The sequence below is a fragment of the Elusimicrobiota bacterium genome, assembly GCA_016721625.1.
In the GTDB taxonomy this organism is placed as follows: Bacteria; Elusimicrobiota; Elusimicrobia; order FEN-1173; family FEN-1173; genus JADKHR01.
On sequence record JADKHR010000001.1, the window covers coordinates 1,614,803 to 1,845,488 of the forward strand.

At 59.6% G+C, this 230,686-nt stretch carries 203 protein-coding genes, 5 tRNA genes and 3 pseudogenes (2 of these 211 cut by a window edge); 153 read left to right on the forward strand and 58 right to left on the reverse strand.

The window, feature by feature from the left end:
* The 7 genes from IPP35_06860 to IPP35_06890 all read right to left on the reverse strand — a co-directional run.
* On the reverse strand, nt 1–163 hold the 5' portion of the coding sequence (locus IPP35_06860; protein MBL0058818.1) for a hypothetical protein. It extends 1,853 nt beyond the left edge of the window; only the first 163 of its 2,016 coding nucleotides appear in the window; its start codon is at nt 161–163; its stop codon lies off the left edge, out of view.
* Nucleotides 154–1,062 carry a FecR domain-containing protein gene (locus IPP35_06865; GenBank protein ID MBL0058819.1) on the reverse strand — a complete coding sequence of 303 codons (909 nt, stop codon included), beginning with the start codon at nt 1,060–1,062 and terminating at the stop codon, nt 154–156. Before IPP35_06865 ends, IPP35_06860 begins: the two co-directional genes overlap by 10 nt.
* 96 nt (nt 1,063–1,158) lie before the next feature.
* Nucleotides 1,159–1,983 carry a TatD family hydrolase gene (locus tag IPP35_06870; GenBank protein MBL0058820.1) on the reverse strand — a complete coding sequence of 275 codons (825 nt, stop codon included), beginning with the start codon at nt 1,981–1,983 and terminating at the stop codon, nt 1,159–1,161.
* Entirely contained in the window at nt 1,980–3,512 is a 1,533-nt protein-coding gene (metG, locus tag IPP35_06875; GenBank protein ID MBL0058821.1) for a methionine--tRNA ligase, read from the reverse strand. The genes IPP35_06870 and metG overlap by 4 nt, the downstream gene beginning before the upstream one ends.
* Nucleotides 3,509–4,486: a DNA polymerase III subunit delta' gene (gene holB / locus IPP35_06880; protein MBL0058822.1), complete on the reverse strand. Its 978-nt coding sequence runs from the start codon at nt 4,484–4,486 to the stop codon at nt 3,509–3,511. Before holB ends, metG begins: the two co-directional genes overlap by 4 nt.
* Nucleotides 4,483–5,136: a dTMP kinase gene (gene tmk, locus IPP35_06885; GenBank protein ID MBL0058823.1), complete on the reverse strand. Its 654-nt coding sequence runs from the start codon at nt 5,134–5,136 to the stop codon at nt 4,483–4,485. Before tmk ends, holB begins: the two co-directional genes overlap by 4 nt.
* A 445-nt stretch (nt 5,137–5,581) precedes the next feature.
* A complete protein-coding gene (locus IPP35_06890; GenBank protein MBL0058824.1) occupies nt 5,582–6,724 on the reverse strand; it encodes an ATP-binding protein in 1,143 nt (380 codons plus the stop codon).
* Nucleotides 6,725–6,917: 193 nt separating this feature from the next.
* Here IPP35_06890 and IPP35_06895 point away from each other — a divergent pair, with 193 nt between their 5' ends.
* Nucleotides 6,918–7,376, forward strand: a complete 459-nt coding sequence (locus IPP35_06895) for a transposase (protein ID MBL0058825.1) — start codon at nt 6,918–6,920, stop codon at nt 7,374–7,376.
* Nucleotides 7,377–7,786: 410 nt separating this feature from the next.
* On the opposite strand, the gene IPP35_06900 is transcribed toward IPP35_06895, so the two are convergent.
* The 19 genes from IPP35_06900 to IPP35_06990 form a co-directional block, all read right to left on the reverse strand.
* Nucleotides 7,787–8,920 carry an ATP-binding protein gene (locus IPP35_06900; GenBank protein MBL0058826.1) on the reverse strand — a complete coding sequence of 378 codons (1,134 nt, stop codon included), beginning with the start codon at nt 8,918–8,920 and terminating at the stop codon, nt 7,787–7,789.
* A gap of 363 nt (nt 8,921–9,283) precedes the next feature.
* A complete protein-coding gene (locus IPP35_06905; protein MBL0058827.1) occupies nt 9,284–10,156 on the reverse strand; it encodes a hypothetical protein in 873 nt (290 codons plus the stop codon).
* Entirely contained in the window at nt 10,111–10,743 is a 633-nt protein-coding gene (locus IPP35_06910) for a hypothetical protein (GenBank protein ID MBL0058828.1), read from the reverse strand. Before IPP35_06910 ends, IPP35_06905 begins: the two co-directional genes overlap by 46 nt.
* Nucleotides 10,744–10,799: 56 nt before the next feature.
* Nucleotides 10,800–11,297, reverse strand: coding sequence for a prepilin-type N-terminal cleavage/methylation domain-containing protein (locus IPP35_06915; GenBank protein MBL0058829.1), 498 nt, complete (start codon nt 11,295–11,297; stop codon nt 10,800–10,802).
* A gap of 10 nt (nt 11,298–11,307) precedes the next feature.
* Nucleotides 11,308–13,875, reverse strand: a complete 2,568-nt coding sequence (locus IPP35_06920) for a carboxypeptidase regulatory-like domain-containing protein (protein ID MBL0058830.1) — start codon at nt 13,873–13,875, stop codon at nt 11,308–11,310.
* A gap of 609 nt (nt 13,876–14,484) precedes the next feature.
* Complete coding sequence (gene wecB / locus IPP35_06925; protein MBL0058831.1) at nt 14,485–15,690, reverse strand: UDP-N-acetylglucosamine 2-epimerase (non-hydrolyzing); 1,206 nt, start codon at nt 15,688–15,690, stop codon at nt 14,485–14,487.
* Between the two features lie 383 nt (nt 15,691–16,073).
* Nucleotides 16,074–17,123, reverse strand: a complete 1,050-nt coding sequence (locus tag IPP35_06930) for an undecaprenyl/decaprenyl-phosphate alpha-N-acetylglucosaminyl 1-phosphate transferase (protein MBL0058832.1) — start codon at nt 17,121–17,123, stop codon at nt 16,074–16,076.
* A 7-nt stretch (nt 17,124–17,130) separates the two neighbouring features.
* Complete coding sequence (locus IPP35_06935; protein ID MBL0058833.1) at nt 17,131–18,384, reverse strand: serine hydroxymethyltransferase; 1,254 nt, start codon at nt 18,382–18,384, stop codon at nt 17,131–17,133.
* A gap of 8 nt (nt 18,385–18,392) precedes the next feature.
* The gene (locus IPP35_06940; GenBank protein ID MBL0058834.1) at nt 18,393–19,010 is read right to left on the reverse strand and encodes a threonylcarbamoyl-AMP synthase; all 618 of its coding nucleotides are present in this window, start codon (nt 19,008–19,010) and stop codon (nt 18,393–18,395) included.
* A gap of 35 nt (nt 19,011–19,045) precedes the next feature.
* Nucleotides 19,046–20,266 (reverse strand): bifunctional glutamate N-acetyltransferase/amino-acid acetyltransferase ArgJ, encoded by a 1,221-nt coding sequence (gene argJ / locus IPP35_06945; protein ID MBL0058835.1) that lies wholly within the window; start codon nt 20,264–20,266, stop codon nt 19,046–19,048.
* 2 nt (nt 20,267–20,268) lie between these two features.
* On the reverse strand, nt 20,269–20,466 hold the full coding sequence (locus IPP35_06950) for a zinc-ribbon domain containing protein (GenBank protein ID MBL0058836.1): 198 nt from the start codon (nt 20,464–20,466) through the stop codon (nt 20,269–20,271).
* A gap of 11 nt (nt 20,467–20,477) precedes the next feature.
* Nucleotides 20,478–21,500 carry an N-acetyl-gamma-glutamyl-phosphate reductase gene (locus IPP35_06955; protein MBL0058837.1) on the reverse strand — a complete coding sequence of 341 codons (1,023 nt, stop codon included), beginning with the start codon at nt 21,498–21,500 and terminating at the stop codon, nt 20,478–20,480.
* Complete coding sequence (gene rsmI / locus IPP35_06960) at nt 21,497–22,177, reverse strand: 16S rRNA (cytidine(1402)-2'-O)-methyltransferase (protein ID MBL0058838.1); 681 nt, start codon at nt 22,175–22,177, stop codon at nt 21,497–21,499. The genes IPP35_06955 and rsmI overlap by 4 nt, the downstream gene beginning before the upstream one ends.
* Before the next feature lie 529 nt (nt 22,178–22,706).
* On the reverse strand, nt 22,707–23,843 hold the full coding sequence (locus tag IPP35_06965; GenBank protein ID MBL0058839.1) for a phosphoribosylamine--glycine ligase: 1,137 nt from the start codon (nt 23,841–23,843) through the stop codon (nt 22,707–22,709).
* A gap of 187 nt (nt 23,844–24,030) precedes the next feature.
* Nucleotides 24,031–24,654 (reverse strand): AMP-binding protein, encoded by a 624-nt coding sequence (locus tag IPP35_06970; protein ID MBL0058840.1) that lies wholly within the window; start codon nt 24,652–24,654, stop codon nt 24,031–24,033.
* Nucleotides 24,651–27,413: an MFS transporter gene (locus IPP35_06975; GenBank protein MBL0058841.1), complete on the reverse strand. Its 2,763-nt coding sequence runs from the start codon at nt 27,411–27,413 to the stop codon at nt 24,651–24,653. The genes IPP35_06970 and IPP35_06975 overlap by 4 nt, the downstream gene beginning before the upstream one ends.
* A complete protein-coding gene (locus IPP35_06980) occupies nt 27,410–28,084 on the reverse strand; it encodes a hypothetical protein (protein MBL0058842.1) in 675 nt (224 codons plus the stop codon). The genes IPP35_06975 and IPP35_06980 overlap by 4 nt, the downstream gene beginning before the upstream one ends.
* The gene (locus IPP35_06985; protein MBL0058843.1) at nt 28,081–28,908 is read right to left on the reverse strand and encodes a DUF4105 domain-containing protein; all 828 of its coding nucleotides are present in this window, start codon (nt 28,906–28,908) and stop codon (nt 28,081–28,083) included. Before IPP35_06985 ends, IPP35_06980 begins: the two co-directional genes overlap by 4 nt.
* Nucleotides 28,905–29,873 carry an amidohydrolase family protein gene (locus tag IPP35_06990; protein MBL0058844.1) on the reverse strand — a complete coding sequence of 323 codons (969 nt, stop codon included), beginning with the start codon at nt 29,871–29,873 and terminating at the stop codon, nt 28,905–28,907. Before IPP35_06990 ends, IPP35_06985 begins: the two co-directional genes overlap by 4 nt.
* A gap of 85 nt (nt 29,874–29,958) precedes the next feature.
* Between IPP35_06990 and IPP35_06995 the strand changes: the two genes are divergently transcribed.
* Complete coding sequence (locus IPP35_06995; protein MBL0058845.1) at nt 29,959–30,486, forward strand: zf-TFIIB domain-containing protein; 528 nt, start codon at nt 29,959–29,961, stop codon at nt 30,484–30,486.
* 214 nt (nt 30,487–30,700) lie between these two features.
* Here IPP35_06995 and IPP35_07000 read toward each other — a convergent pair whose 3' ends face one another.
* Both IPP35_07000 and IPP35_07005 read right to left on the reverse strand, forming a co-directional pair.
* The gene (locus tag IPP35_07000; protein ID MBL0058846.1) at nt 30,701–31,792 is read right to left on the reverse strand and encodes a VWA domain-containing protein; all 1,092 of its coding nucleotides are present in this window, start codon (nt 31,790–31,792) and stop codon (nt 30,701–30,703) included.
* A gap of 11 nt (nt 31,793–31,803) precedes the next feature.
* A complete protein-coding gene (locus IPP35_07005) occupies nt 31,804–34,080 on the reverse strand; it encodes a VWA domain-containing protein (GenBank protein ID MBL0058847.1) in 2,277 nt (758 codons plus the stop codon).
* A gap of 116 nt (nt 34,081–34,196) precedes the next feature.
* Between IPP35_07005 and IPP35_07010 the strand changes: the two genes are divergently transcribed.
* The 3 genes and pseudogenes from IPP35_07010 (at nt 34,197) to IPP35_07020 (ending at nt 36,357) form a co-directional block, all read left to right on the forward strand.
* The gene (locus IPP35_07010; GenBank protein MBL0058848.1) at nt 34,197–34,625 is read left to right on the forward strand and encodes a prepilin-type N-terminal cleavage/methylation domain-containing protein; all 429 of its coding nucleotides are present in this window, start codon (nt 34,197–34,199) and stop codon (nt 34,623–34,625) included.
* A gap of 92 nt (nt 34,626–34,717) precedes the next feature.
* A pseudogene (locus tag IPP35_07015) lies at nt 34,718–35,832 on the forward strand (Fic family protein).
* A gap of 72 nt (nt 35,833–35,904) precedes the next feature.
* Nucleotides 35,905–36,357 (forward strand): prepilin-type N-terminal cleavage/methylation domain-containing protein, encoded by a 453-nt coding sequence (locus tag IPP35_07020; protein ID MBL0058849.1) that lies wholly within the window; start codon nt 35,905–35,907, stop codon nt 36,355–36,357.
* A 147-nt stretch (nt 36,358–36,504) separates the two neighbouring features.
* Here IPP35_07020 and IPP35_07025 read toward each other — a convergent pair whose 3' ends face one another.
* From IPP35_07025 to IPP35_07090, 14 genes are all read right to left on the reverse strand, one after another.
* Nucleotides 36,505–42,744 (reverse strand): alpha-2-macroglobulin, encoded by a 6,240-nt coding sequence (locus tag IPP35_07025; protein MBL0058850.1) that lies wholly within the window; start codon nt 42,742–42,744, stop codon nt 36,505–36,507.
* Nucleotides 42,745–42,825: 81 nt separating this feature from the next.
* Nucleotides 42,826–43,248 carry a zf-TFIIB domain-containing protein gene (locus IPP35_07030; GenBank protein ID MBL0058851.1) on the reverse strand — a complete coding sequence of 141 codons (423 nt, stop codon included), beginning with the start codon at nt 43,246–43,248 and terminating at the stop codon, nt 42,826–42,828.
* Between the two features lie 60 nt (nt 43,249–43,308).
* Nucleotides 43,309–44,196, reverse strand: coding sequence for a methylenetetrahydrofolate reductase [NAD(P)H] (metF, locus tag IPP35_07035; protein ID MBL0058852.1), 888 nt, complete (start codon nt 44,194–44,196; stop codon nt 43,309–43,311).
* Between the two features lie 45 nt (nt 44,197–44,241).
* Nucleotides 44,242–44,802, reverse strand: a complete 561-nt coding sequence (locus tag IPP35_07040; GenBank protein ID MBL0058853.1) for a methyl-accepting chemotaxis protein — start codon at nt 44,800–44,802, stop codon at nt 44,242–44,244.
* On the reverse strand, nt 44,795–45,430 hold the full coding sequence (locus IPP35_07045; protein ID MBL0058854.1) for a carbonic anhydrase: 636 nt from the start codon (nt 45,428–45,430) through the stop codon (nt 44,795–44,797). Before IPP35_07045 ends, IPP35_07040 begins: the two co-directional genes overlap by 8 nt.
* Before the next feature lie 40 nt (nt 45,431–45,470).
* Nucleotides 45,471–46,211, reverse strand: a complete 741-nt coding sequence (locus IPP35_07050) for a hypothetical protein (protein ID MBL0058855.1) — start codon at nt 46,209–46,211, stop codon at nt 45,471–45,473.
* Between the two features lie 380 nt (nt 46,212–46,591).
* On the reverse strand, nt 46,592–46,792 hold the full coding sequence (locus tag IPP35_07055) for a hypothetical protein (protein MBL0058856.1): 201 nt from the start codon (nt 46,790–46,792) through the stop codon (nt 46,592–46,594).
* An 86-nt stretch (nt 46,793–46,878) separates the two neighbouring features.
* Nucleotides 46,879–47,253 carry a hypothetical protein gene (locus tag IPP35_07060; protein ID MBL0058857.1) on the reverse strand — a complete coding sequence of 125 codons (375 nt, stop codon included), beginning with the start codon at nt 47,251–47,253 and terminating at the stop codon, nt 46,879–46,881.
* 1,258 nt (nt 47,254–48,511) lie between these two features.
* Nucleotides 48,512–49,474, reverse strand: a complete 963-nt coding sequence (locus IPP35_07065) for an IS256 family transposase (protein ID MBL0058858.1) — start codon at nt 49,472–49,474, stop codon at nt 48,512–48,514.
* Between the two features lie 110 nt (nt 49,475–49,584).
* On the reverse strand, nt 49,585–49,761 hold the full coding sequence (locus tag IPP35_07070) for a hypothetical protein (GenBank protein ID MBL0058859.1): 177 nt from the start codon (nt 49,759–49,761) through the stop codon (nt 49,585–49,587).
* 260 nt (nt 49,762–50,021) lie between these two features.
* Nucleotides 50,022–50,492, reverse strand: coding sequence for a hypothetical protein (locus IPP35_07075; GenBank protein ID MBL0058860.1), 471 nt, complete (start codon nt 50,490–50,492; stop codon nt 50,022–50,024).
* Between the two features lie 72 nt (nt 50,493–50,564).
* Complete coding sequence (locus IPP35_07080; protein MBL0058861.1) at nt 50,565–51,038, reverse strand: hypothetical protein; 474 nt, start codon at nt 51,036–51,038, stop codon at nt 50,565–50,567.
* 119 nt (nt 51,039–51,157) lie between these two features.
* Nucleotides 51,158–51,661, reverse strand: coding sequence for a hypothetical protein (locus IPP35_07085; protein MBL0058862.1), 504 nt, complete (start codon nt 51,659–51,661; stop codon nt 51,158–51,160).
* A gap of 833 nt (nt 51,662–52,494) precedes the next feature.
* Complete coding sequence (locus tag IPP35_07090) at nt 52,495–53,100, reverse strand: hypothetical protein (GenBank protein ID MBL0058863.1); 606 nt, start codon at nt 53,098–53,100, stop codon at nt 52,495–52,497.
* Nucleotides 53,101–53,601: 501 nt separating this feature from the next.
* Here IPP35_07090 and IPP35_07095 point away from each other — a divergent pair.
* The 37 genes from IPP35_07095 to IPP35_07275 all read left to right on the forward strand — a co-directional run bounded on the left by IPP35_07095 (nt 53,602) and on the right by IPP35_07275 (nt 92,002).
* Nucleotides 53,602–54,666, forward strand: coding sequence for an integron integrase (locus tag IPP35_07095; GenBank protein MBL0058864.1), 1,065 nt, complete (start codon nt 53,602–53,604; stop codon nt 54,664–54,666).
* A 152-nt stretch (nt 54,667–54,818) separates the two neighbouring features.
* Nucleotides 54,819–56,648 carry a tRNA uridine-5-carboxymethylaminomethyl(34) synthesis enzyme MnmG gene (gene mnmG / locus IPP35_07100; GenBank protein MBL0058865.1) on the forward strand — a complete coding sequence of 610 codons (1,830 nt, stop codon included), beginning with the start codon at nt 54,819–54,821 and terminating at the stop codon, nt 56,646–56,648.
* A gap of 31 nt (nt 56,649–56,679) precedes the next feature.
* Nucleotides 56,680–57,402, forward strand: a complete 723-nt coding sequence (gene rsmG / locus IPP35_07105) for a 16S rRNA (guanine(527)-N(7))-methyltransferase RsmG (protein MBL0058866.1) — start codon at nt 56,680–56,682, stop codon at nt 57,400–57,402.
* 150 nt (nt 57,403–57,552) lie between these two features.
* The gene (locus tag IPP35_07110) at nt 57,553–59,166 is read left to right on the forward strand and encodes a tetratricopeptide repeat protein (protein ID MBL0058867.1); all 1,614 of its coding nucleotides are present in this window, start codon (nt 57,553–57,555) and stop codon (nt 59,164–59,166) included.
* Nucleotides 59,163–59,852: a rhomboid family intramembrane serine protease gene (locus IPP35_07115; protein MBL0058868.1), complete on the forward strand. Its 690-nt coding sequence runs from the start codon at nt 59,163–59,165 to the stop codon at nt 59,850–59,852. Before IPP35_07110 ends, IPP35_07115 begins: the two co-directional genes overlap by 4 nt.
* Before the next feature lie 227 nt (nt 59,853–60,079).
* The gene (locus IPP35_07120; GenBank protein MBL0058869.1) at nt 60,080–61,609 is read left to right on the forward strand and encodes an AAA family ATPase; all 1,530 of its coding nucleotides are present in this window, start codon (nt 60,080–60,082) and stop codon (nt 61,607–61,609) included.
* A gap of 45 nt (nt 61,610–61,654) precedes the next feature.
* Entirely contained in the window at nt 61,655–62,407 is a 753-nt protein-coding gene (locus tag IPP35_07125) for a hypothetical protein (GenBank protein MBL0058870.1), read from the forward strand.
* A gap of 1 nt (nt 62,408) precedes the next feature.
* Nucleotides 62,409–64,037 (forward strand): N-acetylmuramoyl-L-alanine amidase, encoded by a 1,629-nt coding sequence (locus IPP35_07130; GenBank protein MBL0058871.1) that lies wholly within the window; start codon nt 62,409–62,411, stop codon nt 64,035–64,037.
* Nucleotides 64,038–64,853: a glutamate racemase gene (locus IPP35_07135; GenBank protein MBL0058872.1), complete on the forward strand. Its 816-nt coding sequence runs from the start codon at nt 64,038–64,040 to the stop codon at nt 64,851–64,853.
* Nucleotides 64,853–65,527 (forward strand): 7-cyano-7-deazaguanine synthase QueC, encoded by a 675-nt coding sequence (gene queC, locus IPP35_07140; GenBank protein MBL0058873.1) that lies wholly within the window; start codon nt 64,853–64,855, stop codon nt 65,525–65,527. Before IPP35_07135 ends, queC begins: the two co-directional genes overlap by 1 nt.
* 52 nt (nt 65,528–65,579) lie before the next feature.
* Nucleotides 65,580–66,380, forward strand: coding sequence for a 7-carboxy-7-deazaguanine synthase QueE (locus IPP35_07145; protein MBL0058874.1), 801 nt, complete (start codon nt 65,580–65,582; stop codon nt 66,378–66,380).
* Nucleotides 66,377–67,633 (forward strand): class I SAM-dependent rRNA methyltransferase, encoded by a 1,257-nt coding sequence (locus tag IPP35_07150; protein ID MBL0058875.1) that lies wholly within the window; start codon nt 66,377–66,379, stop codon nt 67,631–67,633. Before IPP35_07145 ends, IPP35_07150 begins: the two co-directional genes overlap by 4 nt.
* Before the next feature lie 55 nt (nt 67,634–67,688).
* Nucleotides 67,689–69,071 carry a UDP-N-acetylmuramate--L-alanine ligase gene (locus tag IPP35_07155; protein ID MBL0058876.1) on the forward strand — a complete coding sequence of 461 codons (1,383 nt, stop codon included), beginning with the start codon at nt 67,689–67,691 and terminating at the stop codon, nt 69,069–69,071.
* On the forward strand, nt 69,065–69,961 hold the full coding sequence (gene murB, locus IPP35_07160) for a UDP-N-acetylmuramate dehydrogenase (protein MBL0058877.1): 897 nt from the start codon (nt 69,065–69,067) through the stop codon (nt 69,959–69,961). Before IPP35_07155 ends, murB begins: the two co-directional genes overlap by 7 nt.
* A 3-nt stretch (nt 69,962–69,964) precedes the next feature.
* Nucleotides 69,965–70,936 carry a D-alanine--D-alanine ligase gene (locus tag IPP35_07165; protein MBL0058878.1) on the forward strand — a complete coding sequence of 324 codons (972 nt, stop codon included), beginning with the start codon at nt 69,965–69,967 and terminating at the stop codon, nt 70,934–70,936.
* 3 nt (nt 70,937–70,939) lie between these two features.
* Nucleotides 70,940–71,749, forward strand: coding sequence for a cell division protein FtsQ/DivIB (locus IPP35_07170; GenBank protein MBL0058879.1), 810 nt, complete (start codon nt 70,940–70,942; stop codon nt 71,747–71,749).
* On the forward strand, nt 71,742–72,983 hold the full coding sequence (gene ftsA / locus IPP35_07175; protein MBL0058880.1) for a cell division protein FtsA: 1,242 nt from the start codon (nt 71,742–71,744) through the stop codon (nt 72,981–72,983). Before IPP35_07170 ends, ftsA begins: the two co-directional genes overlap by 8 nt.
* Nucleotides 72,983–74,122 carry a cell division protein FtsZ gene (gene ftsZ / locus IPP35_07180; protein ID MBL0058881.1) on the forward strand — a complete coding sequence of 380 codons (1,140 nt, stop codon included), beginning with the start codon at nt 72,983–72,985 and terminating at the stop codon, nt 74,120–74,122. The genes ftsA and ftsZ overlap by 1 nt, the downstream gene beginning before the upstream one ends.
* Before the next feature lie 9 nt (nt 74,123–74,131).
* On the forward strand, nt 74,132–75,244 hold the full coding sequence (locus tag IPP35_07185) for a type IV pilus twitching motility protein PilT (GenBank protein MBL0058882.1): 1,113 nt from the start codon (nt 74,132–74,134) through the stop codon (nt 75,242–75,244).
* Complete coding sequence (pgeF, locus tag IPP35_07190) at nt 75,241–75,981, forward strand: peptidoglycan editing factor PgeF (GenBank protein ID MBL0058883.1); 741 nt, start codon at nt 75,241–75,243, stop codon at nt 75,979–75,981. The genes IPP35_07185 and pgeF overlap by 4 nt, the downstream gene beginning before the upstream one ends.
* Nucleotides 75,982–75,988: 7 nt before the next feature.
* The gene (pheA, locus tag IPP35_07195) at nt 75,989–77,068 is read left to right on the forward strand and encodes a prephenate dehydratase (GenBank protein ID MBL0058884.1); all 1,080 of its coding nucleotides are present in this window, start codon (nt 75,989–75,991) and stop codon (nt 77,066–77,068) included.
* A 3-nt stretch (nt 77,069–77,071) separates the two neighbouring features.
* Nucleotides 77,072–78,193, forward strand: a complete 1,122-nt coding sequence (locus tag IPP35_07200; protein MBL0058885.1) for a histidinol-phosphate transaminase — start codon at nt 77,072–77,074, stop codon at nt 78,191–78,193.
* A complete protein-coding gene (gene aroF / locus IPP35_07205) occupies nt 78,190–79,209 on the forward strand; it encodes a 3-deoxy-7-phosphoheptulonate synthase (protein ID MBL0058886.1) in 1,020 nt (339 codons plus the stop codon). Before IPP35_07200 ends, aroF begins: the two co-directional genes overlap by 4 nt.
* A gap of 16 nt (nt 79,210–79,225) precedes the next feature.
* Nucleotides 79,226–80,086, forward strand: coding sequence for a prephenate dehydrogenase/arogenate dehydrogenase family protein (locus tag IPP35_07210; GenBank protein ID MBL0058887.1), 861 nt, complete (start codon nt 79,226–79,228; stop codon nt 80,084–80,086).
* The gene (gene aroA, locus IPP35_07215) at nt 80,083–81,393 is read left to right on the forward strand and encodes a 3-phosphoshikimate 1-carboxyvinyltransferase (GenBank protein ID MBL0058888.1); all 1,311 of its coding nucleotides are present in this window, start codon (nt 80,083–80,085) and stop codon (nt 81,391–81,393) included. Before IPP35_07210 ends, aroA begins: the two co-directional genes overlap by 4 nt.
* A gap of 4 nt (nt 81,394–81,397) precedes the next feature.
* Nucleotides 81,398–82,093 (forward strand): (d)CMP kinase, encoded by a 696-nt coding sequence (locus IPP35_07220; GenBank protein ID MBL0058889.1) that lies wholly within the window; start codon nt 81,398–81,400, stop codon nt 82,091–82,093.
* Nucleotides 82,083–82,736: a 1-acyl-sn-glycerol-3-phosphate acyltransferase gene (locus IPP35_07225; GenBank protein MBL0058890.1), complete on the forward strand. Its 654-nt coding sequence runs from the start codon at nt 82,083–82,085 to the stop codon at nt 82,734–82,736. Before IPP35_07220 ends, IPP35_07225 begins: the two co-directional genes overlap by 11 nt.
* A complete protein-coding gene (locus IPP35_07230; GenBank protein MBL0058891.1) occupies nt 82,720–82,911 on the forward strand; it encodes a hypothetical protein in 192 nt (63 codons plus the stop codon). The genes IPP35_07225 and IPP35_07230 overlap by 17 nt, the downstream gene beginning before the upstream one ends.
* Nucleotides 82,912–83,023: 112 nt before the next feature.
* Nucleotides 83,024–83,097 (forward strand) — tRNA-Glu (locus IPP35_07235).
* Nucleotides 83,098–83,162: 65 nt separating this feature from the next.
* Nucleotides 83,163–84,317, forward strand: a complete 1,155-nt coding sequence (ugpC, locus tag IPP35_07240; GenBank protein ID MBL0058892.1) for a sn-glycerol-3-phosphate ABC transporter ATP-binding protein UgpC — start codon at nt 83,163–83,165, stop codon at nt 84,315–84,317.
* Nucleotides 84,318–84,333: 16 nt separating this feature from the next.
* The gene (locus IPP35_07245) at nt 84,334–84,921 is read left to right on the forward strand and encodes a M15 family metallopeptidase (protein MBL0058893.1); all 588 of its coding nucleotides are present in this window, start codon (nt 84,334–84,336) and stop codon (nt 84,919–84,921) included.
* A 36-nt stretch (nt 84,922–84,957) separates the two neighbouring features.
* A complete protein-coding gene (gene ettA / locus IPP35_07250; protein ID MBL0058894.1) occupies nt 84,958–86,631 on the forward strand; it encodes an energy-dependent translational throttle protein EttA in 1,674 nt (557 codons plus the stop codon).
* On the forward strand, nt 86,628–87,314 hold the full coding sequence (locus IPP35_07255; GenBank protein MBL0058895.1) for an ABC transporter ATP-binding protein: 687 nt from the start codon (nt 86,628–86,630) through the stop codon (nt 87,312–87,314). Before ettA ends, IPP35_07255 begins: the two co-directional genes overlap by 4 nt.
* Before the next feature lie 212 nt (nt 87,315–87,526).
* A complete protein-coding gene (locus IPP35_07260; GenBank protein ID MBL0058896.1) occupies nt 87,527–90,040 on the forward strand; it encodes an ABC transporter permease in 2,514 nt (837 codons plus the stop codon).
* Nucleotides 90,033–90,704: an arylesterase gene (locus tag IPP35_07265; protein MBL0058897.1), complete on the forward strand. Its 672-nt coding sequence runs from the start codon at nt 90,033–90,035 to the stop codon at nt 90,702–90,704. Before IPP35_07260 ends, IPP35_07265 begins: the two co-directional genes overlap by 8 nt.
* A 3-nt stretch (nt 90,705–90,707) precedes the next feature.
* Entirely contained in the window at nt 90,708–91,643 is a 936-nt protein-coding gene (locus IPP35_07270; GenBank protein MBL0058898.1) for a hypothetical protein, read from the forward strand.
* A 14-nt stretch (nt 91,644–91,657) separates the two neighbouring features.
* Nucleotides 91,658–92,002, forward strand: a complete 345-nt coding sequence (locus tag IPP35_07275) for a dihydroneopterin aldolase (GenBank protein MBL0058899.1) — start codon at nt 91,658–91,660, stop codon at nt 92,000–92,002.
* 15 nt (nt 92,003–92,017) lie between these two features.
* Here IPP35_07275 and IPP35_07280 read toward each other — a convergent pair whose 3' ends face one another.
* Complete coding sequence (locus IPP35_07280) at nt 92,018–92,419, reverse strand: 6-carboxytetrahydropterin synthase (GenBank protein ID MBL0058900.1); 402 nt, start codon at nt 92,417–92,419, stop codon at nt 92,018–92,020.
* Between the two features lie 70 nt (nt 92,420–92,489).
* On the opposite strand from IPP35_07280, the gene IPP35_07285 reads away from it, so the two are divergent.
* The 55 genes from IPP35_07285 (at nt 92,490) to IPP35_07555 (ending at nt 152,566) form a co-directional block, all read left to right on the forward strand.
* Nucleotides 92,490–92,771 (forward strand): hypothetical protein, encoded by a 282-nt coding sequence (locus IPP35_07285; protein MBL0058901.1) that lies wholly within the window; start codon nt 92,490–92,492, stop codon nt 92,769–92,771.
* Between the two features lie 58 nt (nt 92,772–92,829).
* Nucleotides 92,830–93,528 (forward strand): hypothetical protein, encoded by a 699-nt coding sequence (locus IPP35_07290; GenBank protein ID MBL0058902.1) that lies wholly within the window; start codon nt 92,830–92,832, stop codon nt 93,526–93,528.
* A complete protein-coding gene (gene ispH / locus IPP35_07295) occupies nt 93,525–94,481 on the forward strand; it encodes a 4-hydroxy-3-methylbut-2-enyl diphosphate reductase (GenBank protein MBL0058903.1) in 957 nt (318 codons plus the stop codon). Before IPP35_07290 ends, ispH begins: the two co-directional genes overlap by 4 nt.
* Entirely contained in the window at nt 94,481–95,203 is a 723-nt protein-coding gene (locus IPP35_07300) for a type 1 glutamine amidotransferase (GenBank protein ID MBL0058904.1), read from the forward strand. The genes ispH and IPP35_07300 overlap by 1 nt, the downstream gene beginning before the upstream one ends.
* Before the next feature lie 92 nt (nt 95,204–95,295).
* On the forward strand, nt 95,296–96,228 hold the full coding sequence (locus IPP35_07305) for a hypothetical protein (GenBank protein ID MBL0058905.1): 933 nt from the start codon (nt 95,296–95,298) through the stop codon (nt 96,226–96,228).
* The gene (locus IPP35_07310; GenBank protein MBL0058906.1) at nt 96,225–97,166 is read left to right on the forward strand and encodes an SDR family oxidoreductase; all 942 of its coding nucleotides are present in this window, start codon (nt 96,225–96,227) and stop codon (nt 97,164–97,166) included. Before IPP35_07305 ends, IPP35_07310 begins: the two co-directional genes overlap by 4 nt.
* Nucleotides 97,150–99,165 carry a CHASE2 domain-containing protein gene (locus IPP35_07315; protein ID MBL0058907.1) on the forward strand — a complete coding sequence of 672 codons (2,016 nt, stop codon included), beginning with the start codon at nt 97,150–97,152 and terminating at the stop codon, nt 99,163–99,165. The genes IPP35_07310 and IPP35_07315 overlap by 17 nt, the downstream gene beginning before the upstream one ends.
* Nucleotides 99,166–99,994: 829 nt before the next feature.
* Nucleotides 99,995–100,798 (forward strand): hypoxanthine phosphoribosyltransferase, encoded by an 804-nt coding sequence (gene hpt / locus IPP35_07320; protein ID MBL0058908.1) that lies wholly within the window; start codon nt 99,995–99,997, stop codon nt 100,796–100,798.
* On the forward strand, nt 100,795–102,684 hold the full coding sequence (gene ftsH / locus IPP35_07325; protein MBL0058909.1) for an ATP-dependent zinc metalloprotease FtsH: 1,890 nt from the start codon (nt 100,795–100,797) through the stop codon (nt 102,682–102,684). The genes hpt and ftsH overlap by 4 nt, the downstream gene beginning before the upstream one ends.
* Before the next feature lie 76 nt (nt 102,685–102,760).
* On the forward strand, nt 102,761–103,555 hold the full coding sequence (folP, locus tag IPP35_07330; GenBank protein MBL0058910.1) for a dihydropteroate synthase: 795 nt from the start codon (nt 102,761–102,763) through the stop codon (nt 103,553–103,555).
* 18 nt (nt 103,556–103,573) lie between these two features.
* Complete coding sequence (gene nadB, locus IPP35_07335) at nt 103,574–105,214, forward strand: L-aspartate oxidase (protein MBL0058911.1); 1,641 nt, start codon at nt 103,574–103,576, stop codon at nt 105,212–105,214.
* A gap of 2 nt (nt 105,215–105,216) precedes the next feature.
* On the forward strand, nt 105,217–106,170 hold the full coding sequence (locus IPP35_07340; GenBank protein MBL0058912.1) for a M28 family peptidase: 954 nt from the start codon (nt 105,217–105,219) through the stop codon (nt 106,168–106,170).
* Nucleotides 106,167–109,013: an excinuclease ABC subunit UvrA gene (gene uvrA, locus IPP35_07345; GenBank protein MBL0058913.1), complete on the forward strand. Its 2,847-nt coding sequence runs from the start codon at nt 106,167–106,169 to the stop codon at nt 109,011–109,013. The genes IPP35_07340 and uvrA overlap by 4 nt, the downstream gene beginning before the upstream one ends.
* A 366-nt stretch (nt 109,014–109,379) precedes the next feature.
* Nucleotides 109,380–109,586: a hypothetical protein gene (locus tag IPP35_07350; GenBank protein ID MBL0058914.1), complete on the forward strand. Its 207-nt coding sequence runs from the start codon at nt 109,380–109,382 to the stop codon at nt 109,584–109,586.
* Nucleotides 109,493–110,767, forward strand: a complete 1,275-nt coding sequence (dnaA, locus tag IPP35_07355; protein ID MBL0058915.1) for a chromosomal replication initiator protein DnaA — start codon at nt 109,493–109,495, stop codon at nt 110,765–110,767. The genes IPP35_07350 and dnaA overlap by 94 nt, the downstream gene beginning before the upstream one ends.
* 350 nt (nt 110,768–111,117) lie before the next feature.
* Nucleotides 111,118–112,227 carry a DNA polymerase III subunit beta gene (gene dnaN, locus IPP35_07360; protein MBL0058916.1) on the forward strand — a complete coding sequence of 370 codons (1,110 nt, stop codon included), beginning with the start codon at nt 111,118–111,120 and terminating at the stop codon, nt 112,225–112,227.
* Nucleotides 112,228–112,319: 92 nt separating this feature from the next.
* Nucleotides 112,320–112,904 (forward strand): superoxide dismutase, encoded by a 585-nt coding sequence (locus tag IPP35_07365; protein MBL0058917.1) that lies wholly within the window; start codon nt 112,320–112,322, stop codon nt 112,902–112,904.
* Nucleotides 112,905–112,933: 29 nt separating this feature from the next.
* Entirely contained in the window at nt 112,934–114,085 is a 1,152-nt protein-coding gene (gene recF, locus IPP35_07370; GenBank protein ID MBL0058918.1) for a DNA replication and repair protein RecF, read from the forward strand.
* Complete coding sequence (locus IPP35_07375; GenBank protein ID MBL0058919.1) at nt 114,082–114,483, forward strand: DUF721 domain-containing protein; 402 nt, start codon at nt 114,082–114,084, stop codon at nt 114,481–114,483. The genes recF and IPP35_07375 overlap by 4 nt, the downstream gene beginning before the upstream one ends.
* On the forward strand, nt 114,419–117,022 hold the full coding sequence (gyrB, locus tag IPP35_07380; protein ID MBL0058920.1) for a DNA topoisomerase (ATP-hydrolyzing) subunit B: 2,604 nt from the start codon (nt 114,419–114,421) through the stop codon (nt 117,020–117,022). The genes IPP35_07375 and gyrB overlap by 65 nt, the downstream gene beginning before the upstream one ends.
* On the forward strand, nt 117,022–117,519 hold the full coding sequence (locus tag IPP35_07385) for a hypothetical protein (protein MBL0058921.1): 498 nt from the start codon (nt 117,022–117,024) through the stop codon (nt 117,517–117,519). Before gyrB ends, IPP35_07385 begins: the two co-directional genes overlap by 1 nt.
* Nucleotides 117,503–117,700, forward strand: coding sequence for a hypothetical protein (locus IPP35_07390; protein ID MBL0058922.1), 198 nt, complete (start codon nt 117,503–117,505; stop codon nt 117,698–117,700). The genes IPP35_07385 and IPP35_07390 overlap by 17 nt, the downstream gene beginning before the upstream one ends.
* Nucleotides 117,701–117,709: 9 nt before the next feature.
* Nucleotides 117,710–120,199, forward strand: a complete 2,490-nt coding sequence (gyrA, locus tag IPP35_07395; protein MBL0058923.1) for a DNA gyrase subunit A — start codon at nt 117,710–117,712, stop codon at nt 120,197–120,199.
* A 54-nt stretch (nt 120,200–120,253) separates the two neighbouring features.
* The gene (locus IPP35_07400; GenBank protein MBL0058924.1) at nt 120,254–122,326 is read left to right on the forward strand and encodes a YfhO family protein; all 2,073 of its coding nucleotides are present in this window, start codon (nt 120,254–120,256) and stop codon (nt 122,324–122,326) included.
* On the forward strand, nt 122,323–123,282 hold the full coding sequence (locus IPP35_07405) for a metallophosphoesterase (protein MBL0058925.1): 960 nt from the start codon (nt 122,323–122,325) through the stop codon (nt 123,280–123,282). Before IPP35_07400 ends, IPP35_07405 begins: the two co-directional genes overlap by 4 nt.
* 40 nt (nt 123,283–123,322) lie before the next feature.
* On the forward strand, nt 123,323–124,621 hold the full coding sequence (gene serS, locus IPP35_07410) for a serine--tRNA ligase (GenBank protein ID MBL0058926.1): 1,299 nt from the start codon (nt 123,323–123,325) through the stop codon (nt 124,619–124,621).
* Between the two features lie 17 nt (nt 124,622–124,638).
* Nucleotides 124,639–125,184: a hypothetical protein gene (locus IPP35_07415; GenBank protein MBL0058927.1), complete on the forward strand. Its 546-nt coding sequence runs from the start codon at nt 124,639–124,641 to the stop codon at nt 125,182–125,184.
* Nucleotides 125,181–126,260 (forward strand): DUF3131 domain-containing protein, encoded by a 1,080-nt coding sequence (locus tag IPP35_07420; protein MBL0058928.1) that lies wholly within the window; start codon nt 125,181–125,183, stop codon nt 126,258–126,260. Before IPP35_07415 ends, IPP35_07420 begins: the two co-directional genes overlap by 4 nt.
* Nucleotides 126,261–126,277: 17 nt before the next feature.
* Entirely contained in the window at nt 126,278–126,487 is a 210-nt protein-coding gene (locus tag IPP35_07425) for a hypothetical protein (GenBank protein ID MBL0058929.1), read from the forward strand.
* Nucleotides 126,488–126,657: 170 nt separating this feature from the next.
* Entirely contained in the window at nt 126,658–127,269 is a 612-nt protein-coding gene (locus IPP35_07430) for a hypothetical protein (protein ID MBL0058930.1), read from the forward strand.
* Nucleotides 127,270–127,370: 101 nt separating this feature from the next.
* Nucleotides 127,371–128,591: a DEAD/DEAH box helicase gene (locus tag IPP35_07435; protein MBL0058931.1), complete on the forward strand. Its 1,221-nt coding sequence runs from the start codon at nt 127,371–127,373 to the stop codon at nt 128,589–128,591.
* A gap of 115 nt (nt 128,592–128,706) precedes the next feature.
* Nucleotides 128,707–130,542: a Flp pilus assembly complex ATPase component TadA gene (gene tadA / locus IPP35_07440; GenBank protein ID MBL0058932.1), complete on the forward strand. Its 1,836-nt coding sequence runs from the start codon at nt 128,707–128,709 to the stop codon at nt 130,540–130,542.
* Between the two features lie 33 nt (nt 130,543–130,575).
* Nucleotides 130,576–131,202 (forward strand): guanylate kinase, encoded by a 627-nt coding sequence (gmk, locus tag IPP35_07445; protein ID MBL0058933.1) that lies wholly within the window; start codon nt 130,576–130,578, stop codon nt 131,200–131,202.
* 51 nt (nt 131,203–131,253) lie between these two features.
* On the forward strand, nt 131,254–131,946 hold the full coding sequence (locus tag IPP35_07450; protein ID MBL0058934.1) for a Crp/Fnr family transcriptional regulator: 693 nt from the start codon (nt 131,254–131,256) through the stop codon (nt 131,944–131,946).
* A gap of 399 nt (nt 131,947–132,345) precedes the next feature.
* On the forward strand, nt 132,346–133,209 hold the full coding sequence (locus IPP35_07455) for a GGDEF domain-containing protein (GenBank protein ID MBL0058935.1): 864 nt from the start codon (nt 132,346–132,348) through the stop codon (nt 133,207–133,209).
* The gene (locus IPP35_07460; GenBank protein MBL0058936.1) at nt 133,152–135,002 is read left to right on the forward strand and encodes a phosphoenolpyruvate carboxykinase (GTP); all 1,851 of its coding nucleotides are present in this window, start codon (nt 133,152–133,154) and stop codon (nt 135,000–135,002) included. The genes IPP35_07455 and IPP35_07460 overlap by 58 nt, the downstream gene beginning before the upstream one ends.
* Nucleotides 135,003–135,178: 176 nt before the next feature.
* Nucleotides 135,179–135,628 carry a hemerythrin domain-containing protein gene (locus IPP35_07465; protein MBL0058937.1) on the forward strand — a complete coding sequence of 150 codons (450 nt, stop codon included), beginning with the start codon at nt 135,179–135,181 and terminating at the stop codon, nt 135,626–135,628.
* On the forward strand, nt 135,628–136,221 hold the full coding sequence (locus tag IPP35_07470) for a class I SAM-dependent methyltransferase (protein ID MBL0058938.1): 594 nt from the start codon (nt 135,628–135,630) through the stop codon (nt 136,219–136,221). The genes IPP35_07465 and IPP35_07470 overlap by 1 nt, the downstream gene beginning before the upstream one ends.
* Nucleotides 136,222–136,238: 17 nt before the next feature.
* Nucleotides 136,239–136,571: a GIY-YIG nuclease family protein gene (locus IPP35_07475; GenBank protein MBL0058939.1), complete on the forward strand. Its 333-nt coding sequence runs from the start codon at nt 136,239–136,241 to the stop codon at nt 136,569–136,571.
* Nucleotides 136,572–137,065: 494 nt separating this feature from the next.
* Nucleotides 137,066–137,155, forward strand: a tRNA-Ser gene (locus IPP35_07480).
* A gap of 357 nt (nt 137,156–137,512) precedes the next feature.
* Nucleotides 137,513–137,830: a co-chaperone GroES gene (gene groES / locus IPP35_07485; GenBank protein ID MBL0058940.1), complete on the forward strand. Its 318-nt coding sequence runs from the start codon at nt 137,513–137,515 to the stop codon at nt 137,828–137,830.
* A gap of 22 nt (nt 137,831–137,852) precedes the next feature.
* Complete coding sequence (gene groL, locus IPP35_07490; GenBank protein ID MBL0058941.1) at nt 137,853–139,502, forward strand: chaperonin GroEL; 1,650 nt, start codon at nt 137,853–137,855, stop codon at nt 139,500–139,502.
* Between the two features lie 137 nt (nt 139,503–139,639).
* Nucleotides 139,640–140,269 carry a TetR/AcrR family transcriptional regulator gene (locus tag IPP35_07495; GenBank protein MBL0058942.1) on the forward strand — a complete coding sequence of 210 codons (630 nt, stop codon included), beginning with the start codon at nt 139,640–139,642 and terminating at the stop codon, nt 140,267–140,269.
* Entirely contained in the window at nt 140,266–141,618 is a 1,353-nt protein-coding gene (locus tag IPP35_07500) for a TolC family protein (protein MBL0058943.1), read from the forward strand. Before IPP35_07495 ends, IPP35_07500 begins: the two co-directional genes overlap by 4 nt.
* The gene (locus tag IPP35_07505; GenBank protein ID MBL0058944.1) at nt 141,615–142,334 is read left to right on the forward strand and encodes an efflux RND transporter periplasmic adaptor subunit; all 720 of its coding nucleotides are present in this window, start codon (nt 141,615–141,617) and stop codon (nt 142,332–142,334) included. The genes IPP35_07500 and IPP35_07505 overlap by 4 nt, the downstream gene beginning before the upstream one ends.
* The gene (locus IPP35_07510; protein ID MBL0058945.1) at nt 142,331–143,020 is read left to right on the forward strand and encodes an ABC transporter ATP-binding protein; all 690 of its coding nucleotides are present in this window, start codon (nt 142,331–142,333) and stop codon (nt 143,018–143,020) included. Before IPP35_07505 ends, IPP35_07510 begins: the two co-directional genes overlap by 4 nt.
* A 39-nt stretch (nt 143,021–143,059) precedes the next feature.
* Nucleotides 143,060–143,974, forward strand: coding sequence for an ABC transporter ATP-binding protein (locus tag IPP35_07515; GenBank protein ID MBL0058946.1), 915 nt, complete (start codon nt 143,060–143,062; stop codon nt 143,972–143,974).
* A 29-nt stretch (nt 143,975–144,003) separates the two neighbouring features.
* Complete coding sequence (locus tag IPP35_07520) at nt 144,004–145,110, forward strand: ABC transporter permease (protein MBL0058947.1); 1,107 nt, start codon at nt 144,004–144,006, stop codon at nt 145,108–145,110.
* Nucleotides 145,111–145,169: 59 nt separating this feature from the next.
* Complete coding sequence (locus IPP35_07525) at nt 145,170–146,207, forward strand: ABC transporter permease (protein ID MBL0058948.1); 1,038 nt, start codon at nt 145,170–145,172, stop codon at nt 146,205–146,207.
* Nucleotides 146,208–146,486: 279 nt separating this feature from the next.
* Nucleotides 146,487–147,248 (forward strand): DUF4912 domain-containing protein, encoded by a 762-nt coding sequence (locus tag IPP35_07530; protein ID MBL0058949.1) that lies wholly within the window; start codon nt 146,487–146,489, stop codon nt 147,246–147,248.
* Nucleotides 147,249–147,307: 59 nt separating this feature from the next.
* Nucleotides 147,308–148,933 (forward strand): DUF1957 domain-containing protein, encoded by a 1,626-nt coding sequence (locus IPP35_07535; GenBank protein MBL0058950.1) that lies wholly within the window; start codon nt 147,308–147,310, stop codon nt 148,931–148,933.
* 104 nt (nt 148,934–149,037) lie between these two features.
* Entirely contained in the window at nt 149,038–149,457 is a 420-nt protein-coding gene (mscL, locus tag IPP35_07540; protein MBL0058951.1) for a large-conductance mechanosensitive channel protein MscL, read from the forward strand.
* 38 nt (nt 149,458–149,495) lie between these two features.
* A complete protein-coding gene (locus IPP35_07545; GenBank protein ID MBL0058952.1) occupies nt 149,496–150,623 on the forward strand; it encodes an OmpA family protein in 1,128 nt (375 codons plus the stop codon).
* 15 nt (nt 150,624–150,638) lie between these two features.
* Nucleotides 150,639–151,775, forward strand: coding sequence for an OmpA family protein (locus IPP35_07550; protein MBL0058953.1), 1,137 nt, complete (start codon nt 150,639–150,641; stop codon nt 151,773–151,775).
* A 71-nt stretch (nt 151,776–151,846) separates the two neighbouring features.
* Nucleotides 151,847–152,566, forward strand: a complete 720-nt coding sequence (locus IPP35_07555; GenBank protein MBL0058954.1) for a DUF481 domain-containing protein — start codon at nt 151,847–151,849, stop codon at nt 152,564–152,566.
* A gap of 193 nt (nt 152,567–152,759) precedes the next feature.
* Here the strand turns inward: IPP35_07555 and IPP35_07560 are convergent, their stop codons facing one another.
* The gene (locus tag IPP35_07560; GenBank protein MBL0058955.1) at nt 152,760–152,942 is read right to left on the reverse strand and encodes a hypothetical protein; all 183 of its coding nucleotides are present in this window, start codon (nt 152,940–152,942) and stop codon (nt 152,760–152,762) included.
* A gap of 166 nt (nt 152,943–153,108) precedes the next feature.
* Between IPP35_07560 and IPP35_07565 the strand changes: the two genes are divergently transcribed.
* The 24 genes from IPP35_07565 (at nt 153,109) to IPP35_07680 (ending at nt 180,856) form a co-directional block, all read left to right on the forward strand.
* Entirely contained in the window at nt 153,109–153,642 is a 534-nt protein-coding gene (locus IPP35_07565) for a helix-turn-helix transcriptional regulator (GenBank protein ID MBL0058956.1), read from the forward strand.
* On the forward strand, nt 153,639–154,358 hold the full coding sequence (locus IPP35_07570; protein MBL0058957.1) for a hypothetical protein: 720 nt from the start codon (nt 153,639–153,641) through the stop codon (nt 154,356–154,358). Before IPP35_07565 ends, IPP35_07570 begins: the two co-directional genes overlap by 4 nt.
* Nucleotides 154,359–154,373: 15 nt before the next feature.
* Nucleotides 154,374–156,527: a DUF2339 domain-containing protein gene (locus IPP35_07575; protein MBL0058958.1), complete on the forward strand. Its 2,154-nt coding sequence runs from the start codon at nt 154,374–154,376 to the stop codon at nt 156,525–156,527.
* Nucleotides 156,524–157,480 (forward strand): DUF2339 domain-containing protein, encoded by a 957-nt coding sequence (locus tag IPP35_07580; protein MBL0058959.1) that lies wholly within the window; start codon nt 156,524–156,526, stop codon nt 157,478–157,480. Before IPP35_07575 ends, IPP35_07580 begins: the two co-directional genes overlap by 4 nt.
* On the forward strand, nt 157,477–158,208 hold the full coding sequence (locus tag IPP35_07585; GenBank protein MBL0058960.1) for a hypothetical protein: 732 nt from the start codon (nt 157,477–157,479) through the stop codon (nt 158,206–158,208). Before IPP35_07580 ends, IPP35_07585 begins: the two co-directional genes overlap by 4 nt.
* Complete coding sequence (locus IPP35_07590) at nt 158,172–159,488, forward strand: hypothetical protein (protein MBL0058961.1); 1,317 nt, start codon at nt 158,172–158,174, stop codon at nt 159,486–159,488. Before IPP35_07585 ends, IPP35_07590 begins: the two co-directional genes overlap by 37 nt.
* A 68-nt stretch (nt 159,489–159,556) precedes the next feature.
* Nucleotides 159,557–160,798: a hypothetical protein gene (locus tag IPP35_07595; GenBank protein ID MBL0058962.1), complete on the forward strand. Its 1,242-nt coding sequence runs from the start codon at nt 159,557–159,559 to the stop codon at nt 160,796–160,798.
* Nucleotides 160,795–162,087 carry a hypothetical protein gene (locus IPP35_07600; GenBank protein MBL0058963.1) on the forward strand — a complete coding sequence of 431 codons (1,293 nt, stop codon included), beginning with the start codon at nt 160,795–160,797 and terminating at the stop codon, nt 162,085–162,087. Before IPP35_07595 ends, IPP35_07600 begins: the two co-directional genes overlap by 4 nt.
* A gap of 16 nt (nt 162,088–162,103) precedes the next feature.
* Nucleotides 162,104–163,108 (forward strand): hypothetical protein, encoded by a 1,005-nt coding sequence (locus IPP35_07605; GenBank protein ID MBL0058964.1) that lies wholly within the window; start codon nt 162,104–162,106, stop codon nt 163,106–163,108.
* 96 nt (nt 163,109–163,204) lie between these two features.
* Complete coding sequence (locus tag IPP35_07610; GenBank protein ID MBL0058965.1) at nt 163,205–164,344, forward strand: App1 family protein; 1,140 nt, start codon at nt 163,205–163,207, stop codon at nt 164,342–164,344.
* Between the two features lie 72 nt (nt 164,345–164,416).
* Nucleotides 164,417–164,917, forward strand: coding sequence for a hypothetical protein (locus IPP35_07615; GenBank protein ID MBL0058966.1), 501 nt, complete (start codon nt 164,417–164,419; stop codon nt 164,915–164,917).
* Between the two features lie 80 nt (nt 164,918–164,997).
* Nucleotides 164,998–165,750 carry an SDR family oxidoreductase gene (locus tag IPP35_07620; GenBank protein MBL0058967.1) on the forward strand — a complete coding sequence of 251 codons (753 nt, stop codon included), beginning with the start codon at nt 164,998–165,000 and terminating at the stop codon, nt 165,748–165,750.
* Nucleotides 165,750–166,328 carry a hypothetical protein gene (locus IPP35_07625; protein ID MBL0058968.1) on the forward strand — a complete coding sequence of 193 codons (579 nt, stop codon included), beginning with the start codon at nt 165,750–165,752 and terminating at the stop codon, nt 166,326–166,328. The genes IPP35_07620 and IPP35_07625 overlap by 1 nt, the downstream gene beginning before the upstream one ends.
* A 74-nt stretch (nt 166,329–166,402) precedes the next feature.
* Complete coding sequence (locus tag IPP35_07630; protein ID MBL0058969.1) at nt 166,403–166,987, forward strand: YceI family protein; 585 nt, start codon at nt 166,403–166,405, stop codon at nt 166,985–166,987.
* Between the two features lie 122 nt (nt 166,988–167,109).
* Entirely contained in the window at nt 167,110–168,375 is a 1,266-nt protein-coding gene (locus IPP35_07635; protein ID MBL0058970.1) for a TolC family protein, read from the forward strand.
* The gene (locus IPP35_07640; GenBank protein ID MBL0058971.1) at nt 168,372–169,334 is read left to right on the forward strand and encodes an efflux RND transporter periplasmic adaptor subunit; all 963 of its coding nucleotides are present in this window, start codon (nt 168,372–168,374) and stop codon (nt 169,332–169,334) included. Before IPP35_07635 ends, IPP35_07640 begins: the two co-directional genes overlap by 4 nt.
* Nucleotides 169,331–171,274 carry an ABC transporter permease gene (locus IPP35_07645; protein MBL0058972.1) on the forward strand — a complete coding sequence of 648 codons (1,944 nt, stop codon included), beginning with the start codon at nt 169,331–169,333 and terminating at the stop codon, nt 171,272–171,274. The genes IPP35_07640 and IPP35_07645 overlap by 4 nt, the downstream gene beginning before the upstream one ends.
* Nucleotides 171,267–172,022 carry an LOG family protein gene (locus tag IPP35_07650; protein ID MBL0058973.1) on the forward strand — a complete coding sequence of 252 codons (756 nt, stop codon included), beginning with the start codon at nt 171,267–171,269 and terminating at the stop codon, nt 172,020–172,022. The genes IPP35_07645 and IPP35_07650 overlap by 8 nt, the downstream gene beginning before the upstream one ends.
* A 394-nt stretch (nt 172,023–172,416) precedes the next feature.
* Nucleotides 172,417–174,015: a hypothetical protein gene (locus IPP35_07655; protein ID MBL0058974.1), complete on the forward strand. Its 1,599-nt coding sequence runs from the start codon at nt 172,417–172,419 to the stop codon at nt 174,013–174,015.
* 28 nt (nt 174,016–174,043) lie between these two features.
* Nucleotides 174,044–175,282: a hypothetical protein gene (locus IPP35_07660; GenBank protein MBL0058975.1), complete on the forward strand. Its 1,239-nt coding sequence runs from the start codon at nt 174,044–174,046 to the stop codon at nt 175,280–175,282.
* Nucleotides 175,283–175,298: 16 nt separating this feature from the next.
* Nucleotides 175,299–178,541, forward strand: coding sequence for a hypothetical protein (locus IPP35_07665; GenBank protein ID MBL0058976.1), 3,243 nt, complete (start codon nt 175,299–175,301; stop codon nt 178,539–178,541).
* Between the two features lie 94 nt (nt 178,542–178,635).
* Nucleotides 178,636–179,304, forward strand: a complete 669-nt coding sequence (locus tag IPP35_07670; protein ID MBL0058977.1) for an outer membrane beta-barrel protein — start codon at nt 178,636–178,638, stop codon at nt 179,302–179,304.
* Nucleotides 179,305–179,421: 117 nt separating this feature from the next.
* Nucleotides 179,422–180,642, forward strand: coding sequence for a Fic family protein (locus IPP35_07675; GenBank protein MBL0058978.1), 1,221 nt, complete (start codon nt 179,422–179,424; stop codon nt 180,640–180,642).
* Nucleotides 180,643–180,767: 125 nt separating this feature from the next.
* Nucleotides 180,768–180,856 (forward strand) — tRNA-Ser (locus IPP35_07680).
* Between the two features lie 186 nt (nt 180,857–181,042).
* On the opposite strand, the gene IPP35_07685 is transcribed toward IPP35_07680, so the two are convergent.
* Entirely contained in the window at nt 181,043–181,624 is a 582-nt protein-coding gene (locus tag IPP35_07685; protein MBL0058979.1) for a hypothetical protein, read from the reverse strand.
* A gap of 320 nt (nt 181,625–181,944) precedes the next feature.
* Between IPP35_07685 and IPP35_07690 the strand changes: the two genes are divergently transcribed.
* The 9 genes and pseudogenes from IPP35_07690 (at nt 181,945) to IPP35_07730 (ending at nt 189,387) form a co-directional block, all read left to right on the forward strand.
* A complete protein-coding gene (locus tag IPP35_07690; GenBank protein ID MBL0058980.1) occupies nt 181,945–183,015 on the forward strand; it encodes a hypothetical protein in 1,071 nt (356 codons plus the stop codon).
* 136 nt (nt 183,016–183,151) lie between these two features.
* Nucleotides 183,152–183,673: a nucleoside-diphosphate kinase gene (locus IPP35_07695; GenBank protein MBL0058981.1), complete on the forward strand. Its 522-nt coding sequence runs from the start codon at nt 183,152–183,154 to the stop codon at nt 183,671–183,673.
* A gap of 446 nt (nt 183,674–184,119) precedes the next feature.
* Nucleotides 184,120–184,192 (forward strand) — tRNA-Ala (locus IPP35_07700).
* A 189-nt stretch (nt 184,193–184,381) separates the two neighbouring features.
* Entirely contained in the window at nt 184,382–184,969 is a 588-nt protein-coding gene (gene rsmD / locus IPP35_07705) for a 16S rRNA (guanine(966)-N(2))-methyltransferase RsmD (protein MBL0058982.1), read from the forward strand.
* Between the two features lie 3 nt (nt 184,970–184,972).
* Nucleotides 184,973–185,734, forward strand: a complete 762-nt coding sequence (gene argB / locus IPP35_07710) for an acetylglutamate kinase (protein ID MBL0058983.1) — start codon at nt 184,973–184,975, stop codon at nt 185,732–185,734.
* Nucleotides 185,731–186,981 carry an aspartate aminotransferase family protein gene (locus tag IPP35_07715; protein ID MBL0058984.1) on the forward strand — a complete coding sequence of 417 codons (1,251 nt, stop codon included), beginning with the start codon at nt 185,731–185,733 and terminating at the stop codon, nt 186,979–186,981. The genes argB and IPP35_07715 overlap by 4 nt, the downstream gene beginning before the upstream one ends.
* Nucleotides 186,978–187,927: pseudogene (gene cysK, locus IPP35_07720) on the forward strand (cysteine synthase A). The gene IPP35_07715 and the pseudogene cysK overlap by 4 nt, the downstream one beginning before the upstream one ends.
* A 233-nt stretch (nt 187,928–188,160) precedes the next feature.
* A complete protein-coding gene (gene cysE, locus IPP35_07725) occupies nt 188,161–188,853 on the forward strand; it encodes a serine O-acetyltransferase (protein MBL0058985.1) in 693 nt (230 codons plus the stop codon).
* Nucleotides 188,854–188,934: 81 nt separating this feature from the next.
* Nucleotides 188,935–189,387 carry a prepilin-type N-terminal cleavage/methylation domain-containing protein gene (locus IPP35_07730; protein MBL0058986.1) on the forward strand — a complete coding sequence of 151 codons (453 nt, stop codon included), beginning with the start codon at nt 188,935–188,937 and terminating at the stop codon, nt 189,385–189,387.
* 29 nt (nt 189,388–189,416) lie between these two features.
* On the opposite strand, the gene IPP35_07735 is transcribed toward IPP35_07730, so the two are convergent.
* Nucleotides 189,417–190,505 carry a nucleotidyltransferase domain-containing protein gene (locus IPP35_07735; protein MBL0058987.1) on the reverse strand — a complete coding sequence of 363 codons (1,089 nt, stop codon included), beginning with the start codon at nt 190,503–190,505 and terminating at the stop codon, nt 189,417–189,419.
* Nucleotides 190,506–190,668: 163 nt separating this feature from the next.
* Between IPP35_07735 and IPP35_07740 the strand changes: the two genes are divergently transcribed.
* The gene (locus tag IPP35_07740; protein MBL0058988.1) at nt 190,669–191,118 is read left to right on the forward strand and encodes a prepilin-type N-terminal cleavage/methylation domain-containing protein; all 450 of its coding nucleotides are present in this window, start codon (nt 190,669–190,671) and stop codon (nt 191,116–191,118) included.
* Nucleotides 191,119–191,126: 8 nt separating this feature from the next.
* On the opposite strand, the gene IPP35_07745 is transcribed toward IPP35_07740, so the two are convergent.
* Nucleotides 191,127–192,284, reverse strand: coding sequence for an ATP-binding protein (locus tag IPP35_07745; GenBank protein MBL0058989.1), 1,158 nt, complete (start codon nt 192,282–192,284; stop codon nt 191,127–191,129).
* 124 nt (nt 192,285–192,408) lie between these two features.
* Between IPP35_07745 and IPP35_07750 the strand changes: the two genes are divergently transcribed.
* Complete coding sequence (locus tag IPP35_07750; GenBank protein ID MBL0058990.1) at nt 192,409–192,846, forward strand: prepilin-type N-terminal cleavage/methylation domain-containing protein; 438 nt, start codon at nt 192,409–192,411, stop codon at nt 192,844–192,846.
* A gap of 21 nt (nt 192,847–192,867) precedes the next feature.
* On the opposite strand, the gene IPP35_07755 is transcribed toward IPP35_07750, so the two are convergent.
* Nucleotides 192,868–194,487, reverse strand: a complete 1,620-nt coding sequence (locus IPP35_07755; GenBank protein ID MBL0058991.1) for a cbb3-type cytochrome c oxidase subunit I — start codon at nt 194,485–194,487, stop codon at nt 192,868–192,870.
* Entirely contained in the window at nt 194,484–195,050 is a 567-nt protein-coding gene (locus tag IPP35_07760; GenBank protein ID MBL0058992.1) for a cytochrome C oxidase subunit II, read from the reverse strand. Before IPP35_07760 ends, IPP35_07755 begins: the two co-directional genes overlap by 4 nt.
* Nucleotides 195,051–195,861: 811 nt before the next feature.
* Between IPP35_07760 and IPP35_07765 the strand changes: the two genes are divergently transcribed.
* The 9 genes and pseudogenes from IPP35_07765 to IPP35_07805 all read left to right on the forward strand — a co-directional run bounded on the left by IPP35_07765 (nt 195,862) and on the right by IPP35_07805 (nt 203,450).
* Nucleotides 195,862–196,761, forward strand: a complete 900-nt coding sequence (locus IPP35_07765; GenBank protein MBL0058993.1) for a hypothetical protein — start codon at nt 195,862–195,864, stop codon at nt 196,759–196,761.
* Nucleotides 196,762–196,782: 21 nt separating this feature from the next.
* Complete coding sequence (locus IPP35_07770) at nt 196,783–198,405, forward strand: hypothetical protein (protein ID MBL0058994.1); 1,623 nt, start codon at nt 196,783–196,785, stop codon at nt 198,403–198,405.
* A 252-nt stretch (nt 198,406–198,657) separates the two neighbouring features.
* Nucleotides 198,658–199,251, forward strand: coding sequence for a DUF1211 domain-containing protein (locus IPP35_07775; GenBank protein ID MBL0058995.1), 594 nt, complete (start codon nt 198,658–198,660; stop codon nt 199,249–199,251).
* Entirely contained in the window at nt 199,251–200,039 is a 789-nt protein-coding gene (locus IPP35_07780) for a methyltransferase domain-containing protein (GenBank protein ID MBL0058996.1), read from the forward strand. Before IPP35_07775 ends, IPP35_07780 begins: the two co-directional genes overlap by 1 nt.
* A complete protein-coding gene (locus IPP35_07785) occupies nt 200,036–201,136 on the forward strand; it encodes a MipA/OmpV family protein (protein MBL0058997.1) in 1,101 nt (366 codons plus the stop codon). The genes IPP35_07780 and IPP35_07785 overlap by 4 nt, the downstream gene beginning before the upstream one ends.
* 73 nt (nt 201,137–201,209) lie before the next feature.
* Nucleotides 201,210–202,297 (forward strand): annotated as a pseudogene (locus IPP35_07790) (alkene reductase).
* 16 nt (nt 202,298–202,313) lie between these two features.
* Nucleotides 202,314–202,685, forward strand: coding sequence for a VOC family protein (locus IPP35_07795; protein ID MBL0058998.1), 372 nt, complete (start codon nt 202,314–202,316; stop codon nt 202,683–202,685).
* Between the two features lie 212 nt (nt 202,686–202,897).
* The gene (locus IPP35_07800; protein MBL0058999.1) at nt 202,898–203,182 is read left to right on the forward strand and encodes a toxin; all 285 of its coding nucleotides are present in this window, start codon (nt 202,898–202,900) and stop codon (nt 203,180–203,182) included.
* Complete coding sequence (locus IPP35_07805; GenBank protein ID MBL0059000.1) at nt 203,175–203,450, forward strand: antitoxin; 276 nt, start codon at nt 203,175–203,177, stop codon at nt 203,448–203,450. The genes IPP35_07800 and IPP35_07805 overlap by 8 nt, the downstream gene beginning before the upstream one ends.
* 116 nt (nt 203,451–203,566) lie before the next feature.
* On the opposite strand, the gene IPP35_07810 is transcribed toward IPP35_07805, so the two are convergent.
* A complete protein-coding gene (locus tag IPP35_07810; protein ID MBL0059001.1) occupies nt 203,567–205,831 on the reverse strand; it encodes a nitric-oxide reductase large subunit in 2,265 nt (754 codons plus the stop codon).
* 96 nt (nt 205,832–205,927) lie between these two features.
* Nucleotides 205,928–206,614, reverse strand: a complete 687-nt coding sequence (locus IPP35_07815; protein ID MBL0059002.1) for a Crp/Fnr family transcriptional regulator — start codon at nt 206,612–206,614, stop codon at nt 205,928–205,930.
* Nucleotides 206,615–206,895: 281 nt separating this feature from the next.
* Here IPP35_07815 and IPP35_07820 point away from each other — a divergent pair.
* A tRNA-Ala gene (locus IPP35_07820) sits at nt 206,896–206,968 on the forward strand.
* Here IPP35_07820 and IPP35_07825 read toward each other — a convergent pair.
* Nucleotides 206,960–208,429 carry a recombinase family protein gene (locus IPP35_07825; protein MBL0059003.1) on the reverse strand — a complete coding sequence of 490 codons (1,470 nt, stop codon included), beginning with the start codon at nt 208,427–208,429 and terminating at the stop codon, nt 206,960–206,962. The genes IPP35_07820 and IPP35_07825 overlap by 9 nt on opposite strands.
* A gap of 318 nt (nt 208,430–208,747) precedes the next feature.
* On the opposite strand from IPP35_07825, the gene IPP35_07830 reads away from it, so the two are divergent.
* From IPP35_07830 to IPP35_07880, 11 genes are all read left to right on the forward strand, one after another.
* Entirely contained in the window at nt 208,748–208,924 is a 177-nt protein-coding gene (locus IPP35_07830; protein MBL0059004.1) for a hypothetical protein, read from the forward strand.
* 1,994 nt (nt 208,925–210,918) lie between these two features.
* Nucleotides 210,919–211,755, forward strand: a complete 837-nt coding sequence (locus tag IPP35_07835) for a thermonuclease family protein (protein MBL0059005.1) — start codon at nt 210,919–210,921, stop codon at nt 211,753–211,755.
* 110 nt (nt 211,756–211,865) lie between these two features.
* Nucleotides 211,866–212,636, forward strand: a complete 771-nt coding sequence (locus tag IPP35_07840) for a hypothetical protein (GenBank protein ID MBL0059006.1) — start codon at nt 211,866–211,868, stop codon at nt 212,634–212,636.
* A 275-nt stretch (nt 212,637–212,911) separates the two neighbouring features.
* Complete coding sequence (locus IPP35_07845; GenBank protein MBL0059007.1) at nt 212,912–216,487, forward strand: DUF3883 domain-containing protein; 3,576 nt, start codon at nt 212,912–212,914, stop codon at nt 216,485–216,487.
* Nucleotides 216,480–217,226, forward strand: coding sequence for a hypothetical protein (locus IPP35_07850; GenBank protein ID MBL0059008.1), 747 nt, complete (start codon nt 216,480–216,482; stop codon nt 217,224–217,226). The genes IPP35_07845 and IPP35_07850 overlap by 8 nt, the downstream gene beginning before the upstream one ends.
* A 5-nt stretch (nt 217,227–217,231) precedes the next feature.
* Nucleotides 217,232–218,122, forward strand: coding sequence for a nucleotidyltransferase (locus tag IPP35_07855; GenBank protein ID MBL0059009.1), 891 nt, complete (start codon nt 217,232–217,234; stop codon nt 218,120–218,122).
* A gap of 3 nt (nt 218,123–218,125) precedes the next feature.
* Complete coding sequence (locus IPP35_07860; protein ID MBL0059010.1) at nt 218,126–218,779, forward strand: hypothetical protein; 654 nt, start codon at nt 218,126–218,128, stop codon at nt 218,777–218,779.
* Nucleotides 218,772–221,978 carry a DUF1156 domain-containing protein gene (locus IPP35_07865; GenBank protein MBL0059011.1) on the forward strand — a complete coding sequence of 1,069 codons (3,207 nt, stop codon included), beginning with the start codon at nt 218,772–218,774 and terminating at the stop codon, nt 221,976–221,978. The genes IPP35_07860 and IPP35_07865 overlap by 8 nt, the downstream gene beginning before the upstream one ends.
* Nucleotides 221,975–223,162 (forward strand): DUF1016 family protein, encoded by a 1,188-nt coding sequence (locus IPP35_07870; GenBank protein MBL0059012.1) that lies wholly within the window; start codon nt 221,975–221,977, stop codon nt 223,160–223,162. The genes IPP35_07865 and IPP35_07870 overlap by 4 nt, the downstream gene beginning before the upstream one ends.
* On the forward strand, nt 223,155–223,412 hold the full coding sequence (locus IPP35_07875; GenBank protein ID MBL0059013.1) for a hypothetical protein: 258 nt from the start codon (nt 223,155–223,157) through the stop codon (nt 223,410–223,412). The genes IPP35_07870 and IPP35_07875 overlap by 8 nt, the downstream gene beginning before the upstream one ends.
* Nucleotides 223,364–226,474 carry an ATP-binding protein gene (locus IPP35_07880; GenBank protein MBL0059014.1) on the forward strand — a complete coding sequence of 1,037 codons (3,111 nt, stop codon included), beginning with the start codon at nt 223,364–223,366 and terminating at the stop codon, nt 226,472–226,474. The genes IPP35_07875 and IPP35_07880 overlap by 49 nt, the downstream gene beginning before the upstream one ends.
* Nucleotides 226,475–226,581: 107 nt before the next feature.
* On the opposite strand, the gene IPP35_07885 is transcribed toward IPP35_07880, so the two are convergent.
* The 6 genes from IPP35_07885 to IPP35_07910 all read right to left on the reverse strand — a co-directional run.
* A complete protein-coding gene (locus tag IPP35_07885) occupies nt 226,582–226,794 on the reverse strand; it encodes an IS3 family transposase (protein ID MBL0059015.1) in 213 nt (70 codons plus the stop codon).
* A gap of 23 nt (nt 226,795–226,817) precedes the next feature.
* Nucleotides 226,818–227,396 (reverse strand): IS3 family transposase, encoded by a 579-nt coding sequence (locus IPP35_07890; GenBank protein MBL0059016.1) that lies wholly within the window; start codon nt 227,394–227,396, stop codon nt 226,818–226,820.
* Nucleotides 227,397–227,419: 23 nt separating this feature from the next.
* Nucleotides 227,420–227,734, reverse strand: a complete 315-nt coding sequence (locus IPP35_07895; protein ID MBL0059017.1) for a transposase — start codon at nt 227,732–227,734, stop codon at nt 227,420–227,422.
* A gap of 224 nt (nt 227,735–227,958) precedes the next feature.
* Nucleotides 227,959–229,326 (reverse strand): SEL1-like repeat protein, encoded by a 1,368-nt coding sequence (locus IPP35_07900; protein ID MBL0059018.1) that lies wholly within the window; start codon nt 229,324–229,326, stop codon nt 227,959–227,961.
* A 97-nt stretch (nt 229,327–229,423) separates the two neighbouring features.
* The gene (locus IPP35_07905; GenBank protein ID MBL0059019.1) at nt 229,424–229,642 is read right to left on the reverse strand and encodes a hypothetical protein; all 219 of its coding nucleotides are present in this window, start codon (nt 229,640–229,642) and stop codon (nt 229,424–229,426) included.
* 152 nt (nt 229,643–229,794) lie between these two features.
* Nucleotides 229,795–230,686, reverse strand: partial view of a TraB/GumN family protein gene (locus tag IPP35_07910; protein ID MBL0059020.1) — the 3' portion only. It continues 137 nt past the right edge of the window; 892 of the gene's 1,029 nt are visible here — the last part of the coding sequence; the start codon falls outside the window, past its right edge; it ends in the stop codon at nt 229,795–229,797.

Here is a 230,686-nt window from a genome sequence, read left to right on the forward strand (position 1 = left end):
CGGTTAAGGTGTATTGAGTTCCATCGAAATCGACTTTGACTAAATGTCCGCCCGTGGCCACGTCTTTGATGGAATCCCGCGTGTTGGACATTCCCATTTCGTAATTTTCAAGGGAGTAGCCGGGACGGTCGTTCAGTTTTCCGCGGACGTCATTTAAAGCCACGGAAGGTCCGTGGGGAGCGTTTGGTTGAATTGCCCCAAATAGTAGAAATAGTCGAACCGGTCGGCCCGTTCGTTCAGCGTCACCAGCTTAAAGGCGCGGTCCGGGTTGACGGTAATCTCGGCGGGGTTGCGGATGATGTATTCCTCCAGCCGCACCCGGTTTCCGTTGACGTCCATGAGGGTTTTTCCCTCCTGGTATTCTGCCGCGCGGATTTCTTCGGCGGCGGCGGCCATGACCATCTCTTTGGACATCCCGAGCCCCACCTCGTGCCGGAGGGCGTCCCGGGCCAGGTCTTCGGACGACGGCGCGGCGGAGCCCCGGGACTCACGGCTCGGCGCTTCGCCCAGGGGCACATCGGTCAGGAAATCCATGCGCTGGCCCGCGCGAACGTCCAAGGCCCGCCCGTCTTGGGAAAGGGCCACGACGCCCCGGTCCACGTCCAAGAACCCAGCCTTGGCCTCCTCATCGAAGCCCATTTCGAAAACCGTCCCTCGAACGGCGGCCGTGGCCAGAGGGGTGCGGATTTCAAATTTGCTTTCGGGTTGGAGTTTCTTGACGAAGGATTTTATGCGGCCCACGGCGAGATTGAAGATTCGGGACGGGGCGGACTCGGCCACCTGGACCCGGCTTTTGGACCCCAAAACCACCCGGGATCCATCATCGATCTTCAACTCCAACCGGGCGTTCTTCCCGGTCCGCACCGTGTCGCCCGGCTTGACCGACGCGCCCTTCTGCAAGGCGCGCCAGCGGTTGGCTTGGGATTTAGAACGGTGGATTTCCGCGTTGCCACGAACGGATTTGACCACGATGGGCTCGGCAAAAACAGTTGAAAGGAGGAGGAACGGACCCGCCAACCCCGCGAAGAGGGCGTTCAGACGATGATTGTTTCGTCGGCGCATGGGTGGATAACCGCGAAATCGGCGGTTGTATTTGAAGTCTAGGGCCGGAACCAGATTCTGTCAAGATTATTTTTCGCGGGCCGATCCCGCCCCGGTTTAGGCCGTGGGGCGGGGTGGGAGGCGGAACAGGCGCCGAGCGTTGGCCGAGGTGGTCGACGCTATTTTTTCAACGGAGAGGTGTTTCAATTCCGCCAGGGCCCTGGCCACGGCGGGCAGGTGGGCGGGCTCGTTGCGTTTTCCCCGATGGCTTTGGGGCGGGAGATAGGGGCTGTCGGTTTCCAGCACCAGGGATTCCAGCGGAAGGTGGGTGATGAGGGCCCGAAGGGAGGAGGCGGCGGGGTAGGTGATGGGGGCGTCCACGCCGATCAAAAATCCCCGGTCGATCAGGGCCCAGGCCGTTTCCGCGTTTCCTTGAAAACAATGGGCCACGCCCAAAGGAACGGTGGCGGGCCCCACGGGGAACAATTTCCCGAGGATTGAGAGCAGATCCCGCTGGGCATCGGTTTTTTCGACCCCGGACTCCCGGCAATGGAGAACGATGGGTTTGTCGGCGCGCCGGGCCGCGCCCGCTAAATCATGAAGCACCCGGCGCTGGACCTCGGGAGGAGAATCGTCCCGGTGATAGTCCAAACCGATTTCGCCCACGGCCACGCATTTGGGATGCCGGACCGCCTCTTCCAACCGCCGGACCAGCCCGTCGTCCGCCTTCACGGCGTAGTAGGGATGAAACCCCGCCGTCCAATAGACGTCCGTTCGAGCCTCCGCCAGCGCCCGGGCCTTGGGCCACTGGGGTTCGTCTTCGCCGATTTCCACGAACCAGTCCACGCCGGATTCCTTGGCCCGCGCAAGAGACAGGTCCCGGTCCTCGTCAAACTTCTCGTCGGTGAGGTGGGTATGGGTTTCGAAATAGGAGGGATTCACCGGGGCGGCGTTTCCTTCCGCGGGAAGAGAGGCGCCCCTTTTTGGACTTTCTGACCCGGCGCGAAGGCGAGGGTCCCCGAGGCGAGAAGGGCGGGCGCGGCTTGGGCCAGCGGGTCGGGTTCCCCCAACTGCCGCCACATTTCCTGGGTGATCTCGGGCATGACCGGATGGAGCGCCAGCGCCGCCAGTTTGAGGGCCCGCGCCATTTCGACCAACACCCCCCGCGCCCGGTCGCGGTCTTCTTTCACCAGTTTCCAGGGCGCGCGGTCCTCGGCGAATTTGTTGGCCCGATTAACGAGGGTCAGAACCTTCTCCAACGCTTCGTGGAACGCCAGGCGGTTCAGGGAATCGTCGAATTCGGCCAGCCAAGCGCCGGCGTTTTCCGGCACCAGTTCCCGGGTGGCGGCGGCGCCGTCCAACAGGCCCTCGAAGTTTTTTTCAACCAGAGTGAGCACGCGGTTCAGCAAATTGCCCAGCGCGTTGGCCAGTTCGGAATTGTACCGGCCCAGCAGGGCCTGGAGCGAGAAATCCCCGTCTCCGCCGAAGGGGACTTCGCGCAACAAGAAGTAGCGGAAGGCGTCCACCCCGTAGACCTCGGCCACGGCGTGGGGGTCCACCACGTTGCCCCGGGATTTGGACATTTTCTCCCCTTCCACGGTCCACCAACCGTGAGCGAAAACCCGCTGGGGGAGCGGCAGGCCCAGCGCCATGAGCATGGCGGGCCAGATGACGGCATGGAACCGAAAGATTTCTTTGCCGACGAAATGAACCTCCGCCGGCCAGGCCTCGGCGAAGAGAGGGGCGGACCCCGAGGGGGAGTATCCCAAGGCCGAGATATAATTTAAAAGCGCGTCGAACCACACATAGACGGTGTGGGGCGGGTGGGACAGGACCGGAATTCCCCAGGGGACCTTGGTGCGGGAAACGGATAGATCCCGCAAACCGGACTTAACGAAGTTCGTGATTTCCCCGGCCCGGGATTTGGGCGCCAAGAAATCCGGATTTTTTTCGTAGTGCGCCAGGAGGCGGTCTTGGTAAGCGGACAGTCGGAAGAAATAGCTTTCTTCCTTCAATTTTTCCACGGTCCGGCCGCAGGTGGGGCACTGGCCGTTCAGCAGATCTCCCTCGGACCAAAACGTTTCGTCCGGCACGCAGTACCAATCCTCATAGGCGCCCAGATAAATGTCCCCTTGGGCCTTCAACTTTTCGAAAACGGCCTGGACGGCTTTTTTATGCCGATCCTCGGTGGTGCGGATGAAATCGTTCTGGGTAATGCCGAGGCGGGTCCAAAGGGCTTTGAACTTTTCGACCACGGGGCCCAGATATTCCATCGGGGTTTTTCCGGCCGCCCGGGCGGCCTGGTCGATTTTGGCCCCGTGCTCGTCGGTCCCGGTCAGGAAATGCACCTGGTCGCCCTTCAGCCGGCGCCAACGCGCCAAAACGTCGGCGGCGATGGTGGTGTAGGCGTGGCCGATGTGGGGGACGTCGTTGGCGTAATAGATGGGGGTCGTGATGTAAAAGGGTTTCATGAAACCTCCGAACGTCGCCGGGCTCGCCGTCGCAAATGGAGCAAAAGGTGTTCCAGCGTGAGACTGACACCCGCGTTTTGGCGGAGGCGGGTGAGCGCTTTTAAAACCCAGCCCAGGTCGTCCGGGTCGCGGTCTCCGGCCCGGGCCTCCCCTTGGAATCGGGCCAGAAGAGTTTCCAAAAACCGTTCCGCCACCGTGCGGCCCAGGCGGGGGTTCTGAAACCCTTCGCACCACGCCAGAAGCTCGCTTAAAAGGCATCCCTGCCAATCAAAATCCAATCCCGTTCCCTCCTCCAGCAAGGTTCGCGCCCGCTCCACGGAACCGTCCGCACTCCGGGCCGCGAGCTCGAGTTCGGCCACGGGGCGATCCCCATGGTCTCGAGCCAAGAGGTCCTGCACCACTTCCGGCGCCAGGGGCCGGAACCTCACCCGCTGACAGCGGGACCGGATCGTGGGGAGCAAAGACCCCGCCTCCGACGAAATTAAAATGAGGTGGGTTCCCGGGGGCGGTTCCTCCACGATCTTTAGCAGGGCATGGGCCGCGTCGTCCCCCAACGCGTCCGCAGGCGTGAGAACGGCGATCTTTACCCGGCCTTCGAGGGGTTTCAAGCGGAGCGCCCGTTCCATCTCCCGCACCGTGGAAATCTTGAGGGACTTTTGCTTTTCCACGGTCTCTTTTAAGAGCGCCGCCTGGCGAACGAAATCCACCCAAAGGAGGTCCGGATGGCCGCCCGTTTCCACCCGCTCACAACCCCCGCAGACCCCGCAAGAAAGAACCGGAGACGGCGGATTTTTGCATAACAGGATTTTTGCCCAGGCCCGGGCCGCCGTGCGTTTTCCAACACCGGCCGGGCCGGTGAACAAATAGGCGTGGGGCACGCGCCCGGCGGTGAGGGAGGCCGCGAGAAGATCCACGGCGGCGGACTGGCCGAGCACGTCCCGCAGAGGACGATTTGTTTGATTCAAAAGCGTCACGGTCGCCTCCGGGGGAGACGGCGATCCACGTGGGCCCAAATCCGCCCGCTCACCTCCGCCACGGATCCCCCCCAGGGGATCACCCGGAACCGGCGGGGTTCCCGCCGGGCCAAAGCCAAATAGCCGCGCCGCACGCGCTGGTGGAAGAGCGCGGGTTCCCGTTCCATGCGGTCCCCCCCGCTGGTTTTGGCTGTCCGTCGGGAGAGCCGTTTCGCCAATCCGCGAGCCGCCGAAAGGCCGCGCCGAACGGGAACGTCCAAGAGAAAGGTGAGGGAAGGCGTGAGCCCCCCCGTGGCGATCTTGTTCAAAATTTGGATTTCCCGGCGGGGGAGACCCCGGCCATAGCCTTGGTAGGCTTCGGTGGCGTCAGTGTACCGTTCGCAGATCACCACCCGGCCCGCCAACAGAGCCGGGACCACCACCTCCGCCAAATGTTGCGCCCGGGCGGCTTCGTAAAGCAATAGTTCCGTCATGGGGGCGATGCGGCTTTGGGGGTGGAGCAGGACCCGCCGCACGGACTCCGCGATGGACGTCCCGCCGGGTTCCCGCGTATGAACAACGGGAATCCCAAGCCCCTGCAGTCGGGCGGCCAACAGGTGGGCCTGGGTGCTTTTCCCCGACCCCTCCCCCCCCTCAAAAGTGATGAACAGTCCTCTTCGCACGACGGAGATTGAACCATTTCCGTCGAAGGAGGTCAAAACCCGATTTCACCCTGGGCCCGCGTAAAAATTGGTAACCTGAAATTCCCAGTTGGCCCGCAGAACCGAGACGAAGGAGATCCACTTTTTAGGACGAAAAAAGTGAGGTCGATGGCCGCTCCCACGCGGCACTTCTGGCTAGAGCCGTCGCAGGGACATCGGACGAACTTTTTGAGGGTCCCAGGCGCCAGTGGCCCCTGTTTGGGACGGGCCGAAGAGGCCCCGGCCCCGAAGGGGGAAAAAGTGAGAGATCCTTCGTCGAATTCCGGGTCCAACTGGGAATTCCAGGTTAAGTCCATTTTCAGCGAAAATGGGTCCTGGCGGGGCCTTCGTCCAATGACCAGCAGAGACTGAGAAACCTCACACAAAAATGCGTCCCTCTGATTTCGTGATCTTCTTACGGGTGGAAGGAACCGGGGAGAGCGGAGGGGTTGCATACGCGGACCGTCATTTCTTTATACGAACGGTCGTAGAAGGGGCCCCCCCTGGGTGTGACGAGGTAATTTTTTCCTTGGGGATAAGCGGTCCGAAACGCGCGGAGGGCGGCGGGGTCGAATTGGTCTGGGTTCCACTTGCATTCAATGGCATCCACGGTGTCGCGATCTTGCACGAGGACGAAATCCACCTCCCGGTCCGATCCGTCCCGCCAATAGAAAATGGGATGCTCCGGCCGAATGGCTCGAAGGAATTCCAAAACCATATGCTCCCAAAGGGCGCCGAAATCGCTTGGACGAGGAGGATCCCACCCCCGACAAAAGCTGACGAACCCCGTATCAAACCCATACACTTTCGGTCGGCGGACCAATTCCGAATTTCCCCCACCGTGGAAAGGGCGAACGATGGTGATGGCTTGTGTGACGGTCAAAGCCCGCAGGTGGCTTTCCACCGTGGGCCGTGAAATCCCCAAATCGCGGGAGGCCTGGCTGATCTCAAAAAGGCCCGAGCTTTGCTTGAGCACATATTCAAGGAACCATTGGAACTTTTCGATATCTCGAAAGCGAAAGAGCCTTTGAATGTCCCGGGCGAAGAAGGAATCCATCCATTCCCGGTACCAACCCGCTTCTTTCTTCGGGGCAAGAAGGGCGGGGGGCAAACCCCCTTGGGTCAGCCTTTTTTCTAGGCTCACGTCGAAGGATTCGAGCTCTGTCCAGAGCACGGGCACCAGGTGAACGGTTTGTTTTCTGCCCGACAAGGTATCTTTGAACAAATCGCTGGCCGCCAAGGTGGACGACCCGGTGGCGAGGATTTTGAACTGGGGGTAATGGTCAGCCCCAATTTTCAAGAGCCGGCTTGGGTCCCGCAACCGATGGATCTCGTCCAAAACAATAAGGGGTTTTGAACGGGATTTGAAAAAAAGGTCCGGGTCTTTTGACATTTCTTCGAGCGCGGGCCGCTCGCAGTCAAAATATTCCGTTCTCCCCTCATCGAGACTTTCCGCCAAAATCGTTTTACCCACACGTCGGACCCCTGCGAGCCAAACAATCGGGGCTGTACGCCACGCGGCTTCAAGCCGACGTATCCAGAAAGCTCTCTTTATCATGATAGTGAACTTATCAAAAATTCTATTAATTTGTCAACTACAGATACACTATTTCCAACGAAGGAGGTCAAAACCCGCTTTTTGCCATTCGTCGCTCGTGTCTCTTTAGCGTTCCGAAACTCTAGACGGAACAAAAAAGTGTATTCCTTCTCCCCTTGGGAGAAGGTGCCCCGAAGGGGCGGATGAGGGAAAGATGTTTTCCGTCGAAGCCGAATCCCTCACCCTACCCTCGCATCAGCGGCTCTGCCGCCCCCGGTGCCGTGAGCTCTGCGAACGGCCTCCCAAGAGGAGAGGGAAATTCTTTTTCAGAGGGCTAAAGAGACACGAAAATTGTAACCGTTCAGATCCGTTTTGGAAGCGGTGGTATTTTTGGGCCACACACAGCCGATTAGCGCCCCTTCGGAAAGCGGCGAAGACGATCAAGGATCATATTGCCAACATCATGACCTACTTTCATCATCGTGTCACCAATGCGATGAGTGAAAGCATCAACAGCAAGATTCAGAAAATCAAACAGATGGCCTGTGGCTTTAGAAACATAGAGAACTTCAAAACATCGATCTATTTCCATTGCGGGGGGCTGATTTATACCCATGCTAAACCCGGAAGCCCCCTCTTTGGGTCTTCCGGGTTTGGAGTGGGTCGTTTTTGACTCTTTGCCCCCCCTTGAGGCGTTTTGAGCACGATTTTTCGTCGCTAGCGGGGCCGGACCTGTCTGATCCGGCCCGAAGATGTTTGAGGGCCGTCCCTTCCGACAAATTTATCAATGTTGGGACGGCACCGACCATGGGAATGAACAGAAAGACGGTGCCGACGAAAAATCGCGCGGAAACCGACCGGGGCGCATTTCTTTTCCGTCCCCTTTCTTTGGGCGTGCAAAGAAAAGGGATCCGCATCAGCGGCTCTGCCGCCCCAGGTTCATGAAGCTCTGCGACGGGCCGGGGTCGGAAGGTGGAGCCCCCTTGCCTGAAGGCAAATGGCGCCCCAGTGATTTCCCCTTAGACCCACCGGAAACCAAGAAGCCTCAAACTAAATAACTAAATACGTCCCCCTGATTTCCACTCACGCAAAAAGGGTTCCATCAAATAATTGGCTTGAAAATTGCTCGAACGGGCAAATTCGGATCCGGGAATCGGAGAAGGCCCGGGTTCCACGGTAGACCCCATAGGCCGCCTGAATTTTCCCTTGATCCAAGAGGTCGCGAAGCCCCTTTCCATATTCCGACCGCCATTCCGTGGCGGATTTGATTTCAATTCCAATGGCCTTTCTTCCCCGACTCCAGATAAGATCGACCTCAACCCCGGCGGGAGTTCGGTAATAGAAGATCTCTCCCCCGACGTCCAGATAGTGCGCGGCGGCGCGAAGCTCATTGTAAACAAACGTTTCAAACAATAATCCCCGCTCAAACGATTCCATGGGATCTCGCACCGTTCCCAAAATAGTTCGAACAACCCCACTGTCAAAAAAATAAAATTTCGGATTTTGTTTTTCACGCACTTTCAGACGGGGCTGCCACCCCGGGACCCACGAGCCAATCAACGTATCAACGAGAACCGAAAAATACCGTTCAACGCTGGGCCGCGAAACCCCGGCGTCCCGGGACAGGCCGGCCACGTTGACGACCTGGCCATTCATGAGGGCGGCCACTTTAAGAAACCTGGAAAAGGACTCTAAATTGCGAGAGAGTGCCTCCTGCTGAATTTCCTCTTTTAGATAGGTACCCACATAGGCTTCGAGGGTTTGAATCGCCAACGGAGGCCGTGTGTAAACAAGAGGCAACGTGCCATAGCGAAGACAACGTTCCAAATCAAAATCGGCGCCCAGTTCTTTGGAGACCAGGGGGAAAAACAATTTCTGGATGGCCCGGCCGGCCAGTAAATTGGCTTGGCTTGATTTTAACTTCCGCGCACTTGAACCGGTGAGGCAAAATTTGATTTTGTCATGCCGGTCGTGCATAACCGATTGCACTTCATTCAGCAGAGAGGGGACCTTCTGAACCTCGTCCAGAACCACCCAAGAACCCTCCTCTTTCCCTTCCACTTCCCGGCGAAGGCGCTGAGGCTCTCCGATGTAACGAAGAAGGACGTCGTTTTTTAAAAAATCAAAGCGTTGCGCTCGGTTATAATGCGCGTCAATCCAGGTGGACTTCCCCGTCCCCCGGGGCCCAAAAAGGAAGAAGGAGGTGGATGGAGGCATCAACAATCGTGTATACATAGTGAGCATAATACAATGGAATTTGACCGCTGTCAATGCATTTCAACTCAGCCGTTCGACTGAGTTAATTGTAAATGGAGGTCAAAACAAGATTTTAACACGGGGCCATCATGGGCCCGCGTGAAAAACCGGTAAATCCAATTTTAAAGGAAATGGGCCTGGCGGGGCGAGCGTCTAATGACCATCAATGGCTGAGAAAACTAAATAACTAAATGCACCCCCCTCGTCCGCTGACGGACAATCGCCCGATAAATCGGGCAGCTACAAAAATCGCTTCGGAGCACTAAACTGTCACGGCGAATGTCATGCATCTATTCCCCGGACCCTTGAGTGATTTCGCGGGGGTTACCAGGCGATGTTGGAGGCGGGGATTTCGTCCCAGGTGACGCGGGCGAGGACCACGTTTAGGAGCGGGATGTTGGGGTTATTCCCCTCATAAAAGACGTTCACCCGCTCGCCGCTGGTGTCGTTGTTGACGGTGTTGCCCACCACCCACACGGTCCCGGCTATGTCGGTCAGAGAATTCAGGGTCAGGGCGCCGCCGACGTAGACAAACCCGCGGAAACCAACGTCCGTGTTGGCGGCGATGGGGCCGCCTGTCCAGGTTTCGCCGCCGTGGTTGAAGGTCAATCGGTTGGTTTGGAAACCGTTGTCGGCGGGATACTGGTTCGCGACCGCGGTATCGTTGCTGGCGGTCGTGAGCTTGGCGTATTCCCGCCAGGCGTTGGCGGGGACGGGGCCCACGTAGCTGTAGCAGTCGCCGTTATCCACGGTCATGTTGCCGCGCACGATCACGGTGCCGTACAACCCGAGCCGGTGACAACCGCCCGGGGCGGAAGCGGTCATATCGCCTGAAAAAATGACGTCGTTATCCCAGTACCACAACCGGTTCAATTTGGAACTCGCGTGGTCGTTGGCGTCGAAAAAGTGGCACGTGGTGCCGGCGGGACTGTGGTTGGCCGCGGTGGTGTGCGGCGTGGAGCCCGTTTGGCAGGTGCCGTGGGTGGCGGCAAACCCGGTGCACCGGATGGCGGGCCCCGCGGCGATGTTGGTGCGGAAGTTCAAGGTGGACGTAGCGGTGGCGGAGGCGCGCATGGTGGTGAAATCCAGGATCGGCATGTCCGGGACATTGTAATCGGACCACCATTCGATGTTGTTGGTGTTGGGGGGGGTCAGACCGTTGGTGTCGCGCGGGTTGGCGGCAATGCCGGTGACCACTTGCTTCGAGTATTTCCGGGGATAGTATTTGGTGGCGGCCCAGCCGGAAATATTGATGTTGCCCTTGGCGTAAATGGGGCCCCAGGCGCACTCGAAATCCTTCTGATACCCGATGGAGCCCCGGACATCATGGGGCCGGGGAGGGAAACGTTTTCGAATACGCCCCGCACGGCGCGAACCTGTTTGGTCAGGTTGTCCCGGGCTTCGGCCAGAATGGTGACTTGGTTCGCCGATGGGCCGGAACTGAACCGCAGGCGGTAGGTGCCGCCCTCGATGTCCGTGTAAACGGTGTCGAAATTGTAACCCGCGAGGACCGTGCCCACCGAGGCGGCCGCATAGGTGGAGGTGGCGCTCTTCAGTTTCCAGGTGCCGCGGTCCACGGCGGCGTCGGCCAGGGCGAACATGACGGAGGATTTTTGTTGTTTAACGGTCCAACGGGATTCCTGCCCCGCCCACTGAACCAACAAGGGCACGAAGATCATGAGAACGGCCAGAACGAGAACCGCGCCCACCAACAACTGGCCCCGGACGCCGCGAACTCCGCGCGCGCCCGTCCATATTTCAGCCGGCCGTTTTGACTCTTTCATTGATGGTCCCATGGTTTCCTCCTACTGAAATCTTGCCGCCGATCCGTGCGATCGCCTCAGTTCATCACCCGGACCCGCTCCGAGGCCACGTGCAAGGCTTTGGTTTTTCCCTGATAAATCGCTTTTTCGAAAGTCAACGATACGGAAATGATGGTCATGTCGCTGGATTTGGGAAGGTAAAAGTTCACGAAACGCGCATCGTCCGAAAGGGTCCGGGTCTTCCCTCCGCGGGTTTCTTGCAAGAGGGTCCCATTCAGGGCATAAGTGAGACTGAGCCCGTTGATGGTGGTGAAACTGAGCCGCGAGTAGTAAGGCTGGTTCACGTTCAAACGATCGATCACGATGGTGCTGGATTGGGCTTGCCTCAGATTTTTCGTCACGGTGTCCATCACCTCCCGCGCGGCCCGTTGAAGTTCGACCCGGGTCCGGTTCAGCCAAAAGAACCGGCCGGTGTGGATCAAAAGCGGGACGGCCACCATCATGATCCCGGCCATTAAGGCCACGACCATCATCAACTCGGCCAGGGTGAAACCGCTCGTCGGTCGGCGTTTCACCACGAGAAGTTCACCCCGATTTTGTGAAACCCGGCAGAACGCTCACGCTGGTTGAACTTCGGACCGTGTTGGTCCAAACCCCGGCGGAGTAGGTGGGATAATAGGCATAGACCTTGTACGTGGTGCTGGTGCTTCCCCGGACTTCCAAGAGATAAGAGCCGTTTTCATAGGAGGAACCCAGAAAATAGCCGGCGCCCAAGAGAGTGGCCGCGTTGATGGTCGGCGGAGTGACGATGGTGGCGGTGGAGGCCACCACCACCACGCCGGTTCGCAAGGGAGCGCCTCCCAACGAGACGGAGCCGGAGATGAAACCGCTGGCCCCGGAAACGGTGAACGTTCCGACGAAAACGGGCGCCCCCACCGGGACCACGGTGGAAAAAGAGGCGGGACTGGCGGTTTCTCCGGAACTCAGCTGGGTTTCCACGGTATAGGTGTTCGTCGCGATGTTCGCCATGCGAAACTTCCCGTCCGGGGCGGACACCACCGTCCCTTCGACCAGCCCCGAGGAGTTGGTCGCCGTAATCGCGATGCCCGGCAAAGGATTGACCCCGTCCCGGGTGACAAAACCAAAAAGGCCCCCCCCCTGGGGAAGGACGAAGTCGACCCCGGAGGTCACCTGGCCGACCGTTACGGTCACGGCGGGAGAGGAAACGCTCACGTAGCTACTATTGAGGTTGCCGGGATTGGCCGTCAGATTATAGGTCCCGGGCGAGGTTTTGAGGAAAAAGCGGTAGGGCCAAACCGTCGAAGCGAGCGCGCTGGTCATCCCGTTGGTCACCGTAATGGCGGGGCTAATCCCCGTGCCATTGGTTTTTGTGACGGTCCCCAAAACCCAGCCGTCGGTGGTGGAGGAGGTCAGGAACAGGTGCGGCGTGTTCGCCGCCGGCCAGGGGGGAGCGGTGGCGGCGTTCGGCATGGGGAGCACGCCGGCGCCGACAGGGACCACCACGTTATCGATCTGCTGGAACGCGTTGTTGAACGCGGCGTAGAGAGACCACGTTCCGGTCGCCACGTTCGTCAAATAGTAGCGGCCCGCCCAGGCGTTGCTGACACCGTTGTTGAAAAAATCCCAATCGATATCGGCGGGCGTGGACAAACCGTCGTTGCAGGAAACCGACCCGCCGATGGGGACTTCGCCGGAAACGATGGGCTCCAAGGGGCTCAACCGGTTGTGGGGCGCGAACCGCACCCCGCCTGCCTGAGCCGTATCCCAAAAATCGTAAAAGTTCCACCCCATGTCGTAGGCGCGCCCGACCGTGGTGCTGACCCCGGCGGTGCTGGAAAAACGAGTGTATTGCTCGTTGTCCGAAAGTCCCACCATTTGGTCGATGGGATTGTTCTCGTAATCGGGGGGCCAAAACCCGGCGCCGCCGCCTTTCCAACCCACCTTGTCGAGGAGTTTTCCGGTGGACACCTGATAGAGCTTTATGACCCCGGCGCCCTGTTGGGCGCCGTCGGTATTGATCGGAATGGCGTTGTAGTTTTCCGCCCCCGGGGTGGTGTCGAAGTAAGGAAAGTTCAGGTCGTTAGCTCCTCCCACCGTGGCGTCCCAAACGGCATCAGGCATGACCGAGACGCCGTTAATGGTGACCGGACCCGTGTTGGCGAACAGGTAATAGCCCCCGGACGGAAGGGTGACGGTGCTTCCGGTAAAATCAATGACGATATCGCGCTGGGGCCCCAACCACGCCAAGGGCTGAAAGGTTAAACGAATATCGCCCGCCACCGTCCAGGTATAGGTGGTGGGATTGAATATCTCCACGTATTCGGCCGTCATCCCGGAGGGGAGCGCCGTGGCCGTGCTTCCCATGATTTGGCTGATGACCAAATTATCGTTCAGCCAGACCCAGCCTTGGAGGTCGCGGTTGGCCATGGGGTTGAGCGCGACGTTCACGGTCACCGCCGCATTGGCCGGCACCACCGCCGGAACCAGCACGTCAAAAAAACCGGGGGCGGTCACCATCAAGTTGTAGTTCCCGGGGTAAAGATTGACGATGTAATCTCCCGTGGCGTTGGTGGTGTCCGTGAACCCCGTGTTCTCAGCCAGCGTGATGTTGGCGTTCGGAATGGCCACGGCGCCCACCGAGTTGGTCACTTTTCCCCTTAGGATACTGTTGGTCATGACCGCGTCAGGGTTGGACATGACGCTTCGCATTTGGAGTTTTTTTGTCTCGCCCCGCCTCTGCCAAAGGGTGGTCACCGTGACCAGCTTCATGCCGGTGTCGGCGGAGGTGGGCGCCAAGGTGGTCACGTTTCCCGAAACTTCCTGGGCGATCTCCACGAACGTATAGCGGGTAAACCGCATTCCGCCCTCCTCAATCGTCTCCGGAAGGAAAAACGAGTTATCGTAGGGTTCCGCCGGGGTAAACCTCGCGTCGTAGGCCGGAGCGGTGGTGATGAGAACGCGGTAATAGTTTTTCTGCTTGAGAATCTGCAGTTGCTCTTGGCAGAGGTTGGTGGCGAGACTGCGCTCTTTGGCCGTTTGGATCGACCTCCCGATGACCTGGAAAGTTCCCATGAGCGCCACGGCCCCGATGCTCAGGAGCGTCATGGCAATGATCAATTCGACAAGGGACACGCCCCGGGGTCGCCGGGGAGTAGGATCGCCGATCATCATAGGGGGATCTTCCTTTTGGCCGGCGCTACCTGAACCGACAAAAGAGCCGCACCGACCACCAAAGGCAGTATAGGGCCGGAACCCCGTCCTGTCAATGCCCGGCTCCTCCCGGTTCGTCTTTTGATATGTGAAACCGCCATGGAATAGAAGAGGCCGGACGCTTTCACCGGATCGGGTTATGTTCCTTGGCGTGAATTTGGATCGGGACCCTGAGGGTTCGCGGGCGGCGCCGGGAGGGGTGGCGGCGGGGCGGTGGGTTGGCGGGGCGTTTCTGCAACCCGGGGCGGGGCCGCCTGTGGGAAAACCATCTCCGGCGAATCGGCGGGGCGGGCGACCGGATTCTCCGAACGGATTTGGCGGGTCTCCACTGGGACAATGGTCTGAGAAGTGGTAGATTCTTCTTTTCCACACCCGACCGCTATGAGAGCGGAAATCCCAAAAAAAAGTCGGACAAAGGTTTTCAGTGACATCATTTTCCTCCCTGAGCTAAGTTCGAACGGGGGTTTCTTTATTCCCAGTGGTGCGGATCAAGCCCCCCTGCTACGAAGTATAACCGAAAACGTTCCTCTTTCAAGCCCCCAATGAAAAATCGCGCGGACGCCGACACCGAGGAAAAAAATAATGGCGAAGGGCCGCGACCGTGCGGGCGGCCGCGCGGCCGTCGCCATAGGGGTTGACCGTACGGGCCATGCGGCGGTAAAAGGCGGCGTCGTCCAACAGCTTTTCGATCCAGCGTTTGAGGTGGACGCCGTCGGTGCCCACCAAACGCGCCGCCCCCGCGCGGACGGCCTCGGGCCGCTCGGTCACCGCGCGGAGAACCAAGACCGGCTTCCCCAGGCTCGGGGCCTCTTCCTGGATGCCGCCTGAATCGGTCACGACAAAAAGACATTTTTTGAGAAGGTGGATAAGCGGACCGTATTCCAGCGGGTCCGTGAGACACACGTTGGCCAGGCCTCCCAGGATCCGACGGGCGGGCAATCGAACGTTGGGGTTCGGATGCACGGGATAAATAAAACCCAAGGTGGGCCGAGCCATGGCCACGGCCCGAAGGGCTTCGAACACTTCTTCCAGGGGCTGACCGAAGTTCTCCCGGCGATGGGCCGTAACGAGGATAAAGGGCCCCTTCGCGATGCGGGCCGCCGATGCTGGAAAATGAGGCGGATTGGTTTTCAATCGCTTCAGACCCAGTTGAAGGGCGTCGATGCCGGTGTTGCCCGTTACAAATATTTTGGAGGGCGGGACGCCCTCCCGGCGCAGGTTCCGCTGGGCTCCCGCCGTCGGGGCGAAGTGCAGGACCGCCACCCCATCCGTCAGTTTGCGGTTGATTTCTTCCGGAAAGGGGTGCGCGTCGTCGTGGGAACGCAGTCCCGCCTCCACGTGGCCCACGGGGATCCGTTGATAGAAAGCGGCGAGGGTGGCCATGAGGGTTGTGGACGTATCCCCGTGAACCAAAACCAAATCAGGATGTTCCTCTTTTAAAACGGGTTCCAGGCGGCTCAACGCGCGGACCGAAACGTCGGTCAGGGTTTGCCCGACCCGCATGACGCCGAGATCGTGATGGGGTTTGAGGCCGAAAAGGCTCATCGCTTGGTCCAATAGGCCCCGGTGCTGGGCCGTCACGGCGATCCTGGGTTCGAACTCCCGGGGAAATTTCGCCAATTCCATGGCCACCGGGGCCATTTTGATGGCTTCGGGACGTGTTCCGAAAATGAGGAGAATCTTTTTCCGTCCATGGGGCGGTGATTTTTTAGACACAAACGATCCGTTGGATGACATCGCTAAAAAACTCCTTTGACCAGATCTTGAGCGCGCCGGGCGCTATGACGAACGGTTCCACTTCTCGTCAAGGTTGCAAGTGATGTTTCTCGATATCGGTCATTTCATTGGCGATCTTCATCGCATGTCTTATTCAGCATAGTATGTCCATTATTTGTGGACATACTATGCCAAAAACGACGTTTATTTTTTGTTTCAGTTTAGCGTTCCGAAGAGATTTTTGTAGCTGCCCGATTTATCGGGCGATTGAACATCGGAAGAACTCATTTTAGGAAAAGTGGCCCCATAAATGGGGCAACTACAAAATGCATGTTCGGTCGCATACGCCAGGCGACTAAAGAAACATGCCGACGGAAAAATGGCAGGGCGGGCCTCCCTCCTCCCTAGACCCTCCCGCGGAAAAACGTTAACAAAAGGGCGGCCATGGACAACAGGAGGGTGGCGACGTAGACCAACAGCACGACTTCCCTCTGGGTCCACCCCTGGGCCAGGAGGCGGTGGTGGAAATGGCCCCGGTCGGCGGTCATGAGGCCGCCGCCACGACGGGCGCGCCGCACCAAAGCGAAAGCCACGTCCACCACCGGGAGGGCCACCACCAGGACTGGGATCAGGAAGGCGATGACGGCGCTGGTCTTGAGGGTCCCGATAATACTCACGGCCCCCAGCATGAAACCCAGGAAGAGAGCGCCGCCGTCCCCCATGAAGACCTTGGCCGGATGGAAATTGTAGATCAAAAACCCCAGACAGGCTCCGGCGATGGCCGAGGCCAAAACCGACGCGAGCTTTAACTGTTTGGCGTAAAGAACAACTTTGGTGTCGGCTTGAAGGAGGGCCACGAAAAGGAACGTCCCGGCGGCGATGGCGCAAATCCCTCCAGCCAAACCGTCCAACCCGTCCGTCAAGTTGATGGCGTTCATGAACCCCAATAACCAAAAAAGGGTCACGATCTGGGAAACCAGGAGCGGGAACGTGACGAACCCGAACCCTGGAATGGCCAAGCCCGCCATGCGGACGCCGTACATCATGGCCACGTAGGCGGCGATGATTTGGGCCAACAACTTGACCACGGGCGGCAGGGAACGCCGGTCGTCCCACATGCCCAAGACCACGCACACCAGGGACCCCATGAGAACGCCGGTCAACTGGGCCTTGAGACTCAACACCCCCACGGCCTGGCCTTTTTCTAAAATCCGAAAACGGTAGTCGAGCAGTTTCGCAAACCAGGGGGAGAGAAAAACCGCGGCCCCCAGACCCAAAAAAACCCCGCCGGCGATGGCCCCGCCCCCCCAGCGGGCGGTGGGTTGGGTGTGGACCTTGCGGGGGTCCGGCAGATCCATCACCCCGAACCGGCGGGAAAGGCCCATGAAAGCGGGGACCAGCCCCGCCGTTCCGGCGAGCGCGATAAAAAAAGCGACGAGTTGAGCGCGGATCAAACCGGTCTCAAGCCCTCGCGAGTCGGTGGGCGTAGAGGGGAAATTTTTTGGAAAGGGCCAACACCCCTTTCCGTATTTTAGCCAAGCGTTTCGGGTCGGCTCTGAATTCGATGGCCTCATTGATCCACCCGGCCACCGTTTCCATTTCTTTCTCCTTCATGCCCCGGGTGGTGAGCGCGGGGGTTCCCAGGCGGACGCCGGAGGTGACGAAGGGCTTTTCCGGATCGAAGGGGATGGTGTTTTTGTTGACCGTGATCCCCGCGTGACCCAAAACGAGCTCCGCCTCTTTCCCGTTCACCGATTTTGAGCGGAGGTCGATGGTCAGGAGGTGGCAGTCGGTTCCCCCCGAGACGATGCGGAACCCGTGCCTCGCTAACGCCGCGGCCAACGCCCGGGCGTTGGCGAGGACCTGGGCCTGGTATTTTTTGAACCCGGGTTTGAGCGCTTCGCCGAAGGCCACGGCCTTGGCCGCGATGACGTGCATCAAGGGCCCGCCCTGGATGCCGGGGAAAACGGCCCGGTCGATGTCCTTGGCGTATTTTTCTTTACAGAGGATGACGCCGCCGCGCGGGCCGCGCAGGGTTTTGTGGGTGGTGGTGGTCACGAAGTCCGCGAGGGCGACGGGGCTTGGGTAGAGGCCCGCCGCCACCAATCCCGCGTAGTGAGCGATGTCCGCGAAGAGCATGGCCCCGACGGAATCGGCGATGGCCCGGAGCCGGGCCCAGTCGATCACCCGGGAATAGTTGGACGCTCCCGAAAGGATCATCTTGGGCTTGTGCTCGGCCGCCAATTGGGCCAGCCGGTCGTAGTCGATCTGTTCCGTTTCCGGATGGACGCCGTAGGACACGACCTTGAAATATTTCCCCGAAAAATTGAGCGGGTGCCCGTGGGTCAGGTGCCCCCCGTGGGACAGTTCCAACCCCATGAGGGTATCGCCCGGGGTCAGCATCGCGAGGTAAACCGCCATGTTCGCCTGGGAGCCCGAATGGGGTTGGACGTTGGCGTGTTCCGCGCCGAAAAGGGTTTTTAGCCGCTCGATGGCGAGCGTCTCGGCTTTGTCCACTTCCTCGCAACCGCCGTAATACCGTTTGCCGGGATATCCCTCGGCGTATTTGTTCGTGAGGACGGACCCCTGGGCTTCGAGCACGGCCTCCGAGACATAGTTCTCGGAAGCGATCATCTCCAACCCTTCCTCCTGCCTCTTCGTCTCCGCCAGAATCGTCTGGTAAAGTTTTGGATCGGATTTTTTAAGAAAGCTCATGGGTCCTCCTAGAGATATTTCATCAGTTCTTTCTTCTTGATCGCGCCCTCGCGGACGAGGGTCCAGTGGGTGCTGGAGACGTCGAGAACCGTCGATGGAATGCCGACGGGACATCGGCCGGCGTTCACCAACAGATCCACGCGGCCGCCAAAGAGGATTTCAGCCTCTTTCCCCGAAACCGCTTCCGGATCGCCGGAACGGTTGGCGCTTGTGACGGCCAGGGGCTGGCCCATTTCCCTTAAAATCGCCAGGGCCACAGGGTGGGCCGGGATCCGGAGAGCGAGGGTGTCTTTCCCTCCGGTGGCCCATCGGCCCAGAGAAGATGTATTGAAAACCACGGTCAAGGGACCGGGCCAATAGGCGTGGAGGAGACGCCTCAATCGCGTCTCCGGCGGTTCCACCAGCGCCAGCGCTTGTTTTAAGCCAGCCACCAAAAACGGCAAAGGCTTTTTGTAAGAACGCCCCTTCAGCCGATAAATCTCGCGGATGGCCTGGGGGCGGAAAATGCTGGCCCCGATCCCATAGACCGTGTCGGTGGGAAACACCGCCACGCCGCCGGCGCGAAGAACGGAAACCGTTTGCGCCAAGGAGGAGGAGCCGATTCGGCGACCTTTGACGCTAATCAACTGTGTGTCAGCCCTCCGCCTCACTTCCCCCCCCCCTACGTCGTGTAATCCGCGTTGATGGCGATGTAGTCCTTGGAGTAGTCGCAGGTGGCGTAGCGGCTCCAGGCTTTTCCCTGGTGGAGATCGACGACGATCGTCACGCGGTCCTTTTTCAAAATCCCGTGGACGGCTTTTTCGGAATAGTCGGCCTTTCCGCCCTTCCGGCAAACGGGGACGTCGCCGATGGAGACATCCACCCGGTTGGGATCCAAGGGTACCCCGGCGCGGCCCAGGGCAGCCAGGATGCGGCCCCAGTTGGGGTCGGCCCCGTGGAGCGCGGTTTTAAAAAGGGCGCTGGTGGCCACGGTAGCGGCCAACCGGTGGGCGTCCTTTTCCGTTCGCGCGCCCTGGACGAAGATCCAGGCCACCCGCGTGGCCCCCTCGCCATCCGCGGCGATTTGGGTGGAGAGGGAGAGACACACGTCCTCCAGAGCCGACCGAAAGGCTTTCAAAGCTTTGGCGTCGGAGGGGCGCAGGGTTCCCGCCGCGCCGTTGGCCAACAGGAAAAGACTGTCGTTGGTGGAAGTGTCGCCGTCGACGCTCACGCAGTTGAACGTCCGCCGGGCGGCGTCCGACAGGGCCTTTTGGAGGAACGGCGCGGGGAGGCCCGCGTCGGTTAAAACCACGGACAACATCGTGGCCATGTCGGGATGGATCATCCCGGCCCCTTTGGCGCATCCCCACACCGTGAACGTGGCGCCGCCCGCGACGAACGTGGATCGGGCGGCTTTGGGGCGGGTGTCGGTGGTCATGATGGCGCGGACCGCGTCCTCCGCGGAGGAAGACGCCCCCTTTCGAACGAGGGCGGCGATTTCCCGCAGGCCCCGGCCAAGCGCCGGTCGCGGCAGGTGCCGGCCGATGACCCCCGTGGACGCCACCAAGACATCCGAGGATTTCAGGTCCAACCGATGGGCCAATTCCTTCGCCGTCCAGGCTGTGTCCGCGGCCCCTTGTTTTCCGGTGCAGGCGTTGGCGCAACCCGAATTGATGATCACCGCTCGGGCGTTCGGGGACGCGGCCAGTTTCTTTCGGCCATAAAGGACCGGGGCGGCGGCGAAGAGATTTTTGGTGAACACCCCCGCCGCCCGGGCGGGGCGGTCGGACAGGAAGAGCGCCAGGTCTTTCTTCCCGGGGACGGAAGAAATTCCGCACCGAAGCCCGCGCAGTTGAAAACCCGCCGGCAGGTCGGAGTTCTTGAGGGGGACGGTGGCGCCCATGGCTACCGCTGGCGGGGGCCTCGATTTCGGCGGGTCTGTTTCCGGCAGGCGGGGCACCGTTTCGGCTCGGACAGGCCCCGTTCAGCGAAAAACTTCTGTTCCCCTTCCTCAAAGAAAAAAGGGCTCTTGCACTCGGCGCAGGTGAGCTTCTTGTCTTTCGACAGTCCGGCGACCCGCTTTATCCATGCGATCAATCCCATAGGGTTCCCTCTTATTTTATTCCCAGGGCCTCCGGGAGGCCGAAGAGAAGATTCATGTTTTGCACCGCCTGGCCCGACGCGCCCTTCACCAAATTGTCGAGCGCGGCCAACACCACCACCCGGCGGTTCCGTTCATCGATGGTCACATTGATGTCGACGTAGTTCGTTCCCGCCGTGTCCTTGGTCTGGGGCCAGCGGCCTTCGGGGAGAAGGCGGAGGAAACGTTCCCCACCGTAATCTTCCTCGAAAGCGCGCCGAACCGCGGCGGCGTTCATTTTCTTTTTCAGCGTCCCGTAGGCGGTCACCAAAATGCCCCGGGTCATGGGCACCAGGTGCGGCACGAAGGTCAACGACGCCTTGGCCCCGGACTGATCTTCCAGCACCTGCTCGATTTCCGGCACATGGCGATGTTTCGCCACGGCGTAGGCTTGGAAATTCTCCGTGGCCTCGCAGTAGAGATACATCGGATCCAACTTCTTTCCCGCCCCCGAAACCCCGGATTTGGCGTCCACGACCACGGACCCCGGAACCAGCCATTTTCGCCGCGCCAAGGGGGTCAAGGCCAGGATTGTCGCCGTGGCATAACAGCCGGGGTTGGCAATGAGCGGGGCTCCGGGGATTTCCTTTCGGTAGAGTTCGGGAAGGCCGTAGACCGCTTTTTTGAGGAGAGCCGGGGAAGCGTGTTTCACCTGGTACCACGCCTCGTAGGTTTTGACATCTTTCAGGCGGAAATCGGCGGACAGGTCCACGGCGCGTCGGCCCTGGGCCACGAAGCTCGCGATATTTTTGCTCCCGACCCCGTGGGGGAGGGCGAAAAACGCCACGTCGCAACCGGCCGCCAACGTCTTGGCGTCGAACGCTTCCAGGGTGAGGTCCAGGCGCCCGCGCAGGAAGGGATGGACGTCCGAAACCTTTTGGCCGGGTTTCGACTCCGAGGTCACATGAGCCACCCGGACTTCCGGATGGGCCAGCAAAATCTTCAACAGTTCTCCGCCCGTGTAGCCCGTGGAACCGACGACCGATACGCGAATCATAATTTTTCTCCAAACTGAGGGGCGACGACCACCGTGATCTCGCCCAAAATTTCCTTCCGCGCCTGCAGTGCCGCGTGGACCTCGGAGAGGCGGCCGCGGATGAATTCCTCGTGGATCTTCGTCAGTTCCCTCGCCACGACCGCCGGGACGTCGCCGAAAACGTCCCGGGCGGCCTCCAGCGCCGCCAGAACCCGGTGCGGGGACTCATAAAAGACCACCGTGCGTTCCCGCCCCGCCGCTTCCAGTTCCCGGCGGAACCGGCCGGGCCGACGGGGTAAAAAACCTAAAAACGTGAACCGGTCCCAGGGGAGCCCGGAAGCCGCCAGGGCCGCCAGGAGAGCCGAGGGCCCCGGGATGGGGACCACGGTCAGCCCCCGCTCCACCGCCAGGGCCACCAACCGCCCGCCGGGGTCCGAAAGTCCCGGCGTCCCAGCGTCCGTCACCAACGCCAGATCTTCCCCCTGGGCCAGCCGCTCCAAGAGGCGGGGCGCCTGCCGTTCGTGAACATGCTCGTCGTAGCGGACCAGGGGCCGCTCGATCCCCGCGTGCCGAAGCAATTGTCCTGTCCGCCGGGTATCCTCCGCCAGAACGGCCGAGGCGGAAGCCAAGGTCTCCCGAGCCCGCTCCGTAAGGTCTTTTAAATGCCCGATGGGCGTGGCCACGACGAAAAGAGCCATGGAGTTAACCCGTTTTCCGCAACACGAAACACCCCACGGCCGCCCCCCGCCCCGATTTCAGTATTTCAAGATTCTACCAAAACCAGTCCTCCATAAACGCAAAAAGACATTCCGGAGACAGGGGGGGGAAGACGCAGGGAAGGGTCCAATAGGAATTGGGCACCCATCGGGATAAACGCCAAGGCACCCCCAAAACCACCCCTCCCCGCCCCTCCCCTTCGCAAGGGGAGGGAAACAAAGGCAACCGTTTGTTCTTTTTTCCCCTCCTTCCGTAGGAGGGGATCAAGGGGAGGTCAAAGCCTTGCTCTCCGTTCAAAGTCCCGGTTTAACTCCAATGCCGGTCAGTTAAGGGAAGGGCCGAATTGTAGCTGCCCCATTCATGGGGCGCGTTTTAGAGCGGATATTCGACGTCTACCCGTAACAATCGCCCGATAAATCGGGCAGCTACGCTTAACTGACCAGCATTGGGTCTAACTCAAACGTATAGGGAAGGATCAGCGCTTGCGGGAGGGAAAAACCACGTGCCGAGTTACAGATAGCCCCAGGTGCGGAGGAGATCTCCGTCCCGGCGCCAGCGGTTGCCGATGTCGGTTCGGTAGAACATGTTGGGGATGATGATGTTTTTAACCCGGCTGTAGGCTTCGCGAGAAGCGTCGTCCATGGTGGGGCCGGAACCCGTGCAGACCAAGGCATAACCGGTTTGTCCGGCGAGAACCCATTCCCCGTCCACCACCTTGATGTCCCCGGGGTAGACGCCTTCCGTCATGGGCTTCTTAAAAAACACCACCGCGCCCGCGGAATAGCGTTCAAAAGCCGTTGTGTCTTCGAAAGGGAAAGGCGGCACCGCGATCACAACCCCGACCTGGAATCCTTTCTTGGTCCGCAAGGCGGGGGTCTGGCCCAGGGCGATGCCATGGAAAAAGTCGCCCCACCGCGACAGGGCGCCCTCCATCTGGATGCTGAGCGTCGGATAGCCGAACCGGGGGGTGCATTCCAACGGATAGATGGCGCGGGGGGTGGCGATGCAGTTGATATCGAAATAGCCGACGAATCCCACCGCGGCCAACCGTCCCGCCATCCTGGCGACGGTTTCCCGGTATAGGATGCTGTCCCCATCGTAAAACATGGAGGTGCCCATCTCCCCGGTGGACGGGCCGATGTCGTCGTTGAACATTTTTTTGTGTTCGAAGTTGATGCAGACGGGGAGGATGAACTCTTTTCCGTTAAAGAACCCGCCGATGGCCACTTCGACCCCGGTGGCGTATTTCTGAATTTGGAACGACTTGATCTGGCGGGCCCAGCCTTTTTTATACCGCTCCAACATGGCCACCACGTCGTGCCCGTCTTCCTCCTGGCCCACGTAGGAAAGCACCTTGTCGTTTTGGGCGGACCCCGATGGTTTCACGACATAACGGTCGGGATGGGATTTGACGAAGGCGATGGCCTCTTCAAAACTGGAAAATGTCCAGTGGGGGAGGATCGTCAAACCGGCGGATTTCATCTCCTGCTGACCGAAGTCCCGGTCGTCTTCCAGCCGGTCGGTGTAAGAGGTCCCGCCCACCACGGCCTTGCCTTCTTTTCGGAGCACCTCGACTTCTTTCCCGTAATCCGAATCGTCGAAGATGATCAGATCGGCCCAATCCTTGACCGTCTTCCAGTCGTCCACCTTTCCACAAACCCGTCGGACACATCCTTGTCGGCTTTGCTTTCAATGAAATATTTGACCTGGTTTCCCTCGGAGGTCAGTTGGCGGCAAAGGTCGCCGATGCACCCCACCCGGGAGACGCAGAGAATTTTTCGGGGCGGGACGGGTAGGATGGGCTTATCTTTTTCCATAGAAGCCCACTACCGTATCACTTGGAGGAGGTCGAGGTCAAATTCTCGACGATTTGTTTGGCCTTGACCAAATCCACCTTGCCGGTGGCCAGGGCCGGCCAGGCGTCCAGGAGGACCACCGACCGTTTGTCCGGCACCCAGAGTTTAGGCATGTCGGATTTTTCTAGTTTCTCCAAGAGCTCTTCGATTTTTTGCTGAAGGTTGTGGACCAGGACCACCAACCGTTCCCCCCGTTTCTCGTCGGGTACGGAGAGCACGAGGAACCGAGCCTCGGGCTCCCCGGAAAGCTCGGCCAGTTTTTGCTCCACCACCATGTGGGGCACCATCTCGCCGCCGATTTTAGAAAAGCGGGACAGCCGATCGGTGATCTCCACAAAACCGTCCTCGTCCACACGGGCAATGTCCCCGGTGTTGTACCAACCGTCCTTCAACACCTCGGCGGTCTTCTCCGGCTGGTTCCAATACCCGGCCATGACGTTGGGACCTTTGACCAAGAGGAGCCCCGCCTCGCCGTCCGGCAAACGCTCGCCCGTGGCGGGGTCGGTTATTTTCACCGAAACACCCGGGAGGGGGCGGCCCACCTTACCGGGTTTGTACCCCGTCTGGTTTTCCGTGGCGTGAAGAACGTTTAAGACGCTCACGCACACCGCGGGCGACAGTTCCGTGGTGCCGTACCTTCCAAGATCGGAACGCCCAGGGTTTCCGTGAACTCCCGGGCGAAGGGGAGGTGAAGTTTTTCAGCGCCCGTCAGCACGAAGCGGAGCGAGGCCACGTCCTCCCGCGTAAATTTCTTCATCCACATTTGGAGGAACGTGGGCGTCGCCAGGAGCACCGTGGCCCCGGTCTCTTTGATCAGTTTTTTGATGGCCACGCCCTCCAGGGGACTGCGATGGTAGGCGGCCCGGCAACCCGTCAACAGGGGAAGCCAGAGCGTGGCCGTGTACCCAAAGGAATGGAAAAAGGGCAGGACACCTAAAATCGTGTCCTTGGCCGTCAATTGATAGGTTTCTTGGAGACCTTGAATATTGGCGTGGATATTGGCGTGGGTCAGCATGACGCCCTTGGGAACGCCCGTGCTGCCGCTGGTGAACAGGAGCGTGGCCAAGTCCGTCATCTTCGCGTCCGACCGAGGCACCACGCCCCGTTCGACGAGGCGGGCCGGTAGGAATTTGAAAGCGATGTAGGAAAAAGCCCCCAGAAGTTTTCCTGGGCGGGGGACGTCCTCCAGAAAAACCATGCGCGGGTCCTCGCCCCATTTCAGGGTTTCCAACATTTTCCGAGCGGTGATGATTTTCGTCACCCCCGCCGCCCGGCAGATCTGATCGATCACGGCCCGGCCCAACGAATAGTTGAGGTTCACCGGCACGCGCCCGTCAAAGAGGAGGGCCAGGTTCGCGATCGCTCCGGCGGCGCCGGGCGGGAGCAGGACGCCCACATGCTTATCCTCCGGCAGGACCTTCCTCAACCGTCGGGACATTAAAATGGACGCCGTGGCCAACCGGCCGTAACTAAGCCGGGCGCCCGTGGTGTCCACCACCGCTTCCACCCGCCACTGCCGCCGCGCTTGGCGGAAGAAAAACTGGTGGAGCGGCTTGAGATTCGCGAGCCGGTGCTCAAAAGCGCGACTGCCCAACTCCAACACCGCCTGGCGGACTTCGTCGGATTTCACGGTCGAAGGGAGCGGTTTCCCGAACGAAACCGTGACGGGGTAAGGAATTTGACGGGGCATTTTCCAGATGAATTTTTCCCGCTCGAAACTGAAAATGCTTCCCCACACCCGGTCCAGATGGACGGGAATGATCGGAACGTCCAACCCCTTCACGATTCGCTCAAATCCTTTGCGGAAGCCGAGGGTTTGACCCAGACGCGTGACGGCGCCTTCGGCGAAGATGCACGTCACGTGCCCCTCCTCCAGCCGCCGACGCGCGGCCAAGAGAGATCCCAAGATCCGTTTCGGGCTGTCCGTGGGGGAGATCGGAATAACGTCCATGAACTTGACGAAGGGGTGGATGAAGGGAAGCTCGAACATCTGCCGGAACATCATGAACCGGATCCACCGCGACGTCGCGCCCCCCACCAGAAAAGGGTCGGCATAGGACACGTGGTTCGGCACGAGCAAAGCCGGGCCCGTGGCGGGGATGTTCTCCTGGCCCACCACCCGAATCCGATAGATCACGTTCGTCAAAAGGAAAAGGCCCAGCCGGACCATGGCCTGGGGCAGGTACCACACGATTCCCACCGTGGCCGCGAACGATAGAACGCCCAACACCAAGAAGACCTGGGCAGGATCCGCCTTAAACACCCCGCTCATGAGCCAAAGGAACCCGCTCGACAGCAAGATCGCGATGAATGAAAGGAGGTTCCCCGTGGCCAGGATTCGGCCCCGGTCCGTCTTTGGGCTTCGGATCTGGATCAACGTGCTGAGCGGGATGATGAAAATTCCCGCGCTCACTCCGAGAAACGCCACGTCGGCCATGGCGCGAAAGAGCGATGTGTGGGCGAAATAGAGATCCAACGTAAACAGGCTGACCCCCACCGCGCCCAGAGGGACCAGGCCCAACTCGACCTTTTGTCGGGAAAGCCTGCCCGCCAGAAGGCTCCCCAGCGCGATGCCGATCACGAGCGAGATGAGGAGAACCCCCGACACCTTGTCCGACAACCCCATGATCTGTTTGACGTACACCAGCATGTTCAAATGAAGTACGCCGCCGATGAACCAAAACCAGCCCGACGCCAAGAGGCTGAGCCGAAGGGCCCGGTCTCCCCGGATCAGGCGCCAGTTGTCCCGCAAGTCGGGGAAGGGGTTCCACTTCAGGATCTGCCCGGGGTTCGCCGGGGGAACCCGCTCGATGGCGAAGGCGGCCGCGAGACTGACCACGGCCACCGTCGCCGTCAGCAGGGCGACAACCCCGATGTGGTGGGTGAGAAAGGTTCCCGCGATCGTGCCCGTCAAGATCGCGACGAAACTTGCCACGTTCAATAGCGCGTTGGCGGTGGGAAGAGCGGCCTCGTCTTTCAGTTCCGGCAAGAGCCCGTACTTCGCCGGGCTAAAAAACGCGCTCTGGGCGCCCAAAAGAAAAAGGCCGCACAGCAGAACGGGCACGCTTTTCATGAGGAGCCCCGCCACCAAGAGCGCCACCACGGCCAGGTCCACTCCCTTGGCCGCGACGACCACCCGGGCTTTGCTCCAGCGGTCCGCCAACCGGCCCGCCCCGAGAGAAAACATCAGAAAGGGCGCCGCGAACACCGCCCCCGAAACCGCCACCAGGCTCCGAGCGGCCTCGGTCGACATCCAATGGGTGATGAGAAGAGCGATGACGATTTGAAAAACGTTGTCGTTAAAAGCGCCCAAGAACTGGGTCGTCATGAGCGCCCAAAAAGAGCGGTCGTTTTTTTTCATACGTGTCCCCCTTGAAAAGGCGAAGCCCGGCGACCGGGAAGTTTTCGGTCCAAAACGGCGGCGGCCCCATGGATCCAGCTCGCCACCCACAGGGCGGCCAGCGCGCCCGTGAAAACGTCGATGAAATAATGGGCCCGGAGCACGAGAACCACCGCGACCTCCGCCAAGGCCGCTCCCGCCGAGAGCCATGTCAGGACGGGTTTTTTGAGACGGCGAATTTCCGTGAACCCGTAAACCGCCAGGGCGGTATGGCCCGAAAAAAATAAATCGTTGGACACGCCGTAGGTAACGAACAGCGAGGGAAACCCCGGGTTCCGCCAAAGCATCCCCTCCGGCGCAGGCAAAGCCACCACAAACTGACACATTTGCCGAAGGAAAAAAAGCGCCACGAGCCCCAACACGGGCCGGAATGAGGCGCCAAAGAGCCCCCCCAACAACAGGAACAGCCCCACGGCGTCAATGTAAAGAGAACTTCCCATCAAAACAGCATCCGCCAGTCCCGGCCGGTTCCAGAGGGCCGCGTTCCACGTCTGGGTCCAGAGATGAATGCTATCGGTGAGTGTGCTCGCCGTGGACCCCCTGGCTCCAATCAACGACTGGGTCCAAAACCAAAGACCCAAGGCGCACGCCACGACAAGGCCGCGAGCCAAAAACCCCTTGGCCCGGGTCAAGGGCGAGCCCCCAACCCCTGGCGGATCTTCTGGGAGAACAGGGGGTCCAGCGGATCCACCGTCTCGGGATGGATTCGAAATTGCTCCCGAACCTCGGCCAGAGGGCCGGGAAGGTTTAAGAGGCCCCGGGACACCGCTTCCTGGTCCAAGAAACCCGGGAGAATAAATCGCCAGCTTCGGCGGAAGGGGGCGCCTCCCAACGTGTTCACGTGGCGGCGAATGTTTTGGGCGCAATTGTTCCAAAGCGTGTTGTAAAACTCCGGGCGCGCCTCCAGGCTCTCGGCGCGGATCAACATCATCTGAAAGAGCCGTTGAATGGAAACGGGGGTGGCCCGCACGGGGTAAAGATAAACGGCGGCCCCACGCCCCTCGGTGCGGAGCGTGATGGCGTCCCGTTCGGTGGAAACGATGTAACCCAAGCGATAACGCCGTTGGAGCCCCCGCCAAACAGAATAGGGCTCTCCCGTTCGCCGCCGCGCCTCGGCTGAAACGGTTAAAAACGTGCCGTCCGCGAACCCAAAACTGAGCATCAGGTGCGCGGGCCCCCGGTTCTTGGCGGAGAGAGGAGAGACCAGTAGCCACAGGGATTCAAGGGTACGCGGATCGACGGTGATATCGATAAATTGCTCGTGCAGCCCTCTCCGAGTCCAAACGAAATCCCGGAGGTTTTCGAGCGAAACCGATCCGTCCTTTAAGCGGACGCCGACGGGCGTGGCGAACTCCGGGGCCCAAGGAGCCTTCGGTCCTGACTGGAGGAGGACCAGCCCAAGGGCCATGGCGGCCACGAAAAAAATCGAGAGGACCCTGGTTCGTCGACCCCTCATTTCCAGGGCCACCCCGCTTTCGGCGGCAGACCCAAGGCGACCAGCACCTCCCATTGACGGTCAAAGGGGTTGGTCGTCCAAAAGGATTTCAAGAACGCCGTTGGTTTTCCCGCCAACAGGGGCGGGAAGGCAAAAACGGGCAGGGGGTAATCCGTGCCGAATAACATTCGCTCCACCAGCTCCGGATGCCGTCGGAGGCGGAGAAGCATGCCCACACGGTTGGGAAGCGTCAGGGCCGAGGCGTCCCAATAGAAGCGGGGATACCGTTTGACCAAATCCAGGAGGGTGTCCCAATATTTCTCGTGGAGGAAAAGACCGTAACTGGCCCCATGGGCGGCGATGACGGTCACCCCTTCGTCCAAGGCTGTGCGCAGTCGGGCGGGGTCGCCCACGGATTGGTCTTTGCCCCACAGACTGAACTCGTACCCCACATGGGAGAGAAAGGGAAGGCGCCGCGCCGCCAGCGCGCGGTAGTAGGGAAGGAAGGATTTCGAAGAGGGATCGAACCGCTGGGTGTTGGGCAGGACTTTGACGAGGAACGCTCCCTTCTCCGCGCACCGATGAATTTCTTCCACCGCATCGCCCCGGCGCGGGTTAATGGACACCCCGGCCAACAACCGGTCCCCATGGGCGGCCACGGTGGACAAAACATAATCGTTGGAAACCAGGAAATCCGTTTCCTTGTCGTCAAAACGGCCCGCGTCGTCATACACCCCGTCCATCCCCAGCGCCACGGCTTTCCCGACCCGGCGCGACGCCGAGAGACGTTTCATCAACCGTTCCACATACAACCGATTGGCCCGGGCCGGGTCCGAGAGCGGGAGCCCGTGGCGCCAAGCAATAAACCGGATCAGGGCCCCTTTTTGCATCGCCGGGGAAATGTAACACCCGTTGTTTCCGTCGGGGACCCCCGCCAAATGCACGTGGAAATCGATCAGATCGCTCTTTGTGTCTGATGGCTCCATGCGGGCCTACTCCTTTTAGTCCTTGAAAAAAGTCCCCTTCTGATTTACGCTATCCCTATCGGACCCCGTGTCCCAGGAGGCTTCCATGATCTGCCCCAATTGCGGTGACAAACTGATCGAGAAAAAAATCAAAGACGTGGCGGTGGACGTCTGCCAAAAGGGGTGCGGCGGCCTTTGGCTGGACAACTTTGAATTGTCCAAACTGGACGAAGCCTCCGAATCCGCCGGCGCGGAACTGACCAAGAGCCTGCCCGCCAAAGGAAAGGGCAGTCATCCCGACGCTAAAAGACCCTGCCCTCGTTGCGCCGGCATTTTCATGCGCCGCCATTTCTACAGCATCAAACGCCGGGTGGAGATCGACGAGTGTCCCCAATGCGCCGGCCTGTGGCTGGACGCCGGCGAGCTCGCCGCCATCCGGGATGAGTATAAGACCGAAAAGGGCCGCCTGCAAGCCTCCGAGAACTTTTTCGGCAAAACATTCGAGGCCGACCTGGCCGCGGCCGCCGCCGAGTCGGAGCACGCCGTCGAAACCAAAGAGAAGTTCGCCCGAGCCTTGAAATACATCCTCCCCAGCTACTGGATCCCCGGCAAACAAAAAGGCGGCGCGTTTTAAGTTGTTCTAGAGGGGAGAAGAAGTGGGCGGGAAAGAGAAGGAAGAAACTATTTTTGTACGGTAGGAAAGGGCGGCGACGAAATCGCAGACCTCCCCTTAATCCCCTCCTTTGGAAGGAGGGGAAACAACGCTTCGACACGAAGGGAATTGTTCCCTCCCCTTGCCAAGGGGAGGGTGAGGGAGGGGTGGGGGTGTCCTTGGAATTAGAAGGGACTTAGTAGGCGATCCCTTTTTTTGCGGCTTGGGTTTTGAGGGCTTTTAATAGTTCCTGGTCGAAACCGGTTTTTGGGCCTTTGGCGTTATCGGCGAGGAATCGGGCGCGCTGGGCGGTTAAACCGGCCAGGGATTTCTCCACCGTTTTCCGTTCCGCTTCCAACGCGGCCACTTTGGCCTTCCGCTCCGCCGGCGTGAGATTCGTCAACTCGCGGGGCAGGTCTTTTTCTGAAATCGCTTCCAAAGAAACGTCTCCCGCTTTGATCGACTTTAAGAGATCGCCGTCCGCGTATCCTTCCCGCATTTTAAAGGTGGCGCGGTCGGCCGCGGCCGAGAAAGCGCTCAGGGCGACCACGCCGCTCGCCAAGGCGCGGGAAGCGTTCACCTTTTCCGCTCCGGCGCCGTACCCCAGGACTGTTTCGCCCAGACGGCCGCTCAACGTGGCGATCTCCTCATCATAGGGCGTGGCCGCCACGGCCACCCCGCCGTCTTGGGCGATGGCCAGGTAGGTGCCTTCCGCGCGGCGAGCGATGTCCCGCCATTCTTCCGACGTGGCCGCGTCCGCGCCGCACTGAATGGTGTTGATCACGATTCCGTCCCGCACGGCTTTTTCCAGTATCTTCTCGATGGGCGGGGTGTCTCCATACTCCCTATGGGCCGGAGCATCGCCCACAAGATAGATGACTTTGAACGCCCGGGGGTCTTGGCTCCACGTCAAAGCGTCCACCGCGTCCTGGACCGCCTTCCACACATGCTCGGGCGAATCGCCTCCGCCGTCGGCCTTGAACCCAATGAGATCCGAATACGTGTCGTCCAGGTTATCGGAGAAGTTCGTGGTCCGGGTCACGTAGGCGTCGCCGCGGTCCCGATACCCCACCAGGGCCATGCGGATTTCCGGGGACGGTTTGCCTTTGGCGATCTCATTGGCGATGGACCAGATTTTGGCCTTGGCGGCCTCGATCAACCCCGACATGCTTCCCGTCGTGTCCAAGACGAAAGCCACCTGGACCACCGGGCGCGGGCCCGCCGCCCACACCGGCACGCCCGCCCCCCACACCGCCGCCGCCAGAAAGAATCGAATGAGTGTTTTCATGGCTTTCTCCTTTAGGGATGAACCTTATAGACGACGCCGTTCCATTTAACGATAACGTTTTTCCCCAGCGCGAAGAATTTCGCCAGGCGCGGCTGGGAACGGAGCCGTTTGAAGTAGTCCTCCCCCAGGGAAACAACCTCCGTCACCGCGCCGCGCGGGTCGGCCTCATATTCCCCGTCCGTCCAGGTGTCGGCCCGTTTGTAGAAGATTTTTCCCTCCACCTCACGGGTGTCCGCCACCGAGACGCCCTTGGCTTTCATCCGGTCTTTGGTTTCCTGGAACGAAGAACCGATCCCCATGGTGATGGACGCCCCTGAGGCGCTGGGGGCCATGACTTTCTCCGCTCGGCTCAGCGCCATGCTTTCCATTTGAGCGCTCCGATCCCTCATGGGATCCCCGCCCCGCCCGCCTTCTCGAGCGTCATAAGCCATGCGCCTCATTTCCGGAACCGCTGTTCGAACCGCGTTCGCCATGGTCTCTCCGTCTTCCGTGATCAGATAGGAGGTGTAGGGGGTCACAATCCCGTAGCGTTTGGCAATCCGGACGATTCCCTCAATAACCTCCGGGTCGGCCCGTCCGCCCAGGCGGATGGCGTCCAGTTCGACCGACACTTTGCGGTGGGCCCAGAGCCGGTCGATAAAACTGTTTTCCGAGGATCGGTCCGGTAGGGACACGTTGAACGTAAATTTCTCTTTCTTTTCTCCACGCCGTCCGGTGACGGTGAGGGCTGTTTTTTCTCCCTTGGCGTAACGGCCTAGGATCACCAGATCTTCCCCGTAGAACAGATCGTTGACCCGGCGGGGGTAAACCTCGTTCACCTCGGCGCCGTCCCAATCCAAGGCGACGTCCGTGAGCGCGGGTTTGGCGACTTTGGTGTAGAGGGTGGAAACCTTGTTCTCGATGGTCTCGCCGGGAAGAACATAGTCCCGGGCGCCGTGGTTCTCCTGGGCCATGCGGTCCAAGAGAAGCGTGTTAACGTCGTCCCCGACGCCGAAGACAAACAGGCGCGTTTGTCTTTCGGCGGACCGCTCCTTCACTTTTTCCAAAAGGCGGTCGAAGTGGGTTTCGCCGATGGTGGGAAGGCCGTCGGTGATAAAGAATACCATCGGAACCCGATCCGACCGGTTTTTCAATAGCCGGAGCGCCTCGCCTACCCCTTCGTCGATGTTGGTGCCTCCCGCCGCTTCGATGCGGTCCACAAACCGCAAGGCTCTTTCTTTCCCCTCGCCCGCCGCCACCAATCTTTCATCGAATACGTCCGCCGAGGTGGCGAAGGTGACAATCCCGAACCGGTCGTCCGAGCCCAGACTTTTTAAACAGAACCGCAGGGCCTCTTTGGCCTGGTCCATTTTTCCGTTTTGGTTCATGCTCCCGGACCGGTCCAGAACGAACACGATGTCCTTGGCCACCGCGGCCGCCCCTTCCGCCGGCCGAGGGGAAAGAGAGAGAAGGAAAAACCCATCCTCCCCCGCTTCGCGGTGGGCCAGAAGGCCGGCGGACAACGGGTCTTCCTGGGTCCCATAAAATAGTTGGAACGGTTGGCCAGAGGCGTCGCCGCGATACGTCAAACGGGCGCGTTTTTCCCCTTTCCGGGTGATTTCCACCCCGCTTACGGGCGAATAGAGGTGGCGGATCGAGGTGGTCGATTCAATGTCCAATGTCACCTTGGCGGGAGCCATCTTGGCGTTACCGGTGGCCTGGGTGAAGGGCAAGGTGAGTTCGTGCAGGTCCCCCGCCTTGTTCAGTAGCTGGCTATACGTGACCGTCACGTCAATTTGCCCCCGGGGTTCGATGGGGAACACCCGGGCTCGAAGCATGCGCTGGCCCACCAGTTCCAACAGCCCCGGATCCCGCATCTGGCGCACGATGTTTTCGTAAATGGTCTGGGCCTGGTTGGCTTCCAACAGCTCGCCCTTCATTTCTTTCCCGCCGGAATTCATCACGAAACCCGTCATCACCACATCCGCGGGCAGGGGAACCATCAAAACCCCTTCCATCCGCATATTGGACGGATTGTGAAAGGTGAAATCGGCCGTGATTTGCGCCGTGTTATTAATGATTTTTCCGGACAGCCGCATATCCTTGAGCGTGAGCGGGGTGACTCCCGCAGAAACCGCCGGGGCGGGCTGGAACCAAGCCATCGGCCGACGCTCCACCGGCTGACCCGGCAAAAAGCGCCGACCCGCTTCTTTTTCATTTTCCGGCCAAGCAAAAAGGTTCACCGCCCAAACCCGGTTCCCCATCGCTATCGAAAAAGCCCCCAACAAAACCAATACGAATCGTTTCATAGACCCCCCTTATGTTCCAACGCCGGTTCGACACCAACCCTGGAAGAATGTTCCCCTTGACATCGCGGGGGGGGTAAGCTTAAGAGGGGAGACGCCAGGAGACCATGGGGGGAGCCATGACCCGCTTCAGACAGATCAAAGGGTTTACGTTGATCGAGCTGATGCTCGTGGTGGCGATTATTGGGCTCTTGTCGGCCATCGCTATTCCCAAGTTCGCGGGTCTCATCATCAAATCAAAAGAAGCCGCGGCGAAGGCGAAGTTGGCTTCTCTTCGTAGTGCCCTCAGTATCTATTATTGCGATAACGAGGGAATTCTTCCAAATGACCACGATGATATTGAACCGACTCTTGTTCCCAAATACATTGACGAAATCCCATCGATCAACATCCCCCCTTCGATCCATCCTTATAAAAACGGATGTAGAAACTCCGTCGCTGATATTTCTCCCAAAGATGCCTGGGTTTATTTGTGGGGCAGCACTCACGAGATATTCGTCAACTGTTCGCACCTCGACTCCACCGGCCGGGTGTGGAGCACGTGGTGATTTAAGAGCGAGGAATCAAAGGCCATGCGGAGAATATGGTTGAAATATTTGATTTTTCATATATAATATCCGCATAAGTCGCGGAGATTAAAATGTATATCCATGAGCGGGAAGATTGGCCACGATTCAGTTGGGACCAGGGAAAAATAGGACAGCGGCTCGCGTCCGTCCGGCATAAGCAGGGCCGCCTTATCGGGCGGATGGAATCTCTTGGGTTCAAGTTCCAACAGGAAGCTCTTCTTGAAACGTTGACTTCGGACGTCATGAAATCGAGTGAGATTGAGGGAGAGCGCTTGGAATTGGCCCACGTTCGTTCCTCGATCGCACGCCAATTGGGCATGGACATAGGGGGGCTAAAATCCACGGACCGACACGTGGAAGGCGTGGTGAAAATGATGCTGGATGCCACGCGCCACTTCGACCACCCTTTAACCACCGACCGGCTCTTTCGCTGGCATTCGGCTCTGTTCCCAACCGGTCAGAGCGGCTTGCGCCATATCCAGACGGGGATGTGGCGCGATGATCGAAAGGGGTCCATGCAGGTTGTTTCTGGACCCATCGGGAGGGAGCGCGTTCATTTTGAGGCCCCACCCGCCACGAGACTCCGGGAAGAAATGCTTTCTTTCCTGAAATGGTACAACGAGGGTCCCGAACTGGACCTGGTCATCAAAGCGGGCCTATCCCACCTCTGGTTTGTGACCCTGCACCCGTTCGATGACGGAAACGGCCGCGTGGCCCGTGCCATCGGGGACATGACCCTCGCCCGATCGGAAAAAGTTCCCAGCGGTTCTACAGCCTCTCCGCTCAAATTCTTCAAGAGAGAAAATCTTATTACGACGTCTTGGAAGTGACGCAAAAAGGCACCCTTGATATCACCCCGTGGATGGACTGGTTCCTGGCCTGCTTGGATCGCGCCATCGACGGGGCACAAAACACGCTGGCGGGAGTTCTCTCCAAAGCTCAGTTCTGGAAGTCCATCGAAGGGATATCGTTGAACGAACGTCAGCGGGCTATGCTGTTGCGACTCCTTGAAGGTTTCCAGGGAAAGCTCAGCACATCAAAGTGGGCGAAACTAACGAAAACATCCCAGGACACCGCATTCCGGGACATTGGGGACCTCATTGAAAAAGGGATCCTCATCAAAACCCCGGAGGGGGGACGGAGCACCCACTATTCCCTGGTCAATAAACCAACGCCGCGACAGTGAAAATTTACCCCTTGACATCGCGGGGGGGGGTAAGCTTAAGAGGGGAGACGCCAGGAGACCATGGGGGGAGCCATGACCCGCTTCAGACAGACCAAAGGGTTTACCTTGATCGAGCTCATGCTCGTGGTGGCCATTATCGGCTTACTGGCCGCCATAGCTATCCCGAAATTTGCGGGATTGATCATAAAGAGCAAAGAAGCGAGCGTGAAAGGGAAACTGGGGAGCCTTCGGAGTGCCATTTCAATTTACTATTCCGATAACGAAGGGACGTTTCCGTCGCCGGCGGGAGTGGTTTTAGATCCCCTCACCGTTGGATCAAAATATCTTGACCGGATCCCTACCATTTCGATTCCGACCTTTTCCGGTCACGCCGTGGACAATGGGGTGTGCGCCGGAATACTGACGGATTGGGGGGTGTGCGGAGCCCCGGGCACCTACGCTTGGACATATTTTTCTATTACAGGAATAGCGATCGTCAACTGCCAGCACCCCGACTCCTCCGGCCGGGTGTGGACCACTTGGTAGTTTAGATCATTGGTCCAAATGACCCAGCGGCAACGCGGGACGTTTCCTATATCGTCTACATTAAGGGCGGATAGGCGGGACTGGCTCAATCCCATCCAAATGGACTTTCAATTCCCGATAAGGGGGACGTCCTAAATAATTATACTATCAGTCGGCGATCCTCAGTTTCAATTCGTCGGAATTGGCCTTGAGTTCGGGGGCGTACATGGCGGAGGCGCGGGCGGGGAGGGCGCTGAAGGAGCCGGGGATTTCGGCCCGCAGTTGATAACTTAGGCTGTGACGGCCCCGGCCCAGGGTGCGGAGAAAGAACGCCACCCGTTCGTCCCGCAGTTCCATATACGCTCCTAAACCGTTGTCCCCATACCCGCTTTGGATCTCCACGGGTTCAAAACCGGCGGGTTTCATGTCTTCAAAGACGATGTATTCGTAATCGTTCTTGGACTCCACCGTTAATTCCACCAGAACGATATCGCCGCTTTTCACCTCCGCCAAATTTGCCAGGGGGACCCGGCGGGTTTTTTCGATCCGTCGATCCAGGACCTGGCCGCGGGAACCGGAATCTTTGATGGTTTTGTCCACCTCCACCAGTTTGTAGTAGGCCCGATTGATTATAATCTCCAACCCCGCCTTGGTGATGGGATCTTCCAACGTGAAGTTGGTGAGATAGGCGTTCCAGTAGAGCGGGCCGCGGCCTTTCTTTTTAAGGACGACGTTGTGCGCTCCGTCCGTCAAAGCGGCGCCTTCCATCACCAGTTTATTGTCGAAGGTGAATAGGTTTTCGGGTTGAATGCGGACGGTTTTGATCGTCTTCCCATCCACGACGACTTCAACGGTCATGTCGGGTTGGTCTTCGCCCGTGGCCTGAAGGTAATCGGCGAAGGCTTCCACCACCAGCGCGGTGTCCCGTGTGGAATTCCAATAGCTGGCGTGACGGCGGTTGTTCAACAGATACTTTACCAGTTGGGGGGCGGTTTCCCCCTTGGGATCCACGGCGGACAAGAGGCGTAAGAAGGCCGCGTGGGCCTCCATTTCGCTTCCGTACCAATGCCACCAATAGTTTTCATTTCCCAGGCGGAGATAGGCGGTTTGGTTTTCCTTGTCTTCCACCAAGAACTGGCGGATGTTTTGGACGATCATGTCCCGTTCCGCCGTTCGGCCCGTGGCGTGGAAGGCCAGGCCCGCCAGGGCCTTGGCATACACGCTGAGTCCTTTCCGATCGCGGTAGAGGAACTCGGCCATTTTCGCGTCGTCCCGTTTCTCATCGACCAAGACCCCCTGCACATAGGCATCCAGATCGTCGGCGGCGGATTTGCCATCCCTCGCCTTGGGCCCGAGGACAATTTTTTTAACTTCCCCGTCGCGGTAACGGTTGAGCCATGCCACGCCCCGGTCCAAAACACCTGAGGGGATCTTTAACCCATTCGCCCGGGCCATTTGGAGACCATGGACGACATGGGCCGTGGTGTGGGGGCTGGAATATTCCCGGTCTCCGCTGAACCAGCCCCAACCGCCGTCCGCGCACTGCATGGCGGTCAGCCGGTCGATCCCGGCCTTGGACATGTCCGCCACTTTTTTCTCGTCAAACACGGGGTTCCGGTCCACCCAAGCCTCGCCGTTCCAGCGTTTCTCCTGGGCCAACCGTTTCCAATCTTTTTGGCGTTTGACATCGTCACCGATCTCCTGGGTGTTTAAGTTGGTGAGCTTTTCTTGAATCTCCCCTAACCGCACGCCCATGCGCTGGAGCACCCGCTGGGTGATGACCGTGGGAAGGAACCGGCTCAGGGTTTGTTCCGTGCATCCATAAGGATATTCCGCCAAGTAGGGCAGGGCGTCCACCATGGCCAGGGCCAGGGTGGGCGAATAGCGGATTTCCAAGCGGGATTCCTCCGGACGCCGTTCGGGCGAAACCCGAAACGCGAAGCTCCCCTCTTTTCCTTCCGGACGCACGCTCCCACAGAAGGACTCGGTTTTAGGAGCGCCGTGGACGTAGGCGGGGAACCGCATTTCCGCTGAATCCGATTCTTCATCCGTAAGGGCCGTCATGCGGACCACGGCTTCGCCCGCCTGCCGCACGCGCACCCGCCAATCCACCCGTTCTTCCCCCTGGGTCGGGATCGTGACGGTCTTCTCCTTTACGCCGGAGATCAATTCCAGGACATCCCCGTTCACGGCCAAGGAGACGCGGACCGCCTTCGTTGTTTTGAGATAGTTGTGAACGTTGGCGCTCAAGACCACTTCGTCTTTTTGGACGAAGAATCGGGGCGCCTGGAGGCGGACCAGCACTTTTTTCGCGGCCACCACCTCCACCGTTCCCTCCCCCACCCGAGATCCGTCCCCCATGGCCCAAACGCGGGATTTCCAGGTGGTCAGGTTGTCCGGCAACGTAAAGGACGTCTCCGCTTCTCCCTTCGCGTTGGTCTCCAGCCGGGCTACCCAATGGGCCGCGTCGGCGAACTGGGTGCGAACCACGGGCTGAACCGCTTGGGCCAGGGACTGATCTTTGTCCTGACTCCCGCCGACGCCCCCGGCACGCCTTTCCGCTGGGGCCGCTGAGTCGCACGCCATACTCCGCACGTCTTCCCTCATGAACGCCCCTTCCGATTTTGACAAACCTAAACTTAACGCGTTTTTTCTAGGTCCGCCCTTAAAAGATTCCGCCTCCTCATCCGCCACTCCAGAGCCGAAAATGCCCAAATACCCCATGGGGAATTCGCCCCAAGGAGCCAAGGGATACTCGGAGCGGGTCAAACTGGAAATCGTCGTTGGTTGATGGCTCCTACGCCAGTTCCAAAAGTTTTTCCGAATGTCGGGAACGTTGGTCCCGCCGGAAATATATTCCAGGCTTTTGTCGTAAACGGTCAAGGCCAGGGACCCCTGGACGGGTTTTCCCTGGGGATCGGTCACGCGTATTTTAAATGAGGCCTTTTCCCCGGGCTTGTAGGTCGGGGCCGAGGGTCGGACCTCCACGTTCATGACCCGGTTTTCCGGAGGAACCACAATTTCCCGGGTTTCCGTATAGACCCGCCCGCCGCGGATGGTGACCGCTTCGACGAAAATGTTCGGCATGTCGCCTTTTAGGATTTCCAATTCCTTAAGCACGCTCTTTCCGGTCAACGCCACGCCCTCCGGTTTTGCGTAAATCCCGTTCCGTGGACGTGCGAAGAACAACACGTGACTTCCGGATTGGGCTGTGTTGATGAGGAGCCGCGCGCGGTCTCCGGGGGCGTAGTCGCGCCGATCCGCCACGAGTTCGATGTCGTTGAAACGAAATTCTCCGCCTTCCGCTCCATTCCCGCGAACCACAAGAACGCTCCCTCCCTCCACGGCCACCCCCCGGGCGTTGGTCACCCAGGCGCTCAAACGGTATTGTCCCTTGGCGGCGGCCTTCACCTGAACCGAGACATGCCCTTCCGCGTCGGTTTTTAGGTTCCAGGTTTGGACCGGCGTTTCCCGGGGCTTTCCCTCTTTCCCAAGATAGGTCACTTTGAACAACGACAGCCTGGCACGGGCGTCGACGACGGGCTTTTGGTCCGCCGTGAGCGCGGTGAAATTCCCCTGAATGGCATCGCCCGCTTGGTAATGGCCGCGATCGGTCCAGGCGTAAACGGTGAAGGGTTTGCGGGTGACCCGGACGGAGCCCTGCCCCACGATGGTGCGGCGAGACCGGTCGGTGACCTCCACCGTGATGTCGTAGCGATGGTCTTGGTCGGGGTGAAGCGCCTGGGCCAGGGAGGTGTCGAGGGGAAGTTTAAGGGTGCCGTCTTTTCCCAAAGGCATTTCTCCTTCGGCCACCAATTCCGGCGGCTGATATCCCCCCCACCACCCGCCCCAGAAGGGTGCGGGACGGCGACATCCCCATTGGGACCATTTCGGCCACCAGGGGTATTCGTTGGAATACCAACCGTACCCGTTGCCGTATAACCAATCCCAGGGGCCCGCGGGAAACCAACGGACGTCCTGTTCAGAACGGAGAATTTTGAATTTCACTTTGGCTTCGGTCACGGGCGCGCCGAAATAATATTTCGCCGTCACCGGCACGGAAATTCGGTCCCCCAACCGGACGCCTTCCTCGGGGGATTCCACCGTCACCTCGAACTCGGGCTTTTTATATTCCTCCACCCGGAAAGACAACCCGCCGTAAGCCTGGCCGGCCACATGGATTTGGTAGACCCCTAATTTGGCGTCCGCGGGGAGCGTCCAATCCCCGTCGAACCCGCCCCGTTCGTCCGCCGTGAATCGCTTTTGGAAAACCGTCTCCCCCTGGGGATTTGTGATGGTGAGGTCAAAGACGGTTCCCGCGAAAGGGGACCGACCTTCCTGGTCGAAAGCCGCCCGGTTGGCCCAGGCCTTAAAACGTGTGGGTTGACCCGGACGGTATACCGGACGGTCGCTGAGCAAAAAAACGTGATCCTGGCGAAGACGCTCCGCATTCAAAGTGGGGGACCAAATGGAACGGAAACCCAAATAGGCCGTTTTTCCCCCCTGGGTCCGAGCCTCGACCATCCATTGAAAATCTCGGGAAACCTGATCGGCCTTCACCACGCGCTGGCCGCCGTCGTCCGTCCGGTCGGTGAATTCCTGGGTGGCGATCCGATATCGGCCGCGTCCCCGAGGAACCGACTCGTATTCGGCCTTGTACCCGAAAAAGTTTAAAGCGGCACCGGCGATGGGTTGGCCCGATCGAGCGTCCGCCGCGAAATAAAATTGGCCTCCATCCACGGGTTTTTCCAACAAAGCCACCTCCGGCCGCCAGAGGACGATTCGACTCTGATTTCCTCCCTCCATTTTGGACGTTACCAGAAACGCCCCGCCCTGCTTAAAGGGAATCGGTACCGTCACCCGCCGATCAAAGTGCCCGGGACGCGGATCTAAGGCGACGTCCCAGGAGGCGACCTTTTTGCCGAGATATTTATCCCCGGACTGGGTCACGAAGCGGAACCCGATATTTTCCACGTTTGATTTTTCCCAGTTTAAATCCGAACCGTCTGTCTTTTGGGAGCGTAGGAACTCTTTAACATCGGAGAGAAGACGATCCACGTTGACGGACTGGGCCTCAAAATGGACCCGGGCCCCGTTGCGATATCGGAAATCAAAAGCGCCGTCAGGCCCCGCCGCTTGGGTGGCGGCGGCCTCGAAATCTCCCCAATTCCCCAGGATCTGCCGATAACGTTCCCAAGCGGGAACCGGTACCTGATTTCTCAAACCCTGGCGGAAAGAATCCACCCGGCCCCTCACCCCGTTGGGCGAACGAGGCTCGGGAACGGTGGAATAGGTTAAAGGTTTGTCCTTCAATGTTTCCCATTGGCCCTGGGCCTCCATGGCCTTTTTCCAGTAATCCGCCGCCTGGCCGTATTGGCGGCGGTTTTCAAACAGCTCGGCCAAACGGTCGTAGGCTTTCAGTTCCTTATAGATGGAAATGAAATTCATGTCCTCCGGAAGCCGAAACCGTTTTATTCCGCCGGCCAGCTTGGCGATGGTCTCATCTTCCGCCAAGGTGTGAATCTGCCACACCCCCGCTTTGTCCTTTGAGTTTCCGTCGGCCTCGCCCAGGCGGCCGAAGAACCAGCCATATTCGGCCAAGGTTTCGACACCGAACTGGCCGGAGAGGAAATCGGCCCAGGAACGGCGGAGGGACGGAAGGAGGGAGGGATCCGCGCGCCCCGCCTGGGCCAGGGCCCAGCGCCAGCGCTCCCCGTCAGATTCCGCCGACGCCCAGGATGGAGGCAGGCGATGAAAGAGGGGGGTCCCGTGCTCGTCCACGGGGGCCCAGCGCCCGCCCCCGTTATCCTCTTCCCCGTAGTCCGGGAGTTCCGACAAATCCGTTCGATACTGCAACCGCCAGATCTGCCCCCCGCCGCGGAAAAGCGTTCCGGCCAAGGTCTGGTAATACGCGCCCACCTCCGCTCCTCCCGGTTCCCGGCCGACCGAGGGGAGGGCTTGAACCAACAGCTGGAGCGCCCGCGCGCGATCCCGCCCGGCGCTGGTCACATAGTTCCCTCCACCGCGGGAGTTTCCGCGTTGAAATTCCCCCGCCACCATAAATCCGTACGATGGCCCCTCCCGCGATTGAACCGCCGCGGCCATCAACAAACGCCAGTTGGCCTTGTGAAGGGAGACGACCTTTTCACGAAAGGCGTCCAATTCATCCAACCGCCCCAACTGCCTTAAACAATCCACCGCGTTCGAAAAATCTTTCCCAACCAAGCGAGGATCGTCCGCCAGATTCAATGCCAAGCGGGAGAATCCCGCGTACGCCTGCAAATAGTTACCCTGCTCCATGAGTTTTAGGGCCGCGTCGCGATCCCCAGGCCCCGCCGGTTCCGAGTTTACCAGGGGAGAGAGGAGGAGGAACGGAACGAATAAAGCCAACGCAGGAAATCGACGCAAGGGAGGTCTCCTTCGAATCATAGGGTGGTGCGCCAGGATGGGACACCACGGACAGGAAAAAGTTCGGGACGGATTTTTAAATTAATCCGGGAGATCCGTTGCCCTCACGCCCATCAGGCTGTAACCTTTCGCCGTCAGCTGTTGGGCGGCGCGGAGAATTTTGGAGCGGGGATTGTCAAAACCGGCGGCGATCTCTTCCACCTTCGCCAGTTCGCCCTTGTCCAGCCAGACCCCGTGGCAGGACAGACAACGGTCTAAAAGAACTTGATTCGGTGGAGCGAAAAGAATTTCCTCCAGTTTCCCTTGGCACCGAGGGCAGAGGAACGGCGTGAGTTTTCCGACCGTGCGGGCCGCTTGGGGGTTGGGGAAATCGGCGGTCATCTCCGTCATAAAGGCCATCTCGTCTTTGTCGAACCAGAGGCCTTTGCACCCGGAACAAAAATCCAGGTCCACTCCCTCGATGGTCATCTCGGCCATTTTTGCGCGACACTTGGGACAGTTCATAACGCCTCCTGAGTTCCTTTTGGGAAGTATAGGGTGAGTTCACCCATCCATCAAGGGGGCTCAGGGTTTGGAAGGCGGGCGGTTTTCGGATTGCAGACGGCGGAGGATTTCGGAGGTGGAACGGGAGCGGTTCAAGGTGTAGAAGTGGATGCCGGGGACGCCCCCCGCCATCAGTTCACGGCACTGCGCCGCGGCGTAATCGATGCCGAGGCGAATGACGGCCTCCGCATCTTCTTGGATGGCCTCCAGCCGAGCGGCCAGCGCCGTGGGGATTTTGGCCCCGCAGAGGGTCGTGAACCTTTGCAATTGCCCGAAATTGGTGATGGGCATAAGGCCGGCCACGATGGGTTGCCGGATGCCCCGGGCGGCGGCCCGGTCCCGGAAACGGAAAAAATCGTCGTTGTTGAAAAACAGTTGGGTGACGATGAAATCCGCGCCGCTGTCCACCTTGCGTTTCAGGTGGTCGAGGTCTTTTTCTTTGTCCGGACACTCCAGGTGCCCCTCCGGATACCCCGCCACCCCCAGACAAAAGTCCCAGCGTTTTCGGATATGGGCCACGAGCTCGTTGGCATGTTGAAACCCCTGGGGGTGAGGGACAAAGGCGTCCGCCCCTTTGGGCGGGTCGCCGCGAAGCGCGAGAATGTTCTCAACGCCCCGACGGTGAATATCTTCCAAAACGCCGTCGATCTCTTCCCGGGCCGCCCCGACGCAGGTCAGGTGCGCCATGGTTTCGATCCCGATTTCATTTTTGACGGCAGAAACAATGTCCAAGGTCTTTCGGCGGGTGCTTCCCCCGGCGCCCCAGGTGACGGAGATGTAGGCGGGTTTCAACGCCTTTAGTTCCCGGGCCGTCGCCAACACGCGGTCCACGTCTTCGTCGTTCTTCGGGGGAAAGAATTCGAAGGAAAAATGCGTCCGGCCACCGGCCAGCAGGGAAGAAATCTTCATGGTTCGTCAGTGTACCATTTCGCGCCGCAACGGCCTATTTTCGGCCTACACCTTGAACTCGCCGGTGAGGGACAGAAGGACCTCGCGCACTTTTTTAACTTCCGCCGCGGCGGCCGGAGGGAGCCCCGGGATATCGGCCAGGGCCCCCAGGGAGAGATCGAGTTCCGCGGCCCGTTGGCGGTCGGCGATCACCCGCTTTTGCAGGGATTCCACCATGAAATTAAAGGCGTCCCGCATATCTTTGAGCTTATCTTTTGGGCGAAGCTGAATCCGCGTGGTCAAGTCTCCCTCGGCCAGGCGAGACAGGGATTTCTCCAAATTGACGAGCGGGCCCGCCACCCGGTGGGACAACCAGATCGTGACGAACCCCAAGACGAAGGCGAAAACGAGGAGCTGGATCATGGGCAATTTCTGGGCTTTAAGGAAGATTTCGAGCATCCTCGGATCCCAACCCGCCTCTTGGCCGAAACTGAAATAGTAATCGGTGAGGACCATCACGAACGAGAATCCCACGGCGCCCAAAACCCCCAGGACCAGCCGCCCCTGAATTTCCCGATTGACAAAAAAGCGACGCCGAGCGCTGAACAACGATTTTGATTCATTCATTTTGTTTTCCTTTGTTCTTTTCAATTCGTTCGTCCCCATCGGGAAACCCCTGCAGGTCGCGGAGCAAGCCGTCATGCAGGTCGTAGATCCAGCCGTGAACGGCCAGCGGCTGGCCCCGCTCTCGGGCGCGCACGACGATCGGAAGGTTGTTGAGAACCCGAACCTGCTCCAGAACGTTGAACTCACAAAGCTTTTTCCAGCGCGTTTCGTCGTTTGAAAGCGCCGCCAGTTCGGAGGCGCGAGCCTTTCGGATGGCGCGGATCTGGCCGATCCAGCCTTCCAGTGGATTCGTGGTGGGAGGGCCGAAAGCGGCCTGAACTCCGCCGCAACGATAGTGCCCGCACACAATGATATGCGCGATCCCCAAAACATCCACGGCATACTGCAAGACGGCCAAACAATTGGGATCGTCCGGTGGGACGATATTGGCGACGTTTCGGTGAACGAACAGTTCGCCGGGCGCAAGTCCGACGATTTCGTTGGCCGGAACACGGCTATCGGCGCACCCGATCCAAAGGTATTCCGGACGCTGGATTCCGCAAAGACGCTCAAAAAACGCGGGGTCCCGCCGCCTTTGCTCCGAAGACCAGGCGCGGTTATTGGCAAACAGCTGTGGAAGGAAACGCATCCCTACACCCCCTTCCAAAGGAAAAGGGGGACGGTGTCCCCTATTTCCCCATGAGTTTATTGATTTCGTTGAGCAGGGCTTGAATCTTTACGCGTTGGTTAGATTCCAAGGATTGGGTCTTTAGCAGTTCATCGAAGTACTCCCTTGGATAATCAGCCATCCTTGCATCGCCGATGGCAACGAATCGCATGACAAAATCAATCTTTTTCTCGAGAGGCTCCTGCGAGACCAATAAATCCTTCATCTCGCTCATGTAGAATCCATCCGAACGTTGCTTGGCTTTTTTGAAAAGCCACTCAAACTCAGAAGCCACCCATCCGGTCCATGGACTATCGTGATGGCCTTGCAAATCCGCGACCCGGGCCAGCAGTGTGGTGATCCTCGAGGAGGGAATGGGACCCAAATTCGCCTTTAGGACCATTTCGCTTCGTGGTTCGCCATCCGTGAGCAAAGCCGCGCCCAACTCTTTCGCCAGAGGGTCGCCCGCTGGAAGCCTGTTGATGCCGACCCTCAAGCTGTCCTCATAGATCAACCGAGCCCATTTGTGGAAAAGATCCCTCGTGTCGGCCGGCACGCCCGTTGAATTCATGCGACTTTGGAAATCCCACACGCTTTTCTGAGCTTTCACAAGTTCCTCGTGGAAACGGAAACGATCCGTCGACGAAAAAGCACTGGAAGGGCTGGTTGCGGCCACGGCCCTAGTGGCATAGACCGCCGCCGCCCACACGCCCGCGACCGACAATGCGATCATCACTCCCGATGTTATGCGCCTGTTTTTCAAAACACCCCCCTTATACACAAATATTTTTTTCTTAGCCGTTCCTGATGAAATGGATCCCCAACGTTAGAATTCAGCGGCGGGCCACCGTGTGGCCCGTCCGCTGGAATGAATGGTTGGGCAAGTTTTTCTTCATTTAATGCGTTGGTCATAATCCGAATGAGACCCAATCCAAAACCAGAGGTACCCTTCAGGGATAGTCACGGCCAATGCCCGATAAGAAATACCAATGCGAACAGAGCGGAATCTTTTTATGACTTTAAAATACAGGGAAGGATGATGGCCATTTTCTTTGAGGAGCTTAAAATTCTTGTCGGCCAAAAGACGGATGCTTTTGGGAAGTTTTCGGTAGCACTTCCAAAAATCAGGGGAAGCGAGATGGTTCAAAGCTCTTTGACTTTGCCGAGTTTATAAGAGGCCAGTGCTTTTTCCGCTAATCGGTTGAGTTTTCCGGATTTCACGTCACGAGCCATTTGGGTGTCCCACGATCTAGAATCAAATCGTTGAAACCATACCCGAAAAGCGGCTAATCGTGGACGAGGAAGTTTTTTAATTTGACGTTCAATTTCTTGGATGGTCATCACGTCCTCCTTGTTGGAATCATTTTATCATTTAGCCCTTAGCGGCGCCCGTTCTATGCGTACGCCGCACCGCCGGGTTGGGCCGCCATTCACTTGCCCCGAAATTTGGGTGGTTCCTTGCCCTGGCATTTGATCGTTACAGCATCGAGAAAAAATGAATCTTCCGAATCGCAATAGATAGAAACCTGAGTTTTCCAACGAGACGGTTTCAGCATATCTTCAAATTGCCAGCATGTTGCCAGGACTGAATTCTTATCGTCGAGTATCCAAGCTTCACATTTCCAGCTATTGTAGAAACCTTCAAGCACAAAGGGGGTCGTGGCAGTTATTGAGTCTTTGACCGCAACCTCACTTTTATAGTCGAGTCCCCCGCGTTGCTGATGAATAACAAGGGTTTGATCTTTACCAAAGCATATACCGCTACCCGCAAAAAGAAAAAAAAAGGCCCTGATATAATTCTTCATGAAATACTCCGGCCCAACGTTAAAGGTCAGCGGGGCCGCGAGAGCGGCCTCCGCTGGACCGCATTGTTGGACAAGGAATGACACAAGGACACACCTGCCCAACGTTACTATGCGGCTGAAATGAATGAGCCGCGCCCCCAAACTGATTTTGACTTTGCCGTGAGACGATGACGGCGTTGCTTAAAATTGTCACTCTTCTATTTCACTGTAACTGCGTGCCATCTCTGTATGATTCTTGAGAGGTCCAACGGACTAGCTAAGCCGCGATGGCACGCGGTTTGCGCGTGGCATCGTCGGCTTAAGCGCCGGGTTGGGCATTACCTTCGGACCTTCGCGATAACGAACATCGCAACAGTGGTGCCTACCAACCCCCAGAGCTGCCCATAGAAAACTTTGCCGAAAAACGGAGATACGTAGACCGAGCCCCCGCCTCTGCTAACAATGGGAAAAAAGTGCAACGCATCAGGGGTGTGGCTAGCAAGAAAGATGAGGCAAAGGGCTGCGACAGACAGGGCAACAAACTGAAGCACCCAAAAAAGAGTCAGGACGACATCAAGCGGCCGATTTTGCCAGCTCAATCGCAGCACTGAGACCAAATTCGGTTTTGGCATAACCAGGAAATTCATTTACGCTCCATGCCCAACGAAAAAGCTCAGCGGCGCCCGCTGTTGGCGTCCGCTGGAGCGCCGGGTTGGGCACTCCCGCGTGACAGTTTAGAACGTAACTTTCCATATCTGTATCCAACCCAGAGGAACAAGGATAGGCAGTAAACAGCAATCAATGTGATTACAAACCTAGGAAGAGACCAGTGCAACACAGCTGTGTTGAAATGCCATCCAGCAAGGACAAGAATCGACAACGTGACTGAAAGGATTATTCTTTTAATATCCAAAGCGTTACGCCGTTTTGGCGGTGTGTAGGTTTTATACTGATCGCAAATATTTAATAGGTCAGCCAAGCCAATTTCTTTGTCAATTGGCATATCGAAAGGCATCATGAGCGTAGTGCCAGAACCCACACGCATCAAGGGTTTTTGAAACTCATCCCCGTGCAACGTAACCTGGAGTGAGTATCGGTCTGGTGCCTCAAGAGCTATTACAGACCACCTGGGTCGAGGGTCCAATGAGCTTTTTAAAACAACATGGTTACTGTCAGAACCATGTTCAACGTAAAAAGTTGCAGGCCCAAAGCGGTTCTCTAGAGATATTGTCAAATGTTGTGGGTGGGATTTGAGGAGCGTATCCCATCCGGTCGTAAATTAGGCGGCCATTTCCAGTTCAACCCCGTCTTTGAATTGGATCCCTTTCCACACCGCCGTCAACTTTTTGTATCCCCGTAATTTCCGCCACCGCTTCTGCGCCGATTCCGCCAACTTATAAACCATCGTCAACGTCGCGATCCGTGAACCGCATCCCTTCGTTCTTTTTGTCCGTAGACGCACCGTTGCAAATGTCGACTCAATCACGTTCGTGCTTCGAATCGACAACCAATGTTCCGCCGGGAAATCGTAGAACGTGAGCAAACTCTCCCGGTTCCTGTTGATCGTTTCCACCGCCTTCGGATATTTCAGTTCGAACTCTTTGACGAAAGCGTCAAAGGCGGCGTGTCCTTCCTCTTTCGTCGGCGCCAGGTAAATGTCGTGGATCATTTGCTTCCCTTTCCCTTGAAGACTCTTCGGAAGCTTGTCCAGCGCGTTGACTGTTTTATGAACCCAACAAAGCTGGGTCTTCGTGCCGGGGAATTCCTCCGACAGCGCCGCCCAGAACCCCAACGCGCCGTCACCAATCGCCAACTTTGGCCCCTTCGCCAATCCACGCCGTTTTAATGTCCGTAAAACGGACTGCCAGCTTTCCTTCGACTCCCGAAACCCGTCCTCCACCGCCACCAGTTCTTTGGTTCCGTCTTCCTTCGCCCCAATAATCACCAGAATACACTGCCGATCATCGTCCAGCCGGACGTTGAAATAGATTCCGTCCACCCACCAGTAAACATATTCGCTCTTCGATATGTCCCGTCCGATCCATTCTTGGTAATCCTGTTCCCAGATCCGCTTCATCCGCACCACGCTTTCCGCTGAAAATCCCAGCACCTTTTCCCCGACCAGCTTCTCCAGGACTTCCGTGAAATCCCCGTGGAGATCCCTTTCAAATACAGGAACGGCACCAGCTCCTCCAGGTTCTTGGTCTTCCTCAAATACGGCGGGATCAGGATCGACTGAAATCGTGGCTCCCCGTCCCTTTCAGAACCCGGTCGTCCACACGAGGAGGCTCAATGTCCAAGGGGCCGGCTCCGTCACCAAGACCCGCCGGTTTTGTTTTCCGTTGCGGACAATCAACCGATGCCCGTGTTCGTCCACCCGGGCCGCATGGCGTTGACAAAAATATCCACCTCTTCGTTCAGCGCCACTTCCATAGCCGTTGCGCCCCGCGGCGCACGATCTCTTCCAGCGTACCCACCACCCCCTTGCCCTTCTGGTTTTTCTGCCCGAATTGTTTTAACATCTTTCATAAGCGTATCCTCCTGGGTTCGGTGGCGTCAACCACCGGGTTTTTGTTTCCTTTCACCAGACAGGATACGCTTTTCTTTTTTATCCCCTCAACCCCTCACCCACAACTTTTGAGTATATCTCGGTTCTCTAAGGCGGCGAGCAACTTTAGAATCGATTGATTGTAGTCTTTGGTTTCATTCATATTAAAGTGCCCAACGTCATAAGGTCAGCGGGGCGCCCGTGGCGCCTCCGCTGGACCGTCTGGTTGGGCTAAGCTCCTTCATTGGAATGAGATAACACCATTTTTAATCAAGAAGTAAACTACAGTCAGCCCGATGGCCGCCAAAACAATGATTGTGAGCAAAACATTAACGGCAGTCGATGAGCCGAATCCAAGTCTCTTGATTTGTTTCCACTGAAATCGGCTCTGGAATCTCACAAAGTCTTTGCAATATTCGTCAACTATTTGAATAACATCGGTCTCGCTAAGTGTGTCGGGGTAAGCCTCAAATGAGCCAACGCCGGACCGGTATTGTATTACCCACTCATCTACCAGTGATAGGTTCATAATATTCAAAGGTAGCTTGTCTGCAGAATCTAAGGGACTGTTTTCATCAAAAACAAAGAGATCAATATCGAGTTTCTCTCGGTTATCAGCGACAACGCGACTACCAATTAATTCTTTCAGCGGAGTGATCCATTGATCTCTCAGGGAATATTCAAATACTTGGCCATTAATTTTTATCTTCAATCACTTCTCCTAAGGCCCAACGTAAGAATTCAGCGGCGGGCCGCCGTGTGGCCCGTCCGCTGGAATGAATTGTTAGATATGAAATTGCTTAAGTTCAAATCTCTCATATGTTTTTTCAATATGATGGTCGCCGTCATATTCGTTGCAATTTCTACAAGCGAACGACAAATACCACGGCATGAACCAAAACTGTTTGCACTTGGTGCACTTAGCCAATGAGACATCTGTGTCATTCTCGGCGTCTTTAATGACTCCCATTTCATTACCGATTACCACGAGAGTCTGGGGATTCCACCAATCAGGGTTGTTCACGGCCCCAGCAAGAGCTTTCGTTTTCTCAGCGCCAGGAACCAGAGGCCCCTTTACCTCAAGAACAGTGTGAATTTTCGGCAGCCAAAAATCAGGTAAATATTTAATGGAATCGATTTGAAATCCGTTTACCTCATAAGCCCACTCAATCCCGTAGGAATCAAAGGTTAGAGCGTAGCTGGCCTCGAGTTTACTCCTGAATCTAATGTTTTTATAGTTGGTCGGAATCGCTTCCATTCAAATATCTAACGTTGGAATTAAGCCGCGCGGGTGGTGTGTGCCCGCGTCGGCTTGAATGAATTGTTGGGCAAATATGACTTCATTCTTCAGCCTTTTTGTACTCTCGTCTTGCTCAATTATTCTTGTCGGGTTCCTGTTTTTATTTCTGTTTCTTGTGGGGTTCCATCTGTTGGCTTGGGAGGAACAAGTTTCACTTCCTTTGTTTCATCCATTTCAACGGTCCCGCTTACGGTGTAATTTTCTATAGTTTTTCCGCAAAAAATGCGATCAACTTCGATTGAAAAGGCGGTGTCTGCATCCCCCTTGATAAACAAATGCATTGCCGGTTGGGGTTTAACCACAGATATGTGCCGAATTTCTCTCATAGGGCTGGCCGAATCTTCGGCAGAAGCTTCAAGGTCGTTTGACCCACCTATGCATTCCATCGCTACATCGCTTCCAGGAATTTCTTCAACAATGGTTTCGTCATTAAGAAAACCAGTTCGGTGGCCGGCTCCATCCTCCAGCCACACTGAAAATAAATACGCTTCGTTAATCGATCGGTCATGTGAAATACTAAAAACCTCTTGGCATGCCGCAAATAAATTGTTCGGCATAATCGCATATGTTAATACAGACAAACAGAGCATCCTCTTGGCCATGTTTTCATTCCCCCGGGCTCAACGTATGAAGTTCACCGGCGCGTGCCGTGTACGCGTCCGGTGGAACGAATTGTTATGTGACCACCTCTGTCGATACCGAAAACAAAGTTTGATCATAAAATGCTAACGCCCAAATCGATTCGCGCAGATCACTGTTTGCTAGACCGCGCCAGTATCTAAAAATGTCCCCTCCTATTTCCTCTCGTTTTAGAGTCCGTAAAGTTTCATCTTTATCTTGATTCCGATAGAACATTTCTACGCTTAGCTTAACTTTTGAATCCAGGATAATGGATGGGTAATGATGTCTAAATAGTCCACGTACTATTCGTAGGACCACGCGATCAATTCTACTTTTATCAAATTCAACTGCATTTTGCGCTTCGGGGAACAGCGGGTTCATAGATTCCCCAGGTATTGGAACTATGGCTTTCGCTAAAGATTTTCGCAATGCTGGACTTCGCTGAAATGTAGACTAAACGACTTTCTTTTTCCAGATTAATTGCCCAGTTGGGTTCCAATACCCTTGGGTAGTCATCGCAACGCGGAAATATTCATCGTCTAATTTGAACGAATTGTTACATGCCATACAGCAACGAACGGTAATTAGATTTTTCGGTCGAGGAGAGGGAAATAGACATTTGGGTGGAACATGGTCATTCGTCAGGTTTCCAACTGACCCGCAAAGATAACACCCTAATCTATTTTGCACTCTCACTCCGTCACATAACGTCAGAATTCAGCGGCGGGCCGCCGTGTGGCCCGTCCGCTGAAATAATGGGTTGGGCATTTTTTTTTCTCTCTGTGGGTACAAATCAAACTCCCCATCCTTTCCAACCTCGCTTGGTCGCCGTTCTCCCGACGAAAGAACTTGTCCCTGCAACCTCATGTGTAAATGAACCATTTGATGAAATAAGTTTATACACGAATGTGACAGTTACCGTCTTATTGGCGGAATGTTGAATTGGAAATTCTTGTTCGTAATAGGCTGTTTTAAGCACTCCGCCAGAATTCTTCTCAAATTCTATTTTCAATGGTTCTTTGATTTCGAACAAGGTGGTTTGAGAATTGCCAATCACGGTTAGGCTTTTCAGATAAAGCATGTCGTATTTCAACCAGTTTGACCTGTCTTTAGGGGTAACGTGTATTGTTAATCTAAATGGGCTACCCCACCTATCAAGAAACCCCGTATTTGTTGGAGACAACTCCACATAACACTGCATGCCTTCGACTTCTGACGACATTATCGGAGAGCTGTTTCCGGCGCCGCCCGGCCACCTGTCGTTGTCGGGAACTTCACTTGCAGTTCTAGCGTCAATGTAAAAATCAATTTTGGTTGTTGGCAGATTATCGCAAGCCGCAAAGGCCAATGAAAACAATGCAACCGTTAATTGCACTCCGAAGGGGGACTCTAATTTCATTTGGTTTATGCCCAACGAAACAAAATCAGCGGTGCGGCCGCTCCGTGGCCGCATCCGCTGGATTGCCGGGTTGGGCGACTAGGGAACGAATAGCAACACCCCCATCGTAATGCAAGCAAGCAACATCATGCTGTAAATAGTCATCCCGATCCAGAACTTCCTCGGCTGGGGCAAACGCCCGAAAACGAACCCCAGCTTGTTGTGAGATATTTCTCCTATTGTCACCCCGCGGTACAACTGCACCAGACAAAAAATCCCAAGGTAGATCAGAATTGCGGCGCCGAATATTTTGCCTAGCATGTGCCCACCGCCCAACATATATTAGATAGATACACCTCTGCCTTCAATTACACCGCCTAGACAGATCACTGTTAAAAAATGCAGAATTACTGTTGCTCTTGAACGCGCGGTCGGGATAGTTCGCCCGACCTTCAAACCGATTGTTTGGTCCTGATTTTTTTCCGCCGTCAGCCGGACGGATCAGGATCCAGTGAGGTCTGAATGATACACCCGAATCCGGTTTCTTTCAACCCCCCTTCCACGGTGGCGGCGGCCCTGCCAAACGGGGAACCGCCTAAACCGAAACTTTTGGATCAGCTGAAAGAGGCGATTCGGCTGAAGCATTATTCCATTCGGACCGAGCAAAGCTATGTGGATTGGGCCAAGCGTTATATTTTTTTCCATGGGAAAAAACACCCGAAGGATATGGGGGGCGCGGAAGTGGGGGCGTTTTTAACGCATCTCGCGGTTCAGAGAAAAGTTTCGGCCAGCACTCAAAACCAGGCTTTGAACGCCATCGTTTTTCTTTACAAACATGTTTTGAACAGGGAGTTGGGGTCCATTGGTGAGACGGTGCGGGCCAAAGTCCCGGACCGGCGGCCGGTGGTGATGAGCCGGCCAGAGGTGGAGCGGGTTATTTCCCATGTGGAGGGCCCGTCGCGTCTACTGGCGGAGCTCCTTTATGGGACGGGGATGCGGCTCATGGAGTGCCTTCGGCTTCGGGTGAAGGACATTGACTTTGATTTGAACCAAGTGGTGGTGCGCGACGGGAAAGGCGGGAAGGACCGCGTGACCATGCTTCCTAAAATTCTTCGGCCCGTTTTGGAAAGGCATTTGGCGGGGGTCAAAGCGCTTCACGAGCGGGACCTGGCCGAGGGGAACGGGCGCGTTTATCTTCCCAACGCCTTGGGGGAGAAATACCCGAACGCGGATCGGGAATGGGGGTGGCAATACGTGTTTCCGGCGCGAGGATTGTCGAAAGACCCGCGCACCGGAGTGGAGCGACGGCACCATTTGCACGAGACGACTTTGCAAAGCGCGGTAAAACGCGCGGTGCGCATGGCGGGGTTGACGAAGCCCGCCAGCGTGCACACCTTTCGTCACAGTTTCGCCACGCATCTTCTGGAGGCCGGCTACGATATCCGCACGGTCCAAGAACTCTTGGGGCACAAAGACGTTAGCACGACTATGATCTACACCCACGTTCTGAACCAAGGCGCCCGCGGCGTTCGAAGCCCGTTGGATAATATGCCTGTCTCGAGAACGACGGTCGAGGGGCTTAATTGACGTACTATGGATAATACGAATTTCGTTCGATATCGTACTGTGAAAAGTACGCCGGGGGTTCGCCACGAGACGGACGATTTTAGAAGGGACCGATGTCGGATTCAGGTGCGCCCCTTCTGGTATTGGGCTTTGGATAAGGGATTGGTTTCTCAATGACGATTCAACACGATCTTATCGTCGTGGGGGCGGGGCATGCGGCCATTGAGGCGGCGCTGGCGGGCGCGAGGCTGGGCGTTTCGACGCTCTTAATCACCCTCGACAAAACCAAGATCGGGCAGATGTCTTGCAACCCGGCGGTGGGGGGCGTGGGCAAGGGACAGGTGGTTCGGGAGATCGACGCTCTGGGTGGCGAGATGGCCCGGGCGACGGACCGGGCAGGCCTTCAGTTTAAGATGCTGAACCGCGGCAAGGGGCCGGCGGTTTGGAGCCCCCGGGCCCAGTGCGATCGGGCGCTGTACCGCGGCGCCATGACGGGGACGGTTTTAGGCCAGCCGAACCTGACCGTTTTGGAAGACGAAGTGGTGGCCGTTTTAACGGAGGCGGGGCGGGTAACAGGGGTGCGGGCGGAACGGGCGGGTGACATCCGCTCCCGCGCGGTGGTGATTGGGGCGGGAACCTTTATGAAAGGCCTTTTGCACAGGGGGTTTACGACCACCCCGGGCGGGAGGATTGACGAACGACCGTCCGCCCATCTGTCGGACTGTTTGCGGGCGCTGGGGTTTGAGGTGGGACGGCTCAAAACCGGGACGCCGCCGAGGTTGGATGGGCGGACCATTGATTACACGAAATGTTTGCTGGCGCCGGGGGATGAACCGCCGATCCCCATGAGCCATTTCACGCCGTCGCTTCCCCAACGGCAACTGCCTTGCTGGCTCACGCGGACCACGGAAAAATCCCACGAGGCCATTCGGAAAAACCTCGATCGGTCTCCCCTCTACACGGGGCGGATCAAAGGGTTGGGGCCGCGCTACTGTCCGTCCATCGAGGACAAAGTGGTCAAGTTCCCCCACCACGACAACCACCAGGTCTTTATCGAGCCGGAGGGGTATGACACGGACGAGGTGTATGTGAACGGCCTTTCCACCAGCCTGCCGGAGGATGTGCAAGAATGGATCGTTCGAGCGGTGCCGGGGCTGGAGAACGCCCGGTTCGTCCGTTACGGTTACGCGGTGGAGTATGACTTTTGTCCCCCCACCCAGCTCAAATCGTCCTTGGAGACAAAGGCCATCGCCGGGCTCTTCTTCGCCGGGCAGATCAACGGGACCACCGGATATGAAGAAGCGGCGGGGCAGGGGCTTATGGCGGGGATCAACGGGGTTCGGTTTTTGCGCGGCGAGGAACCCTTCGTGCTGGGTCGGGACGAGGCCTACATTGGCGTTATGATCGACGATTTGGTAACTAAAGGGACGGATGAGCCCTACCGGCTGATGACGTCCCGGGCCGAGTACCGTTTGCATTTGCGCTGGGACAACGCGGACCTCCGGCTGATGGACCACGGCCGACGGGTGGGGCTGGTTTCGACGGGGATGTACGATCATTTCGTAAAGTATCGCGGACGGCTCTGGGAGGCCGCCCGGGAAGCTTTGCCGAAAGATGCGGAGTCCCGTTTTTTCGAAGACCTGCCCGAAGCGGAATCGTCCACCGGACAGGACCCCGTTCATGGGGCCACCCCCGACGATACCCCCTGGGGCGACGGGCTGGTTCGGCGCCAAGTGGAAATCGAACGCCTGTACTGGGGCTATTTAAAACGCGAGCGGGCCGACATCGCGAAATTTCGCCGGATGGAATCACGGCGCATTCCGGAGGATTTCAACTATGACGGCGTCCATGGGATCCTGACGGAAGCCCGCCAAAAGTTGAACCGAGTTCGCCCCGAGTCCTTGGGCCAAGCCGCCCGAATTCCGGGCGTGACCCCGGCGGACGCCAGCATACTGTTGGTTCATTTGGAGCGACGGCGGCGCGAGCGCGCGGAGACGAAATGACGTTGCTCACGGACGGGAAGAGTTTCGGGTAATGGCGACGATCATCCCTCCCGACTGGAACATGTTTTCTTTGGCCCTGGCGGGGCTAGACCTCCCGGACGATTTTTTTGTCCTGGCGGAGGGATTCCTGAAGGACCTCGCCGCCATCAACCGAGACCTCAACCTCATTTCATTTTCAACGGAGCGGGAACTTCGAACCCATGCCGTGGACGCTCTGCAAGTCCTGCGGGTTCCGGGCCTAGGCGAAAGCCCCAAGGTCATCGACGTCGGCACCGGCGGAGGTTTCCCTGGAGTTCCGTTGGCTTTGGCGAGACCCCGGTGGACCCTTCATCTTTTGGATTCGGTTCGGAAAAAACAGGCGGCGGTGGCTTCCCTATTGACCGCCCGCCGGACCACCAACGCCGAGGCGCTCTGGGGTCGGGCGGAAGATCTGGCCCGCCAGGTTCAACATCGAGAAACCTACGACGTGGCCCTCTGCCGGGCCGTGGGTCGCCTATCCACCGTGATGGAACTGACCCTCCCGCTCTTGAGGGTGGGAGGGTTGGCCATCCTGCACCGGGGGGCCGAGGCCCGGGAAGAATTGGCGGCGGCCGCCAAGGCTTTGAAGGAGCTGGGCGGCCGGGAAAACGCTGTTATTTCCTACCGCCTTCCTGACCTTGAAAAAGAGAGGCTCATTATTTGTATTGAAAAGACAATTCAAACATCAACGGCCTATCCCAGGCGCTCTGGAATGGCGGCAAAGAGGCCGCTTTAATAAATTGCCCGGCAAAGTGAATTATATGGCTCATTTTTGTGGGATATTGAGCCTGGTATGTAGTGAATCATTTTTCCAGGCAGAATCAGATGCAAAACCTTCGACAATTTTTTATGCTAAAAAAACGTATTCAATTATAGATGCAAACACATGAGACATAAGATTCTTGGGTTTATCTTCGTCCTTTTCGCCCTCTTCGGCGCCTGGTGGTGGTCGCGTTCAACGCCTTGGGCGAGGGCCCAACGCGCCCTGAATCGAGCCCAGCCGGGGGAGGCCGTGGAGATTGCAGTGGAAGCACTCGAATCGAAATCTTGGTCCCCGGAAAGGGAAGAAGCCCTTCGGGAACTATTGGCCAAGAGCTATTTGGAAAAGGGCGCCCTGGAACCGGCAGAGAAAGAGATGCGGACTTTGCGCGAAAAGTTCCCCAACAACTTTTTTGCGGCCCTGGGGCTGGGGATTATAAATCTCGTGAACGATCGAGTGTCCTTTGCCATGGACTATTTGGAGGAAGCCAACCGTCTTAACCAGAAAGAACTTCTTCCCTATGAACTTTTAGCGCGCCTCTTGGGTGACCGGCAGGAATACATGAAAGCGGAAACCGTTATATCCGCCGGCCTTAAAATATTTCCAGACAACGCTCGGCTGTGGGAACTGAACGCCGACCTCTTGGCGGACCAGGGGCGCTACCAAGCCGCCCTAGCCCAGTACCGTCCGCTCGTGGAGGCGGCGCCCAAAGACCAATCTTTACGTCAAAAAATGGCCTATGCCTTTCTCTTCTCCGGGGAGTTGGAACCTGCCTCCGAAATCCTTTCCACCCTTCGCCCCCCCACTGGGACCGACGAAGGGATTGAACTCCTCTTGGCCAGAATCCGGGCCGCCCAGGGCCTGCGAAACGATGCCGATGCCATCGTCGAGAGGATTTTCCGAGAAGACAATGGACGGGTGGACGCCGGCATGGCCTGGGCCGTTTCCCTGGCTGCGAAGGGGCGAACAGAAGAGGCGGAGAAGGTCCTGGCCACCATCGGAAACCGGATCTTGCCGCTGGGCGCAGGCGATTTGGATTCCTGGTCCGGGGAAACGCTTAATTCCATGGAACGGCTCCAGACCCTGCGGAAGGTGGCGCGGAATCAACACGTTTTGCTGGCTGAAACCAGAGCTTCCTTGGCGCAATTCGCCGGCAAATACAGCGAAGCCACCCGCCACCTGGAAGACGCCATGAACCTGGACCATGGCCGTTTCGAGACTCTCGCCCAAATGGCCGAATTGGCCCGTTTGAAAAAAGAGCCGGAAGTGCGCCTGCAATGGGCTAACCGCGCCATGTCTATCTACAAAGATCATCCCGCCGCACTATTGCTCAGGGCCCAGATCTTTCTGGACCTGCGCCGAACCCCGGACGCCATCCTGGACGCCCGGGCCGTGGCGGACGCTTATCCACAGCTGGCTTTGGCTCAGGCCCTTCTGGCTCGGGCCTGGTTGATTCAAAAAAATCCAACGACGGCGCTGGCCGTGGCGGATAAGGCCGTGCGACTGAACGCCGGAAACCGCGAGGCCCAACTCGTGTGGGCCCTGGCCCAATCCGCTCTGGGGCGGGATCGAGAGGCGGAAACCGCCTTTCGCCGGGCCATCGAGATAGACCCCCGTTACGCGGAAGCCCGGCACGAGTGGGGCCTTCGGTTAAAAGCCCAGGGGCGGCTTCGGGAGGCCCAGGTTCAATTTCAGGAGGCCGCGAGGCTGGAACCCGTGAATTACAAAATAAACCGATGATCCCTTTAAAAGACAACGTCAGAAGCCGTTCTTTCCCCTTTTTCAACATTCTGCTGATTCTTGGAAATATCGCCGTTTTCTCCGTGGAGCTTCGCCAACCTTCCCCCCAGGCTGTGGAACGGTTCTTCTCCCAGTGGTCCCTCTTGGCCGCACCGCTGGTACGACATCCTTGGGAAAACTGGTATCGAGTGATCACCAGCATGTTTCTTCATGGGGGATGGCTTCATTTGATTGGAAACATGCTTTACCTGTGGGTTTTTGGCGGGAACGTCGAAGACCGCGTGGGGCACCTGCGCTACCTGGTCTTCTATCTGGCGGTGGGTTCCGCGGCGGCTTTTTTTCAAGTGGGTCTGAACCCGGCCAGCACGGTCCCCATGATCGGGGCCTCCGGCGCCATCGCTGGAATCATGGGGGCCTATTTCGTTCTTTATCCGAGAGCCAAGGTCCTGACCGTGGTCCCTATTTTTGTTTTCCTTCGCATCGTTGAAATACCCGCCTTCTTCTTCTTGGGTTTTTGGTTCCTCCTCCAGGCCTTCCAAGGTTACGGATCGCTCCTGCGAACGGCCGCTGGCGCCGGGGATGTGGGCGGAGTGGCCTGGTGGGCCCACGCGGGTGGTTTTGTGGCGGGGTTTGTGTTCATTTTTTTCTTCCGGCAATCGGCCCGGAAAAAAGCCATCTTCTCTTAGATTGTTTCACGGGAAACATTTTGCAGGCCGGTTCCCGGCCATGGGCCCGGAAACGGAATGTTTCACGTGAAACAGGGCGTGAGCCCGGCCTTCCCGGAGAATTTGGAAGGAACGCTTCTTTGGCGGGTTGACAGAACGCCGATTTCGGTATAACCTTGCCTTCTGGCAACAAGAAAGTTGGCTAAACAGAGATCATCATCTATTTCAGCGAGAGGGCTTAAACCAACATGGACGTTGAAATCCCAAAGGTCTCTCTTTCTCCCCAAGAAAACGAAATGGATATCTTGATTCGGGCCCGCTACCCCCTCATATACATGGTGAGCTGGGAGGAGGCCCGGGCCGAGGCGCTTTTGGCCCGGATGGCCCAGCGGCAAGGCAAGAACCTGTTCTTCTGGTCCGCCACACGGGGCTTGGCGGAGCACCCTTTCCCAGGAACAGGCAATGCCGCCGATCCGATTCAAGCCTTGGAACAGGTGGCTGTGTCCAAACAAAAAGCCCTCTTCGTCTTTAAAGATTTTCACCCCCATTTGCAGGACCCCAAGGTTATTCGCCGACTTCGGGATCTGGTGACAGATCTCAAATCGAGTTACAAAACATTGGTTTTCCTTTCCCCCCTCCTCACGATCCCCTTGGAACTTGAAAAAGATATCACCGTCATCGATTATGACCTCCCCGACTTTGGTGAGATGGCCTCCCTGGTGGATGAGTCCCTGGCCCAAGCCAAGGGGAAGGTCCCTTTTGAGTTCAACGCCGACGACCGAGAAAAAATCGTCCAGGCCGCGCTGGGCATGACTCTTTCCGAAGCCGAGAACGCCTTGGCCCGCTCCATCGTGGACGGGCCCACCCTCACGGTGGAAGAAATCAAAGATACCCTGCTCAAAGAAACCAAACAAATTATCCGCAAGTCCCGCCTTTTGGAATATTTTGAGGCCCAGCAGGCCTTCGCTGACATTGGCGGTCTGGACCTGCTTAAACATTGGCTGGAAAAACGCGGCAATGGGTTCTCGGAAAAGGCCCGCAAGTTTGGCCTTCCCGAGCCAAAAGGCATTTTGTTGATGGGGGTCCAAGGATGCGGCAAATCATTGACATGCAAAGCGATTAGCGGTCTTTGGAAACTGCCATTGCTCCGTTTGGATATGGGCTCCATCTTTGGTCAATACGTCGGCCAATCCGAGGAAAACATGCGGAAAGCCATCAAAACGGCGGAATCCGTAGCGCCCTGCGTTCTCTGGCTGGACGAAATCGAAAAAGGATTTTCCGGGAGCCAGTCCTCCGGCGCGGTGGACGCCGGCACCACCAACCGGATTTTCTCCACTTTTTTGACCTGGCTTCAGGAGAAGCAAAAACCGGTCTTCGTCGCCGCCACGGCCAACAACATCCAACAGCTTCCCCCGGAACTCCTTCGGAAGGGCCGCCTGGATGAAATATTTTTTATCGATCTGCCGACGGAAACGGAGCGGGCCGATATTTTTTCCATTCATTTAAAGCGGAAGGGCCGCGCCCCCGCCGCTTTCAACCCCCCCCTCCTGGCCCGCCTGTCCAACGGGTTTTCCGGCGCGGAAATCGAGCAGTGTTTGGTGGAAGCCCTCCACAACGCCTTCGCCGAAAACCGCGAGGTTTCCCAGAACGACCTGGAAACCGCTCTCCGCGACACGGTCCCCCTTTCGACCACCATGGCCGAGGACATCAGCGCCATCCGCGCCTGGGCCCAGGAACGGGCCCGGCCCGCCTCCTCGAGTCCCACTCCGAATTCATAACACCATGTCCCCCCCCGTTTCGACCACCTGGAGCACAACGATTCCTTGCCTCCGCATATTGAAAAAGCCATCGCCAAATTGCATCGTTTCAATCATCTCGAAATCGGCGATATCTCCCCCCTCCCCCCTATTCATTCCCCGCCCAAAGGGGATCCCTGCGGACACTGCGGCCAAGCCAACGAGCCCGGCCGCACCTTTTGTTGGGCTTGCTACAAACCGCTGAAAGGAGCGCCGCCGTCCTTAAAAGAAGAGGTGTTCACCGTGGTCGTCAACGGCGCCACCTACCGGTCCGACCAACCCGATCTGGCCGCGCCCATCCAACGGCTGATGGACCGCGTGCGACGGGATGGCTATAGCCCAAAAGTCGCGGCCCAATGGGCCGCCGCTGAAGGCAAAGAAATCACCAACGCCTCCGAGTTCGAGACGCGGGCCGCGGAAAAACCAGGGGTTTCCATTGTCCGCGTCGACGACCAGGTCTATCGCTCCGACGATCCTGCCCTCCCGCCCGAAATGCGGACGCTTCTGGATTATCTCCGCACCCACGCCGTCACTCCAGAACTGATGGAACGGCTTCGCCGCGCCGGGGCCCAGGTGAAATACCGCCCGGCCAACACGCTTTCCCCCTCCGACGGCGACCTGGATTTTTGGTCCACCGTTCGCCGAAAAACAAACGCGCCCGCGGTTCCCTCGCCCGCGTCGGGAGGCTTGACGATCGATTCCGCGTCTTTATGGAAATGGATCCCCCGCGTCATCGGGGCCGTGATTTTCCTATACTTGTTGAAGAATGGATGCCGATAACGTGAAGCGACTGATGCGCCGCTGGGCCGGGGGGCTGTTGATTTCCTTCGCGGCCCTGCCGCTTTTCGCCCAGGGCCGGCGTCCGCCCTGGCCCGCCGCCTCCGTCAACACGGTGGTGGACGGCAACGTGCGAACCGGCGTCCAGGTGTTCACTATCGAGGAAAACCCCTGCCTCTCTCTCCGCACCATTAAACAGGTGTTCGGGGGCCGCGTTCAATGGAAGCGGGTGTCCCGCCGCATCGTTTACCTTTCCGAGGGCCGCACCGCGGAGTTCACCTTGGACGTCTCCACCGCCGTGGTGGGGGGAAAAGCCTTGCCCCTGGCCACGCCCCCCCGCGCCTGGGGAAGCGACGTGTTCCTCCCGGTCTCTCTCCTCGTCACACCGGAGTTCCAAAGTCTGGTCGCCTCCCAAGTCCAATGGAACGCGGCGCGGAGAAACCTGACGGTGGATCCCTCGCCCGCGGTATCATCGCCCCGCTTTTATTCCTACCCCAACAAAAGCCGCCTCACCATCGACATCGGACCCCACGTGGATTACCGCGTTCTCGCCCACCGAGACAACATCCTCACCCTGCGGTTTTACGGCGGCCGCGCCCGGGAGTGGGAAAAAGTGTCGGTGGACGACGGGGCCATCGCCTCCGTCGAGGTGGACCCTCGCGCCCGCACAACCGACGTTATTGTTACCCTCGGCGCAGGAACCGCCGACCCTGCTATTTATTTGGAAGAATCCCCGCGCTCCGTCGTGGTGGAGGTTCTCCGGGCCGGCGCCCCGGGCAAACCCGGCTCCGCGTCCACCCCGAAAACGGCCCAGCGGCCCCCCCGCCCCGGGACACCGGCCCTCCCGCCGCCGGAACTGTCCCCGCCGGACCGGGCCCGCCCGCGGGCGGACATCGACGCCCCCTATCTCGCGCTCTCGCCCATCCGCACCATCGTCATCGACCCCGGGCACGGGGGGAAAGACGTGGGCGCCGTGGGCCCGAACGGAACGCTGGAGAAAGACGTCAATCTCCAAATCGGCCTGGCCCTGGCCAAACTGCTGAACAAAGAAGGCCGGTTCAAGGTCATCCTCACCCGAGCCAACGACAGTTTCGTCACCCTCCAGGACCGGTCCTCCATGGCCAACAAAGCGAAAGCGGACCTCTTCATCTCGCTCCACTGCAACGCGGGACTCAAACGCGAATCCGGCGGATTTGAAGTTTATTTCCTTTCTGAAAAAGCCACGAACGACGAGGCCGCCGCCGTGGCCCGACGGGAAAACGCCGTCGTCGAATTGGAAGGGGTGGCCGGCAAGGCCCGGGAAGAGCTGGAAGGCCTCCTCTGGTCCTTGGCGCGAAACGAGCACATGAACGATTCCTCCGCCATCGCCGTCCACATCGACCGCCAAATCACGAAACGACTTTCCATCGGAAACCGGGGCGTTAAACAAGCGGGTTTCTACGTCCTCCGCGGAACCTCCATGCCCGCCATTTTGGTGGAGTCCGCCTTCATCACGCACCCCAAAGAGGAGGGACTTTTACGTTCCTCCCGCTTCCACGTCAAGCTGGTGGACGCCCTCTACGCGGGTCTTCTGGACTACGAAAAACAACGGATCAACGCTCGCCTTGGAAAAACGTCGGCGGGGGGGAACTGATTGAAAAACCCGGCCCGTCCCATCGGCGTTTTTGACTCCGGGGTGGGGGGACTGACCGTTCTGCGCGCCTTGACCGCCCTCCTGCCCCGCGAAAGTTTCATTTACGTGGGAGATACGGCGCGGGTTCCTTACGGCAGCAAGTCGCCCGAGGCGGTACGACGTTTTTCCCTGGAAATCGCCCGGTTCTTCCGTCGGAAAGGGGTCAAGATGATGGTGACCGCCTGCAACACCGCCAGCGCCTTGGCCCTGCCGGAACTGCGCGCGTTCATGCCCGTCCCGGTCTTGGGCGTCATCGAGCCCGGCGCCCGGGCCGCCCTCGCCGCCACCCGGTCCGGCCGGGTCGGCGTTATCGGAACCGAGGCCACCGTCCACAGCCGCGCCTACGAGAACGCCATCAAGCGTTTGGACGGAACCATCCACGTTTTCAGCCGCGCCTGCCCGCTGTTCGTTCCGCTGGTGGAGGAAGGCTGGGTCCGCCACGACATCACGCGTCGGGTCGTGAACCTTTATTTAAAACCTTTGCTCAAAAACAGGATCGACACGCTGGTCCTGGGGTGCACGCACTACCCGCTCCTCAAACCCACGCTCCGTCGGGCGGTGGGGGGGGTGGAACTGATCGATTCCGCCGACGAAACGGCAAAAGCCGTCCGCACCCGCCTGGAGCAAGACGGTCTGCTTCTGCACGGGGGTGCCCGGGGCCGTTTGTCTTACTTTTCCTCCGACGATCCCCTCAAGTTCGCCCGGCTCGGGTCCCGTTTTGTGGGGTGGGACTTGCCGGAGGTGCGGCGGATCCGGCTTGAAGGCATCGACGGCTGATGGCCGGAAAAGCCGTCGTCCTCCTTTCCGGGGGTCTCGACTCCGCCACGGCGCTGGCCTGGGCCCAGCGGAAAAAGGCGTGGTCCTGCCATGGGCTCCTCTTTGATTACGGCCAACGCCACCGGCGGGAATTACGCGCGGCCCGGGCGGTGGCCCGACGGGCGGGGTGTCCCATCCGCGTGGTCCGATTTCGCCTGCCCTGGGGCGGATCCAGTTTGTTGAATCCCTCGATCCCGATCCCTTCCCACGCCCTTTCCCGCATCGGCCAGGGGCCGATCCCCAACACCTACGTCCCCGCCAGGAACACGATATTTATCGCCTTCGCCCTCTCCTGGGCCGACACGCTGGGGGCGGAACACATCGTGATCGGCGCCAACGCCCTGGATTACTCGGGGTACCCCGACTGCCGGCGGCCCTTTCTCCGTGCCATGCAAACCGTCGGCCGGTTGGGAACCCGGCTCGGGGCGGAGAAAAAAAAACCGCTGCGCCTCTGGGCCCCGCTCCTCCGCCTGAGCAAAGCCGCCATCATCCGGCAAGGGATCGCTCTCCGGGTGCCGTACAACCTCACGTGGTCCTGCTATCGAGGCGGGGCCCGCCCCTGCGGCGCCTGCGATTCCTGCCGGCTCCGGGCCGAAGGATTCCGGATCGTCGGCGCTCCCGACCCGGCGCTTTAACTCTTCTCGACGGAATTTGCTATCCTGACAGCGGCGAGGTTCGCCCCTTCTTATGATTTCCGACCCCAACGATTTCAAAGACGTCCCCGCTCCCCCGGACGGCCCCCCCGCGCCCCCGCCCACCGGCCGCGTCGTCGAGATGTTCTCCACCCTTCAGGGAGAGGGCCTTCACGTGGGCCAACGCCAGCTTTTCATCCGCCTGGCCGGCTGTTCCTGGCGGTGCCGTTATTGCGACACGCCCGACAGCCTCACGCACGAAGGGCACGAGACGCTCACCGTCCACCAAGTCCTCCACCGCGTGCGGGAACTTCAGGCCACGCGGGACCATGCCGTGGTGACCCTCACGGGGGGGGAACCCCTCTTGCAATCCGATTTTTTGGCCGCTCTCCTTCCGTCGCTTAAAGAGCTGGGGCTCCGCACGTATCTGGAAACCAGCGCGACCCATCCGAACCTCTTTCGACCCCTGGCGCCCTGGTGCGATGTCATCGCCGCCGATATCAAGCTCCCCTCCGCCATCGGGCGACCCTTTTGGGCCGAGCATGAAGAATTCCTCCGCATCGCCGGAGATCGCGCCTTCGTCAAAATTGTTCTCACCGCCCAGACCACGGAAGACGAAATGGAAACCGCCGTCAACTTGCTCTCCCGCCTGACCCCCGTCCCGCCGCTGGTGCTTCAACCCGTCACCCCCATCGCCGACCTCGACGTGCGGTTCCAGGACCCGGGGTCCGCGGCGCCCATGCAAATCCTCCCTCCGCCGCCGGCACGGCTGGTGGGGTTTTGGGACTGGGCCCGCCAACGGATCCCCGTGGTTAAACTGATTCCCCAAATGCATCCCGCCTGGGGCCTTCCATGACCTTCCGTCGATCGGGCCGCGGCGGAACCCGTCCCGCCGCCGAAAAAGAGTCTCCCGCGCGGCCTCTTCCGCCCCCTCCCGGCGCCGACGCCCGCCCGTTCGTCCGGCTTAAACCCAACGAAGACCGCCGCGTCCGACGGGGACACCTGTGGATTTTTTCCAACGAGATCGACCAAGCGGCCGAGGGCCTGGAGCCCGGCGCCGAAGTGGAGTTCCTGACCTCCCGGGACGAGCGCCTGGGCGTCGGTTTTTACAACCCCCGCTCCCTGATCGCCGGACGCCTTTTGGGCCGCCGCGAAACCGTCTTCGACACCGCTTTTATCACCACCCGTCTCCAACACGCCCTGGACCTCCGCCGCCGTTTTTTTACCGACGACGCCTTCCGCTGGGTTCATGGAGAATCCGACGATCTGCCCGGCCTCGTCATGGACCGCTACGGCGATGTCTGTGTGATCGAATCTTTCGCCGCCGGCATGGACCGGCTTCTCCCCGCCATCCTGGAGGCGGTGAAATCCTTCGGCCCCTGGCGGGCTCTGGTTTTGCGGAACGACGCCTCCGCCCGGCGGTTGGAGCATTTGCCGGAGGAAGTGAAGCTCTTGGAGGGAACGCTGGAAACTCCCCACTGGTTTCTCACCGACGGAGTGACCATGGCCGCGGACCCGCTTCAAGGCCAGAAAACCGGCTTCTTTTTCGACCAACGGGCCAACCGCGCGGCCGTGGCCGCCCTGGCGCCGGGCCGGACCGTTTTGGACGTTTTCTGCCACACCGGCGGGTTCGGCCTTTGGTGCGCCAAAACCGGCGCGGCGCGGGTGCTGGGCATCGACCGTTCCGTCCCCGCCCTCGAACTCGCCCAGCGCACCGCCGAAAAGAACGGTTGGGCCCCGCGATGCGCCTGGGAAAAAGCCGACGCCTTCGAATACCTGACCCAATCCAAGGAAACCTACGACATCGTCGTCATCGACCCGCCCCGCTTCGCCGCCTCCAAGAAAAATCTGCCCGAAGCGATGAAGGCCTACATTCGCCTAAATCTCCTGGGACTTCGCCGCGTTTCCGGCGGCGGTTTCCTGGCCACGGCCAGTTGTTCCCAGCACGTGAGCCGGGAAGACTTCCGCCAAATCCTGGCCCGCGCCTCCCACGAATCCGGGCGCAAGGTGAAAGTGGTTTACCAAGGTGGCGCGGGCCCGGACCACCCCGTCCGCCCGTCCATGCCCGAAACCGACTACCTGAAGTTCGCCATTTTGCACGTCGTCTAAAACCTCCCCGTCCTCCACCCCGGAAGGATCCGTCCGCATGTGATAAACTTTCACCATGTTTAAGAAGATTCGAAACATCCATTTCATCGGCATCGGCGGAGCCGGCATGAGCGGCATCGCGGAAGTTCTGCTGACCTTGGGCTACGCCGTCACGGGATCCGACGCCAAGGAATCCGACGTCACCCGTCGCCTGACCGGGCTCGGAGCCAAGGTTTTCATCGGCCATCGCGCCGAACAAGCCGCGGGAGCCCACGTGGTCGTGACCTCCACCGCCGTGCAGGCGGACAACCCGGAAGTGACGGAGGCCCAGAAACAAAAGATTCCCGTTATCCCCCGAATCGAAATGCTGGCCGAACTGGCGCGACTGAAATACACCATTGCCGTGGGCGGCACCCACGGGAAGACCACCACGACCTCCCTCATCTCCCTCGTCCTTCAGGCCGGCGGATTGGACCCCACCGTCGTTGTCGGCGGGCGGATGCACAATTTGGGCACGGGAGCCCGGGTGGGGCGGGGAGAATATCTCGTGGCCGAGGCGGACGAATCCGACGGGTCCTTTCTAAAACTCTCTCCCACCCTCGCCATTGTGACCAACATCGACGACGATCATCTGGACCATTGGGGGACCCTCTCCAACCTGGCTTCCGGCTTTGAACAATTCGCCAATAAGGTCCCTTTCTACGGGCGGGTCATCCTGGGCGTCGACGACATCGGATCGCGAAAACTCCTGGACAAAATTCGCCGGCCGTTGATCACCTACGGCCTCACCCCCGACGCCGACATCCAGGCCAAGGACATCCGGCCGGCTCCCGAGGCCACCGTTTTCTCCGTTTTCCGTCACAACCAGAAATTGGGCGACATCCGATGGAGCGCCTCCGGCCGGCACAACGTCATCAATTCCCTGGCCGCCGTGGCGGCGGGGATGGAACTGGACGTCCCCTTTCAGAAGATCGCCGAAGCCTTGGCCTCGTTCCAGGGCGTGGGGCGCCGCTTGGAATTCAAAGGCGAGCGCGCGGGCGTCGCCGTCATGGACGACTACGGGCACCACCCGACCGAGATCAAAGCCACCCTCCAGGCTCTGCGGGAGAGATTCCCCGCCCGTCGAACGGTCGTCGTTTTTCAACCCCATCGTTATTCCCGCACACGCATTTTGGCGGAGGAGTTCGCCGTGTGTTTCGCCGGGGCCGACGTCCTGGGCCTCTTGGACATCTACGCCGCCAGCGAAACGCCGATCCCGGGCGTCACGAGCGACTGGCTGGCGGAACGGATCCGCGCCCAGGGGACCTCCGTCACCCGCTTGCCCGCGTCGGAAGGCCCCGCCGCGTTGAAGGCCCTGGTCCGGCCCGGCGACGTGGTGTTGACTCTCGGCGCCGGTGACGTCTGGAAATGGGGGGAAACCCTCCTTCAATCCCTGCCTCCCCACACGTCTGCGTGCTGACGGCCCTGTCCGAGGAGTTCCGCGCACTGTTCCCAGGAGCCAAGACGGACGAACCCTTGGCCCGCCACACCACCTGGGGCATCGGAGGGCCCGCCGACTTTTACGTCGAGATCAGGACCCGCCAGGAGCTCACAACCCTTTTTCAATGGACCCGCTCCCACGGCCTTCCCCTCACCCCCATCGGCCAGGGATCGAACCTCTTGGTGGGAGACGGCGGGGTCCGAGGGGTGACCCTCCGCCTGCGGGGAGATTTCGAGGCCCTCCGTTTTGAAAGCGACCGGGCCACCGTGGGCGCGGCCGTTCTCCTGCCCCAACTGTCCCGCGCCGCGGCGGAACGCGGCTTGACCGGCGCCGAACCTTTTTGCGGCATCCCGGGAACCGTGGGCGGGGCCTTGATGACCAACGCGGGGACGCCGGAAGGCGACCTGGGCGAACTCGTCCGCGAAGTCGAAACGCTGGACGCCGATGGCGTCCCCCGCCGGCTGACCCGGGACCAGATTCAGTTTTCTTACCGCCGTTCCAGCCTGACCGGAACGTTGGTTCTTTCCGTCGATCTCCAATTGAGGCCGGGGGACAAAAATGATATCCTGGCCGCGATCGACCGACAGTTGAAACGCCGCGCCGAACGCCAGCCGCTGGGGACCAAAAACTGCGGCTCCGTTTTCAAAAATCCGCCCGGCGATTACGCCGCGCGGCTAATCGAAACGGCCGGTCTGAAGGGCCTCCGCGTGGGCGGGGCACAGGTGTCTCCCAAACATGCCAATTTCATCGAAAACGTGGACCGCGCCAGCGCGGCGGACGTCCGCGCCCTTATCGAAACCATACAGAAAACCGTGCGGGAGCGCGCGGGCGTCGCGCTGGACCTTGAGGTCTGGACCCTGGGAGAATAATCCTTGACCCCCGACGTCCGAACCGATCTCGCGTCCCTGCGCCGACGGCGGATCGCCGTCCTCTACGGCGGATGGTCCGCCGAGCGCGCCATTTCGATCAAGAGCGCCGCCGCGGTGCGGGCCGCTCTCCGCCGAATGGCGATCCCCCACGCCGCCGTGGATCTGACCCCCCGCGTGGTCGATTCCCTCCGCCGCCGCCGGATCAACCTCGCGTTTCTCACCACCCACGGGACCGTGGGCGAAGACGGCCGCCTCCAGGGCCTCTTGGACGTTTTGGGCATTCCCTACACCGGGAGCGGGGTTCTGGCCAGCGCGTCGGCCATGCACAAACCCACCGCGAAACGGCTCTTCGAAAGCGCGGGACTGGCGACGCCCCGCTGGGCCGTCCTCCGAAAATCCGATTTCGCGGTAAGCCCATCTCCCGCTCTCCTGGCCTCCCTGGTTCCGCCGCTCCGATGGCCGCTCGTCATCAAACCCGCGAGTCAAGGCTCCGCCGTCGGCGTCACCCTGGCCCGAACGCCCGCGGCGTTCCGGGCCGGCCTCGCCGCGTCCTGGCGCCTGGAACCCGAGGCGCTCGTGGAGGAATACGTCCCAGGAACGGAAATCACCGTGGGTCTCCTGGGCGATCGGCTCTTGCCCGTGGTGGAAATCCTGCCCGCCCACGCCTTCTACGACTTTCACTCCAAATACGCCGTCGGCGGATCCCGCCACGTGATTCCCGCCCGCGTGTCGCCGGCCGCGCAAAAAAAAGCCCAGGAACTGGCCGCCGGGGCGTTTCATGTTCTCGGGTGCCGGCACGTCGGACGGGTGGACCTGATCGTCGACCGGCGCGGCCACCCGACGGTGCTGGAGGTCAACACGCTTCCGGGGATGACGGACACGTCGCTTCTGCCCGACGCCGCCCGCGCGGCGGGAATGGATTTTGACGCGTTGGTCCTGACCCTCCTCTCCCTGGCGCTCCACGATGGGCGATGACCGATGCCGCCGCGCCGCCGAAAAAAACTTAAAGTGACGGTTCGCCGGACCCACATCGCCTACCGCTGGCGATCCCTCTCCGAAGCCGCCGGCCTTTGGGTGAAAGGTCTGCTGTTCCTGGGCTCCGCCGTCGTCTTGGCGTGGAGCGTCCAGCGCCTGTGGGAGAAATCCTCCCTTCTCGCGATCTCCGCCGTGACGGTGGAAGGCGCCGTTCTCCCCGGCTGGGCCGACGCCCCGCCTTTGAAACCCGGCCAATCCTTATTCTCCTTCTCCGCCCGGACCCTTGAACGAAGGCTTTTGGAACGTTACCCCCAACTGGCCGACGTCCGCGTCCGCCGGGGCTGGGACCACGGGGTCCGCTTTCATCTCATACCGCGCACGCCCGTGCTCCGCGTTCGCGTCGGGGACGGCTGGCAGGGGATCGACGGAACGGGCGCCCTTTTCCCGCTTCAGGGCGACGGCGCCGGCCTCCCGATCCTGGCCCCCGCCGCCCCGAACGACCCCTCGACCGCCGCCCTGGCCTTTCTGGCCGCCCTCCGATCCGCGAAAGAACCCTGGACGGAAGGCCTCTACAAACTTAAAATGTCATCCGACGGGGAGGTGGTTCTCTTTCTGCAGGGGGATCTTCCCGTCCATTGGGGAGAGGCGCTCCCGGACCCGGCCCTCGCGGCCGCCAAGGCCCGCCGGCTCCAACGCGTCCTGTCCGCTCCGGAAGCCGCGGAGGGATTGGAATACGCGCGGTTTGTCGACGACCACCGGGTGGTCATTCAACCGCGAACAACGACGGATAAATCAGAGGGGACCCATGGCTAAGCCGGACATCATCACGGGGTTGGACATCGGAAGCGCTCAGGTTGTGGCGGTCGTGGCCAAACACGACCCCGACGCGGAACGGCCCGAAGTCATCGGAGCGGCCCGCCAGCCCTGCGCAGGGCTCAAAGGCGGCGTGGTCATCAACATCGATGAAACCGCCCGCGCCATCACCCGCGCCGTCGAGGCCGCCGAGGAAATGGCGGGGATGGTGGGCCACTCGAAAAACGTTTTGATCGGCGTGCGGGGAAGCCACATCCAAACCTTCAACCACCACGGCGCCATGAACATCGCCCGGACGGATAAAGAAATCACCGCCGCCGACCGCGACCAGGTGGTGGAGAGCACCAAGGCCGTCCCTATTTCTCCGGACCGGGAAATCGTCCATGTGATCCCCCAGGATTTTATTTTGGACCGCCAAAGTGGGGTGCCCAACCCCATCGGCATGGAAGCGATGCTGTTGGAGGTCGACGTCCACATCGTCACCGCCAGCCAAAGCCATTTAAACAACGTGTGGAAAGCCATCGCCCGGGCCGGTTTCGACGTTCAGGAACCCATCTACGGCCTGCTGGCCGTGGGCGACACCGTGGTGACCCAGGAAGAGAAGGGGCTCGGCTGTCTATTGGTGGATTTGGGCGGCCAGACCACCGGCCTCGCCGTCTACGCCGACGGAAGCGTGCGTTTCACCAAAGAACTGGCCGTGGGGTCCGACGCCATCAGCCATGATCTATCGCACGCGCTCCGCACCTCGCTTTTGCAGGCCCAGAAAGTGAAAGAACGCTACGGCGCCGCCAGCCGCCCCTTGGCCGAGGGGGACTTGGAGGAAGAGATCGAATACACGAGCGTCGACGGCCGCACGCCCCGGCACATGAAACGGACGACGCTCTTCGATTACATCTCGCCGCGCGTGGAAGAGATTTTCACCTTGATTTCCGAGGAGCTTCAGCGCTCCAATTACGCCGACCATGTGGCCGGCGGCGGCGTGATCTTGACGGGCGGCGGCGCTCAGTTGCAAGGCATCGCCCAGGCCGCCGAACAGATTTTGGACCTCCCCGTCCGCATGGGCTTGCCCCAGAACATCAACGGCGCCCCGGACCTCATCGGCCACCCCGGCTACGCCACGGCCCTCGGGCTCATCACCTACCGGCACCTGGGGGACTGGGCCCGGAGCCGCCGAGCGTCGCGTCCCATGGGCCTGGGCCAGCGCTTGAAATCTTTGGTCGAGGACTTTTTCTAATGGTTCAAATAAAATTCAGCGAAGATTTCAACGAACAGCCCGCCGCCATCAAGGTGGTGGGTCTCGGCGGCGCGGGCGGGAACGCGGTCAACCGCATGATCGAGGCGGGCCTCTCCCACGTGGACTTCGTCGCCGCCAACACGGATTCTCAGGCTCTCCGCCGCAACAAAGCCCCGGTCCGCCTTCAATTGGGCGAACGGATCACCAAGGGGCTGGGCGTGGGGGGAAACCCCGTCCTGGGCCGCCAGGCCACCGAGGAAAGCCGCGACCGCTTGGCCGAAATTTTGACGGGCGCGGACATGGTGTTCATCACGGCGGGGATGGGCGGCGGCACGGGCACGGGCTCGGCCCCCGTCGTAGCCCAAATCGCCAAGAGTCTCAGCCCGGCCCCTCTCGTGGTGGGCGTGGTCACCCGGCCCTTCGACTTCGAGGGGCTGGTGCGAAAGAATCAAGCCGACCAAGGCATCGAGGAACTGCGGTCCCACGTGGACACCCTGCTCGCGATCCCGAATGATCGTTTGTTCGAAATCATCAACGAGAACACAACCTCGATCGAGGCCTTTCACGTGGCCGACAACGTGCTCCGCCAGGCGGTCCAGGCCATCACCGACGTCATCACCCGCCACGGATTGATCAACGTGGACTTCGCCGACGTCCGGAGCATCATGTCCGGCGCGGGCGAGGCCCTGATGGGGATGGGGGAAGCCCACGGCGCCGGGCGCGCGCTGGACGCCGCCAAAATGGCCATCCAGTCCCCGCTTCTGGAGAACGTGACGATCGACGGAGCCAAAGGGCTCCTGGTCAACATCAGCGGGAACAAATCCATCACCTTGTTCGAAGTGAAAACGGCCATGGATTTCATCAAGAACGCGGCCCGCTCCGACGCCCACGTTTTCTACGGCCAGGTGTTCGACGACGCCCTGGAAGACCGTTTCATGGTCACCGTGATCGCCACGGGATTTCCACCGGCGCGTCGCGCCGCCACGCGGATCGGCGCCCCCCGGCGATCGGGCCGGGAGGGGGACCCCGGCGCGCTTCCGCGTTCCCCCGCGCACCGCGCGCCCATCGACCTGCCCATCGCCGACGACGATCTTCGCCGTCCAGCCTATTTGCGCCGCAAGGCGCGGAAACTCGGTTAGGAGAACTCCATGGAAGCTCGACAGATTTTACAGACCCTATTAAAAGAGGTGTCCGACCGCGGGGCCTCCGACATCCACGTCGGCCCCGGGTTCATCCCCATGCTCCGGCTTCACGGAGACCTGGAGCCCACCCACTTCGGACAACCCTTGACGCCCGAAGAATCCCGCGGTTTGGCCAACCTCATCATGGGGGAAAAACTTCGGGCCCGGTTCGAAAAAAAGAACGAAGTCGACCTGGCTTTCTCCGTCACCAACGGCTCGCGTTTTCGGGTCAACATCTACACCCAGCGCGGAATGGTCAACCTCGCGATCCGCGTCATTCCCTCCACGGTCCCCACGTTCCAAAGCCTGAACCTTCCGCCCGTCGTGCAAAAGTTGGCGGAGAACCAGCGGGGCTTGATTTTGGTCAGCGGCACCACGGGGTCCGGCAAATCAACGACGCTGGCCGCCATCGTCGACCACATCAACGCGACCCGCAAGGCCCACGTCCTCACCATCGAGGATCCCATCGAATTCGTCCACAAGAACAAACAATCCATCGTCAACCAGCGCGAACTGGGAACGGACACCGACAGCTACGCCGAGGCCCTGCGTTCCGCCATGCGCGAGGACCCCAACGTGATTTTGGTCGGGGAAATGCGGGATTTGGAAACGGTTTCCTCCGCGATCACCGCGGCCCAGACGGGGCACTTGGTCCTCTCCACCATCCACACCACCAACACGATCCAGATCATCAGCCGGATCCTGGACCTCTATCCCCCGCACCAACAAGCCCAAGTGCGCCTTCAGCTGGCCGAAACCCTAAAGGGGGCCATCAGCCAACGCCTCGTCCCCTTGGCCGACGGGGGCGGGCGGATCGCCGCCCTGGAAGTGATGGTGGTCACCCCGATGATCGTTAAATCCATCGAAGAAAACAATTTTTCGGATGTCTACAACGCCGTCCGCACCGGGGAATTCTACGGGATGCAAACGTTCAACCAAGCCCTCGTCCATCTCTACAACCAAGGCAAGGTCAAACTGGAGGACGCCATGGCCACGGCCTCCAACCCGGAAGAGTTCATGCTGGCCGTACGAGGCATTGAGGCGGGCGCCTCCTCCAGCCACGCTTACAGACCCGATTGAAAACCTCCTGGCGTTGCCGGCAAGGGGTGGCCCGGCTTCCCGACTGGGAACAGCGGTTCGGCGTCCTGGCCGCCGTCACCTCCCGAGTCGGCGGGGACATGAAAGACCCGCGGCGTTTCGCGCGGGGACTGCGATCCATGGGCCTCTCGCCGGATTGCTGGGCGGGCGGACAACAGGTGCACGGCCGTCGGATCGCGAGCGTGGCCCAACCAACGCCCGTGGAAAAACAGAACACGGACGGGTTAGTCACCCGGTCGCCGGCGTTGACCCTGCGGGTGTTCACGGCCGATTGCGTGCCGGTCTTTTTGGTGGATCCCCGCCGGCGGGCGATCGGGCTGGTCCACGCGGGACGGCGCGGCGTGCGGAAAGGCATCGTCGCGGCCGCCGTCGCGGCCTTGGGCCGTCGCTACCAGAGCCGCCCCGGCGACCTGCACGTGTCGCTGGGGCCGCACATTCGGAAATGCTGTTACGAAGTCGGGCCCGAGGTGGCCCGCGAATTTCATCGCGAGCCCGGCGCGGTGTCGCGGCGCGCGGGAACCTCGAAAGGGAAAACGACGCTGAACCTCGCCGCCGTTATTTTGGAACAGGCGCGGCGGGCGGGCGTTCGGCCCTCCCGGATGACGGCGGCGCCTTGGTGCACCGCGTGCGACCGACGTTTTTATTCTTTTCGACGCGAACGGACGGAACGCCGGCAAGCGGCGCTCTTGTGTGTCCGAAGCGAATTCATCACCGAATGACGGAGCCATGAAAACAGACAAACGATTGGAACGGTTGCGGGCGGAGGTCGACTCCGTGGACGACACCCTCCTGGCCGCGCTCAACCGGCGGGCGGAGATCGTGCGGAAAATTGGACGGGTCAAGGCCGAGCGGGGCGCCGACGTGGTGGCCGCCGGGCGCGAGAGCCAAATCCTCGAACGGCTGTCTGCCACGAACCCGGGCCCGCTTCCCGTCGAAGCGGTCGAAGACATCTTCGGAACCGTCATCGCCAACTTCCGCCTGCTTCAGAAACAAATCACGGTATCTTACTTCGGGCCCGAAGCCACCTACACCCACCAGGCCGCGGTCAAACACTTCGGCCGCTCGGCGTCCTACGTTCCCGAGAAATCCATTTCCGACGTCTTTGACGACGTCGAGAGCGGGCGCGCCGACTACGGCGTCGTCCCGATTGAGAACTCCACCGAAGGCGTCGTCAACCACACCTTGGACATGTTCATGGAGTCCGACCTGGTGATCTGCGCGGAACGCCAGGACCCCATCGCCCATTGCCTCATGGCCGCCCCGGGCTCGCCCAAAATCAAAAGCATCGCCTCCCATCCCCAGGCCCTCGCCCAATGCCGAAAGTGGCTGGAGAGCCACATGGCGGGCGTGCCCGTGACCTCCGCGGCCTCCACCTCCGACGCCGCCGCCCAGGCGGCCCTGCACCCCGGCGTGGCCGCCATCGCGAGCCCCCTGGCGGCGGAGCTCTACCGCCTCAAAGTTCTCGCCCCGGCGATTCAGGACGTCAAAGACAACCGGACCCGATTCTTGGTCATCGGTAAAACATTGTCCGCTCCGTCGGGATCCGGACGGGACAAGACCTCTCTCCTCCTCTCCCTGCGGGACCGCGTGGGCGCCCTGCACGACATCTTGGGTCTCTTTAAGAAGGCCCATTTAAACTTAACCAAGATCGAATCCCGCCCGACCAAACGCCGGGCCTGGCAGTACGTCTTTTTCATCGATTTCCTCGGCCACGCCTCGGACCCCCAGGTCCAAACCATTCTCCGGGAACTCCAGCGCACCTGCCTCCTCGTCAAAACGCTGGGCAGTTTCCCTAAGGCGGACTAACCCATGCCGACCTCCAATATAGACGTTCTCCTCCGGCCCCGAAAAGAAGTGGAAGGTTTTGAGCCCTACATCCCGGGCCGCGACATGGAAAACGTCAAACGCCTCTACAAGCTCAAACGGGTGATCAAGCTGGCGTCCAACGAAAATCCCCTGGGCCCTTCGCCCCGGGCGCTCGCGGCCCTCCGGGCGGGGGCGTCCAACCTTCACCGCTATCCGGACAGTTTCAGTACCGCCCTTCGCCACGCCCTGGCCGACCATCTCGGGGTCAAAGTCGGCCAGCTCAGCGTCGGCGCCGGATCCGACGAGCTCATTGAAATTCTGGCCAAAGCCTACCTGGGCCCCGCCGACGAGATCGTGGTGAGCGAACACGCCTTCCTCCGCTACAAAATGGCGGGGGATCTCATGGGAGCCACGGTCGTCACCGTCCCCATGAACGTCATGACCCACGATCTGGAAGCCATGGCCGCGGCCGTGACCCCCCGCACCAAGTTCGTCTTCATCGCGAACCCGAACAACCCCACGGGGACCTACAACACCAAAACGGAACTGGAGGAATTTCTGATCACTCTTCCCGCCCGCGTGGTGGCCGTGGTGGACGAGGCCTACTTCGAGTTCGCCAGCGCCCATCGGGATTACCCCAGCGCCCTGGACTTCTTCAAAGCCGGTCGGAACCTGGTGGTCCTCCGCACCTTCTCCAAAGCCTACGGGCTGGCCGGGATACGACTCGGCTACGCGGTGGGCCCGGAACCCCTCATCGAGACGCTGGAACGCGTGCGCCCTCCCTTCAATGTGTCTCTGCCCGCCCAGGCGGCCGGGGTCGCCGCCTTGACCGATCGGACCCACCTGAAACGCACCCTGGCTTTGGTGGCCAAAGAAAAATCCATCCTCGAGCGGGAACTGAAGAAAATGCACATTCCCGTGGTCCGCTCCGCCACGAACTTCCTCTTGATCCAGGTCTCTCCCCACCGGGGAGACGAAACCTTTGAGGCCCTGCTCCGCAAAGGGGTCATCGTCCGCGCCATGGACGAATATGGATTTCCCGAACACATCCGCGTCACCATCGGCCGACCGGAGGAAAATCGTCTTTTCCTTTCGGCCTTCCGCGAAACGAGGTCGCTCCTATGATCGTTACCCTGAAAAGCGGCACCCATAAAAAAGAAGTCCAGGAAGTCGTCGCCCGCATCAAAAAGCTCGGCTTTACCCCCCAACTCTCCCAGGGGGCCGAGCGCGTCGTGATCGGCGTGATCGGCGAGGGGAACAAAGCCATCGCCTTTAAAGAACTTTTCGAGTCCATGCGCCAAGTGGAAAACGTCACCCCGATCTCCAAACCCTATAAGGTCGTCAGCCGCGTTTTCAAGAGAACCGACACCGTCATCGACGTCAACGGAGTCAAAATCGGCGGCCCCCGGGTGGTGATCATGGCGGGCCCCTGTTCCGTCGACACCCGGGACAATCTGATGGCCACGGCCAAGGAAATTAAAAAAGCGGGGGTCCAAATCTTGCGCGGCGGCGCGTTTAAGCCCCGCACGTCGCCCTACGCTTTTCAAGGCCTGGGCGAAGAGGCCCTCAAGTTCCTGGCGGAGGCGCGCCGGGCCACGGGGATGCCGGTGATCACGGAAGTGATGGATCCCCGCCAGGTGGACTTGGTCGAACGGTATGCGGACATTCTGCAGATCGGAGCCCGCAACGCTCAGAACTACGACCTCCTGCGCGAGGTGGGACGCACCCGAAAACCCGCCATGCTCAAACGCGGCATGGCCACCACCATCGAAGAATGGCTCATGGCCGCCGAGTACATCATGGCCAAGGGCAACGAAAACGTCATGCTCTGCGAACGCGGCATCCGAACCTTTGAGACGGCCACCCGGTTCACGCTGGATTTAAACGCGGTCCCGGTCTTGAAACACCTCTCCCACCTCCCCGTCCTCGTGGATCCTTCCCACGGCGTGGGCGTGCGGGACTACATCGTTCCCATGGCCCGAGCGGCCATCGCGGCCGGAGCGGACGGGATCATCATCGAGTGCCACCCCAATCCCGCCACCGCCCTTTCGGACGGCCACCAAGCCCTGCTTCCGATTCAGCTCCACCCCATCGTGAAAGAATTGCGGCGCGTGGCGGAAGCGGTGGGGCGAACCCTTTAACTCTTCCGGACGTCCCTTGAAAAACGTCGCCATCGTGGGAGTGGGGCTCATGGGGGGCTCCCTCGGTCTCGCGCTCAAAAAGCGCGGCGGTTGGCGAGTGATGGGCCTGGCCCGGAGAGAAGCCACCCTGCGGGAAGCCCGCCGCCGGGGAGCCATCGACGAAGGATCCACCGCGCCGGATCGGATCCTGCCCCAGGCCGACGTCGTGGTCCTCTGCTCTCCCGTGGACAAAATTGTCCCCCTCGCCCGGGCGTACCGCCGCCATTTAAAACCGGACGCGCTCTTGATGGACGTCGGGAGCGTTAAAGACCCCATCGTTCGGTCCCTCGAAGCCCTTTTCTCGGCTCCGAACGGCCCCGTCTTCGTCGGCGCCCACCCCATGGCCGGGTCCGAAAAAACCGGCGTCACCAACGCCCGCGCGGACCTCTATCGCGGCGCCATTTGCGCCATCACCCCCACCCGCCGAACTCCGACCCATCGCGTGGGCCAGGCGGCCCGTTTCTGGAAATCCGTGGGAGCCAAAGTTCTCTTGATCGACCCCGCCACCCACGACCGCGCCGTGGCCCTGGTCAGCCACCTTCCCCATCTCATCGCCGACGCCCTCATGCGGTCCACGCGCGACGGGGCCGGGGCCGCCGTCTCCCAGAGCCTTCTCCACACGCTGGCCGCCGGAAGTTTCCGGGACGCCACCCGCGTGGCCGGAGCCGATCCGGCGCTCTGGCGCGGCATTTTTACCCTTAACGATGGGCCGGTCCGGCAAGCCCTTCGACTTTTTCAGAAGGAATTGGTTCTCCTCGCCCGGCGGCGCTGGGCCCTGCCCGATCTCCGTCAGGCCCAAAAATGGAACACCGTCTTTCGTTCCGGAAACATTCCATGACCCTTTCCACCTCCGGCCGCATCGTGGTCCCCGGCGGGGCGCTCCGCGGAGAACTCCGTCCCCCGCCGGATAAATCCATCACGCACCGGGCCATCCTTCTCTCCTCGCTGGCCCAGGGGACTTCCCGCATCGTTCACCCCCTCACCGCGGACGATTGCGAACGGACCGCCGAAGCCTTTCGAAACCTCGGGATCAGCATCGAAGCCGATTCGCGGGGCGAGTGGATCGTCGTCGGGCACGGCCTCTACGGTCTTCAGGAACCCCGAGCGGATCACCTTTATTGCGGCAATTCCGGCACCACCCTGCGCCTGATCGCGGGGGTCCTGTCCGGCCAACCGTTCGCCACCAAGCTGATGGGGGACAAAAGCCTTTCCAACCGTCCCATGGCCCGCGTGGTGGAACCGCTTCAGAAAATGGGGGCCGAGATCACCGCGCGCGACGGGCGCTTCGCTCCCCTGCGCATCCATGGCCGCCGGCCGCTCCGCGCCATCGAATGGAAAAGCCCGGTGCCGAGCGCCCAAGTCAAGTCGTGCGTCCTCTTGGCGGGGCTCTACGCGGACGGGACCACCACCCTGGAGGAGCCGCTCCGCTCCCGCGACCACACCGAACGCATGATGGCCGCCGCGGGCGTGCGCCTGACCGTGGAGGACCACCGCGTGTCCATTCTCGGAGGGCAGTCCTTGACGCCGCGGGATTGGCTGGTTCCCTCGGACATCTCCAGCGCCGCCTTTTTCATGGTGGCCGCGTTGATCGCACCGGGGTCCGAACTCATGCTCCGCAACGTCAACACGAACCCCACCCGGGACGGGATTTTGGAAATCCTTGAAAAAATGGGCGCTTCCATCCATCGCGAACGGGACCTGGTCGTTTGCGGCGAACCCATCACCGATCTGCTGGTCCGCCCCTCTTCTTTGAAAGCCGTCTCCTTTGGGGCGGAGATCATGCCGCGTTTGGTCGACGAGGTCCCGATCTTGGCCCTGGCCGCGACCCAGGCCCAGGGAACGACGGAAATTCGCGGCGCCGCCGAACTGCGGGTGAAAGAATCAGACCGCCTGGCGCACATCGCCAAAGGCCTTTCGCTCATGGGCGCCCAGATCGAGGAACTCACGGACGGCCTTCGCATCACGGGGCCGACCCCGCTCCGGGGCGCGGTCCTGGACTCCGCCGGCGACCACCGGTTGGCCATGACCTTTGCCATCGCCGGCCTGATCGCCCGGGGGGAAACCCAGATCGCCGACGCCGATTGCGTGGATATTTCTTTCCCCACCTTCTGGCGGGACCTCGAGAGCCTCCGGGTCCAGGCCTGACCCCATGACGGCCCGTCCCGCCCCCTCCCGACTCACGATCGCCATCGACGGCCCCGCCGGAGCCGGCAAGTCCACCGCGGCGCGGGACCTGGCGGCGGCTTTGGGCCTCCGCTATGTGGACACCGGGGCCATGTACCGGGGCGTGGCCTGGGCCGCCGTCCGCGCGGGGATCCCGCCCGACGATCGCCGACAGGTTCGGAAACTTCTTCCCCTCACCCGCCTCTCCTTCAGCGATGAGAAATACCCTCGCCTGTTCGTGAACGGCCAGGACGCCTCCACCGCCATCCGCACCCCCGACGTCAGCCAGGCCGCCAGCCGGCTCGCGACCGTCCCTGAAGTGAGGACCTTCCTTGTCCGTGCGCAACGCCGCTTGGCCCGGGGCGGCGGCGTGGTCATGGAGGGGCGGGACATCGGCACGGTGGTCCTTCCCCGGGCGGACCTCAAGTTTTTTCTCGACGCCTCGGTGGAGGAACGGGCCCGTCGGCGCTGGCTGGAACTGCGCGCCGCGGGAAAACGCGAAAGCCGCGCCGCCATTGAAACCGCCATCCGGGAGCGGGACCAGAGGGATCGGACCCGGGCCGTCTCGCCCCTTCGGGCCGCCCCGGACGCCGTGGTGCTGGACACCACCCACGACCCCCGGCCGCGCGTTAAACGCCTTTTGCTTGGATGGGTCCGGCGCAAGGGTCCGCGTGTCCGCTGAAACCGCCGACGACCGTTTCGTTCTGGACCGCGGCGGTTGGCGCGGCCTTTTGGCGCGAGGGCTCTTTTGGATCGGGCACACACTCTTTCGGGTTTCCTTCTCGATCCTTTGGCGGCTCCGGGTGGTCGGGCGCGAACAGGTGCCCCGTCAAGGCGCGCTCCTCTTCGCGGCCAACCACGCGTCTTTCGCCGACCCGCCCCTGGTGGGGTCCAGCGTTCCCCGCCCCATTTATTTCATGGCCAAGGAGGAGCTGTTTCAGGTTCCCCTCTTCGGCTGGCTCATCCACCAAGTCAACGCCTTTCCGATCCGACGAAAGGAAGGCGACGTGGGCGCCTTTCGAACGGCCCAACGAATCCTGGCCGCCGGCGGGGCCATGATCATTTTCCCCGAGGGTAAACGCCAACGGCTCGGGGTCTTTGGCCGGCCCAAATCCGGGGTGGGACTCCTGGCGATAAAAACCGGCGTGCCGGTCGTCCCCGTCTATGTTCACGACACCCACCGGCTCCTCCGCTTTCCCCGCCTGACGGTGGTTTTTGGGGCGCCCCTGACGGCGGTCCCGGGGGAAACGCCCGAAATCCTATCCCGCCGAATCATGGACGCCATTCGCCTATTAAAGGAGGCCCACCTTGGACCCCAACGTTAGAACCGTTCTGCAGATCCTGATTTTCGCCGTTCTCTATCTGATCCTTTTCATCATCCTCCTGCCCTCGTTGATACGCCTTCTGGACCAAACCACGGGAAAGATCGCCTATGGCGTCTTGGTGGCGGGAGGCGTTGGCGTGGCCCTTCGGTTGAGACAGCTTTCCCAACGGATTTAATCTAGATCGGCTTCCCCGGTCGGAACGCCTCACTTTGTTCCCACCGGCATCGATAGTTCTTTACATCGGCTCCCCGTGGGCAGTATAATCTCCTCCTCAGTGGCATCGACAGGGCCCGTTCGTCTAGCGGCCCAGGACGCCGCCCTCTCAAGGCGGAGATCACGGGTTCGAATCCCGTACGGGCCATGTCGATGCCACTTTGGACTGGGCCTCAGAAACGGATGGATCCCGCAGGGCAAGGCGGTGGAACGATGGCGCGTGTGCTCCTGAACGGCATCACCAAAACCATCGGCGATCATTTGATCGTCAAGAACATCAATCTCGACATTCCCGACAAGGAATTTTTCATCCTCGTGGGGCCGTCCGGTTGCGGCAAGTCCACCACCCTGCGCATGATCGCGGGACTGGAGGACGTGACCTCCGGCGAGATTTCCATCGACGGCCGGGTGGTCAATCACGTCCGAGCCAAAGATCGCGACATCGCCATGGTCTTCCAGAACTACGCCCTCTACCCCCACATGACCGTCTACGAGAACATGGCCTTCGGCCTGAAGCTTCGGGGCTACTCTCGAGGAGAAATCCATCAACGCGTCAAGGAGGCGGCGGACATCCTGAACCTCGGCTCCTATTTGGATCGAAAACCAAAGGCCCTTTCCGGCGGTCAACGTCAGCGGGTCGCCGTGGGCCGGGCCATCGTCCGGAAACCCCGGGTTTTTCTTTTCGACGAACCCCTCTCCAACCTGGACGCCAAACTCCGGGTCCAGATGCGGCTGGAGCTTTCTAAGCTTCACGAACGCCTGCAAACCACCATCATCTACGTCACCCACGACCAGGTGGAAGCCATGACCATGGGCGACCGGATTTGCGTCATGAAAGACGGAGAGGTTCAACAAGTGGCGCCGCCCTTGGAGCTGTACGAGCGCCCGGCCAACCGGTTCGTGGCTGGCTTCATCGGCAACCCGCCCATGAACTTTTTCCCGGTGATGGTCGAAGCCCAGAAGAACTGCATCCGCCTCCGCCACGCCTCTTTCACCCTCACCGTCCCCAAATCCCTGCTGGACGCCGTCCGCCCCCACGTGGGGAAAGAAGTGTATTTCGGTATCCGGCCGGAGGACCTCTACGACCGTCTCTTTTACAACTATCCCGTCTTGGAGAAGTCCAGCGTCAAAGCCGTTGTGGACGTCGTCGAACCCATGGGGTCGGAGGTCTATCTCTACCTCAAGGCCGGCACGGTGGACCTCGTGGTCCGCGTGCCTTCCTACGTCAAAGCGGAAGCGGGCAAGCAAATGGAACTGGTTTTCAACTTGGAACGGATGCACCTGTTCGACATCCAAACGGGCCTGGCGCTCTTGAAACCTCTCGCCCGGAACGCTCCCCAGCCTCTACAACCTGTCGCTCCCGCTTGAGGACACCCCCATCCGCTTGAAATGCATGGCCCTCGCCGGGGCCCTGGCCTTTCCGGCCGGGTGGGCCCGCGCAGAATCGGCGCCGCGATACGGGCACAAAGGGTATGCGGAAGCGTCCCCTGCCACGCTGGCCGACGCGGGGCTCTACCGCGATACCGGACGGCAAGTCAAACTGTGCGCGCCCGCGGCCCGGGCTTTCGTACGGATGACCGAGGCCGCGCGCGAAGCCGGGGTGGGGATCGTCCCCATCTCGGGGTTCCGCTCCGTGGCCTACCAGAAAACCCTCTTCGACCGCGCGGTGAAACGGTACGGGTCCGAACGAGGGGCCGCCCGCTGGGTCGCGCCGCCGGGCCATTCCGAACACGCCACGGGTTTGGCGCTGGATGTGGGGGACGCCTCCCGCCGCGATACCGACGTCGAGCAAAGTTTCAAGTCCACCCCGGCCGCCCGCTGGCTGGCCACCCACGCCGCTCGGTTCGGTTTTGAACTTTCCTTCCCGCCCGACAACCCCCAGGGCGTCCAACACGAACCCTGGCATTGGCGTTTCGTCGGCACCGACGAAGCCCAACTCCTTTTTCATCCAGGGCCCCCGAAGAAGCTATAATCTCCTTTTCATCTCCATTCCAAGCGAGGCGTTCCCATGGCCGGCGAATACATTTACACCATTGAAGACCTTTCCAAATCCTACGGACCCAAAAAACTCTTCGAAAGCATCCACCTCTCTTTCTACCACAAAGCCAAAATCGGCATCGTGGGAGAAAACGGCTCCGGCAAGTCCACCCTGCTTCGGATCATGGCCGGAGAAGAAAAAGATTTCATGGGGAAAGCGGAGCTGAAGAAGGGCGCCACCCTGGGATACCTTCCCCAAGAACCCCGCCTCGACAACGCCAAGACGGTCCGGGAAGAGGTCGAGGAAGCCTTCGCCGACATCAAGAAACTCCTCGCCGACTACGACAAGGTGTCGGACAGCATGTCCGGCGACCTTTCGCCCGACGATATGGAGAAGGCGCTGGAAAAGATGGGCCGTCTACAAGAACAGATCGAAGCCGTGGACGGCTGGAACCTGAAACGCCAAGTCGATATCGCCATGGACGCCCTCGTCCTTCCTCCGGACGATACGCTCTGCCGCGTGCTCTCCGGCGGCGAGGCCCGCCGCGTAGCGCTCTGCAAACTTTTGCTGAAAAAGCCCGACATGCTCCTCCTGGACGAACCCACCAACCACCTGGACGCGGAAACCGTGGAGTGGCTCGAGCAGGCCCTGAAAGAGTATCCGGGCAACGTCATTATCGTCACCCACGACCGCTACTTTTTGGACCACATCACCCAATGGATTCTGGAATTGGACCACGGCAAAGGCATCCCCTTTGAAGGGAATTACGCCAAATGGGTCGAAGCCAAAGCCAAACGCGCCGCCGACGAGGACAAGCGCTCCTCCGCCATGAAGAAACATATGGAAAAAGAACTGGCCTGGCTCCGCCAAAGCCCGTCGGGCCGCCGCGCCAAAAACAAAGCCCGCGTCACCGCCTACGAGAGCTTGGCCGCCCAAAAGCACGAGATCCAGGTGGACAGCTTGGACATCGAGGTCGTTCCCGGACCCGCCCTGGGCAACAAGGTCATCCGCGCCGAGGGCCTGTCCAAGTCCTACGGCGACAACCTCCTGATCAAAGACTCGACTTTCGACATCCCCCGGGGCGCCATCGTGGGACTCGTGGGGCCCAACGGGGTTGGAAAAACGACGCTCCTCCGCATGATCACCGGCCAAGAAAAACCGGATTCGGGAAAGCTCGACATCGGGGAAACGGTGGTCTTCTCCTACGTGGACCAAAAACGCGAGACCTTGACCCCGACCCACAACGTCTACCAGGAAATCTCGGGCGGCGTGGACATCTTGAACATCGGCGGCAAAGAAGTGCCCGCGCGGGTCTATCTCACCCGTTTCAATTTCCGCGGCCCGGACCAGCAAAAAAAGGTCGGCTCCCTTTCCGGCGGCGAACGCAACCGCCTCCACCTGGCCAAACAGATGCTGACCGGCGGCAACGTCCTCCTTCTCGACGAACCCACCAACGACTTGGACGTGGACACCATCCGCGCCCTGGAAGATGCCCTGTTGGACTATTCCGGTTGCGTTTTGGTCATCAGCCACGACCGGTTTTTCCTCGACCGGGTCTGCACCCACCTCCTGGTGTTCGAGGGCGACGGCAAACTGCGTTGGTTCGACGGCAACTTCGAAGAGTACCACGCCAAACACCTGGAAGAAACCGGCGGCCGAGAGGAGAACCGACGATCCAAATTCAAGAAACTCACGCTCCGCTGACGGCCGGGGGGGGGCTTCTTTCCGCCCGACGGGTTTCAAAAATATTCCCCACAGACACCGGTCCGCTCACCGTTTTAAACGACATTTCCTTGGAGATCCCCCGGGGCGAGTTCCTGGCCCTCCAGGGCGCCTCGGGGTCCGGGAAATCCACGTTGTTGTCCCTGCTCGCCGGGCTGGACCGCCCCACGTCCGGAGAGATCACCCTGGACGGGGAACGGTTGGATCCATTGCCGGAAAAAGAGTTGGCCCGCGTGCGGCGGGACAAAGTCGGTTTCGTCTTCCAATCCTTTCATCTGGTGCCGAGCCTCACGGTTCTTGAAAATGTTCAACTCCCCTTGGCGTTCCGCCGGGGAGGGTTCACCCAGCTCGCCAAGGCGCGAGAATTGTTGGAGCGGGTGGACCTCTGGGACCGGGCCCACTTTCTTCCGGGCCAACTGTCCGGAGGGGAAAAACAGCGCGCCGCCATCGCCCGCGCCCTGATCAATGACCCCGCCCTGGTTTTCGCCGACGAACCCACGGGAAACCTGGACTCCGCCAACGGCCGCCGGGTTCTGGATCTGTTGGAGGACCACACGGTTAAAATCGGCCGAACGCTCCTCCTCGTCACCCACGACCCGGACATCGCCGCCCGCGCTCACCGCCGCCTCCACATCCGAGACGGCCGCCTGGATCCCCTGCCATGACCCCCCTAAAAACAGACCTCCCCTTCATCCCCTCCTTACGAAGGAGGGGAACCCATCAAAACCCTCAGAAAGGCCTCCTGGGGGTGGCCGTGTTCCCTCGCCTTCCCAAGGGGAGGGCCAGGGAGGGGTTTTATCGCCGTCCCAAAGACCCAAACCATGAATCCGTCCACAACGTCCCATCGTCAAATTGAACCGCCCCGTAGCCTCTCCGTATGAAAGGTCTCGGTCCACTTAAAATCGCTCTGCGGGAAGTTCGTTATCGGCCGATCTATGCGGCGCTTTTTGTCCTTTCCATGGCCGTGGGGACCGCCAGCTTAATGGCGTTGGCGGGAGTATCCGGCGTGGTGAGAAAAACGCTGACCTCCCAGGCCAAGGAACTGTGGTCGGCGGACATCACCGTGAAGGGGAGCGAAGGGGTCCTGGACGACCTGGAGAAATGGGCGAAGGGCCGCTGGCCGGGGCTCCGCGGGGCCCGATCCATCGACACGCTTTCCATGGCCCAACACCGGGCCTCCCGAAAAACGGCCCAGGTCACGCTCTCCGCCATCAGTTCGGAATATCCCCTCTATGGAACAATCACCACGGGTTCCGGGCGACCGTTCCATGCCGCGCTCCGCCCGGGATCCATCGTGGTGGGCGATCGTTTGCTGAAGGGCTGGAACCTCGCGGTGGGAGATTCTCTTAGAATCGGCGCCTTGGACCTCACGATCGCCGACACCGTGGTGGAACGGACGGACGTGCCCACCTCCTTTTTTGAACTCTCGCCCACCGTTTTCCTGACCCTGGACGACCTCCGGGATTCCCAACTCATGTCGCCCGGAAGCCGCGCCTCGAACACCCTCTCTCTCAACTTGCCCCCCGAAACAGACCTGGCCAAAGCCCTCGCCGAGGTCAAAGCGCGCGCCGCCTCTGAAACGACCGAGGTCGCCAGTTGGGCCACCGACAACCCGGGCATTTTAAAATTCATTCAAACCATCCTCCTCTATTTGCAATTTCTCGCGCTTCTCACCTTGACCCTGGGCGGGATCGGCACGGCCACCGCTCTCTCGGCGGCTTTGAACGCGGGGCAAAAGAGTTTAGGCATGATCTTCGCCCTCGGCGCGCCGCGGGGTTTTGTCTACCGAATCTGGGGATGGTGGGTGGCCCTCCTGTCGGCGTTGGGGCTCGGCGCGGCGCTCCTCCTCGGACGGGTCTTAAGCGGGCGCTTGCTTTCGCTCTTCGGCGATCTCTTGCCCCGCGGGCTCCTGCCGGCGTTTCCAGCGGCGGCGCTTCTCCAAGCGGCCGGGGTGGGCCTGGGCGCCGGTTTTCTGTTCACGCTCCTGCCGCTCCTCAAACTGGGGGACATCGCCCCGAACGTCATATTGTCCGACGACGTCCCGGCCTTCCCCGCCCGACGGCTCCGAACCGCGGGGGTTCTCGCTTTCGGCGTGGGGGGCTTTTTCCTGTTGGCCTGGGCCCAGACCGGGCACGCCCATCCGGCGTTCCAATACGTGGGAATCCTCGCTCTCTTGATCTTCGTCGGAGGCGGGTTCGTCGCTCTCGCCATGGGGGGCCTGCGCCGGGGTCTTTCCCGTTTCACCTGGACCCTCCCCCGCCTGGCGGCGCGGGGCCTGGCCCGGCCCGGGAACCTGAACGACGCGGTGGTTCTTTCCGTCACGCTTTCCCTCACCGTGATCCTGACCCTCTTCCTTTTGGAACGAAACCTCTTTTCCCAGATGATCGAAAGTTTCCCCCCCGACGCCCCCAACGCTTTTTTCATCAATATCCAGCCGACCCAAGCCCCTCTTTTCCGACAACTCCTCGACAAACCTGCCGCGCGGCTTTTTCCCTTGGTCCGGGGCCGGGTGGTCGCCGTCAACGACACCCCGGTGCAGGAGATCAACCGGAGGGGAGACCGCGGCGGCCGCGGCGGCGACCGTTTGACCCGGGAATTCGGCTTTACCTACGGGGAAGATCTCCTCCCCACCGACACGGTGGTGGAGGGGCCCGGCCTTTGGGACCCCCGCATCGATGGGCCCCAGGTGTCGGTTTTTGAAAATTACAAAAAGCGTTTCGGTCTCCGTCGCGGCGACCGCCTCACCGTGAGCCTTTTGGGCCGAAGATTCACGGCGACCGTGTCCTCCTTTCGGGCCATCAACCAATCCGTTCGCCAACCGTTTTTCTACTTTTATTTCCGCCCCGGGCTACTGGAAGAGGTCCCCCACACCCTCATGACCGGCCTGGCCCTCCCCCGGGACCGCCTGCCCAACCTGCAGAACGAATTGGCCGAGGCTCTTCCGAACGTCACCGTGGTGGATCTCTCCGACGTGGCCGCGCTGACCGGCCGGTTGTTTCATCGGCTGGGCCGGATCGTGAGGGTCCTCGGATTTTTCGGACTTTCTTCGGGAATCCTTCTCCTGCTGTCCAGCCTGCTCGCTTCCCTGGCCTCCCGCACGAAGGAATCCGCCCTCTTCCGCGTGTTGGGCGCCTCCCGGCGCCAGATCGTGGGCGTGGCCCTTCTCGAATACACGCTCATCGCGGGGACCGGCGCCCTGGCGGCCTTGGCCCTCGGCACGGCGGCGAGCGCTCTCCTGCTCCGCCGCGTTTTTGAGCTCCGCCTCGAACTTTTTCCGGCCCCCACCGGCCTGATCCTGGGAGCGGCGGCGGGGGGGATGGTCCTGCTTTCTTGGGCCATGACCCGGAGCGCATTCCTCGCTCCGCCCATGGAGGCGTTGCGCCATGAGTAAGAAGGGACTTCTTCTTTGGATAGGAGCGGCGGTCTTCCTGGCCGCCTGCGGAAAATCCGAACCGGCTCTCGCGCCCAGAACCGCGCCGCTGGCCGAGACCCCCCTGCGAATCCTCGCCTTCGGCGACAGCCTGACCGCCGGCAAGGATCTGGAGGACCCGGACCGCGAGGCCTACCCGGCCGTCTTGGAGCGGCTCCTGAAGGAGGCGGGACATTCCGTGACCGTGACCAACGCCGGACATTCGGGCGACACCACCTTTGATGCCCTGGCGCGATTGGACTTCAGTCTGGCGGAGAAACCGCGGATCGTCATCGTGGGCCTGGGATCCAACGACACCTTCCAAGGGAAACGGCTGGCCGACATGGAAAAGAATCTGGACGAGACCGTCCGCCGGTGCCGGGAAGCGGGCGCCGTGGTGGTCCTCTGCGGCATGAAGACCTTTCCCAACTTTGGGCTCTTTTACGCCTCCGACTACGCTAAAATGTTCAAACGGGTGGCCCACCGACAGCGCGCGATCCTGGTTCCGTTCATGTTGGAAGGCGTGGCCGGGGACCCCGCCATGAACCTCCCGGACATGATCCATCCCAACCCCCGCGGGCAGGAGCGGGTCGCGCAAAACCTACTGCCCTATGTGGAAAAAGCGCTCAAAAAAACGAAGGAGTGATAGGTGAAAAATAAACTCGTCCACACGGCCATCCTCCTGGCCGTTCTGTTCGGCGCCTCCGCCGCCCGGGCGGCGCGGCCGGATCGCGCGGTTTTTTTATCGACGAAAGAGGAAATTCGTTGCTTGGCGGTGGAGCGGATCCGTTCGGCGGGGGCCGATTACGAGCGCGTGATCGTTCGCGCGGAAACCCGATTGCGGGACCTGCACGAAAATTACCAGGTGGCCGGGGGCACCCCCCCCACTCGATTGGACGGGGACCTGGGCGAACTCCGCGGCGCTTGCCAGAAAGAACAGCGGCTCGTGACGGCGGGCCGCGCGCCCCCAGCGGACCCCGCGGCCCGATCCATGGTTGAAAGGAAATGGGGCCTTTTCCGTGAAGAGTTCAACGCTTTGTTGCGCCGGATCGAAGACCAAAAACGCGAGGGCTGGGCCGAGAGCCGGATCTATTGGGAGAGCCTCCACACGTTTGACGAATTGTCCGAAACCATCGCCACGAACCTCCTGTTCAACACCCCGCCCAAAGAGCGGGGACTGGAAGAGGCCTTGAGCCGGGACAAGGGCGTTCTCTTGAAAGCCTGCGAAAGCGCGCCCAAAAAATCGCGCGGCGCCACCCCGCGGATCGTGGTTCCCCACGAACACGCCGGCGCTTCCCACCCGGATGTCCAAGCGTTCTATCGCGCCTTGGACCTCGTTCCCCAGGCCCGTCCCCTTCGTTCCGGTTCTTTCACCGTTCCGCCGGGTTCGCGTACCGTGACCCTGCGGGAGAACGCCGGCCGCCTTGTGTTTCGACCCATGAGGGGAAAAGGGATCGCTTATCTCGGCCAAAGCGAGACCGAACTCTCCTATGAATACGTGGCCGTCCCGCCCGACACCGCTTATTATTTTGAGAATACGGGAACGGAACCGTTGGAGTTGGATTTCGTGTCGGTCAAACCGTGAGGAGGGAGGCGAAAATGGATCAACTGATTTTGTCGGGCCTGGAACTGTGGCTGAGGGTCGGCTGTACGGAGGGGGAACGGGCCTTCCCCCAGCGGATCGAACTCGACGTCACTCTGGAACTCCCGCTGGCCGACGCGGGAAAGGGGGACCACCTCGCCGCGACGATCGATTACGCCGAGGTCTGCGCCCTCCTCAAGAAAACCTTGGAAGCCAAAACCTTCAAACTCGCCGAAGCCGTGGCCGAACAGGCCTCGGAACTTCTCCTCTGGAAACACAAACTATCCCGGGTCACCGTCCTCGTCAAGAAACGAGCCCTCCCCGGCCTCGCCTGGGCCGGCGTCCAAATCCAACGGCCTTAACCCGGGTCGACTCTTTTAGGGTTGGTAGGTGGCGAAACTTTTATCGGTTTCCCAGAGGGTCACGCGGGTCACCGGAAGGCCCTTGCTTCGGGCCACGCGGAAAATTTCCCTGGCGATGTTTTCAGCGGTGGGATTGCCGGAGAGGAGATAAAAAGGCTCCCCCAGCCCTTTCAGAATCTTGACCAGCGGGTCGTCTTTCCGAAGGATCATTTGGTGATCCAGGTTCTGATCGATCCAGCTTTGCAAATGGGTCTTGATTTCGCCGAAATCCATCACCATGCCCCGGCGGTCGAGCTTTTGGGCGGACAATTCCACCTCCGCCCGGCCGTTGTGCCCATGGGGATGGCGGCACTTTCCCTCGTAGTTCATCAGCCGGTGCCCGTAACAAAAGTGGATTTGGCTGACGATGCGAAACATGGAAAGTATGCTAAAATAATCCTTCCTTCAGGTCAACCAACCTCGTCGAAGAATTTGAAAAGGAGCGTTCATGAGCCGAGCTGAAAAAATCGTCGCTTTCATCTTGGGGGCCCTGCTGTTCACCGGCCTCTTCGTTTTCATTAACAGCGCTTTGAAGACTCCGCCCGCTGAGCCGCCTTACGGAGACGACGCCTATCCCGATGCCGGAGACGAAGATTCCTACGATTACACTGTTAATACCGACACCATGACCGCGGAAGACCTGATTCCCGCGGACGAAAACGCCGCCGGGTCGCCCGTCCAGCCTCCGGCCAAGCCCGTTTCCCGAACCCCACCCGGGAAAAAACAGTAGTTTAAAATCAGACCAGTCCCTCGTCCCCCGGATCGGGCTCGAGGGCGGAGAGGTTTCCATGCCCCCATCCCGCCGTCCCTACAATCACCTATGGGAAGCTTTGCGCCAAACCCACGTGGTCCGGTTCCCCCGGCACCGCCTGGCCACGTTCGGCCGCAGCGAGATCCACTACCAGTTGGTGACGGCGGTTTCCGCCCAACCGGTGCGCGCCAACGTCCGCTCCGGAAAAGTGATCGCCGAACGTCCCCAAATCCTGACGCCGGATCTTTTTTCCCAGCGCTTTCAAGGATTCGGCGACGATTCCTCTTCTTTCGAACGCTTTCTGAAGGAAAATTTTTCCGACAGTTTTCGCGGCCTTGAATACAGCTTCCGAAACGAACTGACGGGCACCGAACCGCACCACACCGACGCCCGCGAGCTAGCCAAAACGATCCGCCGCGACTTGGACGCCCGGGACGTGGCCCGCGCCGCGGTGATCATCGGTCCCGAAAGCGGATGGTCCTTCGCCCTCATGAAATTCATTTTGGAAGAGACCTCCCAAAGCTTTTCCGTCAACCTCCGGGAACTGGAAGAACGCGGGATGTTTCATCCCGAGGCCGGGGAAGAACGCCGCCGACGCGAGGTGGAGGTTTTCTTCCGTCGAGCGGAGGCCGATCCCTCGCTCATCAAACCCTTGGCCGACCTTTTAAACCGCGCCCAGCTTTTTGATGAGTTCCAAGACCGTTTCTTCGCCCTCGTCAACCGGTCGCGCCCGTGAAGGTCCTTTTGGCCAGGCCCCGGGGGTTTTGCGCGGGGGTGGTTCGAGCCATCGACATCGTGGACATCGCGCTGAAACGTTTTTCCCCGCCGGTCTACGTTCGGAAAGAAATCGTCCACAACCGGGCCGTGGTGGAGGATTTCAAGGCCCGGGGCGTGGTGTTCATCGACCATCTGGACGAGGCGCCGGAAGGGAGTTTGGTGATTTTCTCCGCCCACGGCGTTTCCCCTGAAGTGCGGGCCCGGGCGGAGGCCCGTCGCCTCCGGGTGATCGACGCCACTTGCCCGCTCGTGACCAAGGTTCATTTGGAAGTTCATCGGTTTCTTCGCGAAGGGTATCAACTGGTCTTGATCGGCCACCGTTCCCACGACGAGGTCGACGGAACTTTGGGGGAAGCCCCCGGACAAATTCAATTGGTGGAATGCGTGGACGATGTGGCCCATCTGAACATTCCGCCCCGCGGGCGCGTCATGATCCTCACCCAGACCACGCTCAGTTTGAACGAAACCCGGGACGTGATCGCCGCCATCAAACAGCGTTTTCCCGACGCGCAGACTCCGCCCAAAGACGACATCTGTTACGCCACCCAAAACCGCCAAGACGCCGTGCAGGATTTGGTCGGGCGGGGCATTGAACTGCTTTTGGTGGTGGGCTCAAAAAACAGCTCCAACAGCCAGCGATTGGTGGACGTGGCCCGGCAGTCCGGTTGCCCCGCCCACCTGATCGACCGCTCCGGCGAAATCGATCCGGCCTGGCTTGTCGGCGCTCGCATCGTTGGCGTCACCGCCGGCGCTTCCGCCCCGGAACACTTGGTCCAAGGCGTGCTGGCGTTTCTCCAAGCGCGGGGCGGCGTGGCGGAGGAAGTGCTGGTTCGGGAGGAAGATGTTCACTTCTCCCTTCCGAAAGAACTCGCCCTGCCCGTCCCGAACCGCGAGGGAGCGGTGGGCCTTTAGTGACAACCCCCGCTCCGTCCGTCCTTGTCCTTCGCCATGCGCTTCACGAAGGGCCCGGGACCATCGCCGCTTTCCTAAAAGACGCGGGCGTGGAACACCGTTGCCTTGATGTGTTCAAAAACCGCCCCGCTTTTCCGACCATCGACTCCATCGCCGGACTCGTGGTGATGGGCGGGCCCATGGGCGTCTACGAAAAATCCCGTTTCCCCTTCCTGGTCCGGGAAATCGCCTTTCTGCGAAAGGCCATCGCCGCTGGAAAACCCGTCCTGGGCGTATGTCTGGGCGCGCAACTCATCGCCCATGCCCTGGGAGCGCGGGTCTATCCCCACACGGTTAAAGAAATCGGATGGGGAAAAATTCGCCTGACCGCCGCGGGGAAAAAAGACCCGTGGATGAAACCGGTTTCCCGCTCCCCCTGGGTTTTTCAATGGCACGGGGACACCTTCGATCTGCCCCGCGGCGCCCGCCGGCTGGCCTCCTCCGCCCTCTGCGAAAACCAGGCCTTCCGTTACGGAACCCGCGTCTACGGGCTTCAATACCACATCGAGCTGGACGGGCCCATGATTCGGAACTGGTTGGCTCAGCCTGGCGCCGCGGCGGAGCTGGCCGCCGTCGGTCCCCGGACCCGCCGGGACATTTTGGATGGCCTGCCGACCCGTCTGCCCGGGCTTCATCGTCTCGCCCGGCCATTCATGGCCGGATTCGCCCGCGCCATCCGCTGACTTTTTCTTTCAGTGAACCCTTTGTCCAGGCCTCCTGAATACGCTAAACTGTCCCTTCCACCGTCCCTCATTTTGTTCGTCAGGAATTTGAAATGGATAAAACGCTAAAACGCCCTTTCCCGCGCGCCGAGCTGGCGCAAGCCGTGATGCTGATCGGATTGGGGGTCTTGCTGGTCTCCTTCGTCTTCGCCCGCATGAACCGGGACCCCTTCACCACCTGGTTCTACTCTTTCGCCTGGTGGAGTTACATCCTGATCGTGGACGGGTGGGTCTACCGCCACCGCGGGGAATCCCTTCTTTTGGGCTACCCCAGGCGCTTCGTTTTCCTATCGCTGTGGTCGGTGGTGTTTTGGTGTGGCTTCGAACTTCTTAACTTTCGCCTGCAGAATTGGCACTACGTGGGCCTGCCGCCGGGAACCGGCCTCCGATGGACGGGCTATTTTCTGGCCTTCGCCACCGTCGTGCCCGGCATTTTGGAGACCGCGGACCTGCTCGACACGGCGGGGTTCCTGAAATCCGTTTCCGTGACCCCCCTCATGCGTTCGGCCCGGTGGATTTCGGCGGCCATCGGCTTGGCGCTGTTGGCCCTGCCGCTCCTCTGGCCCACCCTCTTTTTCCCGCTCGTGTGGGGCGCCCCCATCTTCTTGTTGGAACCGGTCAATGAACTTGTGGGCGCCCCTTCGCTCCTCTCCGATTGGCGATCCGGCTCCCTTCGCCGGTTCGCCCTGCTCGCCATGGCGGGGTTTCTCTGCGGACTGCTTTGGGAATTTTGGAACCATTTCGCTGGGGCCCATTGGGTTTACACCGTCCCGGGCTTGGACCGATGGAAGATTTTTGAGATGCCGGTGATCGGATACCTCGGGTTTCTCCCTTTCGCCGTATCGGTTTACACCGTTTCCGCCACGGCCAACATCCTCTGGGAAAGGTCCAACGGCGCGGTCCGGACCCTCCTGGTCCTGGCCGGCCTGGGGTTCAGCCTCTTCGTCTTCGCCGGCCTGGACCGCTGGACGGTGCTCGTCGGATGAAATCCGGGACGTACGTCGTCACCGGGGGCGCGGGGTTCCTGGGGTCGCATCTTTGCGACGCGCTTTTGGACCGGGGCCATCGGGTGATTTGCGTGGATAATTTTCTCACCGGCGCCCCGGCCAATATCGCCCACCGCACGGGCCACGATCGATTCCGTTTTATCAAGCACGACGTCACCCAGGACCTTTATCTGCCCGGACCCATCGATGGCGTGCTTCACTTCGCCAGCCCCGCCTCGCCGCGCGATTACCTTGAATTTCCGATCCAAACGCTCAAGGTCGGCGCCCTGGGAACCCATAAAATGCTGGGCCTGGCCAAAGCCAAGAACGCGCGTTTCCTTTTGGCGTCCACCTCCGAAGTCTACGGGGACCCCCAGGTCCACCCGCAAACTGAAAGCTATTGGGGTCACGTCAATCCCGTGGGGCCCCGGGGCGTTTACGACGAAGCCAAACGTTTCGCCGAAGCCATCGCCATGGCCTACCACCGAAGCCACGGCGTCCGGGTCCGCATCGCCCGTATTTTTAACACCTACGGTCCTCGCATGCGGAAAAACGATGGCCGCGCCGTGCCGGAGTTCATCGCCGCCGCCCTGGCCAAAAAACCCCTTCCGGTCTTCGGCGACGGAGGCCAGACCCGTTCCCTCTGTTACGTGGAAGACGAAGCCGAAGGCCTCCTCCGTTTGCTTTTTTCCAGCCACGTGGGCCCCATGAACATCGGAAATCCCCGCGAGATCTCCGTTTTGGAGATCGCCCGGCTGGTCAAGAAACTCACCCGCAGTCCCAGCCGCATCGTGCACCGCCCGCTCCCTGTGGACGACCCCAAGGTGCGTCAACCCGACATCGCCTACGCTCGGCGGGCCTTGAAATGGGCGCCCACCGTCGCCCTGGAAGAAGGACTTCGCCGCACCATCGCCTGGTTCCGTGCCCCCTCTCGCTAGCCGCCAACGCCGCGAACTCCTCAGCCTCCTCCTCTTTAACTCGTTGGTGGCGGTGGTCCTTTTCCTGGCCCACAACAGCCAAATCATTGTTTACTGGGAAAACGCCTTCGTGGACCTTCGCTACACCATCCGAGGGATGACGCCCCCGGACCCCCGCATCGTCATCGTTGAAATTGACGAAAGTTCCATTAAGGAGATGGGCCTCTTCCCCTGGCCCAGGGAACGCCACGCCCAGTTCATCGATCTTCTCACACGGGCTCGCGCCAAGGCCATCGCCTTCGACGTGCTCTTCACGGAGCGGGACCTGGACCACCCCGAGGACGACGCGCTCTTGGGTGACGCCGCCGACAAGAGCGGCCGCGTGATCTTCTCCATGCTCTTCAATCGGGGCCCGGACGGAACCCCGGCTGAACCGCTGGCCCCCGTGGAACCCTTGCAAAAAGATAACGTGAATTTTGGTTTTGTTAATATTTTTCCGGAGTTCGGCGGCGCTTCCCGCCACTACCCGCTTTGGGTCAAACACAACGGCGCCGTCATCCCCTCTCTGGCCTTTGCCGCCTGGTCCGTTGCCGAGGGACGACTGCCCGAGGAATTGGTCGACCGGGCGCGCCCGGCCGTCGATAGCAGCACCCCTTGGAACGAAGCCTATCTCAACTACACCTATTGGCGGGACGGCCCCGAGAGATCCCCCTTCCCGGCCTATCCCTATGTCGACGTCCTGCGCGGCCGCGTGGATCCCGCGGTCTTTTCCGGAAAGATTGTGCTCATCGGCGCCACCGCGGCGGGCCTTTTCGACGCCAAATCCGCTCCCGGCGCCCCCGTGATTTCCGGCATCGAAATCCACGCCAACGCGCTCAACAACCTGCTAAAAAATAACTTCTTCAATACCTCCTGGACCTCCGGGGGCTGGCTCTTGTTAATCATGGTCTTCTTCGGCGTGGGGTCCGGGCTGTTGATGTCGCGGTCCTCCTCTTTCATCGGAGGCGCCGCGGTCGTCGCCGTCATCCTGGGATACTTCTCTGTGTGTCAATTCTTCTTTAACCGCCATATCCTTTTGGCTTTTACGTCGCCCATCCTTTCCTTCATCATCACTTTCTTGATCACCCTGGGGTATAACCTCTTCATCGCCGACCGGGAGAAACTGAAGATGCAAACCACCTGGTCCCGCTACATGTCGCCGAAATTGGTGGACCTTCTCATCCAGGACCAGGCGGTGTTGACCGCCGGAAACCGGGAAGTCACGGTTTTCTTTTCCGACCTGGTCAAATTCACTTCCCTTTCCGAACAGTTTCCACCCAAGGAACTGGTGGAACTCTTGAACGTTTACTTTTCGGTCATGACCGACATCCTGTTCAAGTATGACCTCACCTTCGATAAATACATCGGTGACTGCATCATGGCCTACGGCAACGCCCCCTTCGAACAACCCGGCCACGCCCTGGCGGCCTGCCGGGCCGCGCTGGAACAGGTGGCCGCGTTGCCGTCCCTCCACAAGAAATTTGCCGACCGCCGCTGGCCCCCCATCGACTTCCGGATCGGCATCCACACCGGCACCGTCCTCTACGGCGACCTGGGCTCCTACACGCGATCCAACTACACCGTCATGGGAGACACCGTCAACCTGGCCTCGCGGCTGGAAGGCGTCAATAAAATGTTCGGAACCCGCATCCTCATTTCGGAATCCACGTTTCAAGCCGCGCAAGCCGAGATCGAGGCGCGGGAACTTGATTTCATCCGCGTCGAGGGCAAAAAACAGCCGATCCGGGTCTACGAGCTCGCCGCGCGAAAAACGCCCTCTCGCCGGAAAAACGGCAGGCCTTCGCCGTTTTCGCCGACGCCCTGCGTCTCTACCGCGAGCGCCGGTTTAAAGACGCCCAAGCCGAATTCCTGCGGGTGGCCACCCTCGTGCCCAACGATCAACCCGCCGCGGTCTACTTTAAGCGGTGCGAGCAATTCCTCCGGACGGAACCCCCGCGCGATTGGGACGGCGTTTTCGTGATGACCTCCAAGTAGTGTGGCCCCGCGCACTCCCGCCACCGACCTCCTGCCGGTTTTCCTTCGCCGCCTCGCCGCCGTGGGAGACCAACCGAAAACACGAATTCTCATCGCCTGCTCGGGCGGCCCCGATTCCATGACCCTCCTGGACCTGGCGGAGCGTTGGCGAGATCTCTCGGATGGGTTCGTCGCGGTGGGGCACGTGGACCATGCCCTGAGGGGCCGGGCGTCCCGCGCGGATGCCGCGTTTGTTCAGAAAGAATGCGACCGCCGCCATCTTCCATTCGGCGTTCAACGCGTGCCTGTCCGGCGCTGGGCCCGACATCGCCGGCGGGGGTTGGAGGACGCCGCCCGGGAACTTCGCTACAGGGCTCTGGCCGCCTTGGCCCGCCGGTTTCGATGCCCCCTGGTGGCCACCGCCCACACCTTGGACGACCAGACCGAAACGGTGGTTCTCAACCTTCTCCGAGGCACGGGCCCCTCCGGCCTGGCCGGGATGGCCGATCGGGCCCCTTGGCCGGTTTCCGTTCCCGGTCAGACCCCGTCGCTGGTCCGGCCCCTGATCACGTTTTCTAAAAAAGAAATTCTTCGGTATCTTCGATCCCGCCGCCTTTCTTTCCGGGTGGACGCGACCAACGCCCTCCCGCTCTTTCTTCGCAACCGACTGCGGCCTGTGCTTCGATCCTGGGAGGCGCTTCGGCCCGGATTCTTTCAGCGCGTGGCCCAAACGGCCCGGATTCTCCGGGACGAGGACGATTTTTGGCGGGCCCGTTTGGCCTCCCGACGGAAGGCCCCCCGCCTCCGCCTTGAACGGGCCCCTTTTTTACGGTATCATGTGGCGGAGCAACGGCGCCGGCTCCGCCACCTGTTCGGCCTCACCCGTTTTGAAACCTTGGAAAGGGTCCGGTTGTTCGCCGCCGACCGCAGCGTCGGCCCCCTGGATATCCCGGGCGGCCGGGTGGCCAAGACCGGATCTTTTCTTCTCTTCCACCGGGAGAACCCATGAGACCCCCTGTGTCCGGTCGTCGGAGCCCAACGGGCGCCGTCCTCCAGGCTTCGCTCCGGGACGCCGGTTGAGCACGCTTCATCCCGACATCGAGAAGGTGCTGTTTTCGGAAACGGAAATTCGCCGGCGCGTCATCGCCCTTGGGCGCGCCATCACCCGGGATTTTCGAGGAAAAGACCTGCTCTTGGTGGCGGTGCTCCGCGGCAGTTTCATCTTTTTGGCGGACCTGGTCCGCGCCATCCAGCTTCCGTGCGCCTTGGACTTCATGGCGGTTTCCAGCTACGCCGGATCGGAATCCACGGGCATCGCCCGGGTCACCTTGGACCTGAAGAAGTCCCCGGTGGGAAAACACGTCCTCTTAGTGGAAGACGTGGTGGACACGGGGCTCACCTTGGCCCGCCTCCGCGGGGCCCTGAAAGGCCGCGGGGTCCGATCCATGAAAGCCTGCGCCTTTTTGGATAAACCCTCGGGGCGCCGCCGCGTGGCCCGGATCGATTATCGCGGTTTCACCGTACCCGACGGTTTTGTGGTGGGATACGGGCTGGATTACAACGAACGGTATCGCAACTTGCCCTACCTCGGGCTCTTGAAGCGCCGGGTCTTCGAACATCCCGGAAAGGCGGACTTATGAAAGGCAACAGTCGCAACGCGGTTCTTTGGATCCTGATTTTCCTGGGGGTGCTCTTTTTCATTCAAAGCCTTCGCACCGCCCGCGGCGGAGAAAATGAAGTCGCCTATTCCGATTTCAAACGCGCGCTCCGCGAGAACCGGATCCTCACGGTCCGGGTGGGCGAAGGCCTCCTGCGCGGCCGATGGAAAGACGCGGAAGGCAAGGAGCTGGCGTTCCGAACGATCCCCCTGAACGATCCGAAACTCGTGGAGGACCTTGAAAAGTCCGGGGTCAAACAGTTCTCCGGAGAAGCGGAACGGGGCTGGCTGAACTCCGTCCTGGGGAACCTTCTTTGGATCGGCGTGTTCTTTTTCCTCTGGTGGTTCGTCATCCTCCGCCAAATGCAGGGAGGGGGAAAACAGGCCATGGCCTTCGGCCGTTCCAAAGCCAAACTTCAGACCGGGAAAAAACAACGCATTACCTTCGCCGAAGTGGCCGGGTGCGACGAAGCCAAGGAAGAACTTCAGGAAATCATCGAGTTCCTGAAAGACCCGGCGAAATTCCAAAAACTCGGGGGCAAAATTCCCAAGGGCGTCCTTTTGTTCGGGGCTCCCGGAACGGGAAAAACGCTTCTGGCGAAAGCCGTTGCCGGCGAGGCGGGCGTTCCGTTCTTTTCCAGCTCCGGCTCGGAATTCGTGGAAATGTTCGTGGGCGTCGGCGCCAGCCGCGTGCGGGACCTTTTCGATCAAGGCCGGAAGAACGCGCCGTGCCTCTTGTTCGTCGATGAAATCGACGCCGTGGGCCGACAGCGGTTCGCCGGCATCGGGGGCGGTCATGACGAACGGGAACAAACCCTCAACCAGCTTTTGGTGGAAATGGACGGGTTCGACACCAAGGAGGGCGTCATCCTCATCGCCGCGACCAACCGGCCTGACGTGCTGGACCCCGCCCTGCTTCGTCCGGGTCGGTTCGACCGGCAAGTTTCCGTCCCCATGCCCGACTTGAAAGGGCGGGAGCAAATTTTGGTGGTCCATTCCAAGACCGTCAAGCTGTCCTCCGGCGTGGATCTCTCCGTGATCGCCCGGCGGACGCCCGGCTTCACCGGCGCCGACCTGGCCAACTTGATCAACGAGGGCGCCCTCTTGGCCGCCCGCCGGAGCAAGAAGTCCGTGGACATGAAAGAACTCGAAGAGGCCATCGACCGCGTCATCGCCGGGCCGGAACGGAAGAGCCGCATGATCAGCGAAAAAGAAAAGCTGGTCATCGCCTACCACGAGTCGGGCCACACCCTGGTGGCCAAGAAACTTCCCACCTCGGACCCCGTGCACAAGGTCTCGATCATCCCGCGCGGTCCCGCCCTGGGGTACACGCTCCAACTTCCCACCGAAGACCGCTATCTCACGACCAAATCGGAAATTCTCAACCGTCTCTGCGTCCTGCTGGGCGGCCGCATGGCCGAACAGATGATTTTCGACGATATCACCACCGGAGCCCAGGACGACCTCTCTAAAGCCACCCAGATCGCCCACAAGATCGTCTGCGAGTACGGGATGTCCGAACGACTGGGTCCCATCACCTACCGAAAAAAATCCGAGGAATTGTTTCTCGGCCGCGAGCTGGGGGAAGGACAAAATTATTCGGACCAAACCGCCCAGATCATCGATGAGGAGGTCAAACGCTTGATCGCCGAGGCCCAGGAACGGGTCAAAACGATCCTCACCGAACATCGCCCCACGCTCGAGGCCTTGGCGAAGCGGCTCGTGGAAAAAGAAGTTTTGAACGGCGAAGAGATCAACGCGCTGGTGGAAGGCCGCCCGCCGGCCGACCCCGCCGTTCCGCCGCCGAGCCCCCGCACGGAACCGGGGGGCGCCGCCCCCGGCCTCACCCCCGCTCCAAGTCCCGCCTGAGGCGATGGGGCCACCGAAACCCGCGCGACTGAAAACGAACTCCGGCGCGTTGGATCTGACCGCCGGTCCCCTCTTGATGGGGATTTTGAATGTGACCCCGGATTCCTTTTCCGACGGCGGTCGCTATGACGCCCTGGACGCCGCCATCGCCCGAGCCGAGACGCTGGCGGCCGAAGGCGCCGCCCTGATCGACGTCGGCGGTGAGTCCACCCGCCCGGGGGCCGACCCGGTCCCCTTGGATGTGGAGCTCCAGCGCGTCATCCCCGTCATCCGAACCCTGGCGTCCCGCCTCCCTCGCCTCCCCGTTTCCGTGGACACCACAAAGGCCGAGGTCGCCCGGATGGCCTTGGAGGAGGGCGCTTCCCTCGTCAACGACGTCTCCGCCCTGGGGGACCCCTGGATGCCGGCGGTCCTGCGAGACCACGACGTTCCCATCGTCCTCATGCACCGGCGCGGGGATCCCCGCACCATGCAGATCCGCCCGACTTACGGAGACGTGGTGGCCGAGATCCTCGCCTTTTTTGAAGAACGCTTGGCCTTCGCCGCCGCCCAGGGGCTCCGTCGCGAGAGATTTCTTCTGGATCCCGGGATCGGGTTCGGAAAAACCACGGACCACAACCTCGAGATCCTGCGCCGGCTTCCGGAATTCCATCGATTGGGGCTTCCGGTGGTGGTGGGGCTTTCCCGCAAATCCTTCCTCGGGCGAATCCTGGGCGGAGAGAACACCCCGGCCTCGCCCTCCGAACGGGCGGAGGGATCCCTGGCCGCCCACCTCTGGGCCGCGGACCGCGGGGCCCACATCCTCCGGGTGCATGAGGTCGGCCCCACGGCCCAGGCCCTCCGTGTCTGGCGGGCCCTTGCCCGAACATAATTGATAGAATAAACTCCCGTGACTAAAACCCTTTCCTCCGATTTCCTCATCATTGGGTCCGGAATCGCGGGGCTGTCTTTGGCGCTCAAGGCTTCCCGCCTCGGCACGGTTCGGCTGGTCACCAAACGACAGCTTTCGGAATCCGCCACCGATTACGCCCAGGGAGGACTGGCCGCCGTCTTCTCCCGCGACGATTCCTTCGAAGCGCATGTCCGGGACACCTTGGCCGCCGGGGCGGGCCTCTGCGACGAGACCGTGGTGCGGAAGGTCGTGACCGAGGCGCCCGCCCGCATCCAAGATCTGATCGACTGGGGCGTCCGATTTTCCTCCACCCCCGCTTTGGTTTCCGAAGAACCCCGTTTCGAACTCGGCCTGGAGGGGGGACATTCCCAACGGCGCATTCTGCACGTGGGCGATTCCACGGGTCACGCCGTTGAACAGGTCCTGGTGGACCGGGTCCGGCAAGACCCCCGCATCACGGTTCACGAACATCACTCCGCCGTGGACCTTCTCACGCGCCGCCGACTGGGCCTCTCCCTGAAACCCAACGACGCCTGCGGCGGCGCCTACGTCTTGGACGTGGAATCCGGCCAGGTGAGAACCTTTCTCGCCCGGGCCACGGCCCTTGCCACCGGCGGCGCCGGAAAGATTTATTTATATACCTCCAACCCCGACATCGCCACCGGCGACGGCATGGCCATGGCCTACCGCGCGGGGGCGCGTTTGGCCAACATGGAATTCGTTCAGTTCCACCCCACCTGCCTGTTCCACCCCAAAGCCAAGAATTTCCTTATCACCGAAGCCCTCCGCGGCGAGGGGGCCATCCTTAAAAACAGGGCCGGACAGCGCTTCGCCAAACAATACGATCCCCGGGGCGAACTGGCCCCCCGGGACATCGTCGCCCGGGCCATTGACGCCGAATTGAAACGCACCGGGGACGAGTGCGTCTTCTTAGACGTGACCCATCGGGGCGCGGACTTCCTCCGCCGCCGGTTCCCTAAAATCCACGAGAAATGTCTCACCTTCGGCATCGACATCACGGCCCAACCCATTCCGGTCGTACCCGCGGCCCATTACTTCTGCGGAGGCGTCTCCACCGATCGGAAGGGCCGAACCACGGTTTCCCGGCTTTCGGCCGTGGGAGAGGTCTCCTGCACGGGCCTTCACGGGGCCAACCGATTGGCCTCCAATTCCCTTCCGGAAGCCCTTGTATTTTCCCACGCCGTGGCCGAGTCCTGGGCCGGATGGGCCGGCGCGGCGTTTCCGCTCCTGGCCCGGGAGGTCTCTCCCTGGAACCCCGGGCGCGCGCGAAATCCCGACGAACAGGTGGTGATCCGCCAGGTCTGGGAAGAAATCCGCCGGTTCATGTGGAACTATGTGGGCATCGTGCGGTCCACCAAACGTCTGGAACGGGCGCGGAGCCGGATCGCGCTTCTCATGAAAGAAATTCAGGATTATTATTGGAACTTCCTGATCACGCCGGACCTTTTGGAACTGCGCAACATCGCTCTCGTGGCCGAGCTCGTCATCCGATCCGCCCTCGCCCGCCGGGAATCCCGGGGACTGCACTTCACCCTCGATTTCCCCCGACGGGAGGACCGCCGATGGAAGAAGAGCCTTCCGCTCCAGGGCCGCTTCGGGCGGAGGGCGAACCCGTGACGATGACGTGGGTCCTGGTCGGGGCGGTGGTTCTCCTGGCGGCGCTGTGGGTTCTCTTGACCCAACCGTTGCTTCCGGAAATTTCGCGCCGTCCTCCGGTTCTCCCGGTGGACCCCGCCCTGTTGCGGAGTCACGTGGAACATATGTCCCGTTGTTCACCCCGCCACGCGGGGGCCCCGGGATTGGAGGAGGCGGCCCGTTATGTGCGGGACCAGTTGGCCTCCACTGGACGGCCGGTGGAGGAGCAAACCTTTGAACTGAACGGACGGACCTACCGAAACCTCCTCCTTTCCTACGGACCGCGCACGGGAGAACGCGTGGTGGTGGGAGCCCATTACGATGGACGGGACGATACCCCGGGCGCCGACGACAACGCCAGCGGCGTGGCGGTTCTCTTGGAACTGGCGCATTCCCTGAAAACGGTCCCCTTTAAAACTCGCGTGGATCTCGTCGCCTACACTCTGGAAGAAATCAATCCCGGCCTTTGGGCGCTCCAGGGGAGCACCACGCACGCCCAGGCCCTTCGAAAAGAAGGCGCGGCGGTCAAACTAATGATTTCTTTGGAAATGCTCGGCTACTACGATGAGCGGCTGGGAACCCAGAATTACCCCCTGCCGTTCATGAATCGATTCTACCCCGACCGGGCCCATTTTCTGTCCATCGTGGGATCGATCCGCGAGACGCCCTGGGTCTATCGCTTGAAACCCGTCATGAGGCGAGCGTCTCCTCTCCCCATTTACAGCATGACCGCCCCCCGCTGGGTCGCCGGGATCGAGCATTCCGATCATCAGAGTTTTTGGAACGCGGGTTATCCCGCTGTCATGATCACCGACACCGCCTACCTCCGAAATCCCCATTACCATCGCCCCACCGACACCCCGGACACCCTGGACTACGCCCGCATGGCCCACGCCGCGGCCGCCGTGCACGCCGCCGTGCTTTCCCTCGCCACTTGACCGACGGCATCCGCATCCGCGGGGCGAGGGAACACAATCTAAAAAACCTCTCCCTCGACTTGCCCCGCAACCAAATGATCGTGATCACCGGGCTTTCGGGCTCCGGGAAGAGCTCCCTCGCCTTCAACACGATCTACGCCGAAGGACAGCGGCGATACGTCGAGAGCCTCTCGGCCTACGCCCGCCAGTTTTTGGAGCTGATGGAGAAACCGGACGTGGATTTGATCGAAGGGCTTTCTCCGGCCATCGCCATCGAACAGAGGACCCCATCCCATAACCCGCGTTCCACCGTGGGGACCGTAACCGAGATCTACGATTACCTCCGCCTGCTCTTCGCCCGGGTGGGCCTTCCCCATTGCCCCACCTGCGGCCGGCCCATCCAGTCCCAGTCCGCCAGTCAAATCATCGCGGAAATCCTTAAGGGGTATTCCGGAAAAAACATTCAAATCCTCGCCCCCCTGGTTCAAGGCCGGACCGGCACCTACGAAGCCCTCTTCGAAAAGCTCAAAAAAACCGGGTTCGTCCGGGCCCGGGTCGACGGCGAAATGCGGGACCTCGAAAAAAAGATCAAACTCGACCGCTACAAAAAACATACCGTGGAGGCCGTCATCGACCGTCTGGCGGTCTCGGAGGCCGGGCGACAGCGTTTGGCCGATTCCGTGGAGACGGCACTCCGGGAATCCAGGGGACTTCTCCGCGTCCTGGACGCGGCCCAGCCGGGCGAGGGCGTGCTTTTTTCCGAACATTTCGCCTGCGCCGAATGTGGCACCAGCCTACCGGAAATCGAACCGCGGCTTTTTTCCTTCAACAGCCCCTACGGGGCCTGCGGCACCTGCGATGGGTTGGGGGTCAAACTGGACGTGGCCGAAGAGCTGGTGATTCCAGACGAAAACCTGTCCATCAACGACGGCGCGCTCGCCGCCTGGGCGGACCCCGTCACCACCCGGACCAACCGATGGAAAAAATCCTGGTCCGGCTACTACATGGAAATCTTGACCGAAGTGTGCCGTCGAAACCGTATTCCCATGGACCGTCCGTGGAAAAGCCTTTCCCGGGAACAGCGGCGGAGCCTCCTCCACGGAGGGATCGACCACCAATCCCCCTGGGGCAAAAAGGTCAAAGAATTCGAGGGCGTGATCGGCAACCTGGAACGCCGCTACAAAGAATCCGACTCCGCCTTCGTCAAGGAGGAGGTTCAGGCCCGGTTTATGCGGAGCCAGCTCTGCCCGGACTGCAAAGGCGCGCGGCTGAAACCCGAAGCCTTGGCCGTCACCGTGGGGGAAAAATCCATTTCCCAGGTCACCCATTTCTCCATCCAGGAAGCCCACGGGTTCTTCAAATCCCTGCCGCTCACGGAAAAGGCCCGGTTCGTAGCCCGCCAGGTGCTGAAAGAAATCCAATCCCGCCTTAATTTTTTAGTGGACGTCGGTCTGGAATACGTGACCCTGGACCGGGAATCCGCCACCCTGGCCGGCGGCGAAGCTCAACGGATCCATTTGGCCACGCAAATCGGTTCGGGGTTGGTGGGCGTCCTGTACGTGTTGGACGAACCCACCATCGGGCTCCACCCCCGGGACAACGCGCGTTTATTGACGACGTTGAAACGCCTCCGGGACATTGGGAACACGCTCGTGGTCGTCGAACATGACGAGGAAACGATCCGCTCGGCCGATTGGGTCCTGGATCTGGGTCCCGGCGCGGGGGTCCACGGCGGCGAGATCGTGGCCCAGGGTTCCGTGGGCGACCTGTTGAAAGCCCCCCGTTCCCTCACGGGAGCCTATCTCCGGGGCGAACGGGGGGTTCCGGTTCCCGTCGCCCGCCGGACGCCAGGGAAAGAATTTTTAGAGATCCGGGGCGCCACCCAGTTCAATCTGAAAGACATCAACGTCAAAATCCCCCTGGGGCTCTTCGTGGCGGTCACCGGCGTTTCGGGATCGGGGAAGTCCACTCTCGTGGGTGAAATTCTCCACAAGGCCCTGGCCCGGAAAATCAACCACGCCCAAGACGAGCCCGGCCGACACAAGGCCCTGCTCGGCGTCGAGCATGTGGACAAAGTCGTGGAGGTGGATCAGACCCCCATCGGCCGCACCCCCCGTTCCAACGCCGCCACCTACACCGGGGCTTTCGGCCCCATCCGGGACCTGTTCGCCCAACTCCCGGAATCCAGGCGGCGGGGATACAAGCCCGGCCGTTTCTCCTTCAACGTCAAAGGCGGGCGCTGTGAAAACTGCGAGGGAGACGGAACCCTTAAGATTTCCATGCAGTTCCTGCCCGACGTCTACGTCAAATGCGATGTCTGCGAGGGGAAACGGTTCAACGCTGAAACATTGGAAGTGACCTATAAAGGCAAATCCATCGCCGAGGTGTTGGCTCTCCCGGCTACGGAAGCGGCGGTCTTCTTTGAGAACGTTCCATCGGTGGCTCGCATTCTCGCGACGCTGGTGGATGTGGGCATGGGCTACGCCGCCATCGGACAGCCGGCCACGACGCTGTCGGGAGGGGAGGCGCAGCGGGTCAAGTTGGCCACGGAATTGTGCCGCCGTCCCACCGGCCACACGCTCTATATTTTGGACGAACCCACCACCGGCCTCCACTTCGCCGACGTGGAAAAACTCCTGGGCGTCCTCCAGCGCTTGGTGGACGGAGGAAACACGGTGCTCGTGATCGAACACAATCTGGACGTCATCAAAACCGCCGATTGGATTTTGGACCTGGGCCCCGAAGGCGGAGACGGCGGCGGCCGTCTGGTGGCCGAGGGCCCGCCCGAAACCGTGGCCGCCACGCCCGCTTCCCACACCGGGGCCCATCTCGCCCCCCTCCTCCGCGTCAAACCGAAAACCTGACGCCGTGACGTTCCCAAAAAAGGAGTCCAAGACCTCCCGACGGTAAAACGACGAGCTTGACAAGCGGTCTGGGAGCATAATCTCGGCGGAAAAAACTTCATCCTGCACGGAAAAATAGACAAAATCGGCCATGTAAATTTTTTCCAGAACGCTTGACAGGCTGGACGGGCTTCGTTTAAGATGTCCACAAGCTTCTTCACCGTTCCTTTCTCCCAACCAAATTTTCAACGGCGCGCTTCTGGCCCCTGGATTTTTTCGACACGGAACGGCAAAAGATGGCAAAGATTGGCTCTAAAAAAGATATTAAGATAATTCACAATTATTATTCGTAATTGTTGATAAGTCTGTGGATAACTAAGGAATCCCATGATCGTTAGTGAAACAGCTCAAACCCTCTGGTCCGGCGTTATTGAACGGCTTAAACCGAACCTTAAGGAAGAAACCTTCAATTTGTGGCTGAAACCCCTCCAACCATTAAAATGGGAGGACCAGCTTCTAACGTTGCAGGTGCCAAACCGGTTCTTCTCCGAATGGGTCAAAAAAACTGCCAGAAAGACATTGAAGAGGCCTTGAAGGGCCTCCTTGGCCGAGAAGCGGCCCTCTGCTTTGAAGCCGCCCAAGAGATCGAACCGATCTTAAAAGAAGAAGAGGCTCGGGTGGACCCGATCCCGGCGCCCAAAACCGAAAGCCATTTCACGGACGAACAGTTCAACCCCAAATACACTTTTGAAAGTTTTGTCGTGGGTCCCTCCAACCGTTTCGCCCAGGCGGCGGGAATGGCGGTGGCCAAAGATCCCGGCAAAGCTTACAATCCGGTCTTCCTCTACGGAGGCGTGGGGCTCGGAAAAACCCATATTTTGCACGCCATTGGCCACGCCATCCGCCAAAATCGGCCGGGCGCGCGCGTTCTTTATGTCACGTCCGAACGATTTATCAACGAGTTCATTGATGGCCTGCGGTTCGATAAGATGAAGGATTTCCGCAGCAAGTATCGGAACCTCGACTGCCTGCTGATTGACGACATCCAGTCCCTGACCGGAAAAGAAAATTCCATGGAGGAGTTTTACTATACCTTCAACTCCCTCTACGATTCCCGCAAGCAAATCATCATTTCTTCGGATCGCACGCCGGGCGAAACCAAGGTCAGCGCGCGCCTCGTGTCCCGCTTTGAGTGGGGGGTGGTGGCCGACATCCAACCGCCGGACCTGGAAACCCGCATCGCCATTTTAAGGAAAAAAGCCGCTTCTGAAAATATCTTCGTTCCGGACGACGTCATTCTCTACATCGCCAGCCAAATTCGTTCCAATATCCGCGAACTGGAAGGGAGCCTGATCCGAATCGTCGCCTTTAGCTCTCTCACCGGCACCCCCCTCACCATCGATTCCGCCCGGGAGACACTGAAAGACATCGTCTCCGCCGCCGATTCCTCCCGTCCCGTCCGAATCGAAGACATCCAGGAAGTTGTGGCCGCCCATTTCAATCTGGACCTGCGAGATATGAAATCAAAACGCCGGACAGACGCCATCGCCTTTCCCCGCCAGATCGCCATGTACATCGCTCGAACCCTGACTGAATGTTCCACCACGGAAATCGGCGACGCCTTCGGCGGAAAAGACCACACCACCGTGATGCACGCCTGCACGAAGATCAAAGGCAAAATGACCTCGGACCCTTACTTCACCGCCCTCGTTAACAAAATCTCCCAACAAATCAAAAACCACATCGCTTTAGGCGATGTTCGTCCATCCCGTTAACGGGCACCGGCCATTTTCCCAACCCCCTTGAACTTAACCTCTTCTGCGCCGACCGCCATCCCCTTTAACAACTCTCTGAACAACCTCTGGATAACTTTGTTTTCCTGTGGGCTCCAGAACTTCTTCCGGACAGTGGGGATAACGTCTCTTGCTTTTCCACAGCTTTCCCCGGCCTTTGCGATGGCCAGGCTCTTTTGACAACCATGCACTTCCACGAGTTCCCCAAAATTACTAACATCTTCCCACGCACGTCTTCTACGACGACTTTCTTTGTACCTATATAAGAAGAGAGGATGCCCTTGAATAACCTGACCAGCACCCTATCCGCACCTCGCAAACAAGAGGCCCTCATGGAAATTCATTGCCAAAAAGAAGAACTCCTTAAAGGAGTGCAACTGGTTCAAAACGCCATCTCTCCCCGGAGCACTCTCCCCGTCTTGGCCAATATTCTCGTGGAAGCCACGGCGGAAGGTCTCCGCCTTTCCTCCACCGACCTGGAAGTCGGAATCCGTTGCCATGTCAAAGCCGACGTCAAATCCGGAGGCGTGACCACAGTCCCGGCCCGCACCTTAGGCGAATTCCTCCGCACCTTGGACGACGGCCGGGATTTGACCCTGAAAATGTCGGATAACCAAAAAATGGAAATCCGATCGGGACGGGATCGCTGTGTTTTGGCGTGCCTTCCTAAAGACGATTACCCGGTTCTCCCGGAGTTCAGTTTAGAAAAGGCCATCTCCTTAAACCAAGTCGTCCTGCGCGAAATGATTCGAAAAACCGCTTTCTCTGTTTCGACGGACGAGACCCGTTACGTTCTCAACGGCGTCAACTTCATGATCGAAAAAGGCAAAATCACCCTCGTCGCCACCGACGGTCGGCGTTTGGCTTTCATCCAACGGGATTTGTCGGACGCCAAAGCCGCTGTGGGCGCTATCATTCCCACCAAAGCCATCAACGAACTCGCTCGGATCCTCTCCAACGAAGAAAAGGGCGCCGACGTCCAGATGGGGTTGACGGAGAACCAGGTCACTTTCCAATACCGCGACATCATCATCATCTCCCGCCTCATCGAGGGAAATTTCCCCAACTTCGACCAGGTGATTCCTAAAAATCATGACATTCAATTGCGAATGAAAACCCGCCAAATCCTCCAAGCCACCCAACGGGCCGCTGTGGGCACCATGGAACGAGGCGGGTCCGTGCGCTTTAGTTTGGCTCCCGGACGCCTGCAGATCTCCGCCTCCGCCCAAGGGCGCATCGAGGTCGAATCGGAAATTGAGGTCAGCTACAAAGGCGACCCCTTCGCCATCGCCTTTAACCCCGCCTACATGGTGGACGTTTTTAAAGCCTTGGAAACAGACGAGGTTTTGTTGGAACTCTCCACGCCGTTAAATCCCGGCGTGATCCGCCCCGTGGGCGACGAGAATTACAAGTACGTGGTCATGCCCATGCAGGTGAGCTAGAACGCCCTCAAAAGAAAGAATCGTTTTTCTGTTTCCCGTATCCGCCTTTTCTCGCCCCACGTGCATCGATTCCTTTCGTTAAGGAGATTCCAATGCCCCATGTTCTACCGCCCTTGCCTTACCTGAAAACCGCCCTCATTCCTCACCTTTCGGAAGAGACCCTCGAGTTTCACTACGGCAAACATCACCAATCTTACGTGGACAACCTCAATCGCCTCGTTGCCGGAACCCCTTATGAAAAGCAAACTCTTGAGGAGATCATCCGAAAAACCTCCTCGGGTCCCGTTTTTAATAACGCGGCTCAAATCTGGAACCACACCTTTTATTGGCGTTCTTTAAGTCCCACCGGGGGGGGGGAACCGTCGGGGCCTCTCGCGGAGGCGCTCAAAAAGAAATTCGGTTCCATAGAGGCTTTCAAGGAAATCTTCAGCAAGGACGCCGTCGGACAGTTCGGATCGGGATGGGCCTGGCTCGTTAAAACGCCCGATGGAGGGGTGGACGTGGAAACGATGCCTAACGCCGGGACGCCTTTGTCGGAAGGGAAAACGCCGCTTTTAACGTGCGACGTCTGGGAACACGCCTATTACATCGATTATCGGAACGCCCGCGCCAAATACGTGGACGCTTTTTGGCGCCTGGCCAACTGGGATTTCGCGGCGGCGAATTTCAAGGCCTAGGGCCGGAACCACCGACCTCGGAAAAACTTGTGCATCTGGTTTCCCTCAGTCTTCGCCAGTTCCGGAATTTTTCCCGTCTGGACCTGGAACCCGCGAACGGGGTCAACGTGTTTATCGGCTCTAACGGGGCGGGCAAGTCGAACATTTTGGAAGGGATCGCCGTTTTAGCGGCCGGCCAAAGCCATCGGGGGGCCGAAGCCCGCCATTGGCTCCAGGAAGGAAAAGACGAAGCCGCTCTCACCGCGCGGGTGGAAGGCGAAGAGTCTTTGGCCCTGGAACTCCGCCAAAAACGCGGTCGCGTCCGCCAGTTTCGCGTGAACAACCGCCCAATCCTGCGTCATCGGGACTGGGCGGGGCAAGTTCCCCTCGTGTCTTTTTCCCCGGAAGAAATGGATTTGGTCAAGGGCGAGCCGGCCGTGCGCCGCCGGGCCGTCAACGCGGTCCTCGCCCAGGTGGACGGCGATTACGCCGAGGCTCTGGGTCGTTACACGAAGCTCCTGGAAGAGCGGAACGCCGCCCTGCGGCGGATTCGGGACGGGCTGGCCAAGGCCGGGAGTTTGGAGCCCTGGGACCTCTCGCTCTTAAAAGAGGGGGCCCGGCTCACCGTGTCCCGGCACAAGTTCCTAGCGGAATTCGCTCCCCGGGTCCAGCGGCGGCAATCGGAACTCTCCGGCGGGCGGGACCGCGGGGCGGCGGTGTACCGTCCTTCCTTCCACCTCCCGGCCGAAGAAATCGAAGCTGTGGAGGAAGCCAACCGGCGGCGCTTGGCGGACCTTCGCGAGGGAGAAATCGCCCTGGGCTCGACCTTGATCGGGCCCCACCGGGACGAGATTGAATTCCGGTTGGACGACGACCTTGCCAAAACACGGGCCTCCCAGGGCCAGGCGCGAACCCTGGCCCTCTCTTGGAAATGGGAAGAAAGGCTTTTCTTAAAAGAACGGGTCGGGCGGGTCCCGATCTCGCTCCTGGACGATGTGTTCTCGGAATTGGACCCCGCCCGGCGCGGCCAATTGACGGAGCTTCTGTTCTCCGGGGGGCAATGCTTTCTCACTTTGACGGACTTCTCCGTTTGGGGAGACTTTGCCTCTTCCTCCGGCGCGCGGGTCTTTGAGGTGGCGGCCGGATCCGTCCGGGGCCGCCCGGTCCCGTTGGTGGAACAAATGGCGGAGCGGCGGGCGTGATCCGCCCGTCCTCCTCCCAAAAAAAACCCAAAATTCTTGTTTCCGCCCGGGAACTTCTGAGCGGGGTGTTGGCCCGCACCGGCTATGATCCGGGCCACTACGCCCTGTTTGAACTCTGGGACAGCCTTTTAGGAGCGGAAGCCCAGAAGGCCCGGGCGGTGGGCGTCCGGGACGGACGGCTTTACGTGGAGGTGGACACCCCCGTGCGAACGCACGGGCTGGCGCTTCGAAAACGGGAATTGATCAAAAAAATGAACGCCGCCTTTGGCGGAACAGCCCCTCTATCTGATATAATTTTCCGCCCAGGGACCCGGTCCCCTTCCGACGACAAACATGAAAACAAAACCGAAGAAACAGGCGCCCCCCCCGCGCGCAAGTCGCGCGGCCAAGAACGATAGGACTTCCAGGAGGAAATCCGTGCCCACAGAATTGACTGAGAAACCCGCCAAGAACGCCTACGACTCATCCTCCATCCAGGTGCTGGAGGGCTTGGAGGCCGTGCGCCATCGGCCCGCCATGTACATCGGCGACACGGGACCCCACGGTTTCCACCAGCTGGTGTACGAAGCGGTGGACAATTCCATCGACGAAGTTTTAGCCGGCCATGCCAAATCGGTGGATGTCACGATCCACGAAGACAATTCCGTCACCGTTTTGGACGACGGCCGCGGCATTCCCGTGGAGCCCAAGCACGATATCAAGGATCCTAAGCTCAAAGGGAAATCCGCCCTGGAAATCGTCATGACGGTGCTTCACGCCGGCGGCAAGTTCGAACAAAACGCCTATAAATATTCCGGCGGCCTGCACGGCGTCGGGATCTCCTGCGTGAACGCCCTTTCCGACCGGATGAAGGTAGAAGTCTATCGCGACGGCAAGGTCTACGCCCAAAGTTACCGGCGTGGGAAACCCGAGCAGGACGTTAAAATCACGGGCAAAACGGAAGACCGCGGTACCCGCGTGACCTTCCACCCCGATGCGGAGATCTTCGGGGACCTGAAGTATTCGTTCGATACGCTGATGGGGCGCCTCCGGGAGCTGGCGTTTTTAAACCCCGGCGCCCGCATCACCCTCCTGGACGAACGGGACGACAAGCAACATGCGTTCCACTACGAGGGCGGCATCGTGGAGTTCGTCAAGTTCATCAACGCCCACAAAAACCCCCTCCACAAGGACCCCATTTCGATCAAGAAGGAGCAGGACAACATTCTCGTGGAAGCGGCCCTCCAATACAACGACAGCTACAACGAGCAGGTGTATTCCTTCGTCAACAACATCAACACCCACGACGGGGGCACCCACCTCTCGGGGTTCCGCTCGGCGCTCACCCGCGTCATGAACGATTACATCAAGAAGCACGACCTTTTAAAAGGGAAGGATTTCACCATCACCGGCGAGGACGCCCGGGAGGGATCCACGGGGGTCATCTCCATCAAGATGGCCAGCACGCACCTTCAGTTCGCAGGGAACACCAAGGGTCGGTTGAGCAATTCCGAAGTGGAAGGCGTGGTCAAATCCGTTGTGGGCGACGCGCTCACGACCTTTTTTGAAGAGAACCCGGCCACGGCCAAAAGCATTTGCGAAAAAACCATCCTCTCGGCGGAAGCCCGGGAGGCGGCGCGGAAGGCCCGGGAACTGACCCGCCGGAAAGGCGCCCTCGATTCGGCGTCGCTCCCCGGGAAACTGGCCGACTGCCAAGAACGGGATCCCGCCAAATGCGAAATCTACATCGTCGAAGGCGATTCCGCGGGCGGGAGCGCGAAACAGGGGCGGGACCGTAAATTTCAAGCCATTCTGCCTTTGAAAGGGAAAATTCTGAACGTGGAAAAGTCCCGCTTGTCGAAGATGCTGGTCAATGACGAGATCCGGACCCTGATCACCGCTCTGGGATGCGGCGTGGGCCAGGCGGAGGGCGAGGAAGGCATGAACCTGGCCAAACTTCGTTATCACAAGGTCATCATTATGACCGACGCCGATGTGGACGGCGCGCATATTCGAACGTTGTTGCTGACTTTCTTCTTCCGGCAGATGACGCCCATGATCGAGAAAGGCTATGTCTACATCGCCCAACCGCCGCTCTACAAGGTGAAGAAAGGCAAGAAAGAAATGTATGTGGACACCGAGGAGAAAATGGACGAGTGGCTTCTGGCGGAAGGTCTGGATTCGGCGGAAGTGTTGAACCTTTCCAAGGGAAAAACGGGGACGGCGGTGGACGCGGCCAAGCTGAAAGGAGCTTTCAAGGCCATCGCCGAGCTGGAATCCCTGCGGAAGCGGCTTCACAAAAAAGGGGTGGAATGGGGGGACTACCTCTCGTTCCGAAAAAAGGAAGAGTTTCCCATTTACCGGGTGCAAGAGGAGGCGGGGCCCCGTTACCTTTACACGGAAAAAGACGTCAAGCTCTGGCGGGAAGAGTTCATTGAAACCCGGAAAGCCAAATTACAGAAAGAACTGGCGGCGTCCGGGGAGGCCGGAACCGGGTCCGCCGGGTCGGAGGAGGAAGATCTGGGCGCGTTCATGAAAGAACTTTTGGAACTCAAGAAAGTGAACCTCCTGGCCGACAAGCTTCAAGACGTGGGGTTCGACGTGACCCTGGAACAGCCGCTTCAGCCCGAGGACGACAAGCGCAAGCCTCTCTACCGCGTGTCCATCAACGGGGAAGAAAAAGAGGTCCTCTCCATCGCGGAACTTTTGGAGGCCATCAAGGACGCGGGCCGCAAAGGGGCCACCATCCAACGCTATAAAGGGTTGGGCGAAATGAACCCGCAACAGTTGTGGGAGACCACCATGGACCCCGTGAACCGGAAATTCCTCCAGGTGAAACTCGAACCCAACAGTTCCGAAGCCGACGACATTTTCACCGTCCTCATGGGCGACAAAGTCGAGCCCCGCCGCCAGTTCATCGAAGCCCACGCCGCGGAAGTCCAGAACCTGGACGTGTAATGATTCCGTTTCTTCCCGCTATTGAGGCTCTGGAAAAGGCGGGGGTCGCTTACGTCGTTGTTGGAGGATTGGCGGCCTTGGCGCACGGAGTCAACCGCTATACCGCCGATGTGGATTTTGTTATTGGGTTGGATCGGGAGAACGCGGCAAAAGCGGTGCGCGGCATGACAGCGCTCGGGTTGAAACCCAGAGCGCCTGTGGATCCCTTGGGGTTTGCCGATGAGAACCAACGCCGTTTTTGGATCAATGAAAAACACATGACGGTTTTCTCTTTTTACCATCCGTCGGACCCTTTTTTGGTGGTCGATTTCTTTGTGGAGTATCCCACGGATTTCGAAGGGCTCTACGCCCGCTCCGTTGTCAAACAATTGGGACCGATTCCCGTGCGAGTCTGCGGGCGGGACGATTTGATCGCGATGAAGAAAAAAGCCGGGCGCGGGAAAGATATCGAGGACGTGCGAATTTTGGAGGCCCTCAAAAATGACCTCGTTCGGTGATCTGGATTTGGAACACGTCGAAGACCCCGGGTTAGATCAGGCTCTCCGGATCGCCAGGACGACCACCTTTGAACAAAGGTTCGGCTGGCTGGAAACGACCATCGAGGCTTTTCGGCCTCAATTGCGTGACAATTATGACAAGCAGAAATCAGCGGGATTGATTCCTTCCTGGGAACATTAAGGAGACGTTATGGCTGAAACCAAAGAACAAGGCGATTTGCTGGACCGCGTGCTTCCTCGAAACATCGAGGAGGAAATGAAAACGTCCTATATCAACTACGCCATGAGCGTGATCGTGGGACGCGCCCTGCCAGACGTGCGGGACGGTTTGAAACCCGTTCATCGCCGCATCCTCTACACCATGGACGAAATGGGGCTGGCGCACAACAAGCCCTACAAGAAAAGCGCCCGCGTGGTCGGCGACGTCATGGGCAAATACCATCCCCACGGCGACAGCGCGATTTACGATGCCGTGGTCCGCATGGTCCAGGATTTCTCGCTCCGCCACCCGCTGGTGGACGGCCAGGGAAACTTCGGCTCCGTCGACGCGGACCCGCCCGCGGCCATGCGATACACCGAGGTCCGCCTGGACGCCATCGCCCAGGAAATGCTGGGAGACATCGATAAAAACACCGTGGACTTCGGTCCGAACTACGACGGGTCCTTGACCGAGCCCCTGGTCCTTCCGGCCAAACTCCCCAACCTTCTGGTGAACGGATCTTCCGGCATTGCCGTCGGCATGGCCACCAACATCCCGCCCCACAACCTGATCGAAGTGTGCGACGGGGTCATGGCCTACATCGCCAACGAAGACATCACCAATGCGGAACTTTTTAAGATCATCAAGGGCCCTGATTTTCCCACCGCCGGCATCATCACCGGCCGGGAAGGCATCAAAAGCTATTTTGAAACCGGCCGTGGTTCCATCACGACCCGGGCCCGCACGGAGATCGAGGACATCAAGGGCGGCAAACAGGCCATCATCATCAACGAATTGCCCTACCAAGTGAACAAAGCCCAACTGCTCGAAACCATCGCCGACCTGGTGCGGGACAAAAAGGTGGAAGGCATCTCGGACATCCGGGACGAGTCCGACCGGGACGGGATCCGGGTGGTGATCGAATTGAAACGGGACGCCAACGCCCAGGTGGTGTTAAACCAGCTGTTTAAGTTCACCCAGATGGAGACGTCCTTCGGCGTCATCATGTTGGCGCTGGTCAACAACAAACCCCGCGTGCTCGCCATGCGGGAGATGTTGAAATACTATGTCGAACACCGCCGCGACGTGGTGGTCCGGCGCACGAAGTACGAGCTGAAACGGGCCGAAGACCGCGCCCATATTTTGGAAGGTTTGCGCATCGCCATCGACCACCTGGACAAAGTCATCAAAACCATCCGAGAGTCCAAGAACGTTGAAATGGCCCGGGCCGCCCTCATGGAAAAGTTTGATCTCTCCAGGATTCAAGCCCAGGCCATCTTGGACATGCGTCTGCACCAATTAACCGCCTTGGAGCGGAAGGCCCTGGAAGACGAGTATCTGGAACTCATTAAGACCATCGCCCGTCTCAAGGCCCTTTTGGCGGACGCCAAAAAGATTCTCGGCGTCATCGTGGAGGAACTGAAGGAAATTAAAGAGAAATACGGCAACAAACGCCGCACCCAAATTACGGCCGCCACCCAGGAGATGGAGCTCGAAGATCTGATCCCTCAGGAAGATGTGGTGGTGACTTTCTCCCACTCGGGATACGTGAAGCGGCTCCCGGCCGACACCTACCGGGCCCAAAAACGCGGCGGGCGGGGCGTCACGGGGATGACTACGAAAGAAGAGGATTTCGTGGAACAGCTTTTCGTGACCGACACCCACGCCCACCTCCTTCTCTTTACCACGCGCGGTCGGGCGTACGGCGTTCGGGTCTACGAAATCCCGGAGGCGAACCGGGCCTCCCGCGGCAAGGCCGTGGTCAACCTGGTGGCCTTAAACCCCGATGAGAAAGTCACCTCCGCCATCCCCATCGGTTCTTTCGACCCCGAAAAAACAAAGGACATGGGGCTGGTTCTCTGCACCCGAAACGGCCAAATCAAACGCACGGCGCTGGCGGAATTCGACGCCATCCGCAAAAGCGGGATCATCGCCATCGGGTTGGACGAAGGGGACATCTTGGTGGACGCGAAACTGGCCAAAGACAAGTGCGAGGTCTTGATCGGGACCAAAACCGGCATGTGCATCCGGTTTCCCCAAGACGAGGTTCGGCTGATGGGCCGCGGGGCCGGCGGCGTGCGCGGAATTCGTTTGGAGAAAGGGGACCAGGTCGTGGGCATGGAAGTCACCGCCCCGGGACGGAACGAAACCCTCGTCACGGCCTGCGAATTCGGTTTTGGAAAACGCACTGAACTTTCGGAATACCGGGACACCAGCCGCGGCGGGAAAGGCGTCATCACCATCAAAACCACCGATCGCAACGGCCCCGTCATCGGGATCAAACTGGTCATGGAAGGGGACGATCTGATGCTCATGACCGAGAAAGGGATGGCGGTGCGCGTGCACACCAAAGACCTCTCCGTCATCGGGCGCAACACCCAGGGCTACCGCCTGGTCCGCATGGAGGAAGGCGACAAGCTCGCCATCCTGGCCCCCGTGGTGGCCGACGAGGAGTCCAGCGCGCCGGCGGAAACGAAGTAGGACGAGGCCGCTCTTCAGGAAGGTCCTATTCCGAGCCCGCGCGTCCACCGTCCGTTGGCGGCCTTTTGGGATTGGCTGGCGTTCCCCGCGACGGGGATAGGGCTGTTCTGCCGTTACGGAGGGCTCGTTGCCCTTTTCTGGCTGAAACCTCTTTGGCGGGGGGAGTCCCTTTTCTACGACACCCTGCTCCGGTTGTTCCATCCCAACTTCGTCTTCATCCGAAAATCGTTTTTGTCCGGTGAGTTCCCGTTTTGGAATCCCCACCTCTACGCTGGTGTTCCTTTCTTGGCGAACATGCAATCAGCCCTTTTTTATCCCGCCACCAGCCTGGGGCTCGTCCTGTCGTTCTCTTCCTGGATGTGGGTCAATACCTGGTTCCATGGAACCCTGGCGTGTTTCCTGATGGCGCGATGGGCCAAGGACCTGGGATTGTCCAACGGAGCCTCCTTTTTGGCCGGAGCGGTTTTCGGACTGAACGGATTTTTCGTGATGCATTACGCTTACCCAAGCAACCTCCAGACCTACGCGTGGGCGCCCGGAGTGCTGCTCGGTTTAGGACGACTGTTCGTCAAACCTTCCATGAAAGCCCTGGCTGGGACGGCCCTTTGTCTCGCGGCGCAAGTGTTCGGCGGCCACCCGCAGTTTGTGATCTACACTCTCATGGCCGGGTTTCTCCAGGCGTTGTGCACGGCGCGACCTGTCCGGGCCCTGGGTTGGTTCTTAGGCGGTTCGACGTGGGGCGCTCTGATCTCCTCAGTCCAATGGGTTCCTTTTCTCTTTTTTCTTCAAAGAAGCGCGCGCGGACTTGGGCATGACATCGAACGCCTAGGGGCCTATTCTCTCGCTCCCTTGGAATTCCTCCGCATGTCTCTGACGCCTGCCTGGAATCGTTTCTGGACGCCCACGAGCGGAGACCCTCACATCGTCGGATTTTATTTCGGCCTTCCGATCGCTTTCCTTCTGGTCATGGGGGTCATAAGAAATCCCTTGGGAAAAGTCCGTCTGGCCCTCGCGGTGGGCGCGCTCGGTCTTCTGCTGGCCTTCGGCCGCCATTGGTTTTTTTATCCCGCGCTCTCCACCTGGGTTCCTTTTCGCTGGATGAGCTTGCCCGCTCAAGCTATGGCCCTGGTGGGTTTGGCCGTCCCCATCCTTTGCGGGTTGGGTTTGGACCGGATCCGCTCTTCCCGGGTCCGATGGGGCTTGGGAATGGTCGCTCTCTTGGATCTTGGCTTCTTCGCCTGGGGCGCCCAGGACACTTTGTCGTCCCGGGTGTATGAAGAACCTTCGACCACCGCGCGGTTCATCCTCTCCCGAAAAACAGGAGACCGTTTCTTGGTATCTCCCCGCACAAGGGCGGTCGCGGGAGAGCAAGGGGTCGATCCATTGAGGGCCTGGCTACGATTGAAAGACACGCTTCTCCCAGACATCGGAATGGGGCAAGGTCTACTGGACGTCGCCGGCAACGAGGAGATGCGTTTTGCCGATTTCGACCGCGTGATCGATCAAATGGGGAGGTCCCCGTTATCTCCATGGCTGAACCTTTTCTCTGTCCGCCACGTGGTTTCTCGGGAGATCATTCCGGGCGCGCCGTGGGTTCTCCGGAGAACGTCGGGTCCATTGGTCTACGAAAATACCGGCGCTTTTCCCCGTGCCTACGTGGCCCCTCGGGGTCGGGGGATGTCCGCGGAGGACGCCTTTCGATTTTTGGGGGACCATCCGCACCATAACTCTCTCGAACAAGTTCTTCTGCCCGAGGGTTCGGAATCCATTGCGTCCGGGGGCCGGGGAGAGGCGGTTCTTGAGACCGCTTCGGCCAACCGCCTCGTGTTCAACGTGACCGCCTCCTCTCCATCCTGGCTGGTGGTGGCGGACGCTTATGATCCCGAATGGCGCACCCGGGTGAACGGCCGAGAGGTCCCGCTGTTACGGGCCAATTTTTTTCAGCGCGCCGTCCGGCTGGAAGGGGGAATCTCCACCGTCGAAATGATCTATCGCCCCCCCTTCTTTCGGTTCGCGCTCCTGGTGTCGGTCCTAGCGGGGCTGACCGCCGTGGTCCTTCTGTTGGGTCTGGCCCCGGCGGGGAAAGCATGGCGTCCCCGTCCGAGAATTTGTATGAAAGGAGCATGAGCCTGAAAAAGGATCCCGCGACGTTTCGGCACCGGGAGCGCCGCCGTCTCCCCCGCCGTTGGAACGATCCTGTGTTCGGGTTACGGCGCCGTTACGTTTATGGCCTACCGGCCTTCCTCCTCTTGGTGTTCGGGCTCTTCGGTCTCTGGGCCTTCTGGTTGGAACCCTCCAGCCTGGTGGTCCGCGTTCACACGATCCCCCTCGATCGTTGGCCCGCGGGAGGGGGCCCGCTCCGCGTGGCCTGCATCGGCGACATCCACGGGGGATCGCCTTACATCGATCGGGCGAAGATCCAAGCTCTGGTGAAATTGACCAATAGGCAAAAGCCCGACCTGGTGGTTTTGCTTGGGGACTACGTCATCCTCGGGGTGTTGGGGGGTCATTTCATGGAGCCCGAGGAAGTGGCCGACGCGCTCCGCGGTTTCGACTCGCCCCTGGGCGTGTACGCGGTCCTCGGCAACCATGATTGGTGGTACAACGGCCCCCGCATGGCCCAGGCGTTGACGAACGTGGGGTACCGGGTGCTCCAGAACGAAAACGTGACGCTGTCTTTCAACGGACATCCCTTCCATCTCGTGGGGCTCGAGGATGAATGGACCCGCCGTCCGGACGTCCTGAAGGTGTTGAGCCCGATCCCCGCCGGAGAGCCGACCATCGTTATCACTCACAACCCCGACGTCTTTCCAAAACTCCCGCCCGTCAACGGGGTGACCCTGTCGGCCCACACCCACGGCGGCCAAGTTCGCCTTCCTTTCATGGGAGCGCCCATCGTGCCCTCCCGTTACCGTCAACGCTATGTTTCCGGACACGTGGTGGAGGGGGATCAACAGATGTTCGTCACCTCCGGCGTGGGCACAAGCGTATTGCCTATTCGCTTTTGCGTTCCCCCTGAAGTGGCGGTCCTCACCTTGGCCCCGCCCGGCGGCGACCCTTCCCCGGCGAACCCTCGACCATGAACATGTTTTCCTTCCCGTCTCTTTTGATAAAATGGCCGCCATGCTAGACATTAAGTTCCTTCGCTCTTCTCCCGACAACGTTCGCGCTTCCGTTGAAAATCGCGGCGGGCGATACGCGCCCGCCCTGGAAGAATGGTTCACTCTCGACAAGGACCTCCGATCCGTGATGGCGGAGGTGGAACCCCTGCGGGCGCGTCGTAACCAAGCGGCCGATGAAATGGGACGCCTGAAGCGGGAGAAACAGGATACCTCCGCCCTGTTAAAGGAGATGGAGGAATTGAAAGCCCGCCTCAAAGGTTTGGAGGAGCGGGTGGGCCAGCAGGAGGGAAAAGTCCAGGCCGCCCTCTTGGGGCTCCCCAACCTTCCCCACGACACGGTTCCTATCGGAAAAAGCGCCGCGGAGAACCGCGATGCGCGCCGCTGGGGCACCCCTCGGACCTTCGATTTTCAACCCAAAGACCACCAGGAGTTGGGCGAGAAACTCGGCCTGATGGATTTCAGCCGGGCGGCGAAACTGTCCGGGGCCCGTTTCGCGCTTTTGACCGGCGTCGGGGCGAGGCTGGAGCGGGCCCTCATCAACTTCATGTTGGACCTGCACACGACGGCGCACGGCTACACCGAAGTATTTCCGCCATTCCTGGTCACCCGCCAGACCATGATGGGAACGGGACAACTTCCAAAGTTCGAAGAAGAGCTCTATGCGACCAAAGACGACGATCTTTTCTTGATTCCCACGGCCGAAGTCCCGCTCACTAACCTCTATCGGGACGAGGCGCTGGAGGAGGGCCGCCTGCCGCGAGCTCTCTGCGCCTACACGGCCTGTTTTCGCCGGGAGTCGGGAACCTACGGCAAAGACACGCGGGGCCTCACCCGCAACCACCAATTCAACAAGATCGAACTGGTTCGGTTCGTCCGCCCCGAAGACAGTCTGAAAGAACTGGAGCTGTTGACGGGGCACGCGGAGGAAGTTTTGCGGCGCCTGGGCCTGCCCTACCGGGTGTTGGAGCTTTGCACGGGCGATCTGGGGTTTTCCTCCGCAAAAACCTACGACTTGGAAGTGTGGGCCCCGGGCGAGAACGGGGGGAAAGGCCAATGGCGGGAGATTTCTTCCTGTTCCAGTTTCACGGATTTTCAAGCCCGTCGGATCGGACTGCGCGTTAAAAAAGGCGATGGAACCCGGACCCTTCTGCATACCCTGAATGGCTCGGGGGTGGCGGTGGGCCGCACCATGGCGGCGATCCTGGAAAACTACCAGGAGGCCGACGGGACCGTGACGGTGCCGGAAGCCCTCCGACCCTACCTGAAATTGGACCGGCTGACCCCGGGCGGAGGTTTGTAAGCGGTGAGGAGGGGGCGATGATGAAAGCGTTGATCAAGGGCGGCTTGTTGGGCGGTCTCGCCATGTTTATCTGGGGGACGATTTCCTGGACGGTTCTCCCCTGGCGGCGGACTAGTTTCAGGACCTTCACCGACGAAAACGCCGTCGCCCAGGTCCTGGTGGCGAACGCCCCACGTCGGGGCGTCTACGTTTTGCCGAACCCTTTTCGCGCGGGATCCCTTCCCGTGGACGGTCCCCAAGCTTTCGTCACCTTTGACGAACGGCGCCCGGATTCCCGGGGCCGACCGTTGGGCGGTGGATTGTTGATCAATCTTCTGGGAGGGGTCTGTTTGACCTGGCTCTTGATCCAGGCGAAATTGGGGTATTGGGGCCGGGTGGCTTCGGCCACGGCGGCGGGGCTTTTCGCGGGGGTCGTCAGCGATCTCCCCAATTGGAATTGGTGGAATTTTCCCACCGGCTACACCGTCGTCTCCGTCTTGGACCATACCCTCGCGGGTTTTCTCGCCGGGCTGGTCATCGCCTGGGCCCTTCAAGAGCCGGTTAAAACGATTCTCCCCGAATGACGTCCCGCTTCTGTCGAAGTTTTATGGCCCTGACGCTTCTGTTGGCCGTTTCCCCCGCCGGAGCCGCTGTTCTCGCCAAAAAGGACCGGCGATATTTGAGCGGAGTGTATAAAGACACCTGGGCCTGCCTGGCCCACTTCGTCAGCCCGAAAACAGGGCTTCCCTACGATTCCAGCCGTCGGCTCCCCGCGACCTCGACCACCAACATCGGGTTTTATCTGGCCGCCTGCGCCGTGGCCGGGCGGACCGGGCTCCTGCCGGCGCCTGAGGCCCGTGCCCGGATCGAAGCCGCGTTGACCAGTCTTGAAAAAATCCCGAAATTCCTGGGGGGATTTCCCGTCACGTGGGTGAACGCGGAAACGCTTCAACCGACGGAAAACCAATTTTCCACCGTGGATCATTTATCCAATCTCACGGCGGGCCTGCTGGTGGTCAAAGGGATTGTCCCGGAATTGGCGGGGCGCATCGATAAAATCCTGACACCCATGAATTGGGGAGACCTCTATGATCCTGCCCGGGGTTGGTTCAAGGGCGGCTGGCGTTTGGATAAAAAAGATTTCGATGTTCAACAAAAGGGATGGGACTGGTACTACAGCTATTTGGGGGCCGATACGCGTTTCGGCAGTTTTTGGGCCGTCGCCACCGGACAGGTTCCGCCGGAAAGCTGGTCGGCCCTGAACCGCGCCCAGGAAACCAAATACAATTTTTCCTATCTGGTCCCCGGGTGGCAGGGAGGCGGTCTCTTTATGCAATGCGTCACGGGGATCTTTCTGGACGAGCGCGCCACGGACATCGGGAAATCCGCGGCCGACTTCGCCTGGGCCCAGATTCTTCACGCCGACCGGATCGGATCGCCCGCCTGGGGTTGGTCCGCCTCGGAGAGTCCCAATGGCAAGGACTATCTCGGCTGGGGCGCCATCACCGACGCCGTGGTCACACCCCACGCGGCGGGCCTGGCCTCCATCTATTACCCTGCCCGGGCCGCCAGCAACCTCCGCTGGCTGGAAAGCAGGGCGCCCGCGCCCCGTTTAAAGAGGAAGGGCGTTCCTATCCCTTCGGTTTTCGCGACAGCCTGAATTGGCGAAACGGCCAAGTGTCCGGAACCACTCTCTGTCTGGACCAGGGAATGATGTTCTTGTCCCTGGCCAATCTCCTTCACGATGGGATTCTCTGGAAAGCGGTCGGGGTGGACCCCCATGTTCAGCGCGCCCTGAAAGAAATCTCGGACTACGCCACCGCGAACCCGACCCAACTTCAGCTCTTCGCCGAACGGGATTCCCCGGCCCCTCGCCGGAAGAAGTGAAACCGCGCGGAGTTGACAAATAACTCCCCTCTCGATATATTGTCTCTCAATGGAAGGGCATCCCCTCTGTGGCCCCGCTCTTTTTTCATCCTGCGGCCCGTTCCCCCGGTGTTGGACCCCGGAGGCGTCGCGCCGTCTCTGGACGGAAAACAGGTGACGGTATAACCCCCATGGCCCGCGTTCCCTTCCGCTCTTCCCGAACCGAATCGCGTCCCGCCTCCTCGCTTCAGCGAATCGGCGGCTCCTCTCTGGTGGCGTTGGGGACCATCGCCGCGCTCGGCTATTTCTTTCTTCCCGTTTTTCGATCGGAATCGCCCGCCGACCTTCCGGCTCATTTCCGCGCCCATCGCGCGGACTTCAATGCCTTGCGGGATCGACTGGCGGCCGAGCCGTCCTTGGAGGCCGTCGGGGTGGACAATGTTGAAGACTTCTGGCTTTTCGACGGACATTGGACCGCTTCCGGCAACCGTTTCCTCGCGTACACCCGGTCGGAAATGCTGGAAGCGGTGGGTCTTGCTCCGGCCAGGTACCAGGCCTATTTGGACCTTCTCGGCAAGGTTCACGCCTACCGCGTGGTTCGCCAGAGCGCCCGAGGCGTTCCGCTCCGGGGAAGTATTTTTCTTTTCCCCCGCCCCTCCGATGGAGGGAGAGGCGATCCCGTGATGATATTTTCCGAGCGCGCGCCGGAGCCTCTCCTCCCGCTGGAACGCGCCCGGCGGGCCAGGCAAACCGCCTACGCCCGGTTGGACGACGGCTGGTACGTCGGTTTCTCCCACCGATAAGTTTTCCCCGGAAATGACATAATGGTCGTCCGGCCGCCCCTCGGCCGCCTTTGACAAGGCGTTGGGGAGAGGCCGAAGGCCCCAACGGCAAGGAGATGTCCATGGCTTTTGACGAACTCAATTTTCATCCCGATATCATGCGCGCCGTGGAGGCTCTCGGCTGGCAAGATCCCACGCCCATTCAGCAGCAAGCGATTCCGCCGGTTTTGGAAGGCCGGGACGTCCTGGGCGCGGCCCAGACCGGAAGCGGAAAAACCGGGGCCTTCGCCCTGCCGATTTTAAACCATTTACTGACGGGGGAAAAACCCGGCCCCCGCGTGTTGGTTTTGGTCCCCACCCGGGAGCTGGCGTCCCAGGTGGATCAAACCTTCCAAGACTGCGCGCGGTTCACCCACATTAAAGTGGCCACCATCATCGGCGGCGTCGGTTACGATCAGCAACGGCGCGCCGTGGCCGAGGGCGCCCAGGTGATCGTGGCGACGCCGGGCCGACTTTTGGATCATCTTCAGAGCCGCGCGTTTACCCTCGCGCGCGTGGATCATGTGGTGTTGGACGAAGCGGACCGGATGCTGGACATGGGTTTTCTCCCCGACATCAAAGCCATCCTTCAACGTGTTCCGGCGGAGCGGCAGACGCTGATGTTCTCCGCGACCCTTGACGCTTCCATCGAACGCATTGCGTCCTTTGCATTGAAAGATCCCCTTCGAATCGAGGTGGCCCGCCCCGCCACGGTGGCGGAAGGCATCAGCCAAGTTCTTTACCCGATCATCCAAGAGCAAAAGAACGATCTTTTGGTGACTCTCCTACGCAACACGGAAATGCGCTCGGTTTTGGTGTTCACCCGAACCAAACACGGGGCGGACCGTTTGGCGCACCGCCTCGACATGGCGGGTTACCGCTCCGAGGTCCTTCACTCCAACCGCACGCAAAGGGAACGGACGGAGGCCATGGAAAAGTTCCGGCAAGGGAAGTCCCAAATCCTCGTGGCCACCGATATCGCCGCCCGAGGCATCGATGTCAAGGACATCTCCCACGTCATCAACTTCGACGTCCCCCAACACCCCGAAGACTATGTCCACCGCGTGGGCCGAACGGCCCGGGCCTACGGCGTGGGGGACGCCATCACCTTGATGGACCCCCTGGAGCAGGTGTTCGTGACGGACATCGAACGTTTCACAGGGCTTGTTTTTCCGCGCGCCATCGTGCCGAACTTTGCCTACAAGATCCCGCCCAAACTGGACGCGCCTAAACCCACCAACAAGACCTCCTGGGACCGGGTTTGGAGCCGCGGCCACACGAACGCGCTTCGCCGCCGCCGCTAATCGTTTCCCTGGGAGCGATCCCCCCTTCCGAGAAAATATTTTTATCAAGGGATTGAAATCCTGGCGTTCGCGGGCTATACTCAAAACGCGAATTGAGAAAATGAGACGAAGCTAAATGGCACAAAAAGTAACTTCCGGAACACGCAAATCTATTAAGGACATTCTCTCGGATGCCCATGTGGCCGCCCCTATGGATCTGAACCGGGCGGAGCAAGAGGCTCTCCGGAGCCAGCGTCCCATCCATCAAGCGCTGGTCGACATGGGCCTGGCCGACAAAATGGCGGTCCTTCAGGCTCTGGCGGCCGAATGGAACGTCCAAGCCATCGCCCTGGAAGAAGTGACCGTTCATCCGGACGTGGCGAAATTGGTTCCGGATGCGATCGCGCGAAAAAATTCCATCATGCCGTTCATTCGAGAGGATGGCGTTATCCTGGTGGTCATGGCGGACCCCCGGGATCCCCTGCTCCTGGAAGACATCCGGATGAAGACCGGGGATGAAGTGAAGGCCTTTCTGGCCATGCCCGCGGATATCGAGAAGGAATTGGATCGGGTGTACGGCACCACTCTGGACCACGAAGCTCCGGCCACCGACGCCCAGCTGAGCGACGCCGCGGAGGAAAAGACCCGGGAGATCATGGAATCCTTCCGGGATTCCGACCAGGTCGAGGCCGTTTCTCGGAAGACGGACCTCCTGGAGGTCGACGCTTCAGCCCCGGAGGTCGAACGGATCGTTAATGCCATGATTCTCTCGGCCATTCAACAGAAAGCTTCCGACATCCATATCGAGCCGATCGAAGACCCCGCCGGAAAAAAGTCCCGGGTGATCGTGCGTTTTCGGATCGACGGGTTCTTAAAGGAAGCCCCCTTCCGCATTCCCTGGGTTTTTCGCCAGGCCATTTTGGCCAAGATCAAGATCATGACCCAAAGCATGAACCTGACGGAACGGCGGATTCCACAGTCGGGCCGCATCGAGGTGCTGGCCAAGGGGCGCCCCATCGAGTTCCGGGTGGAAACCATCCCGACGGTTTACGGGGAATCGGCCAGTTTGCGGATGCTCGACAGGAAAAATGTCCAAGTGGACATCAATAAACTTGGTTTTCTCCCCGACATTCTCCAGCGGGTCTTGGATCAGTTGAGGGGCGTGGGGGGAAAGAAAAATTTCGGGATGATTCTCGTGACCGGGCCCACGGGTTCGGGAAAAACCACTACGCTGTATGCCTGCCTGAACCATATCAACCGGCCGGACATACGAATCTTGACGGCGGAAAACCCCGTGGAGTATAACATCGACGGGATTATCCAAGTGGCGGTCAACCCCGACATCAGCTTGGGGAAAGATCGGGTTTTTAACTTCGCCACGGCCCTCCGTTCTTTTCTTCGCCTCGATCCTGACGTCATCATGGTCGGCGAAATTCGGGATAAGGAAACCGCCACCATCGCCATGGAAGCGGCCATGACGGGTCACTTGGTTCTCTCGACGATTCACACCAACGATGCCGCCTCCACCGTTTCACGCCTGGCCGAAATGGGTCCGCCCGCCTACCTGGTCTCCAGCACATTAAAGGCGGTGCTCGCCCAGCGGCTTTGCCGGACGCTCTGCGCCGAATGCAAAGTTCCGGTGGCGCCCACGGCTGACGAAAAGGAGATTTTCCGCATGAATGGTTTTGAACTGCCCGATGACACCGTGGTCTACGCGGGCAAGGGATGCAAGGCCTGTAACGGCACCGGGCACAAGGGTCGCCTCGGGATCCACGAACTTCTCATTATGGACGAGACGGTTCGCCGGGTGGCGCTCTCGGACCTCACGGCGGACAGCATCCGGAACGCGGCCATCTTCCATTCACCCCAACGGATGCGGACCATGGTGCAAGACGGACTGATCAAGGTCCTTCAAGGAACAACCACCTTAAACGAGGTTCTGGGTTCGGTTGTGGAGGAAAAAGAGGCGTAGTTTTCCGTCGGCCAATCCCCCGCCTACCACCCCATGCCCTCCCGACCTGGAATCCTGCTCGCCCTTTCCGCCCCGCGGGGTCTCGGCAAAGTGACGCTGTGCCAGGCGTTACTGGATCGTGAGCCCGAGGCGAGGTTGTCCGTTTCTTGCACGACCCGGCCGCGCCATGCTCGAGAAATCGAAGGGTTTGATTTTTATTTCGTTTCCGATCAGGAATTCAAACGGCAAGCGGAATCCGGCGGGTTCCTGGAATGGGTAGAGATCAAAGGCCTCTTCTACGGGACGCCCCGAACGCCCCTGCTGGAAAATCTGGCGGCTGGCCGAGATGTCATTTTGAATGTCGATACGCAGGGCGCCCAGACCGTGAAGAAAGAGTTTCCGGACACTGTTCTCGTGTTCGTCAGTCCTCCCACCGTGGAGTCTTTAGTGATCCGATTGAAATCGCTGGATTCAACCCACCCTGAAAACTTGCCCGACCGTCTGTCCCGCGCGCGAGAAGATTTAGCCATGGCCCCGCGATACGATTACGTCGTGCTTAGCGACGGTTTGGCGGAAGCCGCGGATGAACTTTCCGCTATTCTTCGGGCGGAACGCCGTCGGGCCCGATGGTCCGAATCCGAAATCACGCAGTTGATCCAAACACCTCCTCCTCTCGATTAGTCGTTCCCTTCCTTTTATTTTTCCTCCCGGTCCACAGACCGTGCCTTTAATATGACAAAAGTGATAATGTATTGGCCCATGGACCTTCACCGGTTTTTTTCCAAGACGACCCCCTTCAGCGCTCTTCCCGCGGCGGAAATTCATCGACTGGCGGAAGCCGCCCAAAAACGAGCGGTCCCGAAAGGCGAGCGGCTCTATGCCGAGAACGACAGCGCCGCCAACACCTTTGTCGTGTTAACAGGCCAAGTCCAAATCACCCGCACCTCCTCGGATGGAAAACCTTTGACCATCGAGGTGTTGCGGGCGGGTGAAATCTTTGGCTGCGTCGGGTGCGCCGCCGCCGGGGAATACCCCTGCGGGGCCACCGCCGGTCCCGACGCCAGCGTCATCTCCTTGCCCATGGCCACCGTCGCTCAGCTTTTGGAAAGACATCCCAGTTTCAGCCGCGCCCTCTACTGGGACATGAGCCGCCGTATGCGCGAGGCCCAGAAACTTCGCACCCTCGGGACCGAATCCGTGGAGAAGCGGATCGCCGGGGTCCTGCTCTGGCTGGAGGAAAAGTTTGGCCCCACCCTTCCCTTCACCCGTCAAGCCATCGCCGAAATGGCCAGCACCACCCCGGAGTCCGCGATTCGAACCTTGATCCATTTTCGAAGGCAGGGCTTCATCAAAACCGGTTGGAAACGGATCACCCTTGAAAAAACCACCGCCCTCCGGGACCTCCTGGAAGGCGTGGGCGTTTAACCCGAATAATTCAGTTGCCCACGGTTCGGCGCAGAGCGCCGAACACCGGAGGCGGCAGAGCCGCTGAAAGGGGATTCGACGTAAAATCTGACCCTTTTTACTTCACAAAAAAGTTCGACCGTAGTCCCAGCTACGCTCTCACTTTTTTGTTTCGTAAAAAGAGCCATCTTTTCCGTCTCGGTCCTCGCGTGCAACTGAATTATCCGGGTTAACCCGAAAATCCATCGCTCCCCGGCCGTGGACGCGGAGGGTTGGTATTTGATAAAATCCCACTCGCCGAGAAAGAAAGGCTCCCCATCCCCGGTGGCAGGACGTCCGGCGAAAGGGTAGGTTGTTTTCCGCGGCCCGCGGCCTGACCCCATGAATCCATCGCCACCCCCATCGGAAAATTTGCCGCCCGTGCCCCTGTTTTCGCCTCCGGGGGACACCGGTTTTTCCCGTTTCAAAACCTTTGCCAGGCGCAACCTTTACCTTGGAGCCGCGCTGGGTTTGGGTTCGCCTCTCGGCTTGCTGGGGATCCGCTATTACTTCGATCATCGGCTCTTGGTGAACAGCTGGCTCCTGTGGGAACTGCGGGACCACGGCGAATACTATATGTACGCGGGCGTCGGCACGGTGCTGGCCATGGGGCTCTGGGGGCTTTGGGGCGGGAGAAAGGCCGATGTCCAACGCACCCGGGCGGAAGCCCTCGAGAGGGCGGCCCTTCGCCTTCGGGACATGGCGGACACGGACGGGCTCACCGGGGTTTTTGTGCGGCGGCACTTGTTGGAAAAATTGGATGACGAACTGCGCCGGGCGGAACGCTACAAATACCCCATTGCGAGCGTGTTCGCCGACGTGGACAACTTCAAGGCGTTCAATGAAACCCACGGCCACATGGTGGGGGACGAGGTTCTTCGCCGCATCGCCCAGGTGGTCCGAGCGGGCGTGCGCGAGACGGACATCGTGGGCCGTTACGGCGGGGACGAATTTTTGGTGATGTTGCCCCACGCCAACGCCCGGGAAGCCTTTTCCGCCGCGGAACGAATCCGGCGGGGCGTCGAGAGGCTGACCGTCTCCGACAAAGCCGGCGCGCCGGTCCCCATGACGGTGAGCGTCGGGGTGATCGCCGCCGTGCCCCACGACGCCGACGTGCTTCGATTTTTAGACATCGCTGATCAAGCCCTCCACCGTTCGAAAGGGCTCGGCAAGAACTGCACTATTTTATGCGACGTGCCGTCAACGGAGCCGGCCGCGCCACCACCGAAGGAGAAGCCGCAATGACCACCGAAACGTTGGAAAGCCCCGCCGTGAAAAATCGAGCCGTATTGGATTGGGTCCAAGAATGCGCCGCTTTGTTGAAACCCCAACACATCCACTGGGTGGACGGGACGGATTCGGAAAAGAAGGCGATGATCCAAGAGTGTTTGAAGACGGGCGAACTGGAAGCCTTGAACCACGAAACTCTGCCCGGATGTTATTTCCACCGTTCCGCCCAGAACGACGTGGCCCGCACCGAGCACCTCACCTTCATCTGCACGCCGACCAAGGAAGAGGCAGGTCCCAACAACAACTGGATGGCTCCGGCGGAAGGCTATGCCAAACTTCGCGCCATTTACGACGGCGCCATGAAAGGGCGCACGTTGTACGTCATTCCTTTCATCATGGGCCCGGCGGGTTCGCCGTTCTCCAAGGTGGGGGTCGAGATCACCGACAGTTTATACGTCGTTTTGAACATGGGCATCATGACCCGCATGGGAAACATCGCCTGGAAACAGCTCGGCGATTCCCCGAACTTCACCAAGGGCCTTCACTGCAAGGCGGACCTGAACGAAAGCCGCCGGTTCATCTGCCATTTTCCCCAGGACAACACCATTTGGTCCGTGGGCTCCGGCTACGGCGGCAACGCCCTGCTTGGAAAGAAATGTCTCGCGCTTCGGATCGCCAGCGCTCTGGGCCGCAAAGAGGGATGGTTGGCCGAACACATGCTGATCCTGGGCATTGAGAACCCCAAGGGGGAAAAGAAATACATCGCCGCCGCCTTCCCCTCGGCTTGCGGCAAGACCAACCTCGCCATGCTGATCCCGCCCGAGCATATGCTGGAGGAGGGCTACAAGGTGTGGACCTTGGGGGACGACATCGCCTGGCTTCGGGTGGGTCCCGACGGTCGGTTGTGGGCGTCCAACCCCGAGGCGGGTTTCTTCGGCGTGGTCCCCGGCACCAACAGCCGGTCGAACCCCAACGCCATGGAAACCATCCGCACGAACACCATTTACACCAACGTCGCCAAACTTCCCGACGGGAATGTCTGGTGGGAAGGCCACGACGAGCCCGCCCCCGAGGAATGTTTGGACTGGAAGGGCCACGCCTGGACGCCGGACATGGAGACCAAAGCGGCGCACCCCAACAGCCGTTTTACGGCCCCGGCCCGTCAATGTCCCTCCATCGCTCCGAACTGGGAAGACCCGGCCGGCGTGCCGATCGACGCGATTCTCTTCGGCGGCCGACGAGCCCACCTGACCCCGTTGATCACTCAAAGTTTCAACTGGCGCCACGGGGTTTTCATGGGCGCCACCATGGCGTCCGAAACCACGGCCGCCCAGCAGGGCGGCACTGTCGGGATCGTTCGCCGGGACCCCATGGCCATGCTTCCCTTCTGCGGCTACAACATGGCCGACTATTTCTCCCACTGGTTGTCCATGGGTGAAAAAATCAAAAATCCGCCGAAAATCTTCATCGCCAACTGGTTCCGCCACAGCAAGGAAGGAAAATTCCTCTGGCCCGGTTTCGGCGACAACATGCGGGTCTTGCTCTGGGTTCTGGAACGCACCCAAGGGCGCGGCCCCGCCGTGGAAAGTCCCATCGGCCATTTGCCGACCAAAGACGCCATCGACGTCCGGCACCTGCATCTGCCGGCTCCGGCCATGGAAGAATTGCTTTCCGTGGACCGCGGCGCTTGGGAAGCGGAATTGGCCGACATCGACAAGTTCTTCGCCCCCTTCGGCGACCGTCTGCCCGCCGCCCTCAAGGAAGAGCGAAACGCCCTGGCCGCCCGCCTCAAAAAGATCGGGGGTTAATAAAACCGGGCGTCTCTTTAGTGTAGTTGCCCGATTTATCGGGCGATCTTCACGGCATCCGTTTCCGACGGAATAAAGGCCCCATGAACGAGAGACCGGCGGATCGTCGTTCCTGTCTGGGCCGCGTCGAGTCGTGCCCCCTCCCCTTTTTTAAAGGGGAGGGTCGGGGAGGGGTGATGTCCACAGCCACGGAACAGTTGTTGAAAGACCATAAGATGGTTCGGAAAATCCTGGAAGGATTCCGGACGGACAATCCGCGCTTTCCGGAAATCCTGAAGACGCTCCAGCGCGTGGTCCTGGGCCACGCCTGGTTTGAAGATGAATTCCTTCTTCCCGCGCTCAAAGCCCGTCCGTTGATCTTCAAACCCTTCTGGGTGGAGATTTCCCAGGAGCACGAGGACATTGCCGCCCTGCTGGCCCTCCTCCGGAAGACCAAGCTTCAAGAACGGAACCCTGTGGAAGCCCGGGTCCTCACCCTCCGGTCCCTGCTCGACACTCACTTCGCCAAAGAAGAAGATGCTCTTTTCCCTCTCGCGGAAAAAGTGATTTCCGAGGAAGGACTGACCCGGATGGCGGTCGCCATGGAGCGGCGAAAAAATGAAGTCCGCGAGGTGTCGAAGACCTAATGTGGGACCAGCGGTACGCCGAGCCCGGATTTGCCTACGGCACCGCCCCCAACGATTTTTTGCGTGAACAGGCCGCCCGTTTTCCTCCGGCGGGGAGACTGTTGAGTGTCGCCGAGGGGGAAGGACGGAACGCCGTGTTCCTGGCCGCGCTCGGCCACACGGTGACGGCGGTGGACCAAAGCGCGGTGGGTTTGGCCAAAGCCGCGCGTTTGGCCGCCGAACGAAAGGTGCCTCTGGCCACCCGCCAGGCGGATTTAACGGAATTTGATTTGGGAATCGCCGCCTGGGACGGAATCGTTTCCGTCTGGGCCCATCTCCCCGCCGACGTTCGTCGGGTTTTCCATAAGCGATGCGTGGCGTCCCTGAAACCCCATGGCATTTTCCTCTTGGAAGCCTACAGCCCTCGCCAGCTTTCCATGGGAACCGGCGGCCCATCCCACCCCTCCTTTCTCATGCCCCTGGCCGACGTTCAAAATGAACTTTCCGGCCTTCACTTCGAGATCGCCCGGGAAATTCAGCGGGAGGTCCACGAGGGCGCCTATCACAACGGCCCCAGCTGGGTTCTCCAAATTCTCGGCATCAAACCGGCGTGAAGCCGAACTACCGACGGATGATCAAAGGCCTGGTGTCCAAGGGCCCTCCCGAGTGGAGCGTCTACCTGGTCCGATGCGTGGACGGGTCTCTGTATACGGGCATCGCGAAAGACGTTCATGGGCGCGTGGAGAAACATAACAAAGGCAAAGGCGCCGCCTACACCCGGGCCCGTCGTCCGGTCAAACTCCTCCATCGAGAGGTCGGTTTCACCCGTTCCCAGGCCCTCATCCGGGAAGCCGAAATAAAACGGTTTCCCCGTCCCAAAAAAGAAGCCCTCATCCGTCCCTCCTCCCTGCCCGGGAAAATGAGGCTCCCCCGAAGGCGGAGAAAACCGGTTGTTTCCACGTAAACGGCCGTTCGGGGTACTTTTGTGGGGGATTGTTTTGCTCTCGGATCCCTTGTTGCCTCCCTCTACCCACCCACATTTTTCTCTCCAAGCAGGCTATCGAAACGTCACCACCGGAAACCAAACGTTGCAGGGCCCCGAGTCTGGCGCCGCGTTCCATTATTAGCCCAAGAAGATTTCAAATAGTTGGATCGGGCCATGGAGGGAAAGATATAATAGAAAGCCTTCGTGTGAGGCGCTCACGCACGACGTCAGACAAATTAAAAATTGTCAGTGCAGTCCCAGCACGCCGTGTTGGGGCACAGGGCCGACGTCTCCGCTGGAGGGATGGCAGAGCGGTCGAATGCGGACGACTTGAAAACCACTTACAGGACAGCCAAAACCGCACTCTTCTGATGAAGAGACCGCGACCCCGTGTGACCGTTTTTGACGGTTTTTTACGGGTTGGCCGTAAAACAAGGCCGTAAGGGGCCGTAAACAGGCTAAAATAAGTTTTTGGAGGGGTGGCAGAGTGGTCGAATGCGGACGACTTGAAATCGTCTGTGGGCGAAAGCTCACCGGGGGTTCGAATCCCTCCCCCTCCGCCATTTTTGGTTCGTGCCAGAATGCAACAGCTTGAGGGACGCTTTCAAGTTATCAGGTTATGCGGTTTTCGCCGGTTATGCGAGGGTGCCTTTCCCATCGTGGACGCACGAAGCGGCGAATGAAGGTGGTTTTTTATCGCAACCCACGGAAAACCCGGAAGCCCCTAAAAATGCCTTGACACGATCCGGACGTTTCGCTATTATTATCACACTCGATGGTCGAGTGCTGATTTAGAAGGCGTGGATCGGCGTTTGATCGACGGACAGAAGCCAATGGGTCCCTTCGGACCGTTGGCTTTTTATGGGCGGTTAAATTAGCAGTCGCATGAACCGATTGCCAAAAAACGCAAGGAGGCATCTATGGTAGACGCAGTTCTCACCAAGGTCAAAATTCGGCCCCTCGGGGACCGGGTGGTGGTCAAGCCCTTGGACAAGGAAAAGCAGGAACGCGGCGGGTTGATCATTCCCGACACCGCGAAGGAAAAGCCCCAGGAAGGCGAAATCATCTCCGCCGGCCGAGGCAAGACCTCAGACGAGGGGAAACTTATCCCGATGGACGTGAAGCCCGGCGACCGGGTGCTCTATGGGAAATACTCGGGCACCGAAATTAAAATCGACGGCGAGGATTACCTGATCATGCATCAGGAAGACATTCTCGGCATCCTGGACGTAAAATAAGTTCCTAGGAGGAACTCTTTCCATGGCTAAACAAATCAAATACTCGGACGAAGCGCGCAAGGCCCTCAAAGCCGGCGTCGACAAGTTGTCCGAAGCGGTGAAAAGCACCCTGGGCCCCAAGGGCCGCTATGTGGTGTTGGATAAGAAATTCGGCTCGCCCACCGTCACCAACGACGGCGTGACGATCGCCAAAGACATCGAGCTGGAGGACCCCTTTGAAAACATGGGCGCCCAGCTGGTGCGCGAAGTGAGCTCCAAGACGAACGACGTGGCCGGCGACGGCACCACGACGGCGGTCGTGCTCGCCCAAGCGATCATCTCCGAGGGGTTCCGCAACATCACGGCCGGCGCCAACGCCACCCATATTAAACGCGGCATCGACAAGGCCGTGGAAGTGGTGGTCGCGGACTTGAAAAAGAACGCGAAGAAAATCAACATCGACGCCAAGGCGAAAGACGAGATCACCCAAATCGCCACGATCTCCGCTTCCGACCGGGAAATCGGCCAGAAGATCGCCGACGCGATCTTGAAAGTCGGCAAAGACGGCGTGATCACGGTGGAGGAAGGCAAAACCTCCGTCACCACGGTCCGCACCGTCGAAGGGATGCAGTTCGACCGGGGTTACATCTCCCCCTACTTCGTGACCGACGCCGATCGCATGGAGGGTGTGTTGGAAGACCCTCTGATCGTCATCACGGACAAGAAGGTTTCGGCCATGAACGACCTCCTGCCCATTTTGGAGAAAATCGTCCAACAGGGCCGGCCGTTCCTCCTGATCGCGGAGGACGTGGAAGGCGAAGCGCTGGCGACCCTCGTGGTCAATAAGCTCCAGGGCCGTCTCCGCGCCGTGGCGGTGAAAGCCCCCGGGTTCGGCGACCGCCGCAAAGAAATGTTGGAAGACATCGCCACCCTCACCGGCGGCCAGGTCATCACCGAAGAGAAAGGCCACAAGATCGAGAAGGCCGAAATCGTGATGTTGGGCCGCGCCACCCGCGTGGTCGTGGACAAAGAGAACACCACGATCGTGGGCGGACAGGGCGACGAGAAAGTGATCAAAAGCCGCATCGCCCAAATCAAAAAGCAGATCGAAGAGACCACCTCGGACTACGACAAGGAGAAGCTCCAGGAACGTTTGGCGAAGCTCTCCGGCGGCGTGGCGGTCATTGAAGTGGGCGCCGCGACCGAGACCGAAATGAAGGCGAAGAAATACAAAGTCGAAGACGCCATGCACGCGACCCGCGCGGGCGTGGAAGAAGGCATCGTCTCCGGCGGCGGCGTCGCGCTCCTGCGCGCGCAGAAATCCTTGGACGGCTTGAAAGGCGCGGACGCCGACGAGCAGACCGGCATCAGCATCATCCGCCGGATCCTCGAGGACCCGCTCCGCACCATCGCCGAGAACGCCGGCGTCGACGGGTCCATCGTGGTGGACAAGGTCCGCAACAACCCCGACCCGAACTTCGGCTACGACGCGGAGAAAAACGAGTACGGCGACCTGTTGAAGTTCGGCGTGGTAGACCCGGTCAAGGTCACCCGTTGCGCTCTCCAGAACGCGGCCTCCGTGGCGGGCCTGCTCCTCACGACGGACGTTCTCGTGACGGACATCCCTGAGAAGAAGCAAGGCGGTCCTGCGATGCCCGGCGGCATGGGCGGCATGGGCGGCGGCGACTTCTAAAAATCCGTCTCACCATCGTTCACCGCAAGGGCGGGGTTCTTCGGAACCCCGCCCTTGCTATTTGGTCCTGGTTTCGCCTGGCGCCTTGACATTTAGCTGGTCGCGTGTATAATTATACAGTCGACCAATAAAAACCTATGCCGCGCCCCTCCCAACATATCGACCAAAAACTCCTCGCCGCGGGGCGCGCCCTCGTGGCGGAAAAGGGGTTTGCGGCCCTCACGGTGCGGGCGGCGGCATTGCGAGCGGGGGTGAACCCCGGCATGTTCCATTACCACTTCAAGACCAAGCGCGTTTTTAAGCGCCGGGTTCTGGAGGCGTTTTATGAGGATTTCTTTCAACGTTTCACCCTCGCCATTCAAGGCCGGGGGCCGCTGGAGCGCCTTCGGGAGTCCCTTCGCTATTTAGGGCGGTTTGCCGGGACCCATCGCCGGGTGGGGTTCACGCTGGTCCAGGACGCGTTGGCCGGAAATCAGGACACCGTGAATTTCATCGCCAAAAACTTTCTCCGCCACATTGAGATCATTCGCGGGTTGGCGGTAGAGGCCCAGCGGGCGGGGGAGTTGGCCCCCGCGCCCTTGCCGTTCGTCATGACGTTTTTGATGTGCACGGTGGGCCTGCCGTCTTTCCTGTTGGAGGCGCTCCGTCGTTCCGGGGCGCGGCGCCCCTATGGATTTCCTTATTCTGTCGTCGAAAAAGCGCTTTTTACCGAAACGGCCATTGATCGTCGCGTGGACGCGGCCCTGCGCGGGCTGGGGGCGGCATGAAAAAGCGACTGCTCCTCTTAGTGCCCTTTCTCGCCCCCGCCGGATGGGGTGAGGTCCTGCGGTTGGATCTGGCGTCGGTAGAGCGGGAAACCTTGGCCCATTCCCCGCGACTCATGGCCGCCCAGGAAACCACTCGCGCGGCGGAGTTCCGCGCCGGCGCCCAGCGATCGCTCCTATCCCCGGTCCTGGCCTTGGACGGATCCTATCGGCACCAATCCGAAGTTCCCGCCTTTAAGGCCAGTCCCCTCGGCGCGCCCGTGGAGCTTGGGGACAACACTAACTATTCCGTCGGCCCGGCGATTAATTGGTTGGCATGGGATTCGGGCGCGGTGCGGGGAGGCGCCAACGCGTTAAGCCGCCAGGCGTCGGCGCGATCGGAGGATGTTCGGTCGACGGAAACCCAGTTGAGGTTGGCCGCCCAAACCCAGTATTTCCAGGTTCAAGGAGCCGCCGAACAGGTACGCCTGTTGGCCGACGGACTCCGTTTGGCCCAGGCGCAACGGGACGATGTGCGGGTGAGGAACCAAGCGGGCGCGGCCAGCCGCCAAGACCTCCTCCAAGCCGAAACCGAGGTCCTCGCGCGTCGTCGGGAATTCCGCGAGGTTCAAACGGCTTTGGCCATGGGGGTCCGGGACCTCTTGACCCTCATGGGTCAGGGCAAAACGTTGGATTTGGCCCGCCCCCTCCCCGAGTCTCTCGCCACCCTTCGACCGGAGGGCGTTCCGGAGCCGACTCTGATTCTTTCTCTCCCAGCCACCGCCTCTCTCCGGGCGGAATTCGCGCCCGCGGCCGATCGGCCCTTTGACTCCGCGCGCCCTGAACTCGTTTCCCTCAGCCTCGAGGCGGAAGCCGCGCGGTTCGCGGCGCGAGCGGCCAAGGCGGGGCATGGGCCCAGCGTGCAACTCCTGGCCAAAACCAGTCGGGATTATCCCAACGGGCCGGTCCATGAAGTCATCACCCAAAACACCTTTGGCGCCGTGGCTCGCTGGCCGCTCTTCGAAGCCGGGCGGGTGACCCGGCAAGTGAAGGAACAGGAAGCCCTGGCCCGATCCACGGACAACCGGCTTCGCCAGACGGAAGATAACCTTTGGCGCGACTGGCAACGGGCCCGGGACCGGCTGGCGGGGCTTTTGGAGGAAGCGGGGTACGAACGGGATTCCGTTCGCGAGCGCGAACGTTTGGCCAAGCTGGTCTATGACGCCTATCGAGCGGGGCAAACGCCGTTTCTGGAAGTTCAGGCCGCCAATCTGGGACTGCTCCAGGCCCAGTCCCAGTCCGTGATCACCGAGGTCAACATTCTCTCCCAGTTGGCTCTCCTCCGAAGTCTTTCCACCGAGGTGACTCCATGAAAAAGAAACTTCTGCTCCTGCTCCCGATCTTCGCCGTGGGCGCTTTTGTCTTATGGCGCGTCACACACCCCCCGGTGTTTATCTTCGCCGGCACCGTGGAGGCCACGGAGGTCGATTTGAGCTCCCGGCTCGCCGCCCCCGTTCTGGAAATAGGTCCGAGCGAGGGCGATCCCGTCGTCCGCGGGGCGGTAGTGGTCCGGTTGGATGGGGCGGACCTTCGGTTGGCGGCCGAACAGGCGGAACGGGATTACCAGCGGGGCGTCGGGCTGAACCGAAACGGCTCCCTGCCGGCCGAGGCCTTGGAACGGCTTCGTTTTCGCCGGGACGACGCGGCCCTGCGGCTTTCTTGGTGCGCCATTCAATCTCCCTTAAATGGCGCCGTTCTGCGCCGTTACCGGGAACCCGGCGAGTGGGTCACTCCGGGGCAAAAAATATTGACGCTGGCCAACCTCCGCGACCTCTACGCCTACGTGTACGTCCCCGCGTCCGTCATGGAAGGGTTGAAATTGAACCAAACGGTGACCGCCCTCCTTCCCTTTGCCGAAGAGCGGCGGCTGGCGGGGAAAATCATTCACATCCGGAACGAGGCGGAATTCACGCCCAAGAATGTCCAAACCCGCACCGAGCGCGAGCGATTGGTGTTTGGGATCAAGATCGCCTTCGATAACCAAGACGGTCTGTTGAAGCCGGGCATGTCGGTTGAACTGACCTTTTGAAGAATACCCTCTCCATTCAGATCTCGGACGTTCACAAACGCCTCGGGCCGAACCAGGCGTTGGCGGGAGCGACCTTGAGTTTGGAGGCGGGCGGACTTTATGGACTGATCGGCCCGGACGGCGCGGGAAAAACAACGCTTCTCCGCACCGTCGTGGGGTTGCTCCGGCCCGATTCCGGGTGCGTGACCTTTCGCGTGGACGGCCTAACGGCCGCCTTCGAGGAGGCCCGGCCGTCCATCGCCTACATGCCGCAACAGCAAAGCCTCTACCCCGATCTGTCCATCAAAGAACATCTGGAATTCTTTCGGGACCTCTATCAAATTTCCAACGACCTGTACGTGCCCCGGCGAGACCGCCTGCTCCACCTCACGCGGCTGGAAAAGTTTCAGAACCGTCCGGCGGGGCAGTTGTCGGGGGGATGTGCAAAAGCTGGGTCTCATGTGCGCCCTCCTTCAGACCCCGGCCGCCCTCCTCCTGGACGAACCCACCAACGGCGTGGATCCCATCAGCCGGCGGGAATTTTGGGACCTCCTCTACGACCTCCGGAGCGAGGGGATTTTGATTTTGATCGCCACGGCCTACATGGACGAAGCGGAACGTTGCGGGGAGGTTTTTCTGCTGGAAAGCGGGCGGATCTGGACGTCCGGAGCGCCCCGGGCGATCCTGGAAAGAGAAAACGCCAATAATTTCGCGGAGCTTTTCGTCCGCCGCGCGGAGGTCGGGACGTGAAGGCCGTCGAGGCATTGGACCTCACGGTCCGCTTCGGCGATTTCACGGCGGTGGACGGCGTCACTTTCGATGTGGCGCCCGGTGAGATTTTCGGTTTTTTAGGGGCCAACGGGGCGGGGAAAACCACCACGATCCGCGTCCTCACGGGATTGCTTCCGCCCACTTCGGGCGGGGTCCGCGTGGCCGGCCTCACGTTCGAAGACGGCGGACGCGCCATCAAGTCCCGCGTGGGATACATGTCCCAACGGTTCACGTTGTACAACGATCTAACTGTCTCCGAAAATCTCTCCTTTGCCGCCGGCCTGCGGAAAATCCCTTCGGCTATTTCCGCCGAGAGGACGCGCCGTCTTTTGAATTTCATCAAGTTCGACCAGCCCTTAAACACACTGGTGCGAAACCTTCCCGGAGGCCTCAAGCAGGAGGTTTCCCTCGTGGCCGCGCTCCTGCACGATCCGGAGATCGTGTTTTTGGACGAACCCACCGCCGGTGTCTCTCCGTCTTCCCGGGCGCGTTTCTGGGCCCTCATCCGTGGACTCGCCAAGGAAGGCAAAACCATTTTTGTCACCACCCATTACATGGACGAAGCCGAAGAGTGCGGGCGGATCGCTCTCATGCGGGCGGGGCGCATCATCGCCCTCGGGAGTCCCGCCGATTTAAAAAAGAAGGCTTTTCCCGAGCGCTTGTTGGAAATTCAATGGAAGGGGGCTGCTCCGGAGGGATGGCGGAATGCGCTCTTGTCCGGGGCGGCGATGTCCGTCGTGCCCTACGGGTTGACGCACCATGTCCTGGTCCGAGACCAGGCGGCCTGGACTCTCTTCGCGTCCGACCATTCGGGGAAACTCTCGGCGCGTGACATCCAACCGTCCCTGGAAGATGTTTTTATCCGTTTGGTGGAGGGGGTCGACCGATGACCGTAACCCGGCGGCTCCCTCGGCGTTTCATTCCGGGCCGCGCTCTTTCCATCGCTCGGAAAGAAATCCGCCATCTCGCGCGGGATCCCTTCACTCTCGGCATGGCCCTGGGTGTTCCCGTGCTCCTCGTTCTTTTCTTCGGGTATGTGTTGGATTACGACGTGAAACGCGTCCACCTCCTTGTCGTGGACCGGGACCAGACCCGGGTTTCGAGGGAACTGGTGGACGTGTTCGCCGGCGCGGACTACTTCACTCCTTTGGCGCTCCGACACGGAGAAACGCCGTTGGGAACGCTGGAGGAAGGTCGCGCCAAGGCCATTTTGTTCATCGAACCGAATTTCGCGGGCGGCCTCGCGAAAGGCCAGACCGCCCGGGCCCAAATCGTGATCGACGGATCCGACAACCAAACCACCAGCGTCGTCGCCAGTTACCTGGGCGCGCTTCAGAGCGCTCTCTCCGCCCGGCTGGTTCCGGAGTCCCGGGGGCCCCCGGTGGAACTTCGAACCCGTTTTCTTTTCAACCCGGAACTGAACAGCCGCTGGTTCGTGGTGACGGGCCTCTTCGTGGTGGTCACCGGAATTGTTTCGGTGCTTTTGACCGCGTTAACGGTGGCGAGGGAATGGGAAACCGGCTCCATGGAACTCTTGCTCTCCACCCCTGTCCAACCGCTGGAGATCATTGCGGGTAAACTCGCTCCCTACATGGGTCTGTGTCTCGCCGCCGTGGGCCTTGTCTACGTGGCGGCGCGGGCGGGATTTGGAATTCCTTTTAACGGAAACCACGGGACGTTTTTGCTCGCCTGCGTCCTCTTTCTCACCTGCACCTTGGCCCAGGGGCTTTTGATCTCGGTGCTGACGCGCCAACAGCAGTTGGCCATGCAGTTCTCCAACCTCACCGGCCTCCTCCCGGCCACGCTCCTGTCGGGGTTTGTCTTCCCGGTGGAAAGCATGCCCGTCTTTTTTCGATATTTGACGACGATTCTCCCGGCCCGTTGGTTCGTGGTCTCCTGTCGGGGAATATTTTTGAAGGGGGAGGGCGTGGCGGAACTGGCGCTCCCCTTGGGACTAATGGCTTTGATCGGAACGACCTTGGTTTTCCTGGCCGTCAAGAAATTCAAGAGGGATTTGGAACCGTGAACCCGACCCTTCTCGCCTTCATCAAAAAAGAGTTCATCCAAGCTCTCCGGGACAAACGCATGCGGATGATCATCTTCGTGATTCCCGTGGTCCAGATGACGCTCTTCGGTTTGGCGCTCTCCAACGAAATAAAAAATATTCGCCTGGCCGTTTACGCGGATCCCGCAGACCACCTGGCGCGTCAGGTGGGGGAACGCGCCGCGGCTTCCGGATGGTTCCGCCTGGTTCCCGCCGATGACCCCGACCCCTTTCGGCTCATCCGTTCGGGCCGAGCGGACGCGGCGCTGGTGGCGCCTCCGGGCGGGTTGGACCGCGCCCTGGCCCGCCAACAGGGGCGGGCCCAACTGTTGGTGGACGCGACCAACGCCATCAAAGGACGAGTCATCGAGAGTTATCTCAACGCGGTGTTGAGGCGGACTCTGGCGGACGAAAACCTCCCGCCTTCAGGGCCGCCGGGGGTGTGGTTCGAAACACGGGTCTTGTACAATCCGACGCTGGAGACCTCGGCCTATCTTGTTCCGGGCGTGATGGGGCTCATCCTCTGCCTGGTGACCATCCTCCTGGCCAGCATGTCCATGGCGCGGGAACGGGAACTGGGGACGTTCGAGACGCTGATCGCCGCGCCTGTCGAGCGCTGGGAGATCTTCGTCGGGAAAACCCTTCCCTACATGATCCTCGGCCTGGCGGACGTGCCGCTTCTGATCGCGCTCGGGGTGTGGGGATTTCAAGTCCCGCTTCGGGGCCCGTTGTGGGCGCTGTTTTTAGCGGCGGGGGTGTTCGTCGGGACCACGGTGTGCGTCGGCACCCTGATTTCGACCTTCGCGAAAAACCAACAACAGGCCATGATGGGAGGATTCCTTTTCCTCTTTCCCGCGATTCAATTGTCGGGTGTTATGGCGCCCATCGAGAACATCCCCGCGTTCTTCGCTCCCATTTCTTGGTTAAACCCTCTGCGGTTTTTCGTATCGCTGACCAGGCAGGTGATGCTGAAAGGGACCATCGGTCCTTTCTACTGGACCCACCTGGGGGCCCTGGCGGTTCTGGGCGCCCTGGCCGCCGCGGCCAGCGTTCATCGTTTCCGACGGACACTTGTTTGATTTTTTCCCTTCGGCGCCGGACCCCGGTCCGGCAAAAAAACTTCTTGCGACCTCTTCCGAATTTGCTAAATTTCTACCTGTCGACCGGTTCCTCACTCGGGCACCTCTCGGCTTCTCCGAACCCTACGAGGGACGGCGACGTTTTAAAATCATAATCTAGGAGTTTCAACTCTTTCTCCCATGACGTCCCACATCAACGCGCCATCGTCCGGACCCACGCCGCGGCCGGCGCCGCCGGCTTCCGCAGGGCCACTTCCGAGGGATTACGGTGTCACCCGGTTGGTCCTCTTGCCCCGGGACCCCCGCTGGATGCACGCCTATTGGGAAGTCGCTCCCTACACCTGGGACGAAGTGCGCAAACAATTTGGGGCCATTTTGGAACAGGGCCGCTCCGTCCTTCGGGTTCATTCCGACCACAACGGAAAAAAACAAAGCTTCGACGTGGACGTCCATGTGGAAGCCCGCAATTGGTACGTGTTCTCCCCGCGCGGCGACGGCCAGTGGCACGCGGAGTTGGGCCTGATTTTGCCCGACGGCCGTTTCGTTTTGCTGGCGATCTCCAATACCATCCGCCTGCCCACCGGCCAAATTTCGGACCAACTGGACGAAAAGTGGGGAATGCTCAAAGCGGATTGGGAACGGTTGTTTGAACTGTCGGGCGGCGGGCGCCTGGGGGCCGGGTCCCTGGACATCGCCAAAATGTTGGCTCAGCGCTGGGAACTGCTCAAGAGCGTTTCCTCCCTGTCCATGATCCCGACCTCTCCCACGGGCGCCAGCTGGGGCCGCGTACCCACGCGCCACAAGGGGTTCTGGCTCGTGGCCGATACGGAGGTCATCGTTTACGGCGCTACGGAGCCGGACGCCAGCCTCACGTTCCAGGGGCGGCCCATTCCCTTGAACCCGGACGGCACTTTTTCTTTCCGCTTCGCTCTTCCGGACGGCCAGCAGGTCTACCCCATCCAGGCCACCAACCACGACGGGGACCTCTCGCGGTTCATCGAGTTTAAAGTTTCCCGTCAGTCCCGCAAGGGGCAGGAATAAGGGCTCCACCAGGGCGGAACGCATGCGATTCTCGCCCCTCGTTTTGAAGGACTTTTCCCATGGCTGATCCGCAAGGTTTCCTTTGTCTCGTCCTCCACGCGCACCTCCCCTACGTGCGCCACCCGGAATACCCGGACTTCCTCGAAGAAGACTGGTTCTACGAGGCCGTCACCGAAACGTATGTTCCCATTCTGGACATCATGGAACGGCTGGCGGGGGAGAAAATCGCTTTTCGCATCACCATGTCCCTCACGCCTCCTCTTTGCAACATGCTGGCTGACGATATGCTTCTTTCCCGTTACCGCGCCAAGCTGGAAAAATTGGTGGAGTTGGGGGAAAAAGAGGTGTTCCGCACGCGGAGTCTCCCGGGCGCTTTCCAGGAAACGGCCGCCATGTACCTCTCCAAATTTAAGCGGGTCCGCGAAATCTTCGACGCCTGCGGGGGACGTCTCCTCACCCGGTTCAAGGCGCTCCAGGACTTCGGACTTCTCGAGATCATCACCTGCGGCGCCACCCATGGCTATTTGCCCCTCATGATCCACGAAGAATCCCGTCGGGCTCAGGTGCAGGTGGCGGTCCAGGACTACCATCGTCATTTCGGTCGGGCGCCGCGGGGCATTTGGTTGCCCGAATGCGCCTACGCCCCCGGGGTGGACAGCCTCCTTAAGGACAACGGCATCAAATTTTCCTTCTTGGACTCCCACGGGGTGTTGTTCGCCAAACCCCGCCCCCGTTTCGGCGTTTTCGCGCCGATTTATTCGCCGGGCGGCGTGGCGTTCTTCGGCCGCGACATGGAGACCGCCCACCAGGTGTGGTCCGCCGAACAGGGGTACCCCGGGGATTTCAATTATCGGGAATTCTATCGGGACATCGGTTACGACTTGGATTACAACTACGTCCGCCCCTATTTGCACGACGACGGAGTCCGCCGCAACACGGGGATCAAATACCACCGCGTCACAGGCCGCGTCGCCCTGGCAGACAAGGAACCCTACCTCCCTTCCAAGGCCCGGGACACCGCGGCCAGCCATGCCGGCAACTTCTTGTTCAACCGTGAGCGGCAGGTGGAATATTTGAGGGGCGTCATGAACCGGCCGCCGTTGGTGACCTCGGTCTACGACGCGGAACTTTTTGGGCACTGGTGGTTTGAGGGGCCGGATTTCCTGGAGTCCCTGCTTCGCAAGATCCATTACGACCAAGACCGGGTCAAGACAACCCATCCCGTCGAATACCTACAACGCTTCCCGGAACAGCAGATCGTCGAGCCGGAACCTTCCAGCTGGGGAGACAAAGGCTATCACGAAGTGTGGCTGAACGCTTCCAACGACTGGATTTACCCTCACCTCCACATCGCCGCTGAGCGCATGATCCATCTGGCCAACGTTCATCCCAACGCCGAGGGCCTGCTTCGCCGGTATCTGAACCAGGCGGCGAGGGAACTGCTTCTGGCTCAATCTTCCGACTGGGCTTTCCTCATGACCGTGGGCACCGCCCGGCAGTATTCCGAGAAACGCACCCGGGACCACATGGGGCGGTTCCTGGACCTGTTCCACCGCATTCAGGAGAATGGTTTAGACGAGGGGTTCGTGGCCAACCTGGAATCCATCGACAACATTTTCCCCGGCATCGACTACCGCGTTTATCAAAGCGCCGGAGCCCGGGAGCTCGCCGCCGCCGGTCGCTGAACCCGACCTGGCCCGGGGCGTCTTAACTTGCCGGGACTGGGCCTGTTTTTTAAAATGGCCGTCTGAAAATCACTCCAGTTTTCCATAAAGCAACGGGGGGTCCCATGAATATTCTTAAAGAATTTAAACAGTTCGCCATGCGGGGGAATGTGGTGGACATGGCGGTGGGCGTGGTCATCGGCGGCGCTTTTGGAAAAATCGTCACCTCTTTGCTGAACGATGTGTTGATGCCGCCCTTGGGCTTGCTGACCGGCGGGATGGATTTCACCGATCTTTCCTTTACGCTCAAAGCCGGGGTGGACGGATCCAAGCCCGTCACGCTGAATTACGGGGCTTTCATCACCGTGGTGGTGGATTTCATTTTGGTCGCCATGGCCGTTTTCGCCATGGTCAAGCTCATGAACTCCTTTAAGAAGGCCGACGCGCCCCCTCCTGCCCCCAGCGTCAAAGAGTGTCCCCATTGCCTCCTGTCGATCCCTTTGGCCGCGAAGAAATGCGGTCATTGCACGAGCGTTCTGGCCTAGGCCCCCCGATGCTTTTCTTTAACCCACGAAAGTTCGTTGTGATCTTAACGGCGGCGGCCACTCTGGCGACGGTTCTCCGGGCGGCGGAAGACGCCATCGGCCGCTGGGGGTTGGGCGGCGCCATCGGGATGGGAGATTTTCTGAGATCCTCCGACCTTCGGGAGGCCACCAAACCGGGCCCCTACGCCGCGGGGTGGCTCCGCTACGGAATGACGGAGCAAGGGGAACTTTTGCTGGCTCTGGACAGCGTTCAAGGCAAAGGAACCGGGGACAATTCCCAGGCGCGTTTGAGGCCCGTCACCATCAATTGGCTCCAGTCGTTCGGGGAAGGGGCGTGGACGCCGTTCCTCACCGCGGGCGTAGGCCCGGTCTGGACCCGCGGAACCGGCACGGAAGAACGGGACCGGATGATGTTTTCTTTCCGGGCCGGCGCCGGCCTGGAACACCCGCTGGGCGAGTCCCTCCGTATTGGAGCGGGCCTCACCTATAACCACGCTTTTGCCGATGGACGTTACGCCCCGGCGTCCTCCGCCTTGAGCGCAAACGTCTCCGCCAACTGGTTTTTCCGTTGCGGGAACGTTCGTCCCGCTCCGAAGGCCGCTCCGAAGGCCGCCGCCCCCCCGCCGGAAGCCGACGCGGACGGCGACGGCGTTCCGGACAGCCGAGATACCTGCCCCGGCACCGACTCGGGGGTGCCGGTGGACGCCCTGGGATGCCCCAAGGACACGGACCTGGACGGCGTTTTGGATTCCAAGGATAAATGTCCCGACACACCGGCCGGAACTCTGGTGGATGAAACGGGGTGCGTCGCGAAGGAAGTCTCCGTCACGTTGGACATCAAGTTCGGTCTCGGCAAGGCGGACGTGAACCCGGAATTCGATCCGCAAATTCAGCGCGTGGCCGACTTCATGAAACGGTTTCCCCATACGACGGTTCTGATTGAAGGTCACTCGGACAATCTGGGGAGTCCCCAAGGCAATCGCGCGCTTTCGCAAAAGCGGGCGGAGGCGGTGCGAAATCATTTGGTGTGGAAGTTTGGCGTGGACGGTTCGCGGGTGACGGCGAAAGGGTTCGGCCCGGACCGCCCGATCGCCGACAATAAATCAGAGGAAGGCCGCGCCGCCAATCGGCGCGTGGTGGCGGTGGTTTCGGATGCAAAAAAGTAAAAGAGGAGTCTTAAAATGAAACGAACATTTTTATCGGTTTTACTGATCGGATCGGTGGCGGGAAGTCTTTGGGCGAACGACGCCACGGGGCGGATCGGCATCGGCGGGGCGGCCGGCTGGAGCGATTTGATCGCCCGGGATGAAGCCCGTCAAGCGACCCACGCGGATTATTTTAGTTCCGGCTGGCTCCGCTATGGAATCTCTGAGAAAAACGAGTTGATTTTGGGGGTCGATTCAATCCAGTTCAAAGTCAAGGACGACTCCGATGCCAGCCATCCCCGGATCCGCCCGCTCACCGTGGGTCTCTACCATTCTTTCCGATCGGCCGGCCGGCTGATCCCCGTGGCGACCTTGGGGGTCGGAGCGGCGGATGTTCGCTGGATGGACCCTTCGGGAGACCGGTCCAAAACCACCTTCGCCGCCCAGGGCGGACTTGGTTTGGAATATTTCCTCATGAATTCCTTTAGCGTGGGCGCCTTGGCGCGAATCCATTACGTTTACAACGAGTCCACGGATTATCGAACCGAAGCCACGGCTTACACCGCCGGGCTCATGGCCAACTTGTTCTGGGGTGGGAAGAACTCTTCTCCCCAGTCCGCGGCGACTCCCGCACCCGCACCCGCGGCGACCCCTGCGGAGGTGGCTCCCCCTGTCGCGGTGGCGGCGACGCCCATCGTTGCGGCGGCCGCCGTGCCGGCGGTACCTGTGGACTCGGACGGGGACGGCATCGTGGATTCAGCGGACGTTTGCCCGAATACCCCCGCCGGCACCTTGGTCAATGAGAAAGGATGCCCCACCGAGACCGTTTCGGTCACTTTGGACATCAAATTCGATTCTGGGAAGGCGGACTTGAAGCCGGAATATGACGCCCAATTGTCGAAAGGCGCCGCGTTCCTGAAAAGCCACCCCGACACCACGGTCGTGATTGAAGGCCACACCGACAACCAAGGGTCCGCCGATGGGAATAAGGCGCTCTCTCAAAAACGAGCCGACGCTATTCGAAACGCTTTGGTGGATCGTTTTGCGGTGGCAGGAAATCGAGTTTCGGCCAAAGGTTTCGGCGCCGCGGTTCCCTTGCAGGACAACGGGACGCCCGAAGGCCGTGCGGCCAATCGCCGCGTGGTGGCGACGATCTCGGCTGTAAAAAAATAATTGATAAAGTCCCCAGGGGCGGGAGGACCTCCCGCCCCTGGGGACGATATGACCAATAGAGGAGTCTTTCCATGAAACGATTACTTGTCCTGTCGGCGATAGCTTTTTTAACGGTTCCCACGCGGTCGGAAGAGGCCCCGGCCAAGAACTGGAAAAACGAGGCTCAATTTTCTTTTCTGTCCACGCGAGGAAACAGCCAATCCCGCACCCTGGGCGCCGGAGAGAAGTTCAATTGGGCCAAGGACAAGACCGGTCTTGAAGCGTGGGGACACGCTTTGAACGTGGAAAGCGACAACCAACGCACTTCGGAAAAATACGACGCCGGGGAAAAAGTGGAATGGAAGCTGACCGACCGGAATTACGTTTTTGAGCGGGGCCTCTGGGAATCCAACCGCTTCGCCGGTTACAGCCACCGCTATGATGCCTCCCTGGGCTATGGCCGCGAAATCGTCAAAACCACGGCCAACGAACTGTTCGCCGAATTGGGCGGCGGTTACATCAACGAACAACGCACCCGTTCTCCCCGAATCGATTTCGCCTCGGGCCGGGCCTACGCGAAATACGTCTACAACTTCTCTGCGACGTCCCTGTTTTCCCAGGACGGCGAGTACCTCCACAATTTCGACGACCCCAACGGCTATCGCGTGAACAGCGAAAGCGCGCTCAAAGCCGGTTTTTCAACCCACCTGGCCCTCAAACTCTCCTACACCTGGAAACACGTTCACGAACCCGCTCCCGGTTTTAAACGCGACGACAACACCACCCTGATTTCCCTGCTCGTCAACTACTAACCGGGCGCCCCGATTTTTTCGGGGCTAGCCCGGTCGAGGGTCCTCCTTCCAACACGGCGTCCCACGCCTGGGAAAAGGTTTTTCCCATGGGCGGGATCCCGGTTTTTCTTTCCCTATTCGTTGGACGGCTTTGCCGCCCCAGTGGCAGGAGCACCGCGACCGGGCCCTCCTCTGTCCAACTTGAAGTTCCGCGTTACCGTTCCGATAAAAACGGCAATATTTCCAGATCGGGGTTGATATTTCTGGTTTTGGACCCTCGCGTGAGACGCCAGAGGGTTCCGGTGTAGAAGAATTCCCAGGTGGGGAGGTTTTTTCCTTCCCCCTTCTGGGAATCCGTTGAAGAAGTCCGGATGAAGTTGATGATTTTCTGGCTCATGGTTTTTTCCTCCCCCCCCCTTGGACCCCCGAGGGGGAAAAAAGTTCCCGCCCCCTTGACAAAAAACCGAAGTCGTGGTATATAGTGAGTGTTCACTCACTTACATGGAGGGACCGTGCACTTTATCGTTGAGAAGTCCAAAGCCAAAACCATCCTCCCCAAAATCATGCGGGCGGCCGTGCGCCTGTTCGTGGAAAAGGGAATCGATGGGACGACCACCAAGGATATCGCGGCCAAAAGCGGCGTTTCGGAGGGGGCCCTTTATCGGCATTTTAAGAGCAAGGAGGACCTGGCCTACCATCTTTTCTCGGTCCATGTGAACGATTTCACGCTGGACCTGGCTTCCAGGGTGGCGGAGGAAAAGGAATTGCACAATAAGCTTCGTGCCTATATATCAACATGTTTTGAGGCATTTGAGACAGAACGCGATCTTTTCACCTTCCTGATCCTCTCTGAACACCGGGAGTTGGATCGTTTCCCTTCCACTTTCAAACACCCGGGGCATGTGGCCCTGGAGCTGGTGACGGCGGGCCAGAAAGCGGGGGTATTCCGAGTCATGGAACCCTATATTGGGGCCTCGATTCTGGTGGGAAGCATCATTCGCCTTTGCATCGCCCGGATCCGAAAGGCCATCGAAACGGACCTTCGAAAAAACGTCGATATTGTCACCAAAAGCCTCTGGGGGGGCCTCGTAAAATGAGTGTTCGCTCGCTTATATCAAGCCTTCTGTTTCTCACCTTGGTTCCGGCTCTGTTTGCGGAAGTTCGGCCCCAGGAAACCGTGGTTCTATTGCACGGGATCTTAAACCGGCCTTTCGTCATGAATAAAATCCAAAAAGGCCTTGAAAAAAATGGGTTTCTGGTCCTTAATTGGGGATACCACAGCACCGATAAAACTATTGAAGAATACGCCGCGGATCTCAAAACCTTTGTGGAGTCACAAAAGGTGACCGGCCCCATCCACTTTGTGGGGTTTTCCCTTGGGTCCATTATTTCCCGCTATTACTTAAGCACCACCCCGCCCGACCATTTAGGTCGCTTCGTGCAGATCGCTCCCCCCAACCATGGGTCTCGGTGGGTGGACGAGCTATTTGAATTCAAAGCCTTTCGCTGGGTCTATGGGGACAAGGCCATTCAGCAGTTGAAGGAAGACAGTCCCTTCATTAAGTCATTGGGGATTCCCCCCTGCGAATTCGGGATCATCGCCGGCGCCCAGGGGGACGGAAAAGGATTGAACCCGGTTTTGCCGGGGGACGATGACGGGTCCGTGGCGGTTTCTAGCGCGCAATTGGAGGGAGCCAAGGACTTCGTTCAGGTTAAATCCGAGCATACGTTTCTGTTGGCGCAGGATGAAACGCGGGACAACGTCGTGGCGTTTCTTAAATCGGGCCGCTTTCTTCATCCCGACGAGAAATAAAAAGGAGGTTTCGCCATGCTGGGATTGGGTATGTTGTATATGCTGGTCATCGCCGGGATCGTCGCGGTCCCGTTCTTATCCTTGGCCGCCTTTGTCCGAGTGGGGTCGCTCCAAAAACGTTTGGACCTCCTTCAGCGTGAGCTGGATATTTTGCGGCTTTCCCCCGGGTCCCTTTCCTCCGAGGAAATCTTGCGGCGGGTCGCGCGGCTGGAGGAGCGGCTGGACCATTTGAAGGGCGTGCTCCGATCCGGAGCCACCTCCATGAAAGGCGCCGGAGAACCGGAACCTTCTGTGCCTCCCGCGGTCCTCCGCGTTCCCCCACCCCCGCTCCCCGCGCCATCTTTGCCCCCCACCATTCCCCCCGTGGTTCCGCCGGCGCGTCCGACCGTGATTCCTCCTGAACCGGTTCGGACGGGGGCCGCCGTCTCCTTGCCCTTAACCAAAACGCCTCCGCCTTCCCGTCCCCCGATTTTAGAGCCGGAGCCATCATCGACGAAATCCTTTGCCATCGATTGGGACCAGTTCACCGGGGTTAAACTGTTCAGCTGGATCGGGGGATTCGCGCTTTTTCTGGGCGCTGTATTTTTCGTCAAGTACTCCATTGACCACGGCTGGGTCAGCCCCATGATGCGGGTTCTTTCGGGTTTCGTGTTGGGAACTGCCGCCATCGTCCTGGGAATTCAAACCCAGAAGCGCGGATACGACGTGACGGGCCAAACCCTGGCCGCCGCGGGATGCGCCATCCTTTACGCCGACGCCTTCGCGGCCCACGCTCTCTACGACCTGTTGGGGGCCGGAGCGGCCTTCGCCTTTATGGCCCTCGTCACCGCCGTGGCTTTTTCCCTGGCGGTCAAAATGGATTCCCAGTATGTGGCCATCCTCGGCCTGGTGGGGGGGTTTCTCACGCCCCCTCTTTTGTCCACCGGAGTGGACCGGGCCTTGGGCCTTTTCAGTTACGTGACCCTCTTGGACATCGGACTTCTTTTGGTGGCCCTACGAAAACGGTGGATGTTCCTGATTTCCTTGGCGGCTGTCGGGACCCTCTGCATGCAAATCGGCTGGGCGGTCAAGTTCTTTGAAGCATCCAAAATGGCCACGGCCGCTGGCATCAGTCTTTGGTTTTCCGTGTTCTTTGCCGCCGCCCGCCTTTGGGCGGAAGGAACGGAAAAAGAGGATTCCCACTCCCTGAGCGTGGCGGGAGCCATGCCTTTGGCCGCTATCCTATGCGCTTTCGTCAGCCTGACCAACTCCTCCGTGGCCGCCCATCCGACGATCGCCTTCGCCCTCTTATTTTTAGCGGACGCGATCCTCGCGGGACTCGCCTATCGCCGGGAAAAACTGCAACCGGTCCATGTCTTAGCCGGAGCCGTGGCTTTTATCGCTCTCCTGGTTTGGACCGGCGGATCCCTTTCGCCCTCCACCCTTCCCCACGCATTGGCGGTTTACCTCCTGTTGGGGGCCCTCCACGGCGCCTTCGCCGTGGTCCTCCATCGAAAAGGAGGAACGCGCGGGGTGGTGACCCTGGGCCAGCTTTATCCCGCGGTGTTCCTCATTCCGCTCATGATGGCGTTGACCCGCCAATTGGTTTCGCCGGCGTTCCTTTGGCCCGTGATATTTCTTTTAAACGCCATCACCATCGTGGCCGCCATCGCCACCGGGTTTTTGTGGGCGCTGATCGGGGCCTTGGGGCTGAGCCTCCTCGCCGCGTCCCTGTGGTTGACCCAGCTTTCCGCCGGGGATTTGCCTGGCCTCTTGGTGGTGATCGGAGGCGTGGCCGCCCTTTTCTTCGGGGCCGGACTCTGGGTTCAACGCGGTAAAAATAGAACCGCTCCGGATGAATCAACGACCCAACCGGAGGGCGCCTCCCTCCCGTCGGGGCTCACCGACGCCATTCCCGCCCTCGGCAGTCTTCTGCCGTTCCTCCTCCTGGGTCAGGCGGCGATTCATCTCAAACTGGCCAACCCCGCGCCTGTCTTCGGGCTGGGGTTCCTCCTTGTCCTTTTGCTCCTGGGGCTCGCGTCGCGCCGTGGAGCCGGAGCGGGATTCTGGTCCCGGTCTCCCTGCTCAGCATGGTCCTCCTGCAGTTCGTCTGGCATGGAGCCCTCTTCGACCCCAACAATCCCTTCATCGCCGCGCCCTGGTATCTGGCGACCCTGGGCCTTTTCATGACGTTGCCCTTCTTTTCCAAATCTTTGGGCGCGCTTTTCGAGTCCTGGGTGGGTTCCGCGGCGGCGGGGCCTCTCCTGTTCTACCTGTTGTATAAAGTTTATGTAGTATTTCCCGGCTCTTCCACGATCGGGGCTCTGCCCGCGGTACTGGCCGTCCTCACCTTCGCTGGGTTGGCGGACGTCCTGCGCCGGGACCCGGACACTCTTCCTCGCCGACAGACGCTCCTGGCGATGTTCGGGGGCGTAGCTCTCTTTTTTGTCAGCCTCATATTCCCACTTCATTTCGACCGGGAATGGATCACCCTGGGATGGGCGTTGGAGGGCCTGGCTCTGGTTTGGCTATTTCGCCGAGTTCCCCATGGGGGACTCAAAATATGGGGCGGCGCCCTTCTGGCCATCGCTTTCGTGCGGTTGGCCATAAATCCGGCGGTTCTTGAATATCACCCCCGCTCTGGAACGCCGTTTTTCAATTGGTACTTGTACGCCTACGGGGTCACCACGGCCTGCCTGTTCCTTTCCGCCCGGCTGTGGCGGTCCGACCCAGACAGGCCCGACGCTTGGGCGGGCGTTCCCATCGTCACTGGCCTGAACGCCCTGGGGGCGGTATTGCTCTTTCTTCTCATGAACATTCAGATCGCCGACTATTTCAGCCCAGGAGCCACCCTCACCTTCAACCTTTCCGGTTCCCTGGCCCAGGACCTGAGTTATACCTTGGGTTGGGGTCTCTTCGGCCTGGCGCTTCTCATCCAGGGACTTCAAAAAAGGTCCCAGGGAACTCAACGGGCCAGCTTCGTTCTACTGGCCGTCACCATCGGCAAATTATTCTTGCACGACGTCTGGCGACTGCCCGATCTCTATAAAGTGGCGGCTTTCGTGGGGCTGGCGGTGGTTCTCATCATCGCGTCTTTCCTTTTCCAAAAGTTTCTTCGCGCGCGACCGGAGGTCCCCTCATGAAAATCTTGCACCGTTCTTTTGCCTTCGCTCTCTTCTTCCCGGTGGTTTTCCTTCGGGCCCAGTCCGACCCGAACCAATGGTCCCACCGGCAATCCCTCACCCTGACGAGGCCCGGGCTGGCGCGGTGGACCGTTCCCCCGGAAACCCTGAACCTGGCCTCTACGGACCGGCGGGACCTCCGGTTGTTCGATCCCCAAAATCAGGAAGTTCCCTATCTGTTGGACGAGCCCCGCCGGGAGGGCGAAACGTTGGACCCCGTGCGAAACTTCAAGTCGAAGGTGTTGGAAAACCAAACCGTGCTCCATTTCTCTCCCGCGCCGGGGACCCCGGCCGCGGCCCTCTTTCTGGCGAGTCCCGAACCCAAGTTTCTGAAAGGGGTTCAAGTGGAGGCCCGGGTGGCGGGCGCCTGGAAGGTGTTGGCCCGGAACCAGGTGCTTTTTCGGGAAACCTGGGGGGCGGAAAACCTCGCCCTGGAGTTCCCGCCCGTCAATGCCGACGCGTTTAAAATAATTGTGGACGACAAAAAATCCCCCGCGGTCCCTGGGTGGCGGCGGCGCTTCGCCGTCCCGCCCGCCCGGCGGAAGGGGCCAAAACAAGGACCCTGCGCGTCCTCCGCCGCGACGACGGGCCAACGGAAACTCGCCTGCGGCTGGAACTTCCCGCGCGAAACGTTTTCATTGAAGAATTGTCGGTGGAAAGCAAGGACCCTCTTTTCCAGCGTTCCATGACGCTTTTGGTGGAGGGGGTCCAATCCCAGGGGGATCTTCCCGGCCAGGGCATCACCGAATGGCCCCTGGCTTCGGGGACTCTTTACCGCGTGGCCTTGGACGGTTTTGATTCCAAGGAAAAAACCACCCTTTCAGTGGGAAGTTTGGTGCGGGCCCGGGAGGTCGTCCTGGTCATTCAAAACGGCGACAATCCTCCCATGGCGGTGAACGAGGTCCGGGCCAAAATCCTCCCCGCCCGGCTCATCTTTCACGCCGCGACCGCGGGGACCTATCGGCTGGCAGTGGGAAATTCGCGGGCGCCCGCTCCCTCCTACGATCTGGCGGGGCTTCGCGCCGCCTTGGTCAAGGGGCCCTTCCGATCCGCCGATGAAGGTCCCCTGGAACCGAACCCTTCCTACAAGCCCGTGGATGTTTTGCCGGAATTGCCAGAATCGGGCGCTGTTCTCGACGTGTCAGCCTGGACCCATCGGGATCCGGTGATATTCTCCGGCGCGGGGTTCCATCGGCTGGAACTGACGCCTTCGGTACTGGCCGTGGCCGATCCCCTTGGCCGGGATCTCCGCCTCGTGCGCGACGGAAAACAACTGCCGTTCCTCATCGACCGCACTCCCGCCTGGCGTTCTTTTGTCCCGGCCGTGAAATCCCTGGGGGAGGAAAAGGGAAAATCCCGTTGGGAACTGACCCTGCCCCAGGATCGTCTGCCGGTGGGGTATGTGGAATGCCTGGTGACGAACGCCCTGTTCCAACGCGCCGTCACCGTTTACGAAACGCGGTCGGACGAGCGGGGCCAAACCTATCCGGTGGTCCTGGCCCAAACCCAGTGGTCCCGAACCGGGGGGAGCGGCGGCGAGCGTCGCCTGCTCTTTTTGCAGGGCCATCCGGTGGGCCGCCGTGTGGTGATGGAGATCGAAAACGGCGACAACGCTCCGCTGACCTTAGACGGGTTTAAAATCCATTACCAGACTTTTGGCTTGATTTTCAAGGCGACCCCCGGAGAGCCCCTGTGGCTCTATTACGGGAACCCCGGGGCCGACTGGCCCCGCTACGACCTCACCGTGGTTTCCGAGCAGGTTTTGACGGCAGACCGCACGGAGGCTTCCCTGGGCCAAGGAGAGGCGAGAAAACGCCATTGGGCCGCCGCCGAACTGGCGGGAGCCAAGAAAGTTATCTTCTGGCTGGTTTTGGGGCTTGTGGTGGTCGTTCTCCTCTGGGTCCTGCGCTACCTTCTGCCCTCGGAGGAACCGAAGGCGGGCACCCCAAAAGGGGAACCCAAAGCGTAAGTTGTTTTAGGTTTGTTTCATTTCATCGTCCATTCAGTAAACAACAATCCGTGAAAGGGGAACCCGCCATGGAACAGAACGCCACGAAGGTATCAGGAGAGGTCCCGGTGGTCGACGCGTCCGGATCCGGCCTCTTCAGTTCCACCGGGATCAAGGCGCTTCTCGCGTCCGGGGCGGCGTTGGTGGTGACCTCGGCGTATTTGTTCGTCCGGTCTTATTGGGGTTTCATTCCGGACGGGACGAAATTCGTCGGGTTCGCCCTGTTGACCACCCTGCTCTACGGGACCGGTCTCGCCCTGCTCCGGCGAAGCACCCCCATCACGGCGCGAACGCTCCTGGCGGTGGCCATCGCCATTCTTCCCTTCAACGTGCGCGCGGCGGACCTCTGGCTTTTCAGCAACGAGCTTTCTCTCGAGACGGTCATGGCCTGGGGATCGATCCTGGTGTTCTTGGCTTCGCTTTTGGCCTCCCGCTCGCTCCCTTCTTATCTTCTGGGTGCGGTGAGCGGTTTCAGTTTTTTCTCCGCCCTTCATTTCAGCGCCGCGGCTTACCGCGCCGACCCTCAAATCGTTTTGGCTCTGTCGGCGGCGGGCGTGTTCGGCGTATTGGGAGCGCTGTTGTTGGCCAAACATGAAAATGTGTGGGCGAAAGGAATCATTCTTTCGTCCAACACGGCCGGGGTGTGCATCCTGGGGTGGATGGGTTTCCTCCGCTTCTTCCTGAACGATCCCCAACAATTTCCCACGGCGCTGGCCTTGGCGTTCCTGGGCGTGGCGGCGGCCTTGGAGGCCAGGGCCCTTCACCCGTTTTTCGCCCATCTGGCCGGAGGCCTGTTGTTGGGCGCGGGCGCTCTCCTGCTCCACAGTTTTCACCGCCCGATTTACACCTACGGATATTTCTTCATTCCCGCGGGCTTGGTCGCCCTTCTGCGCGCGTGGACCTATGAACGGGAAGGGCGGACGCCTCTGGCCCGTCCCTATTTCCATTGGGGCCAAATGGCCATCGCCGGATCCCTGCTGACCGCCCTCCCCGTATTCACCCAAGGGCCCTCCGCGCCGCTCCTCCCCACGCTGGGCGTGCTGATGTTGGCGGTCGGGGCCTACGCCGCCGCCGGCACGCTCTACCGTCAATCGGTCTACAGTTACATTGGGGGACTTGTTTTCCTGCTGGTGATCTGGACCTTTGTTTGGGGCCGGGGGTTGGATTTCGCTTCGGCCACCCTCTTTTTCACGGCCGCCGCCTGCGGTTTCTTTTGGTGGGCGCCGTGGGCGCCAAGGCCGACCAGAAAATTCTGGAGGGGCCTTTCATGATCCTGGGACTCTCCACGCTCACCGTGGCCATCGGTCTCCTGGCCGGGCGGTGGGGACAAGAACTGTTCGCCACGGGCAAGTTGATCCCGGACCTTCCCGTTGAACAAATTCGAGCGGGGTTGTGGACGGGGGGGCTGAGCGTGGTCGCCTACGGGTTTTTGGCCGCCATTAAAAAAAGACCCGCCTTCCTTTACCCCGCGCTCCTGAGCGCCACCTGGGTTTACATCTGTTTTCTGGAGATGGGCGGCCTTTCGGTGAACCTGACGCACGCGGCTTGGATCGTGGCCGTCTCCATGGCCTTTCACTACGCGTTTCTGGCCGCGGGGTGGACGGATTGGGCCCGGTGTTTTTCTCTCTGGGGACAGATGGTTTTCGCGGGTCTCTCCGTGGTGGCCTTCGTCTTCGCTCCGCCGGAAGGAATTTTGGCGGCGGTGGTGGCCGGGGCCGCTTTCGTCCCGGGCCTGTTTTTGAAGCGGGAGGATCTGACCTCGGCGTTGATCGTGTCCGGTTACTTGACCCACAATCTGGTCTTCCGACTCTTGCACCCCCAGTTCGACCTCGCGCTCTACGGGTTGCATTTGATTCCGATCAATTGCGGGGTCCTTTTCGTCCGGTCGTTGCTCTCGTTGCGTCGGCCGGACGCTCCCATCCACCCGTTCCGCATCGCCGTCCTATTCTTCTCGGCGATCAGCCTCGGGCTCGTGGTCCAGGATCCCCATTTGGCCTGGCAGGCGTTCCTGGCCTATGGAATCCTCTCGCTCCTGGCCAGCGCTCTTTTCTATCAAGGCCGGTTTCTCCATGTGGGGGGTGTCCTCCTCCTGATCGGATCCGAAATGTTCCTTCGGGACCAGGGTTTCCAACGTCTGGAACTTTATCTGCTCCCCGTGGCGGTGTATTTGATTTCCCTGGGATACGCCAAACGCGCCTCTCGGCCGCTCCGGGACTTTTTGTACGGCGTGGGGCTCGTGGCCATTTATGTCCCGGCGTCCGTGAACGCCATGGCCGCCTCCTGGGAATGGAACGGGGTTTATCTCGGCCTGACGAGCGCCGTGCTGCTGGTGTTCGGCCTTCATCAGCGAAGCCGGGTTTTGGCTCTTCCCAGTTTCCTGGTGTTGATGGCGAACGCGGTGATCCAATCCCGGGGATTTTTCCTCAATGTCCCCCAATGGATTTACCTGGGGCTGGGCGGCTTGACCCTCCTGGGCCTGGGCGGACTTTTCGAGTTCCGCCGGGAAACCATTCTGAAACTGAAGGATAAGGTGACGGACGTTTGGGAATTGTGGGATTAGGGAAAGGAGGTTGTCCATGCGGATATTGATCGCCACCGTGACGGCGGGAGGGGGCCACGTGCAGGCGGGCGCGGCCCTGGAGGAAGCTTGGCGGGCCCTCCGGCCCCGCGACACGGTCAAACGGGTGGACGTGTTGGACTACACCCCGGCGCCCTATCGGCGCGCCTACAGCCGGGGCTACGTGAAATTGATCGAACACGCGCCGGAACTATACGCCCGATACTTCCGAAAAAGCGATGACGCCGGGCTCATGCGCAAGGCGTCGTTTTTGCGCCGCGGCGTGGCCCGGGTGGCCACCCGTCGCTTCATCGGGATGGTCCGGGAGTTCCGGCCCAACGCCGTGCTCTGCCCGCATTTCTTGCCTTTGGAATCCTTGGGCTCCGTTTCCCATTGGAATGGGAAGCGTCCGTTCATCGCCTCGGTGGTCACGGACTTCGAAGCTCACGCCATGTGGATGGAGCCTTGTGTCGATCACACCTTCGTCGCCATGCCGGACACCAAGGCGCGGCTCGTGGCCCGAGGAATTCCCGAGGAGAAGGTGTCGCCCTTGGGCATTCCCGTCTCCCAACGCTTTCGCGCGGTTCCAAACCGCCGGGGGGCCCGGGCGGCTCTGGGACTCCGGCCCACGGGCCCGGTTCTGCTCGTTCTGGGGGGCGGGTTCGGCATGGGACCGGTGAAGGAAATTCTAGAACGCATCCACCGGGTTCAGCGGCCCATCCAGGTCCTGGTGGTGGCGGGGAAAAATGTGCTTTTGGAACGGGACCTCAAAAACCTTTCCCACCGCCATCCCACCCGGGTGTTTGGATTCGTGGAAAACATGCAGGACCTGATGGCCGCCGCCGACCTTATCGTCACCAAAACCGGGGGGACTCACCACGTCCGAATCCCTCGCCCTCGGGCGCCCGATCCTCGTGGTGGACCCCATCCCCGGGCAGGAGGCCGCCAACAGCGATTTCCTGCTGGAACACGGCGCCGCCGCCAAAGTCAACCGGCTGGAAGATCTCCCCCATCGGATCGGTGAACTTCTTAAAGGGAACCGGCTGGCCTCGCTCTCCCGGGCCGCCCACCGCCTGGGCCGCCCGAAAGCCGCGGAAAACATTTGTCGGAAGGTGGTCCAATGTCTACCTGGGTAAAAAAGAACATTTCCGCCGTCCGCGCCACGAGCGAAGCGTCCCTCCGTCGTTGTCCGTCCCGAAATTTGGGGGATGTTCCCCGCCCAGGAGCGGCCCCCGTGCGGCTGATCCTGGCCCTGGCATTCGCGGTCTTGGGGGCCGTCGTTTGGGCGGGAGAGGCGCGGGTGGTCCTTTTCCCCGCCTACGGGTTTCCCGCTCCGGATGGAAAGCATTGGATCGTCAACGTTCGGGTGTGGGTCTACGAACCGGAGGAGCATTCGGTCCTTCGCGGGGGACTTATCGCCACTCTCCGGGAAATGGCGCCGGTTTCCGAGGAAGATGAAAAAAGCCCGTTTTTTAACGAGCGGGCGCGGCTGTTCCTGGTGGACAATGAAAGGGGACGCCGCCCCCGTGTGGAGGTGGGCGGGCGGAAGGTCACCCTTGGGCCCACAGATCCCGGTGGGCAAACGGAGGGGCAAATTCTCCTGCCGATGTCGGCGGGGAAGGCGGGGGACGATCTGCCGGCGCGCGTGCGGTTGTCGTCCCGGGGGCGGCCCGTCCACGGGACCGTGCGCCTGATGGGGCCCGCGGGCGTGCTGGTGGTTTCCGATATCGACGATACGATCAAAATCAGTTCGGTCACCAACCGGGAGGAGCTTTTGGCCAACACTTTTTTCCGACCCTGGCGGGCCGTGCCGGGGATGGCCGACCTCTACCGCTGGTGGGGGGAGCCGGGCGCGGAATTTCACTATCTTTCCGGTTCTCCCTGGCAACTCCAGGGGCCCCTCTCCGCTTTCCTAAAGAAGGACGGGTTTCCCCCGGGAATCTTTCATCTCCGGCGGTTCCGTTTGAAAGACGGGAACAAAACCGAGTTTTTCGGCGACCCGGCCGAACACAAGAAGCGAATACTAAAGAGGCTTCTGCGCGAATTCCCGGCCCGGGTCTTCGTCCTCGTGGGAGACGACGGGGAAAAGGACCCCGAGATTTACGGCGAGATCGCCCGCCGGCACCCGGGCCGAGTCAAAGCCATTTTCATCCGTCGAGCCGCGGGAAGCTCGGATGGAAAACGGTATGAGACCGCTTTTCAATCTCTCCCCGCCGATCGTTGGCGCGTGTTCTCTGACCCCGCCGAAATCATGCCCTAAGCGATTGGTGATGGTTGAGGAGAAAAAAAAAGTTATAGACTGTTTGAAAGTAAAAACCAAAGAGGTGGACCCTTGAATAAAACCGTGTTGATTTTCTTCGCCTTATCCTTGGCACTTTCCATCTACGAGTTCCTGGCGATCCTCAAGGCTCGGGTCCAGAATAAGACCCAAAACACCCAACGCGTGATCATCCGTGGCCTGGTTTTTGTGATGTTGACCGTGCTGTTCGTCCAATACTGGATGTGGCAACGCTATATCGCCTTATTCGACCATCTGGTGGCAGGGGAACCCAACGTCACCAACACGCCGTTTCTCATTTGCATCATCGTGATCGGGCTTATCCTTTCGTTGGTCCTGCTCGAAATCATGGGCCTCTACAAGGCGAAAAAAATGGGTTTGACGAAGAACACCTCCCGACTGGTGACGTCCGTCGTGGTTCTTTTTTGCCTTTTCCCGATTCTCAACGCCACCGTCGCCATGTGGGATGTCTATGTGGAGAAATTGACGAGCGGCCGCTGGCTGATGGACCCGCCCTCCCCGGAAATGCAGTTAAAAATGCAGAAATACCACTAATTTCCGGTCGTCGCGTTTGACGGTAAATTAAACGAAATCCGTCGGGTATCTCTGGGGCGGCGGGCGGTTAAAAGGAATTTATGGATCCTGCAGGGAAATCAGCGCTGATCACGGGGGGAACCCGTATCGGGCGAACCGTGGCCGAGGCGCTGGCGCGGGCGGGATGTTCCGTGGCCGTCACCTACCGGACCTCGCGATCTGTTGCTTTGGAGACGGTCCGCCGGGTGGAGTCCTTGGGCGTTCGAGGGTTTGCTCTCAAGCTCGACTTAAGCCGGATCCCCCTATTGAAACCCGGGCTCCAGGCCGTGGTCCGGGCCTTCGGTCGGCTGGACATCCTTGTCAACATGGCCTCTCATTACGAGCCTACCCCTCTCCATGAATTAAATCAAGTTTCCCGCCGGGCGAAAGCTTTCGAGAAAAGCATCGCCGTGGACCTGCGAAGCGCCTATGAGCTTTCGCTCCTGGCCGCGCCTCACATGAATAAAGCGGGGGGAGGACGAATCGTCAACTTCACCGATTGGGTGGCCGCCAGCGGGCGTCCGCGATACCGCGGCTATCTGCCCTACTTCACGGCGAAGGCCGGGGTGAAGGGCCTGACGGAAAGCCTCGCTCTGGAACTGGCTCCCCACATCCTGGTCAACGCCGTGGCGCCGGGGCCCATCTTGGCTCCTCCGGGGTTGTCGTCCTCCGCCCACCGCGAGGTGATCGCGAACACGCCGCTGGGGCGTTGGGGCGGGCCGGAAGAAATCGCCAAAACCGTTCTGTTTTTTGTTCAATCTGATTTCGTGACCGGCGAGACCCTGCGAGTGGACGGCGGCCGGCACCTCTACTAATGGCACAACGAGACATTTATACTCTTCCCCCCGCGGCCAAGCCGCACCACCCGTCGTGGGTTCGGACGGGGTATGGGTTCGGCGCGGCTCTGATCCTTCTCGGGGCCGTCGTGGCGGGGATCGCCGGGGGCTCGGTTCTTTCCGCCATCCGTCACGGGTCCCACACCGTGGACTTTCCCGGCGCGGCCAATCTCAAACTTAAAGCGGGCCTCCACATTGGGCTTCCGGCTTCCCCTCAGGGGGCGGCCGCTGGGCTTTTTGTTACGGTGACGGACGGCGTGACAGGGGAATCCGTCCCTGTCCTGATGGGGGATTCCATGACGGTGGCCGTCACCGGCGCCCGCGGGGTCCGGCCGCTTTTTCAATTCGAGGCCTTGGACGAGGGGATGTATCTGGTGTCCGGGACGGCGTCGGCCCAGGCGGGGAGCGTCCCGGTTTATATCCTCCATGAGTCCTTGTCCCAAACTCGTTCCGACCTGGTGGTGGGAGTTCTGGCGGGGACGCTTTTGGCCGGGGCCGGCGTGGCTCTCCTTTGGTTTGTTCACCGCAAAAGAAAACTTCTCCCGATTCCCGGGTAGGACCAGGAACTTTTTGACAAAAGAATCGTTGTTATGATTGCCGTTCAAATCTTTCCAAATAGCGAGGAGGCAACATGCGATTAAAAAACATTCTTCTTTCCGGTTGTGTTCTGGCCTTGGCGGGCGCGGCATCCGCCGCCGAACCCTACACCCTGGACGCGGCCCACGCCACGGTCGGGTTCTCCGTGCGGCATTTGAGCGTGTCCAACGTGAAGGGAACCTTCCCTAAAGTGTCGGGGACGCTGATCCTGGATGAGAAAAAAGTTTCGAATTCGTCAGTGGACGTAACGATCGACGCGGCCAGCGTGGACACCAACAACGAACAGCGGGACGGGCATCTGCGGGGAGATGATTTCTTCCAGGTGGCGAAATACCCCACCATCGTTTTCAAGAGCAAGAAGGTGGTTCGGTCCGGCCCGGGATATCTCGTGTCGGGGGATTTGACCATGAAAGGCATCACGAAGGCCATCGAGATCCCTTTCACCATGTCGGCGCCGGTCGCCCATCCCATGATGCCGGTCACCGTCGTGGGGGTGGAAGGAACGGTTTCCATCAACCGGCGGGATTTCAACATTCTTTACGGGAACTCCATGATGATCGGCGATGAGGTCAAAATTGATCTTCAGGTGGAGTTCACCAAGCCCAACTCGAAAAAATAGGCGGACCTTCTTTCAACCTGTCGGGCCGGCGGAAAATGTCCCTTCCGCCGGCCCGACACTTTTCGCGGGGCCCCGTCGTCCAACCTTTGTCTGGGACAGCGAAGTGGTTTCGCCAGGAGAAAATGAAAAACTTCAGGATCAAACGTTGGGTGGGGATCTTCCTCCTCGGGATGCCGTTCGGCGTCGGAGCGGAGGGGCCGGTGACCCTGCGGGACGCCGCTCAAGAAGTCCTTCAGCATAACCCTGAACTCGCCGCCGCGCGGGAAGCCCTGTCCGCCGCCGAGGCCCGAGAGAAGGCTTCCCGGTCGAACTTCTATCCCCAAATCTCGGCCTCCGCGGATTACAAAAGGGGGGGCGCCGGAACCGTATTTACATCCCCCGCCGCCGACGTCGCCGGGGCCGGCGTCAGGGCCAGTCAAAACCTCTTCGAAGGGTTGAAAACCTTGGCGGCCGTCGACATTCAAAGGGCGCGGGTGGAAGCCGCCCGGGCCAACCGGGACCGTGTGGAGGCGCGGCTGGGGTTGGAGTTGAAATCCGCCTTTGGGGATTTGTTGTTTGCCCAGGAAAATCTTGTCTTGGCCCAAAGGATTCTCAAGCGCCGTCAAGACAACTTGGACTTGGTGGAACTGCGGTTTGAGGGCGGTCGGGAACACAAGGGCTCCTATCTACGGATTAAGGCCGCCCGCCGGCAGGCCCAGTTCGAATCGGCCCAGGCGGAACGGGACGTTTCCGTGGCCGGCACCCGGCTGGCCCGGGTTCTGGGGCGGGATTTATACAACGTTCCCGTGGCCACCGGGTCATTCTTGACCCAAACGCCTCCGCCCACCCCCGACTTCGGCGCTTTGGCCCACGTCACCCCGAATGTCCGGTTGGCGGAAGCCGACCTTCGGGGCGCGGAAGCCGGGTTGACGCTGTCCCGGGGCGACTATTATCCGAGTTTGGACGCCACTCTCTCCCAAACTTGGCTGGACACGCGGTGGCCGCCCGAAGATCGGGCCTGGAGCGGGGGAATCTCTCTGTCACTGCCCCTGTTCGCGGGGGGGGCCCATGTTCAGGGAGTTCGCGCCTCCCAGGCGGATCTCGCGCGCGTTCGGGCGCTGGCCACCAACGTTTTTACCCAGGCCTTTCTGGACCTAAAAACGGACTGGACCGTTTTTCGCGACGCGCGAGAAAATGTGGACGTTCAACGGGAATTTACCGAGGCCTCCGAGGTGCGGGCCCTTATTTCTCGAAGCCAATACACCAACGGTCTCCTGAGCTTCGACGACTGGGACCTCATCGAGAACGACCTGATCAATACCCACAAACAATGGTTGGCCGTCCAGCGGAACGCCGTGCGCGCGGAAGCCGCCTGGGAAAACACCCAAGGAAAAGGATTGAATCCATGACTCGACGAAAAATCGTGTGGATAACGGGGACTGTTTTATTGGTGGGCGGCGGGGTTTTGTGGTGGCGTTCGTCCCGCGCGCCGGAGGGACCCTCGGGGGCGCGGGAAGTTTTGGTCACCCGGGGAGACATCGAGCTTTCGGTCCTGACCACGGGCGACGTGCGGCCCCGCAACCGGCTGGAGATCAAGCCGCCCATCCCCGGCCGCGCCGAGGAGATCCTGGTCCGCGAAGGGGATGTGGTGCGGAAAGGCCAGATTTTGGCCTGGATGAGTTCCACCGAACGCGCCGCCCTCCTGGACGCCGCCCGCGCCAAGGGCTCGGCGGAATTGGCCCGTTGGGAAGACCTCTACAAGCCGACGCCCCTGGTGGCCCCGCTCACGGGGTCCATCATCGCTCGTAACATGGAACCAGGCCAGACGGTCTCGGGGTCCGACGCGGTTCTTGTGATGTCCGACCGCCTGATTTTAAAAGCCCAGGTGGATGAGACCGACATGGCCCAGGTGCGGCTCGGCCAGGAGGTCGGGATCGTTCTGGACGCCTTCCCCGGGGAGAGGCTCACCGGCGTGGTCGAACACATTGCCTTTGAAGCCAAAACGGTGAGCAACGTGACCATCTATGAGGTCGATGTCCTCCCCGTCCGGGTTCCGCCCTTCATGCGAAGCGGCATGACGGCCAACCTCACTTTCCGCGTGGAAAAGAAAACCGACGTTCTCCTTCTGCCCGCCGCGGCGGTGAAAACGTCGGACGGCGTCTCATCGGTGGCTCTCCCCTCCGCCAAAGGAAAATCGGAAACACAGTCCGTTCTAACCGGAATTTCCAACGGGAAACAGGTGGAAATTCTTTCGGAATTGGCGGAGGGGGACCGGGTGCTCGTCACCGACGGCCTCCCCGCGGCGGCCGCGAAGGCCAAAACCAGCCCGCTCTCCCCCATGATGAGAAGGCCCCGGCGCGCCCGGTGATCGACGTCCGGGGTCTCCGGAAGACTTACCGAATGGGGAGCGCGGTGGTCCGCGCGCTCCAGGACGTTTCCCTTCGGATTGAAGCCGGGGAGTTCGTGGCCATCATGGGCCCCTCGGGGTCCGGCAAGTCCACGTTGATGCACGTCTTGGGGCTCCTGGACGCTCCTGACGCGGGCGAATACCGCTTCCAGGGGCGGGACGTGGCGGGCCTGTCGGAAGACCAGCGGGCGGTCCTGCGCGGTCGGACGGTGGGGTTCGTGTTTCAGCAATTCAATCTATTGGCGCGCACCAGCGCCCTTGAAAACGTGGCCCTCCCTCTCCTTTACGCGCCCGGGGTTCCGGTCCGAACTCCCGCGGCGCTTTTGTCCAGCGTGGGTCTCGCCACTCACCTGGCCCACAAACCCAACGAGATGTCCGGCGGACAACAACAGCGGGTGGCCATCGCCCGCGCGCTCGTGAACAACCCGTCCATCCTTCTGGCGGACGAACCCACCGGCAACCTGGATTCCAAGAGCCAAGAGGAAATCATGGCCCTTCTCGCGGAGCTGAACCGCGCCGGCCTCACCGTCATTTTGGTTACCCACGAAGCGGACGTGGCCCGCCACGCCCGGCGCGTGATCCGCATGCGGGACGGCGCGGTCCTCTCCGATGAACGCACGGGGGACGCCCCCCCGGCCAGGACCCCCGCCCCGACCCTTCCGGCGGGGGTGGTCCCCCGATTCCGTTGGCGGGCGTTGGCTGTTCATGGTCGAGAAGCCCTCCGTTCGCTCGGCGCCAACAAGGTGCGTTCCGGTTTGTCCATGCTGGGGATTTTAATCGGGGTCGCGGCGGTGGTGGCCATGCTCGCGCTGGGGACCGGCGCGCGAAAAGCCGTGGAAGCCCAACTCTCTTCCTTGGGGGCGAATCTGCTGGTCCTCATGCCGGGCTCCATGAAAACCCATGGCGTGGCCCAGGGCGCGGGAGCTGTGACGCGGTTCACCGAAACCGACGCCCGGGAAATTCCAGACGAAATCCACACCGTGACGAAAGTGGCCCCGTCCGTCACCGGCGCCGCCCAGCTTGTCTACGGCAACAAAAACTGGCGCTCCTCCGTCATCGGCACCGTGCCCGACTACGCGCCCATGCGTTCGCTCACGGCGGAGCGGGGCCGTTTTTTCAACGAGGAGGAAGTGCGGATGCGGGCGCGGGTGGCGGTGTTGGGCGTCACGCCGGCGCGGGAACTGTTTGGGGACGCCGATCCCCTGGGGGAATATATTAAAATCAATCGCATCAACTTCCAGGTCGTCGGCGTGTTGAAAGAAAAAGGCGCCATGGGGTGGCGGAACCAGGACGACATCGTGGGGATCCCGCTCACCACCGCCATGCGCCGGTTGATGGGCAAGGATTATGTGGACATGATCGATGTTCAGGTGGAAAGCGCCTCGGCCCTGGCGGCGACGGAAAAGGCCCTGCGGGCTTTCGTTCAACGCCGCCACCGTTTGCCGGAAGACGACGAGAGTTTCGACGTGTTGAACCTGGCGGAGATTCAATCGGCGTTTCAGGCCACGAGCCGCACGCTCTCGCTCCTCTTGGCGGTGATCGCGGCCATCTCGCTTTTTGTCGGAGGGATCGGAATCATGAACATCATGTTGGTGACGGTCACGGAACGCACACGGGAAATCGGCCTCCGGAAGGCCTTGGGCGCCCGCCCACAGGACATCCGGGCCCAGTTTTTGACGGAGGCCCTGGTGATCAGCCTGACGGGCGGTTTGAGCGGACTGCTTTTAGGGGTGGGCGTCTCCCTGGGCCTTTCCCGGTTGGCCGGATGGGCGGTGGGAATTTCGGCTCAATCGGTGGTTCTGGCGTTCACGTTTTCGGTGGGGGTCGGGGTTCTTTTTGGTTTCTGGCCCGCGCGCAAGGCCGCGGCTTTAAACCCCATCCAGGCGCTCCGTTATGAATAAAAAAGACAAAAGTTCGAAGGGCTCGGAGACCGTCTATTTTTCCGATGAGGAGGGCGCCAAGAACGTGGTGGGCGACGCCATCCTGAACCTCTGGGAAGCCGTCAACAATTTAACCCGCCTCCGCCCCCGCCGCCGCCCTCGCTACCGCGTCACCATTTTCGGGTCCGCCCGGGCCCAGCCGGGAACACCGGCCTACGAAGGGACGAAAAAGTTGGCCCGCCGGCTTGCTTCCCTGGGATGCGACATCGTGACCGGCGGGGGACCGGGCCTCATGCAGGCCGCCAACGAAGGCGCCCAGGCCTCAGGCCGCGGGAACCAGGGGTCCATTGGAATTCGAATCGACCTCCAGGCCGAACAGAAGGTCAACCCTTTCGTGGGCCAGGTCTACGAACACAAAACGTTCTTTTCCCGGCTTCACCACTTCGTGCTTCTCTCCGACGCCTTCGTCGTGGTTTCGGGCGGCATCGGGACCACGCTGGAGACGGCCATGATCTGGCAACTTCTCCAGGTGCGGAAGATTTACGGGACGCCCCTGATCCTGGTGGGGGACATGTGGACGGATTTTGTCGCCTGGGCGAAACGGCACATGCTGGCGTCCGACCCTCCTCTGGCCACGCCGGAAGATCTCAAGATCCCACGCTGTGTCCCAACAGTGGAGGAAGCCGTGGAGATCATTCGGGGTCATCGCGAGCGTTGGGCGCGGGAAGGCCGAGCGCCCGCTAAAGAGCGCCGGAGGAAGTCGTCCTGAGCTGATGTCCCTTCCCACCGAAATTCAGATGTGCCGTTTTTTTTTATTGCGCTTTTAGGATTAAAAAACCAGCGGACGGTGACCACGCGCGCGGGGAAATCGAACGCGTCTGATGGGCAAACGGGTTTTTTCAGATCCAAACCCTACACGCTCCCTTCCGCACGTTTTCGCCTCTCTTTTCCTCGTCACCGCCTGGCGGAAAAAAATATGAGCCAGCCGGCTGAGTCAACAAGAAATTCTTGCCCGGCAGTGGAAACGAAAAGTTTTTTTCTCGGAAGCCTTGACAAAACCCGAATCTGGCGTTATGAAGCGGGGGTTCGAAGGGAAGCGGATTTGATTCGGTTCAGTATCGCCTTCCTGACGTCGCCGCTAAAATGCTTCAAGGAGACTTCCGATGAAATGGCGTCCCGGTTCCCTGCTTTTGTCCCTTTCGATGGCCGTCCCGCTCTATGCGGAAGAAGCCGCGTCGACCGCCCAACCCCATGAGTTTCATGCTTCCAACGACGTGGCGGTGGCCCACAACACGATCACCGGGCCGGGGAAAGCGTCCTCGTCCTTGACGGAAGGCCTCAACTTCCTGGAAACGCTGAACGTTTATGGAAACGGTAAAACGGCGGGGGGCTGGGACTATAACTACGCCGCTGGCATGAAAGCCACGGACGACCGGACCATGGACCCCAAAACCGTCTCGCTCACGAACCTCTCGGGGCGGGCCACGAACGGCGTGCACACCTTGAACCTGGGCGACACCTTCGAATCCTTTTCCCAATACGCCCTGGCGACGTCGCTCAAGGGCGGGACGTACCGCTACGCCAAGCCGAACAGCCGCCTTCCCGAGATCATCGCCGTCCACGGCCTGGCCTATCCCCGGTGGGACAGCTTGTGGAAAGACCCCGATACCCGCACCATTAAGAGGCAGGGCACGGGGGTCCGCATCAAAGAAAACATCGCCCAAGACCTCTGGGCGGGCGCCAGCTATGTGGGAACCAAGGACACCGATCCCCTGAGCCCCGACGACTTGCTTTATGACGCTAAAAACTATTCCTTCGATTTCAACGCCGCCCCCATGCCGGGGTTAACCATGAACGGCGAATATTCCATGGCCGACGCCCGTGAAACCACCAAACAAAACACCGCCAAAGGCCACGCCGCCCGATTTGAAATCGTCGGCGACGCGGACCCCAGCCGGGTGTCCTTGGAATACGAAAACGTGGAGCCCGATTTCTTCTCCGCCCTCGGGTCGGCCACGCCCGACCGGCAGAAGGCCAAGGGGAAATGGAAATACAAGGCCACGAACCGCGTGACCGTGAATTCCAGCCTGCTCTGGTTCCGCGACAATTTGGACGGCCAAAAAGCCGCGGGCACTACGCAAAACTGGAAACCCGAGCTGAGCGTCGGCATCAAAAAGCCCTTCGCCTCGCGCCCCCGTTCCCACGCGGACCTGGGATACCGTTTTGACCGCCGTTATGGCGCCGGCACCAGCACCATGGACCATTACCTGACCGCCAACTACCGGGATCGCCACGGCGCGGTTGATTCGGACACCAACCTGGGCTACACTCTCTACGAGACCAAAACCAATGTTCGGGACGCCTCGGAGATGACTTTCAACACCTCTTTGAATTCCCGCCATTCCCTGGCCAGCGTGGTGCTGAAACCCTCGTTGAAACTGGGCGCCTGGCAGGCCCAGGACGACCTGGCGGACGCCACCGACACCGTCTACGACTATTCCCTGGGCCTGGGATTGGAAGCGCCCAACGCCAACGTCACGGGCGACCTGCGGTTCGGCCAGAACAAGTTAAAGAAAGAAAAGGCGGACGACTCCGATAAGATGTTCGCCACGCTGGCGGCCTATTGGCGGCCGAAACTTTTAGCGAAGCTGAACGAATCGACGCTCTATCTGAGAGCCAACTACAACGATTTCAGTTTCACCACCGACACCCGGAACTTCCGCGAAAAAAGCGTGACGGCCGGGCTGATCACGTCTTTCTAACAATTGGGCCAAACCAGAGGAGAATGACATGAATAAAATGATCCGAGCGATGGCGGCGGTCCTTCTGTTGACCGGGGCGGCGGAAGCCAAGTGGTGGATTTTCGGAAAATCCAACGACGCCGTTTCACTCAAATATCTTTACATCAACCGCGTTCCGGCGGACGAAAGCGGCAAGACCATCAAACTGTTCAAGGAAACCCTTCCCTCTGACGGCATGGTCAAGATCAACGGCCGCGCCCATGTGGGCCGGGGCCGGGTGGGATCCATCCGGATCTCTTTGGACGACAAAGAAAAAATCTGGCAAGACGTCAAATTCGCCGATAACGGGACCTTTGAACACGTCTTTAAGCCCCAGGTGGGCCGGACCTACGTCCTGTATGTGGAGGTGACCGATACGGCGGGGAAGACCAACCTCGTGGAAGATACCCGGAAGGAGATTACGCTCTCCGAGGAACAGATCCAAGCCGCCGTCCGCGAAGCCTTGGACGAGATGTTCGCCGCCTACAGCCGCGAGGACCTGGCGGGCTTCATGGCCCGGGTCGGCGATAAATTCGCCGGCGACAAGGCCATTTTGGAAACCGCCGTGAAAAAAGATTTCGACGCCCTGAACAATATTCGGATCACCTACACGATCAACAACATCGGCTCCGGCGCCCAGGGCCGGGTGTTCGTCTCCATCACCTACAACCGCCTGGTGTTCGTCACGAAGACGGGCCAATCCAGCGCCGATACGGGGATCACGGAATTCGTGTTCGATTCCCCCGCGGGCCAACTGGCCCTCTTCAGCATGAAACAGCCCCTGATGTTCGGCCTGAGCGACGCCGGCAACGTGGCCACGGGCGAAGTGTTGGGGAATACTGGGAACATTCTCACCCTGGACGACGGAGACCTGACGGGCGCCCTCACGGTCAGTCTTTCCAACCCCAACCGGTTGGCCAACACGGCGACCTACACTTTCGCCGATAATACTTCGCAACTGGAAACCGGTTTCGCCACCGTGGCCCTGGGCGACATCGGTGTGGACATCCATCACATCTGGGTGTCCGGGACGACGACGGGCAAGGCGATCCCGGGCAAATCGCTGTCCGATGTCACGATGGCGGATTTGTCCTCGGGCCTTTCGGGATCGAATCCCGTCACGGGAATTGTCAATCCCGGGGACGTCCTCGGGTTTAAGGTGGGAAGTCGTTACTACGCCATTGAGATCGTTTCCAACGATCTCGGGAACTCCTCCTTCAACATTGTCATCCGCGTCCGCGCCTTGTAAGGCGCGGGGGGGGGCCATGAGACGATATTCGCTCGCGTTCCTGCTTCTCCTGTTGGCGCCCTTGGCCCGGGCCAACATCCTCCTGGACGCTTTAAAAGAGGTCCTGGAGGATAAGTTGTCGGGCACGGTGGGAAAGCACATGGAGAACAGCTGGGAAGGCAACCAGTATTGGGGCGGGCTCATCGGCAACCTCGCCAAGGGCACCCCCGAAGTCACCGTGGAAGCCATCCTGAGCGATTTCACTCCGGAGTCTGTCGCCAAAGACACGGGCCTTAAACTCTTGGAATTCCTCGTACCCGCCGCCGCCGGGCCCGTCAACGTCCTCCTGGCCGCCAACACCGTCGTTTACGATTTCACCAATTACATGCTGGATTTTTACAAAGACAAACATATGGTGGATTTCGCCGACAAGGTCCTCAAGCCATCGAAAACAAAAATGGAACTGAAGGCGAATTACAACGCGTTCATCTATGACGCCGCCGAGATGACGGCCATGGATGCCAACATCCGGGGGAGCGAGCGCAAGGCTCAGGAAGACGCGTTTTACACGGCCTATCTCCAACGCATGAGGGAGTTGGCCATCCTCGAGCGGGCGGAGCAGGAGCGAAAGAACCTGAAACGGATCGTCGTTCAAAAGCTCATGGCCGACCGCGCCGTGGCCAAAGCCCAGGTGGAAACCGCCAACGAATATTTGATGGCCGCGGGCCTGGAGGTGAGCGTCGCCAACATTCAGCGTTTCATCAACGACGCGTCCTTCGCCGGCGCGGTCAGGGACGCGGCCAAGAAAGCGGGACAAAAAAAAGAAGTCAATCCCCCGCCGCCCACCCCGCCGGTGGTCGCGAAACCCCCGCCTCCAACCACCGTTCCAGCCAAGCCCGAACCCGTCATCCCGGTCATCGCTCCCCCATCGCAACCCGGGGGCGGGCCCATCGGCCAATCCATCCGCCTCCGAAACGCGGGGGTTAACTCGGAAAACCAACGGATCGTGGATTTCAGCGCTTTTTATTCCGCCTACCAAGACGCCGCCAATAAACTGGTATTTGGGGACATGCCGGCCACGGTTTTTTGGGAAGTCGGCAATAACATCCGGGCCGGGGCCCAGGAAGCGGCTTCGAATTGCCATGACGCCAGCAGTTCCTCCAGCCAGTCGCTGGAATGCAGTGAAGCCCATAAACGCCTATTGACCGAACTGGCGCAAACGGACGCCAATATCAACGATCTGGCTGGTAAGACGCGTGTGGTTCTGGACGGACTTAAGAAGAAAATGATGGACGCTCCGAAACCCAAAGAAAAACTGGACGCCTACGGCGCCGCCCTGGCGGCGGACCGCCGAAACGCGGAAACCGGAGGCCCCTGTGGAAGCATCGGGTGGGTGGATTCCGAAAAAGCGAAAAAGCAAACGGACGAATGCCGCACCTATCTCGGGTTCCTGGCCACTTTCATCCATACGGTTGAAACGAAAACCGGCGAATTTCAGGAATACGCCAAACAATACCAGGATACCCTCACCAAGGATTACTCCTCCTACGCCGAAGAATTCACCAAGAACTACAACCTGGCCTCCTACGGGAACATGGCCATGGAAAACTATTTCTTCCAACAGCTGATGAAGTCCAGTTCCGACGCCCAAGAATCCCTGGCATCGAAATACAGCCCCTTGGGCGAGGGGGTCATCACCGAACTCCAAAAACGTCTTTCCATGCTCACGGAAGTGAACCGGGAGGCCGTCGAGCAACTCCACCTCAACTTGGCTTTTCTCGCGGCTATGAAACCGGAGTCGGTAGCGGTGGAGAAGGCCTATGCGATCTCGAACACCAAAGGCGAGATTTTGGACCTGCGGACCTTCGACGGCTCCGCCTATTACAACAAACATTTCAAAGATTATTTCGTGGATTATTTCAGCGGAGCCATGAAACTTCTCTCCAAAGACATTAAAGGATTCGACCCCCGGGAGACCATGTCTTTCAAGCAAGGATCCATTTTGGTGTGGGACGCTCCCAACTACTCTTTTTACAAATCCGTCGCCGATCACGAGAAGAGGCTGAAGGAGTTCAGCCAAGAGGTGGCGGACCTGAAGGCCCTGGACTTGGAAAAACGACACAAAACGCTGGATGACGCCGTACGCAAATCCGACCTGGAGGCCGCCAAGGTCAAAACCAAAACCCTGGACTCCGCCGCCCTTTATCGAATATTCGAAGAGGCGAAACCGGTTCGGGAGCGCTTGGCCTGGCACGTTCGAACCCCCCAGGCTTACGCCCTCTACTATGGGGACGAATACAATCTCTCCACGCCGTTCATGGAATCCGTGCGGAACGACTTCGCCGCCCGCGTGGCGGACATCCAGGCCCGGGAAAAAAACATGATCGCGGTCTTCGGCAAATTCGTGAACGCCGAGCCCAAGGACGCCCAGGGGCGGTATCCCGAGGATCTCTTGATGGCCCGGGGCGATATGAACTGCAAAAAATGGGAATGTTCCTCCGCCGTGTGGACGGCTTACCGCGCCATGGGCGAGGCCGCCGACAAGAAGTGGGAAGAAAACGCCAAGAATCTTTTGCCCCTCAAATCCTTGACGGTGAACGGCAAAGATATCCCCCGCAACAGTTCCCAATCCATCGAGTTGTCCGAGGCCGATTTGGTGAAAGGCGAAATGGTGATCCAAGGCGAACTGCATCCCGGAACGTTGGGGGTGGTATCCTCCATCGCGCTTTCCTTGGACGGGCAGGATTTCTCACGCTCCTTGACGCCCGGCGAAACCTTCAGCTATTCCTTTAAACCGGAGGTGGGGAGACGGTATTACATTGGGGTCAAAATCCAACGCCGGGACGAAAAAAAAGCCGTGGCCTGGCCCCAAGAGGGAGATTACTGTTCCGTGGAGTATGTTCAGGGGAGCGAAGACGAAGTGAAGAAATTCTACGAGAAGTTCAAGATGGCCTACGAAGGCCGGGACGCCGCGAGCGTCCTGGCGTTGATTTCAAACGATTGGAGCTCGGGCGACGGCACCGCGATCGAGGACCTCGAAGAAAACCTGCGAAGCAATTTCCGACTCTACAACGAGATCCGCTACGCCCAGAGCGGCTTAAAGGTTTCTCGAAACGGCGAAACCTGGCAAGCCTGCTACGACGCCGCGATCACAAGCCGCATTTTCAGCAACAACCTCAAACACGAAGAAAAATCCGCTGTCTGCGACGATCTGGGCGGCGCCCATGGCAAACTCAAAATCCTCCGAACCTCCGCCGGTTCCTACTGGTACGTCAAATAATCCAACCATCGATTAATGGGCGAGCGTTGCTGAGCGCGCATTTTTGGTAAAATCCTTGTGGAACTAATCTATTGTCGGACGGGAGGAATTCAGCATGAAACGGATATCCCTTTGGGGAGCGGTTGTTTTACTGGCGGGCGTGAGCGCGTCTCCTGTTTTGGCCTATCGGATCGGCAACCCCGGCGTCGTGTCGGATCAAGGGAAGGGCGATGTGGGGGCCGTCCTGGAGTTAGGGGAGCGAAAGTTGGAAGCCGACGGGTCCGGCGATATGGACATAACGGGGCTCACTTTTGAAGGCCGCTATGGCCTCGGGAACTCCCTGGAACTCCGGGGTCGGTTCATCCCCATGACCGTGGAGTGGGATGGCGGGGACGGTTTTAGCCCCAACATGCTGGGTTTGGGCGCCGGCATTCAATGGTTGCCTGGCATGCAAAAAGGACCGCTGACGTGGGGCGTGGGCGCCGGTTTCGATTGGGGGAAGGGCGATGACGGAGACGTGGATCTCGACTATTTGGACATCGTCTTGAACGGAGGCGTCAGCTACAAGGTGAACAAAGAACTGGCCGCCTACGGGGGGCTCTCCTTCATCAATTCCGATGTCACCTTTAAGGGCCCAGGCGGGAGCGTCAGCGCGGACATCGACAACCCCATCGGACTTTTTGGCGGCGTGGATTTCGCGGCGAACAAAAACTGGAAATTGGGCGCCGAACTTCGACTGATCAGCGAAACCATGGTCAGCCTCACCGGCCGTTACTGCTTCTAATACGACCGCGGTTCAATTTCGTCCCACACGGCCCGGGAGATATTTTTCCCGGGCCGTGTCGTTTTGACCCGAAGAATTGTTATTATCGTTTTATTTAATATTCGATAATAGTGTGCTATGCTATTTTCAAATGAAAAAGGCTCTCGATTGACCCAGGATCTTCCTGTTCCAGGCCGATGGATGAAAAGGCCTGAGGGCTACCGGGCTTTTCTGCCGGCCCCTTTGCCACCAACGATCCCCTGGACGGCCGCGTTGACCCGTGCCCTCTCGGAGGCGGATCTTGTGTTGGGTCGTTTGGCGGGGGAAGGGAGGCAACTTCCTAACCCGCACCTTCTCATTCGTCCTTTCATCCAGCGTGAGGCCGTTCTTTCCAGTCGTATTGAAGGGACCCAGGCCACCTTGGGAGAGCTCCTGGCCTCGGAAGCCGGGGCTTTCGTTGACCGTAGCCCCGGGGATCTCCGGGAAGTCTCCAACTATGTGGTCGCGCTGGATTATGGCGCCAAACGTTTGAAAAGCCTTCCTCTTTCTCTTCGACTCGTTCGGGAGCTCCACGCAAAACTCTTGAACGGCGTCACGCCTCCGCATTTGACTCCCGGCGAATTTCGGCGATCTCAAAATTGGATCGGTCCGGCCGGTTGCACTTTGATGAACGCCTCCTACGTTCCTCCCCCACCCGACCACCTGATGGAATGTCTAGGCCAGTGGGAAACATTTCTGCATGACCGTTCCTTGCCTCCGCTTGTGCAAATCGCTTTGATCCACTATCAATTTGAGGCCATCCATCCGTTCCTCGACGGGAATGGCCGTGTGGGACGGCTATTGGTTACCTTATTCCTCATGGAACGGGATGTGTTGCCCACCCCGCTTCTTTATCTCAGCGCTTTTTTCGAGGCCACACGCCGGGAATATTATGACCGTCTCGCGGCCGTTGGTTCGCGGGGAGACTGGACAAATTGGCTGCTCTATTTTTTGAGCGGGGTGGCTCGCCAGTCGGAAGACGCGCTCAGCCGGGCCGAAAGAATCAACCGGCTTCTGGTCGAATGGCGAGTCGTTGCTTCTCGCTCCTCTTCCAAGGTTCCGGCCCGAACAGTGGATTTGCTTGCCGCCAACCCTTTTATCGTCCCCAAAAAAGCCGTTCAGCGGCTCCAGGTTGCCTTCACAACGGTTCAGCGGGGGATTGATTATTTGGTGAAGAACGGTATCCTCCAACAAGTCGGAACCAAGAAACGTGACCGAGTCTATTGCGCCCAAGAAATCTTAAAAATTCTGGAAGAGCCTGCTCAATTGAAACCCAATGCCCGCTCAGGGACGATCCGTTCAGACCCAGACCGAATTTGAATTAAACGGATGGACCCTCCCCACCGCCACCCCTTCCCCGCTGAAATAGTTTGCAGTCCGGTTGCGGGAGTTGGTAAAATAAAGAAGCAAAGGCCTCGTTAATTGCATTGATTTTTAAGCCTTATGGAAAGGTGGCCGAGCGGCTGAAGGCAGCGGACTGCTAATCCGCTGTATGGGGAAACCTATACCGAGGGTTCGAATCCCTCCCTTTCCGAATTTCGAAGAAAAGCTGGAGGGATTCGAAGCCGACCCGAGCGCCGCCATGAATGGCGGAAGAAGCGAGGGCGGCCGGCCCCCGGAGGAGTCGCCGAAGGCGACGGGGGAGGGGGGAATCCCGACCGCGTTAGCGGAAGTGCCGCGTGGGAGCGGCCTCCCTTTCCGAATTTTGAAACGACCCCCGTTACGGGTTGAAGTAAATGGTTTCAACCTTGACGGTGTCGGTGGAGGGACGGATGAAAACGTGGTTTTCGTCCCAATCGGCGTGGAGCTTTTTCGCGGCGGCGACCTGGGTTTGGAATTCGGTTTTGAATCGGCGTTCGGCGATGGTCGCGTTGGACGCTTTCGTTTGGAACGACGCCAGCGCCGCTTCCATCCGTCGAGCTTCCGCCTCATTGATCCGGCGGTGCATGGCCTCGTGCTCGCGGAGTTTCGGGGTGGCGGGCGACAAATACTCTTCTCTGTTCTCCACCCACACCCGAACTTGGCGTGCCACGAAAAGATCCCCTTCCTTCCCGAGCTGATAGGACAGACGGAACGTCCCCAGGGTCCGGGCGTGAAGTTTTCCGATCTCCGTTTTTTCCGCCGAGGTCTCGCGAACCGATTCCAAGGGAACCACCACTTCGCCGAACGGATAGCGAATGGTGGTCGAATCCTTCCCCATTTTGACCGTTCCTGACGAGAGGGAGGGCAACCGAACCCCCTCTTCCCCGCGGCTCGGCATTGCCGCGAACACCAACCCGAACGCCAGTGACCATCGCTTCATTCCCGCATTGTATAAATTGGGGGGCCTTCCATCCGGCTTCCCAAATCCTCCGATAAGAACTATTTTCAGTCGGAAGGACTTCACCAAAGCGGTGAAAAATGACAAGGACGGTCTCCCTCCCCCCTCGAGGGGGGCGGGGGGGGGGGGGGGGGGGGGGGGGTGGGGGGACCGGCGGTACCGACGGAGACGGAAGACACCCCCCATCCTAACCTTCCCCCTCAAGGGGGGAAGGAACCGATTCTTGGTCTCTTATCGGATTTTTTGGGCGGCTTGAAAACCATTGACAGCCGGCCGTCTAAGGCTTACCCTTTATTCCGGCCATGAAAACAACCGTTCACATCGTGATTCCATTCGACTTGGGGCTCGAGCTCGACTTCGTCGGCGCGGACGCCAAGGCCATCGCCAAGGATGTCGCCAGCCGACCCGTGGAGAACCTGGCTTTCGGCGGGCGGGTTTTTTCGGACGTGCACGTGATGGCTCAGATCTACAAGTTCGGCGTGGGGTTATTGGAGTTGGTTTTCGCGGTGGAGGGGGAACTGGATTTCCTGGCCACGCTTTCCTGCCGGACGGAGGCGCTCACGGTGGGGGGTTCTTCCATCACCGAATGGGCCCACACGTTGGTGGACGGCGTCATCGCCAACGCCAAGCGGTTCGCCAGCCACACCTACGACCGCCGGCTGGAAGAGGTGGACCCCTTTCCGATTTTCGTTTTCGAAAAAGGCGTGGTGGAAAACGCGGGCGATTTCGTCAGCCAGAACCAAAAAGCCTTGACGGGCCTGGTGTCCGGCGAGCCGAACTACGACGCGCTCTCCGACTTCGTTTTGGAGCAGGAAAAACCCCGGAACTTCGGCTACTACGAAAACGAGCTGATCCTGATCAAGCGGTTCGGCGCGGCGGTCAGTTCGGCGGAATCCCAAACGATTTTGGACCTCATCCGGCTGGCCTACGCGCTCTATTGGAGCCTGCGGGCCTACAACTTCCTTCTGGAAAAAGAAATCGACAAGGCCCAGGCCCTCCTGGCGAACCTTCCTCCCTACTTCAAATTTTGGGCCATGCCGGGTCGCTACCAAACGTTCTCCCGGGAGGCCATGGACTTCGTGCGGGACAAGCTGGCCATCGTGGACAGCTTGCACAACGTCCAGGCCAACATTCCCCGGATCGATTCCGACTGGCACCTGCGGACGATCTACAAAAACGTCGAGCGCGAGTTCGATATCGACGAACTGTCGAAAGCGGTCGATACCAAACTGGAACGGATCGAGCAGTCCTACAACTCCGCCCGGGATTTCATCTCCACCAACTTTTTCATCGCCGTCGAGATCGTCCTGATCCTGTCCCTCCTCTGGATGATGCTGGACACCTCGCTTCTCTTCGTCATCGCCCAAAAGTAATCCCGCCCCTTTAACGAGTCCCCTGGGAGAACTTGATGAACCAGCTCTTTCAGGCGAAAAAACTCTCCTTCTCACGTTGACAGGGTTCGACGGGGAGTGGTAACATCGGGGCATCTGATCCCCGGGAGGGAGTCCCATGGCCGACGAATTGATTGAGAACACCCTGGTTATTGTAAAGCCCGACGGGCTGAAGAAGTCCTTGACCGGGAACATCCTGACCAAACTGGCCGAGGCGCGGTTCATGATCATCGGCGCCAAGGTCCTTCACGTCTCGCGCGAACTTGCCGAGCAACATTACATTCACCTGAAGGGGAAACCCTTTTTTAACGATCTCCTCGATTACATCCAGGGAAAACCTTACGGCCCGGATTTCGAGCGGGTGATGGCCCTGGTCTACAAGGGCCCCAACGCCATCAAACGCATCCGTGAAATCGCCGGCGCCACCAACCCCGAAGAGGCCGACTCCGTCTCGATCCGCGGGGCCTTTGGGCGCATCACGACCAAGGGCGTTTTTGAGAACGTGATTCACGCGTCCTCCGACGCAAAAGACTCGGAACGGGAGATCAAGCTTTGGTTCAAACCGGAAGAAATCATGATGGATATCTACCCCACCAAGAAGGTCCGCGCCGAAGCCCAGGATGTGACCGTCTGGGCGTAACCCCCCTTCCTTGGTTTTTCGTCGGGGATGAGGTAGAATAGGCATCCCTGGAAAGCGGTAAGTCGTTTTTAAGGAGGATGGCACCCTTCACAGAGTTTCGGGTGCCCGTGGCGGCCCATAGGGCCGACCCCTCCACTGGGGTTGCCCTCGCTAACGGCGCGAGGACTGTGACCGAGGCGTGGGGGCCGAGGAAATGGTTGGAGCGCGTTAGCGCGGAAACCGCCCCAACAATTCAGGGTGAACATTGGTTGTTCAAAACGGGGCTGTCCCGACTAAAGGCGTCGGGACTGTGACCGAGGCGTGGGGGCCGAGGAAATGGTTGGAGCGCGTTAGCGCAGAAACCGCCCCAACAATTCAGGGTGAACATTGGTTGTTCAAAACGGGGCTGTCCCGACTAAAGGCGTCGGGACTGCCCCAACAATTCAGGGTGAACATCTTTGTAGGAAGGGGCTGTAGCTCAGCTGGGAGAGCGCCTGCATGGCATGCAGGAGGTCGTCGGTTCGATCCCGATCAGCTCCACAATTTAATGTGTAACATGAGTGCTGATCGGGGCCACCGGACCGAGGCCAGGGGCCTCCGGAATGGTTGGAGGCCGCTAGGCCGGAAACCACGATCAGCTCCACATTTTTAAAAAGAACCTAACCTCTTGAGGGGTTAGGTTCTTTTTTCCGGGGCCCACAGGGACCCGAGGCGGTGACGGCGATGTCCATGCGCGTGCAATCAGGCTCGGCTCGGGGGCGATCGATCAAAGCCCTTCCGACAGGTCCCGAGGTTCGGCCCATCCTGGCCCGAATCCGAAAATCCCTTTTCGATATCCTTCGTCCCCGGCTGGCGGGTTCGCGGTTTCTGGACCTCTTCGCGGGCACGGGCACGGTGGGGATTGAAGCCCTTTCCAACGGCGCGTCCTCCGCCGTATTCGTTGACGCAAGCCCGACCTCCTGCCGAATGATTTCGAAAAATTTGGACGTCTTGGGTTTCACCCCGCGGTCCCGCGTGGTCCGGGCCGACGTGGTCCACGAGATGCGGGTTTTGGTGGGCGACCAATTCGAACTCGTTTTCATGGGCCCTCCTTACAAGGATGAGGAAAAGCGGCCTCTGGCGCTCACCATTCCGGCCTTGCGGGCCCTGGACCAGACCGGGGTATTGGCCCCCGCCGGAATCGTCATCGGTCAACACCACAAGAAAGAACCCATGACCGGCCTTCCAGACGGGTGGGAACTGTTCCGCCAAAATTTCTACGGTGACAGTTGTTTGTCTTTTTTTCGACGGAAAGAACGCGCAACCGAGGGGTCTTAAAATATGGCGAACAAAGCGAAGAATGTGTGGGTCGTTAAATTTGGCGGCAGTCTGCTGTCGGACCAGGGGGCCCGCCGGTCCTTTTTGAAGGACGCGGCGCGGATCGCGAAAAAGGAGCCGCTCGTCCTGGTTCACGGCGGGGGTCCGGAGATCAACGCCGCTTTGGACAAGATGGGCATCGTGTCCCGTTGGGTTCAGGGGCGGCGGGTGACGGACGACGCGGCCATGGCCGTGGTCGAGGGGGTTCTCTCCGGTCAGGTGAACAAAAATTTGGTGGGAGAACTTCAAGCCCTGGGGGCCGATGCGGTGGGTTTGTCGGGCCGGGACGGAGGCCTCTTGCGGGCCAAACCGGTGCCGGACCTGGGGCGCGTGGGCGAGCCGTCCAAGGCCGACCCAAAACTCGTTTTGACGCTGTTGGCGGGGGGGTTCCTTCCCGTTCTTTCCTCTGTGGCGGCGGGCGGGGATTTCGGGGCGTTGAACGTGAACGCCGACGAAGCCGCGGCCGCCCTGGCCGTGGCGCTCCAGGCGCGGCGGCTGATTTATTTGACCGATGTCCCGGGCGTGTTGGGCGCGGACAAAAAAACGATCCCGGTGATCCGGGCCTCCGACATCAAAAAATGGATCGACGGGAAAATCATCACGGGGGGCATGATCCCCAAGGTTCTCTCCTGCCGGAACGCGCTTCGAAAGGGCGTCAAAGAAATCAACATCATCGACGGCCGCGCCGGTCTTGCCAAAATGAGCGGCACGAGGCTTCTTCCATGAGCGACCCCTTGAACGGTTCCGCCGCCCCCCCGCCTTTTGTCGAGTCTCCTTACCTTTTTAACACCTACCGGCGACAGCCCGTCACCTTCGTCCGCGGGAAGGGGCCCTGGCTTTGGGACGACGCGGGAAAAAGATACCTGGACTTTTTTTCCGGCTTGGCGGTTTGTAACCTCGGCCACGCCAACCAGGCGGTGGCCCGGGTGGTGGCACGCCAGGTGAAAACGCTGGTCCACACCTCCAACATTTACAGCACCCTCCCCCAACGGGAGTTGGCGCGGGAGCTTTCCACCCGCACCTTCGGCGGCAAAGTGTTCTTCACCAATTCCGGGGCGGAAGCCAACGAGGGCGCCATCAAACTCGCCCGGCGGTTCGGCACGATCAACCCGGGCCGGGAAGGGCCCCGCCACGAGATCATCGTTTTCGAGTCCGCCTTCCACGGCCGAACGATGGGGGCGCTTTCCGCCACTCCCCAGAAGAAATATCAGGAAGCCTTTGGGCCTCTCCTGTCGGGTTTTCCCGTGGCGAAGTTCGGCGACCTGGCTTCCGTCCGGTCCCGGCTGACGGCCCGGACGTGCGCTGTGTTGGTGGAACCCATCCAAGGGGAAGGGGGCGTGCGGACCGTGCCGCCGTCTTTTTTCAAGGAATTGGCGGACCTCTGCCTGGAGAACAACCTTCTCTTGATGTTCGACGAGGTTCAAACCGGGATCGGCCGCACGGGAACGCTTTTCGCGTACCAAAACCCCGACGTGGTGCCGCCGGGGGTGGTCCCCCACATCCTGTCCACCGCCAAGGGGTTGGCCAACGGTTTGCCACTGGGCGCGGTGCTGGCCCGGGGCGAAATCGCCGATCTCCTGCATCCGGGGGACCACGCCACGACGTTTGGCGGCGGCGCCGTGCCCTGCCGGGCCGCCCTCGCCGTTCTGGAACAGTTAACCCCCCGCGTTTTGGACCGCGTGAAGGGCATGGGACATTATATTCGGGGCCAAATCGCCGGGTGGCGGACGGAGTTTCCGTTCATCAAAGACGTTCGTGGAGCGGGGCTCATGATCGGGGTGGAACTGGACCGCCCCGGGGCCGACGTCGTGGGTCTGGCGCGGGAGGCCGGCCTCCTCGTCAATTGCACGGCGGACACGGTGATCCGCCTTTTGCCCCCCTTCTTCTTAACAGATGCCCAGGTCCGGCAAGGGGTAGGCATCCTAAAGGCGGTGTTCAGTCAATTTTCTAAAACTCCCAGGAGTGAACCATGAAAATCGCAAAAGATGTGACGGAGTTGGTCGGCCACACCCCGCTCGTGCGGTTGAACCGGATGGCGAAGGATCTCCCCGGGGAAGTGGTTTTGAAGTTGGAATACATGAACCCCGCCCACAGTGTCAAAGACCGGATTGGCGTGGCCATGATCGAAGCGGCGGAGCGCGATGGAAAGATCAAACCCGGCACCATTATCGTGGAACCCACCAGCGGCAACACGGGAATCGCCTTGGCCATGGTCTGCGCCGCCCGAGGCTACCGTTTGATCCTCACCATGCCCGAAACCATGAGCAAGGAACGGCGGATTCTTCTTCGAGCCTATGGAGCCGAACTGGTTTTGACGCCGGGCCCGGAAGGAATGACGGGCGCCATCAAATGGGCCGAAGCCATGGTGAAAGCCGACCCGAACTGCTTCATGCCCCAACAATTTAAAAACCCCGCCAACCCCGAGGTCCACCGCCGCACCACCGCCCAAGAAATCTGGCGGGACACCGATGGGCAAGTGGACGTCGTCATTTCCGGCGTGGGCACCGGGGGAACCATCACCGGGGTGGGCGAAGTTTTGAAAAGAACAAACCGTCCACTCGGATGGTGGCCGTGGAACAGGACGCCTCCGCGGTTCTCTCCGGCGGGCCGAAAGGCCCGCACCCGATCCAGGGGATCGGCGCCGGGTTCGTTCCGGACAATTTGAACACCAAGATCTACGACGAAGTGGTGCGGGTGAAAAACGACGACGCCATGACCACCGCCCGCCGTCTGGCCAGGGAAGAGGGCGTTTTGGGAGGTATCTCCTCGGGTGCGGCCGTGTGGGCCGCCTTGGAGGTCGCCCGCCGTCCCGACATGAAAGGGAAAATGATCGTGGTCATCATCCCGTCCTTCGGCGAGCGCTACCTCAGCACCGCGCTTTTCTCCCACCTGGCCGAGGAGCCCCAACAGGGCATTTAGTTCTCAACGTCTCTTTAGCGTTCCGAAGCGATTTTTGTAGTTGCCCGATTAATCGGGCGGTCTTCCGTTAGAAGTCGTCGCGGAAAACGGTGGCCCCATAAATGGGGCCACTACAAAAGGCATGCCCCGTCGGATGCAACGGGCGGCTAAAGAAATACAATTCTCAAATGACTCTCCGGCGACCGGGAGAGGGAACCAGCACTGGAAAATTCGTTGGTGATCGGACAAAGACCATGATCAAAACTCTTTGGCAAGACGTGAAAGCCGCCCTGGACCGCGATCCCGCGGCCCGGGGCCCGCTGGAGGTCATTCTTTTTTATCCCGGCGTGCATGCCCTCTGGGCCCATCGGCTGGCGCACCCCTTCTGGCGGGCCGGTCTTAAACTGCTCGCGAGAGGCGTCTCCTCCTTCGCCCGGGTAATGACCGGAATCGAAATTCACCCTGGAGCCGTCATCGGCCAGGGGCTCTTTATCGACCACGGCATGGGGGTCGTGATCGGTGAAACCGCCGAGATCGGTCCGGACGTCACGCTCTATCAGGGCGTCACTCTGGGTGGCACGACCCTCGCCAAAGGAAAACGCCATCCCACCCTGGCGGAAGGCGTGGTGGTGGGCGCCGGCGCTAAAATTTTGGGCGCGGTCACCATCGGCGAACGAAGCCGCATCGGCGCCAACGCCGTGGTGGTGAAAAATGTTCCCGCGGACTCCGTGGTGGTGGGCGTCCCCGGAGAAATCATCAAACGCGGCCCCCACGCCCCCAGCCGCGCGCCGGACCTTGAACACGGCCGCATGCCCGACGTTCTGGGCGACACCCTGGCCGCCCTGATCGCCCGGGTGGAAACCCTGGAAAAGCACCGGGGCAAACCCGGCCCCCACCTCCCCACCCCCGACCACGGCGTCTGGCACGGCCAAGACTTCTCCATCTAAATCATTCCCAAGAAAACCCTTGAAAAAATCAGGGGGGGGGTAAACTTAAAGGGAAGAGGGCTATTTCGGATAGGGGGAGACATGCGGCCTGGGCGGGATCGACCTTGGGGGTTCACCCTGATCGAGTTGATGCTCGTGGTGGCGATCATTGGGCTCTTGGCGGCCATTGCCCTCCCCAAATTCGCTGGGCTCATCATCAAATCCAAAGAGGCGGCGGTGAAGGGGAAGTTGGGGGCTTTTCGGAGCGCCGTCAGCATCTATTATGCGGACAATGAGGGAAATATCCCTGCAAATTTAGACTCGTTGACAGCTAGTGGAAAATATCTCGATGTTTTGCCTTCTATTTCCATTCCGACATACGCGGCCCATCCCATTGGCAACGGGGTGACCCATCCGTTTGGTGACTGGGGTCTGATTGCCCCAGGATCACTTGGTGGAACCGGCCCCGGATGGGGCTGGTTTTTGTCCGGAGGAGAAATGCGAGTGAACTGCACCCACCCCGACTCCACGGGCCGGGTGTGGTCCACGTGGTGATGTTTCGGTTTTGGGTGGGCCTGCTTCGGTCAATTCCTATCGGGTGAGCGGGGTCGGTCAATGGAGAGAAGATTCAACAACTCCTCTGTGCGGGGAAATCCAATGCTTTTCAGGACACCCAACCCCCGCCGAGCTTTCGTTACCCAGGAATGGCCGCGTTTTTGAAGAGCGTCCCAAGCCAAGGAGATATCTCCAGGCCGATCGTCAAGCAATAATGAAAAAAGTTGGCCGCTTTGGTGGACATCTTTTGAGGACCGCGCCGCGTCGCCCGCCCAGCGTTCGCCTTGAATAATCAATTTGTGGAAGGCAAACCGTGCCGGTGGGGGAACGTGAACAAAAACGGGTTTTCCGTTGATGACGGCGCCGGGAAGGGGTTCCTCCAGCAAATAATCAAGAAAAGGCAAGGGCTGGGCCGCCGTATTCCATCGGGGGAGGAATATGGGTTTCTCGGATCCCGCTCGGGCCGGCGTCAGGATGTCCAAACGCAGAGCGCTTCCCCTCACTTTGAATGACGAGGAAGGTTTCCGCGAATTCAAAGCGGGAACCGGAAGGAAACCCATTTTGAGCCTCTCCAAGGCTGTTGGCAAATCCCCCGCGTGGTTCGGCACGGCCACTTCGACAGCCGGAAACGCCACGTCGATATCTTGCGTGCGAAGCGCGCCGGAGGCCCAACGGGCTCCCAGCAAATTGCCAAAAACAGCCATGGCGTGGGTTCCCACCAAAACGCCTCCCGCGTGAAATAAGCCGGTGTCGGACAGGGCTTCCAGCACGCGGACGGCGGAAGCTTCTGTGGAGATGGCACCCCCGGTCCTCAATTGGGCGCAGAGCCTTTGCATGTCCTTTTCTTCTGTTGCCAAAGAAGATTTTTCCGCGGCAAACTGCGCGGCCACCCGATCCAGAGTTGGAGATTGTTTCCCAATGTAAGCCTGGCGCGTTTCCCCTCCGGGAATCGAGGCTTGAAAATAATAGTAGGGGATTCCCTTGATCGTCTTCGTCACAAATGTTCCAGGGACATGCCCCAAAGATCGGCTCGCCTCAAAGATCTTGACGTGATCCAAAAGTTCGGCGAAGAGGGTTTGTGTCGTCAGGTCTTGTTTGGAGGGGCGAACGAAATCCATTATACGTAGATTATAATCAATCCACGTATAACCGCAAGGGCTTCCCGCACGACGACCGGCACGGAAAAAGCCCCTCCTAAAATCGGTTCCAAAGAAAAACCTTGAAAAAATCCGGGGGGGGGTAAACTTAAAGGGAAGAGGGCTATTTCGGATAGGGGGAAACATGCGGCCTGGGCGGGATCCATCTTGGGGGTTCACGCTGATCGAGCTGATGCTCGTGGTGGCGATCATTGGGCTCTTGGCGGCCATCGCCATTCCTAAATTCGCGGGGCTCATCATCAAATCAAAAGAGGCGGCGGTGAAAGGGCAATTGGGCGGTTTGCGGAGTGCCATATCAATCTATTATGCCGACAATGAAGGAATCTTCCCTGGTTTCCCTCCGGGTGCTCTAACCGTGGGTTCTAAATACATCGCCGCCATCGCAACTATTCGCATCCCGACTGTTCCCGCCCATGTGCCGAATGATAATACGACATCCGCTCTAATGGACTGGTTCTCTCCGGGGCCTCCGGTGATGGGTCCGACCGCGTGGATTTATAGCATTGCGGAGGGTTATTTCACAGTGAACTGCACCCACGCCGACTCCTCCGGCCGGGTGTGGTCCACGTGGTGACGATTCGGTTATAGGCCTAATTCGATCAAACCGGTTTGCCAGGGGAGGCAGCGGATTCCTTCGATCTTTTTGGGGTGGGGGTCTCGGGAAAAACAAAAAAGGTCCGATTGGGGGATATCGGTGCCCAGTCGTCGAAAAGAACGGAGGTCCTCGGGCCTGATGAGGTCGCTTGATTTGATCTCGACCAAGGCTTTTTTCATTCCGGGCCGTTCGATCACCAGATCGATTTCCACCCCGTCTTTCGTGCAGAGGTAGGAAAACCGATAATCGTTTTTCGCGTAGGCGGCCAGCCGCACGATTTCATTGATGATGAAATGCTCAAAGGCCACGCCGTAAGCGAACGTGCGCGGGAGGAGATCCAGGGTCAGGGTGTTTTCCAAGGCGCGTTGAACGCCGGTATCGAAGAAGTAGAATTTTGGATTTTCGCGCTGGCGTTTTCGGACGGATTCATGAAAGGACTCCAGCAGGAACCCAATGCGCGTATCCTCCAATATTTGAAAATAGGATTGAACTGTTGGAATGGAGGTCCCCGCGTCCCGCGCCACTTTTGAGAAGTTGACGATTTGTCCGCTCATTTGAGCGGCGATCGCCAAGAAACGCCGAAAGGGATCCAATTTCCGCACCACTTGTTCCTGGGTGATTTCCTCTTGCAGGTAGGTGTGGGTGTAGGCGCGCAGATAATCCCGTTTTTCTCCATCATTTTTCAATGAAAATATTTTCGGCAAACTTCCCCACCGGAGACATTCGTTCAGAGAAAACCGTTCCCCCAATTCCCGTGAAGTTAAAGGGAAAAGGAAATTCATGAACGCCCGCCCGGCCAACAAATTCGCTCCCGTGGTCTTCAGTTTTCGGGCGCTCGACCCCGTGAGGGCAAAGAAAACGCGTCGAGATTCGATTTGCCGATGAACGACGTCCAAGAGCGCGGGGACCTTCTGAATCTCATCCACGACCACCCACCTCGTTTTTGGGCCGAGGGCCTCCATCCGTTCCTCGAGAGCTTTGGGTCGGAGGCTCAGTTCCTGGTGGGTGTCCGGATCCAGGAGGTCCACGTAGAGGTGGGGGAGTCCCTTAAAGAATTCCTTCAATAAGCGGGTTTTCCCCGTGCCTCTCGGGCCGAAAAGGAAAAAACTGTGGTTCTTGGCGAAGGTAATCTGTCTGTTAAACATAGTTTAAATAAGTCCGCCATATTTATATAACACTTTTCAAAAAATGTAAAGCGAAAGCCCTTGAAAAAATCCGGGGGGGGGGGTAAACTTAAAGGGAAGAGGGCTATTTCGGATAGGGGGAAACATGCGGCCTGGGCGGGATCGAACTTTAGGGTTCACCTTGATCGAGCTGATGCTCGTGGTGGCGATCATTGGGCTCTTGGCGGCCATCGCCATTCCTAAATTCGCGGGGCTCATCATCAAATCCAAAGAGGCGGCGGTGAAAGGGCAATTGGGCGGTTTGCGGAGTGCCATATCAATCTATTATGCCGACAATGAAGGAAACTTCCCTTATACCACCCTGGGCAGTCTGACCGTCGGGTCTAAATACATCGACGCCATCCCCACTATTTCCATCCCGACTGTTCCCGCCCATGCGCCGAGTAATATAGTGGGAGCTGGTATGTTCGATTGGTTGGGTCCGCCGGGTTCGGGCGCCTGGAAATTTAATTTTGGTGCGGGGGCTTTGGCAGTGTCCTGTAATCACCCCGACTCCACCGGCCGGGTGTGGTCCACTTGGTGACGGCAAAACAAGGGTCCGAAATTAAGGGGCGGAGACTAAATCCCGAGTTTTGAGTTTCGCTGGCTGGAAAAGGCCGACCACGCCTCGTAATCCGACGCTCATCACGATATTAAAAAAGAACGCCAGAAATCCAAGCAACAAGAGCGAGCCGGAAAGGGCGGCCAAGATCATATAGCCTGAAAACTCGCCGTTAAAGTACATGGTTCGGCGTAGCATGCCGTGCAAACCCGCCATGCCCATGAACGCGCCCATGCCGATCCCGCCCAAGAGATGCGCCCAAAAATGCACGTTCGCCAGTTTTTGGCTGTAGAGTTCAGCCCCGTTGGTTAAAAGGGGGAACAGGTAATATATGGCAGAATAAAGCGTCATGGTCAATCCCACCAGGATCGCCACGTGAACGTGGGGTCCCACGATCCATTGGGTGTTGTGGAGGATGCGGTTTAACCCTAGGTCCGCCTGCATGATGCCGGCGGGCACCGCCAGGGCGAAACCCAGTAGGCCGCCGATCAGGAATTTGAGCGGGTTCGTCATCTTAAGCGGCCGCGCGCTCCATAACGTGACGAGGGTAATGAAGAAGGCCATCCCTTGGGTGATAAGCTCGAAGGCCGTCACCATTTCCCCGGAAACGATTTTTAGAATGGCTGGTTGAGCCTGGTCGGACATCAGGTGGTGGGACCACACCGTCCAGGAAACCACCATCTCTACGAAGAGCGCCGCGCGGGCAAAGTTTTCCATGAACAGTTTTTTGCCCGTGATCAGAGTCGCCAACAGGTACCAGGTTCCCGCCACATAGATCAACACCAGCCCGTCGGCGATCAAGTCCAACCCCCACCAGAACCAGTTCTTGTATAACAACGCATCAATGGCCGAATGTTTCAAGTCGTGCCCCATGAGCGCGGCCACCATGTAGACCAGGATGAGAACGCCGGTGAACAGAATGATCCCAGCGTTCAGCGCGGTGTCCACGGTGCCTCGCGCGATGGCGGCCACGGGCAGAGAGACCAAATGTTCTTTTTTCTCACGGGAGAAAAGATTTCGAAGCCCACTGATCCCCAGGGCGGAAGCCAAGAGCGCCCCCGCCGGTTGGGCCGGTTGGCCCTCGGGGGTGTAGGTGATGGTTTTGAAGGTGTTGATGACGAACAAAACCGTTGCCACCATGACCAGGGCGATTCCCAGGATAAAGAAAATCCCACCCACCACGCTGAACTGGGTGAAATCCGCCGGGAGGGGCCAATAAAGGGTGTAGAGCGGCGCGTAGTGGCTAAGGAACCCGGCCCCCCAGAAGGTCAGGGTGCCGATGGCGAGAAACCCGCAGGTCCAGTTCCCCATCTTGAGGCTCCAGAGGGGTTTTTTCATCAGGAACGGGACCAGGAAGAGAAAGGCGCCGAACACCACGGAATAGGTGGACCCGAAGATCCCCACCAGGGGATGGGCCGTCAGGATGGCGAAATAATGTGCGGGAGGGAAGGGCGGCAGGGGTTTAACAAGCGACACCCGCATGATCATTCCCTCAATAACCGCGACGCCATACCACAGAAGGCCGATGACCACGAAGCGAAGCGTCATCTTCTGCATGGGTGTCAGGGTGTCCGGCTTAAAGAGTTGGCGTGTTCCAAACATCAGGGTTTGAAAGAAGTTCATGGGAGGACCTCCGCTTTGGCGACGACTCGGACGACGTTTTTCTCCACCATCTGGATGCCTTTGGGGCCGGAATATTCCGTGGAGCGAATGGAATAGACGCCCGGCGTTTCGAAGTGCCAGAGTATGTCGTTGACGTGGCCCGGCAGGACCTGCATTTGAAACAGCATGGAATTGTCTTCGCGGAAAAGGCCAAACCCGTAGGTGAGATCATCGGACGTGACATTAAAAAGAGCCTTCTGCCCCGCCACGATGGTCATGACCTCCAACGGCAAAATGAATTTGTGATCGGCCACGCGGATCTCGAACGTCTGGTCGGCTTGGATGTGGGTGCGGTTGAGGTCGATTTTTTTCCAGGGGATGGTTTCGTGGGTAATGATGTGGAGCGAAACCCCCACCGCGACCAGGACCCCCACGACGGTGTAAAAAACGCCGTTCGGGACATGTTTCGACGTTCCGTCGCGCGTGAGTTTATAGGTGAACCACCCCATGCCGGCCATGAGGGCCAGGACGTAGGCGGTGTAGCCAATGGTCTGCCCCCACAACACCAATTTAGAATCGATCATAACCCCTCCTGGTTTTTTCTATCGTATGGGCGTCAGCCATCAGGGTACTTAATAGGTGAACACGAAAAGTATGTCCTCGGACAGGTTTTTATCCCGAGCCGGATGACCTCATCCTTTATCATTGAATTTCGGAATTAAACAGAATGTCCTACGCAAAAAAATCATTGGCCAAATATCCCTTGAATAGTGTGGGAAATCCCATATACTTATACCATCAGGAGGACACCTTATCGCCACCTCATTGTTGATGGACCCCCCGGCCTCACGACATTTCTTTCGCGGAATCTTAAGTTCCGCAACGGTCGTCTGTTGTTTTATTCTTTCCTCACCCAACCGGGGTGTGGCCGGGGAGGCTCCCGCTGGTTCGGAAATCGCTGGGCATGCCTCACACAGAGGATTCACGCTTCACCCCCCCCATGACGAATTAGACTGCGACGTTTGTCACGACCCCGCCCTTCCCTCCGCCCAACGTTATGGGTTCGGCATCTTGGCGGCTTGTTCCGTCTGCCATGACAATCCCCATGGAGATCAATTCGTTGGTCGATACACCCATTGCATGAAATGCCATCAGACCCATTTCAAGGTGGGGGAATTTACCTTGGCGCAACACAAAAAATTTTCGTTAGAAGGTCCCCACCGTTCCGTGGCCTGTTCCCGTTGCCACACCAAAGACAAAAAGACGGGGGTGCGACGGTTCTCAGGGACTCCCACGAATTGCTCTGCCTGTCACCGGGACCCGCACAACCGCCAATTCGGTCGTCCCGGGAAGCCTGGGTGCAATGATTGTCATGAACCGAAACACTTAAACTCCTTGAAAAATGGGTTCAACTTTGACCACGGGAAAGAAACCGGGGTCCCTCTGGTGGGGCCGCACGCCCAGGCCCATTGCGCCCGTTGTCACACCGCCCGGGGACCCGTCAAAAAGTTTTCTGTCCGAGGATGCGGGGGGTGCCATGTGGATCCGCACCGGGGCCAATTGGGGACGACCTGTGAGTCCTGTCACGAAAAGACCTCTTTGGTGTGGCGGGCGAAACAGGATGTGGCGGGACACGATCGGACTCGGTTCCCCCTCTCCGGTACTCATTTAACGCTGGCGTGTGAACAGTGCCATGGGCGGACGATCATCGGTGAGTTCCGCGGGTTGAACCCCCGTTGCCTGGGGTGCCACGAAAAAGACTACAACTCCGCGCCCAACCACGTGGCCCACGGGTTTCCCCAAGACTGTGAACGGTGCCACACCACCACGGTGTTTAAGGATGTTCGCCCCTTTCATACGCCCGGTTCCAATTGCATAGAATGTCACGCCGGAGATTTTGTCCGCGGACCGAAACACACAAAACCGGGGTTTCCGACGGATTGTTTGCGCTGCCATGTGGGGGTCCCGCCGGCCCGTTTCGCTGGGGCCACCATGAACCATTCGGGGTTGACGAACTGTTACGCCTGCCATGACGACGAATTTAATTCCGCCGCGGCCACGAACCACGCCGCGCAAAGCTACCCGACCGACTGCGCGTCCTGCCACACGACGACGACCTTTGCCCGCGGGGGATTGGTCCACCCCGCCTTCGTCCATCTTGGGGTGACGGCTCCTTCCAGCGGACCCAACCACCGGAACTTTTCGGGACAATTCTTTTCGTGCAATGTGTGCCACACGACGCGGCAAACCCGTGTGGTGCAATGCACGGGGTGCCACGGGTTTCCGCCGGACTGAGGCATGGGCCGAGTTCAAGGAATGAGGCGATGGGCGTTGCGGGCCGGGGTTCCACTGGCGGTGCTTCTTGGGCCGTGGGGGGTCGGGGCGGAGACAGGGCGCCTACAGGCCAACGTGGTGTATGTCACCATGGCAGAAGTCTATATCGATGCGGGGACCCAATCCGGGATCAGCCCCGGCGATCCCGGAGTGATCCAACGTCAGGGGAAAACGTTGGCCCGCGCAGAAGTGATGGACGCGGGGCGGTCGTCGGCTCGGTTGCGACTGCTTTCAAAATCCACCGAAGAGATTCAAGCCGGTGACACCGTTACGGTGGAGACGAGTTTCCGGACTCAGGGCGGGTCGTCCGCTCCGGCGGGCGTGAAACCCGACCCCGATTTTGTTCCCCTCTTGGCCCCCTGGCCGGGACCGCGTCCTTCGGCGTTTCCCCAAAGAAATATATTTCATGGTTCCCTGCGGATGCGCGACGTCGTCCAAGATGATTCGTCGGATCGATCCGACTATTCTATTTCCCGAATGGAGCTGACCAGCGATATGGATCGTTTGGCAGGGTCGTCGTGGAGTCTGCGGATGGATGGCAATGTGTCTTATCGTTCGGGCGTCGCCTTCGAAAATTCGGCCGATTATCGGGAAGCCCGCTACGATGTTTTCCGCTTGTTGTTGGAGGGGCCCGTGGGAGGGAGAGGATTCGCCCGAATGGGCCGGTTTGCCCCCGCGGAACTTCCGGCCTTTGGATTTATAGATGGGGTTCAGGGAGAGGCGCGGCTAAATCCGGGGTTTCGATTGGGGGCCGTGGGGGGATTTCGCCCGGAAGGGACCGAACAGCGCCCGTCTTCCGATTGGCCCTCCGCCGGGCTGTATGCGAGCCTCAAAACAGGCGGATCATCGGGGTTTCGGACCTGGGGAACCGTGGGCGTCCTGGCGGACTATTTTAAGGGGGATTTGGATCGGTTAGCCCTTTTATGGGAAGAGCGTGTGGATTTCAGAGCGCCTGTCTCTTTCCTTATTTCAGCCGAGGGGGACAAACGGGTGGACAATTCTCCTGACCAACCATCGGCCCAGTTGTCGCGGTTGAACGTGAGCGCCTCTTGGTATCCTTGGAAATCCTGTTCGCTTCGAGGGGGGGTCGACAGCGGCCAAAGCGATATTGTTCGTCCAAGCCAGTCGGTCGAAAATAATGGGTGGACGGTGTCCGGAGCGGATTATTTCCGAAGTTGGGTCGCTCTCGGCCAATCCCTGGGATGGGGATGGCGCGCCGAGGGGGATGTTTCGTTTTACCACGCGTCTTCCGACGACATGCCCCCTCTGTGGCGGGGGGGACTTACAAAGACACGGCTCCCATTTTTTCCATCCGGTTATCTGACAGGAACCATTTACAATATTTCCGGAAGGGCTTTGGAGGGATTGGGCGCCCAGGCGTCCATGGGGTTACCGATGTTCCGTCAACGTTTATACCTGGGGCCCACCTGCCGAGCGAGGAACGCCGTGCGGCCCGACGATCCCAAAAAATGGGAATGGGTTGATTACGGCGCGCGAGCCGATTGGCGGGTGTCCCCTTTCAATATCTTTGCCGGGTTTGTCCGCACCAACACCGAGACCACTTCTTCCGTTTTGATGGACCTCGGCGTCGATTACCGCTGGTAAGACGTTTTCCCCTAATTATTCTATCCTAGACGTACGATCCCCTCCTGCCCGTCACGTTTCGACGGAAGAGACGCAAATTCATTGGAGCGGCCTTGTCCATGCTAAAAGCCTTATGGGTCAAGGGGGAACGGGCCTATTCACTTGGGGATTGTCCTTGCGAATTTTAACCGCATTCGCCACGGCCATTTCTTGTTTTGGTTGGGCCATTCTGCCACGGGTCATGGTGTGGCGTTACGCAGGGGGTATTCTTCCGTGAACAAAACGCGCCTTGAAGCCTTTACCGACGGAGTGATGGCAATCATTATCACCATCATGGTGTTGGAAATAAAAGTGCCCCACGGCCCTTCCTTTTCAGAGTTGGGACCGTTAATTCCAAAATTCATTAGCTACGTCTTGAGTTTTATTTATGTGGGAATTTATTGGAACAATCACCATCACACCCTACAAGCCACAAAATCCGTCAACGGGCTGATCCTTTGGGCGAATTTACATTTGCTTTTCTGGTTGTCCTTGTTGCCCTTCACCAGCGGGTGGATCGGAGAAAATCATTTCGCCAAACCTCCGATGTTGATTTATGGGGCCAACTTGTTCATGGCCGCCATTGCGTATTATCTTTTTGCCCGAGCGCTGGTTTATCACCACGGCCCCGGCTCGCCTTTGTCCAACGCTTTTGGCAAGGACATTAAAGGCAAACTTTCATTGGGGCTCTACCTGCTGGGAATCGGGCTCACCTTGTTGAACTCTTGGCTTGGCTTTGGCATTTACACGATGGTGGCCCTGATCTGGTTGGTGCCGGACAAGCGCATGGCGCAGGCCGTGCAGGACGCTCATCCAAAAACCCATTAATCGGAGGTCCATCGTTGGAATACGTTTTTAAAAACACAACGGATCATAGTGAATCGGACCGATTGCGGACCATTGAGGCTATTTTTGACCCTTCAACGCGGCGCCGAATTTTATCGGGCGGGCTGAAACAGGGGGACTGTTGTTTGGAGGTGGGCGCGGGGGCGGGGTCGGTGATGCGGTGGTTGGCGGAACAGGTGGGGCCCTCGGGGCATGTGACGGCGGTGGATATTAATACTCGATTTTTGGACAAGCCGCCCGTCAACGTGGCGATCATGGAAGGGGATGTACGTTCGGTGGCTTTTGAGCCTGGGTCTTTTGATCTTATTCATGCTCGCTATGTGTTGGTTCACATTCCCGAATATAAAGGGGTGTTGGATTCCCTTTGGAAAGCCTTAAAACCAGGGGGGGCGCTGGTGATTGAAGAACCGGATTTTTCGGTCTATAGGGGATTCAGCGGTGCGGACGTTCAATCGTTCCATAACGTTCACCAGGCGATTCTGCACATGTACACGGCCAAAGGGGTGGACCCGGCGCTGGGGGCCCAATTGCCCACGCTGTTTCAAAGCCTAGGGGCAAAAAATCTGCTGATCGAAAACGACGCCCCCATTTCCCGCGGCGGTTCCGCCATCGCCGAGATGATGAACTTGTCGGCAATTCAATTAAAGGATAAATATTTGGCCACGGGAAAAGTGACTCCGCTGGATCTGGAAGCCTATGGCCGGTTTACGCAAAGTCCCGAATCCCGGGCAATTTACTACGCCACGATCGGGGCGATCGGGCATAAATGAGAATTCGGCGTTCTTTGGTTTTCGCGCTGTTAGCGGCGGGGGTTTCGGCGGCGGAACTTGAGGTTCGCATTGATAATCCGCCCGCCGATGGGGCGGTGGTCCTTTGGTTGTTTGACTCGCCCAACACCTTTGTGGACCTTCGGGATCCGGTGCGAATTGTTATCTTGCCGGATCGGGGACGCACGCCCGCCAAAATTAAAGATTTGCCCGCCGGGGAATATGCGGTGGTGGTTTTTCATGACGCCAACAACAACGGGCTCATGGACAAAAACTTTATCGGGATTCCCCGCGAATGGCTGGGATTCTCCAACCGCTATTGGCCCGAGGGACCGCCCACGTTTGCTCGAGCGGCGTTTGTGCTGGACGCCAACGAAACAAAAGTCATGGATGTTCATCTTCGGTCCATCTTTGGAAAACTGGGATTGTTGGGCCTGGGCGTCGGTGTGATCACGCAGACCAGCCCCTACCGTGGGTCCGATCGGGTCATCGTTCAGCCCATTCCCGCCATCAGCTACATTGGGGACCGCGTCCAAATTCTTGGGCCCGGTGTGACCTGCGGCCTATTGAAATGGCGCAACGTGGTTGGCTTAGCGGTCACGGGGAATTACCGGCTGGGAGCCTACGATGAAGAAGACAGCCCCGTGCTTGTTGGGTTGGGAGACCGCCAATCCACCGTCATGGCCGGCCTGGCGCTTCAGGCCTTTTTTCCCGGCGGTGTGGACGTTTCCGTTGGCTATGAACATGACCTATTAAACCGGTTTAACGGCGGAAGCGCGGACCTGGGATTGGGAAAATCTTTTCAGCGGGGTCTGTTCACCTTGACGCCTCAGGTGGGCTTGAACTGGATGACCGCCGAACTGGCCGCTTATGAGTTCGGCGTGCCCAACGATAAAGCCCAAGCCGGGCGTCCGGCCTACCAGCCCGGGGCCGTGATGACCGTCAAATACGGGCTTGGGCTTTTCATCGAACTGAAGGGCGCCTGGCGGATCATATTAAGTGGAAATGCCACGCATCTTCCGTCAGAGCTAACGGAGAGCCCCATCGTGGACCAGTCCCAGGTTTTCAGCGGGTTCGCGGCAATCAATCGTTTGTTTTAGATCCACAATGCGGGAACATTTGTGCGCTATGTTTGTTCTATTCATCAGCCGCTGTTGAACCTAGGAGAACCCCATGCCCGTTGAAACGAAAGATCTTTTGTTCAGTGAAATGCCGCTGGGTCCCATTGTCTTAAAAAATCGTTTGGTCATGGCCCCCATGACCCGTTGCCGGGCGGGGGAGAACCATGTGCCCACGTCCTCCACCGCGGTTTATTACGAACAGCGGGCCACGGCCGGGTTGATCGTTTCGGAGGCCACTCAGGTGTCGCCTATGGGGGTGGGGTATCCGAACACGCCGGGGATTTATTCGGCGGAGCAAGTGGCGGGGTGGAAAAAAGTGACGGACGCGGTTCATCACGCGGGGGGACGGATTTTTCTCCAATTGTGGCACGTGGGGCGGGTGTCCCACTCTCTTTGGCTGAACGGCGAACGGCCGGTGTCGTCGTCGGCCGTGGCGGCGCGGGGGGAACTGTATACCCCGGGGGGGATGAAGCCCTACGACACCCCCCGGGCCTTGGATATTTCCGAAATCCCGGGTTTGGTGGAACAATACCGATCGGGAGCCCGGAACGCCTTGGCGGCGGGGTTCGACGGCGTGGAGGTTCATGGGGCCAACGGGTATTTGCCCGACCAGTTCCTTCGGGACGGGGTGAACAAGCGCAGCGACGCCTACGGCGGGTCCGTGGAAAACCGGGCGCGGTTTCTTTTGGAGATTGTCGATGCGGTCGTCGGGGTTTGGGGAAAAGATCGCGTGGGGGTTCGGTTGTCCCCCAGCGGGAGTTTTAACGATATGAGCGATTCCAATCCCGAGAAAACTTTTTCCTACGTGGTTCAAGAACTGGAAAAGCGGGGCGTGGTTTATCTTCATCTGATCGAAGGCAATGAGGCCGATGTTCGCCATGGCGGGCGCATTGTCCCCACGTCGCTTTTCCGCCCGCTCTTCAAACGCGCCTTGATTGTTTGCGGGGATTATTCCCGCGAACGGGCTGAAAAGGTTTTAGCCGAGAGGGCCGCGGACCTGGTGGCCTTCGGCCGTCCGTTCATCGCCAACCCGGATTTGCCCCAGCGTTTTGCGAAAAACGCTCCGTTGAATCCCCGGACCCGAACACGTTTTATGGCGGAACGGAAAAGGGGTACACGGATTACTCGAAGGTTTCTTAAACAAAAGGAGAAGGCCATGGCGAACAATCCCGTGGGATGGTTTGAAATATACGTGCAAGATGGCGCCCGGGCAACGCGGTTTTACGAAGCGGTGTTTAAGACAAAAATGGAATACGTAAAAACTCCGGATTATGAAATGTGGATGTTTCCCCATGCCATGGGCCAAGCCGGAGCCGGTGGGGCGCTAATGAAAATGCAGGGAGTTCCCTCGGGGAAGAACAGCACCGTGGTGTATTTCAGCTGTGCGGACTGCGCCGCGGAGTCTGCCCGGGCTAAAGAAAATGGCGGGGCCATTTTTAAAGAGAAAACATCCATCGGTGAGCATGGATACATCTCCCTCGTGACGGACACGGAAGGGAACCTGATCGGTTTTCATTCGCTGAAGTAATAGCGCAACAAATCCGTACCTCGATCCTTTCGAACTCCTCCCGCCCGAAGTGGTTCCCTCTCCCGCTGGCGGGAGAGGGGAAGGGAGAGGGTCTGTTTTCGACAGAACACCGCCCCCCCCCACAGACCGTTTCGTAGCCCTTTCTCCCGCGAGAGGAAGGAGATGGAGACCCGCGTGTTGACATTAGGCACACATTGGATTATAATAAGACCATGAAAGTCTTTTCGTGGGATGCGAAAAAGAATGAATGGCTGAAGGCTCATCGCGGAGTTTCTTTTGAGGAGGTTCTTTTTCATATTGAAAAGGGGGGGCTTTTGGATCGGTTGGTTCATCCCAATAAAATGAAATATCCGGGGCAACAGCTTTTCGTCATAAATATGGACGACTACGTTTTTCTCGTACCTTTTGTTGAAAATGACCGCGAGATTTTTCTTAAAACGGTTATCCCCAGCCGGAAGGCAACCCGCGATTATTTAGGAGGTGGATCCCATGAGTAACTTGGAAAAGAACGAGCGCGATATCCTGAAGGCTTTCGAAGCCGATGAGTGGAAATCCGCCGGAAAGCACAAATCTGAATTGGCGCGATATCAAAAATACGCGAGGGCCACTTTTCAGAAGAACAGGCGGGTCAATATTCGCATTTCCTCCAAGGACTTGGAGGGCGTTCAGAAAAAGGCTTTGGAGGAAGCCATTCCTTATCAAACGCTTCTCTCCAGTATTATTCACAAATTCGTTTCGGGAACTTTGGTTCCCAGACGCGCCTAAAAACGTTCTGGCGAATACGGAAGGCCACAGGATTCATTTGGGATTTATGAATTAGCCGAAGATTAAAAAGGCCCCCGCTCTCTTTTGGAGAGCGGGGGCCTTTTTGTTTAAAGAACTTATTTAGCTTGACGCAGGGAAAACAGCCGGGTCACCATGAAATAGGCGATGGGGACCACGCCGCCAAGAACGAAGACCATGTCCCCAACGACCCGCGACCAGGTGGTGACCTGGAAGAAGGTGGATTGGATCACGGCTTCGCTCCGGGCATACCAGAACCCGTGCTGGATGCTTTGCACCAGCTGATAGATCCCGGCGGGGAATATGTTCAGCGCCAGCATCAAGAGCAGGCCGATGTTGAGGGACCAGAAAGAGATCCCCCACAGTTTGTCGTTCCAGCGATGTGGTTCCACCGTGAGCCTCGCGCAAAACGCCAGGGCCGCGATGGCCAGGTTTCCGTAAACACCCATCAACGCCGCGTGACCGTGGTTGGAGGTGAGGTAGGTCGCGTGTTCGTAGTAGCTCACAATGGGCAAGTTAATGAGGAACCCGAAAATCCCGGCCCCCAGGAAGTTCCAGAAACCAACGGCCATAAGAAACATGACGGTCCATTTGTGAGGGAACTCGATCGGCGTCACAGCGAAAATACTTTTGTTTTGCCGGAGTTTAATGAAGTTCCAGGCCTCCAAGGTGAGGAGGCACAACGGGACCACTTCCATGGCGCTAAAGAAAGCGCCCAGGGCCAGGTTGATGGCGGGTTGGGCCGTCCAGTAATAGTGGTGGGCGGTTCCGATCATGCCGCTCCCCAAATAGAGGATGATGTCGAGATAGACGACGCGAAGCGCCGCCTCTTTGGGGGCCAAGCCCAGGATCACGAAGATGTGGGCGACTACGATGGTTGTGAACAGTTCGAAGAACCCTTCCACCCAGAGATGCACGATCCACCAACGCCAAAAGTCCGCCACGGCGAAATTCGTGCCGGGTTTGTAGAGCATCCCGAAGGAATACATCACGGGGATGGCAACGATGGAGTAGAGGAGAAGGTACGGCATCCCGCCGCGGTCTTCCCCTTTTAAGGTCGGTTGGATGGAGCGGAAAACGATGACCGCCCACAGCGCCATCCCCACGGTCAAGAGGATCTGCCACAGGCGGCCCAGTTCCAGGTATTCCCAGCCTTGATGGCCCAGCCAGAACCACGCTTTCCCTAGCAGGCCTTTGATCCCCAGCCACTCGCCCACGATGCTACCGACGGCCACCAAGACCACCGCGCCGAACAGGATATGGACGAGCGCGGCTTGGCCTTTGGGTTCTGTTTTCGACACCATGGGCCCGACGAAAATCCCCGCGGCCAACCACGCCGTGGCGATCCAGAAGATCGACAACTGGAGATGCCAACTGCGGGTGATGGTGATCGGGAGGAAGTTCCGAATGTCGAACCCATAGAGGCCGGCGCTCTCGACAAAATAATGCGCCGTGAGAACCCCCATGACGGTTTGAAAGAGGAACAGAAGGCTGACCACCAGAAAATAATTGTAGGTGGCTTTTTGACTGCGCGTGATCGGCGTGGATTCGATGGAGGGAATCTTCTCCAGTGGAATCTTGTCGCCCCCCCACCCCAAAAAGTCGAACCGGCCGAAAAACATCAGCACCAGCCCCAAGGCACCCAGAAGAGAAATGATGCTTAAAGCGCTCCAGAGGATGATTTCCAGGGAAGGCCGGTTGCCTGCCTCCTCGTCGGGGGGCCAGTTGTTGGTGTAGGAATGATTCTTCCCGGGTCGCGGGGTGACGGCGGCCCAGGCGGACCAGCTGAAAAAGGCCGAAAGGGTCCGCAGGTCGTTGGGGTCGGAAATGTAATTGGCGGGCAACGGAAGTTTTTGGGACCCGTCTTTAAAGAGCGCTGTTGTTCGCGCCACCAGCCCCTCGAAGACGTGTGCGTAGGCGGGGGAAACGCTCACGGCGCCCGTGGTTTCGTCGTAACGGTTTGTTTTTAACTCCGTGATCACCCGATCCGAAACAATGGCGCGGTCGCTTTCGGAAAGGGAGGCGAAGGCCCCCCCGCGTTCGACCGCGTAAATTTCTTTCAGGCCGACCGCCAGCTGATGCAGGGTGTCCGCCGTAAAATCGGGCCCCCGGTATCCGCCGTGGCCGAAGAGGGTGCCGTAGTCCATCAGACCGAACTTTTGGAACACCGACTGGCCAGCCACGATATCGTCCGAGGTAAAGAGCATCCTCCCGTCCGTGGTCACCGCGTTAAAATACGGCGGGGCCCCTTTATAGGTGTTTCGGCCCATGAACAGCAAGCCGGTGATGCCGACGATGATGGTGAGCACCGCTCCGTGCCGCCACCAGGGGGAAATCCCCAGGGGTTTCCGATCGTTTGTCATTGACATCCTCCGTTGAACTCTTGTGCCCCCCCTGTCAGGCGGGGGCTAGATGATACCCATGGAGAGGGGCGAAAGTATGCGCCCGGATAGGTTTGTTCAGGAAGAGAGCGTTGCGTAAGACGGGTCGGTTGGCGCGGGGGCGGCGATCCCCGCCCGGGCGCGCAAACCGGCGGGGTTCCGCAGGCCGATTCGTTTCCATCCGGTTCGAATCAGGCCGCGTTTTTTGAAATCAGAGAGAATGCGGATCGCGGTTTCTGGAATGCATCCGGCCAATTCAGCAAAGTCTTCCCGGCGCATTCGGACTTCGTCTTTTGGATTGGGAAGGAGAATAAGAAGCAGGGTGGCCACCCGCCGTTCCACGGGTTCCTGGGCCAAGGCGCGCATGGCTTGAGCGTGACGGAAATGTTGGCCGATTTCCCGGTGAACAGCGCCCGCAAATTCCGGAACTTTATTAAATAAATCCTCAAAGACCGGACCGGGAATTTCGAGAATTTCCGATTCTTGCAAAACGAACGCGCTGGCGGGGTAAGGACGGTGGTCGAGAACGGCCATTCCGCCGAAAAGTCTTCCGGAAGTCAGGATCTCCAGGGCCACCGGTCGGCCCTGCGGGGTGGATTTGATGAGCTTGATCAGCCCCGATCGAAGCAAAAAGGCTGAGTGGGCCGCCTGTCCTTCCTGAAAAAGGATGTCTTTGTATTTGCACAAACGTCGGACGCACCGCGTTGTAGCCGCTGTGAGGACTGTTTTGGGAATGCCATGGAAGAGCGGAGCGTCAACGATCACGCCGCTATTCTAGTCTTTTCGGGCCTCTTATTTATATGAAACGTCGGTCAACCCTGGGTTGTGGTATAATGCTCAAGATTGAATTGGAGGATGGCACCCTTCCCAGAGTTCCGGGTGTCCGTGGCGGCCCGCAGGGCCGACCCCTCCACTGGGGTTGCCCCGACCAAAGGCGTCGGGACTGCCCAGGGGTTGGTCTGAAACTGAGATTATTCAAAACGGGGCTGCCCTCGCAAAAGGCGCGAGGACTGCCCCAACAATTTAGGTGAACACACGTGTAGGATGGGGCTGTAGCTCAGCTGGGAGAGCGCGTCGTTCGCAACGACGAGGTCGAGGGTTCGATCCCCTTCAGCTCCACATTTTATTCGTCTCGAACTCATTAAAAGGGTCTGACCTTTCTATAAGGTTGGACCCTTTACTGTTTTCGGCGGGCGGGCGGGGGAAAACCGGGGACACGGCGGAACCGGGGGAGGAAGGAACCTCTTTTAAGGGCGATTCTCCGTCGGGCGGAAGGGACAGGCGGAAGCGGGCGGTGATGCTCTCTTTCCCATAATAGACCTTCTCGATCCTTTGCCGAACGGACAACGCCTTTTCAATTCCGGTTTTGCGCGCGCTTTTTAAAATATGCTTTTGGAGTTCGTTTTGAAGAAATTCGGGGGTCAGCGGGGCCGTTTCTTGTAACGGTTCGATCCCGTTTTCAGGGGGATCTTTTATTTGGTCCTTGGCCGAAACAATGAGCTGTTTCAGGTAGAAGGGGTCCCGGGACAGTCTGGCAAGATTTTGGTGAATGGTGGTCTCTAAGCGGGCCGCGCTAATTTGGCGGGTCGTGCAGGCGTTCCAGCCCTTGTGGTTGGTTGAGGTGCAACGGTAGTAATGGTAACGGCGGGTGCCCTCCGGGGTTTTCTTATCGGTGAAAGTTGGGCTCATGTTGGAATGGCATTCCTTACACTCCAGGATCCCGGTGTAGGGGAGGTGATGATAGGAAGAACCCGGTTTCCTGGCTTCCTGGGCGCTTTCGGACATCAGGGCCTGAACATGGTTGAATAGCTGTTCCGAAATGATGGGTTCGTGGGCGCCGGGAAGGACTTTCCCCTTGTAAACAATCTTTCCCGCACTGGCCGGGCATTTCAGAACGCGCAAAACAAAGGTGTCCGACAAGGTCGTCCGCTCGTGCCATGAATCCCTTAAGCATAACGTTACCTGATGGGCAGAGCGTAACTCGGCGTACTTCTCAAAGATGAACCGGACGACACGGGCGCGGCGATGGTCCACAACGAGTTTTCCCTCCACTTTCTGGAAACCGTAAGGCGGGGGCCCTCCGTTACACAGGCCCCGCGCGGCGCGCTGGGCAAATTTGTCCCGAATGCGCTCTGATGCGAGTTCCCGTTCGAATTGGGCAAAGGTCAGCATGATATTTCGGAGAAGCCTGCCCGCCGGGGTGGAGGTGTCGAAACGCTCCGTCACTGAAATAAACCCGGCGTGGTGGGCCTCGAAGAGTTCGATTAACTGATAAAAGTCACGGGGCGATCGTGTGAGCCGGTCTATCTTGTAGGTAATGACCATGTCTAAACGCCCCAGTTTAAGGTCGGCCACCAAATGCCGGATTCCAGGACGATCAAGATTGGCTCCGGAATATCCTGGGTCGGAATACAATTTGGCGACCTGGAACCCCTCCTGGCTGTTAATGAAAGAGCGGATCCGGTCTTCTTGTGCCTCACAGGAATTAAAAACCACCTCGGCTTGCTGATCGGTGGACACGCGGGTGTAAATGGCACAGCGGACAATTTGCGGTTTTGTTGCGATTAGAGCAGGGGTCATGGATGGCCGTCCTTTTGACTTTTTGGAGTGGGAAAGACATATCGGGGATCGGGAGAGCTGGGAGACGTTTGCGCCCAGTAAAGTTCATTCAAAAGTTGAAATAAACTTTCGGCGAGAGAGGGATGCGCGGACGAAATATGAGAGATGAGCCCCAGGGGACCATCCAATAAAGAATCCCCGCTCCGGGTGTCATGGAGAAGCCGGGAGAGCCTCTCGCCGGAGCGGGGCAAATCGTAGGGGCGCCGGGAATTCTCCATGACATTACTAGCATAACTTATGTTAATTGTGCTGTCAATGACATAATTATAAGGTTAGGGTATGAACGATAAAAAAATCAACACAGGCACGGATTTTTACCGGGAGAAAGGTTTTGTCAAAGCCTTGACGTTGCATTTGACAGAAAACCTTTATGAAGAGCTACGGAAAAAAGCCTTCAAAGAAAAAGCCTCCCTCCAGTTGACTGCCCGAAAGGCGTTGGAGAAAGGACTGCGCTAAAAGATTTCATGGGGCCTTTCCCATCTGCCGCGTGGGCGACGGGGGAATGGCCTGCCGGAGCGGCTGTGCAATTATCGGGGTTTCACCGCAGGGCTGGTGTGCGATTCGATGAACGCGGTGTGGGGGGATGGTTCGGTTCGCGTACGAATAGCTTTTCCGCTTTCGGCGGGCCTTTGCTTTTCGTGGGCGTCAATCTTCGCGTTCTTTGACGGTAGCCCTAGTTTGGGGAGGGGTGTGGGAGGGGCCCTTGCCCCGCCGGGGCGAGGGAGTGGGATGGGAGTGGGGAACCCCCTTTAGGGGAGCGCGCGCGGTGTTGGAATTGAAAAGGCGTTGTCCGTTCGGCAAAGGATCGAGAAGGTCTATTATGGGAAAGAGAGCATCACCGCCCGCTTCCGCCTGTCCCTTCCGCCCGACGGAGAATCGCCCTTAAAAGAGGTTCCTTCCTCCCCCGGTTCCGCCGTGTCCCCGGTTTTCCCCCGCCCGCCCGCCGAAAACAGTAAAGGGTCCAACCTTATGGAAAGGTCAGACCCTTTTGATGAGTTCGCTACGAATAAAATGTGGAGTGGCTCCAGTCGGCCGCCAACCATCGATATTACAATACCAAATATCGCCCACGACTATTGGCAAAACTATCGCCTGACCGGCGACTACAACGTGCGGCCTTCCTTGTTGGGGATCGATCGACCTGTTGCGAATGGAGGGGGGAGGCCGTGAATGGCCTCCCCCCTGACGCATGTGTAGAGGGGGGTGCGATGCTCTCCCATCCACTGCGGCAGGTGGTGCCGCGCCTTTGCCGTTCGTCTTTTTGACCGTTGACCGCTATCGCGGCGCCCGGCGGGGCCGTTCCATTTGTCCGCGTTGGTAGAGAGACACAGCGGGGACACAGTCCCCCATGCGGGGCCCATCCTCTGGCCCGTTCAATGTCCCGCTTCAACAATCCAATCACGCCCATTCTCCCACTTTCAGCAAAGAGCCAGCTTCGGTTGGTTCGTCGCCAAGGTGGAATGCGGAAACGTCGCCTGCTTCGGCACACGTTGGTCGCGGATCGCTCAGCCGTTTCAATCTTTCAAACTTCCGATCCGTTGCCCCAAAGAGTAAATCGCTTCCCGTTTCTCCGGGGAAATCCCTTGATGTCCCGCCGGGAAAAGAAGAGCCCCCAGCTGGTCCCGCGAAAACACCGCCCCCCGCTGTTACCGCCGAAAAGCCCCATCCCGCCCAAACCCGGTCGCTCCCCGGCCCCGCACTAGTCGTGGTTTCCGGCCTAGCGGCCTCCAACCATTTCCTCGCCTCCCACGGCTCGGTCACGTGCGCGGGGCCAGTCCGCTCCGTCGCCCCCGCGACTGAACCGCTCCCGCTCCGTTGGAGTCGCTCTAACCCCGCCCAGTTGTTTCGTCCGTCCCGGCCCTGGGAGATATATTCGGGGCCTGCTCCGGCGTTCAAAAGCCGCTCGGCTTCGCCTCGCCCCGCTGTGCTGGCGGTTGATTCGCTACCAGAGGGAGAGAACCCCAGCCGCCGCTCCGTTGGAATCGCTCTCCCCCGGGGCCGCTCCGCCGCGTCGGCCCTTCGCGCCGCCGCCGCTCCGCTCCGTCGACCCCGGGACCGTGCCGCCTTCCGCTCCGGGAGGTTCGCCTCACCCCGGGCTCCGAGGTGCAGTCCGCGGCCCCGCACGTGGGGGCTGTCGCTGATTGGCCGTTGTGCGCTGGGTCTGTGTGGCGCGGGGCCACTGCCCACTGGCGAGGGGTCCGCCCTCCGCTCCGGGGCTCGGGAAACCTAACAAGTCTTAAGGGTTGGCCCTCGGCCTCCTCGTCCTGGCGCGCGCACGCTTTTGACGATGCTTGTCTGCCCACAAAGCCCGACACGTGGAACGTGGCGGGTTTGTGGGTGCTTTCGGCAGTTGTTCGAATGCCATTCTTGCTCCTCCGGATCAGTCCTCAATTTCATAAACTTACGGTGCCGTCAAAAAAGCAATATTGAAAGAGGAATCAGCCCCGCCAATGAAAAACGTCCCAGTTGTCGGCAAATCCATTGACTCCAAGGCGTATGAGCGCCTTATCAATGACCTTCGCACCATCTGGGAAACAGGGAAAACCAGAGCCAAACGAGCAATTGCGAAGGAGGCTCTTCGAGCCTATTGGGAAATGGGGGGAAGGATCGAGCAGGAACAACTGACGGAAAATGCGGGCTATGCAAGGTCGGTCATGGAACGGCTGGCCAAGGATATCAAAACCGATATGACCACCCTCTACCGGTGTGTCCAGTTTCATGAGACATACAAGACCGTCCCGGAGACCGAAGTCCTAGCCTGGGCGCACTACCGGGTCCTACTCACGATCAAAGAACCCAAAGAGCGGGAATATTACACGGTCCAGGCGGAGAAAAACGATTGGACCCGGGACCAGCTACTGAGGGCCGTTCAGGGTGACAGATACGGGGAGGGAAAGAAGGGGAAAAAAGCGAAACAACTCCCCCGCCCCACTGGCGCAACATACGTTTTCAAGGCGATAGTGTTGGACGTCGTTGATGGGGATACTTTGGTCCTCGATGTGGATTGTGGTTTCGAGATCAAAAAGAAGGAACGGATCCGCCTGGCCGGAATTGATTGCCCGGAGATCACCACAGAGGAAGGCCTCGAAGCCGCCGAATACGTCCGCACCCAACTGTCCCGCGTCCCCTTCGTGATGCTCCGCACCACCAAGGTGGACATCAACGGCCGCTTCCTCGGCCACGTCTTTTATTCGCTGGATGAAACAATGGACAAAGACGACATTTATCGTGAAGGTGTGATGCTGAACCAAGAGCTATTGGACAAAGGATTTGCGAGGATATATTAAGTTGGCATTCCCGGGGCGGCCTCCCGCGCGAACTAAAATTACTTTGACAGCATGATATACCATGTATACAACGTCCCCTAACCTATTGCCCCCTCGCCATTTACCTCTTTTTGACCTGGAAAAGCGGCGTTCAGGGGCCCGGCGCCGTCGCGCTGGATTACGCCGAACTGGCCCGGCACATGGAAAACGCCCACCGCCCGGACCGGATGTTCCGCAACAACATGCGCATTGTCCTGGAGCGGCTTCGCGACCGCTACAAGCTCCTCGATTTCAAAACCCATTACGGCGCGCCCGCGGAAGTCCACCTGCGGCCCGTGGCGGGCGCCGACACGGTGAAGGTTCCCGCCGCCTATTGGGAGTACGGCTGGGACGCGCGGCTCGGCTCCCCCGGCCGGGGGGTGTACCTCATCAATCTTCGGGAATCCCAAACGTCCCGCATGTCGCCGCGCTGGTCCCACGGACGGCTCTGGCTCGCCGCCCATTACGGCGTTTCCCCGGACCACATTTTTTCCGGGGTGACGGAGCTTCGCCGCGCCAACCTGCTGGAGGTGGAATACGGCGAAATGGACCAGCACATGGGGCATCCCCGCGAACCCAGCCTCTACACCCCCAACGTCCTCTACGATCCCGCCGACCTGAAAAAAGGTCTGGAAGAGCTTAAGCAAAAACACGGCCCGGAGAAACTGGCCAGGGCCCAAAAAGCCGCCTCCCTCGTGTATGAAGACAGCGACCTGGCCGGCATCGCCCGCCTCATCGAACTGGAGGATCAATACGGCCCCGCCATAATCCGCTGGGCTCTCGATAAGATGGAAGCCAAAAGCCCCTCCAACCCCAAACGCACCCTCCCCTACCTAGTCGGCACCATCCGCTCCCCAGACTGAACCCATTGAAGTGGCGCCAAAAAAGGGCGGTGACGAGGGACCGTGGAGACATGGGCTGGATTGAATGCCCATGCTCAACGCATCTTGGGTGAGAGAATGTGACTTAGAGGGGGGATCAATGGGTGGCGACGGAGAACGTGCAGGGAGTAATAATGGCCACCGTCAATGGAGCAAGCCCAGAGAATGTATCGCGTGGCAGATTGACAGCAAGTATAGCATCTGTTATATTAGCGTTGCATTTTGTTGATGAATCATTGTGGAGATTGGATGCGAACATGACAGAACGCTATGTGATAGGGCCGAAGCCGGGAGATGACTACGCCGAGCGAATAAAGCGTTTGCGCAGAGAGATTGGTCTGACCCAGCAGGCACTCTCGGACCGCTTGGGCGTCTCATTTGCCACTGTCAACAGGTGGGAGAACAAACAGACCAAGCCGTCCCGGATCTACTGGAAACAGCTTCAACAGCTCGAGATGCGTGTGACGGAGGATTCAGCCTCCTACGGCAAGCCACAACCGACCTCGCCGGCGATCCTGGACTTCACCGCTCAACCAGACATCGTAAAGGTCCTGGCCGAGGGCGAACGCCTGTCCTTTGGCCACCTGATGAATCCGGCCTTCGCCACCGAGATCTCCAGCATCGATCCCCTGCCGCACCAGCGCATCGCCGTCTACGACCATATGCTCAAGCAGCCCCGGCTACGCTTCCTTCTAGCCGATGACGCTGGCGCGGGCAAGACCATCATGTCCGGCCTTTATATCCGGGAGATGCTGTCCCGCAGGTTGCTGCGCCGGATACTGATCGTCACCCCGGCCGGTCTGGTGGGCAACTGGCGTCGCGAGCTATTGACGCTGTTCAACCTTCCGTTTCGGATCGTCACGGGGCCGGATGCGCGTGCGGACAACCCGTTCCAAGGCGAGGCGGGGGACCGAATCATCATCAGCATTGATACGCTGGCCAGCCCGCGCATGTTCGCACGCTTCAGTGAACCAATCGTCGTTCCCTACGACCTCGTCATCTTCGACGAGGCGCACAAGCTGGCCTCCGACCGGGGCAACGATCTGCGCGTCCGCAAGACGGACCGCTATTGCCTGGCCGAGGCCATTGCGGGCGTCCAGGCTCAGAACGGCCATTGGTGGCTGGGCTGGAGCGCCCATCACCTTCTTCTCCTGACCGCGACCCCGCACATGGGTAAGGACTATCCATACTACGCCCTGTGGCGGCTTCTCGAACCCGAGATGCTTGCGACACCGGATGCGTTCGACGAGTATCCCCGCGAACACCGGCAGTCACATTTCATCCGCCGTACCAAAGAGGAGATGGTCTACCTGGACGGCCGCCCCCTCTACCCAAAACGCATGTCCGACACGCTCGGTTACGAACTCACCCAGGGCGAGATCAGCGAGCAGAAGCTTTACGACGAAACCACGGACTACCTGCGCTTCGTCTACAACAAGGCCAAACTGCTGAACCGGGAAGCCGCGCGCCTGGCTATGAGCGTGTTCCAGAGGCGTCTGGCCAGCTCGACCTACGCGCTCCTGCGTTCGTTCGAGCGTCGCATGAAAAAGCTGAACGCGCTCATAGAGGACATACAGGACGGAAAAATCACCACCGAACAGATGATGACCTTTCAGGCTCGCCTCCACGAGGACGACCTTCTCGACACCACCAGCGCGGACGATGAAGGCGACGAGGAACACGGCGAAGCCCACGAGGCCGCTGAGGATCGTCTCCTTCAAGGCGTGGTCGCCGCGTCCCTCACCGATCTACTGGCCGAGAAGGAGCAGGTCAAGGCACTGCTCGATCTGGCGCGGAAGGTCCAGGACGGCGGGCATGAATCCAAATTTGACAAGCTCCAGGAAGTCCTGACGGATTCCCGCTTCAGTGGCGAAAAGTTCATCGTCTTCACCGAGCACCGGGACACGCTGGAGTTCCTTGTGCGGAGGCTCGGCGGAATGGGTTATACTGGCCAGATTGCCCAGATTCACGGTGGGATGCCGTATCTTCAGCGTGAAGACGAGGTGGAGCGATTCCGGAAGCCGATGACGGATGGCGGGGCTCGCTTCCTGATCTGCACGGATGCCGCGGGGGAAGGTATTAATCTTCAATTCTGCTGGATCATGATCAATTACGATGTGCCGTGGAATCCTGCCCGCCTCGAACAGCGCATGGGCCGTATTCACCGCTACGGCCAGAAACACGACCCCGTCGTCATCATGAACCTAGTCGCCCCGTCTACTCGCGAAGGCAAAGTTCTAAAAGTTCTGCTCGACAAGCTGGAGAAGATCCGGAAGGAACTGGATTCCGACAAGGTCTTCGATTGCATCGGCCACATGTTCGAGGGCGTCTCCCTTAAGCGGTATATGGAACTTGCGGTCACAGAAGACGCCAACGAGGTGGCGTTGCAACTGGACGGACGTCTGACAAAAGAGCAGATCGATGCCGTGGCCAGGCGCGAGAAGTCCCTCTACGGAGCCGGCGGCGACGTGGCGAAAGAGCTTCCGCGCCTCCGCGTCAGTATGGAGCAGGAAGTCTATTTTCGGTTGATGCCGGGATACATCCGCCAGTATATCCAGCAGGCCGCCCCGCTGGTGGACATCGATGTTGACGGTGACATGGACGGTGTCTTCTCGCTTCGATCCCTCCGGTTCGGAGCGATGGACCCGTTGCTTCCGGTTCTGGAACTGTACCCCGAAAAATCCCGCGACAACTTCTCCGTCGTCCGCCCGACAGACCGCAAGGACGTGATCTGGCTTCATCCTGGCGAACCCGTGTTTGAGCGCTTCCGCGCCCTGACGACGGAGCGGCTGGCGGAGATCGGCACACGCGGTGCGGTCTTCATCGATCCGTCCGCCACCAAGCCCTACCTCTTTCACATGGCGCTTCTCTCAGTGGTGCGCCGTGCCGACCCGGAGTTGCCTGACTTTGCGCAGGAAGAGGTTCTCGAATGCCGCCTCGTCGGTATCTGCCAGCAGGAAGGCGCGGAAATCTGCGTCAGCCCCGTCGAGCATCTTCTGCTTCTGAAAGGCGGACACGGCCTCCCCGCTTCGGCCCAACGGCTGGCCTTGGCAGCCACCGAGCAGAAGGAAATCGCTCGCGCCTATCTGGCCGAGAGGATCGCACGCGGGATGGCCCTCGAACGCAAGAAGACCCTTGCCGACAGCATTCCGGAACGCGAGGGATTCATCCGCCGGGGCTTCGACTACCAGGAATCGGAACTGGCCACCGCCCGTGCGAAGCATTCCGACAAGGCCCGCAGTGGCAACCGCAAGGCGATGGAGGCGCTGGAAGAGGTCAAGCGCCAGCAACGCGAGCTTGCCACACGACGTCAGAAGGCCTTGACCGTCCTGCACCGCGAACCGGACCTGATCGCGCCGGGCGACGTTACCTACGTGGTCCACGCGCTTGTCGTGCCGTCATCCGACCCCGCGGACATCGAGCAGCACGACACGAACGTCGAGATGGTTGCCATGCAGCTGGCACAGGCGTTTGAGGAGGCCTCCGGGGCAAAGGTGCTGGACGTCCACACGCCCGAACTCGCCCGCAGTGCCGGACTGCCCGACAATCCGGGCTTCGATCTGCTTTCCATTCGCCCCGGCAACGAGAAGCGTTCCATCGAGGTCAAGGGTCGCGCCACGACCGGCGACATCGAGGTATCCGCCAACGAGTGGGCCAAGGCCTGCAACATGCGCCAGGACTACTGGCTCTATGCCGTGTACAATTGCGCCACGCCCAACCCGCGCCTTGCCCGTGTGCAAGACCCGTTCGGGAACCTGCTCGCCAAGGCCAAGGGGAGCGTTCTGGTCAGCCACGCCCAGGTCGCGGAAGCGGAGGTCGATAATCATGGGTAAGAAACGCGTTGGCCTAAATGTGCAAAACACAGATGCTCTTCTGGAGCGGTTGCAGCACTACTACAACCTTTCCGTCAAAGTCCTTCAGGCCTTCGGCGGACCATCCGTCTACTTCCATCAGCAGGCAATCTTCGCCCAGTCTACGGCGTTTCTGGGGGACCGGCATATTGAGATGATCTACGCCACGCTGTCCTCTTGGGGCATGCATCGCATGGGCGACCCTAAGGGCACCAAAGCCAAGATGGTGGAGTTCCCCGACTTCCGATCCTCTATTCTTGAGTGTCGAAATGAGCTGACCGCCCTGCGAAATGAACGCTTCGAAAAAGTCACGCCGGAGCGTTACGGCGAGATTCTCCAGAGTTTGAATGGTGTCTACGGGCAAATGAAGGTCTCCATATCGAAATCTACGCTGGTAGCTCACGCGAAGACGCTTGCTCACATACTGCCGCACCTGATTCCGCCGATTGACCGGCAATACACGGTGCGGTTCTTCTCGCAGGACGCGTCCGAGTTCTTCACCAAGAGCGGCAAATACCGCCTCCCCCAAGTCCCCAATGGCTTGGACGCGCAGTTTGGGATGTTCGTGGAACTGTCCGGGAAGATGAAGACGTTGTTTGATCTCTGTGACAAGAGAATTCTTCAAGTCAACGAGCAAGGGTTCAACACCTCCTATCCCAAGATCGTCGACAACCTTATCATGGCGTTTGTGAAATCCGTCAAGAGGCCGTCCAAGAGCTGATCAATATGGCTATCCCAGAGACACAACTTGACACATGGTCACATCAGGGTTCGGTGAAGCAGTCCAGCGACACTTACCAGACCATCAGGAACGCGCTCCTGGCTTCCAATACGAGCTATGCGGACAAGTCCTACGAGGTCTTCCTTCAGGGATCGTATGGGAACGACACGAACATCTATGCCGAGTCGGACGTGGATGTGGTGATCCGTTTAGACTCGATCTTTCGCAGCAACATCGGCGACCTTTCGCCTGCGGAGCAGCAAGTGTATCACTCCATCTTCCCCAAGGCGACCTACTCATTGGCCACATTCAAGGCCGGAGTGCAGGCGGCACTCGTGAACCGTTTCGGAAGTGCCGCAGTCAGACCAGGCAACAAAGCCATCACAATCAAGGGCGAAGGCGCTCGCCGAAGCGCTGACGTCATCGTCTGCCACCAGTATCGTCACTACAAAAAGTTTGATCTCAATCGCCCGGACGACTACACGCCCGGCATCATTTTCCCGAGTGAGCAGGGAGATGTCATCAATTATCCCAAGCAACACGCCCAAAACCTCACGGCGCAACATCAGAAGACAAGCGAGATGCTCAAGCCTATGGTGCGCATCCTGAAGAACATGCGATCTTGGATGGTTGAGAACGGGACGCTCGGCGATGGCGTTGCGCCATCCTACTATGTGGAGGGGCTGTTCTTCAATGTGCCGGCCACGCAGTATGTCTCGTCGTCTTTCGGCGACACGTTCTGCAACGGTATCAACTGGATTCTGAAAGCCGACAAGACAAGCCTCGTGTGCGCAAACTGGCGGTACTGTCTTCTTGGCGAATCGAATGTCCAATGGCGTCCCACCAGTTGCGATGCTTTTCTCGCGGCCGCCTGCAAACTCTGGAAGGACTGGTGACGCGTGCACTCATACGCCAGTGATAGCATTGATCGCCGCATCGCCCCGTGGGTGATTGCCATATGCGCGGTCGGCGTTGCCTTCCTCTATGGAGCTTTCACGCGCGTCTTCCAGATGGCATTGCCGTGGTGGTGCGAAACGCCAACAATTATGTTCGTCTATGGCATCCTGCACTGGCTTTACAGTTCATGGCTCTGGAGACGGAGGATCTGCAGCGTTCCGCTGTCGCAGATTCCAGACTGCAACGGAACATGGTACGGGCTGCTGAAGTCATCGCACGACAACGGCAAGACTGTTGAAGGCATGTTGTTTGTGCACCAGACGTGGCCGAAGATCGTCTGCGAGTTTCAGACCGAGTCTTCCGTGTCTTACTCACGGATGGCATCCCTCAACGTGACACCCGGGGCGTCAGAGGGATTAGTCTACGAGTACACGAACGATCCCCGCTCGGATGCATCCAAGACTATGCACGCCCACCGTGGGTTCGCGTTCCTTAGGCTGTCGGCAGACGGAAAGCAACTCAATGGAGGCTACTTCACCGGCCGAGACCGCGCAAACTATGGCACAATGCAGTTGCGACGACTATCGCCTAAGCGCCTTGGTTTCCAAGATGCCAGCGACTCTTTCAAACGGGGGGAGACCGAACGACATGGATGACCGCCCCAGACTCATCGAACACGCCTTCCCGCTGAAGCAGGCTTCGCTGGATTCCGTTCATGAGAAGAACGTGCGGCATGGGCATATCTCCACCCTGCACATCTGGCCGGCGCGGCGGCCGTTGGCGGCGTGCCGGGCGGCGCTGATCGCCACGCTCCTGCCCGACCCCGGAACGCCCGAGGGGCGGAAGGCGCTGTGCGAGAAGATCGGCGGCAAGCTAGTCAAGAAGATTGAGCGCAAGAAGATGCCTGACGGGAGCATCGTGGAACGCGAGAAGGAAGAGACCGAGGGCGGCATTCTGCATTGGGGCCGGGAGACGGAGAACAAGGCCGACCTGGACTGGTTTCGGGCGGAAATCAAGAAAGCCTACGGCGGACGCGCCCCGAAGGTGTTGGACCCGTTTGCGGGCGGTGGAGCGATCCCGCTCGAAGCCATGCGCCTGGGGTGCGAGGCGACCGCCGTGGATATCAACCCGGTGGCGTGGTTCATCCTCAAGTGCACGCTGGAATACCCGCAAAAGCTGGCCGGGAAGACCCACCCACTGCCGGACTTCATCCTTGAGAACGAAGAGTTCATGGATGCCTTCTACAAGGCGCACCCGTATTTAGTGGGCCGGACCAAGAAGACGAAGAAGCAGAAAGATGCCGACGATGGGGTGTTCCCCTCAATGGTCAAAGAGGACTCTGGCCGCGCTCCAAAAGCCGACCTCGCATGGCACGTCCGCGCCTGGGGCCAGTGGGTGCTGGAACGCGCCCGCCGAGAATTGGCCCAATTCTATCCCACCTATGCCGACTTTGAGCCACTCGACACCAAGAACGCCAAGCCCTACGACAAGCGGCCGATGAAACTCGTGCCACTTAAGGATGGCGGCACGCCGGACACTGGCGCGCTGAACAAGGATTTCAGCCCGCAATACCTCGCCGACAAAAAGAACCCACGCTGGGTGTCCAAGCCGACCGTGGCCTATCTCTGGGCGCGAACAGTCAAATGCAAGAACTGCCGGGCTACTGTTCCGCTCCTAAAAACGCGGTGGTTGTGCAGGAAGGACAAGAAGCGCGTTCTACTGGCAATGCAGCCCAATCCACGCAAGACCGGCGTTGTCTTCTCCATCGAGCAGAACGTTCCCAACAAAGGGGGCAACGCCGCGCAGAAGCGCGAGCACGACAAGCGCATTGCCGCCGGAACGATGTCTCGTTCTGGGGTCAAGTGTCCCTGCTGTGGCACTATCATGACAATGGAGGATATCAGGGTCGACGGCAAGGCAAGGCGTCTTGGGGTGGTAATGACCTCGGTGGTTGTAGATGGCCAAGCAGGCAAGGAATATCGCTTGCCGATGGAACATGAGAGTGTGAAAGTTAAGGCGAAAGAAGAAGCACTGCCTGAAGCGTTCCGACATATCCCACACGGTATACCTGAAGAGGCAATTACTGAGGATGCAAAGCAGAATAGCTGGTGCGTTCAGTTTGGCTTTGATACGTTCGATAAACTATTTACAACGCGCCAATTGTTAGGGCTCGGCACGTTCCTAATTCACATACGTCGCATTCCTTTGGAAGCATGGGGTGTGGAGATACGGGCGTTCCTGTCGTGTGTGTTTGGCAAAATGGTCGACTATGAGAATGCCAGTACGTCGTGGTACTCCCAAAACGAACAGATCACTCATTTGTTCAAACGGTTTGCGTTGCCAGTGCTTTGGGACTTTACCGAAGCATCGCCAATCGGGGGAGCATCCGGAAGTTGGGCATCGATGCTGTCTTCTGTATGCAAAGCCATAGATGTCGCAGTTAATCTCCCATCCGACATGCGACCACCCAACATCTTGAACTCGTCGTCGACCACCTCGGCAATGTCGGGCATCGACCTAGTAGTTACTGACCCTCCATATTACGACTCTATTGGTTACGCAACGGTCATGGATTTCTTCTATATCTGGTTGCGTCGAAATCTCGAGGACCTCGGCACAGACTTCGCGAAATCATTTCGGACTCTACTATGCCCGAAGTGGGACGAATCAACTAATGACGGGGAACTTGTTGATGATGCGTCCAGACATGGTGGAGACAAGGTCAAATCTAAGGCGGTCTATGAAGACGGAATGGCCCGTGTATTCCAAGCATGCCACGCTACGCTGAACCCTACAGGAAGATTGGTTATCGTGTTTGCTCACAAACATCCGGATGCTTGGGAAACACTGGTTTCTGCGATCATCCGTGCTGGGTTTGTTGTTCACGGGAGTTGGCCAATACAGACTGAAATGCCCAACAGGACTCGGGGCCTTTCATCCGCGGCCCTTTCCTCCTCTGTCTGGCTCGTCTGCAGGAAGCGTTCGGCCACAGCAAAACCCGGCTGGGATAACCAGGTCCTTGACGATATGCGCACAAACATCCGGGCGATGTTGCGGGAGTTCTGGGATGCGGGGATCCGTGGGCCAGACTTCGTGTGGGCCGCTACTGGCCCGGCAATGGAGGCATACAGCAAGCATCCGGTGGTGAAGAAGGCGAACGAACCCGGACCGATGACCGTTAGCGAGTTTTTGACCCATGTTCGCCGGATCGTGGTGGACTTTGTGGTCGGCCGCGTGCTTTCCGGCGATAAGGAAGGTGATGCCGACATGGCCGCTGCCGACCGGCTGGACGAGCCGACGGCCTATTATCTCCTCCATCGGCACGATTTCGGCATGGATGAGGCTCCGGCGGGCGCGTGTATTCTCTATGCCGTCTCCTGTGGTATTTCGGACCGGGAACTGGCTGGGACGTGGGACCTGATCGGTTTCACCAAGGGGAAGGGCAAGGATGACGAGGATGAGGAAGCCGATGCCGACGCGGAGTCCGGTACAGAGAAAGACGATGATTCGGGCAGTAAGGTGAAGTTGAAAACCTGGGCACAGCGCAAGGGCAAGTCGCTGGGATATGAAGCGCCGGGCGGGAAGCCCATTCCACTGATCGACCGCGTGCATTGCCTGATGCATCTCTGGAAGGCGGGCGACCTGTCCAAGGTGGACGGCTACCTGGACGGCAACGGCCTGCGGCGACATGAGCTGTTCAAGCGGCTTCTCCAGTCACTCATAGAACTCTCCCCGCACGGGACTGAGGAGCGGTCACTCATGGAGTCCATCAGCAACCACGTCGGCGCGCGAGGTGTGATAAAGGATCGGGCCCCGGAGTTGTTTGTCACGGAGAAGAGCTTGGAGGAGTCATGAAAAAGAAAGAGAAGACCGCGGCGCTCGTCGTGCCGACTGCCGGGAATTATCACTCTTTGGTCGCTGACATCTCGGGACTCCTGGAGCAGGCGAGGCGGACGACCGTCAAGACGGCGAACAGTATCATCACAATGACCTATTGGAAGGTTGGCCAACGCATTGTGGAGTTTGAGCAGGGCGGAAAAGTGAAGGCAGAATATGGGAAGGAATTGCTGGTTTCCCTGGCTCGTGACCTCACCGCGCGGCATGGCCGCGGTTTTTCAAAGTCAAATCTCTTTCTGATGAGGGCTTTCTACCTTGGGTGGGGAATATTCCAGACACCGTCTGGAATATTCGAGGGCTCCGCAAAGTTCGCCTCACTTCCCTTGCCCGAAGACAACAAATTCCAGACAGTGTCGGGAAAATCCGCGATGGCCCAGACTTCGTCTGCGCAATCGCCTGCCCCGACCTTTCCCTTATCCTGGTCCCACTATGTCCGCCTGATCTCGGTGGAAAAAACGCCCGCCCGCGCCTTCTACGAGGCGGAAGCCATTCGAGGCGGCTGGTCGGTCCGCCAACTGGACCGACAGATCGGCACCCAGTTCTTCGAACGCACAGCCCACTCTAAGCGGCAGGATGTCATGTTGGCGCGAGGGGAACAGGCCAGGCCTGAGGACGTCGGCGCGTTGGAAGAACAGATTCGGGACCCGTATCTCCTGGAGTTTCTAAACCTGAAAGACGAATACAGCGAGACCGAGTTGGAGGACGCCATCATCCGCCATCTGGAGTGGTTTCTTCTGGAACTCGGCGCGGGGTTCACCTTCGTCGCCCGGCAGAAACGGATTCGGGTTGGCAACGAATGGTATCGGATGGACCTGCTCCTGTACCACCGCCGACTCAAGAGCCTGGTCGTGATTGACCTGAAACTGGGCAAGTTCACACACGCCGATGCCGGCCAGATGAACCTCTACCTCAACTACGCCCGCGAGCATCTCATGGAGCCGGGCGAGAACGAGCCGGTAGGCATGATCCTCTGCAGTGCCAAGGACAACGCTGTGGTTCACTATGCCATGGGCGGGATCAAGGCCAACGTGTTCGCTTCGCGGTATATGACCACCCTGCCGGACGAGGAGACTTTGCGGAAGGAGATTCTGAATACTCAGCGGGTAATTGCGGCACGGAAGAAGGAGAACGATAATGGCTAAACTACCCTGGAAACCCTGGCATGAAGTGGTGAAACTCCGGGACGATTTGCGTTCCGGCGAACTCCCGATGCATATGTTTGCCGCTGACCTCTACGAGGTCATGATGCAGCGCGGCAAGCGCCCGATCTACGAGAAGCCGGAGCATTTCTTCGCTCTGACCTTCCCCACGCCAACCTGCGCCATCTGGTGCGGGACGTGGTGTTGCGGCTGGCGGGCAAGAACGATAAAGCTGTCCGCCAACTGGAGTTGACCTACGGTGGCGGCAAGACGCACACGCTGATCACGCTCCGGCATCTCGTCAACGACCCGGAGAAGCTGCCGGGCCTGCCCACCGTGGCGGAGTTCGTGGGGGAGATCGGCCAGAAGCCGCCCCAGTGCCGCATTGCAGGTCTGTGCTTTGACAAGCTCGACGTTGAGAAGGGCATGGATGTCCGGTCGCCGGACGGCAAGACCCGGACGCTCAAGCACCCATGGAGCGTGCTGGCCTACCAGTTGGCGGGCGATACGGGGCTGAAGGTGCTCCATGCCTCGAACAGGGCTGAAGAGCGCGAGACCGCGCCCGCAGAAAATGTCCTGATCGAACTGCTCGAATTGCCCGGCAAAGATGGTCTGGGCACTCTCGTCCTGATTGACGAGGTGCTGATGTATGCCCGCGAGAAGGTGGCGCAGGACAGGGAGTGGCGCAGCAAGCTGGTGAACTTCTTCCAGTACCTCACCCAGGCCGCCACCAAGGTGGACCGCTGTTGTCTGGTGGCGTCGCTCCTGGCAACGGACCCGCGCAAGAGCGACACACTTGGGCGGGAAATTCAGGCCGAACTGTATGACATCTTCCAACGCCAGCGGGAAGAGGCGGTTGAACCGGTGGTGAAAGAGGACGTGGCCGAGGTGCTCCGCCGCCGGTTCTTCACGCCCGAATCGCTCAAGGACCGCGAGGGTTTCCGTCAGCATGTTTTGGCCGCGATCAAGGGCATCGCCACTGTGGATGAGCAGACGGCGAAGCAGGGCGCGGAAGCTGAGGAGCGTTTCCTCAAGAGCTTCCCGTTCCATCCCGACCTGACCGAGGTTCTCTACTCTAAGTGGACGCAACTGGCCCGCTTCCAGCGCACGCGCGGGGTGCTCAGAACCTTCGCGCTGGCATTGCGCGAGGCGGAGAAGTGGGACACCAGCCCGTTGGTGGGGCCGACCGTGTTCCTGGCCGCGCCCGACAAAGAAGGTCTTTCCGAGGCCCTGCGCGAGATGGTGGCCGTGGCGGATACGGAAGAGTGGGAAGGCAAGAAGCAGGCGTGGACCGGAATCCTGGACAACGAGTTTAGGCAGGCCCGCCTGATTCAGTCGGAGTCTGTCGGGCTTCGGAACCGGGAAGTGGAACAAGCCGTTGTGGCGACGTTCCTGCACTCGCAACCGGTTGGGCAGAACGCCCGCACACGGGATCTGGCTGTGCTTCTGGGCTCCGTGCGTCCCGACAAGATCGAGCTGGAGAAGGGCTTGGCCCGCTGGTCGCAGTCCAGCTACTGGCTGGATGATCTCTACACGGCGGTTTCCGCGGGTCAGCTTCCGGGCACATGGCGGTTGGGCAACCGGCCGAACCTGACGCAGATGCACGCTGTGGCGGCGAAGAACATCCCGGATGACACCGTTCGCGCCCGTTTGCTGGACGACATCGGCAAGGCCAAGGCTCTCACCGCCAACGCGTCGGCGGCGGGCGTCCGCGTCCATACGCTTCCGACCCGCACAAAGGACATTGAAGACGACGGCGCATTTCACTACGCCGTGCTCGGGCCGAATGCGGCATCGGAATCCGGCAAACCGAGCGCGGAGGCCAAGCGGTTTCTTGACGAGACCACCGGATCGGATCGGCCGCGCGTCTGCCGCAACGCTGTGTTGCTGGTTGCGCCGTCCAAGGACGGTCTGGAACTCGCCATGGCCCGCGTGCGCGACTATCTGGCATGGGAGATAGTGCGCGATGAGGTAAAGAAGCAACAAAAGGACGGAAACGTGGACCCGGCCCGCGCCCAGACGATGCAGATCAACATCGACAAGGCGAAGGGGCGCATCCCCGAATCCATCAAGCAGGCGTACTCCATCGTGGTCACCGTATCCGATAAGGACGATGCGCAGGCGTTCAAGATCACGGTGACCGAAGACCCGCATTTCAACACGATCAAGGCCGACAAGCGGTCTCGTGTCCAGGACACGGCCATCACCGCTGAGGCTCTGCTCCCGGACGGCCCGTACAACCTCTGGCGAGCAGGCGAGACCGCTCGCCGGGTGAAGGACCTGGCGGGGGCGTTCGCTCAGCTTCCGCATCTGCCGAAGATGCTGAAGGCCACCGCCATCCTGGACACCCTTGTGGAAGGTTGCGTGCAGGGCACGTTTGTGTTGCGGCTGACGCGCCCGGACGGAACGTCGCGCTCGTGGTGGATGTCGAGGCCGGATGAGAACGCGCTTAACGACCCCGCGATGGAACTCGTCCTGCCGGAAGCGGCCGTTCTTACGGATATCGCACCGAATCTGCTCGCGCCCAAGAGTCTGCCTGGGCTGTGGACTTCTGACGAGATTGCCGTCAAAGTGGCGTTTGACTACTTCGATGGCAAGACCGTCATCCAAGTAGATCGAGGCGGCTATCAGGAGCCCATGCAGATTCCCAAGGCCTCGCAGGAGGTCGTCGAGACGGCAATCGCCGCCGCCGTGGCACACAGTGACATCTGGTTGCTCTCGGGCCCTGCCAGTATTCTCGGAGAACCGATCCCGGCAGGCGTTCTGAGCGCCAGCGGCAAGCTCTGCGTGCCGCCTCCGGCTATTGCCGCCGCCGAGATCCTCCCGGAAAACCTGAAGGATGCGTGGAAATGCGGGGTCTCTTCCGGCTTCTCTGTCGCCACCGCGCTATCCGTCAAGATGGGCAAGACGCTTCCATGGAAGACAGTGCGGGATGTCATCAGCGGTGCGCTCCAGGCGAGATTCCTTGAGCTGGATGCCGGATCGCAGGCGTGGCCGTGCGATTTTCCGTCAGCTCAGTTCGTGAAGATCAAGGTCGCCACCGCTGGGGTCAAGGGCGGCACCGGCGGGACGGGTGGAGAGGACGGATCGACACCGAAGATGCTGGTCGCCGAGGCCGAACTCGAACCGTCGCAGGTACAGGACTTGGGCGATATCATCCCCAAACTACTGGACGTCAAGAACAAGTCCAACCTGCCTCTCCGGTTCCAAGTGAGAATCGAACTGGGCGACGGGAAGACGATGCCCTCGGCGGAGGCCGTCCAGAAGGCCAACGCGATTCTGAAAAGCGTGAAGGAAGACATGCAATTGAGGTAGTTGAAGGACGCATTGCCCAAGACGATGGTATAAATATCAGGGTATATCAGTATAGGAAAATGGGGACGGTCTGATCTTGCCCCGATAATGTGGACACGCGATTAAGTTCATGAGTTCTGCTTCTCAAAAGCCGATGGGCTTTTGTAGCCCACTCCAGAATGCCGCCTTTCGGCATTGTAAAACAACTCGATGTAATCGAACAGACTGTGTTCCGCCTCTTCGCGTGACCCATAACTCTGCCAATATGTGTGCTCAGTTTTCAGCGTGTGAAAGAACGACTCCATCATGGCGTTGTCGTAGCACGTTCCTTTGTCGCCCATGCTGCCATCGATCCCTTTGGCTTTCAGCAGCGCCTGGTATTCATGGTTCGCGTATTGCGCCCCTGATCCGAATGGTGGACCAATCCGGGTTCCCCTTTTCGCTGGCCCAGAGCTCTTTCAAATGCTGCCCGGGCCAATTCTGTCGTCGGTCGGCGCCCCAAGGACCATCCCACGATCTTGCGGGAATAGACGTCCAGGATCGCCGCCAAATAGGTCCAGCCTTCCCGCGTCCAGATATACGTAATGTCCGCAAGCCAAAGCCGGTTGGCCTGGGGCGCGGAAAAGACCCGCTGAACGAGGTTCGGCACGCCCACGAACCTCTTTCCTTTGTGTCCCTTGGCCCGGAACCGTTTCTTTACCTTCGCTTGGATTCCCGCGCGCCTCATGAGTCGCGCGACGCGATGGCGCCCGCAGTGGAACCCACGTTCCTGCAGTTCTTCGGTCACGCGCGGGCTCCCGTAAGTCCGGCGGCTATTTTCAAAGATCTCTTTGATTTGGTTCAAAAGAACCTGATTCTCTTGCTCCCGGGAGCTCACTGCTGCTCCCCGTCGCCGGTAATACCCGCTTCGGGACACATCCAGCGCCCGGCACATCAGATCCACCCGGTGTTCTCTTTCGTATTGCCTTATAAGCCTGAATCGATCGACCTTGGGCGCGACAAGATGGTTAAAGTTTTTTTTAGAATCTCGCGCTCTTCTTCGGCATTTTTCAACGCCTGCCGGAGCTTCCGGTTTTCTTCTTCCAGGTCCTTTCGTCGTCCGCGACCGGGAAAGGCGTTCTTGGGGTCTTGTTTGTAGTCCTGTTTCCAGCGGTGCAGCACCTGCCGGTGAATATCCAGCTTTCGCGCTACTTCCTCGAGGGGGACCCCTTCATCGAAGACCATTCGCAACGCATTGTGTTTGAAATTGGCGTCAAACGTTCGCCGTGTTCGCTTCTCCATGGACACACCTCCACCCGTAATGTGACTTATCTGGGTGTCCACTTTTTCGGGGGAAGATCAGGGCTTAGATAAATAGTTAATTGACGAAATCCGTGCAATGCTCCCCATTCGTCATTGGAACAGAGAACAAAGAAGACGGAGTTCCCTTATTTAAAATTCATGTCCTGTGATCCGTGTGGCGGCGAAAATCGGACAGGCAAGTTGTTCAATTGAGAACATGCCCATCACCACAGCGATGTGGGCAAAAAAGTCCTGGATCCCCATTTCAGAAACCACTTAACGGCCTGTCCCGGGTCGAAGGGAACACCCCTGGCGAGCGCACAGACGATCCCCATTTTAAACTGAGCTTTTAGGTGGCCTTGCCAGGCGGCTTTTTTGATCCAGGTGGCGGCGGTGGGAAGGTTTTTGGGAACTCCACGCCCTTTGGCATAGAGAATGCCGACGACGTATTGGGCTTCCTCGTGGCCTTGGTTGGCGGCCAGGAGAAACCATCGGGCGGCCTGCGAGGGGTTCTTTGGAACGGCTTGGCCCTTGGCGAACATCAGGCCGAGGGAATATTGGGCGTCGGCGTTTCCTTGGATGGCGGCATTGTGGTGCCAGTTGGCGGCTTTGGCCAGGTTCTTGGGCACACTTCGGCCTTTGGCATACAGGAGCCCCAGGGCCTGCTGGGCGACCGCTAAACCCTGAGCGGCGGATTTTTGATACCAGTCCCGGGCTGTATCAAGGTTCACGGGAACGCCCCAGCCCCGGGCATGCATCTGCGCCAGAGAGAACTGGGCGTTGGGGTTCCCTTGTTTGGCGGATCGGCGAAACCATTTAACGGCGGATTCGTAATCCCTGGAAACGCCGTCGCCATGGGCATGCATGGTTCCCAAATAGAATTGGGCCGCGGCGTGGCCTTGGTCTGCGGCCATTTGGAACCACTTGAACGCCTCCCGGCTATTTTTCAGAACTGTTTGGCCGATGATATGGGCCAAGCCCAGATTGAATTGTGACTCGGCGCATCCTTGCTCGGCGGCTATGCGGAACCATTTCAATGACTTGGCGGGGTCCTTTGGAACACCCTGGCCGTCGGCATACTTGTGCGCCAGATCCCGCTGAGCCTCGGGGTTGCCTTCCTCCGCCGACAGGCGAAGCATTGCAAGGGATTTCTCGCGGGACTCGGGCGAGTTTTTCACGTCACCGTAGGCCTTGGCCAGGGTGAAGTGGGTTTTATCGTCCCCTTCCCGGGCCGCTCGCTTGAGCCACATCTTGGCCAGAGCCAAGTCCTTGGGGACGCCTACGCCGATGGTGTGGACCACGCTCAGCATCATCATCGCCTGGGCGTGACCCCGGGCGGCGGCGTCCCGCCACCATAGGACGGCCTGGGCGGGGTCCTTCGGCATCCCCTGGCCTTTGGAATAGGCTTCGCCGATTTTATAAAGGGCGTCGGCGGAGCTGTTGTCCGAAGCCCTTCGGAAAAACGCGAGGGCCTTCTTGATGGCAGGGACGTCATCCCCCGTGCTCTTCCTAACGGCAAAAAGCTTGGTGAGGTCCTGCCAACTTTCCCCGAAGGGCTTTAACTGCGGTTCACGATCATTGAATTCTGCCATGGCCATCCTCCTGTGATTGGGTTCGGTTCATGCATTTCCCAGTTTGTCCGGAATGCCGCCTGTAGCGGGCCCGGTGGGCTGGGCCATTTAACGCCACCTATTGCCCGCGAGGCGGGGCGGCAATGATGTAGTCCAGGATTTTCTCATAGCGTTCAATATCCTCTTCCAGTTCGGCGATTTCCTTGTTTAATTTTAAGGTCTCGCCCGTGAGGCGGAGCACCTCCATCATGGAGTCCCGGCATTTCATGATGAGGCTGAGGTTATTCTCCGGTTCCGACTGCTGTTTTTCCGGCTTTGCATCATTCTCGTTTTTCATAATGGACCTCCTGCGATTGGATTGGTTAAGTTTCAAAGGGTGTCGAGCCCCCGTCCTGCGGGCCCGGTGAACGGAGCCCGACGGGGGGTTGTCAGGGTTTGAGCGCCTCCTTTACTGATGTTTCGCGCAGGATCGTGGTGTCTGAAATCCATTTATTTCTCCTGCCTTTGTTTCCTAACCCGTTTCACGGTTAGGCCGCTGGACTTAAGCAAGGCGATAAGGCCTTCTTTTCCGCCAAGATGTGCATAGCCCACCGCCATGAACGGGCGGTCGGTTGTTTTTAGAAGTTGGTGGAAGGTGTGCGCCATGGCGCGGTTGCGGCGGACCATGATGTCGTAGTCGCTGTCTGCCTTGTCCAAGACCCCGACGCGGCCCTCCCGCCAATCTTCCCACACCCAGTCCCCCACGTCACGGGCCTCGTCAATGGCGCGGTCCAAGGTGTCCGGCTCGAACGGGTCAAAGACGTAATCGTTTCTGGCCCTGATGATTCTTGAGTGTTTTTTGTGAAGCCAGTCTGGTTCGGCCGCAAGGATTGGTTTCGAGAATCCGGCACGCCCAAAAAGATGCCGCTCAATCCCGTTTTTGAAAGAGTATCCGCTGAGCTCGATCACGGCTCGATCGGTATCAAAGCCATTAACCAGAGGGGCCTTCTCTGTGACATACAGGGAACGCCGATAGGCTTCGGCCCTGCGGTCGGAGATGGACTGGGACCGGTAGGCGAGCCAGGCCGCGGGGTCTCGGCGGATCTGGAGTGCGGCCACCCGATAAAGCAAATCGCGTTCCTTGCGGGTGTCTCGTTTGACGGGCGCGGGGCTGGGTGCCCGGGGTTTAGTCTTCCCCAGCTTGATTTCAAAGGAGAGCAACCGGGCGCGGTCAAAGGCCTCTAAAATGGCGGGGTCCAGAGGGTAAACGCTGTCTTTGCCCGCGTGGATGGTGCCCAGCACGTGCCCCGTGCGGGCCCCGTCGGTGACCTCCCACATCATGGTGTAACGGTTGTCCGCGAAGTGCGCGAGAGCCAGTCGGCCGACGATGAAGATAATAAAC

Coding starts and splice junctions, on each gene's coding strand:
- IPP35_07885 (MBL0059015.1), bottom strand. CDS start 226,794: ATGGGCGACAAAGGAACGTGCTACGACAACGCCATGATGGAGTCGTTC.
- IPP35_07060 (MBL0058857.1), bottom strand. CDS start 47,253: ATGAAGAATTATATCAGGGCCTTTTTTTTTCTTTTTGCGGGTAGCGGT.
- IPP35_07635 (MBL0058970.1), top strand. CDS start 167,110: ATGAAAAACTTCAGGATCAAACGTTGGGTGGGGATCTTCCTCCTCGGG.
- IPP35_06935 (MBL0058833.1), bottom strand. CDS start 18,384: ATGAGCTTTCTTAAAAAATCCGATCCAAAACTTTACCAGACGATTCTG.
- IPP35_07350 (MBL0058914.1), top strand. CDS start 109,380: ATGATCGTTAGTGAAACAGCTCAAACCCTCTGGTCCGGCGTTATTGAA.
- IPP35_07390 (MBL0058922.1), top strand. CDS start 117,503: ATGACCTCGTTCGGTGATCTGGATTTGGAACACGTCGAAGACCCCGGG.
- metG (MBL0058821.1), bottom strand. CDS start 3,512: ATGAAACCCTTTTACATCACGACCCCCATCTATTACGCCAACGACGTC.
- IPP35_07800 (MBL0058999.1), top strand. CDS start 202,898: ATGAAAGTCTTTTCGTGGGATGCGAAAAAGAATGAATGGCTGAAGGCT.
- IPP35_06985 (MBL0058843.1), bottom strand. CDS start 28,908: ATGAGGGGTCGACGAACCAGGGTCCTCTCGATTTTTTTCGTGGCCGCC.
- queC (MBL0058873.1), top strand. CDS start 64,853: ATGGCCGGAAAAGCCGTCGTCCTCCTTTCCGGGGGTCTCGACTCCGCC.
- IPP35_07500 (MBL0058943.1), top strand. CDS start 140,266: ATGAAAAAGCGACTGCTCCTCTTAGTGCCCTTTCTCGCCCCCGCCGGA.
- IPP35_07830 (MBL0059004.1), top strand. CDS start 208,748: ATGAACGATAAAAAAATCAACACAGGCACGGATTTTTACCGGGAGAAA.
- IPP35_07495 (MBL0058942.1), top strand. CDS start 139,640: ATGCCGCGCCCCTCCCAACATATCGACCAAAAACTCCTCGCCGCGGGG.
- IPP35_06865 (MBL0058819.1), bottom strand. CDS start 1,062: ATGCGCCGACGAAACAATCATCGTCTGAACGCCCTCTTCGCGGGGTTG.
- IPP35_07785 (MBL0058997.1), top strand. CDS start 200,036: ATGAGAATTCGGCGTTCTTTGGTTTTCGCGCTGTTAGCGGCGGGGGTT.
- IPP35_06900 (MBL0058826.1), bottom strand. CDS start 8,920: ATGCCTCCATCCACCTCCTTCTTCCTTTTTGGGCCCCGGGGGACGGGG.
- mnmG (MBL0058865.1), top strand. CDS start 54,819: ATGACGATTCAACACGATCTTATCGTCGTGGGGGCGGGGCATGCGGCC.
- gyrA (MBL0058923.1), top strand. CDS start 117,710: ATGGCTGAAACCAAAGAACAAGGCGATTTGCTGGACCGCGTGCTTCCT.
- IPP35_07895 (MBL0059017.1), bottom strand. CDS start 227,734: ATGGAGAAGCGAACACGGCGAACGTTTGACGCCAATTTCAAACACAAT.
- IPP35_07200 (MBL0058885.1), top strand. CDS start 77,072: ATGCCGACCTCCAATATAGACGTTCTCCTCCGGCCCCGAAAAGAAGTG.
- pheA (MBL0058884.1), top strand. CDS start 75,989: ATGAAAACAGACAAACGATTGGAACGGTTGCGGGCGGAGGTCGACTCC.
- rsmG (MBL0058866.1), top strand. CDS start 56,680: ATGGCGACGATCATCCCTCCCGACTGGAACATGTTTTCTTTGGCCCTG.
- groL (MBL0058941.1), top strand. CDS start 137,853: ATGGCTAAACAAATCAAATACTCGGACGAAGCGCGCAAGGCCCTCAAA.
- IPP35_07040 (MBL0058853.1), bottom strand. CDS start 44,802: ATGAATGAATCAAAATCGTTGTTCAGCGCTCGGCGTCGCTTTTTTGTC.
- dnaA (MBL0058915.1), top strand. CDS start 109,493: ATGGGAGGACCAGCTTCTAACGTTGCAGGTGCCAAACCGGTTCTTCTC.
- IPP35_07565 (MBL0058956.1), top strand. CDS start 153,109: ATGCGGGCGGCCGTGCGCCTGTTCGTGGAAAAGGGAATCGATGGGACG.
- IPP35_07835 (MBL0059005.1), top strand. CDS start 210,919: ATGAAAAACGTCCCAGTTGTCGGCAAATCCATTGACTCCAAGGCGTAT.
- IPP35_07770 (MBL0058994.1), top strand. CDS start 196,783: ATGAGGCGATGGGCGTTGCGGGCCGGGGTTCCACTGGCGGTGCTTCTT.
- IPP35_07665 (MBL0058976.1), top strand. CDS start 175,299: ATGAGACGATATTCGCTCGCGTTCCTGCTTCTCCTGTTGGCGCCCTTG.
- argJ (MBL0058835.1), bottom strand. CDS start 20,266: ATGGGCGCCACCGTCCCCCTCAAGAACTCCGACCTGCCGGCGGGTTTT.
- IPP35_07115 (MBL0058868.1), top strand. CDS start 59,163: ATGATCCCTTTAAAAGACAACGTCAGAAGCCGTTCTTTCCCCTTTTTC.
- IPP35_06890 (MBL0058824.1), bottom strand. CDS start 6,724: ATGATAAAGAGAGCTTTCTGGATACGTCGGCTTGAAGCCGCGTGGCGT.
- IPP35_07475 (MBL0058939.1), top strand. CDS start 136,239: ATGATCAAAGGCCTGGTGTCCAAGGGCCCTCCCGAGTGGAGCGTCTAC.
- IPP35_07555 (MBL0058954.1), top strand. CDS start 151,847: ATGAAACGATTACTTGTCCTGTCGGCGATAGCTTTTTTAACGGTTCCC.
- IPP35_07740 (MBL0058988.1), top strand. CDS start 190,669: ATGCGGCCTGGGCGGGATCCATCTTGGGGGTTCACGCTGATCGAGCTG.
- wecB (MBL0058831.1), bottom strand. CDS start 15,690: ATGTCATCCAACGGATCGTTTGTGTCTAAAAAATCACCGCCCCATGGA.
- tadA (MBL0058932.1), top strand. CDS start 128,707: ATGGCACAAAAAGTAACTTCCGGAACACGCAAATCTATTAAGGACATT.
- IPP35_07690 (MBL0058980.1), top strand. CDS start 181,945: ATGAAAACAACCGTTCACATCGTGATTCCATTCGACTTGGGGCTCGAG.
- IPP35_07595 (MBL0058962.1), top strand. CDS start 159,557: ATGGAACAGAACGCCACGAAGGTATCAGGAGAGGTCCCGGTGGTCGAC.
- IPP35_07420 (MBL0058928.1), top strand. CDS start 125,181: ATGACGTCCCGCTTCTGTCGAAGTTTTATGGCCCTGACGCTTCTGTTG.
- IPP35_07575 (MBL0058958.1), top strand. CDS start 154,374: ATGCTGGGATTGGGTATGTTGTATATGCTGGTCATCGCCGGGATCGTC.
- IPP35_07670 (MBL0058977.1), top strand. CDS start 178,636: ATGAAACGGATATCCCTTTGGGGAGCGGTTGTTTTACTGGCGGGCGTG.
- IPP35_07620 (MBL0058967.1), top strand. CDS start 164,998: ATGGATCCTGCAGGGAAATCAGCGCTGATCACGGGGGGAACCCGTATC.
- IPP35_07585 (MBL0058960.1), top strand. CDS start 157,477: ATGAAAATCTTGCACCGTTCTTTTGCCTTCGCTCTCTTCTTCCCGGTG.
- IPP35_07865 (MBL0059011.1), top strand. CDS start 218,772: ATGGATGACCGCCCCAGACTCATCGAACACGCCTTCCCGCTGAAGCAG.
- IPP35_07675 (MBL0058978.1), top strand. CDS start 179,422: ATGCTATTTTCAAATGAAAAAGGCTCTCGATTGACCCAGGATCTTCCT.
- IPP35_07020 (MBL0058849.1), top strand. CDS start 35,905: ATGACCCGCTTCAGACAGACCAAAGGGTTTACCTTGATCGAGCTCATG.
- IPP35_07120 (MBL0058869.1), top strand. CDS start 60,080: ATGGACGTTGAAATCCCAAAGGTCTCTCTTTCTCCCCAAGAAAACGAA.
- IPP35_06975 (MBL0058841.1), bottom strand. CDS start 27,413: ATGAAAAAAAACGACCGCTCTTTTTGGGCGCTCATGACGACCCAGTTC.
- IPP35_07000 (MBL0058846.1), bottom strand. CDS start 31,792: ATGAAAACACTCATTCGATTCTTTCTGGCGGCGGCGGTGTGGGGGGCG.
- IPP35_07640 (MBL0058971.1), top strand. CDS start 168,372: ATGACTCGACGAAAAATCGTGTGGATAACGGGGACTGTTTTATTGGTG.
- IPP35_07685 (MBL0058979.1), bottom strand. CDS start 181,624: ATGAAGCGATGGTCACTGGCGTTCGGGTTGGTGTTCGCGGCAATGCCG.
- IPP35_07220 (MBL0058889.1), top strand. CDS start 81,398: ATGACGGCCCGTCCCGCCCCCTCCCGACTCACGATCGCCATCGACGGC.
- IPP35_07005 (MBL0058847.1), bottom strand. CDS start 34,080: ATGAAACGATTCGTATTGGTTTTGTTGGGGGCTTTTTCGATAGCGATG.
- IPP35_07290 (MBL0058902.1), top strand. CDS start 92,830: ATGCCCCCATCCCGCCGTCCCTACAATCACCTATGGGAAGCTTTGCGC.
- IPP35_07260 (MBL0058896.1), top strand. CDS start 87,527: ATGAAAGGTCTCGGTCCACTTAAAATCGCTCTGCGGGAAGTTCGTTAT.
- hpt (MBL0058908.1), top strand. CDS start 99,995: ATGTGGCGGAGCAACGGCGCCGGCTCCGCCACCTGTTCGGCCTCACCC.
- IPP35_07795 (MBL0058998.1), top strand. CDS start 202,314: ATGGCGAACAATCCCGTGGGATGGTTTGAAATATACGTGCAAGATGGC.
- IPP35_07535 (MBL0058950.1), top strand. CDS start 147,308: ATGGCTGATCCGCAAGGTTTCCTTTGTCTCGTCCTCCACGCGCACCTC.
- IPP35_07450 (MBL0058934.1), top strand. CDS start 131,254: ATGACAAAAGTGATAATGTATTGGCCCATGGACCTTCACCGGTTTTTT.
- IPP35_07855 (MBL0059009.1), top strand. CDS start 217,232: ATGGCTATCCCAGAGACACAACTTGACACATGGTCACATCAGGGTTCG.
- folP (MBL0058910.1), top strand. CDS start 102,761: ATGGGGATTTTGAATGTGACCCCGGATTCCTTTTCCGACGGCGGTCGC.
- IPP35_07430 (MBL0058930.1), top strand. CDS start 126,658: ATGGCCCGCGTTCCCTTCCGCTCTTCCCGAACCGAATCGCGTCCCGCC.
- IPP35_07825 (MBL0059003.1), bottom strand. CDS start 208,429: ATGACCCCTGCTCTAATCGCAACAAAACCGCAAATTGTCCGCTGTGCC.
- IPP35_07845 (MBL0059007.1), top strand. CDS start 212,912: ATGACAGAACGCTATGTGATAGGGCCGAAGCCGGGAGATGACTACGCC.
- serS (MBL0058926.1), top strand. CDS start 123,323: ATGCTAGACATTAAGTTCCTTCGCTCTTCTCCCGACAACGTTCGCGCT.
- IPP35_07900 (MBL0059018.1), bottom strand. CDS start 229,326: ATGGCAGAATTCAATGATCGTGAACCGCAGTTAAAGCCCTTCGGGGAA.
- rsmD (MBL0058982.1), top strand. CDS start 184,382: ATGCGCGTGCAATCAGGCTCGGCTCGGGGGCGATCGATCAAAGCCCTT.
- IPP35_07095 (MBL0058864.1), top strand. CDS start 53,602: ATGATACACCCGAATCCGGTTTCTTTCAACCCCCCTTCCACGGTGGCG.
- IPP35_07010 (MBL0058848.1), top strand. CDS start 34,197: ATGACCCGCTTCAGACAGATCAAAGGGTTTACGTTGATCGAGCTGATG.
- IPP35_07760 (MBL0058992.1), bottom strand. CDS start 195,050: ATGATCGATTCTAAATTGGTGTTGTGGGGGCAGACCATTGGCTACACC.
- IPP35_07600 (MBL0058963.1), top strand. CDS start 160,795: ATGATCCTGGGACTCTCCACGCTCACCGTGGCCATCGGTCTCCTGGCC.
- IPP35_06955 (MBL0058837.1), bottom strand. CDS start 21,500: ATGATTCGCGTATCGGTCGTCGGTTCCACGGGCTACACGGGCGGAGAA.
- IPP35_07460 (MBL0058936.1), top strand. CDS start 133,152: ATGCGACGTGCCGTCAACGGAGCCGGCCGCGCCACCACCGAAGGAGAA.
- IPP35_07660 (MBL0058975.1), top strand. CDS start 174,044: ATGAATAAAATGATCCGAGCGATGGCGGCGGTCCTTCTGTTGACCGGG.
- IPP35_07750 (MBL0058990.1), top strand. CDS start 192,409: ATGCGGCCTGGGCGGGATCGAACTTTAGGGTTCACCTTGATCGAGCTG.
- IPP35_07030 (MBL0058851.1), bottom strand. CDS start 43,248: ATGAACTGTCCCAAGTGTCGCGCAAAAATGGCCGAGATGACCATCGAG.
- IPP35_07905 (MBL0059019.1), bottom strand. CDS start 229,642: ATGAAAAACGAGAATGATGCAAAGCCGGAAAAACAGCAGTCGGAACCG.
- IPP35_07155 (MBL0058876.1), top strand. CDS start 67,689: ATGTTTAAGAAGATTCGAAACATCCATTTCATCGGCATCGGCGGAGCC.
- IPP35_06995 (MBL0058845.1), top strand. CDS start 29,959: ATGATCTGCCCCAATTGCGGTGACAAACTGATCGAGAAAAAAATCAAA.
- ettA (MBL0058894.1), top strand. CDS start 84,958: ATGGCCGGCGAATACATTTACACCATTGAAGACCTTTCCAAATCCTAC.
- aroF (MBL0058886.1), top strand. CDS start 78,190: ATGATCGTTACCCTGAAAAGCGGCACCCATAAAAAAGAAGTCCAGGAA.
- IPP35_07605 (MBL0058964.1), top strand. CDS start 162,104: ATGCGGATATTGATCGCCACCGTGACGGCGGGAGGGGGCCACGTGCAG.
- ftsA (MBL0058880.1), top strand. CDS start 71,742: ATGGCTAAGCCGGACATCATCACGGGGTTGGACATCGGAAGCGCTCAG.
- IPP35_07625 (MBL0058968.1), top strand. CDS start 165,750: ATGGCACAACGAGACATTTATACTCTTCCCCCCGCGGCCAAGCCGCAC.
- IPP35_07630 (MBL0058969.1), top strand. CDS start 166,403: ATGCGATTAAAAAACATTCTTCTTTCCGGTTGTGTTCTGGCCTTGGCG.
- metF (MBL0058852.1), bottom strand. CDS start 44,196: ATGAAGATTTCTTCCCTGCTGGCCGGTGGCCGGACGCATTTTTCCTTC.
- gmk (MBL0058933.1), top strand. CDS start 130,576: ATGCCCTCCCGACCTGGAATCCTGCTCGCCCTTTCCGCCCCGCGGGGT.
- IPP35_07340 (MBL0058912.1), top strand. CDS start 105,217: ATGACGTGGGTCCTGGTCGGGGCGGTGGTTCTCCTGGCGGCGCTGTGG.
- IPP35_07305 (MBL0058905.1), top strand. CDS start 95,296: ATGGATAAAACGCTAAAACGCCCTTTCCCGCGCGCCGAGCTGGCGCAA.
- IPP35_07610 (MBL0058965.1), top strand. CDS start 163,205: ATGTCTACCTGGGTAAAAAAGAACATTTCCGCCGTCCGCGCCACGAGC.
- IPP35_07470 (MBL0058938.1), top strand. CDS start 135,628: ATGTGGGACCAGCGGTACGCCGAGCCCGGATTTGCCTACGGCACCGCC.
- groES (MBL0058940.1), top strand. CDS start 137,513: ATGGTAGACGCAGTTCTCACCAAGGTCAAAATTCGGCCCCTCGGGGAC.
- ftsH (MBL0058909.1), top strand. CDS start 100,795: ATGAAAGGCAACAGTCGCAACGCGGTTCTTTGGATCCTGATTTTCCTG.
- gyrB (MBL0058920.1), top strand. CDS start 114,419: ATGAAAACAAAACCGAAGAAACAGGCGCCCCCCCCGCGCGCAAGTCGC.
- ftsZ (MBL0058881.1), top strand. CDS start 72,983: ATGGTTCAAATAAAATTCAGCGAAGATTTCAACGAACAGCCCGCCGCC.
- IPP35_07090 (MBL0058863.1), bottom strand. CDS start 53,100: ATGAAATTAGAGTCCCCCTTCGGAGTGCAATTAACGGTTGCATTGTTT.
- IPP35_07405 (MBL0058925.1), top strand. CDS start 122,323: ATGAGCCTGAAAAAGGATCCCGCGACGTTTCGGCACCGGGAGCGCCGC.
- IPP35_07365 (MBL0058917.1), top strand. CDS start 112,320: ATGCCCCATGTTCTACCGCCCTTGCCTTACCTGAAAACCGCCCTCATT.
- rsmI (MBL0058838.1), bottom strand. CDS start 22,177: ATGGCTCTTTTCGTCGTGGCCACGCCCATCGGGCATTTAAAAGACCTT.
- IPP35_06950 (MBL0058836.1), bottom strand. CDS start 20,466: ATGGGATTGATCGCATGGATAAAGCGGGTCGCCGGACTGTCGAAAGAC.
- IPP35_07150 (MBL0058875.1), top strand. CDS start 66,377: ATGACCTTCCGTCGATCGGGCCGCGGCGGAACCCGTCCCGCCGCCGAA.
- IPP35_07550 (MBL0058953.1), top strand. CDS start 150,639: ATGAAACGAACATTTTTATCGGTTTTACTGATCGGATCGGTGGCGGGA.
- IPP35_07570 (MBL0058957.1), top strand. CDS start 153,639: ATGAGTGTTCGCTCGCTTATATCAAGCCTTCTGTTTCTCACCTTGGTT.
- IPP35_07505 (MBL0058944.1), top strand. CDS start 141,615: ATGAAAAAGAAACTTCTGCTCCTGCTCCCGATCTTCGCCGTGGGCGCT.
- argB (MBL0058983.1), top strand. CDS start 184,973: ATGGCGAACAAAGCGAAGAATGTGTGGGTCGTTAAATTTGGCGGCAGT.
- IPP35_07465 (MBL0058937.1), top strand. CDS start 135,179: ATGTCCACAGCCACGGAACAGTTGTTGAAAGACCATAAGATGGTTCGG.
- IPP35_07280 (MBL0058900.1), bottom strand. CDS start 92,419: ATGTTTCGCATCGTCAGCCAAATCCACTTTTGTTACGGGCACCGGCTG.
- IPP35_07170 (MBL0058879.1), top strand. CDS start 70,940: ATGCCGCCGCGCCGCCGAAAAAAACTTAAAGTGACGGTTCGCCGGACC.
- IPP35_07560 (MBL0058955.1), bottom strand. CDS start 152,942: ATGAGCCAGAAAATCATCAACTTCATCCGGACTTCTTCAACGGATTCC.
- IPP35_07275 (MBL0058899.1), top strand. CDS start 91,658: ATGGATCAACTGATTTTGTCGGGCCTGGAACTGTGGCTGAGGGTCGGC.
- IPP35_07875 (MBL0059013.1), top strand. CDS start 223,155: ATGGCTAAACTACCCTGGAAACCCTGGCATGAAGTGGTGAAACTCCGG.
- IPP35_07435 (MBL0058931.1), top strand. CDS start 127,371: ATGGCTTTTGACGAACTCAATTTTCATCCCGATATCATGCGCGCCGTG.
- IPP35_07265 (MBL0058897.1), top strand. CDS start 90,033: ATGAGTAAGAAGGGACTTCTTCTTTGGATAGGAGCGGCGGTCTTCCTG.
- cysE (MBL0058985.1), top strand. CDS start 188,161: ATGATCAAAACTCTTTGGCAAGACGTGAAAGCCGCCCTGGACCGCGAT.
- ugpC (MBL0058892.1), top strand. CDS start 83,163: ATGGCGCGTGTGCTCCTGAACGGCATCACCAAAACCATCGGCGATCAT.
- dnaN (MBL0058916.1), top strand. CDS start 111,118: ATGGAAATTCATTGCCAAAAAGAAGAACTCCTTAAAGGAGTGCAACTG.
- IPP35_07110 (MBL0058867.1), top strand. CDS start 57,553: ATGAGACATAAGATTCTTGGGTTTATCTTCGTCCTTTTCGCCCTCTTC.
- IPP35_07310 (MBL0058906.1), top strand. CDS start 96,225: ATGAAATCCGGGACGTACGTCGTCACCGGGGGCGCGGGGTTCCTGGGG.
- IPP35_07745 (MBL0058989.1), bottom strand. CDS start 192,284: ATGTTTAACAGACAGATTACCTTCGCCAAGAACCACAGTTTTTTCCTT.
- IPP35_06895 (MBL0058825.1), top strand. CDS start 6,918: ATGTTTTCCGTCGAAGCCGAATCCCTCACCCTACCCTCGCATCAGCGG.
- aroA (MBL0058888.1), top strand. CDS start 80,083: ATGACCCTTTCCACCTCCGGCCGCATCGTGGTCCCCGGCGGGGCGCTC.
- IPP35_07805 (MBL0059000.1), top strand. CDS start 203,175: ATGAGTAACTTGGAAAAGAACGAGCGCGATATCCTGAAGGCTTTCGAA.
- IPP35_07870 (MBL0059012.1), top strand. CDS start 221,975: ATGAAAAAGAAAGAGAAGACCGCGGCGCTCGTCGTGCCGACTGCCGGG.
- IPP35_07285 (MBL0058901.1), top strand. CDS start 92,490: ATGAGCCGAGCTGAAAAAATCGTCGCTTTCATCTTGGGGGCCCTGCTG.
- IPP35_06990 (MBL0058844.1), bottom strand. CDS start 29,873: ATGGAGCCATCAGACACAAAGAGCGATCTGATCGATTTCCACGTGCAT.
- IPP35_07650 (MBL0058973.1), top strand. CDS start 171,267: ATGAATAAAAAAGACAAAAGTTCGAAGGGCTCGGAGACCGTCTATTTT.
- IPP35_07070 (MBL0058859.1), bottom strand. CDS start 49,761: ATGAAAGATGTTAAAACAATTCGGGCAGAAAAACCAGAAGGGCAAGGG.
- mscL (MBL0058951.1), top strand. CDS start 149,038: ATGAATATTCTTAAAGAATTTAAACAGTTCGCCATGCGGGGGAATGTG.
- IPP35_07850 (MBL0059008.1), top strand. CDS start 216,480: ATGGGTAAGAAACGCGTTGGCCTAAATGTGCAAAACACAGATGCTCTT.
- IPP35_07080 (MBL0058861.1), bottom strand. CDS start 51,038: ATGGAAGCGATTCCGACCAACTATAAAAACATTAGATTCAGGAGTAAA.
- IPP35_07695 (MBL0058981.1), top strand. CDS start 183,152: ATGGCCGACGAATTGATTGAGAACACCCTGGTTATTGTAAAGCCCGAC.
- IPP35_07715 (MBL0058984.1), top strand. CDS start 185,731: ATGAGCGACCCCTTGAACGGTTCCGCCGCCCCCCCGCCTTTTGTCGAG.
- IPP35_07580 (MBL0058959.1), top strand. CDS start 156,524: ATGACGTTGCCCTTCTTTTCCAAATCTTTGGGCGCGCTTTTCGAGTCC.
- IPP35_07755 (MBL0058991.1), bottom strand. CDS start 194,487: ATGAACTTCTTTCAAACCCTGATGTTTGGAACACGCCAACTCTTTAAG.
- IPP35_07415 (MBL0058927.1), top strand. CDS start 124,639: ATGATGAAAGCGTTGATCAAGGGCGGCTTGTTGGGCGGTCTCGCCATG.
- IPP35_07185 (MBL0058882.1), top strand. CDS start 74,132: ATGGAAGCTCGACAGATTTTACAGACCCTATTAAAAGAGGTGTCCGAC.
- IPP35_07735 (MBL0058987.1), bottom strand. CDS start 190,505: ATGGATTTCGTTCGCCCCTCCAAACAAGACCTGACGACACAAACCCTC.
- IPP35_07655 (MBL0058974.1), top strand. CDS start 172,417: ATGAAATGGCGTCCCGGTTCCCTGCTTTTGTCCCTTTCGATGGCCGTC.
- IPP35_07045 (MBL0058854.1), bottom strand. CDS start 45,430: ATGCGTTTCCTTCCACAGCTGTTTGCCAATAACCGCGCCTGGTCTTCG.
- IPP35_07730 (MBL0058986.1), top strand. CDS start 188,935: ATGCGGCCTGGGCGGGATCGACCTTGGGGGTTCACCCTGATCGAGTTG.
- IPP35_07810 (MBL0059001.1), bottom strand. CDS start 205,831: ATGACAAACGATCGGAAACCCCTGGGGATTTCCCCCTGGTGGCGGCAC.
- IPP35_06910 (MBL0058828.1), bottom strand. CDS start 10,743: ATGAAAGAGTCAAAACGGCCGGCTGAAATATGGACGGGCGCGCGCGGA.
- IPP35_07525 (MBL0058948.1), top strand. CDS start 145,170: ATGCGGATGATCATCTTCGTGATTCCCGTGGTCCAGATGACGCTCTTC.
- IPP35_07145 (MBL0058874.1), top strand. CDS start 65,580: ATGATTTCCGACCCCAACGATTTCAAAGACGTCCCCGCTCCCCCGGAC.
- IPP35_07385 (MBL0058921.1), top strand. CDS start 117,022: ATGATTCCGTTTCTTCCCGCTATTGAGGCTCTGGAAAAGGCGGGGGTC.